Origin of the sequence: Flavonifractor sp. AGMB03687 (genome assembly GCF_017811815.1) — a bacterium.
Lineage (GTDB): Bacteria > Bacillota > Clostridia > Oscillospirales > Oscillospiraceae > Flavonifractor.
Map to the genome: position 1 here is coordinate 1 of NZ_JADKZI010000005.1, position 184,560 is coordinate 184,560.

General features: G+C 62.7%; 164 protein-coding genes, 3 pseudogenes and 2 other annotated features. Of the genes and pseudogenes, 79 read left to right on the forward strand and 88 right to left on the reverse strand.

From position 1 onward, the window contains the following. Positions 1–439: 439 nt before the first annotated feature. From J9789_RS11480 to J9789_RS11490, 3 genes are read right to left on the reverse strand one after another with little or no spacing between them, the layout of a single operon-like run. Positions 440–1,510, reverse strand: a complete 1,071-nt coding sequence (locus J9789_RS11480; protein ID WP_209345523.1) for a GerAB/ArcD/ProY family transporter — start codon at positions 1,508–1,510, stop codon at positions 440–442. 32 nt (positions 1,511–1,542) lie between these two features. After that, a complete protein-coding gene (locus J9789_RS11485; protein ID WP_209345525.1) occupies positions 1,543–2,622 on the reverse strand; it encodes a Ger(x)C family spore germination C-terminal domain-containing protein in 1,080 nt (359 codons plus the stop codon). Continuing rightward, positions 2,619–4,136 (reverse strand): spore germination protein, encoded by a 1,518-nt coding sequence (locus tag J9789_RS11490; RefSeq protein ID WP_209345526.1) that lies wholly within the window; start codon positions 4,134–4,136, stop codon positions 2,619–2,621. The genes J9789_RS11485 and J9789_RS11490 overlap by 4 nt, the downstream gene beginning before the upstream one ends. A gap of 287 nt (positions 4,137–4,423) precedes the next feature. Here J9789_RS11490 and J9789_RS11495 point away from each other — a divergent pair, with 287 nt between their 5' ends. From J9789_RS11495 to J9789_RS11505, 3 genes are read left to right on the forward strand one after another with little or no spacing between them, the layout of a single operon-like run. Then, entirely contained in the window at positions 4,424–4,924 is a 501-nt protein-coding gene (locus J9789_RS11495; protein WP_087187335.1) for an NAD(P)H-dependent oxidoreductase subunit E, read from the forward strand. Positions 4,925–4,936: 12 nt separating this feature from the next. Further along, entirely contained in the window at positions 4,937–6,202 is a 1,266-nt protein-coding gene (locus J9789_RS11500) for an NADH-ubiquinone oxidoreductase-F iron-sulfur binding region domain-containing protein (RefSeq protein ID WP_209345528.1), read from the forward strand. Continuing rightward, positions 6,199–7,950, forward strand: coding sequence for an NADH-dependent [FeFe] hydrogenase, group A6 (locus J9789_RS11505; protein ID WP_209345530.1), 1,752 nt, complete (start codon positions 6,199–6,201; stop codon positions 7,948–7,950). The genes J9789_RS11500 and J9789_RS11505 overlap by 4 nt, the downstream gene beginning before the upstream one ends. A gap of 99 nt (positions 7,951–8,049) precedes the next feature. On the opposite strand, the gene J9789_RS11510 is transcribed toward J9789_RS11505, so the two are convergent. The 6 genes from J9789_RS11510 to secA all read right to left on the reverse strand — a co-directional run bounded on the left by J9789_RS11510 (position 8,050) and on the right by secA (position 19,108). Further along, a complete protein-coding gene (locus tag J9789_RS11510; RefSeq protein WP_209345532.1) occupies positions 8,050–8,982 on the reverse strand; it encodes a phosphate acyltransferase in 933 nt (310 codons plus the stop codon). Between the two features lie 179 nt (positions 8,983–9,161). Further along, positions 9,162–10,547 (reverse strand): TrpB-like pyridoxal phosphate-dependent enzyme, encoded by a 1,386-nt coding sequence (locus J9789_RS11515; protein ID WP_209345552.1) that lies wholly within the window; start codon positions 10,545–10,547, stop codon positions 9,162–9,164. 535 nt (positions 10,548–11,082) lie between these two features. Then, positions 11,083–13,713 (reverse strand): cation-translocating P-type ATPase, encoded by a 2,631-nt coding sequence (locus J9789_RS11520; protein WP_209345554.1) that lies wholly within the window; start codon positions 13,711–13,713, stop codon positions 11,083–11,085. A gap of 128 nt (positions 13,714–13,841) precedes the next feature. Continuing rightward, positions 13,842–15,404 carry an ABC transporter substrate-binding protein gene (locus tag J9789_RS11525; protein WP_245185242.1) on the reverse strand — a complete coding sequence of 521 codons (1,563 nt, stop codon included), beginning with the start codon at positions 15,402–15,404 and terminating at the stop codon, positions 13,842–13,844. Between the two features lie 66 nt (positions 15,405–15,470). Further along, positions 15,471–16,283 (reverse strand): peptidoglycan editing factor PgeF, encoded by an 813-nt coding sequence (gene pgeF, locus J9789_RS11530; RefSeq protein ID WP_209345556.1) that lies wholly within the window; start codon positions 16,281–16,283, stop codon positions 15,471–15,473. 77 nt (positions 16,284–16,360) lie between these two features. Continuing rightward, positions 16,361–19,108 (reverse strand): preprotein translocase subunit SecA, encoded by a 2,748-nt coding sequence (gene secA, locus J9789_RS11535; RefSeq protein WP_209345558.1) that lies wholly within the window; start codon positions 19,106–19,108, stop codon positions 16,361–16,363. 278 nt (positions 19,109–19,386) lie between these two features. Here secA and J9789_RS11540 point away from each other — a divergent pair, with 278 nt between their 5' ends. From J9789_RS11540 to J9789_RS11550, 4 genes and pseudogenes are all read left to right on the forward strand, one after another. Further along, on the forward strand, positions 19,387–19,797 hold the full coding sequence (locus J9789_RS11540) for a hypothetical protein (protein WP_209345560.1): 411 nt from the start codon (positions 19,387–19,389) through the stop codon (positions 19,795–19,797). Next, positions 19,794–20,219 (forward strand): annotated as a pseudogene (locus tag J9789_RS17090) (phosphotransferase); the annotation flags it as partial. The gene J9789_RS11540 and the pseudogene J9789_RS17090, both read left to right, overlap by 4 nt. 59 nt (positions 20,220–20,278) lie before the next feature. Continuing rightward, positions 20,279–21,679 carry a leucine-rich repeat domain-containing protein gene (locus tag J9789_RS11545; RefSeq protein WP_348633681.1) on the forward strand — a complete coding sequence of 467 codons (1,401 nt, stop codon included), beginning with the start codon at positions 20,279–20,281 and terminating at the stop codon, positions 21,677–21,679. Between the two features lie 127 nt (positions 21,680–21,806). Next, positions 21,807–22,856, forward strand: coding sequence for a stalk domain-containing protein (locus J9789_RS11550; protein WP_209345564.1), 1,050 nt, complete (start codon positions 21,807–21,809; stop codon positions 22,854–22,856). 92 nt (positions 22,857–22,948) lie between these two features. Here the strand turns inward: J9789_RS11550 and mfd are convergent, their stop codons facing one another. The 9 genes and pseudogenes from mfd to J9789_RS11595 form a co-directional block, all read right to left on the reverse strand. Next, positions 22,949–26,446 carry a transcription-repair coupling factor gene (gene mfd, locus J9789_RS11555; RefSeq protein ID WP_209345566.1) on the reverse strand — a complete coding sequence of 1,166 codons (3,498 nt, stop codon included), beginning with the start codon at positions 26,444–26,446 and terminating at the stop codon, positions 22,949–22,951. Positions 26,447–26,489: 43 nt separating this feature from the next. Then, a complete protein-coding gene (locus tag J9789_RS11560; protein ID WP_245185243.1) occupies positions 26,490–26,732 on the reverse strand; it encodes a phosphopantetheine-binding protein in 243 nt (80 codons plus the stop codon). After that, entirely contained in the window at positions 26,729–27,202 is a 474-nt protein-coding gene (locus tag J9789_RS17430) for a hypothetical protein (RefSeq protein ID WP_348633683.1), read from the reverse strand. The genes J9789_RS11560 and J9789_RS17430 overlap by 4 nt, the downstream gene beginning before the upstream one ends. A 15-nt stretch (positions 27,203–27,217) precedes the next feature. After that, positions 27,218–28,072 (reverse strand): annotated as a pseudogene (locus tag J9789_RS17100) (AMP-binding protein); the annotation flags it as partial. A gap of 12 nt (positions 28,073–28,084) precedes the next feature. Beyond that, positions 28,085–28,915 (reverse strand): VanW family protein, encoded by an 831-nt coding sequence (locus tag J9789_RS11575; RefSeq protein ID WP_209345572.1) that lies wholly within the window; start codon positions 28,913–28,915, stop codon positions 28,085–28,087. 114 nt (positions 28,916–29,029) lie between these two features. Then, positions 29,030–29,626 (reverse strand): aminoacyl-tRNA hydrolase, encoded by a 597-nt coding sequence (pth, locus tag J9789_RS11580; RefSeq protein WP_209345574.1) that lies wholly within the window; start codon positions 29,624–29,626, stop codon positions 29,030–29,032. Positions 29,627–29,698: 72 nt separating this feature from the next. Further along, positions 29,699–30,658: a ribose-phosphate pyrophosphokinase gene (locus tag J9789_RS11585; RefSeq protein WP_209345576.1), complete on the reverse strand. Its 960-nt coding sequence runs from the start codon at positions 30,656–30,658 to the stop codon at positions 29,699–29,701. 86 nt (positions 30,659–30,744) lie between these two features. Continuing rightward, positions 30,745–31,938, reverse strand: coding sequence for a DapH/DapD/GlmU-related protein (locus J9789_RS11590; protein ID WP_209345582.1), 1,194 nt, complete (start codon positions 31,936–31,938; stop codon positions 30,745–30,747). A 203-nt stretch (positions 31,939–32,141) separates the two neighbouring features. Further along, positions 32,142–32,633, reverse strand: a complete 492-nt coding sequence (locus J9789_RS11595) for an HD domain-containing protein (RefSeq protein WP_209345585.1) — start codon at positions 32,631–32,633, stop codon at positions 32,142–32,144. 228 nt (positions 32,634–32,861) lie between these two features. On the opposite strand from J9789_RS11595, the gene J9789_RS11600 reads away from it, so the two are divergent. From J9789_RS11600 to J9789_RS11655, 12 genes are all read left to right on the forward strand, one after another. Next, positions 32,862–34,121 carry an acetyl-CoA C-acetyltransferase gene (locus J9789_RS11600; RefSeq protein WP_209345587.1) on the forward strand — a complete coding sequence of 420 codons (1,260 nt, stop codon included), beginning with the start codon at positions 32,862–32,864 and terminating at the stop codon, positions 34,119–34,121. Between the two features lie 66 nt (positions 34,122–34,187). Then, entirely contained in the window at positions 34,188–34,880 is a 693-nt protein-coding gene (locus J9789_RS11605; RefSeq protein WP_209345589.1) for a 3-oxoacid CoA-transferase subunit A, read from the forward strand. Beyond that, positions 34,880–35,539, forward strand: a complete 660-nt coding sequence (locus tag J9789_RS11610) for a 3-oxoacid CoA-transferase subunit B (RefSeq protein ID WP_209345591.1) — start codon at positions 34,880–34,882, stop codon at positions 35,537–35,539. The genes J9789_RS11605 and J9789_RS11610 overlap by 1 nt, the downstream gene beginning before the upstream one ends. Before the next feature lie 170 nt (positions 35,540–35,709). After that, a complete protein-coding gene (locus J9789_RS11615) occupies positions 35,710–36,099 on the forward strand; it encodes a GntR family transcriptional regulator (RefSeq protein ID WP_209345593.1) in 390 nt (129 codons plus the stop codon). After that, positions 36,096–36,998 (forward strand): ABC transporter ATP-binding protein, encoded by a 903-nt coding sequence (locus J9789_RS11620; protein WP_209345595.1) that lies wholly within the window; start codon positions 36,096–36,098, stop codon positions 36,996–36,998. The genes J9789_RS11615 and J9789_RS11620 overlap by 4 nt, the downstream gene beginning before the upstream one ends. After that, positions 36,973–38,904, forward strand: a complete 1,932-nt coding sequence (locus J9789_RS11625) for a hypothetical protein (RefSeq protein ID WP_209345597.1) — start codon at positions 36,973–36,975, stop codon at positions 38,902–38,904. Before J9789_RS11620 ends, J9789_RS11625 begins: the two co-directional genes overlap by 26 nt. A 160-nt stretch (positions 38,905–39,064) precedes the next feature. Continuing rightward, a complete protein-coding gene (locus J9789_RS11630) occupies positions 39,065–40,531 on the forward strand; it encodes a pyridoxal-phosphate dependent enzyme (RefSeq protein ID WP_209345599.1) in 1,467 nt (488 codons plus the stop codon). Positions 40,532–40,545: 14 nt separating this feature from the next. Beyond that, positions 40,546–41,784, forward strand: a complete 1,239-nt coding sequence (locus J9789_RS11635; protein WP_209345601.1) for a threonine synthase — start codon at positions 40,546–40,548, stop codon at positions 41,782–41,784. 29 nt (positions 41,785–41,813) lie between these two features. Next, a complete protein-coding gene (locus tag J9789_RS11640) occupies positions 41,814–42,167 on the forward strand; it encodes a hypothetical protein (protein WP_209345603.1) in 354 nt (117 codons plus the stop codon). 28 nt (positions 42,168–42,195) lie between these two features. Next, positions 42,196–43,578, forward strand: a complete 1,383-nt coding sequence (gene hydA / locus J9789_RS11645) for a dihydropyrimidinase (RefSeq protein WP_209345604.1) — start codon at positions 42,196–42,198, stop codon at positions 43,576–43,578. Beyond that, positions 43,575–44,138, forward strand: coding sequence for a nucleotidyltransferase family protein (locus J9789_RS11650; RefSeq protein ID WP_245185244.1), 564 nt, complete (start codon positions 43,575–43,577; stop codon positions 44,136–44,138). Before hydA ends, J9789_RS11650 begins: the two co-directional genes overlap by 4 nt. A gap of 208 nt (positions 44,139–44,346) precedes the next feature. Beyond that, on the forward strand, positions 44,347–44,724 hold the full coding sequence (locus J9789_RS11655; protein ID WP_209345605.1) for a hypothetical protein: 378 nt from the start codon (positions 44,347–44,349) through the stop codon (positions 44,722–44,724). A gap of 419 nt (positions 44,725–45,143) precedes the next feature. On the opposite strand, the gene J9789_RS11660 is transcribed toward J9789_RS11655, so the two are convergent. Next, entirely contained in the window at positions 45,144–45,587 is a 444-nt protein-coding gene (locus J9789_RS11660; RefSeq protein WP_209345615.1) for a nucleoside deaminase, read from the reverse strand. Positions 45,588–45,722: 135 nt separating this feature from the next. On the opposite strand from J9789_RS11660, the gene J9789_RS11665 reads away from it, so the two are divergent. Genes J9789_RS11665 through J9789_RS11685 form a run of 5 tightly spaced genes read left to right on the forward strand, consistent with a single transcriptional unit; the run spans position 45,723 to position 49,449 of the window. Continuing rightward, complete coding sequence (locus J9789_RS11665; RefSeq protein ID WP_348633684.1) at positions 45,723–46,295, forward strand: manganese efflux pump MntP family protein; 573 nt, start codon at positions 45,723–45,725, stop codon at positions 46,293–46,295. Positions 46,296–46,298: 3 nt separating this feature from the next. After that, positions 46,299–47,015, forward strand: coding sequence for a selenium cofactor biosynthesis protein YqeC (yqeC, locus tag J9789_RS11670; protein WP_209345618.1), 717 nt, complete (start codon positions 46,299–46,301; stop codon positions 47,013–47,015). Next, positions 47,003–47,806 (forward strand): selenium-dependent molybdenum cofactor biosynthesis protein YqeB, encoded by an 804-nt coding sequence (yqeB, locus tag J9789_RS11675; protein ID WP_209345620.1) that lies wholly within the window; start codon positions 47,003–47,005, stop codon positions 47,804–47,806. The genes yqeC and yqeB overlap by 13 nt, the downstream gene beginning before the upstream one ends. Next, positions 47,794–48,558 carry an XdhC/CoxI family protein gene (locus tag J9789_RS11680; protein ID WP_209345622.1) on the forward strand — a complete coding sequence of 255 codons (765 nt, stop codon included), beginning with the start codon at positions 47,794–47,796 and terminating at the stop codon, positions 48,556–48,558. Before yqeB ends, J9789_RS11680 begins: the two co-directional genes overlap by 13 nt. 12 nt (positions 48,559–48,570) lie before the next feature. Continuing rightward, positions 48,571–49,449, forward strand: a complete 879-nt coding sequence (locus tag J9789_RS11685; RefSeq protein ID WP_209345624.1) for a LysR family transcriptional regulator — start codon at positions 48,571–48,573, stop codon at positions 49,447–49,449. 202 nt (positions 49,450–49,651) lie between these two features. Here the strand turns inward: J9789_RS11685 and J9789_RS11690 are convergent, their stop codons facing one another. Beyond that, entirely contained in the window at positions 49,652–51,184 is a 1,533-nt protein-coding gene (locus tag J9789_RS11690) for an FAD-dependent oxidoreductase (protein ID WP_209345626.1), read from the reverse strand. 37 nt (positions 51,185–51,221) lie between these two features. Further along, a complete protein-coding gene (locus tag J9789_RS11695) occupies positions 51,222–52,709 on the reverse strand; it encodes an SLC13 family permease (RefSeq protein WP_209345628.1) in 1,488 nt (495 codons plus the stop codon). Between the two features lie 233 nt (positions 52,710–52,942). Here J9789_RS11695 and J9789_RS11700 point away from each other — a divergent pair, with 233 nt between their 5' ends. The 4 genes from J9789_RS11700 to J9789_RS11715 are packed head-to-tail and all read left to right on the forward strand — an operon-like array spanning position 52,943 to position 57,634. Continuing rightward, positions 52,943–53,320, forward strand: coding sequence for a BlaI/MecI/CopY family transcriptional regulator (locus J9789_RS11700; RefSeq protein ID WP_209345630.1), 378 nt, complete (start codon positions 52,943–52,945; stop codon positions 53,318–53,320). After that, entirely contained in the window at positions 53,317–54,831 is a 1,515-nt protein-coding gene (locus tag J9789_RS11705; protein WP_209345632.1) for a M56 family metallopeptidase, read from the forward strand. Before J9789_RS11700 ends, J9789_RS11705 begins: the two co-directional genes overlap by 4 nt. Beyond that, positions 54,828–56,312, forward strand: coding sequence for a M56 family metallopeptidase (locus J9789_RS11710; RefSeq protein WP_209345634.1), 1,485 nt, complete (start codon positions 54,828–54,830; stop codon positions 56,310–56,312). Before J9789_RS11705 ends, J9789_RS11710 begins: the two co-directional genes overlap by 4 nt. Next, positions 56,309–57,634 carry a M56 family metallopeptidase gene (locus J9789_RS11715; protein ID WP_209345636.1) on the forward strand — a complete coding sequence of 442 codons (1,326 nt, stop codon included), beginning with the start codon at positions 56,309–56,311 and terminating at the stop codon, positions 57,632–57,634. The genes J9789_RS11710 and J9789_RS11715 overlap by 4 nt, the downstream gene beginning before the upstream one ends. Before the next feature lie 53 nt (positions 57,635–57,687). On the opposite strand, the gene J9789_RS11720 is transcribed toward J9789_RS11715, so the two are convergent. From J9789_RS11720 to J9789_RS11740, 5 genes are all read right to left on the reverse strand, one after another. Beyond that, positions 57,688–58,677: an ABC transporter permease gene (locus J9789_RS11720; protein WP_209345638.1), complete on the reverse strand. Its 990-nt coding sequence runs from the start codon at positions 58,675–58,677 to the stop codon at positions 57,688–57,690. After that, entirely contained in the window at positions 58,677–59,762 is a 1,086-nt protein-coding gene (locus tag J9789_RS11725; protein WP_209345640.1) for an ABC transporter permease, read from the reverse strand. Before J9789_RS11725 ends, J9789_RS11720 begins: the two co-directional genes overlap by 1 nt. Continuing rightward, positions 59,755–61,338, reverse strand: coding sequence for an ABC transporter ATP-binding protein (locus J9789_RS11730; RefSeq protein ID WP_209345642.1), 1,584 nt, complete (start codon positions 61,336–61,338; stop codon positions 59,755–59,757). Before J9789_RS11730 ends, J9789_RS11725 begins: the two co-directional genes overlap by 8 nt. A gap of 109 nt (positions 61,339–61,447) precedes the next feature. Further along, the gene (locus J9789_RS11735) at positions 61,448–62,713 is read right to left on the reverse strand and encodes a BMP family ABC transporter substrate-binding protein (protein ID WP_209345644.1); all 1,266 of its coding nucleotides are present in this window, start codon (positions 62,711–62,713) and stop codon (positions 61,448–61,450) included. A gap of 139 nt (positions 62,714–62,852) precedes the next feature. Next, on the reverse strand, positions 62,853–63,425 hold the full coding sequence (locus J9789_RS11740; RefSeq protein ID WP_209345646.1) for a xanthine phosphoribosyltransferase: 573 nt from the start codon (positions 63,423–63,425) through the stop codon (positions 62,853–62,855). A gap of 254 nt (positions 63,426–63,679) precedes the next feature. On the opposite strand from J9789_RS11740, the gene J9789_RS11745 reads away from it, so the two are divergent. From J9789_RS11745 to aspS, 17 genes are all read left to right on the forward strand, one after another. After that, a complete protein-coding gene (locus J9789_RS11745) occupies positions 63,680–65,338 on the forward strand; it encodes an S-layer homology domain-containing protein (protein WP_209345648.1) in 1,659 nt (552 codons plus the stop codon). Positions 65,339–65,373: 35 nt separating this feature from the next. Further along, positions 65,374–66,231: a YitT family protein gene (locus tag J9789_RS11750; RefSeq protein ID WP_348633682.1), complete on the forward strand. Its 858-nt coding sequence runs from the start codon at positions 65,374–65,376 to the stop codon at positions 66,229–66,231. A gap of 148 nt (positions 66,232–66,379) precedes the next feature. Then, positions 66,380–67,636 (forward strand): peptidylprolyl isomerase, encoded by a 1,257-nt coding sequence (locus J9789_RS11755; protein WP_209345652.1) that lies wholly within the window; start codon positions 66,380–66,382, stop codon positions 67,634–67,636. A gap of 179 nt (positions 67,637–67,815) precedes the next feature. Continuing rightward, positions 67,816–68,505, forward strand: coding sequence for a response regulator (locus tag J9789_RS11760; RefSeq protein ID WP_209345654.1), 690 nt, complete (start codon positions 67,816–67,818; stop codon positions 68,503–68,505). Positions 68,506–68,608: 103 nt separating this feature from the next. Beyond that, positions 68,609–69,415, forward strand: coding sequence for a ParB/RepB/Spo0J family partition protein (locus J9789_RS11765; RefSeq protein WP_209345656.1), 807 nt, complete (start codon positions 68,609–68,611; stop codon positions 69,413–69,415). 274 nt (positions 69,416–69,689) lie between these two features. Further along, the gene (locus tag J9789_RS11770) at positions 69,690–70,475 is read left to right on the forward strand and encodes a ParA family protein (RefSeq protein WP_209345657.1); all 786 of its coding nucleotides are present in this window, start codon (positions 69,690–69,692) and stop codon (positions 70,473–70,475) included. Between the two features lie 2 nt (positions 70,476–70,477). Continuing rightward, entirely contained in the window at positions 70,478–71,368 is an 891-nt protein-coding gene (locus tag J9789_RS11775; protein ID WP_209345660.1) for a ParB/RepB/Spo0J family partition protein, read from the forward strand. Continuing rightward, a complete protein-coding gene (locus J9789_RS11780) occupies positions 71,365–71,916 on the forward strand; it encodes a hypothetical protein (protein ID WP_209345661.1) in 552 nt (183 codons plus the stop codon). Before J9789_RS11775 ends, J9789_RS11780 begins: the two co-directional genes overlap by 4 nt. 82 nt (positions 71,917–71,998) lie before the next feature. Beyond that, positions 71,999–73,300, forward strand: coding sequence for a serine--tRNA ligase (gene serS / locus J9789_RS11785; RefSeq protein ID WP_209345664.1), 1,302 nt, complete (start codon positions 71,999–72,001; stop codon positions 73,298–73,300). Between the two features lie 39 nt (positions 73,301–73,339). Beyond that, positions 73,340–73,765, forward strand: a complete 426-nt coding sequence (gene mscL / locus J9789_RS11790; protein ID WP_209345666.1) for a large conductance mechanosensitive channel protein MscL — start codon at positions 73,340–73,342, stop codon at positions 73,763–73,765. Continuing rightward, complete coding sequence (locus tag J9789_RS11795) at positions 73,758–74,117, forward strand: hypothetical protein (RefSeq protein ID WP_209345668.1); 360 nt, start codon at positions 73,758–73,760, stop codon at positions 74,115–74,117. The genes mscL and J9789_RS11795 overlap by 8 nt, the downstream gene beginning before the upstream one ends. Further along, the gene (gene rsmG / locus J9789_RS11800; RefSeq protein ID WP_209345671.1) at positions 74,114–74,824 is read left to right on the forward strand and encodes a 16S rRNA (guanine(527)-N(7))-methyltransferase RsmG; all 711 of its coding nucleotides are present in this window, start codon (positions 74,114–74,116) and stop codon (positions 74,822–74,824) included. The genes J9789_RS11795 and rsmG overlap by 4 nt, the downstream gene beginning before the upstream one ends. Before the next feature lie 88 nt (positions 74,825–74,912). Beyond that, positions 74,913–75,656: a septum site-determining protein MinD gene (gene minD / locus J9789_RS11805; protein ID WP_209345672.1), complete on the forward strand. Its 744-nt coding sequence runs from the start codon at positions 74,913–74,915 to the stop codon at positions 75,654–75,656. A gap of 19 nt (positions 75,657–75,675) precedes the next feature. Next, positions 75,676–76,092, forward strand: coding sequence for a methylglyoxal synthase (locus J9789_RS11810; RefSeq protein WP_209345674.1), 417 nt, complete (start codon positions 75,676–75,678; stop codon positions 76,090–76,092). Positions 76,093–76,689: 597 nt separating this feature from the next. Next, entirely contained in the window at positions 76,690–78,039 is a 1,350-nt protein-coding gene (hisS, locus tag J9789_RS11815) for a histidine--tRNA ligase (RefSeq protein ID WP_209345676.1), read from the forward strand. A gap of 71 nt (positions 78,040–78,110) precedes the next feature. After that, positions 78,111–79,040, forward strand: coding sequence for an S-layer homology domain-containing protein (locus J9789_RS11820; RefSeq protein WP_209345678.1), 930 nt, complete (start codon positions 78,111–78,113; stop codon positions 79,038–79,040). Positions 79,041–79,113: 73 nt separating this feature from the next. Then, positions 79,114–80,907, forward strand: coding sequence for an aspartate--tRNA ligase (gene aspS, locus J9789_RS11825; protein WP_209345680.1), 1,794 nt, complete (start codon positions 79,114–79,116; stop codon positions 80,905–80,907). 46 nt (positions 80,908–80,953) lie between these two features. Here aspS and J9789_RS11830 read toward each other — a convergent pair whose 3' ends face one another. The 6 genes from J9789_RS11830 to pta all read right to left on the reverse strand — a co-directional run bounded on the left by J9789_RS11830 (position 80,954) and on the right by pta (position 89,483). Further along, entirely contained in the window at positions 80,954–81,862 is a 909-nt protein-coding gene (locus tag J9789_RS11830; RefSeq protein ID WP_209345682.1) for an FAD/NAD(P)-binding oxidoreductase, read from the reverse strand. Next, complete coding sequence (locus J9789_RS11835) at positions 81,849–83,300, reverse strand: FAD-dependent oxidoreductase (protein ID WP_209345684.1); 1,452 nt, start codon at positions 83,298–83,300, stop codon at positions 81,849–81,851. Before J9789_RS11835 ends, J9789_RS11830 begins: the two co-directional genes overlap by 14 nt. A 27-nt stretch (positions 83,301–83,327) precedes the next feature. Next, entirely contained in the window at positions 83,328–85,235 is a 1,908-nt protein-coding gene (locus tag J9789_RS11840) for a molybdopterin biosynthesis protein (protein ID WP_209345686.1), read from the reverse strand. Positions 85,236–85,274: 39 nt separating this feature from the next. Beyond that, positions 85,275–86,492, reverse strand: coding sequence for a gephyrin-like molybdotransferase Glp (gene glp, locus J9789_RS17330; RefSeq protein WP_209345688.1), 1,218 nt, complete (start codon positions 86,490–86,492; stop codon positions 85,275–85,277). Positions 86,493–86,658: 166 nt separating this feature from the next. Continuing rightward, complete coding sequence (locus J9789_RS11850; RefSeq protein ID WP_209345690.1) at positions 86,659–88,146, reverse strand: peptidoglycan DD-metalloendopeptidase family protein; 1,488 nt, start codon at positions 88,144–88,146, stop codon at positions 86,659–86,661. Positions 88,147–88,499: 353 nt separating this feature from the next. After that, entirely contained in the window at positions 88,500–89,483 is a 984-nt protein-coding gene (pta, locus tag J9789_RS11855; protein ID WP_209345692.1) for a phosphate acetyltransferase, read from the reverse strand. Positions 89,484–89,663: 180 nt separating this feature from the next. Between pta and J9789_RS11860 the strand changes: the two genes are divergently transcribed. Continuing rightward, complete coding sequence (locus J9789_RS11860; RefSeq protein ID WP_209345694.1) at positions 89,664–90,359, forward strand: helix-turn-helix transcriptional regulator; 696 nt, start codon at positions 89,664–89,666, stop codon at positions 90,357–90,359. A 140-nt stretch (positions 90,360–90,499) separates the two neighbouring features. Next, a complete protein-coding gene (gene lepA, locus J9789_RS11865; protein ID WP_209345696.1) occupies positions 90,500–92,308 on the forward strand; it encodes a translation elongation factor 4 in 1,809 nt (602 codons plus the stop codon). 51 nt (positions 92,309–92,359) lie between these two features. Here the strand turns inward: lepA and gpr are convergent, their stop codons facing one another. Continuing rightward, the gene (gene gpr, locus J9789_RS11870) at positions 92,360–93,259 is read right to left on the reverse strand and encodes a GPR endopeptidase (protein WP_209345698.1); all 900 of its coding nucleotides are present in this window, start codon (positions 93,257–93,259) and stop codon (positions 92,360–92,362) included. 198 nt (positions 93,260–93,457) lie between these two features. Between gpr and rpsT the strand changes: the two genes are divergently transcribed. Together rpsT and J9789_RS11880 are read left to right on the forward strand one after the other, a co-directional pair. Then, complete coding sequence (gene rpsT / locus J9789_RS11875) at positions 93,458–93,721, forward strand: 30S ribosomal protein S20 (RefSeq protein WP_245185246.1); 264 nt, start codon at positions 93,458–93,460, stop codon at positions 93,719–93,721. A gap of 148 nt (positions 93,722–93,869) precedes the next feature. Continuing rightward, positions 93,870–94,739, forward strand: a complete 870-nt coding sequence (locus J9789_RS11880) for a YihY/virulence factor BrkB family protein (RefSeq protein WP_209345701.1) — start codon at positions 93,870–93,872, stop codon at positions 94,737–94,739. 34 nt (positions 94,740–94,773) lie between these two features. Here J9789_RS11880 and ade read toward each other — a convergent pair whose 3' ends face one another. The 3 genes from ade to J9789_RS11895 form a co-directional block, all read right to left on the reverse strand. Beyond that, positions 94,774–96,480 (reverse strand): adenine deaminase, encoded by a 1,707-nt coding sequence (gene ade, locus J9789_RS11885; RefSeq protein ID WP_209345703.1) that lies wholly within the window; start codon positions 96,478–96,480, stop codon positions 94,774–94,776. Positions 96,481–96,600: 120 nt separating this feature from the next. Beyond that, complete coding sequence (locus J9789_RS11890; RefSeq protein WP_209345705.1) at positions 96,601–97,341, reverse strand: type III pantothenate kinase; 741 nt, start codon at positions 97,339–97,341, stop codon at positions 96,601–96,603. Between the two features lies 1 nt (position 97,342). Further along, positions 97,343–98,038 carry an ECF transporter S component gene (locus J9789_RS11895; RefSeq protein WP_209345707.1) on the reverse strand — a complete coding sequence of 232 codons (696 nt, stop codon included), beginning with the start codon at positions 98,036–98,038 and terminating at the stop codon, positions 97,343–97,345. A gap of 253 nt (positions 98,039–98,291) precedes the next feature. Between J9789_RS11895 and coaBC the strand changes: the two genes are divergently transcribed. From coaBC to J9789_RS11910, 3 genes are all read left to right on the forward strand, one after another. Then, entirely contained in the window at positions 98,292–99,491 is a 1,200-nt protein-coding gene (coaBC, locus tag J9789_RS11900; RefSeq protein ID WP_209345709.1) for a bifunctional phosphopantothenoylcysteine decarboxylase/phosphopantothenate--cysteine ligase CoaBC, read from the forward strand. A gap of 55 nt (positions 99,492–99,546) precedes the next feature. Continuing rightward, positions 99,547–99,754 (forward strand) — a binding site (T-box leader). A 196-nt stretch (positions 99,755–99,950) separates the two neighbouring features. Beyond that, a complete protein-coding gene (locus J9789_RS11905) occupies positions 99,951–101,387 on the forward strand; it encodes a glycine--tRNA ligase (RefSeq protein WP_209345711.1) in 1,437 nt (478 codons plus the stop codon). A 272-nt stretch (positions 101,388–101,659) separates the two neighbouring features. After that, complete coding sequence (locus J9789_RS11910; RefSeq protein WP_209345714.1) at positions 101,660–103,051, forward strand: tryptophanase; 1,392 nt, start codon at positions 101,660–101,662, stop codon at positions 103,049–103,051. Between the two features lie 108 nt (positions 103,052–103,159). Here J9789_RS11910 and J9789_RS11915 read toward each other — a convergent pair whose 3' ends face one another. Continuing rightward, positions 103,160–103,393, reverse strand: coding sequence for a hypothetical protein (locus J9789_RS11915; protein WP_209345715.1), 234 nt, complete (start codon positions 103,391–103,393; stop codon positions 103,160–103,162). A 53-nt stretch (positions 103,394–103,446) separates the two neighbouring features. Here J9789_RS11915 and J9789_RS11920 point away from each other — a divergent pair, with 53 nt between their 5' ends. Beyond that, entirely contained in the window at positions 103,447–104,820 is a 1,374-nt protein-coding gene (locus J9789_RS11920) for a sodium-dependent transporter (RefSeq protein WP_209345717.1), read from the forward strand. A 178-nt stretch (positions 104,821–104,998) separates the two neighbouring features. Beyond that, a complete protein-coding gene (locus J9789_RS11925; RefSeq protein ID WP_209345719.1) occupies positions 104,999–105,655 on the forward strand; it encodes a helix-turn-helix domain-containing protein in 657 nt (218 codons plus the stop codon). A 45-nt stretch (positions 105,656–105,700) separates the two neighbouring features. Here the strand turns inward: J9789_RS11925 and bilS are convergent, their stop codons facing one another. From bilS to dnaA, 12 genes are all read right to left on the reverse strand, one after another. Continuing rightward, complete coding sequence (gene bilS / locus J9789_RS11930) at positions 105,701–106,207, reverse strand: flavodoxin family protein BilS (RefSeq protein WP_209345721.1); 507 nt, start codon at positions 106,205–106,207, stop codon at positions 105,701–105,703. Between the two features lie 45 nt (positions 106,208–106,252). Beyond that, positions 106,253–106,690, reverse strand: a complete 438-nt coding sequence (rnhA, locus tag J9789_RS11935; RefSeq protein ID WP_204706413.1) for a ribonuclease HI — start codon at positions 106,688–106,690, stop codon at positions 106,253–106,255. A 10-nt stretch (positions 106,691–106,700) separates the two neighbouring features. Beyond that, the gene (locus J9789_RS11940) at positions 106,701–107,057 is read right to left on the reverse strand and encodes an SHOCT domain-containing protein (RefSeq protein WP_209345723.1); all 357 of its coding nucleotides are present in this window, start codon (positions 107,055–107,057) and stop codon (positions 106,701–106,703) included. Positions 107,058–107,060: 3 nt separating this feature from the next. Continuing rightward, entirely contained in the window at positions 107,061–109,565 is a 2,505-nt protein-coding gene (gyrA, locus tag J9789_RS11945) for a DNA gyrase subunit A (protein ID WP_209345725.1), read from the reverse strand. 107 nt (positions 109,566–109,672) lie between these two features. Beyond that, positions 109,673–111,613, reverse strand: coding sequence for a DNA topoisomerase (ATP-hydrolyzing) subunit B (gene gyrB, locus J9789_RS11950; RefSeq protein ID WP_209345727.1), 1,941 nt, complete (start codon positions 111,611–111,613; stop codon positions 109,673–109,675). A gap of 100 nt (positions 111,614–111,713) precedes the next feature. Continuing rightward, positions 111,714–111,977: an extracellular matrix/biofilm biosynthesis regulator RemA family protein gene (locus J9789_RS11955; protein WP_209345729.1), complete on the reverse strand. Its 264-nt coding sequence runs from the start codon at positions 111,975–111,977 to the stop codon at positions 111,714–111,716. Further along, positions 111,978–112,289 (reverse strand): Tat pathway signal protein, encoded by a 312-nt coding sequence (locus tag J9789_RS11960; RefSeq protein ID WP_245185247.1) that lies wholly within the window; start codon positions 112,287–112,289, stop codon positions 111,978–111,980. A 52-nt stretch (positions 112,290–112,341) separates the two neighbouring features. Then, positions 112,342–113,448 (reverse strand): DNA replication/repair protein RecF, encoded by a 1,107-nt coding sequence (recF, locus tag J9789_RS11965; protein ID WP_209345733.1) that lies wholly within the window; start codon positions 113,446–113,448, stop codon positions 112,342–112,344. Beyond that, complete coding sequence (locus J9789_RS11970) at positions 113,445–113,657, reverse strand: RNA-binding S4 domain-containing protein (RefSeq protein WP_209345735.1); 213 nt, start codon at positions 113,655–113,657, stop codon at positions 113,445–113,447. The genes recF and J9789_RS11970 overlap by 4 nt, the downstream gene beginning before the upstream one ends. Continuing rightward, positions 113,654–114,067: an acyl-CoA thioesterase gene (locus J9789_RS11975; protein ID WP_348633685.1), complete on the reverse strand. Its 414-nt coding sequence runs from the start codon at positions 114,065–114,067 to the stop codon at positions 113,654–113,656. Before J9789_RS11975 ends, J9789_RS11970 begins: the two co-directional genes overlap by 4 nt. A gap of 61 nt (positions 114,068–114,128) precedes the next feature. Next, a complete protein-coding gene (gene dnaN / locus J9789_RS11980) occupies positions 114,129–115,241 on the reverse strand; it encodes a DNA polymerase III subunit beta (RefSeq protein ID WP_209345738.1) in 1,113 nt (370 codons plus the stop codon). 347 nt (positions 115,242–115,588) lie between these two features. After that, positions 115,589–116,905, reverse strand: coding sequence for a chromosomal replication initiator protein DnaA (gene dnaA / locus J9789_RS11985; RefSeq protein ID WP_209345740.1), 1,317 nt, complete (start codon positions 116,903–116,905; stop codon positions 115,589–115,591). A gap of 746 nt (positions 116,906–117,651) precedes the next feature. Between dnaA and rpmH the strand changes: the two genes are divergently transcribed. The 5 genes from rpmH to jag all read left to right on the forward strand — a co-directional run bounded on the left by rpmH (position 117,652) and on the right by jag (position 120,641). Next, complete coding sequence (gene rpmH / locus J9789_RS11990; protein WP_006570963.1) at positions 117,652–117,786, forward strand: 50S ribosomal protein L34; 135 nt, start codon at positions 117,652–117,654, stop codon at positions 117,784–117,786. Positions 117,787–117,887: 101 nt separating this feature from the next. Continuing rightward, on the forward strand, positions 117,888–118,235 hold the full coding sequence (rnpA, locus tag J9789_RS11995; RefSeq protein WP_209345742.1) for a ribonuclease P protein component: 348 nt from the start codon (positions 117,888–117,890) through the stop codon (positions 118,233–118,235). 1 nt (position 118,236) lies between these two features. Then, entirely contained in the window at positions 118,237–118,455 is a 219-nt protein-coding gene (gene yidD / locus J9789_RS12000) for a membrane protein insertion efficiency factor YidD (protein WP_209345744.1), read from the forward strand. Positions 118,456–118,496: 41 nt separating this feature from the next. After that, the gene (locus tag J9789_RS12005) at positions 118,497–119,825 is read left to right on the forward strand and encodes a YidC/Oxa1 family membrane protein insertase (RefSeq protein ID WP_209345745.1); all 1,329 of its coding nucleotides are present in this window, start codon (positions 118,497–118,499) and stop codon (positions 119,823–119,825) included. Between the two features lie 36 nt (positions 119,826–119,861). Then, complete coding sequence (gene jag, locus J9789_RS12010; protein ID WP_209345747.1) at positions 119,862–120,641, forward strand: RNA-binding cell elongation regulator Jag/EloR; 780 nt, start codon at positions 119,862–119,864, stop codon at positions 120,639–120,641. A 207-nt stretch (positions 120,642–120,848) separates the two neighbouring features. On the opposite strand, the gene J9789_RS12015 is transcribed toward jag, so the two are convergent. From J9789_RS12015 to J9789_RS12050, 8 genes and pseudogenes are all read right to left on the reverse strand, one after another. Beyond that, on the reverse strand, positions 120,849–125,255 hold the full coding sequence (locus tag J9789_RS12015; RefSeq protein WP_209345749.1) for an S-layer homology domain-containing protein: 4,407 nt from the start codon (positions 125,253–125,255) through the stop codon (positions 120,849–120,851). 801 nt (positions 125,256–126,056) lie between these two features. After that, positions 126,057–126,863: pseudogene (locus J9789_RS17435) on the reverse strand (stage 0 sporulation family protein); the annotation flags it as partial. 34 nt (positions 126,864–126,897) lie between these two features. After that, complete coding sequence (locus J9789_RS12025; RefSeq protein ID WP_209345753.1) at positions 126,898–127,893, reverse strand: DNA polymerase III subunit delta'; 996 nt, start codon at positions 127,891–127,893, stop codon at positions 126,898–126,900. Position 127,894: 1 nt separating this feature from the next. Continuing rightward, on the reverse strand, positions 127,895–128,218 hold the full coding sequence (locus tag J9789_RS12030; protein ID WP_209345755.1) for a cyclic-di-AMP receptor: 324 nt from the start codon (positions 128,216–128,218) through the stop codon (positions 127,895–127,897). Positions 128,219–128,234: 16 nt separating this feature from the next. Beyond that, complete coding sequence (locus J9789_RS12035) at positions 128,235–129,584, reverse strand: aminotransferase class V-fold PLP-dependent enzyme (RefSeq protein WP_209345757.1); 1,350 nt, start codon at positions 129,582–129,584, stop codon at positions 128,235–128,237. A 26-nt stretch (positions 129,585–129,610) separates the two neighbouring features. After that, on the reverse strand, positions 129,611–130,624 hold the full coding sequence (gene mnmA / locus J9789_RS12040; RefSeq protein ID WP_209345759.1) for a tRNA 2-thiouridine(34) synthase MnmA: 1,014 nt from the start codon (positions 130,622–130,624) through the stop codon (positions 129,611–129,613). Between the two features lie 9 nt (positions 130,625–130,633). After that, positions 130,634–132,442 carry a tRNA uridine-5-carboxymethylaminomethyl(34) synthesis enzyme MnmG gene (mnmG, locus tag J9789_RS12045; protein ID WP_209345761.1) on the reverse strand — a complete coding sequence of 603 codons (1,809 nt, stop codon included), beginning with the start codon at positions 132,440–132,442 and terminating at the stop codon, positions 130,634–130,636. A gap of 264 nt (positions 132,443–132,706) precedes the next feature. After that, on the reverse strand, positions 132,707–133,600 hold the full coding sequence (locus tag J9789_RS12050; RefSeq protein ID WP_209345762.1) for a YegS/Rv2252/BmrU family lipid kinase: 894 nt from the start codon (positions 133,598–133,600) through the stop codon (positions 132,707–132,709). A gap of 212 nt (positions 133,601–133,812) precedes the next feature. On the opposite strand from J9789_RS12050, the gene J9789_RS12055 reads away from it, so the two are divergent. Together J9789_RS12055 and J9789_RS12060 are read left to right on the forward strand one after the other, a co-directional pair. After that, positions 133,813–134,523: an AzlC family ABC transporter permease gene (locus J9789_RS12055; protein ID WP_209345763.1), complete on the forward strand. Its 711-nt coding sequence runs from the start codon at positions 133,813–133,815 to the stop codon at positions 134,521–134,523. Then, complete coding sequence (locus J9789_RS12060; protein WP_209345764.1) at positions 134,517–134,849, forward strand: AzlD domain-containing protein; 333 nt, start codon at positions 134,517–134,519, stop codon at positions 134,847–134,849. The genes J9789_RS12055 and J9789_RS12060 overlap by 7 nt, the downstream gene beginning before the upstream one ends. Positions 134,850–135,051: 202 nt before the next feature. Here the strand turns inward: J9789_RS12060 and J9789_RS12065 are convergent, their stop codons facing one another. Next, entirely contained in the window at positions 135,052–136,302 is a 1,251-nt protein-coding gene (locus J9789_RS12065) for a pitrilysin family protein (RefSeq protein ID WP_209345765.1), read from the reverse strand. Between the two features lie 309 nt (positions 136,303–136,611). Here J9789_RS12065 and J9789_RS12070 point away from each other — a divergent pair, with 309 nt between their 5' ends. After that, on the forward strand, positions 136,612–137,139 hold the full coding sequence (locus J9789_RS12070; RefSeq protein ID WP_209345766.1) for a nitroreductase: 528 nt from the start codon (positions 136,612–136,614) through the stop codon (positions 137,137–137,139). A 58-nt stretch (positions 137,140–137,197) separates the two neighbouring features. Here J9789_RS12070 and J9789_RS12075 read toward each other — a convergent pair whose 3' ends face one another. From J9789_RS12075 to J9789_RS12085, 3 genes are read right to left on the reverse strand one after another with little or no spacing between them, the layout of a single operon-like run. Then, positions 137,198–138,244, reverse strand: a complete 1,047-nt coding sequence (locus J9789_RS12075; protein ID WP_209345767.1) for a DUF4179 domain-containing protein — start codon at positions 138,242–138,244, stop codon at positions 137,198–137,200. Beyond that, entirely contained in the window at positions 138,234–138,770 is a 537-nt protein-coding gene (locus tag J9789_RS12080) for a sigma-70 family RNA polymerase sigma factor (RefSeq protein ID WP_245185250.1), read from the reverse strand. Before J9789_RS12080 ends, J9789_RS12075 begins: the two co-directional genes overlap by 11 nt. Before the next feature lie 58 nt (positions 138,771–138,828). Beyond that, positions 138,829–139,917, reverse strand: coding sequence for a PTS sugar transporter subunit IIC (locus tag J9789_RS12085; protein WP_209345768.1), 1,089 nt, complete (start codon positions 139,915–139,917; stop codon positions 138,829–138,831). A gap of 154 nt (positions 139,918–140,071) precedes the next feature. On the opposite strand from J9789_RS12085, the gene J9789_RS12090 reads away from it, so the two are divergent. Then, positions 140,072–141,505: a M20/M25/M40 family metallo-hydrolase gene (locus tag J9789_RS12090; protein WP_209345769.1), complete on the forward strand. Its 1,434-nt coding sequence runs from the start codon at positions 140,072–140,074 to the stop codon at positions 141,503–141,505. Here the strand turns inward: J9789_RS12090 and J9789_RS12095 are convergent. The 6 genes from J9789_RS12095 to J9789_RS12120 form a co-directional block, all read right to left on the reverse strand. Beyond that, positions 141,498–141,743 (reverse strand): RNA-binding S4 domain-containing protein, encoded by a 246-nt coding sequence (locus J9789_RS12095; protein ID WP_087267740.1) that lies wholly within the window; start codon positions 141,741–141,743, stop codon positions 141,498–141,500. The genes J9789_RS12090 and J9789_RS12095 overlap by 8 nt on opposite strands. Positions 141,744–141,822: 79 nt before the next feature. Further along, a complete protein-coding gene (locus tag J9789_RS12100) occupies positions 141,823–142,098 on the reverse strand; it encodes an HU family DNA-binding protein (RefSeq protein ID WP_209345770.1) in 276 nt (91 codons plus the stop codon). A 59-nt stretch (positions 142,099–142,157) separates the two neighbouring features. Then, on the reverse strand, positions 142,158–142,946 hold the full coding sequence (gene mazG / locus J9789_RS12105; protein ID WP_209345772.1) for a nucleoside triphosphate pyrophosphohydrolase: 789 nt from the start codon (positions 142,944–142,946) through the stop codon (positions 142,158–142,160). A 37-nt stretch (positions 142,947–142,983) separates the two neighbouring features. Beyond that, entirely contained in the window at positions 142,984–144,744 is a 1,761-nt protein-coding gene (locus J9789_RS12110) for a polysaccharide biosynthesis protein (RefSeq protein WP_245185251.1), read from the reverse strand. A 12-nt stretch (positions 144,745–144,756) separates the two neighbouring features. Further along, positions 144,757–146,058 (reverse strand): amidohydrolase, encoded by a 1,302-nt coding sequence (locus J9789_RS12115; protein WP_209345773.1) that lies wholly within the window; start codon positions 146,056–146,058, stop codon positions 144,757–144,759. Positions 146,059–146,109: 51 nt separating this feature from the next. Then, entirely contained in the window at positions 146,110–146,937 is an 828-nt protein-coding gene (locus tag J9789_RS12120; RefSeq protein ID WP_209345775.1) for a purine-nucleoside phosphorylase, read from the reverse strand. A 193-nt stretch (positions 146,938–147,130) separates the two neighbouring features. On the opposite strand from J9789_RS12120, the gene J9789_RS12125 reads away from it, so the two are divergent. The 3 genes from J9789_RS12125 to rny all read left to right on the forward strand — a co-directional run bounded on the left by J9789_RS12125 (position 147,131) and on the right by rny (position 151,044). Then, a complete protein-coding gene (locus tag J9789_RS12125; RefSeq protein ID WP_209345777.1) occupies positions 147,131–148,381 on the forward strand; it encodes a putative DNA modification/repair radical SAM protein in 1,251 nt (416 codons plus the stop codon). Between the two features lie 72 nt (positions 148,382–148,453). After that, the gene (locus tag J9789_RS12130) at positions 148,454–149,239 is read left to right on the forward strand and encodes a TIGR03915 family putative DNA repair protein (protein WP_209345780.1); all 786 of its coding nucleotides are present in this window, start codon (positions 148,454–148,456) and stop codon (positions 149,237–149,239) included. 257 nt (positions 149,240–149,496) lie between these two features. Beyond that, the gene (rny, locus tag J9789_RS12135; RefSeq protein ID WP_209345781.1) at positions 149,497–151,044 is read left to right on the forward strand and encodes a ribonuclease Y; all 1,548 of its coding nucleotides are present in this window, start codon (positions 149,497–149,499) and stop codon (positions 151,042–151,044) included. Positions 151,045–151,102: 58 nt separating this feature from the next. Here rny and spoIIID read toward each other — a convergent pair whose 3' ends face one another. Then, positions 151,103–151,351, reverse strand: coding sequence for a sporulation transcriptional regulator SpoIIID (gene spoIIID, locus J9789_RS12140; protein WP_209345784.1), 249 nt, complete (start codon positions 151,349–151,351; stop codon positions 151,103–151,105). Positions 151,352–151,541: 190 nt separating this feature from the next. Between spoIIID and J9789_RS12145 the strand changes: the two genes are divergently transcribed. Next, positions 151,542–152,144, forward strand: coding sequence for a Crp/Fnr family transcriptional regulator (locus J9789_RS12145; RefSeq protein WP_209345786.1), 603 nt, complete (start codon positions 151,542–151,544; stop codon positions 152,142–152,144). Positions 152,145–152,187: 43 nt separating this feature from the next. Here J9789_RS12145 and J9789_RS12150 read toward each other — a convergent pair whose 3' ends face one another. Both J9789_RS12150 and J9789_RS12155 read right to left on the reverse strand, forming a co-directional pair. Further along, positions 152,188–153,573, reverse strand: a complete 1,386-nt coding sequence (locus J9789_RS12150; protein WP_209345788.1) for an MATE family efflux transporter — start codon at positions 153,571–153,573, stop codon at positions 152,188–152,190. 5 nt (positions 153,574–153,578) lie between these two features. Further along, positions 153,579–154,163 carry a hydrolase gene (locus J9789_RS12155; protein ID WP_209345790.1) on the reverse strand — a complete coding sequence of 195 codons (585 nt, stop codon included), beginning with the start codon at positions 154,161–154,163 and terminating at the stop codon, positions 153,579–153,581. 117 nt (positions 154,164–154,280) lie between these two features. Here J9789_RS12155 and J9789_RS12160 point away from each other — a divergent pair, with 117 nt between their 5' ends. Further along, on the forward strand, positions 154,281–154,850 hold the full coding sequence (locus J9789_RS12160; RefSeq protein WP_209345792.1) for a sporulation protein: 570 nt from the start codon (positions 154,281–154,283) through the stop codon (positions 154,848–154,850). Between the two features lie 52 nt (positions 154,851–154,902). On the opposite strand, the gene J9789_RS12165 is transcribed toward J9789_RS12160, so the two are convergent. The 4 genes from J9789_RS12165 to J9789_RS12180 all read right to left on the reverse strand — a co-directional run bounded on the left by J9789_RS12165 (position 154,903) and on the right by J9789_RS12180 (position 157,030). Further along, positions 154,903–155,352, reverse strand: a complete 450-nt coding sequence (locus J9789_RS12165; RefSeq protein ID WP_209345794.1) for a S1 RNA-binding domain-containing protein — start codon at positions 155,350–155,352, stop codon at positions 154,903–154,905. Positions 155,353–155,384: 32 nt separating this feature from the next. Beyond that, a complete protein-coding gene (locus J9789_RS12170) occupies positions 155,385–155,660 on the reverse strand; it encodes a septum formation initiator family protein (RefSeq protein ID WP_209345796.1) in 276 nt (91 codons plus the stop codon). 482 nt (positions 155,661–156,142) lie between these two features. Further along, the gene (yabP, locus tag J9789_RS12175) at positions 156,143–156,433 is read right to left on the reverse strand and encodes a sporulation protein YabP (protein ID WP_209345800.1); all 291 of its coding nucleotides are present in this window, start codon (positions 156,431–156,433) and stop codon (positions 156,143–156,145) included. Positions 156,434–156,496: 63 nt separating this feature from the next. Next, positions 156,497–157,030: a biotin transporter BioY gene (locus tag J9789_RS12180; RefSeq protein WP_209345802.1), complete on the reverse strand. Its 534-nt coding sequence runs from the start codon at positions 157,028–157,030 to the stop codon at positions 156,497–156,499. A 142-nt stretch (positions 157,031–157,172) separates the two neighbouring features. Here J9789_RS12180 and J9789_RS12185 point away from each other — a divergent pair, with 142 nt between their 5' ends. Then, positions 157,173–158,156, forward strand: coding sequence for a biotin--[acetyl-CoA-carboxylase] ligase (locus J9789_RS12185; RefSeq protein ID WP_209345804.1), 984 nt, complete (start codon positions 157,173–157,175; stop codon positions 158,154–158,156). Positions 158,157–158,200: 44 nt separating this feature from the next. Here J9789_RS12185 and J9789_RS12190 read toward each other — a convergent pair whose 3' ends face one another. The 4 genes from J9789_RS12190 to J9789_RS12205 are packed head-to-tail and all read right to left on the reverse strand — an operon-like array spanning position 158,201 to position 160,655. Next, positions 158,201–159,007, reverse strand: a complete 807-nt coding sequence (locus J9789_RS12190) for an HAD-IIB family hydrolase (RefSeq protein ID WP_245185252.1) — start codon at positions 159,005–159,007, stop codon at positions 158,201–158,203. 41 nt (positions 159,008–159,048) lie between these two features. Continuing rightward, positions 159,049–159,963: an RluA family pseudouridine synthase gene (locus tag J9789_RS12195; RefSeq protein ID WP_209345807.1), complete on the reverse strand. Its 915-nt coding sequence runs from the start codon at positions 159,961–159,963 to the stop codon at positions 159,049–159,051. After that, positions 159,960–160,415 carry a signal peptidase II gene (gene lspA, locus J9789_RS12200; RefSeq protein WP_209345810.1) on the reverse strand — a complete coding sequence of 152 codons (456 nt, stop codon included), beginning with the start codon at positions 160,413–160,415 and terminating at the stop codon, positions 159,960–159,962. Before lspA ends, J9789_RS12195 begins: the two co-directional genes overlap by 4 nt. Positions 160,416–160,475: 60 nt before the next feature. Then, on the reverse strand, positions 160,476–160,655 hold the full coding sequence (locus J9789_RS12205; protein ID WP_209345812.1) for a hypothetical protein: 180 nt from the start codon (positions 160,653–160,655) through the stop codon (positions 160,476–160,478). Between the two features lie 127 nt (positions 160,656–160,782). Here J9789_RS12205 and J9789_RS12210 point away from each other — a divergent pair, with 127 nt between their 5' ends. Further along, the gene (locus tag J9789_RS12210; protein ID WP_209345813.1) at positions 160,783–160,971 is read left to right on the forward strand and encodes a hypothetical protein; all 189 of its coding nucleotides are present in this window, start codon (positions 160,783–160,785) and stop codon (positions 160,969–160,971) included. Between the two features lie 172 nt (positions 160,972–161,143). Here the strand turns inward: J9789_RS12210 and ileS are convergent, their stop codons facing one another. The 10 genes from ileS to miaB all read right to left on the reverse strand — a co-directional run bounded on the left by ileS (position 161,144) and on the right by miaB (position 175,118). Further along, positions 161,144–163,939, reverse strand: a complete 2,796-nt coding sequence (gene ileS, locus J9789_RS12215) for an isoleucine--tRNA ligase (protein WP_209345815.1) — start codon at positions 163,937–163,939, stop codon at positions 161,144–161,146. Positions 163,940–164,084: 145 nt separating this feature from the next. Then, positions 164,085–164,307, reverse strand: a binding site (T-box leader). Between the two features lie 81 nt (positions 164,308–164,388). After that, positions 164,389–165,147, reverse strand: coding sequence for a DivIVA domain-containing protein (locus tag J9789_RS12220; protein ID WP_209345817.1), 759 nt, complete (start codon positions 165,145–165,147; stop codon positions 164,389–164,391). A 110-nt stretch (positions 165,148–165,257) separates the two neighbouring features. Further along, positions 165,258–165,767 (reverse strand): cell division protein SepF, encoded by a 510-nt coding sequence (locus J9789_RS12225; protein ID WP_209345819.1) that lies wholly within the window; start codon positions 165,765–165,767, stop codon positions 165,258–165,260. Positions 165,768–165,792: 25 nt separating this feature from the next. Next, positions 165,793–166,500, reverse strand: a complete 708-nt coding sequence (locus J9789_RS12230) for a YggS family pyridoxal phosphate-dependent enzyme (RefSeq protein ID WP_087335167.1) — start codon at positions 166,498–166,500, stop codon at positions 165,793–165,795. Positions 166,501–166,578: 78 nt separating this feature from the next. Further along, a complete protein-coding gene (locus J9789_RS12235; RefSeq protein WP_209345821.1) occupies positions 166,579–167,862 on the reverse strand; it encodes an HlyD family efflux transporter periplasmic adaptor subunit in 1,284 nt (427 codons plus the stop codon). Positions 167,863–167,877: 15 nt separating this feature from the next. Continuing rightward, positions 167,878–168,114 carry an RNA chaperone Hfq gene (hfq, locus tag J9789_RS12240; RefSeq protein ID WP_209345823.1) on the reverse strand — a complete coding sequence of 79 codons (237 nt, stop codon included), beginning with the start codon at positions 168,112–168,114 and terminating at the stop codon, positions 167,878–167,880. A 98-nt stretch (positions 168,115–168,212) separates the two neighbouring features. Next, positions 168,213–170,213, reverse strand: a complete 2,001-nt coding sequence (gene mutL, locus J9789_RS12245) for a DNA mismatch repair endonuclease MutL (protein WP_209345825.1) — start codon at positions 170,211–170,213, stop codon at positions 168,213–168,215. 100 nt (positions 170,214–170,313) lie between these two features. After that, entirely contained in the window at positions 170,314–171,015 is a 702-nt protein-coding gene (locus tag J9789_RS12250) for a type II CAAX endopeptidase family protein (RefSeq protein WP_245185253.1), read from the reverse strand. Positions 171,016–171,036: 21 nt separating this feature from the next. Further along, positions 171,037–173,634, reverse strand: a complete 2,598-nt coding sequence (gene mutS / locus J9789_RS12255; protein WP_209345827.1) for a DNA mismatch repair protein MutS — start codon at positions 173,632–173,634, stop codon at positions 171,037–171,039. An 80-nt stretch (positions 173,635–173,714) separates the two neighbouring features. After that, on the reverse strand, positions 173,715–175,118 hold the full coding sequence (gene miaB / locus J9789_RS12260; RefSeq protein ID WP_209345829.1) for a tRNA (N6-isopentenyl adenosine(37)-C2)-methylthiotransferase MiaB: 1,404 nt from the start codon (positions 175,116–175,118) through the stop codon (positions 173,715–173,717). 143 nt (positions 175,119–175,261) lie between these two features. On the opposite strand from miaB, the gene J9789_RS12265 reads away from it, so the two are divergent. From J9789_RS12265 to J9789_RS12300, 9 genes are all read left to right on the forward strand, one after another. After that, complete coding sequence (locus J9789_RS12265; RefSeq protein ID WP_209345831.1) at positions 175,262–176,329, forward strand: alanine racemase; 1,068 nt, start codon at positions 175,262–175,264, stop codon at positions 176,327–176,329. Positions 176,330–176,349: 20 nt separating this feature from the next. After that, positions 176,350–176,793, forward strand: coding sequence for a D-aminoacyl-tRNA deacylase (gene dtd, locus J9789_RS12270; RefSeq protein WP_209345833.1), 444 nt, complete (start codon positions 176,350–176,352; stop codon positions 176,791–176,793). An 18-nt stretch (positions 176,794–176,811) separates the two neighbouring features. Then, positions 176,812–177,417 carry an MBL fold metallo-hydrolase gene (locus tag J9789_RS12275; RefSeq protein WP_209345835.1) on the forward strand — a complete coding sequence of 202 codons (606 nt, stop codon included), beginning with the start codon at positions 176,812–176,814 and terminating at the stop codon, positions 177,415–177,417. Positions 177,418–177,447: 30 nt separating this feature from the next. Next, entirely contained in the window at positions 177,448–178,926 is a 1,479-nt protein-coding gene (gene hemZ, locus J9789_RS12280) for a coproporphyrinogen dehydrogenase HemZ (protein ID WP_209345837.1), read from the forward strand. Positions 178,927–178,937: 11 nt separating this feature from the next. Then, a complete protein-coding gene (locus J9789_RS12285; RefSeq protein ID WP_209345839.1) occupies positions 178,938–179,882 on the forward strand; it encodes an adenylyl-sulfate kinase in 945 nt (314 codons plus the stop codon). Positions 179,883–179,964: 82 nt separating this feature from the next. After that, positions 179,965–180,786 carry an Mrp/NBP35 family ATP-binding protein gene (locus J9789_RS12290; protein ID WP_209345841.1) on the forward strand — a complete coding sequence of 274 codons (822 nt, stop codon included), beginning with the start codon at positions 179,965–179,967 and terminating at the stop codon, positions 180,784–180,786. 186 nt (positions 180,787–180,972) lie between these two features. Then, the gene (locus tag J9789_RS12295; RefSeq protein ID WP_209345843.1) at positions 180,973–181,584 is read left to right on the forward strand and encodes a peptidoglycan recognition family protein; all 612 of its coding nucleotides are present in this window, start codon (positions 180,973–180,975) and stop codon (positions 181,582–181,584) included. Positions 181,585–181,649: 65 nt separating this feature from the next. Continuing rightward, positions 181,650–181,772 (forward strand): hypothetical protein, encoded by a 123-nt coding sequence (locus J9789_RS17340; protein ID WP_280842709.1) that lies wholly within the window; start codon positions 181,650–181,652, stop codon positions 181,770–181,772. A gap of 247 nt (positions 181,773–182,019) precedes the next feature. Beyond that, positions 182,020–184,560, forward strand: a 2,541-nt coding sequence (locus J9789_RS12300) for a hypothetical protein (protein WP_209345845.1), incomplete at its 3' end; no start/stop codon positions are given.

Sequence of the window (184,560 nt, forward strand, 5' to 3'; positions counted from 1 at the left end):
CTTTCACGTTGTTTAATTTACAAGGTACACGCTCCGTTCAGCCGATCGGCTGACGTGCTATTTATTTTAGCACTTCCGGATTCGTTTGTCAAGAACTTTTTTCAAGTTTTTCGGAGCTTTTTCACTCGAAATCCTTGATTTCAGTCCTTTTTAAACTCGTTCAGGCCTCTCAGCTCGAACTTGTTCATTTTATCACGCACACTCGCGATTGTCAAGCACTTTTTTCTAATCTTTTTCGTGAGGCCGTCCGGCGTTCCGCTCGGTTTCTCCCAATTTTGATCAGATTTTCATGCCCTCTCGCAAGGCGCTCAGATAGAATACCACTCAGGGTCCCATTTGTCAACACCTTTTTTCGGTTTTCCTTCGACTTTTTTCTCTCCCCGGAAAACACCCCAGATACGGTGGTTCTTTCCTCCATATTCCTACAAGATATCCCCTCCTATCCCTTTCCTCTGCACCATTTGACCGCGGCCAGCAAAAGCGGCACCCCAAATCCCATGAGAATCCCGCCCCACAGGGCAGGTCCCTCCAGGGCCCAGTCCAAAGAAAAGGCGTCGGGAAAGAGCCAGATTGCCCCTGCCGCTGCCGCCAAAATCACCGGAAGCACGGCGGTCCGCCGCTCCTTGCATGCAAAGGTGCTCTGCGCCAGCTGGGAGCAGGCGCAGGCCAGCAGAGACAGCAGGGCCAGGTCGGCCAGCACCCACAGGGCAATGATCACCGACTCCATCCGCTGAAAGGTACCCTCAAAGCCGATCCCTTTTACCATCATAAAGAAAGGAATATCCATGCGCTGGGTCAGATCTGGTCCGAAATTGCCCAGGCACACCACCTGCAGGGCAGTCAGAGTCAGGCACAGCCCTACCGCCCAGCGCAGCACCTTTCCCCTGCCCCCTTCCTCAGGCACCACGTGCCCGCCCAGGCAGGCGGCAAAGATCCCATAGCCCAGCAGGCCCAGCACAGGCAGAGTGGCAGCGCCCAGGCCGGGCAGATCCTCCACCCACACCGGCAGCAGGTTGACCGAATCGATCTGAAAAGCCCCCAGCACCAGAGAGAGGGCCAGTCCGGCGGCCAGGGCCAGGAAAAACACCTCCCCCGCTCGGGCCAAAGCCCGCACCGGCTTACGCACCAGCCAGAAGGCCACTCCCAGCAGGGTGAGCAAAAAGAGGAGCATAGGGGCATTGCGGTAGCTGATGGTGAGAAAGCGCAGAGCCACCTGCCTGGCATTGGCCGCCAGCAGCCACAGCCCCCATAGCAGATAGAGCAGGCACAGCCCCCGGCCCAGCACAGGCCCCAGCACCTCCAGGGCCGTTCCCGGCAGTCCATCCCGGAAGAGCCGGCACAGCAGCCAGCACAGCCCCAGCAGCAGAGGCAGGGCTACCAGCGTAGCCAGCCAGCCCCCCACCCCCGCTCGCCGGGCGGTCAGGCCGGGCAGCACCTGGATGGCCGGGGACAGCAGGGCGGCAAAGGTCAGGGTCAGCAGCTGCCGCAGGGAAATGCGGTCGTCGGGCATGGTGTCACCTCCTACTATTATATATAGTATCGTTACCCGTCGGCGTGGTAGCTCCGCTGGATCACCACCTGGGCGGATGCCTCCAGGGTCAGCCCCTCCATAGAGCTGGTGCCCAGCAGCACCTCCTTCCGCCAGGGCTTTCGGAAGGCGGCGGAGTGGCGCAGGCCCAGATAGTCGGCGTCCAGGGCCCGGGACAGCTCCAGAGCCTGGGCCATGCGGTCGGCCTCCGTCCTGGCCAGTTCCTCCTCCAGGGCGGTGAGGGTGGCCTCGTCGGGCATGGCGCTCCCCTCCGCCAGATTGGCGTCCACCTTACAGTGGACCCGGAAGCCGGTGAGGGTATCTCCGTCCCACACCGGCCGTACCGAGGTGGCGGCGCCCACCACCCGCAGAACGGCAGTGGTGCCGTCGGGGGCCTCCACCTCCACCACATCGGCGTCCACCTTACCAAAGATGAGGTTGACCCCCAGGGCGGCATCCCCCTCCGCCCAGCCTACCAGCACCCCGTCCTTCAGGATGCCGTAGCCGGCGGCGGTCAGTCCGTCGTCCGCCAGCACCGCCGGAACAAAGGAGGCCGACTGCCGGTCCAGCTCGGCCAGCACGTCCTTTACCGTCCGGGGCATGGAGTTGGCGGTGAGGGCCGCATCGGCAGCCAGCGCCTCCAGCCGGTCGGTGGCGGAGCCGTCATCGGCGGCGGCTTCAATGGCCTGCTCCGCCGTGCCCCCCCGCACCAGGTAGACGGCGGTCTCCAGCCGCATCTCCACGTCCCGCAGCACATAGTCCAGGGAGGGGATCACCCCTCGTTTGGCCAAGCCCTCCCCCAGCAGCAGCTGGGTGACGTGGCCGAAATAGAGGTAGGAGGACCCCTCCCCCTGGAGCTCCAGCACGGCGGCGCTGATGGCTCCCGCCTGGCCGGACACCACCTCGGTCTCCTCCTGGGAGGTGCCGCCGGAGGCGGTGACCACCACCCCGGCCTCCCCGGCGTCGTCCACCCCCAGGGTGCGCATCAGCTCCATGTCCTCGATCTCCCGGGCATAGGGCAGAACGCCGGAGTACCGGCGGCAGCCGGTAAGCAGAAGCATGAGGAGCAGCACCAACAGAACTGTTCTTTTCAACGCTGCTTCCTCCTATTCCTGGGTTTCAGGGCGGCGGGCCGGTCCTTGATCTGGGGCATGGGCCGCCGCAGCAGCACATGCTCCCGGGGATTGCGGCCGGTCCCCACCGCAAAGGGGGTGAGATAGGGCACCCCAAAGCTCTCGATCCCCGCCAGATGGACGATCAGCACCGCCGCCCCCACCACAGTGCCGAAGAGCCCCGCGGCGCTGGACAGCAGCACCAGCACAAACCGCCAGATCCGCAGAGCGCCCCCCAGCTCCTGGGAGGGCATGGTGTAGCCCGCGATACCCGCCACTGCCACCACGATGAGCACCGCCGGGGAGACGATCTTGGCCTCCACCGCCGCAGAGCCCACCACCAGGCCGCCGATAATGGACACGGTCTGGCCAATGGACTGGGGCAGCCGCAGGCCTGCCTCCTGCAGGATCTCAAAGGCAATGAGCAAAACGATGACCTCAAAGGCAGAGCGGAAAGGCACATTCTGCTTGGCGGCAATGATGGACAGGGCCAGCCGGGTGGGGATCATCTCCTGGTGGAAGGTGACCATGGCGATATAGAGGGCGGGCAGCAGCAGGGTGGTGAGCATACAGAAGTAGCGCAGCACCGTCAGCACGGTGGCCAGCAGCCAGTTGGAGGACTTGTCCTGGGGGGCCTGCAAAAAGTTGCCCAGCACCGCCGGGGCCAGATAGCCCAGGGGGATGCCGTCGATGAGGATGCCCACCCGCCCCTGGGCCAGTCCGGCGCAGAACCGGTCGGACCGTTCTGTATACTGGATCAGGGGGAAGGGGGTGCGCTCCGCCGGGACGATATACTCCTCAATGGCCCCGGTAGAAAAGACCCCGTCGATGTCGATGTCCCGCAGCTGGGCGGCCACCTGCTCTACCAGATGGGGGTTGGTGATCCCTTCTATATATAGGAGGTCCACCAGGGTGGCCGACTGCCGGCCCACGATCTGCTCCTGAATGCGCAGCTCCGGGGCCTTCAGGTGGCGGCGGACGATGCTGGTGTTGGTGCGCAGACTCTCCACAAAGGCATCCTTGGACCCCTTAAGCACCGTCTCATTGTCGGGGGCGGAGATAGATCGCTTCTCCTCGGTGCCGGTAAAGCAGGACAGCACCGTGGTTTCCCCGGGAAACATCAGCACGCACCACCCGGCCACCAGGTCAAAGACCACCTGATCCAGGCTGTCCCTGGCCTCGATGGTCAGGTTGTACAGGGCTCCCTGGCGCATCCGCTCCATCATGGGCACCGCTCCGGCGCACCGGGCCAGCTCCGGGTCCTGGGCCATGGGCCGCAGCAGGTAGTCGCTCACCCGCTCCATCCGCACCATGCCGCTGAGATAGACCAGGGTCACCGACCGCTCCGGGTCCTCCCCCACCCACACCGTCCGGCGCACAAAATCCACACAATCCCGGAAAATCTCTTCCAGCCGGGCCAGGGTGATGGGCCCCGGATAGCGGGGCTCCTGCCGGGGGTGGGGATGGGTCTGTCCGCCGGGTGGGTAGTGGGCCATGTCGCGTCCTCCTCTGCTCCGATATGTACGTCTAAAAATTACTTTTTGTCCGTAGTTTCGGCAAGAAACCCCCTATTTTTGAGGTTTTCTGGTGTAATTTGACCAATCGAACTTTCTTAGCCTGCCCTGTTTTAGCCGCATTATACAAAAATAAAGGAAACTGTTGCAATTTTCCAAAAGACTTGATATACTTGAAAAACTCCCCGGTTTACCTGGTAAACTAGTCACCTTTTGGTAAGTAACCCACCGCTCCGGTGGAGCAATTCTAACAAAGAGGAGGAGCCCCTATGAAGCCCTTTACCCAAGCCGCCGACGTTCTAGACAAGGAGCTGGCGGACAAGATCGACGGCATCATCTCCGCCCACAACGGGGACGCCACCCAGCTGGTGGGTATCCTGCTGGACGTGGAGGCCGCTGTGGAGCGGCACTACATCCCCGAGTCCGCCGCCTACTATGTGGCCGAGAAGCTGGGCGTGAAGCCCACTCAGGTCTACGACGTCATCTCCTTCTACACTGCCCTCCACTCCAAGCCCCGGGCCAAGTTCACCCTGGAAGTGTGCAACTCCGCCCCCTGCCGTGTGAAGGACAGCGACACCCTGGTGGAGACCCTGAAGCGTCTTCTCAACCTGGAGGTGGGCGAGGTCACTTATGACGGCCGCTTCTCCATCGAAAAAGTCCCCTGCTTCGGGGCCTGCGACGTGTCCCCCGCCGTGCGGGTCAACGGCGTGGTGTACGGCCATCTGGACAGCGAGGAGCGTATCCTGGATATGCTCCAGCAGCTCAATTAAGGGGGTGCCGGTATGAGCAAGAAAGTCTGTTTTATCACCCGTAACTTCGGCAAGTACGATCCGGACAGCCTGAAGAGCTACGAGTCCATCGGCGGTTTCACCGCCCTGCGCAAGGCCCTGACCATGGACGGCAATGACATTGCCGACGTGCTGGCCGCCAACGGCGTTCAGGGCCGCGGCGGCGCCGCCTACGATATGGGTAAGAAGTGGCGCCAGGCCCGCGAGGTCAAGGGCGAGCACAAGTGCGTGGTGTGCAACGCCGACGAGGGCGAGCCCGGCACCTTCAAGGACCGGGAGCTGCTGACCAACGATCCCTACCAGCTGCTGGAGGGTATGATCATCGCCGGCTGGTCCGTGGGTGCCGACAACGGCTACATCTACATGCGTGAGGAGTACTCCCACCTGCGTCCCCGCCTGCTGTCCGCCATCGCCCAGTGCGAGGAGGCCGGCTACCTGGGCGACAACATCCTGGGCTCCGGTCTGAACTACCGCATCCACCTCTACTCCGGCGCCGGCGCCTACGTCTGCGGCGAGGGCTCCGCCCTGGCCGAGTCGGTGGAGGGCAAGGCGGGCCGTCCCCGTATGAAGCCCCCCTTCATCAAGCAGTGCGGCGTGTTCCACCTGCCCACCTGCGTCAACAACGTAGAGTCCCTGTCCCTGGTGGCTCCCCTGCTGCTGGACGACGAGGGCTACTACAAGAGCCAGGGCACCGAGGACTGCCCCGGCACCAAGATGATCTCGGTCTCCGGCAACGTCAAGAACCCCGGCGTCTTTGAGGTCCCCTTCGGCATCACCATCCGGGAGATCATCTACGATCTGGCCGGCGGTATGGAGAACCCCGAGTATCCCCTGCGCCTGGTGCAGCTGGGCGGCGCTTCCGGCCGCATCTGCTCCCCCGCACAGCTGGACACCCCCTACACCTACAAGGGCATGCGGCAGGCCGACCTGACCGCCATCGGCTCCGGCGCGGTGCTGGTGGTGGACGAGCGCACCAGCGTCATCGGCTTCCTGCGCATGACCCAGGAGTTCTTCTCCCACGAGAGCTGCGGCCAGTGCACCCCCTGCCGGGAGGGCAACCGCCACATCGCCGTGCTGCTGGATAAGGTGGCCGCCGGCGAGCACACCCAGAAGGATGTGGACACCCTGAAGAAGTTCGCCGACATCATGTCCTGCGCTTCCCTGTGCGGCCTGGGCGAGACGGCTCAATCCGCCCTGCTGTCCGCCATGAAGCGCTTCCCTGAAGTCTTTGCCGTCAAAGAGGAGGTCGCGGTCCGATGAGCAATACGGTACATCTTACCATCAATCATATGCCGCTGGAGGTGCCCGCCGGCACCCGCATCATCGAGGCGGCCAAGATGCTGAACATTGACATCCCCCACCTGTGCTACCATCCGGATCAGACCATCAAGGCCCACTGCCGGATGTGCATGGTGGAGGTCACCGGCCAGCGCAAGCTGCTGGCCGCCTGCTCCACCGTGGTGTGGGAGGGCATGGAGGTCTTTACCGACACCAAGAAGGTGTACGACGCTCAGGTGGGCGTGCTGGACCTGATCCTGGCCGACCACAAGCAGAACTGCCTGTCCTGCGCCCGCAACGGCAACTGCGAACTGCAGAAGCTGTGCCGCCGGTTCAACCGTCTGCTGCCCGAGCTGCCCGACATCTCCTCCAACGAGCCCCTGCGCATCGACAATCCCTCCATCGTGCGGGACCCCTCCAAGTGCGTCAAGTGCGGCCGCTGCGTGAAGGTGTGCGCCGAGGTCCAGGGCTGCGCCGCCCTCACCGCCTCCAACCGCTCCGGCGACTTCAAGATCACCACCGCCTTTGACCTGCCCATGGACCAGACCGACTGCGTCCTGTGCGGCCAGTGCTCCCTGGTGTGCCCTGTGGGCGCCATCGTGGAGGTGGACAACACCAACGACGTGGTACGCGCCATTCAGGATCCCCGCAAGCACGTGGTGGTCCAGGTGGCTCCCTCCGTCCGCGTGGGCCTGGGCGACGAGTTCGGCCTGGAGCCCGGCGCCATCGTCACCGGCAAGATGGTCACCGCCCTGAAGATGATGGGCTTTGATAAGGTGTTCGACACCAACTTCACCGCCGACCTGACCATCATGGAGGAAGGCAGCGAGCTGCTGGACCGCATCAAGAACGGCGGCAAGCTGCCCATGATCACCTCCTGCTCCCCCGGCTGGGTCACCTACATGGAGAAGCATCACCCCGAGCTGTGCGACAACCTGTCCACCGCCAAGAGCCCCCAGGGCATGTTCGGCGCCGTGGTCAAGACCTATTATGCCCAGAAGATGGGCTGGGATCCCCACGACATCGTGTCCGTCTCCGTCATGCCCTGTACCGCCAAGAAGTACGAGGCTTCCCGTCCTGAGCTGGGCCGGGACGGCTACCGGGATGTGGACTACGTCCTCACCACCCGCGAGCTGGCCAAGCTGATCCGCTACGAGGGCCTGGACCTGTCCGTCCTGCCTGAGAGCGAGTTCGACTCCCCCCTGGGCATCGGCTCCGGCGCCGGCGCCATCTTCGGCGCCACCGGCGGCGTCATGGAGGCCGCCCTGCGCACTGCCTATGAGGTGTACACCGGCCAGACCCTGCCCCGCCTGGAATTTGAGGCGGTTCGCAACGACGTCAACGCCATCAAGGAGGCCACCATTGACCTCAACGGCACCCCGCTGAAGGTGGCCATCGCCAACGGCCTGAAGAATGCCGAGGAGATCATCCGCCGTGTGGAGAGCGGCGAGGCCGACTACATCTTCATCGAGATCATGGCCTGCCCCGGCGGCTGCATCGGCGGCGGCGGTCAGCCCATCGGCACCAACAACGCCGTCCGGGACGCCCGCATCAAGGCCCTGTATGAGCTGGACAAGAGCCTGCCTCTGCGCAAAAGCCATGAGAATCCGGAGATCAAGACCATCTATGAGGAGTTCTTCGGTGCGCCTCTGTCCCACCGCTCTCACGAGCTGCTCCACACCCACTATCACGCCCGTCCCAAAAAGCACGACTTCTCCCATCTGAAGTAAGACAGACAGGGGCCGCCCGAATGGGCGGCCCCTGTTTTTTTTGCACGCATAAAAAAGGCCGGCGCTGACGCGCCGGCTTTTTTGTTCATTTGATTCGTCTTAGCCGTTCTGCTGGGTCTTGCGCCACTCGTTGAGGACGGCGCAGAACACCAGGGAGAGGAAGCTCTCCTCCGCCTTGGCGGAACGGGAGGTCAGGGCGATGGGCACCTTGGCACCCACCACGGCGCCGCAGGTAACCGCGTGAGCGTGGATGAGCCAGCTCTTCACCAGGGTGTTGGCGGCGATCAGGTCCTGAGCGATGATGCCGTCGAAGCCGCCGCCCGCCCAGGGGCAGTCGTAGTTCTTCAGCCGGCAGGCCTCCTTGGAGATGATGAGGTCGTAGGCAATGGGGCCCCACAGCTCGCAGTCGGCGAAGGGGTGCTGCTTCTGCTCGCTCACCAGGCGCTGGGCCTCGATGGTGTCAGGCATATGGAAGTTGACGTTCTCCACCAGAGCCATCAGAGCCAGCTTGGGGTTCTCGTAGCCGAAGGCCTTCAGGGCGTCGGCGGTGTTCTTGATGATGGCCTTCTTCTGGGTGGGGTTGGGGTTGACGATGATGGTCATGTCGGACAGAGCCAGCAGCTTGGGATACTCAGGGATGGAAGCCAGAGACACGTGGCTCATGAGCCGCTCGGTACGCAGGCCGTTCTTCTTGTCCAGCACGGGCATCAGGAAGTCACGGGTAGGCATGTTGCCGCGCATGAGGATATCGCCGTCACCGCAGTGGATCACGTCGATGGCCGCCTGGGTCACATTGTGGCCGGGAGCGGTATCCACCATGGTGTAGGGCTCCTTGTCCAGGCCCAGCTTCTCCAGCTGCACCATGGTACGGGCACGGTCACCCACCAGCACGGGCTGCACAAAGCCCTCCTTCTGGGCCTGGAACAGACCCTGGAGCATGTTCTCGCCGTCAGAACCGGCCAGCACCACACGCAGAGGGGCATTCAGTTTGGGAACACGCTTGATGATATCGTCGAAATTTTTAATTTCCATGGGATGATCCCTCACCTTTCCGATAAATGCCGCGCAGCGGCCTTTGCTCTATCATTATACCGGATAGTTTCGGAGAATACAAGGCATTTCCATGGGATTTGGAAGGAAATCCCCGGCTTTTCTCTCCCCTCAAGCCCCAAAAACCGCCGGCCGCCCAAAGGCGGCCGGCGGCGGCAGGCTTAGATGCCCTGGTTCTGGGGGATGTCGGGCAGGGAGTCAAAGCCCTTCTGCAGATCCTCGTCGGTGGGGATATAGTCGGTCATCTGACCGGTGAGGTAGTTCTGGTAGGCAGTCATATCAAAGTAGCCGGTGCCGGTGAGGCCAAAAAGGATGGTCTTGGCCTCGCCGCTCTCCTTGCACTTGAGAGCCTCGTCAATGGCGCCCTTGATGGCGTGGGCGGACTCGGGAGCGGGCAGGATGGTCTCCTGCTTGGCAAAGAGCACCGCCGCCTCAAAGACCTTGGTCTGCTCGTAGGCCACCGCCTCCATATACCCGTCGTGGTACAGCTTGGAGAGGACGGGGCTCATGCCGTGGTAGCGCAGGCCGCCGGCATGGTTGGCGGAGGGGATGAAGCCGCAGCCCAGGGTGTACATCCGGGCCATGGGGGTCACCTTGCCGGTGTCACAGAAGTCATAGGCGTACTTGCCTCTGGTAAGGGAGGGACAGGAGGCGGGCTCCACCGCCACGATGCGGGGGTTCTTCACACCCTTCAGCTTGTCGGCCATGAAGGGGGCGATGAGGCCGCCCAGGTTGGAGCCGCCGCCGGCGCAGCCCACCATCACGTCGGGGTACTCCCCCAGCTGCTCCATGGCCAACTTGGACTCCAGGCCGATGATGGACTGGTGGAGGAGCACCTGGTTGAGCACACTGCCCAGCACATACCGCTTGGTTCCGCCGCTGTTGAGGGCGGCCTCCACTGCCTCGGAGATGGCGCAGCCCAGGGAGCCGGTGGTGCCGGGATTGTCCGCCAGGATCTTGCGGCCCACTTCGGTGAGGTTGGAGGGGGACGGGGTAACGTCGGCGTCAAACACCCCCATCACCGCCTTGCGGAAGGGCTTCTGCTCGTAGGAGCACTTCACCATAAACACGTCGCAGGTCAGCCCAAAGTAGGAACAGGCCTCGCTGAGGGCAGTGCCCCACTGGCCGGCACCCGTCTCGGTGGTGACGCCGGTGAGGCCCTGCTGCTTGGCGTAGTAGGCCTGGGCCACAGCGGAGTTGAGCTTGTGGGAGCCGGAGGTGTTGTTGCCCTCAAACTTGTAATAGATCTTGGCGGGGGTGCCCAGGGCCTTTTCCAGGTTGTAGGCCCGGATCAGGGGCGAGGGCCGGTACATCTTGTAGACCTCCTGGATCTCCTCCGGGATGTCGATGTATTCGGTGGTGCCGTCCAGCTCCTGGCGGGCCAGCTCGGTGCAGAAAATGGGGGCCAGATCGTCCACCCCCAAGGGCTGGAGAGTGCCGGGGTGAAGCATGGGGTCGGGCTGCTCTGCCATGGCGGAGCGCAGGTTGAACCAACGCTGAGGCATCTGGTCTTCGGTGAGGTACAGGCGGTGAGGGATCTTAGTCATGTTCATGCACTCCTTCAAGTTTGGTTTTGCGGGAGAGGGCATGAAACTTCATGCGCATACAGTACAGCGTCATGATCGGCCAGATTGACGGCGCATGAAGTTTTGCGCATATGGGCCGTCCCGGCCCATGCGCTTTAAATTCTATGGCCGTGCCGCCAGAGGCGGCACCTGGCCGTTTTTTGCTATGCTTTTGCATAGCAAAAACGCCCTCGTCCCAAAGATTCTCTGGGACAAAGGCGTAATAAAAACCTCTGCGGTGCCACCCGGATTGACGCATGTAAACATGCGCCCGCTCACTTTCGCGTGCCTGCCAGCACACGCTCCCCTGATAACGGGTGGAGTCCCCGTCGCGCTACTCGGTCACCCTTTCGCTATGCCCTCAAAAGTCCATTCACCCGGACGCCGCCTGCCGCGATCCCACCACCCGCAGCTCTCTGTGAGGCCTTGATACCGGACTACTCCTCTTTCTCATCGGTTTATCGATTTAGTTTGGCATAGTATACCGCCCCGTCTGGTCTTTGTCAAGGGGTAATTTTTATTTTTTCAGGGCCGCCTTGGGGGTACTCACCCGCTTGCCCGGCTTATGGCTGCGGCGGAAGGCCTTGGTGATCTCGCACACCACCACCGGAGTCAAAGCCAGACCGGCCACCACCCCCCAGGCCCGGGGAGACAGGGGCACAGTGGAAAACACCGTCTGGAGGGGGGGCACCAACAGCACCCCCAGCTGCATGGCGATGCCGATGAGGAAGGCTTTATTCATGGCCGGGTTGGAGGTCACCCCCAGCTTGAAGATGGAGGCCTCCTCGCTGCGGGCGTCAAAGGCGTGGAAGAGCTGGCACAAGGTGAGGGTGGCGAAGGCCATGGTGTTGCCCGCGGCCAGGGAGCAGCCGGGCAGCACCCAGGCTCCCAGCACGTAAGCCGCCAGGGTGAGCAGCCCCACCATTACCCCCTGCCAGGCCAGCCGGAGAGCAAAGCCGTGGGCAAAGAGGGACTCCCCCGCCTGCCGGGGCGGCTGGTCCATTACCCCCGGCTCCACTGGCTCCACCCCCAGAGCCAGGGCGGGCAGGGAGTCAGTGACCAGGTTGAGCCACAGCAGCTGCACCGGGGCCAGAGGCATCTCCGGGAAGCGGAGCAGGGTGGCCAGGGCGATGGTCAAAATCTCCCCGATGTTGCAGGAGAGCAGGTAGTGGATGGCCTTCTTGATGTTGGCATAGATCCCTCTCCCCTCCTCCACCGCCGCGACGATGGTAGCAAAGTTGTCGTCGGTGAGGATCATGTCGGCGGCTCCCCGGGCCACGTCGGTGCCGCTCTTGCCCATGGCGCAGCCAATGTCGGCGGCCTTGAGGGCGGGGGCGTCATTGGTGCCGTCGCCGGTCATGGCCACCACCTTCCCTCTGGCCTGCCAGGCCTTTACAATCCGTAATTTGTGCTCTGGAGATACCCGGGCGTATACAGCGAATTTGTCCACTTCCTCCTCCAGGGCCTGCTGGGGCAGGAAGTCCAGGTCCTCGCCGGTGAGGGCCCGATCCCCCTCTCGGCAGATGCCCAGTTCCCTTGCCACCGCCACGGCGGTGAGTTTGTGGTCGCCGGTAATCATCACCGGCCGCACCCCCGCCCGGTAGCACTGGTCCACCGCCCGTTTTACCTCCGGCCGGGGCGGGTCCATCATGCCCAGCAGGCCCACGAAGGTGAGGCCCCGCTCCAGGGTGTCGCTGTCCAGGCTGCGGGGCAGCAGTTCCACATCCTTATAGGCCACCCCCAGCACCCGCAAAGCCTTGCCCGCCATGGCCTCATTCCGGGCGGTGATCCGCCGCAGGGCGCTCTCCTCCACCCGGCACCGCCGGGCCAGCACGTCGGGGGCTCCTTTCACCATCACCCGGTATCCGCCTCCCGGCTTACTATGTACCGTCGTCATAAGTTTTCGTTCCGAATCAAAGGGAATTTCCCCTTTTCTGGGCCACTCCTCCCCCAATTGGTTGCGGTCCAACCCCGCCTTGGCCGCCACCTCCACCAGGGCGGCCTCGGTGGGATCGCCGGTGCAAACCGGGGTTTTCCCCTTCCAGCTCAGCTCGGCGTCGCCGCACAGGGTGCCGATGGTAAGGGCCAGATCCCGCTCCCCCTGCCGGATTGTCCAGATGTCCACCACGGTCATTTTATTTTGGGTCAGGGTGCCCGTTTTATCGGAGCACACCACCCCGGCACACCCCAGAGTTTCCACCGCGGGCAGCTTTTTGACGATGGCCCGCCGCTTGGCCATGCGGCTCACCCCCAGGGCCAGCACGATGGAGATGATGGCGGGCAGGCCCTCCGGGATGGCGGCCACCGCCAGAGACACAGCCGTGAGGAACATTTCCAGCAAATTGCGCCCCTGGAGCAGCCCCACCCCAAACATCACCGCGCACACGCACAGACACAGGAAGGACAGGGTCTTGGAAATCTCCCCCATCTTCTTCTGTAAAGGCGTTTCGCTTTCCACCTTATCCATCAACATTCCGGCGATGTGGCCCACCTCGGTGTCCATGCCGGTGGCGGTGACCAGGCAGGTGGCCCGGCCCCGGGTGACCACCGTGGCCGAGAGGAGCAGGTTGCGCCGCTCTGCCAAGGGGGTGTCGGCGGGCAGGGGGCCCAGGGCGCCCTTGTTCACCGGCGCGGACTCGCCGGTCATGGCGGACTCGTCGGCCTGGAGACCGGCCGCCTCCAGGATGCGGCAGTCGGCAGGCACCAGATCTCCCGCCTCCAGGCGGATCACGTCGCCGGGCACCAGCTTTTCCGCCTCCACCCGTACCAGGGTTCCGTCCCGCAGGGCGTGGGCCGCCGGGGCGGACATCTGGCTCAATGCCTCCAGGGCCTTGCGGGCGCTGTCCTCCTGGGACAGGGAGATGATGGCGTTGACCGCCACGATGCCCAGAATGATGGCGGCGTCCAGCCAGTCCTCTCCCCCGCTGGCCCACAGGGACAGGGCGGCGGCCACCAGCAGCACCAGGATCATGGGGTCCTTCAGCTGGCCCAGCAGCCGGGCCGGGAAGGACTTGTCCTTCTTGTGGGCCAGCTTGTTGGGCCCGTGGGCCACCAGCCGCCGGGCGGCCTCCGCCCCCGTCAGGCCTCCCGCCCCGCTTCTCAATTCCTCCAGCGCCTGCTTGGTGCTGCATGCATGCCATTGTGTCATGGTGACCGCTCCTTGCTTTTCTGTTTCCAGCTTTTGGATACAGTATAGCAGGCCTGTCCCCCGGATTTGGGGGAAAGCTGGCGGGGCGCAAAAAACCGGCCTCCCCGCTGTGGGGAGGCCGGTCTATCTTATTCTGTTTCCGTCTGGGGCCCGATCTTCCAGTAGGCAAACTGGTAAAACACATTCTGCTGAGTGGGGGTCAGGTCGGAGACGGTATTCCACTGGGTGAGCACCGACCAGTTCTTGAAGCAGAGCACCGCAAAGGGGGGCGCCTCCGCCAGCCGCTCATAGAGCCGCTGGGCGCTGAGATCCCGGGCCTGGCCGGTGGCCGCCCGGTAGGTCTGGAGGCGGGCCACCGCCTCGGCGTCGCTGTAGCCGCCGTAGTTGAGGGACCCGCCGCTGGTGATGAGGGCGGTAAGGTCAAAGTCGGCGGTGAGCCGCACCTCCCCCAGATAGAGGTCAAAGTCCTTCTTCTGGAGGGCGGAGACGTAGGCGTCCCACTCCAGCTTGGTGAGGGTGGCTTTGATGCCCAGGTCGTTGAGCCCGGCCACCAGATGCTCCGCCACCGCCACCCGGTCCTGATTCTCGGCGGATACCACCAGCTCCAGGCTGAGGGTCTCCCGGCCGCTGACCCAGCCGCTGTCCGTTTTGGTCCACCCCGCCTCGGTGAGGGCATCGGCCACCCCCTGGGAGGAGTAGCTCAGCGCCTCCGCCAGGTCCTCCTTGTACAGAGAGCTGGCCGGGGACACCGGCAGGGCGGCGGGCTGGGCGTGGCGGGAGTAGAGGGCTGTGGCCACGGAATCCCGGTCAAAGGCCCGCAGCAGGGCCTTGCGCACGCCCGCGTCCCGGCAGGGGCCGCTGGTGGTGTTGAAGCCCACATACACCATGGTGGAGGTGGGATAGTCCACTGTGTCGTAGGACCCGGAGTAGCCCAGGGCGTTGGTGGCGGTGAGATCGGTGGCCACCAGGGAGATCTCCTTGGTGTCGAAGGCGTGGATCAGATCATCGGCCTCCTGAATGGTCCGCAGGGGGATGGTGTCCCGGGGTAGGGTCTGCCCCTGCCACCAGGAGGGGTTGGCGGTGAGGCTCAGGTCGTCCCCGCTGCCGCTGAGCACATAGGGGCCGGTGCCCAGGGGGGTGCGTCCCCCGGTCTCCTTGACGATGGGGATATCCAGCAGGGCGGGCAGGTTGCCGTTGGCCCGGGTGAGGACCACGGTGACCGTCCCCTCCCCGGCGGTAATGGTCCCGATGTCGGTAAACCGGGCGGAATAGAGGGCGCTGGTGCGGGCGCTCTCCAGGGAGGACACCACCTCCGCCGAGGTGAGGGCACTGCCGTCGGAGAAGGTGACGCCGCTGCGCAGGGTGAAGGTCCAGGTCAGCCCGTCCTCCGAGGTGGTATAGCCAGAGCACAGCACCTGCTCCACCTCAAACTGCTGATCCAGGGCGAAGAGGCCCTCGTACATGAGCCCCGCCAGGTTCAGGTTGGTGCGGTTGGAGCTGGTAATAGGGTGGAATCCGGCCTCCGGGTAGCAGGCCAGCACGAAGTTGGTCTGCTGGACCTCCGGCGCGCCGCTCTCGGTGACGGCGGGGGTGGGAGTAGCCTCAGGGGCCGGGTCGCCGGTACACCCCGTCAGGGCCAGGCAGAGGGCAGCCCCCAGTGCCGTCAGACGCAGTCGTGTTCGTTTGTTCAAGGGCAGCCCCTCCTGTCTCAATGAAAAAGGGCGGGCGGCTGATCACCGCCCGCCCCTGTGATTTGATTATACCAGTGCGATCATGGCAGCCTGGCTGCCCCGTTCGCCCTTGGTCACTCTGTGGGACCAGTATTTCTCCGGCAGGCAGGCGGTGCAGTCGGCAGACACGGCAATATGCTCGGGGTCCAGACCGGCGTTCTCCAGCCGCTTGGCGTTGAGAGCCTTCAGGTCCACGTGGAACTTGCCGGTGGGCAGCACCTCAATGCAGTGGAGGGCGGAGGCCCCCATGGCCTCGGTCATGGCGTTGGGCACGTCCTCGTGGGTCTCAAAGCAGCACTTGGAGATGCCGGGGCCGATGGCGGCCAGGATGTCCAGCCGGTCGCAGCCGTAGCAGTCCACCATCCGCTCCACCGCCTTGGCGGCGATGCCCAGGGCGGTGCCCCGCCAGCCGGCGTGGACCGCGCCCACCACCCGGCGCACCGGGTCGTAGAGCAGAATGGGCAGGCAGTCGGCGGTAAAGACGGTGAGCACCACGCCGGGGATGTCGGTAACCAGGCCGTCGGCCTGCCAGGGCTCGGGCTCGTCCAGGGCGATGCCCAGGTCGGCGGAGGTGACGGAGCGCACCGTGTCCCCGTGGACCTGGCTGGCGCACACCACCTGGCGGACGTCAGCACCGATGGCGGCGCAGAAGCGGCGGTAGTTTTCCGCCACCTTGTCCGGGTCATCTCCCCGGGTCATGCTCAGGTTGAGGGAGGAAAAGATCCCCTCCGACACCCCTCCCAGCCGGGTGGAAAAGCCGTGGACCACTCCACCGGCCTCCTCCATGCCTTCGGAGGCCAGGTAGAGCAGGCCGTTTTTATTGTGCTCGATGATGTTCATATGGTCTCCTTTATCCGGGACGGGAACCCGTAGGGGACGGCGTCCCCGACGCCCCGCTTCCGGGGCCTAGGCTGCTTTTAGTCGTCCTCGTGCATACCGCAGCACTTCTTGTACTTCTTGCCGCTGCCGCAGGGGCAGGGATCGTTGCGGCCCACCTTCTGGCCCTTCTTGACGGGCTGCTTCTTCACGGTGCCGTCGCTGCCGGCGCTCTCGCCGGTCACCTTGGCCACCCGCTCGCGCTTGACGGTGGAGCCAACCTGCACCCGGGCCAGGAAGATCCGGCGGAGGGTCTCCTCCTGGATGGCCGCGATCATGCGCTCGAACATCTCGTAGCCCTCGCGCTTGTACTCCACCACGGGGTCGTTCTGGCCGTAAGCCCGCAGGCCGATGCCCTGGCGGAGCTCCTGCATGGCGTCGATGTTGTCCATCCAGTACTCGTCCACCACCCGGAGCATCATAACGCGCTCCAGCTCACGCATGAGGGGCTCGCCCAGCTCGGCTTCCTTCTTGCTGTAAACCTCGGTGGCCTTCCGGAGCAGCAGCTGCTCCAGAGCGTCGGCGTCGTACTTCTGCAGCTCCTCGTCGTCAAACTTGTAGTCCTCGGGGGTGAGGAACAGGCCGCGGTACTGGGCGCACACCTCACGCCAGTTCTCGGCGTCCATGTGCTTGTGCTCGCCCATGTGGGCCGCCACCTCGTTGGAGATGACGGTGGACAGCATGGTCTGAACGGCCTCCTTCAGGTTCTCGCCGTCCAGCACCTTGCGGCGCTGCTCGTAGATGACCTGACGCTGGGTGTTCATGACGTCGTCGTACTCCAGCACCGTCTTACGGGTCTGGAAGTTGCGGGACTCCACCTGCTTCTGGGCGTTCTCAATGACGTTGGACAGCATCTTGGAGTCCAGGGGGGTGTCCTCGTCCACGCCCAGCTTATCCATCATGCCCATGACCCGCTCGGAGCCGAACAGGCGCATGATGTCGTCCTCCAGGGACAGGAAGAAGCGGCTCTCGCCGGGGTCGCCCTGACGGCCGGCACGGCCACGCAGCTGGTTGTCGATACGGCGGGACTCGTGGCGCTCGGTGCCCAGGATGAACAGGCCGCCCACGGCACGGACCTTGTCGGCCTCTTCCTTGATCTCATCCTTGTACTTGGCCTCGGCCTCGGCAAACATCTTCCGGGCGTTCAGGATCTCCTGATCGTCGGTCTCGGCGTAGCCGGTGGACTCGGCAATGAGCTCGTCGGACAGGCCGGCCTTGCGCAGCTCGGCCTTGGCCAGGAACTCGGCGTTGCCGCCCAGCAGGATATCGGTACCACGGCCGGCCATGTTGGTGGCCACGGTGACGGCGCCGAACTTACCGGCCTGGGCCACGATCTCGGCTTCCTTCTCGTGGAACTTGGCGTTCAGCACGTTGTGCTTGATGCCCTTGCGCTTGAGCATCTCGGAGATCTGCTCGGACTTCTCGATGGAGATGGTGCCCACCAGCACGGGCTGGCCCTTGGCGTGGCACTCCTCGATCTGCTGCACGATGGCCTTGTACTTACCCTTCTCGGTCTTGTACACCACGTCGGGCTGGTCGATACGGGCCAGGGGCTTATTGGTGGGGATCTCTACGATGTCCAGGGCGTAGATGGTGCCGAACTCCTCCTCCTCGGTCATGGCGGTACCGGTCATACCGGACAGCTTGTTGTACAGGCGGAAGTAGTTCTGGAAGGTGATGGTGGCCAGAGTCTTGGACTCCCGGGCCACGGTGACGCCCTCCTTGGCCTCGATGGCCTGGTGGAGGCCCTCGTTATAGCGGCGGCCGTACATCAGGCGGCCGGTGAACTCGTCTACGATGATGACCTCGCCGTCCTTCACCACGTAGTCGATGTCCCGCTTCATCAGGCCCCGGGCCTTGATGGCCTGGTTGATGTGGTGGGACAGGGTGGTGTTCTCGGGGTCGGCCAGGTTCTCGATCTGGAACTGCTGCTCCGCCTTGGCGATACCGCGGGCGGTGAGGGTGACGGTGCGGGCCTTCTCATCCACGATGTAGTCGGCGTCCACGTCGGGGTCCTCTTCCTCCTTGGTGTCCACCTTGGCCACCCGCTGGCCCTTCAGGCGGGCCACGAAGGCGTCCACAATGGTGTACAGCTGGGTGGACTTGTCACCCTGGCCGGAGATGATGAGAGGGGTACGGGCCTCGTCGATGAGGATGGAGTCCACCTCGTCCACGATGGCGAAGGAGTGGCCACGCTGCACCATCTCGGTGGCGTAGATGCACATGTTGTCCCGCAGGTAGTCAAAGCCGAACTCGTTGTTGGTGCCGTAGGTGATGTCGGCGGCGTAGGAGGCCTTGCGGTCCTTGGGGGCCACGTCGTGGATCACCAGACCCACGGTGAGGCCCATGAAGCGGTAGACCTTGCCCATCCACTCGGAGTCACGCTTGGCCAGGTAGTCGTTGACGGTGACGATGTGGACGCCCTCGCCGGCCAGAGCGTTCAGGTAGGCGGGCAGGGTGGCCACCAGGGTCTTACCTTCGCCGGTCTTCATCTCGGCGATACGGCCCTGATGGAGGATGATGCCGCCGATGAGCTGCACCCGGTAGGGCTTCATGCCCAGCACGCGCCAGGCCGCCTCACGGCAGGCGGCAAAGGCCTCGGGCAGAATGTCGTCCAGGGTCTCGCCTTTGGCCAGACGCTCTTTGAATTCAGGGGTCTTTGCCTTGAGCTGCTCATCGGTGAGCTTGGAATACTCCTCGTCCAGGGCCTCGATCTTGTCCACGATGGGTTTGATGGCCTTGAGCTCCTTGGCGGAGCTGGTACCGAACAGCTTTTTCAACAGTCCCATGTGATAATTCACCTTTCTGATCTTACACCGCGCAAAGCGCGGCCAATTCGCATTGATTCAGTTTCCTAGTATAGCATAAGGCCACAGAAGAAAAAAGAGGAAATTGTGAACAAATCGCCCCGTCTCTCCCTCCGGCGGCTCCCAAGTGGAAAAATGCGCAATTTTGCACACCTGCATTCTGACAAAGTATGGTACACTCTTTCTATTCCATGGAAACCACTGTATAATAAAGTAAATGAACCCTTTTTATCCCCATTTCCCCGGAAAGGAGAGGCCTTATGAGGACCACGGAAGAACTGCGCAGCGCCATTTGCTCCTCCCGCGACCCCGCCTTGCTGAGCGACAGCGCCTTCACGCCCCCCGACTGTACCTTTTATTTATGCAATCTTTTGGAGCGGCGGGGCTGGCTGGTGAAGGACGCCATCCGGGCCTGCTATCTGGAGCGCTCCTACGGCTACCAGCCCTTCAACGGCACCCGTCCCCCCACCCGCACCTTCCTGCTGCGGCTGGCCCTGGCCATGGACCTGGGCGAGGAGGAGACCCAGCGGCTGCTCACCCGCTGCGGCCGGGCGGTCCTCTACCCCCGCAGCCGGTTTGACGCGGCAGTGCTCTACGGCCTGACCCACCACCTGACCCTGGAGGAGACCGACGAGCTGCTCCTTTCCCTGGGAGAGGCGGGATTGCTATGACCCGGACCGAGGAATTCCGCCAGGGCTACGCCCCGGTGGTGGACAGTCTGGACCTGCCCGACCGCATCGCCCTGGTCTACCGGCCGGAGGCATGCCTGGCGGAGCGGCAGGACCGCAGCGTGTGGCGGCTCCGCCGCCGGTGCGACGAAGCCCCCTTTGTTCTCAAGATCGCCCGGGCGGACGGCGAGGACCTGGAGGAGGAGTTCCGGCTGCTGAGCCAGCTCTACCCCGCTCTGGCGGGCCACGTGCCTCTGGCCGCCGACTGCTTCCGGCAGGAGGGCACCTGCTATCTGGTGCGCAGCTACCTGCCCGGGGAGTGCCTCACCCGCACGCTGGAGCGGAAAGGGCCCCTGGGGGAGGCGGACTGCCGCCAGCTGGCCCTCAAGCTGGCCGCCCTGCTGGAGCAGCTCCACCGCCTGTCGCCCCCATTATCCACCGGGACATCAAGCCGGACAACATTATTATCAGCCCCGACGGGGATGTGGGCCTCATCGACTTCGGCATCGCCCGGCAGTACAAGCCCAACCGGCCCAGCGACACCCGCATCATGGGCAGCTCGGTCACCGCGCCGCCGGAGCAATACGGCTTCACCCAGACCGATGCGCGCACCGACCTCTACGCCCTGGGGGCTACCCTCATCTGGACCCTCACCGGCTCCTACGACCGGGAAAGTCTGGACCACGCCCCCGCGTCCCGGCAGCTGAAGGAGGTGCTGCGCAAGTGCACCGCCTTCTCCCCCGACGACCGCTATTCCTCGGTGGGTGCCCTCACCGACGCCCTCACCGGAAAGGCCCGCCGGAACCGCCGTCTGGGACAGCTGGGCACGGCAGCCCTGGCCTTAATCGCGTGCGCCGGACTGGCGGCGGGCATCGCCCTCCCCCGGGTGCAGGATGGCCGGGCGGTGGAGTTTTCCTCCTACTGCCTGGAGCTGGCGGTGCGGGACGCCCTGGACCAGCCCGGCGGAGAAATCACCTACGGCGACCTGAAGCAGGTGGAGCGGCTGGCCCTGCTGGGCAACGAGGTGCTGGAGGACCCCTCGTCCTATACCTATTATATGGGCGACGCTACCGGCGACACCTCCTGCGGCGACGTGTCCGACCTGTCCCTGCTGGCCAGTATGCCCAACCTGACGGAGGTATGGCTGTGCCGGCAGCAGATCACCGACCTCTCCCCTCTGGAGGGGCTGCCCATCACCACCCTGGTGCTGTGCGACAACTCCATTGAGGACCTGTCCCCCCTCTCCTCCCTTACCAGTCTGAACACCTTGTGGCTGGGGGGCAACACCTCCTCCGATCTGACCCCGCTGGCAGGACTGACCAGGCTGCGGGACCTGAATCTGGACGGGGTGGACGACAGCGGCCAGCTCACCCCTCTGGACAGCCTGACTCCCCTGACTGATCTGCCTCTGGTCCGCCTGTCCCTGGGCTGGCGGACGGTGTCCGACGGAGACTGGTCGGTGTTGGGTACGCTGCCCCTGCTGGAGGAGCTCTCTCTGTGGGCGCCGCCGGAGGAGGCGGTGGCCGCCCTGTGTGAGCGGGACCAGCTGCCCATTCTGAACGTGGGTCTGCTGCCCTGTGAGGATCTGTCCATCCTGGCAGGCTGCCAAGTGGTGGACCTGCGGCTCCACACCGGCCAGGTCTCCCTGGAGGGGGCGGGCGAGCTGCCCCGGCTGCGCAATCTGGGGCTGTTCAGCTCCAAGGTGACCGACCTGTCCCCCCTGGCCCAGGCGGAACTGTTAGAGACCTTCTGCTTCAACGGCCCCGCCGTCCCCGACTTCTCTCCCCTGGCTAATCTCCCCCGGCTCAATCTGGTGCTGGTGCCCCAGTCCATGACCGCCGCGGCGGAGCTGGCCTGCCCCGGCCGGGTCAGCCCTCTGGGATAGCCTTCCCACCGGTTTCGACGCAAGTGTGCCCCTGTGCACACCACTTTCTTACAGTACTGTGGTATGCTGGTTTCAACTCTCAGAAACGGGCAGTTTACACCCGCAGCACATGAAAGGAAGTGTCTCTATGAAGAAAAAGACCCGCGTGGCCGCCCTGGCGCTGGCCCTGGTCCTGGGCACCGGCACCGCCGCTCTGGCCGCCGGCAGCCTGGTCAACATCTCCGTCACCCCCGGCATGAAGCTGTCCATTGACGGCGAGTCCTTTGTGCCCCGGGACGCCACCGGCAAGGCGGTGGACGTGTTCGCCTACAACGGCACCACCTATGTGCCCATCCGGGCCATCAGTGAGGCCTTCGGCAAGGAAGTGGGCTACGACGCCGCCACCCAGACCGCCGTCATCCAGTCGGTGGAGCCCCCCTACGATCCCCGCGAGGTGGAGTATGTGCTCTCCGTAGCCCCCGAAGTTTACACCAATGAGGACGGCACCCAGGAGACCTGGTACAACGACGTGTACTACGAGTTCCGCTGGTGGCTGCCCGAGGAGCAGCAGAACAGCAGCTTTACCGTCAAGCAGGTCTCCGGCCAGCTGCCCGACGGCATCACCCTGGTGGGCGACCACCTGGAGGGCCAGTGCCAGGGCGTGGCTCAGTCCGACGTGACCTTTACCCTCACCCCCAGAAACGGCGACGCCATCACCCGCACCCTCCGCTTCCAGTTTGTAGAGCCCGGCGAGTTTGCCACGGCCCCCATGGTCCTGTGCGGCGTTGTGGGCGAGTCTGTGGAGTGGGCCGGCATCAACACCTTCTATGACGGCATTTTCTATACCGCCGATGATTTGAACGCCGCCAACACCGAAGTGGACCTTGCCGAGCTGGGTTCCTCCCCCATCGGCACCCAGGCGGGCCTGGACGCCCTGGCGGAGTACGGCCTGTCTCTGATCTATGATGAGCAGACCATGGAGGACGGCTATCGCCGGGCGGACAACCTGATCGAGGGCACCTTCACCAAGGGCACCAACGGCTGGGTGAAGATCTCCATCCCCGTCTACGCCACCGTGGGTACTCACGATGCGGAATTCCCGCTGGATCAGAACTTCTGGTTCGCCAACGATGAGAGCGGCAATCCCCAGCTGGTCTACGGCAACATCGATGTGTACCTCAACATCATTGAATTCTAATTGATACCATCTTTCTTTCCCAAAACACCCCTGGGGCCCGGCGCATGTGCGCCAGGCCCCAGGGGTGTTTGTTATTTTTATGAGGCCGGAACTCACGCTCCCGCCGCCCCGAAGTCCTCCATCACCTTGCGGCCCCACTTCAGGGGGTCCTCCCCCTTCTTGAGCCGCAGGGACAGATAGGGCTTCTCGCCGGGAGAGAAGAGCAGCCGTCCCTTGTACTTGTCCATGCCGCACAGGGCGGACACCTGCCGCAGGTCAAAGCCGTCCAGATAGAATTGCAGGCCGCCCCCCTGCTGCTTGATCTGGGTGACGCCGTTCTGGGCGGCGTCCGCCCGCAGCAGGGCCACGGTGATCAGGTTGTTCACCGTCCGGGGCGGGTCGCCGTAGCGGTCGATGAGCTCATCCATCACGTCGTCGGCGTCCTCCTCGGTGCGGATGGCGGCGATCCGCCGGTACAGGTCCATCCGCTCCTCCGGGGAGGGCACGTACCGGTCGGGGATGGAGGCTGCCACACTGAGGTCGGCGGCGCACTCGGTGCGTTTGGGGATGGGCTCCCCCCGCTCCTCCAGCACCGCCTCCTCCAGCAGACGCAGGTACATGTCGTAGCCCACGCTGAGCATGAAGCCGGACTGCTCGGGGCCCAGCACGTTGCCCGCGCCTCGGATCTCCAGGTCACGCATGGCGATCTTGAAGCCGGAGCCGAACTCGGCAAATTCCCGGATGGCCCCCAACCGCTTGGAGGCCACCTCGGTGAGCACCTTGCCCTGCCGGTAGGTGAGATAGGCGAAGGCCCGGCGGGTGGACCGCCCCACCCGGCCCCGGATCTGGTGGAGCTGGGCCAGGCCCATCTTGTCGGCGTCCTCGATGATGAGGGTGTTCACGTTGGCGATGTCGATGCCGGTCTCGATGATGGTGGTGCACACCAGCACATCCACCTCGCCCTCGCTCATGCGGGTCATGACCTCGTTGAGTTCCTCCTGGCTCATCTTGCCGTGGGCCACCGCCACCTCCACATCCTCCCCCAGCATCTCCCGGATGCGGGCGGCAGTGCGGGTGATGGTGTCCACCCGGTTGTGGAGGTAGAACACCTGGCCGCCGCGCTCCAGCTCCCGGCGGATGGCGTCCATCAGCACCCCCCAGTCGTGCTCCAGCACGTAGGTCTGCACCGGCTGGCGGTCCATGGGGGGCTCCTCCAGGGTACTCATGTCCCGGATTCCCGACAGGGCCATGTTCAGGGTACGGGGAATGGGAGTGGCGGACAGGGTGAGCACGTCCACCTGGCGGGACAGCTCCTTGAGCTTCTCCTTGTGCTGGACGCCGAAGCGCTGCTCCTCGTCGATGACCAGCAGGCCCAGGTCCTTGAATTTCACATCCTTCTGGAAGAGCCGGTGGGTGCCGATGAGCAGGTCGATCTGCCCCGCCTCCAGCCGCCGCAGGGTCTCCTTCATCTGGGCGCTGGTACGGAAGCGGCTCACCACGTCGATCTCCACCGGGTACTTGGCAAAGCGCTGCTTGGCGGACAGGTAGTGCTGCCGGGCCAGCACGGTGGTGGGCACCAGGATGGCGGCCTGCTTGCCGTCCAGCACGCACTTCATCACCGCCCGGAAGGCCACCTCGGTCTTGCCGTAGCCCACGTCGCCGCACAGCAGCCGGTCCATGGGCCGGGCGGTCTCCATATCCCGCTTGATCTCGGCGATGCACCGCAGCTGGTCGTCGGTCTCGGCGTACTCGAACTGCTCCTCAAACTCGTGCATCCACTCGGAGTCGGGGGAGAAGGCGAAGCCGGGCTGCCGCTGCCGCTGGGCGTACAGCTGGATGAGCCCCTTGGCCAGGTCCTTCACCGCCTTCTTGGCCTTGGACTTGGCCCGCTCCCAGTCGCCGCCTCCCAGCCGGGACAGCTTGCGGGTCTCATTGGCGTCCTCGCCGCCGCCGATATACTTGCTCACCAGGTCCAGCTGGGTGGCGGGGACGTACAGGGTGTCGGTACCGGCGTAGGCGATCTTCACGTAGTCCTTCTCCACGCCGTCCACTACTTTCTTGGTCATCTCCACGAACCGGCCCACGCCGTGGTGCTCGTGGACCACCAGGTCGCCGGGGGACAGGTCGGCGTAGGACTTCAGCTTCTGCCGGTTGGTGGCAGGCTTGGGGCGGCGCTTCTTGCCCAGGGCGGACTGGCCCTCGGTGAGCACCGCCAGCCGTCCCACCGGGTACTCCATACCGGCGGTGACGCCGCCCACGGCGATGACCGCCTTGCCGTAGGCGGGCAGGTCGTGGAGCTGGAAGTCCACGGCGGTGGTCATCTTCTGCTCCCGCAGCAGGGCCTGGAGGTTGAGGGCCTGCTGCTCGCTGCCCACCAGCACCACGGTGCGGAAGCCCTCGGACACGTAGTGGGCCAGGTCGGAGACGGCGGTCTCCAGGCTGGCGCCGTAGGAGGGCAGCTGCTTGGCCAGCAGGTTGAGCACCGTCCGGGGCCGCCGGGGATAGGTGGAGGAAGCGAAGGCGTCCAGGTAGCACACCGGCCACTCCTCCAGCACCTCCCACAGCTCCTCGGGGGTGCGGGCGAAGTCGGCCAGATCACCGGCCAGCTCCCCCCGCTCCATCAGGGACTTGGCGTCCTCCCCCAGCTGCCACAGGTAGTTCTTCCCCCGCTCAGCCACCCGGCCGCTCTCGCTGAAGAGTATTACCGCGTCCTCCGGCAGATAGTCCGCCGCCGTGGCCATCTGGGGGTAGATGAGGCCCAGATACCGGTCCATGGCCGGGAAGGAGGTACCGGCGGCCAGCCGCTCCCGGTCCTCCTCCAGGGTCTCCACCAGCTTTTCGCTGCCCTTGCGCTTCTTTGCCCGGGCAATTAGCTTGTCCAGGCCCTCCAGCAGGCCGGCCCAGCCCCCGGGGGTGAACTGGGGCAGCACCTCGGCGGCGGGCAGGATCTCCGCCTCGCTGATGTTCTGGATGCGCCGCTGGGTGTCCGGCTCAAAGAAGCCCATGGCGTCGATCTCGTCCCCGAAGAACTCCACACGCACCGGCTTCTGGTGGGCGGGAGAAAAGAAGTCCAGAATGCCGCCGCGCAGGGCGAACTGGCCCACGCCCTCCACCTGCTGGCACCGGGCATACCCGGCGGCGGTAAGGGTCTCGGTGAGCTCGTTGAGATCATGGGCCTCCCCCATGCGGATCACCTGGGCCGCCTGGGTCAGCAGGGTCTTGGGGATGGTGCGCTGGAGGAGAGACTCCACCGTACACACCAGCAGGGCGCACTCCCCCGCCGCCAGCGCCCGCAGGACACTAAGCCTCCGGTGCTCATACTGCCGGGACACCACCGCCGCGTTGTGGAAGGTGAACTCCCGGGCGGACAGGGTGGTCACCTTCTCCCCGGAGAGGGCGGCCAGGTCCTTCTCCATCCGCTGGGCCTCCCCCTCGTCGGCACACACCACCACCACCGGCCGCTCCAGCTCCTGATGGAGCCCGGCGGCAAAGTGGGCCCGGTGGACCGCCGACAATCCGGAAAAAGCCACCGGGCAGGCCCCGTTGTCAATGGCCGCCGTCAGGGCACAATATTCCGGGATATCCTTCAGCGCGGACAGCAGTTGTTTCATGGTACACCTCGAAGAAATGGAAAATTTGGACGGGAAAAAATACTTACTCCTGTTTCTCTGCCTGGCGGCAGAGGGCCAGAATGCCCTCCACCGTGCGGAAGGCGTCCCTGGGCACCCGGGTGGGGTGGATCTGAATGCCCAGGTCCTCCAGCCCCTCCAGCAGGTCGATCATGGCCAGGGAGTCCAAAATGCCCTCCTCCAGCAGGTCGGCTCCGGGGCGGAGGGCGTCCTTGGTGCCGCAGACCTGCACCAGCAGATCCCGAATCCTATCGTCACCCATCATCATAGCATCTCCTCCAGCCGTTTCCGGTCGCATTTTCCGTTGGGGGTCAGGGGCATCCGGTCCAGCAGCTTCCACTGGCCAGGGATCTGATAGGGGGGCAGCCAGTCCGCCAGGGCCTGAGCCAGTTTCTCCGGCTCCAGCCCGGTCCCCTCCACGAAGGCGGTCAGGCCCTTCACCTGTCCCGCCCCGTCCCGCCGGGGGAGCACCGCCGCCCGCTCCACCTGGGGCAGGGCCTCCAGCGCCCCCTCGATGCGGGCGGGCTCCAGCCGGTACCCCTTGTACTTCAGCTGCAAATCCCGTCGCCCGGCCCAGTAGAGCAGGCCCTTTTCCACATAACCCAGGTCCCCTGTGGAATATTTGCCCCCAAACCGTGGGGAGACACTGGCTCCGGTGAGGATGATCTCCCCTTCTTCCAGTGAAATATCCACAGCCCCCTCCCCAACGGTGCCGATGGGCAGGGGTCCGGCGCACATCTCCCGGGAAATGAGGACGGCGCACACGGCGCAGGTGGCCTCGGTGGGGCCGTAGGCGTTGAGGAGCGCCACGCCGGGAAACCGGTCCAACAGCCGCCGGGCGGCGGCGGGGGGCAAAACCTCTCCGCAGGAGAAGACCGTCCGCAGCCGGGGCAGCTTGACGGGACCAAAGGAGGGCTCCGTCAGGCAGAGCCGCAGAAAGGAGGGGGTGGCCACCAGCAAAGACACTTTACTTTCCTCCAACCGGCGGAACAGGGCAGAAAAATCCTCCTTTTCCGCCGGGGTGAGAGCCACATGGGTGCCGCCCCCCAGCAGAGCCAGATAGAGGTCGGCCACCGACAGGTCGAAGGATCAGGCGGCCTGGCCCACCGCTGTCCCGCCCAGGACGGCGGCGATCTCCGGCAGGGCGGAGGCCCACCGGAGGAAGTGCTCCAGATTGCCCAGGCTCACCTCCACCAGCTTGGGCCGTCCGGTGCTGCCCGAGGTAAAGATCTCATAGGCGATGCGGTTGGGGTCATCGGGGAGCGGGCAGGACAGGCCGGAGGAAAAGCCCTCCTCTGCCCTCTGGCGATCCAGCAGAACCGCACCCGCCTGCTCCAGCAGCTCCCGCTGTCCCGCCGGGGGCAGCAGGGGGTCCAGGGGCAGATAGGGCCGCCCCGCCAGCAGGCAGGCCACAAAGGCCACCGGCACCCAGACCTCAGCCGGGTCCCCCATAAGAGCCACCGGGCCGGTCCCCTCCGCCTTCAATTTGGCCGCCAGGCCCTGGGCCATGGGCCACAGCTCGCCCCAGCGAATGACCTTCTCCCCCGCCATCAGGGCGGGCCGGTCCCCCAGAGAAGCACTGTGGGCCTTGATTCGTTCCAGCAGCATCGCGGGCTCCTTTCAGCGGGGTAACATCTGATCCGCCGGGATGAGAGCGGGATCAAAGAGCACCTTGGAGTGGTTGTCCAGCAGCAGCTCCCGCCCCACTTCCGCGCCGGTAGCCCGGTCGCAGGCGATGCGGTAGACCCGGCTCACCCGGTAGTATGCTTCTCCCTCCCGGACGTAGCGGCTCCCCTCCTCCCGCAGCCGGTAGCGCAGGGGGAAGGGGGCCGTCCCCCGCAGCTCGCCGCACAGGTCGTCCCCGTCCAGCCACACCCGCAGCTGGACCGGCTGATCGGTGTCGTTGCGGAAGCGGTAATCCACATGGGGGTAAAAGATGGAGGTGCCGGTGCCGAAGGGCACCCGGCGGCGGTCGTCGGGAAAGAGGGCGTCCGAGTGGTGGTGCAGCTCGGTGACGGTCAGGGGGCTATGGAGCACCAGGTAGTGGATCATGTTGGCCAGCTGGCACAGCCCGCCCCCCACCGCCCGGCCCAGGTTCCCGCTGGCGATGGTAAGCCCGTCCTGATAGCCCTTCCGGGCGGTGGGCTTGCCCACCAGGCGCCAGAAGGAGAAGCTCTCCCCCGGCGCCACCACCACCCCGTCGATGCAGGCGGCGGCCAGGGCCAGATTGGTCCGCTTGCTGCGCTGCAGGTCCATATCCACTCCGGTCAGACGCCGGAGCACCGGGGAGCGGTGCCCCTTGAGGAGCACGGGCAGCTCCTCCTCACACCGCCAGGTGGACCAGTGCACCCCGACCCGCCGGTCGGCCAAGGCTTTTCGGGCTCCCTCTTTCCACAGGGAAATCCGGTAGCACACCGGGCCGTACTGGCAAAACAGCTTGCGTCCCGCCACGGGGACCACCTCCTAAGTTCGGCGCGCCCCCTGCAAAAAAGGAGCGGGCGCGCCCGCTCCTTCTATCCTAGCATTCCCGTCGGGAATTGCAAGTTACGATTTGGCAACAGCCTGTCAGCCGTTGAACTTGTTCATGGCCTTGTCGGGGCCTTCGGCAATGAGGCACTCCACCGCCTTGCCCGCCTTCTCGATGGCGGCGGTGATGGTCTTCAGGTCCTCCCCCACGAACTTGGAGAGCACCCAGTCGGCCATGTCATAATCGGGATGGGGCTTCTCCCCCACGCCCACCTTCACCCGGGGGAACTGGTCGGTGCCCAGGTGCTGAATGATATTCTTCAGGCCGTTGTGGCCCCCGGCGGAGCCCCCCTTGCGGATGCGCAGCTTGCCGATGGGCAGGGACACGTCGTCGGAGATGACCAGCACGTGGTCGGCGGGGATTTTGTAGAACCGGGCGGCCTCCCCCACCGCCTCGCCGGACAGGTTCATATAGGTCACCGGCTTCATGAGCAGCACCTTGGCGCCCCCCAGCTCCACCGTGTTGGTGAGGGCCCGGTACTTCAGCTTCTGCACCGGCACCCGCTGCTCCTCGGCGATGTGGTCGATGGTGAGAAAGCCCACATTGTGCCGGGTGTTCTCATACTTGTCCCCGGGATTGCCCAGGCCCACCACCAGCCACTCCACGCCGGAGGCTCGATTCTTGTTGAAAAACATAGGAACTCCTTAAAAAACAGGCAAAGGCGGGGGCAAGCCCCCGCCCTACCTGATGGTATGGTCAGATTTTCATTACACAAAGAGCTTAGAAACGGAGACCTCTTCGTAGATGCGCTCGATGGCCTCGGCAAACATGTGAGCCACGGACAGATACTTGATCTTGTCGCAGGTCACGCCCTGCTTGGCGGGCACGGTATCCAGGAAGTAGAGCTCCTTGATGACGCTCTTCTCGATGCGCTCCACGGCGGGGCCGGAGAGCACGCCGTGGCTGGCGCAGGCGATGACGTCGGTAGCGCCGCCGATCTCAACCAGAGCCTGAGCAGCACCGCACAGGGAGCCGGCGGTATCCACCATGTCGTCGAAGAGGATGACCTTCTTGCCGCGGACGTCGCCGATGATGTTCATGACCTCGGAGGAGTTGGCCTTCTGGCGGCGCTTATCCACGATGGCCAGACCCATGCCCAGCTTCTGGGCAAAGGCGCGGGCGCGGGCCACGGAGCCCACGTCGGGGGACACCACGATCACGTCCTCCTCCTGGCCAGCAAAGCGGTCATGCAGGTAGTTGGTGAAGATGGGGTTGCCCAGCAGGTTGTCCACGGGGATGTCGAAGAAGCCCTGGATCTGGTTGGCGTGCAGGTCCATGGTCAGCACCCGGTCGGCGCCGGCACGGGTGATCAGGTTGGCCACCAGCTTGGCGGAGATAGGATCGCGGGGCTTGGTCTTGCGGTCCTGACGGGCGTAGCCGAAGTAGGGGATCACGGCGGTGATCCGGCCGGCGGAGGCCCGCTTCAGGGCATCGATCATAATGAGCAGTTCCATCAGGTTGTCGTTGACCGGGGAGCTGGTGGACTGGACCACGAACACGTCGGAGCCGCGGACGGTCTCATAGATGGAGACAAAGTTCTCGCCATCGGAGAAAGCGCCTACCTCAGCGTTGCCCAGCTCCATGCCCATCTCCTTGCAGATGGCCTCGGCCAGAGGGCGGTTGGAAGTGCCGGAAAAGATCTTAATGTCCTTACCGTGTGCGATCATTGTGTAAACATCCTCTCACATTATTAGTGTTCTTTGTCTGGTAGATGCAGAACGTTCTATCTTTTGTCCCCCTCCAGGGGACGGGTTCACTTTCTTCTGGAACGGCGGCGGGCGGCCCACTGCTTCTTCACTGTCTGGCGGGGCCGGGCGATGGCCAGGGAGTCGGCGGGCACCTCGTCGGTGATGGTGGAACCGGCGGCGGTGTAGGCGCCGTCGCCCACCCGAACGGGAGCCACCAGATTGGTGTTGCAGCCGATGAAGGCGTCGTCTCCGATGGTGGTGCGGTACTTGCTGATGCCGTCATAGTTGACGGTGACGGTGCCGCAGCCGAAGTTGACCCGGCAACCCACGTCGGAGTCGCCCACGTAGGTCAGGTGGGAGATCTTGGTGCCGTCGCCGATGGTGGAGTTCTTCAGCTCCACGAAGTCGCCCACCTTCACGTTGGCGCCCACGTGGCAGTTGGGACGGATGTAGGCAAAGGGGCCGATCTTGGTACCGGCGTCCACGGTGCTCTCATTGATCTGGGAGGCGTTGACCACCACATTGTCCCCCACGGTGCAGTCCCGCACCATAGCGTTGGGACCCAGCTCGCAGCCGGTGCCAATGACGGTCTCACCCCGCAGGATGGTGCCGGGCAGGATCACCGTGTCCTTGCCCACCTTGACCCGGGGTCCCACATAGCAGGTGTTGGGGTCCAGGATGCGCACGCCGCCCTCCAGCAGGCGGTAGGCGCCGTAGTTGCGGGCGGTAAGCTCCGCCTCCACCCGGCCCTCAGGGCTGCCCTTGAGCACCGCAGCGCTCTGATACCAGATGCTGCGGCCGCCCAGCTTGTCGGCGTTCTCCTTCAAAGCCTCGTCCAGGCCGCTGCCGTCGGCCAGGGCCTGGGCCAGCAGGGCCGCGTCGATGCGGCACACGCCGGTATCCTTATTGTCCAGCGGTCCGGAGCAGTTGTCGTCCACCAGCTGGCGGGCGCTCTGCCAGGAGAGAAGCACCGGCCGGGTAAATACCAGCACCTTGCCCTCCAGCCGGGCCAGAAAATCCATCAGCTGCTCCAGGGCATCCCCGGTGCTGCCGGTGACGAACTCGGTACCCTCAGGGAAGCAGGCCTGGGCCTTCTCCCGGTCATCGCTGTGGCAGACCACAAAAAACTGTTCCACCCCGGCGGACTCCAGCGCCTCGGTCAGCCAGAGAGCCGCCGGATCAAAGAGCAGCTCCTCCAGCATCCGTGACGGGCCGGTCCCCTCCCGGGGCAGGAACACTACCGCTCCAGTCGCGCTCATACTTGAGATCACCTCAAACACAATGGATTTGCCTGCCCGCTCAGGGAGAGCGGGCCGTGATCAGGCCAATTTTATGATTCATTGTAATTATAGCAAAGTGACGGAGAAAATGCATCGGAATTTTCAAAAAAAGCCGGCATTTTTTCCAACTTGGGACCCTTGCACAATTTCCCCGTCGTCCTTTACCTCTTCTTTACCAAATTTCAACGGAAGGCTCTGGCAGGGGTGCAGGCCAGCCGGTAGAGCTCCAGCCGCCGCCAGATCCCCAGCACCTCCGCCGTGGCGCACAGCTTGTCAGCCAGGCATACCGCCGCCGCCGTCCGGCTGCGGGGGGCCCGGGGGGCCAGGGGCCACATGTGGGCCAGAATGCCGTTCTCCTCCTGGGGGCTCAGCTCCCCGCACAGGGCCCGGGCGTTGCGGGCCGCCGCCAGGGGGTGGGCAAAGCACTGCTTGTAGGAGGGCAGGCTCTTGGGATCGTAAAGGTAGAGGTCGTGGAGCAGCCCCGCCCGGGCCGCCCCCCGCCGGTCTCCCCGCCAGCGCTCCGCCAGCCGGAAGGCTACGTAGGACACAAACAGACTGTGCTCAAAGCAGGACACCCCCGGGTGGTGGCGGATCTCCTTCATGGCCTGTACCTGCGGGTCGGCCAGCAGCTCCCCCACGCAGTCCAGATAGGCCGCCCAGTGTTCTTCCCGCATGGGTCCATACCTCCTTTCCCGGTGTCTCCGGTCTCAGATATCCTTATTATATCCCCCCGTCTCTCCACCCGCAACCCTATCCTGTCTCTGTGCCTCTGGTACAAACTGGATACCCCCTGCTTCCAGCCGCTTCCACACTTTCCACAGTTGATTTTTACTAATGGCGGATGTATAATGAAACGAAGGGTTTATTAGGGGAGAAAACGAAAAAATCTGGAGGTCAAACACATGAAAGAAGTCTATGTTGTCAACTGTTGCCGCACCGCCGTGGGCTCCTTTGGCGGCAGCCTGAAGGACACCCCCGCCACTGATCTGGGCGCCGTGGTGGTCAAGGAAGTCCTGAATCGGGCCGGCGTGAAGCCCGAGCAGGTGGACGAGCTGATGTTCGGCTGCATCCTGACCGCTGCCCAGGGCCAGAACCCCGCCCGTCAGGTGGGCGTGAAGGCCGGTCTGCCCTACTCCGTGCCCGCCTACACCGTGGGTATGGTGTGCGGCTCCGGTATGAAGAGCGTCATTGAGGGCGCCCGTGCCATCCTGGCCGGCGACGCCGACGTCATCGTGGCCGGCGGCACCGAGAACATGTCCGCCGCTCCCTACGCTCTGCCCGCTGAGCGCTGGGGCGCCCGCATGGGCGACAAGAAGGTCGTCGACACCATGATCAAGGACGGCCTGTGGGACGCTTATAACAACTATCACATGGGCACCACCGCCGAGAACATCGCCGACGTGTGGGGCATCACCCGCGAGGAGATGGACGCCTTCGCCGTGTCCTCTCAGAACAAGACCGAGGCTGCTCAGGCTGCCGGTAAGTTCGTGGACGAGATCGTCCCCGTGATGGTGAAGAAGAAGAAGGAAATGGTCGAGTTCAAGGTGGACGAGTTCCCCAAGGCCGGCGTGACCATGGAGTCCGTCTCCAAGCTGCGCGGCGCCTTCCCCGCCGGTCCCGAGGGCGTGGAGGACGAGATCGTCCATACCTTTGAGGTCACTCAGGTCCACGAGGCTGACGCCAAGAAGCACGTTCAGCGCGTGACCGCTGCCAACGCCTCCGGCATCAACGACGGCGCTGCCGCCATCCTGCTGGCTTCCGGCGAGGCGGTTGAGAAGTACGGCCTGAAGCCCATGGCCAAGCTGATCGGCTGGGGCCAGGGCGGCGTGGATCCCAAGATCATGGGCGTGGGCCCCGTGCCCGCTTCCCGCAACGCCATGGCCAAGGCCGGCGTGACCATCGAGGACATCGACCTGGTGGAGGCCAACGAGGCCTTTGCCGCTCAGTCCATCGCTGTGGCCCGTGAGCTGGGCTTCGACATGGACAAGGTCAACGTCAACGGCGGCGCCATCTCCATCGGCCACCCCGTGGGCGCTTCCGGCGCTCGTATCATCGTCACCCTGCTGCACGAGATGCAGAAGCGCGACGATGCCAAGAAGGGTCTGGCTACCCTGTGCATCGGCGGCGGCATGGGTGTCGCTACCATCTTCGAGAAGTGCTGATTTGTCCGCGCCGGGGCGGCGATGCCGCCCCGGCCGGCCTCTACTTTATATTAGGAGGGTTATATCGTGCGCAACAAGATCATTTCTGTTGAGGAAGCCGTGAACATGATTCCCGACGGCGCTACCATCATGTACGGCGGTTTCCTGGGCTGCGGCAGCGCCCATCATATCATTGAGGGTCTGGCCAAGAAGGGCACCAAGGACCTGACCATCATCGGCAACGACTGCGGCATGGCCGTGGGTCCCAACGGTGAGGAGTTCTACGGCGTGGCCAAGCTGGTCCACAACCACCAGGTCAAGCACGTCATCGCCACTCACGTGGGCATGACCCCCGACGTGGGCACCCAGGGCATGGTGGAGAAGACCCTGACCGTGGATCTGATCCCCCAGGGCTCTCTGGCCGAGATGATCCGTGCCGGCGGCGCCGGTCTGGGCGGCGTGCTCACCCCCACCGGCGTGGGCACCATCGTGGAGGATTCCCCCTACTGCCTGGGCAAGCAGACCATCGACGGCAAGGACTACCTGCTGATGAAGCCCATCCGTGCCGACTTCGCCCTGATCGGCGGTCACATGATCGACAAGTTCGGCAACATCTGGTACAAGGGCACCACCCGTAACTTCAACATCGTGATGGCCACCGCCGCTGACGTGGTCATCGCCGAGGCCGACAACGTGGTCGAGGTGGGCGATATCCAGCCCGAGAACGTGGTCACCTCCGGCGCCTTTGTCAATTACATCGTGGATGGAGGGAAGCTGTAATGGAGAAGTCTGAGATCAAGGCCTTTATCGCCAAGCGCGTTGCTAAGGAGCTGAAGGACGGCGACGTGGTCAACCTGGGCATCGGTCTGCCCACCATGATTCCCGCCTTCCTGCCCGAGGGGGTCCACGTGATCCTCCAGTCCGAGAACGGCATCATCGGCACCGGCCCCAAGCCCACTCCCGAGCAGGCCGACCCCAAGTACAAGATCGACGCCGGCGGTTCTCCCGCTCAGGCTGACACCTTCGGCTGCTACATCGACTCCGCCACTTCCTTCGGCTTCATCCGCGGCGGCCACGTCAACGCCACCATCCTGGGCGGCCTGGAGGTCGACGAGGAGGGCTCCCTGTCCAACTGGATCATCCCCGGCAAGAAGATGCCCGGCATGGGCGGCGCCATGGACCTGCTGGTGGGCGCCAAGGAAGTCATCGTTGCCATGGAGCACACCGCCAAGGGCAATCCCAAGATCCTGAAGAAGTGCCGTCTTCCCTACACCGCCGTGCACTGCATCACCAAGATCATCACTGAGATGGCCGTGATCAACGTGACCGACAAGGGTCTGGAGCTGGTGGAGTACAACCCCGAGTTCACCGTGGAGCAGATCCAGGCTGCCACCGAGGCTACCCTGATCGTCTCCCCCGACCTGAAGCCCATGTGCTAATCGGCTTAACGCCACATACCAACGTCCCGCGGGAAACCGCGGGACGTTTTTTTACGTCCGCCGAAAACCGGAAGAAAATCGTTATACTTTTTTAAAGATTTCTCCCCCGTGTCCCGTGTATACTGACTGTACTAAGATGTGTCATACACTTCCGGAAAGGAGATGCCAGGATGATCCAGCTCAATTACCGGGACGCCCGGCCCATCTATGAACAGGTGAAAGATGGACTGCGGCACCTGGTGGTGACGGGTGCGCTCCAGGCGGGGGACAAACTGCCCTCGGTGCGGGCGCTTGCCACGTCGCTGGCCATCAACCCCAATACCATTCAACGTGCCTATGAATCCCTGGAACGGGAGGGCTATCTGTACACCGTGGCAGGCAAGGGCTCCTTCGCCGCCCCCCACGCCGACGTCAACGCCGACCGGCGGGAGCGACTGCTGAAGGACTTCGACGCCTCGGCGGCGGAACTGCTGTTTCTGGGCATGACGGCGGGCGAACTGGCCCGCCGTCTGGACGAGGCCGCCGCCCGGCAGGCGGTCAGAGAGGAGAGGAAACCATGATCGAAGCCAAAAACGTGGTCAAGACCTTTGACGGCTTTCGGGCCCTGGACGGCCTGACCATGACGGTACCCCAGGGCTCCATCTACGGCCTGGTGGGCCCCAACGGCGCGGGCAAGTCCACCCTGCTGCGCCACGTCACCGGGGTCTACCGGCAGGATTCCGGCTCGGTGCTGCTGGACGGCAACCCCATCTACGAAAACCCCGCCGCCAAGGCCCGCATTGCCGATATCCCCGACGAGCTGTACTACTTCCTGTCCGCCTCCACCCGGGACATGATGCGCTTTTACAGGGGCTTTTATCCCCGGTTCGACCTCAAGCGCTACGAGGCCCTGAAGGACGTGTTCACCACCGTGGACGAGAAGCAGCCCATCCGCCGCCTGTCCAAGGGCATGCAGAAGCAGTCCGCCTTCTGGCTGGCTCTGTGCTGTCGCCCTGACGTGCTGGTGCTGGATGAGCCGGTAGACGGCCTGGACCCGGTGATGCGCCGCCAGGTGTGGTCCCTCCTCATGGGCGACGTGGCCGAGCACGGCACCACGGTGCTGGTGTCCTCCCACAACCTGCGGGAGCTGGAGGACGTGTGCGACCATGTGGGTATCCTGTCCCACGGCAAGGTGCTCATCGAGCGCTCCCTGTCCGACCTGCAGGAAAACGTGGTCAAGATGCAGATCGTCTTCCAGGAGCGGGAGCTGCCCCAGCTGCCCGAGGACCTGGAGGTGCTCCACGTGTCCCATGTGGGCCGCATCCACACCCTCATCATCCGGGGCAATGCCACCGACATTACCAACCGTCTGGCGGTGCACGCCCCCATCCTGATGGAGGCCCTGCCCCTGACCCTGGAGGAGATCTTTATTTATGAGCTGGGAGGTGAGGACTATGCGGTCCGGGACATCGTACTTTAATCTGACCCTGGTAGGGAAAAATCTGGCCCGGTTCTGGCCCATCTGGGGTCTGTACACCCTGATCTGGGTGGTGCTGATGCCGGTAGGTATCCTGATTGAGCGGGACTACTGGACGGCCTATGAGGCCCGGGCCTATGCCCTGCGGCTCATCGGCGGCACCAGCCCCGCCCTGGTGCTGGCCTTTTGCTTCGGCATCCTGGCGGCCATGGCCGTGTTCTCCTACCTGTACTCCACCCGCTCGGTGGGCATGTTCCACGCCCTGCCCATGCGGCGGGAGGGGCTCTTCCTCACCAACTACCTGTCCGGCCTGGCCTTCCTCATCATCCCCAACATCGCCATCTTCCTGCTGGGTCTGGCGGCCGAGGCTCTCAACGGCAAGGTGGTGTTCAGCAGCCTGTTTACCTGGCTGATGGTCACCTGTCTGCTCTGCCTGTTCTTCTACTCCTTCGCCGTGTTCTGCGCCATGTTTACCGGTCATATCCTGGCCCTGCCCGCCTTCTATGTGATCCTCAGCTTCCTGGTGCCTACCCTGGCCTACCTGCTGGAGACCATCGCCCGGCAGTTCCTCTTCGGCTTTACCGGAGCGGCATGGATGGAGGAGGCCTCCGAGTGGTTCTCCCCCGCCCTCAAGCTGGCTCAGGACACCGTCAGCGCCCAAAACGACACCGTCGACGTCTATCAGTTCCGGGGCCTGGGCCTGGTAACCTTCTACGCCCTCATCGGCCTGGTACTGGCCGGAGTGGCCCTGGCTCTCTACCGCCGCCGCCACCTGGAGCGGGCGGGTGACGTGATCACCGTGGGCTGGATGCGCCCGGTGTTCCGCTACGGCGTGTCCCTGTGCGCCGCCGTGGCCCTTGGCACCTTCTTCTACTCCATCTTCTACGCCCTGCTCCCCACCAGTCCCTGGATCCTGCTGGGCTGGATGCTGCTGTGGGGCGCCGCCGGCTGCTTCATTGCCGAGATGCTGCTGCGCAAGCGGTTCTGGGTCTTCAAGAGCAGCTGGAAGGGCTGCGTGGTCTTCCTGCTGTGCCTGTGCGTGGGCATGGGGACCCTGGAGCTGGACGTGATGGGCTTTGAGACCGCAGTGCCCAACGCCGCTCAGGTGGAGAGCGTACGCATCTACGGCCCGGACACCAACCCCCGGGACGGCGGCAACGACAACCTGATCTCCGACAACCCCGAGGTGATCCAGGACGTGCTGGACCTGCACACCGCCATTACCCAGCAGAAGGACGCCCTGGAGGCCTGGCAGAGCCAGAGCGGCACCTCCGAGGTGTGGACCACCGGCACCGACGGTGTGGACCTGCAGGTGGGCACCTCCCACAGCCTGATCTTCACGTATAACATGAAGGACGGCTCGGTGATCCAGCGCAAGTACGCCTTCCCCACCACCGCCTCCGACCTGGAGGATCCCAACAGCCTCTCCTCCAAGCTCACCGCCATTCTCAACCGGACCGACGTGGTGTATAACAGCTACTTCGGCGACGTGCAGCCGGAGGACCAGCTGGCCAGCGTGGCCATCGTCAACCTCTACAATCCGGAGGAGGACACCTACGGCTTTGAGTATCTGCCCACCGAGCTGCTGGAGCCCCTGATGGAGGCCATCAAGACCGACATCGCCGAGGGCAACCTGGGCCGCCGCTATCTGCTGGAGGACCGGGAGCGGATGGACAACTGCTGCTACGCCGACCTGGAGCTCACCTACCGGATGCCCGCGGAAAGTTCCTCCGGCATCGCCAGCAGTGCCGACTCCGAGTACGGCCCCACGGCCAATGCTACCCAGGAATACACCTACACCGTTACCATCACCCTGCAGAAGAGCGCCGTCCACACCCTGGAGGTGCTCAAGGACTACCCCAACGCCTTCCTGTCCCAGGCGGAAGTGCAGTTGGCAAACAAAGACTGAATCCCGTTTCCAAGGAGCGCGCCGCCCAAAGCGGCGCGCTCCTTTGTTGCCTCTCCACAAATCCGACGGTCTTTTTCCCAGTGACGTGGGATACTTTTCCTTGATTTCTCAGCGTCATGTGCTATCATGTTGGTAAGTATCTCGGTAAGGAGGCCTGTATATGATCGACCTGACCGTACACCGCCAGGCCCTGGAGCATAACATCCGTATTGCCCGGGAAAACGGCGTCGTTATCCCCACCTTTGAAAATATGATCCATCCGGAGACGGTGCCCCAGCCCATTCAGGACCGGCTCACCCATGTGGGTCTGTGGGATGTGGACCCGGCCAACCTCTTCCGCATCACCTGGAAGAACCAGCCCATCCCCACCGGCGGGCTGTACCGCTCCGCCCCCAACTACATCGAGCTGCCCCCCGCCCTCACCGGCGTGCCCGCCCGCATCCTGTGCCTGCCGGGCAAGTGGTTCCCCACCGGCTGCCACAAGGTGGGCGCCTCCTTCGGCTGTCTGGCCCCCCGTCTGGTCACCGGCCAGTTTGACGCCGCCAGTCAGAAGGCAGTGTGGCCCTCCACCGGCAACTACTGCCGGGGCGGCGCCTTCAACTCCCGGCTGCTGGGCGTCCACGGCGTGGCCATCCTGCCCGCCGGCATGAGCCAGGAGCGCTTTGACTGGCTGGCCTCCATCGACGCTGACGTCATCAAGACCCCCGGCTCCGAGTCCAACGTAAAGGAGATCTTTGACAAGACCAACGAGCTGAGCCGGGACCCCTCCTGCATGATTTTCAACCAGTTTGCCGAGATGGGCAACCACCTGTGGCACTACAAGGTCACCGGTGCGGCGGTGGCCGAAGCCTTTGAGGACGCCAAGCGCCCCGGCGACAAGCTGGCGGGCGCCTGCTTCACCTCCGGCTCGGCGGGCACCATCGGCTGCGGTGACTACCTGAAGGAAGTCTACCCCGCCATGAAGCTGGCGGTGGGCGAGGCCGTCCAGTGCCCCACCATCCTGAACAACGGCTTTGGCGACCATCGGGTGGAGGGCATCGGCGACAAGCACGTGCCCTGGATCCACGACGTGAAGAACACCGACATGGTCATTGACGTGGACGACAACGACGCCATGGCCCTGCTGCGGCTCTTCAACGAGCCGGCGGGCAAGGCTCAGCTCATCGAGGCTGGCGTGGACCCCCAGCTGGTGGAGTCCCTGGCGCTCATGGGCATCTCGGGCATCGCCAACGTGCTGTGCTGCATCAAGATGGCCAAGTATTACGAGCTCACCGAGCACGACGTGGTGTGCACCGTCCTCACCGACTCGGCGGATATGTACCGCTCCCGTCTGGCGGAGCTGACCCAGCAGCTGGGCGAATATGACGCCAAGGCCGCCGCCTACGACTTCGCCCTTCACCTGATGGGCCTGAAGACCGACTGCATGGCGGAGCTGGGCTACTACGACCGCAAGAGGGTCCACAACCTGAAGTATTACACCTGGGTGGAGCAGCAGGGCAAGACCACCGAAGAGCTGGACGCCCTGTGGTACGGCACCGAGTGGGCCGACGTCCACAGCCAGGCCGACGCCCTGGATGAGCTGATCCGGGCCTTCAACGAAGAAACCGGGGTGCTGAAGGGCCTGTAAAAGGAGGTTCCTCCATGAAATACGTTCTGGGCGCCAAGTGCGTCAAATGCGGCAGGGAATACGCCGCCGTCCCCGACCTCACCACCTGCTCCTGCGGGGGTATCCTGGACATCCAATACGACTATGCCGCCCTCCGCCGGGATCTTTCCCGGGAAATGCTGGCCAACAATCCCGACCGGTCCATGTGGCGGTACCGGCCCCTGCTGCCCATTGAGGAGGATTCCGCTCCCCCGCCCCTGCGGGTGGGCTGGTCTCCCCTCTATGAGGCGGACCGTCTGGGGGCCGAGCTGGGGCTGAAAAAGCTATACATCAAGGATGACGGCCAGAACCCCACCGCCTCTCTGAAGGACCGGGCCTCCGCCCTGGCGGTGGTCAAGGCCCGAGAGGCGGGGGCGGACACCATCGCCTGCTCCTCCACCGGCAACGCCGCCTCCTCCCTGGCGGGCAACGCCGCCGCGGCGGGCCTGCGCACCTATATCTTCGTGCCCAGCCGGGCCCCCAAGGGCAAGGTGGCCCAGCTGCGTATCTTCGGCTCCACCGTCATCAGCGTGGACGGCTCCTATGAGGACACCTTCGAGCTGTCCAAGGCCGCCATCGACAAGTGGGGCTGGTACAACCGCAACGCCGCCATCAACCCCTACCTGTCCGAGGGCAAAAAGACAGTGACTTTAGAAATTATGGAGCAGCTGAACTGGCAGGTGCCCGACTACATCGCCCTCTCCGTGGGGGACGGCTGCACCATCGCCGGCGCCTGGAAGGGCCTTGTGGACCTCTGCGAGGTGGGGCTTATCGACAAGCTGCCCAAGCTCATCGCCGTCCAGGCGGAGGGCTGCTGCCCCCTGAACCGGGCCATCCAGACCGGAGAGCCCTGGTCCCCCATGGAGGAAAACACCCTGGCCGACTCCATCGCCGTGGGGGTGCCCCGCAACCCGGACAAGGCCCTCAATGCCATCCGGGCCTCGGACGGCGTGGCCGTCAACGTGTCCGATGAGGAGATCCTGGCCGCCATGCGCCTGCTGGGCCGCACCCAGGGGGTGTTCGGCGAGCCCGCCGGGGTCACCGGTACCGCCGGTGTTAAGAAGGCCCTGGAGCTGGGCCTCATCTCTCCCGACAGCACCGTGGTGAGCATCGTCACCGGCAACGGTCTGAAGGACGTACAAAACGGCATCAAGGCCGCCGGAGAGCCCATGCTGGTGAAACCGGACATGGACGCCCTCCTCTCTGCCTTTGATCAGGCGGGCATCCGCCCCTGAAATCCACCAAAGAAAGGAAATCTACCACTATGAACGAACGTGCCGCCAAGGTCGGCGTCTGGGCCTACCTGCTCTTTACCGTGGCCAGCTTTGCTCTGGCTCTCTTCTACCTGCTGAACGGAGGCTTCCGTTCCAATGTCTCTCTGGTCGCCCTGCCCGTGTGGATGGGCTACACCGCCTTCACCACCATCAAGAGCGTGGCCGACCTCATCGGCGCCCAGAACCGTACCGCCAATTTCACCCGCATGCTGGACCGCTGGGAGGACACCTTCGGCAAGCGGAGCTCCGCCCTGGTGCTGCTGGCCTTCATGACCATCGTCACCGGCGCCATCAAGCTGGCCGTGCCCTACATCCTGTTCCAGCTGGGTGTGCAGTTCGCCTGACGGACGCAGAAAGGAGCGTTTTCACAACATGTCTATCCTCATTCAGAATGGTACCCTGATCTGCCCGGAGGGCCCGGTGAAGGCCGACCTGCGGGTGGAGGGGAATAAAATCGCCGAGATCGGCCCCGCCCTCCCCGTGGGGGACAGCCAGGTCATCGACGCTGCGGGCAAGCTGGTCTTCCCCGGCTTTATCGATACCCACACCCACTTTGAAATGAACAAGGGCACCATCCGGGAGACCGCCGACAACTGGGAGAGCGGCACCCGGGCTGCCCTGGCCGGCGGCACCACCTGCGTGCTGGACTTTGCCGAGCCCGAGCGGGGCGCCTCCCTCCAGTCCGCTCTGGACGAGTGGCACGCCCGGGCCGACGGCCACGCCAGCTGCCACTACGGCTTCCACATGACCATCAAGGACTGGGACCCCCGCATCATCGCTGAAATCCCTCAGATGACCGCCCAGGGCGTCACCTCCTACAAGGTGTACCTGGCCTACGCCAACATCCGCATCTCCGACGGGGTGGCCTACGAGGTCATCAAGGCCGTGGGCAAGGAGGGCGGCGTGGTGGGCTGCCACTGTGAGAACGGCGACCTCATCGACCGGGCCATCGCCGAGCTGAAGGCCGCCGGCAAGCTCTCCCCCGCCAGCCATCCCCTGTCCCACACCGCCGTCATGGAGGCGGAGGCGGTGGACCGCTGGCTGGCCCTGGCCGAGCAGGCGGGCTATCCCGTCAATGTGGTCCACCTGTCCACCCAGCGGGGCCTGGAGGCCGCCCGTGCCGCCCGCAAGCGTGGCCAGAAGGTGTACCTGGAGTCCTGCCCCCAGTACTTCACCCTCACCGAGGACAAGTACCACCTGCCCGGCTTCGAGAGCGCCAAGTATGTGTGCGCCCCTCCCGCCCGGCCTCAGTCCGATGTGGACGCCCTGTGGGAGGCCCTGGAGAACGGGGAGATCGACACCATCGGCACCGACCACTGCTCCTTCAACTTCCATCCCACCAAGGAGCTGGGCAAGGATGACTTCTCCGCCATTCCCGGCGGCATCCCCGGCACCGAGCACCGGCCCCCCATCGTGTACACCTACGGCGTGAAGTCCGGCCGCATCACCCCCCATCAGATGATGCTGGCCCTGGCCCAGCACCCCGCCCAGCTCTTCGGCATGTTCCCCCAGAAAGGCGCTCTGGCGGTGGGCAGCGACGCCGATATCGTAATCTTTGATCCCGATTATACCTGGCGTATTACCGCCGAGGCCCAGTATCAGCGGGTGGACTACACCCCCTATGAGGGCATGGAGATGGCGGGCCGCACCGACACGGTGCTGCTGGACGGCCAGGTGGCGGTCCAGGACGGCAAGGTGGTCCACGAGGGTCTGGGTCACTATGTGTCCCGGGGCCCCTCCCAGTTCTGGCGATGAAGCGCATCGGCGCCGTGCTGCTGGCCTCCGGTCTGGGTCGGCGGTTCGGCTCCAACAAGCTATTGACGGCGGTAGAGGGGATACCCCTCTACCGCCGCGCCATGACCACCCTGGCGGGGGCAGATCTGGACCGGCTGGCGGTGTGCTCCCCCTATCCGGAGGTGCTGGAGGCCGGGGAGGCGCTGGGCTTCCTCCCCCTGTACAACCCCCACGGAGCCGAGGGCATTTCGGCCTCCATCCGCCTGGGGGTGTCCCGCATGAGGGACATGGACGGGGTGCTCTTTTCGGTGTGCGACCAGCCATTTCTGACCACGAATAGTATTATCCGTCTAAAAGATGCCTTTCAGGAATCAGAAGACGCCATCTGCGCCCTGTCCTGGGGCGGGAAACGGGGTAATCCGGTCCTCTTCCCTGCTGACCTGCTGGACGAGCTGGCCGCCCTCACCGGGGACACCGGCGGCGGCGCAGTCATCAAGCGCCACCCCTCCCGGCTGGTGCTGGTGGAGGCAGTTTCCCCAAGGGAGCTGGCGGATGTGGATAAACCGGAGGATTTGGGCTGAACATGCGGGGACGGCAAATTGCTGTCCCCGTTTTTTCCACACGCCCTGGATGCAGGTTGTGCATTCCTTTCACCCCCGTGCTTTTTTTAAGTTTTCTTTCAGATTGTCAACAATCCTTCGCCATGGTATAATCTTACTTACGAAATAAACGGATTTCGTTTCTTTCGTGCCTGCCCCTATAGCATCTGAATGAGAAAGGATGGATACTATGAAGAAGCGCGCATTGACTTTCCTCCTGGCCCTTGCCATGATCGTCAGCCTGGCCGCCTGCGGCGGTGGCGGCAGCAGCGCTGCCGGTTCCTACAAGCTGACCGAGATGAACGCCGCCGGCGTCAACATGAACCTGGATGAGCTGGCTGCCTCCGCCGGTGTGGAGTTCAACATCGTCCTGGAGCTGAAGGACGACGGCAACTTTGCTCTGGATATGTCCGCCCTGGGCCAGAGCGAGAGCGTATCCGGCACCTGGAAGGCCGACGGCAATAATCTGGTTCTGTCCTCTGAGGGCGAGGATCTGCCCGTCACCTTTGACGGCAAGACCATCGTCATGGAGCAGGACGGCCAGTCCCTCACCTTCGAGAAGCAGTAATCCGTTCCATAAAACAGCACCGGGCTGCCGCAGATTGCGGCAGCCCGGTTTTTTGCTGCAGAACGGCAGAGGCCGGACGCCCGCTCCTGGCGTCCGGCCTCTGCCGAAGGAAAGAGGATACAATGAAATGAAAAGAAACTGTCTCTTGCGAGTATTATCATACCCAAGAGATGTTAACGAAAAAAACCGCAGGTGTTAAAAAACCGTTAAATCTGCGGCCCTTTTTGAAAAGATTGTGTCAAGACCTCCTCCGGGAAAAAGCGAAGCGGACAGCGTTGCGCTCGCTGTCCGCCTCATATGATTGGAGGATAGAATGAAAAGAAGCTTTGTCTCTTGCAAGTGTTATGCTACCAGGGGGTTGTTACAAAAGGTAGCGACGATTGTTACAAATCAATTAAATGTGCAGAAAACCCGCTCTTTTAACGCAAATTCTGGAAAAATTGCTGGAGCAGGTCGGTACACTGCTCTTCCAGCAGGCCGCCGTAGATCCGGGGATGGTGGTTGAACCGCTCCTCAAACAGGTTGAGCACCGAACCGCAGCACCCGGCCTTGTCGTCCTTGGCCCCGTAATACAGGGCGGGGATGCGGGCGTTAACGATGGCCCCGGCGCACATGGGGCAGGGCTCCAGAGTGACGTAGAGGGTGCAGCCGGTGAGCCGCCAGCCCCCCAGGGTGCGGCAGACCTGGTCGATGGCCTCGATCTCGGCGTGACCCAGGGCGGTGCGGCAGGTCTCCCGCCGGTTGCGGCCCTCCCCTACCACCTTGCCGTCCCGCACAATGACGCAGCCTACCGGCACCTCGCCTTCCGCCATGGCCTCTTTGGCCAGCTCCAGGGCGCGGGCCATGTAATCCCGGTGTTCCATCCGCTCTCCTCCTTCTCTGACAGGGCTTTCGAGGTCATGTGTCCTTATATTTGTTATAGCATAATTCCGGCTCCTATGCTATACTCTTTTAAGGAAACCAAACTTTTTTGCAAAGGAAACCAAACTTTTTTGCAGGTGATCATTTTGGTCGAAATATTTCTCATCGCTGTCAGTTTGGCCCTGGACGCCTTTGCCGTTTCGGTGTCCAGCGGCATCTCCATCCCCGGCTTCGGCGGCCGTCAGGCCGTGAAGATGGGCCTGTGGTTCGGCGGCTTCCAGTTCGGCATGCCTCTCATCGGCTGGCTGCTGGGCAGCAGCGTCAGCCGGTACATCGAGGCGGTAGACCACTGGGTGGCCTTCGCCCTGCTGGCCATCATCGGCGGGCGGATGGTGTGGGGCGCCCTGCGCCACGGCGCCGGTGACGAGGAGGAGGCTCCCTCCGACCTGTCCGCCAAGCGGCTGTGCCTGCTGGCCATCGCCACCAGCATCGACGCTCTGGCCGTGGGCGTGTCCATGGCCTTCATGAGCGTGCCGGTGCTCCTCTCCGCCGTGGTCATCGGCGTGGTGGCCTTTGTGCTGTCGGTGGTGGGCGGCCTGGCCGGCAAGCGGCTGGGCGCCCTGTTCCAGCGGCGGGCCGAGCTGGTGGGCGGCCTGGTGCTGGTGGGCATCGGACTGAAGATCCTGATCGAACATACGATGGGAGGCTGAACCATGGGTATCTGGGAGACCCTGCAACTGGACCCCAAGGTCCACCGGCTGATCGCCCTGGTGGGCGGCGGCGGCAAATCCTCCACCATGTACGCCATGGCCCGGCAGGCCATGGACCAGGGGCTGCGGGTGGTGGTTACCACCACCACCCACATCCTGCCCCACCCCAAGCTGCCCCTCACCGGCGACCCCGCCGCCCTGCCAGACCTGCTGGCGGAGCACCGGGTGGTCACCCTGGGGGCCTATGATGAGCGTGGCAAGCTCACCGGCGCGGGAGACCCTGCCGCCTGTCTGGATGTGGCCGACGTGGTGCTCATTGAGGCCGACGGGGCCAAGCTGCGGCCCCTGAAGGCCCCGGCGGACCACGAGCCGGTGATTCCTCCCACCTGTGACGCCGTCCTTGCCGCGGCGGGCCTGGACAGCGTGGGAAAGCCCATTGAGGAGACCTGCCACCGGCCGGAGCGGGTGTGCGCCCTGCTGGAGGTGGAGCCCGACCACCGCATTACCCCCGCCGACGTGGCGGCCATTTTGTCCAGCCCGGCAGGCGGACGGAAGAGCGTGGGACAGGCCATGGCCTTTCGCTGCCTGCTGAACAAGGCGGACGACCCCCAGCGGCAGGCCTGGGGCGAAGCGATCGGGGCGCTGCTGGCCCGGCAGGGCATCCACAGCGCCATCACCTACTATACCGAAGAGGAGCGGGGTGGATTATGCTTATTCTAGTCAAAGGCGCGGGAGATCTGGCTACCGGCACGGCGCTGCAGCTGTACCGGGCGGGCTTTTCGGTGGTCATGACCGACATTGCCCAGCCCACGGCGGTGCGGCGCACCGTGGCTTTCTCCCAGTGTATGTACGACGGTGCCGTCACCGTGGAGGGCGTCACCGCCCGGAAGGCGGCGGACAAGGCCCAGGCGGAGGCCATTCTGGCGGCCGGTGAGATCCCGGTGCTGGCCGATCCGGAGGCCCATATCCGCAACGAGCTGCCCTTTACCGTGGTGGTGGACGCCATTCTGGCCAAGCGCAACCTGGGCACCGCTATGGACGACGCCCCCATCGTGCTGGCCCTGGGCCCCGGCTTTACCGCCGGGGTGGACTGCCACGGCGTCATCGAGACCAAGCGGGGCCACGACCTGGGCCGCCTCATTCTGGAGGGGTCCGCCATCCCCAACACCGGCGTGCCCGGCGACGTGGGGGGCTACACCAAGGAGCGCATCATCCGCGCCCCCGCCGACGGTCCCTTTGAGCCGGTGGCTCAGATCGGCCAGCAGGTCCAGCTGGGGGACGTGGTGGCCAAAGTCAACGGCATCCCCGTCACCGCCCAGCTTACCGGCATCGTTCGGGGCATGCTGCCCGCCGGTATCCCCGTCACCACTGGTATGAAGTCGGGCGACATTGATCCCCGGTGTGAGGTGCGCCACTGCTTTACCGTGTCGGACAAGGCCCGGGCCATTGGCGGCGGCGTGCTGGAGGGCATTTTGTACTTTGGAAGGAGATTACGCCTGTGGAACGACTGATTCTGTGCGGCGGCGGCCACGTCTCTCTGGAGCTGGCCCACATTGCCGCCCGGCTGGAGTTTGAGGTGGTCGTCATTGACGACCGGCCGGAGTTTGCCAACGACGCGCGGTTCCCCATGGTCCATCAGGTGCTGTGCATGCCCTTTGAGGAGGCCCTGGACCAGTTGGGCAGCCGGGACACCGACTTTTACGCCATCCTCACCCGGGGCCACGCCTTTGACAAGGAGTGCCTGGCCCACGTGCTGCGGGGGCAGTACGCCTATGTGGGCATGATCGGCAGCCGCACCAAGGTGGCCGCCGTGTACAAGGCCCTCCGGGAGGAGGGATTTTCCCAGGAAATACTGGACGGAGTCCATTCCCCCATCGGCCTGTCCATCGGAGGCCAGACCCCGGCGGAGATCGCCGTATCCATCGCCGCTCAGCTGGTGCAGGTAAGGGCTCAGCGGGGCCCCGGCGCGGTGCGTCCGCCCCAGGAGCCCGGCATGCTGTGCACCATCGTGGAGAAGCACGGCTCCGCCCCCCGGGGCGTGGGCACCTGGATGCTGGTGCGGCCCGACGGCACCTGCGCCGGTACCATCGGCGGCGGTCAGGTGGAGTACCAGGCCAAGCTGCACGCCCAGGAGCTGTGGGCGGCAGGCAGCCAGGGTGAGACGGTGGAGTACGACCTGTCCCACGCCGCCGCCGAGCTGGGCATGGTGTGCGGCGGCCGGGTGAAGGTGACCTTTGCCCGCCAGAACGGCTCCGGCAGCTAAAGCGAGGCGGCTATGACACTCAAACAGATTTCCTATTTTCAGGCGGTATGTGAAAAGGGCAACATTTCCTCGGCGGCGGAAGATCTGTTTGTATCCCGCTCGGTCATTTCCCGGGCCATAGCGGATCTGGAAGAGGAGTTTGGCGCTCCCCTGTTTACCCGCTCCAAAAACGGCGTGACCCTTACGGAAAGCGGGCACATTCTGGCCAAGCTCTTTTCCGGCTTTACCGACTGCTACAACACCACCCGTGCCCGAATCGGCCAGCTGCAGCAGACCTCCCACACCCATCCGCTTCGGCTTGGTATCACACCCACAAATGCCTACTGTGTCTACCGCACCTATTTTGAGGATTTTCAGCGTCTCCATCCGGAGATCCCCCTCTGTGTGGAGGAGCACAGCGCCTTTGACGCCTGGAAACTGCTGCTCAACGGAGATCTGGACGCCTTTTTTACCCCTGCCCGACCGGACAGCGCCTTTTTTCAGTCGTTGGAGCTCTATGTCAACCCCATCATGCTGGGCGTGTCGGAGCACTCTCCGTTGGTGCAAAAGTCCAGCATCAGTATCGCCGACATTTTGGATCTGCCGCTGGGATTCTTCAACGCTCCCATGCCCATTGAGTCCACCCTGAACGCCTGCTTTGCGGCCTTTGGGAAAAAGCCCAATGTGGTACTGCGCACCTCTGACCAGATGCTGCTGCAGGAGCTGACCGCCCAGGGCAGGCTCTATCCCATCCTGCCCCTGGACATGATGGGCACCTGGGAGGGCGTCCGTGAGATCCCGCTGGACTTCTTTCGGCCCAGCATAAACCGCATGGTGTGGAGCGATGCCCTTTCCCACAGTCCTGAGATGGAACTCTTCCTGGCGTACATGCAGGACCAGGCAAAACAGTAGCACACGGCAAAAAATATCGGGCCGGACCCCGCCGATCAGCGGGGTCCGGCCCTTTTTTACATCTTTTTAATGCTCACACCGGCCGCATTCATTGCACACCCCGGTGGTTTCGCAGCCCGGCTGCTCCACCAGGCTACGCCAGAAATCCAGAGGAAGCTGGGGGGCCTGCTCCTCCTCCGGCTGCTCCGTGGCCGGTCTGGGCTCAGTGCTGGGGGGGAGTATTGAATTTCTCCTGAAAATCCAGATCCAGAGGCAGGCCCTTCTCTCTCTGCTCCTTGGCCAGCTTGGCCTTGTCGGTGTACAGGCCGTGCTGCTTTTCCTCCACCATCTCCCGGTAGGAGGGATCCTTGGCCTCAAACTTGGCGTTGCGGGGCAGAGGCACGTCCTGATCCACCAGGATATCCTGAACCTTGCGGATGTTGACGTTGTGGACGGTGGTACCGTCGGCCACCGCCACAGCGGCGGCCACACCGGCAGCCTGACCGGTACCCACACACTGTGGGATCAGGTCCAGCCAGTCGATGGCAATGCCGTCGGCGGACAGGTGGCGGCCCGGGCAAAGCAGATTCTCCACGCCCTTGGGCAGGATGGCCCGGTAGGGGATCTCCACGGGGCCGCAGTCATTGACCTGGCAGATGGTGGAGTGCCAGGCGATGACGTCGTCATGCTCCAGGGCATAGGCAAAGTCGGCGGTGGTCATCACATACTCGCCCTTGAGGCGGCGGCTGATGCGGGTACCCAGCTGGGGGGCGATGTCGTACAGGTAGGCGTTGCGGAAGGCAACCGGCACCGCCTGCCGCAGATATTCCAGCACCTCCCGCATGGTATTGCGGGTGTTCATCTCGGTCTCGGTCTGGTCCTTCACCACCGAGCAGTCCCGGTTGGCGTGCCAGTTGTTGACCCAGCAGATATCATTCTGATTGCTGGCCATGGGCAGGCACCGGAAGCCCGCCACTCGGGTCAGGCCCTGACGCAGAGCGGCCATCTCCTCCGGATGGGTATGGCGCCACTGGTAGAACAGATCCCAGTTGATGCCGCCGATGCGCCACACCAGGGCGGTGGTATTGGCCCGGGTGACCTGGTCGGCCATGCTCTCAAAGGGAGTGCCGGTCTGGCGGTACAGATCGCCGTCGCCGGTGGCGTCGATGACCACCTTGGCCAGAATGGCCTTGCGGCCCTCCTTGCTCTCATAAATCACACCCTTGACGGTGCCGTTCTCCATAATGGGACGGGTGCCCCAGCTGTGGCACATGACGGTGATGGCGTCCTTATGCTCCAGAAGCATCTTGTCCAGCTCGATCTTCAGCTGGTTGGGCTCAAAGTACACCGAGCGCACCAGACAGGAGGGCTTGCATCCGCCGTATCCGCCACGGCTGACGCAGTCATGGATGCCGCTCCAGGGATGGAGCAGGGCGGGATCGGTGTAGCCGATCTGATCCAGGGAAGGAGCGTTTACCGCCCCGGGGATCTTGCTCAGGCGGGTGAACCACTCCTCCTGGAGACCCCGGACAAAGGATTTGTCATACCAGGAGAGGTTGGGCACCATGATGACATAGCCGCCGGTGACGTCGCCCCCCATGTAGCCGTACCGCTCCAGCAGGATAATATTCTTGGCGCCCGCCCGGGCGGCAGCCACGGCAGCGGAGTGGCCGGCGGCGCCGCCGCCCACCACCAGGATGTCGCATTCCGCCTCAACCGTCAGTTCCCGGGCCGGCTCCACATATACGTTGCTCATTGATCAAACACTCCTTTTTGTTCGTTCCCAAGAGAACTCAGAACAGATAACCGAAGACAATGCAGATGGCGCTGGCCAGGACAATAAAGATGATGTTGGTCACTACGCCCTTGGTGAAGATGAATTTGTTGGTCATCTCCTCCCGGCCCAGCATAACCGGTGCATAGGCAATGGCTCCGTTGGTGAGGAAGGCGCACATGCTGGCCAGGATAGTGGCCACGCCCAGCACGGTGGCGTTGCCCTCGCCGTTCATCTGCATGGTGCAGGCCAGGGGAATACAAATGGCGTTGATGGTAAAGCTGACGGGCATACCGTTGGTGAAGTTGGTGAAAATGGTGGACGCAGCCACGCAGAGGGTAACCATGATGGGCCAACTGGCGCTGCCCAGAATGGGACCCAGGGCGGTGGCAATGGCCGCCTTGATGCCCAGATCGTCAGAAGCAATGGCGGAACCGCAGATGGTAAAGCATCCGGCCACCGCTACGATGCCCCACATGGTCTTGGACTGGAGGAGCTTGACACCGTTGATAAAGGGCTTGCCCTCCTTGTCCCGCATCATGCACAGCACGGCAAAGAGAACGATCCAGATCCAGGTGGAGCCCACCTTGTTGTAGAAAGCAGTCACAATGGAGTCGGCCGGCAGGACCATGCTTGCCAGCAGGAAAAGGATACCAAAAACCATGAAGCCAAGCAACACCTTTTGCTTGCCGGTCATCTTGAAGTCGGCCTCGGTGAGGTTCATCTTCTCCACATCGAAGTTCTTCAGAGGGGTAAGGTCGGTTTTCCACACAAAGCGGATAAACAGGGCGTATACCAGCACAAAGGCCAGCACCACCAGGGTAGCAGTCACCAGATAGAGGGCGCTGTTGAAGGTCAGGCCGCTGCTCTCCATAATGCCGCTGATAATGGCAATGGAGGAGAGGTGGACCCCCTTGAAGGGCAGCACATAGGCGCCCATGGCGGCGATATAGATGCCCAGCAGCAGTTCCCGCTTCAGGTCGCTGTTCTTCTCCACCCCGCACATCTCACAGATGCCGTCCAGGATGGGGTACCACAGCAGCAGCATGGTGGTGGGGCTGCTCACCAGAGCGGAGCACACCAGCACCGTCAGGAACAGGCCTACGATCAGGCGCATGGGATGTCCCCGCAGGGCCCGGATCCGCAGCACCTTACGGGCCAGCACGTTGACCGCGCCCGACTCGGTGACCGCGCCGGTCAGAGCCATGACCCAGATGATCTGCTGGATGGTGGTGTTGCCGAACCAACTGGCCAGCAGGCCGCTGGCCGTTGTATAATCGCAGATAATGAGGCCGAACAAGCCCATCAGAGCCGGCCAGAAGGTCTCACCTGTGGCGATCGTGATCAACAGCACTCCAAAAAATACGCCCAGAACACCTACGCCCGCCTGGGTGATCCCCGCAAAAGGCGGCACTACTGCACCAAAGAGGAAAATCAGACACAGGGCAATGACCACACAGAGATAGTAGCCGACGTTTTTACTCCGCCCTCCAATACTTGACGACATGGTAACGTTCCTCTCTTTCGTCGAGATTGTCTCCGCGGTTGACTAAACTTACTATACTGCCTTATTTTTGCGATGTAAAGCGCTATTATCGGACATGCCGACGTAATTATGCTACATATAGTCATGTCTATTTCTGCAGTAACTCCAAGCTATCCACTTGACTCGCCCATGCTTCCGCGCTATAATCTTCTACAGAAGAAGAAGTTCTACAAGAGAAGAAGGAGGTGTACATTATGAAGCAGGACATCCGCCGTCTGCCCGACAGTGAGCTGGAGCTGATGCAGATCATCTGGGACAAGGAGCCGCCGGTGACCCGGCCGGAGATCGAGGAGGCGCTGGCCAAGACCCATCCCCTGGCCCCCACCACCATCCTCACCTTCCTCACCCGGCTGTGCGACAAGGGTTTTCTGAAGCTGGAGCGCCGGGGCAAGGTCAATTACTACACACCCATTATCACCAGAAAGGCCTATCTGGCTCAGGCCAGCCGGGGGGTGCTGGACCAGCTCTTCGGGGGCTCAGTGGCCGCCCTGGCCACCTCCCTGGTGGATGCCGGGGTGAGCCGGGAGGACCTGGAGGAGCTGCGCCGCATGCTGGAGGAGGGACGGCTGTGAACAACTTCCTGATCATCTGGTTCTACCGGGTATTCGTTGCCCTTGTCCTGGGCATAGGGGTGCCTCTCTGCTTTTGGCTGGAGTGGAAATACGAGCGGCAGGTGGCCGTCACCGGCTGTACCGTCCGGGTGAGCACCAAGCGGAACACGGTCATCTTTGTGGCCCCCTGGGTACTGCCCTTTATGATGGCTGTTTACTGGCTGATTATGACCCTGTTTGTGGGTCCGGCGCTGAGTACCGCCTCCCTGCTGGAGCTCTCTCTCCAGCTACTGGTACTCCTCTCCCTGTACTTCGCCCTGCTGCTGCTCCTGCTTCCCCTGCTGCGGCGGACCATCTCCGCCCGGGCCTGTGCCACCCTGTGGCTGCTGCCCGTCTTTCTATGCTACAACCTGGCGGTCTGGCAGCGGACCTTCGTGCCGCCCCTGGTGGTGCTCTCCATCCCCAATCGCCTGGGGCCCCTGCTGCTTGGGATCTGGCTGACGGGGGCCGCGGCGGTGGCCCTGTGGTATCTGATCTCCCACCTCCGCTTTCGCCGACGGCTTTTGAAGGACGCCCAGCCCATTAATGATGCCGATGTGGTCAACCTGTGGTGGGATGAGCAGCGCCAGGCCCTGCTGAAGCGGCACATCCGCCTGCTCACCAGCCCCGCCGCCACCTCTCCCCTGACCATCGGCCTGTTCGGACGCACCATGTGCACGGTGCTGCCCCAGCGGGACTACACCCTGGACCAGTACCAGCTCATCTTCCGCCATGAGCTGCGCCATGTCCAGCGGCGGGATGTGGACACCAAATGCTTTTACATCTTCTGCAAGGCTCTGTGCTGGTTCAACCCGCTGGTATGGGTAGCGGTGCGGAAGGCCTCCGCCGATCTGGAGCTGTCCTGCGACGAGATGGTGGTGTACGATGCGGAGGACGACACCCGCCGGGAGTACGCCTCCCTCCTGCTGGAGACGGCGGGGGATGAGCGGGGGCTCACCACCTGTCTGTCCGCCTCGGCCTCCAGCCTGCGCCGCCGCCTGAAGGGGGTCATGGTCCCTCGGGAGCGCTCCTCCGGGGTCCTGGCGCTGGGGCTCATGATGGCAACCCTGGTGCTGTGCTCCGGTCTTATTTTGGTGACCACCGTCAGCGGTACCGCCGGGGAACTGCTTTTCCCCCATCCGGAGGATGTGTCTTTCCAATCCGTCTGGGTCAGCTTGGATTCCGGCAGCGCCCATGTGAAGGAAGCCCATGTGGAGGAGCCCTCTCCCGTTGTGAACCAGGCCCTGCTGGACCAGCTGTCCTCCCTGCCCGTCACCAGGCTGTCCACAGGCTCCACTCTTCCGGGGAGCGACTCGCCCCGTCTCTCCTCCTTCCTGCATGACGGAGAGCACGTGCAGATACTGGCCCTCACCGATGGTCTGTGCTCCCTGACCACCCTGGACGACAGCAAGGAGGTATCCATCCTCTACCAGGTGGACGGCCCGGTGGACTGGGAGGGACTTTACGCCCTGATCGAGGAGGGATCAGCATGACGCTGACTACAAACTGGGTCTTCCGCATCATTCTCTCCCTGCTCATGGGGCTGGCCGTGGCCGTTGCCTTCCGCGGGGAGTGGCGCTATGAACAGCAGGTGGCCGAGACCGGCTGTACCGTCCGGGAGGGAAAAAAGCGGGACACGGTGATCTGGTTCTCCCCCTGGGTCCTGCCCTTTCTGATCCTCACGCTTTGGCTGGTCACCCTCCTGTCTTCCGGCCCTGAGGTCAGTACCGCCGTTCTGATGGAATGCACCTCCCGGCTGGCGGTGCTGCTCACCCTGTACTTTGTGGTGCTGCTGGTGCTTCTCCCCCTGCTGCGCAAGACCATCTCCGCCCGGGCCTGCGCCACCCTGTGGCTGCTGCCGGTCTTTGTCTACTATAGCCAGTATGTGTATCAGGGTACTGTGCCCCCGCTGGTGGTGCTGCGCATCCCCCGCCCTCTGGCGGCCATTTTTCCCTGGCTGTGGCTGTCCGGCTTTCTCGTGGTCCTGCTGTGGCACCTGATCTCCCACCTGCGGTTCCGCCGGATGCTCCTGAAGGAGGCCCGGCCGGTGGAGGACCAGGAGGTCAGGGACCTGTGGTGGGAGGAGGAGCGGCTGGTTCTGCTGAAGCGTCCCCTTCCCCTTTTGGTCAGTCCCGCCCTCTCCTCTCCCCTGACCATCGGTCTGTTTGGCCGCACCATGTGTACCGTGCTGCCCGAGCGGGACTACACCCTGGACCAATACCGGCTCATCTTCCGCCATGAGCTGCGCCACGTCCAGCGGCGGGACGTGGACACCAAATGCTTTTACCTCTTCTGCAAGGCCCTTTGCTGGTTCAATCCTCTGGTGTGGGTGGCGGTGCGGAAGGCCTCCGCCGACCTGGAGCTGTCCTGTGACGAGATGGTGGTGTACGGGGCGGAGGACCGCACCCGTCGGGAGTACGCCTCCCTCCTGCTGGAGACGGCGGGGGATGAGCGGGGCTTCACCACCTGCCTGTCCGCCTCGGCCCGGGGACTGCGCCACCGGCTGCAAGGGGTGATCCGGCCTCAGAAGCGCTTTTCCGGCACCCTTGTGCTGGGTGTGATCACCGCGGTGCTGGTGCTGTGCTCCGCCGTTCTGTCGGTGAGCAGCAGCTACGGCACCCTGGGCGAGCTCCTGCTAGTCCCCCACGGAGCGGTGACGATTGACTCCGTTTTATTGGAAGCAGATAACACGTACCTGTACCGGGATGACCTCTCTCCCCAGGTCCGGGAGGAGCTGATGGAGTACCTGTCCGCCCTGCCGGTAACCAAACTGGCCACCGGTCCGGATCTCCCCGAAGATGAGCCTAAGCATCTGGCTCTGTTCCTGGCCGACCGGAAGTTCTATCTGGAGTTCACCCCCGGACTGTGTACCCTGACCCCCATGAACACCCCCTTTACCCCGGTGCTCTACCGCCTGGACCAGCCGGTGGACTGGGATGGATTTTACGCTCTGCTGGAGGAGGAATCGGCATGACCAGCTTTGATGTAGGCCTCAGCCTCTTTTTTGGGGCTGTCATCGCCCTGCTCTTCCTGCTGCGGTGGTGGTATGAACGGAAGATCGCCCTGAGCGGTTCCCCCGATCCGGAGGCCTTCTCCATCTATCAAAGTGCCCTGTCGCAATACTCCCCCAAGTTTTTCCCCATATTTATCCTCAGTTTTATTTTGATGCGGGCCATCTTCTCAGGCTGGGACATGGCCGCCGGCCTGCTGCTGGAGCTCTCCCTCCAGCTGCTGGTGCTGCTCCCCCTGCTGCGGCGGCGGATCTCCGCCCTGGCCTGCGCCACGCTGTGGCTGCTGCCCACCCTTCTCTATTTCCCCTTTTTCCCCGGCATTCTGTCCCTCTCCACCACCTCCTACCGGCCTTCTCTTCTGGTGCTCTCCGTCCCGCGGGATGTGCTGCTCCTGCTGGTGAAGCTATGGGGAGTGGGGGCGGCAGTGGTGCTGGCGTGGCAAATCTTCTCCCACTACCGGTTCTGCCGGGCCATTCTGAAGGACGCGGTACCGGTGACCGACCCGGAGGTGCTGTCCCTGTGGAACCATGCCCAGTCCATCCTCCGGCGGAAAAAGCCCATTCCCCTGCTCATCTCCCCCGCCGTCGCCTCCCCTCTGACGGTGGGTCTCTATTCCATGGTGGCCCTGCTGCCCCAGCGGGATTTTACCCTGGAGCAGTACCGGCTTATCTTCCGCCATGAGCTGCTCCACATCCAGCGCAGCGACGTGGATATGAAATGCTTCTGTATGCTGTGCCGGGCCATCTGCTGGTTCAATCCCCTGGTGTGGGTGGCTACCCGGCGGGCTTCCGACGACCTGGAGCTGTCCTGCGACGAATTGGTGGTCTACGGTGCGGAGGAGTCGGTGCGGCAGACTTACGCCGCCCTCCTGCTGGAAACGGCAGGAGATCAGCGGGGACTGTCCACCTGCCTGTCCGCTTCGGCCTCCAGCCTGCGCCAGCGGCTGCGGGGGGTAATGGCGCCGGGAAAGCGGACCTCCGGCGCGGTGCTGCTGGGCCTGACCATGGCCCTGCTGATGCTCTGCTTCGGCATGGTGACGGTGGGCATGGCGGGCAGCGGCCAGGACCTGGTCCTCACCCCCTACGGAGCGGAGCAGGCGGTAGCCGCAACCCTGGTAGCGGACGAGCAGCGGTTCTACCTCACCCTGCGCTGCTCGGACGGCAGCCAGCTGGAGGTCCGGTGGGACGACCAGTTCTGCGTGGCCCGGAGGGATCACCGGGACCTGGCCCTCTTCCGGATGGACAGGCCGGTGAACTGGGATTATCTCCGCACCCTGGCGGCATAAAACCAAAAAAGCGGCCCCGGCGCATATGCGCCGGGGCCGCTTTTCATTTTCATTTACCGCTCCTCGCGGAAGTAAGGCAGGCCCAGAGAATTGGGCGGCTGCTTGTCTTTGCTGTTGCGCAGGGAGGTGAAGATCAGCACGATGACAGTGACCACATAGGGCAGGATCTTGTACAGCTCGTCGGGGATGAAGCCCAGGTGAAGCCGCTGGTACAGGATCATCAGCGCGCCGAACAGGATGGAGCCCCAGATGGCGTTGAGGGGCCGCCACAGGCAGAAGATGACCAGGGCAACCGCCAGCCAGCCCTCACCGGACAGGGCCTCGTGGTTCCACACGCAGCTGGCGATGGTCATGATGTACACCATGCCGCCGATGGCCGAGATGCCGCCGCCGATGACGGTGGCCAGATACTTGTACAGGGTGACGTTGACGCCGGCGGCGTCGGCGGTGGCGGGAGACTCACCCACCGCCCGCAGGGACAGGCCCGCCCGGCTCTTGTTGAGGAACAGGTGCATCCCCACCGTCAGCACAAGGCCCAGGTAGAGGAAGATGCTGTGCCCGAAGAGCAGGGGTCCCACCACCGGCAGCTGCTGAAGGGCCGCCGGGAAGGGAGAATTGAGGAAGACCGCCTTCAGGTCGTTGCTCACGGCCACGTAGCCGCCGGAAGTCACCCGCATGTACTCGCCGATGAACTGACCGGCGCCGGTGCCGAAGATGGCCAGGGCCAGGCCGGTGACGTTCTGGTTGGCCCGCAGGGAGATGGTGAGGAAGGAGTAGATGAGAGCGCCGATGGCGCCGCCCAGGAAGGCGAAGAACAGGGCCAGGATGACGGCCAGCACGCCGCTGGTGCCGCCGGCCCCCTCAAAGTAGAAGGCCGCGCCCAGACCCATGGCGCCTCCCATGAACATCATGCCTTCCACGCCCAGGTTCAGGTTGCCCGCCTTTTCCGACAGGATCTCACCCAGGGTGCCGTAGAGCAGAGGCACGCCGTTGAGGACGGCGGCCATGATGAGGAGCAGGACCGCGTTGCTGTTGATATCCATTACTTGGCCACCTCCTTATGGCTGCCCCGGAAGATGAGGCGGTAGTTGATGAAGAATTCACAGCCCAGCATGCAGAACAGGAAGATGCCGGTGATGATGTCCGAAATGGAGGCAGGGACGTTGAGCTGGGTCTGGAGGGTGTCGGCGCCCTTGTCCAGCACGCCCAGCAGCACCGAGATGCCCACCATGGCGAAGGGGTTGAGCTGGGCCAGCCAGGCCACGGTGATGGCGGTAAAGCCCACACCGGCGGCCACGCCGGAGTACAGGGTGTTGTCGGCGCCGGAGCAGACGATGAAGCCCACCAGACCGGCGATGGCGCCGGACAGGAACATGGTGCGCATGATGATCTTGCCCACGTTCATACCGGCGTACCGGGCGGTCTTCTCGCTCTCGCCGATGACGGCGATCTCGTAGCCCTGCTTGGTATACTTCATGTAGAAGAACATGGCCACCGTCAGAATGAGGACGATGATCCAGCCGCAGTGGACGCCCAGCACCTTGGGCAGCACGGCGGCGGAGTCAAACTGGGGAATGATCTGGGAACCGGGACGGCCCTCCCAGGGGCCGCCCTGGAGCCACTTGACCACGCCGATCATGATGTAGTTCATCATCAGGGTGAACAGGGTCTCGTTGGTGCCCCACTTGGCCTTGAAGAAGGCGGGCACCAGGGCCCACAGGCCGCCGCAGATGGCGCCGGCCACGGCCATGACCACCAGCAGCACGGGGCCGGGCAGCTTATCCGCCCAGAACAGGGCGAAGTAGCTGGCGCCTACGGCGCCGGCGGTGATCTGACCCTCGGCGCCGATGTTCCAGAAGCGCATCTTGAAGCAGGGGGCGATGGCCAGGGCGGTGCCCAGCAGCGGGATGGCAATTTTCACGGTCTGACGGATGGCGGTCTTTTTGCCCAGGGAGCCGGTGATCATGGTACCAAAAGCTCCGAAGGGGTTGTGGCCCATCAGCAGGAAAATGAGGGCGCTGATGAGGATGGCCACCAGGAAGGAGGCGCCGCGGATGGCCCAAACCTTGCCCTTGGGCATGCCCTCCCGCTTGGCCAGACGGATCAGGGGACTATTTGCTTCATGCATCCTGGCTTCCCTCCTTTCCGCCGCCCACACGGGTCATGAGCAGGCCCAGCTGTTCTTTGGTGGCGGTGGGACCGTCCACCACGCCGGAGACCTGGCCGCCGCACAGCACCAGGATACGGTCGCACAGCTCCAGCAGCACGTCCAGGTCCTCGCCCACCAGCAGCACCGCAACCTCCTTCATCTTCTGCTCGTTAAGCAGATGGTAGATGGTATAGGAGGAGTTAATGTCCAGGCCGCGGACGGGGTAGGCGGTCATGAGCACCGTGGGGCTGGAGGCGATCTCACGGCCCACCAGCACCTTCTGCACGTTGCCGCCGGACAGACGGCGCACCGGGGTGGCCACCCCGGGGGTGACGATCTCCAGCTCGTCGATGAGCTTCTCGGCCAGGGCCTTGGGGGCCTTCCGATCCACCAGAGGGCCGGGGGTGTCCTTGTAGGTCTTGAGCATCATGTTGTCCACCATGCCCATGCCGCCTACCAGGCCCATGCCCAGCCGGTCCTCAGGCACAAAGGCCAGGGACACACCCACCTTGCGGATCTGGCCGGGGGTCTTGCCCACCAGCTCCTCCCCCGCCTTGTCCACCGGCACGTGATTGCCGGCGATGTCGCTGTTGGGGTGGGGCGGATAGTAGAAGATGTGGCCGGACTCCGCCTTCTGCAGGCCGGCAATGGCCTCCAGCAGTTCCTTCTGGCCGGAGCCGGCGATACCGGCGATGCCCAGGATCTCGCCGCCGTAGGCCTGGAAGGAGATGTCCTTCAGCACCGGCAGACCCTCGCCGTTGCGGCAATTGAGGCCCTTGACCTCCAGGCGCAGGTCCTTGTACTTGGCCTGGGGCCGGTCGATGTTCAGGCTGACGGCGTGGCCCACCATCATCTCGGTGAGCTTCTGGGGGTTGGTTTCGCAGGTGTTGACGGTGCCGATGTACTTGCCCTTGCGGAGCACCGCCACCTTGTCGGACAGATCCATCACCTCGTGGAGCTTGTGGGTGATGATGACGATGGCCTTGCCGTCGGCCTTCATGGCCCGCAGGATGTTGAAGAGCCGCTCGGTCTCCTGGGGGGTGAGGACGGCGGTGGGCTCGTCCAGAATGAGGATCTCGGCCCCCCGGTAGAGCACCTTGACGATCTCCACCGTCTGCTTCTCCGACACCGACATGTCATAGACCTTCTTGTTGGGGTCGATGCCGAAGCCGTACTTGTCGCTGATGGCCTGCACCTGGGCGGCCACCGCCTTACGGTCGTGCTCCTTCCCCTTCAGGCCCAGGGCGATGTTCTCCGCGGCGGTGAACACCTCCACCAGCTTGTAGTGCTGGTGGATCATGCCGATGCCGTGGGCAAAGGCATCCTTGGGGGAGCGGATGGCCACCGGCTTGCCCTCCACCAGGATCTCGCCCTCGTCGGGGAGATAGATGCCGGAGAGCATGTTCATCAGGGTGGTCTTACCGCTGCCGTTCTCGCCCAGCAGGGACAGGATCTCCCCCCGGTCGATGGTCAGGTCGATGTTGTCATTGGCCACCACCTTGGTGCCGAAGCGTTTGGTGATGTGCCGAAGTTCAATTGCATGGACAGGTTCCAAGGCTGTCATCCTTCCTGTGATGAGACGTGGGTGGGTGATGGATCACTGTCTTTCCCGGGAAAAGACAGAAAAGAGGGCTGCTGGTGCAGCCCTCTTTTGGGTCAGGTCATCAATAGGCAGAGTTGAGCCACTCGATGCCGTCGATCTGCACGGTAAAGTAAGGCGCAGACTGGAAGTAGGACTCATGGAAGGCGCCGTCAAACACGGCCTCCTCGGAGTCGGCGACGAAGTCGCCGTCGGTATCCAGAGCCATGCAGGTGGTGAGGGGCTGGCCCTCCACGGTGAAGGTAGTGGTGTCGAAGACCTGCAGCTCGCCGTCGTGGATGGCCTTCTCCACCTCGGCCAGCTTCTCAGCGGTGCCGGCAGCGGCGATCTCCTCGTTCAGAGGAGTCATAACCACAGCGCCCTCGTCCATGCCGTGGCACCAATCCTGGTCGAACTCCTCGCCGTTGGCAACGGCCTCGATGGCGTACTCAAAGTACACGGACCAGTCGATGCGGGTGCCGATGAGGGAGGCCTCGGGGGCCACGGAGATCATGTCGTTGTTGTAGCCGGTATGGAAGGCGCCGGCGTTCTGAGCGGCGGTGGCGGGGGTGGTGTTGTCGGAGTGCTGGGAGATCATGACGCAGCCGGCGTCGCACAGAGCCTGGGCAGCGTTGCCCTCCTCAGTGGCGTCAGACCAGGAGCCCACGAACTGGACCTTCATGGTCACGCTGGGGCACACACTCTTGGCGCCCAGGTAGTAGGCGGTGAAGCCGGAGATCACTTCGGCAAAGGAGTAAGCGCCCACGTAGCCGATGACGGCCTGGTCGGCGGTGATGTCGCCGTTGTCGATCATCTCCTGCAGCTTCATGCCGGCCACCACACCGGCCAGGTAACGGCCCTCATAGATGTTAGCGAAGGCGTTGTGGGTGTTGGGCAGGTCGTCCACAGCGGAGGCCTGGTTGGTGCAGGCGATGAACTCGATCTCGGGGTAGTCGGGAGCCACCTTCAGCATGAAGGGCTCGAAGCCGTAGGAGTTGTTGATGATCAGGTCGCAGCCGGCCTCGGCCAGCTCGATGTTGGCGTCCTCGCAGGAGGAGTCCTCACCGATGTTCCACTTGATCTGCCAGTCCACGGTGATGCCCTTCTCGGCCAGGGCCTCGGTGACGGCCTCCTTGCCGCGGATGAAGTTGTAGGTGTAGCCCTGATCGTTCTCGTCGCCGATGCAGATCAGGCCCACCTTGACGGTCTTGTTGCCCTCGGTCTCGCCGCCGGAAACGGTCTCACCGCCGCCGGAGGGGCTCTCGCTGTTGCCCTGGGTACCGCCGCAGGCGGCCAGGCTCAGCACCATGGAACCGGCCAGGAGCAGCGCAAGCAGTTTTCTCTTCTTCATGTCCAATGTTCCTCCTTTTAAATCCTGTTTGACTTCCAACTTTCCTTCAAAACAGCCTGCTTCCCGACAGGCTGGTCTGAACACACAAAAGAGCTCCTCCGGGGTGGCCCGTTCAGGCCGCGCAAACCCCGTCCGATGCTCAGCAGAACTCCACGCCGTCCTCGACGCTCATGCTCTTGATGCGGGCCAGAGATTCCACCCGCACGCCCATGCCGCGGATCAGGTCGCCGCCGGGCTGGAAGGCCTTCTCCACCGCGATACCGGCGCCCACCAGGGTAGCCCCGGCGTCCCGCACCAACTTGATGAGGCCCTGCAGGGCGGAGCCGTTGGCCAGGAAATCGTCAATGATGAGCACCCGGTCCTCAGGCAGCAGGAACTGCTTGGACACAATGATATCGTACACCTTGCCGTGGGTGAAGGACTCCACCTTGGAGGTGTACACGTCACCGGCGATATTCTTGGTCTTGTTCTTCTTGGCGAAGATCACCGGGCAATCAAAAAACTGCGCGGCCACACACGCGATCCCGATCCCCGATGCCTCGATGGTCAAAATCTTGGTAACCCCGCAGTCCTTGTACAAGCGCAAGAATTCCTTGCCCATTTCCTGAAACAGCTTCACATCCATCTGGTGATTGAGGAAACTGTCGACTTTCAGCACGCCGCCTTCGCGAATAACGCCGTCGGTGCGGATGCGATCTTCCAGCAATTTCATATCGCCGTCTCCTTAACAAATAATTCATATTTATTGTATCGAATTCTGCATCCCTCTGCAATTAACTATATTCTATCAAAAAACCGCTCTGCCGTCATCTCTTTTTAGAAATTTTGTCTGATATGCCAAGTTGATTTTTTACTCCTGCCGGTCTGCCCTTCTTCGATTTCCGTTGTACTTTGCTTTTTCCTTTGTTAAAATAGAGGCGGTAACCCAACTGACACCACACTTTTATAAAAGGAGGGGTTCTTTTCATGCGCAAACGCCGGATCTGTGCGGCGGCCCTCACCGCCGTTTTGCTGCTGTCCGCCGCTCCCCTGTCCCCTCAGGCCCGGGCTTTTTCCGACACCAGCGGCCACTGGGCCCAGGCCGACATTGACAAGGCCCAGTCCTACGGCCTGATGGAGGGCTACCCCGATGGCCGCTTCGGCATCGGGGTGGAGATCACCCGGGCGGAATTTGTCACCATTCTGTGCCGGATGTTTGACTGGGAGATGATCTCCCCCACCTCCCCCTCCTACATAGACTGCGGTACCGGCGAGTGGTACTACTCCGCCGTGGAGACCGCCCGGGCCCATGACGTGATGGACGGGGCAGGCGCCTTCCGTCCCCTGGACTACATCAGCCGGGAGGAGATGGCGGTAATGCTGGTGCGGGCCCTGGGGTATGACACCCTGGCCCAGGACCTGTCCTCCCTGTCTCTCCCCTTCACCGACGTGAAAAACAACGTGGGCTACATCGCCATCGCCTACGACATCGGCATGATCAAGGGTGTGGCCGGGCCGGGCGGCCAGCTCAAGTTCCTGCCCACCCACTCGGCCACCCGGGAAGAGGCCGCCTCCATGCTGGTGCGGGTGTATGAGCGGTACAACTCCAAGGTGGACTGGCTCCACGGCTTCTACGCCTTCTCCTCCTACTCCCAGATCAATCTGGCCGCCGACATGGACGCCGTCAGCGTTGGCTGGGCCCGGCTGGAGTACGGCGCGGACGGGGCCACCCTCAATTCCACCAACTCGGGCGGCAACGATTGGGTCAAGCCCTCCGATCCCACCCCCGCCACCGACTACTTTACCAGCCACGGCGTGGACTACAACCTGTGCGTCTTTGGCTCGGCCACCGACTCGGTAACCCTGGCCGACGGCTCCACCACCTCCACTGTGGCCGCCGTGGTCAACGACTCCAACGCCCGGGCCCAGGCCATCTCCGCCCTGGTGGAGGCCGCCGGGTCCTACGCCGGCCTCACCATCGACTTTGAGGGTTTAAAGGGAGATACCATAAAGAAGAATTATGTCACCTTTATGGAGGAACTGCGGGCCGCTCTGCCCAAGGACAAGACCCTGAACGTCTGCGTCCAGCCCGACACCTGGTACACCGGCTTTGACTACCGGGGTCTGGGTGCGGTGTGCGACAAGGTGATCCTCATGGCCCACGACTACCAGTGGACCTCCGTCCCCGCCTCCTATGTGGGCACCGGCAACACCGACTCCCCCGTCACCCCCTTTGCCAGCGTGTATGAGGCCCTGCGGGACATCACCGATCCCGACACCGGCGTGCAGGACGTGAGCAAGATCGCCCTGGCCATCTCCTTCGGCACGGCGGGCTTCCACATTGATGAAAACGGCCGCCTGCTGGAGACCACCATCTACCACCCCGGCACCGACACCCTGGCCGGCCGTCTGGCCCAGCCGGACACGGTGGTGACCTACAGCGAGAAGTACCGCAATCCCTACGCCATCTACACCAATGAGGAGGGTGAGCGCTACAAGGTGTGGTACGAGGACGCCCGGAGCGTGGCGGACAAGCTCCAGCTGGCCAAGCTCTTCGGCATCACCGGCGTGTCTCTGTGGCGGGTGGGCACCATCCCCGCCTCCACCGGCTATAACGTGTGGAGCGCCGTCCAGGCCGCCCGATGACCCGGTCCACCCATACGTCAAAAGGAGGTACCGCCGTGGCACCTGACAAAAAGCGCTTGATCAAAGAATTTCTGCTGATGACCTTTGCCACCGTCATGATCTCGGTGGGGGTCTACTGCTTCAAATTCCCCAACAACTTCTCCATGGGCGGCGTGTCCGGCCTGTCCATCCTGCTGGGCAAGGTACTGCCCGTGCTGTCGGCCTCCAGCTACAACACCATCATCAACGTGCTCTTTCTGATCCTGGGCTTTATCATGCTGGACAAGGGCTTCGGGTTCCGCACGGTGTACTGCTCCCTGCTGTCGGCGGGTCTGATCCAGGTGTTCTCCTGGGTGTGGCCCCTCACCGAGCCCCTCACCGACCAGCTGATGCTGGAGCTCTTCTTCGCCGTCATCCTGCCCGCCCTGGGGGCTGCCATCCTGTTCAACATTGACGCCTCCTCCGGCGGCACCGACATTGCCGCCATGATCTTGAAGAAGTACACCGGCCTGGACGTGGGCACTGCCCTGCTTATTTCCGATGTGGCTATTGCTGCCGCGGCCCTCTTCGTCTTTGACGCCACGGCAGGCCTGTGCTCCCTGCTGGGCCTGGCTCTCAAGTCGGTACTGGTGGACTCCGCCATTGAGTCCCTCAACCGGCGGAAGGCCTTCTTCGTCATCACCTCCGACCCGGAGCACGTGTGCGACTACGTCACCCATACCCTGGTGCGGGGCGCCACCATCTGGACCGCCCAGGGCGCCTACACCCACGACATCCACCATGTGGTACTCACCGTGCTCTCCCGTGGCCAGGCGGTGGCCCTGCGCCGCCACCTGAAAGAGGTGGACCCCCACGCCTTTATGATCGTGGCCAACTCCAGCGAGATCTTCGGCAAGGGCTTCCTGCGGGCCTGACCACTCCACTGCAAATACCCCACACCGGGGCGGCGTTTGTGAATTTTCAGTAAACGCCGCCCCGGTTTTCTTGCCTGTAGGGAAAAAAAGGTGTACACTATACCCGTTTCGCCGGAAAAGTCCGGCCAGAACAAGGAGGAAAGGAAACATGAACTGGAAAAAACTCTTGTGCGCTGGCCTCAGCGGCGCGCTTCTCACCGGCGCTATGGCCGGATGCAGCACCGCCGACCCCCAGCCTACCCCCGCTGCCGATGATATCGCCTATCAGGCCACCGGCATCAGCCGCGACACCGTGCTCTTCACCGTGGACGGCCGTGACGTTACCGCCGATCAGTACCTGTACTGGCTGCTGACCAGCATTTCCGAGGCCAAGACTGCCGGCTATCTGGCCGACGACGAGGCCTGGGAGGAGACCATTGAGGATCAGCCCACCAGCGACTATCTGAAGGGCCAGGCCCTGGAGATCAGCAAGCTGTACGCCGTGGTGGCCAACCACGCCGAGGAGGCGGGCGCCGACGTCACCGAGGAGCAGCGTGCCGAGGCCGAGGAGCAGCTGGACCAGATGGGCTCCCTGTATGAGCAGTACTACGGCCTGACCACCCAGGAGTGGCTGGACCAGCAGTGCATCACCCGGGAGGGCTATCTGTCCCTCAACGACGCCTACTACCAGGTGCAGAACCTGCAGAGCTCTATGGAAGAGGCCGGTGAGCTCACCCCCACCGACGAGGACATCCAGAAGATGATCGATGAGCAGGGCATCTACAACTGCAAGCACATCCTCATCGCCTTCCCCGCCCATGAGGACGGCTCCGAGGTGACCGACGAGGAGAAGGCGGCCACCAAGGCCGAGGCCGAGGCCCTCTACCAGGAGATTACCTCCGCCGCCGACCCCATCACCGCCTTTGACAATGCCATGAACGAGAAGAGCGACGACGGCCGGGACGAGACCAGCGGCGAGCTGCTCCAGCCCAACGGCTACACCTTCCTGTCCACCGGCGCTCTGCTGGACGGCTCCTCCTCCCTGGTGACCGAGTTTGTCACCGCCGGCACCGCCCTGGCTGTGGATGAGATCAGCGCCCCCGTGGAGACCGATTACGGCTACCACATCCTGCTGCGGCAGAACGCCGACAACGAGGACACCCGGGCCGCCTACCCCAACTACGCCATGAACCAGATGCTGGACCAGTGGACTGCCGACGCCAAGGTGGAGACCACCGACGCCTACGACAAGCTGGACCCCAAGACCTTCTACGACTTCATGATGAACATGGTGAAGGAGTGGCAGGAGCAGAAGCAGGCGGAAGCCGAGGCCCAGGCCTCCGAGAGCCCCGCGGCGGAAACTGAGACCGCCGCCCCCGAGACCGAGACCCCCGCGGCGGAGCCCACCGCTTCCCCCGCGGCCTGAACCAAACCCCTGCAAAACAGCAGCGGCGGCAGTTGCCCCGCTGCTGTTTTTTTGCCCGCCAAGGCTGCACAGGCAACTTTTCGTTTACTTCCGGGCAGTTTTCCTTTATCATAAGTATATTCAAATGATCGAATCTTGTCCGATCCTGCCGGGACGGGCAGAAGGGAGGCGGCCATGCTGTGAGCGCGGACATCCGGGTGCTGGTGGCAGAGGACGACCCTGCCGCCCGGCGGCTGCTAACAGCCGCTATCCCTCAGCTGCCGGGGCTGACCCTGTGCGGCGCGGCCAAGGACGGGCTGGAGTGCCTGGAGCTCATTGACCAGCTGCGCCCCGACGTGGTGCTGCTGGACCTGGTGATGCCCGGACTGGACGGCCTGGGGGTACTGGAGGCCCTCCGCCGCCGTCGGGGCGGGCCGGTGGTGGTAGTCACCTCCCAGGTGTCCCACCAGGGGGTGGTGAAGTGCGCCCTCTCTCTGGGGGCCAGCTACTATCTGGTGAAGCCGGTCAACTGCCAGGCCCTGCCCGAGCTGCTCCAGTTCCTCTGTTTGGCTCCCCTGAAACGGACCGCTCTGGAGCTGCTGGAGGAGATGGGAGCCTCCGGTATGGGGGTGGAGGCGGCCGCCCGGGCCGCCGCAGTGCTCTGTCAGGACCCCTCCGCCCTGCTGAAGGAGGCCTACGCCCCCACTATCTTTGACCAGCACACCAGCTACGCCAGCGTGGAAAAGAACATCCGGGCCATGGTGGACAAGCTCCACACCAACCCCACCCCCGCCTATCTGGCCCTCATGGATGGCCTGCCGCCCCAGCGGCCCAGCAACCTGGTGTTCCTCCGCCGGCTGGCCGCCGCCCTGGACCGCTCCTGCGGATAAATGGAAAATATTTCCCATTCGACACCCTTAGGCCTCTTTTGCGGAAAAATATGGTAATCTATACTTAGATCAACCATTTACGCCCGCGAAGGAGGCGCTTTTTATGCCGCTGTTACGTCGAAAGGGCCTGTTTGAAAGCAATCGGGTCCAGTTTTTGCCCATCCATACCATTTCCCCCAATCCGGGACAACCCCGGAAGTTTTTTGCCCAGGACGGCCTGGAGGAGCTGGCCGCCAGTATTAAGGAGCACGGCGTGCTCCAGCCCCTGTCGGTGCGCCGCACCGGAGGCGGCTATGAGCTGGTGTCCGGGGAGCGCCGCCTGAGGGCCTCCAAGCTGGCCGGTCTGGCCGAGGTACCCTGTATCATCGTCAGTGTGGACGGTCAGGAGTCCTCCCTGCTGGCCCTGGTGGAGAACCTCCAGCGCCGGGACCTGGACTTTGTGGAGGAGGCCGCCGCCCTGTCCTCTCTGATCCAGACCTACCACCTGTCCCAGGAGGAGGCTGCCAAGCGCATCGGCAAGTCCCAGTCCGCCGTGGCCAATAAGCTGCGGCTGCTGCGGCTCCCCCCCGCTGCCCTGGCCACCCTGCGGCAGAACGGCTGCACCGAGCGCCACGCCCGGGCTCTGCTCAAGCTGGACGATCCCGCCCTCCAGGAGGAGGCCGCCCGCCATGTGGCGGAGGAGGGACTTACAGTAGCCAGGACCGAGCAATATGTGGAGGAGCTGCTCCACCCCGCCCCTGGCAAGCCCGCCCGGAAGAAGCCCGCCTTTATTCTCAAGGATGTGCGGCTCTTCCTCAACACGGTGACCCGAGGCATGTCCATGATGAAAAGCGCCGGCGTCAACGCCAACTGCAAGCGGCAGGAGACGGCGGACGCCATCCAGCTGACCATTACCATTCCCAAATCCTGACCCCCCTCTCTTTTTGGAGTGTTTCACGTGAAACAGTGAAACACTCCCCTTTTTTATCACCTGCCTTAGTCTGTGTTTCACGTGAAACATGTCCGTTTAACAAACTGCCCTCGCGTCAGCATAGCTGCCGCGACCTATGCTAAAAATATGCCACAGGCATATTTTCTTTACGCTGCGGCGTGAAACAACCTTTCTTTTCAAATTCAGTTGAATTGCGTTTTATATCGGGATATAATAAGACTCGAACCGTTAAGAGAAAAAAGGCAGGTGCGCTATGGCAAAGACCATTGCTATTGTAAATCAGAAGGGCGGGGTCGGAAAAACGACCACCTGCGTCAATCTGGCCGCCGCCCTGAAAAAGCTGGACCAGCGGGTGCTGGTCTGTGATTTTGATCCCCAGGCCAACACCACCTCCGGTTTCGGCGTGGACAAGACCATGTCTCCCAACATCTATGATGTGCTCCTCAACGGCACCGAGGTGAGCAAATCGGTGGTGAACACCCCCTATGTGGACGTGATTCCCGCCAATAAGTCCCTGGCCGGCGCCACCGTGGAGATGATCACCGCCGACCACCGGGAGTATCTGCTGAAAAACGCCCTGGACACCCTGGATCAGGATTACGACTACATCTTCATTGACTGTCCCCCCTCCCTGGAGCTGCTCACCCTCAACGCCCTGTGCGCCGCCGATTCCGTGCTGGTGCCGGTGCAGTGTGAGTACTACGCCCTGGAGGGACTCAGCGACCTTCTGTCCACCATCCGCATCGTCAAGCGCTCCCTCAACCCCAGAATTGGGCTGGAGGGCGTGGTGCTCACCATGTACGACGGGCGGACCAATCTGTCCATGCAGGTGGCGGAGGAGGTCAAGCGCCACTTCCCCGGCCAGGTATACGCCACGGTGATCCCCCGCAACGTACGCCTGTCCGAGGCTCCCAGCTTCGGCAAGCCGGTACAGGCCTACGACCCCTATTCCCGGGGGGCCGAAGCCTATGCCGCCCTGGCTTCCGAACTGCTGGAGCATAATCAGTACGCCATCACCCGGGAAGAAAGGAGCGAATAAGTATGGCATTGGAACGCGGCCTGGGCAAGGGCCTGGGTGCGCTGCTGGGTGACGCCGCCCTCAACGCCCAGGAGGGCGGTTCCCTCTCCCTCCCTATCTCCCAGGTGGAGCCGGGCCTGAAGCAGCCCCGGAAGCGGTTTGACGAGGAATCCCTCCACGATCTGGCCGACTCCATCCGCACCCACGGGGTCATCCAGCCCCTCACCGTGCGGCGGCTGTCCTCCGGCTACTACCAGATCATCGCCGGGGAGCGCCGGTGGCGGGCCGCCAAGCTGGCCGGTCTCACCGAGATTCCCGCTGTCATTATCGAAGCCGACGACCGGAAGGTCATGGAGCTGGGCCTCATTGAAAACCTCCAGCGGGAGGACCTGAACCCGGTGGAAGAAGCCAACGGCTACAAGGTCCTGATGGAAGAGTACGGCCTTACCCAGGAAGAGGTGGCCCAGCGGGTGGGCAAGTCCCGCCCGGCAGTGGCCAACGCCCTGCGTCTGCTGGCCCTGCCTGACGCCGTCCACCAGCTGCTGGAGGAGGGCCGTCTGTCCGCCGGACATGCCCGGGCCATCCTCTCCGCCCCCAGCGGCGAGCTGCAGAAGAAGCTGGCCCAGAAGGTCATCGCCGAGGACCTGAGCGTCCGGCAGACCGAAGCCCTGGCCAAGCGGCTGTCCGCCGGTGAGAAGGAGGCCCCCTCCCCCACCGCCGGTCCCGACCTGTCCATCTATCTGCGGGAGGCGGAAAAGACCCTGGCCACTCGCTTTGGCCGCAAGGTCCACATTGTCAACGGCAAGAAAAAAGGCAAGGTGGAACTGGAATACTATAACCCGGAGGATCTGAACGCCCTGCTGGACCTGCTGGAGCAGCTGCCCTCCGCCAATCGAGGAGGTGCCGACCTTTGAGCAAGCCCGATCCCGACAAGCAGGAGCGGGGCCAGCTCCAGCATGAGGCGGAGCACGAAAAGCCCAACAAGCGCAATCCTGTTCTGTTTTATCTGATGATCCTCTTTGCGGCAGCTTTTCTGCTGCTGCTCATGTCCTTCCTGATGCAGCGCCGCGCCAACCAGGAGGCCATCGACAATCTGCAGGAGACCTCCAACTCCGCCACCCAGTCCCTCCAGAACACCATTCAGCAGAATGAGGAGCTGACCAAGCAGGTGGAGGACCTGGAGGAAGCCTTCTCCGAGAATCAGCAGACCATCCGCGACCAGGAAAATCAGCTGGAGGACCTGGAGCAGCAGGTGGAGGATCTGACCAAGGGCAGCCAGGCCATGGACTGGTTCTGGCAGATCAACGAGGCCTATGCCCGCGGCCGCTACAGCCAGGCCCGCAGCCTCATCCAGGAGATGGGCGAAGAGCTGCCCAACTACCTGCCCAAGGAGAGCGTCACCGACAACGGCCGCTACTCCCCCTATGACCGCTATCAGGAGATCTACAACGCCCTGTATTAAAAGTTTCACGTGAAACGGCAGGCGGCTGAAAGCCGCCTGCCACCTCTCCCCCATTAAAACTATCAGAAAGGTTGAATACACCATGCTGGATATCAAGTTTATCCGGGAGAATCCCGAGGTCGTCAAGGAGAACATCAAGAAGAAGTTCCAGGAGGAGAAGCTGCCCCTGGTGGATCAGGTCATCGCCCTGGACGCGGAGAACCGCAAGACCATCCAGGAGGCCCAGGACCTGCGCACCGCCCGCAACGCCAAGAGCAAGCAGGTAGGCGTGCTGATGGGTCAGTCCAAGAAGGACCCCTCCAAGCTGGCTGAGGCCGAGGCTCTGAAGGCCGAGGTCAAGGCGGACGCCGACCGTCTGGCTTTCCTGGAGAACCGGGAGACCGAGCTGGCCGAGGAGATCCGTAAGATCATGCTGGTCATCCCCAACATCATCGACCCCTCCGTGCCCATCGGCCCCGACGACTCCTGCAACGTGGAGGTTCAGCGCTTCGGCGAGCCCGTTACCCCCGACTTTGAGATCCCCTACCACACCCAGATCATGGAGTCCTTTGACGGCATCGACATGGACGCCGCCGGCCGCGTGTCCGGCAACGGCTTCTACTACTTGATGGGCGACATTGCCCGCCTCCACGAGGCTGTGCTGGCCTACGCCCGCGACTTTATGATCAACAAGGGATTTACCTTCTGCGTGCCCCCCTTCATGATCCACGGCAACGTGGTGGAGGGCGTTATGTCCCAGACCGAGATGGACGCCATGATGTACAAGATCGAGGGCGAGGACCTCTACCTCATCGGCACCTCCGAGCACTCCATGATCGGCAAGTTCATCGACCAGATCATCCCCGAGGACAAGCTGCCCCAGACCCTCACCTCCTACTCCCCCTGCTTCCGCAAGGAGAAGGGCGCCCACGGCATCGAGGAGCGCGGCGTGTACCGCATCCACCAGTTCGAGAAGCAGGAGATGGTGGTTGTCTGTAAGCCCGAGGACTCCATGCAGTGGTATGAGCAGATGTGGCGCTACTCCGTGGAGCTCTTCCGCTCCCTGGATATCCCCGTCCGCCAGCTGGAGTGCTGCTCCGGCGACCTGGCCGACCTGAAGGTGAAGAGCTGCGACATTGAGGCCTGGTCTCCCCGTCAGCAGAAGTACTTTGAGGTTTGCTCCTGCTCCAACCTGGGCGACGCCCAGGCCCGCCGCCTGAAGATGCGCGTCAAGGGCGAGAAGGGCACCTACCTGCCCCACACCCTGAACAACACCGTGGTGGCTCCTCCCCGTATGCTCATCGCCTTCCTGGAGAACAACCTCCAGGCCGACGGCTCCGTGAAGATCCCCGCCCCCCTGCGCCCCTACATGGGCGGCAAGGAAGTGCTCACCCCCAAGGCCTGACCCCCTCCTTCCCTCAACCACACCGGAAAAGGAGAACTTATGTCAACAAAAGAGAAAACCACCGGCTTTGTGGCCGAATTCAAGCAGTTCATCGCCCGGGGCAGCGTGATGGATATGGCCGTCGGCGTCATCATCGGCGGCGCGTTCAAAGCCATTGCCGACTCGCTGGTAAATGACATCATCAACCCCATTCTGGGCATCTTCACCAGCGGGAGCAGCGACCTGGCCAACCTGGCCATCCACCTCCCCGGCGGCGGGGATATGATGGTGGGCAACTTCATCAACGCCATCCTGAACTTCCTCATCATGGCCTTCGTGGTCTTCTGCATCATCAAGGGGCTCAACCGGTTCCACCGGAAAAAGGACGAGACCCCCGCTCCGCCTCCCGCCCCGCCGGAGCCCTCCGTCGAGGAGAAGCTGCTCATGGAGATCCGGGACCTGCTGAAGGAGCAGACCCATGAGTGACCGGCCCAACGACACCCCCCCGGCAGAGGAGGGGGAGCCCTTTGTCCCCGCCTCCCCCGTCAAGCGCATCATGGCCTGGGTGGGCATTGTCTATATGCTGGGCTTCGTGGTCCTCAACATCTACCCCTTCTTTACCCAGGGCACCTATCTCACCGGCATCGCCCCCCTCTTCGCCTGCCCCGGCATTGCCGGTATCTTTGCCATTTCCCTCTATCTGGCCCGGCACCCGGAGAGCGATTACTCCCGTAAGGTGTCCATGACCATTCTGGCAGTCATTTGCGCCGTGGGTTTTGTGGTAAGTCTGGTCCTGGGCATCCCTCCCCTGCTGGCTAATTTCGGAGGTGGACAATGAAAGAACGCATTGAACAGGGTCTTGCCGCCCTGGGCCTGACTCCGCCGCCGGAGGCAGCCGCACAGCTGGCCCAATACGGCACCATGCTGCTGGAGCAGAATCAGGTCATGAATCTGACCGCCATCACCGAGCCCGACCAGGTGGTGGACCTGCATTTTCTGGACTGTGCTGCCCTGCTCACCATTGGCGAGGACTTCAAAAACAAGACCCTCATCGACGTGGGCACCGGCGCCGGTTTCCCCGGTATGCCCCTGAAAATCCTGGAGCCCTCCCTCAACGTCACCCTGCTGGACAGCCTGGGCAAACGGGTCACCTGGTTGGAAAGTGTGTGTGAAGCGCTTTCCCTTGACAAGGTCACCTGTCTCCATGCCCGTGGTGAGGAGCAGGCCCACCAGGAGGGCTTCCGGGACAGTTTTGACTTCGCCGTGTCCCGTGCGGTGGCCTCTCTGGAGCTCTTAAGCGAGCTCTGCCTGCCCTACGTCAAGGTGGGCGGCAAGTTCCTGGCCATGAAGAGCGTGGACAGCGGCGACGAGGTGGACCGGGCCTCCCGGGCCATCGCCAAGCTGGGGGGCCGTCTGCTCCCCCGGGTGGATTACGAAATCCCGGGCACCGGAGTCACCCACCGGGTAGTGGTGGTGGAGAAGGTCTCCCCCACCCCCAAGGGCTATCCCCGCCGGTGGGCCAGAATGCAGAAATCCCCCCTTTAAGGGAGAATTTGTGCATAAATGACTAAGTTATGCATTGCGCAACACGAAATAATGTGTTATTCTAATCTTGTATGTCGGGAGTGAGCCTATGTCCACAGCAATCGTCATTACCTCCGGCAAGGGGGGCACGGGAAAAACCTCCCTCACCGGCGGCGTTGGCTCCTGTCTGGCCGCCCTGGGACACCAGGTCCTGTGCATCGATATGGACATCGGCCTGCGCAACCTGGACCTGAACCTGGGCCTCAGCGACCGGGCCCTGATGGACTTCACAGACGTGCTCAGCGGACGCTGTCCGCTGGAGCGGGCGGCGGTCCCCCACCCGGTGATCCAGGGCCTGAGCCTCATCACCGCGCCGGTGACCCTGCCGAAGGAGCCCCTCAGCGAGTATGCCATGCGGGATCTGATCCGCCAGGCCAAGCAGAAATACGACTATATTTTGATGGACTCCCCCGCCGGACTGGGAGAGGGCTTCCGTCTGGCCTGCTGCGCGGCGGACCGGGCCGTGGTGGTCTCCACCACCGACGCCTCCGCCCTGCGGGACGCCCAGCGCACCGTGTCGGTGCTGCGCAAGCGCCTGCCCCAGCTCCACCTGGTGGTCAACCGGGTACAGCCCAAGATCCTGCGGCGGCTCCACACCACCATTGATGACGCCATGGATACCGCCGGCCTGCCCCTGCTGGGCATCGTGCCGGAGGACCCCCAGGTCATCCTCAGCGGCAATCGGGGCGAGCCCCTGATCCTGTGCGCCAGCCGGGGCGCCGCCATTGCTTACTTAAATATCGCCAAGCGGCTGACGGGCCAGCGGGTCCCGCTGATGAAGCTGCGGGCTTGAAAGGAAGAGAAGGTGTACTATGAATATCGCGTTGATGAGCCATGATCGGAAAAAAGAGCTGATGGTGCAATTCTGCATCGCGTACTGCGGTATCCTGTCCAAGCACACGATCTGCGCCACCAACACGACAGGCCGTCTGGTAGCCGAGGCTACCGGTCTGCCCGTACAGCTCTTCTTGTCCCACGAGCACGGCGGCAGCCAGCAGATCGGCGCCCGCATCGCCTACAATGAGATCGACATGGTGCTGTTCTTCTCCGATCCCACCTCCAGCGATCTGGACGCGGATCTGAATTACATCACCCGCCTATGCGACCAGTACAACATCCCCGTGGCCACCAACGTGGCCACCGCCGAGATGCTCATCCACGGCCTGGAGCGGGGCGACCTGGACTGGCGCGACATCATCAATCCCAAGACCAAGCCTTTTACCGCGTGATTTTAAACGGGCGGCCCTGCGGGCCGCCCGTTTTATTGCCGGAAAGCATGGAAAAGGATTGACTTTTCCCCCTTTTCGGGATAATATCGTAAGAGCTGAAACCGCTCTGACGGAGCAAGTACCGTTCACACCGCCGCACCAGAGAATGGTCCCCTGGCTGGAAGGACCTGCGGCAGGCGGCCGGGAGACGGCTCTACCAGCGGGCCCGGAGACGGGCGCGGTCCCCTTCCCGCAACAGAAGGCCAGAGGGCGCTTTTTGAGCGCCGAACATGGGTGGCACCACGAAAGCAGGCGCTTTCGTCCCGTGATAGGGGACGAGAGCGCCTTTTTGCGGATATCCGCCCCAACCGAGCCAAAATCTCAAATGTTACGATACAAAGGAGCATCACTATGGCCCAGATCAAACCCCGTACCCTGTCTGGTTTTATGGAGCTGCTGACCCCAGCGGGTCGGTGACCCGCCGGGGGCCCCGGATTTGACTCAAATAGGCCGAAATGAATTCGGCCTATTTCAAGGTTTTGCTGCGCAAAACGCTTGACGCCGCACTTGCGGCGTTGGCAGGCAGCAGCCTCTATCACTACACAAAGGAGCATCACTATGGCCCAGATCAAACCCCGTACCCTGTCCGGCTTCATGGAGCTGCTGCCTGCCCGCCAGGTGCAGTTCGACCGGATGGTGGACATCCTCCGCAAGAGCTACTCCCTCTACGGCTTCACTCCCCTGGACACCCCGGCCATCGAGGCCAGCGAGGTGCTGCTGGCCAAGGGCGGCGGCGAGACCGAGAAGCAGATCTACCGCTTCACCAAGGGCGACAGCGACCTGTCCCTCCGCTTTGACCTGACCGTCCCCCTGGCCAAGTACGTGGCCCTCCACCAGAACGAGCTCACCTTCCCCTTCCGCCGGTTCCAGATCGGCAAGGTATACCGGGGCGAGCGCGCCCAGAAGGGCCGCTACCGGGAGTTCTATCAGGCCGACATCGACGTGATCGGCGACGGCGCCCTGGACATCACCAACGAGGCCGAAATCCCCTCCATCATCTACAAGACCTTCACCGCCCTGGGTCTGAAACGCTTCAAGATCCGGGTGAACAACCGTAAGGTGCTCAACGGCCTCTTTGCCCTGCTGGGCCTGGAGGAGCAGGCGGGCGACGTGATGCGCACCATCGACAAGCTGGAGAAGATCGGCCCCGAGAAGGTGAAGGCCATCCTGGTGGACGACTTCAACGTGGCTGCCGACACCGCCGACACCCTGCTGGGCCTGCTGGCCGCTGAGGACCCCATGGCCGCTCTGGAGCCCTTCAAGGGCAAGAACGAGCTCTTCGACCTGGGCGTGTCCGAGCTGGAGACCGTGGTCAAGTATATGTCCGCCTACGGCGTGCCGGAGGACCATTTCATGGTGGATCTCACCATCGCCCGTGGCCTGGACTACTACACCGGCACCGTGTATGAGACCGTCATGCTGGACCACCCCGAGGTGGGCTCCATCTGCTCCGGCGGCCGGTACGACAACCTGGCCGAGTACTACACCGACAAGCAGTTGCCCGGCGTGGGCATCTCCATCGGCCTGACCCGGCTGTTCTCCGTGCTGGAGGCCCAGGGCTACCTGAACGAGGAACTGCTCACCGCCCCCGCCGACGTGCTCATCCTCCCCATGACCGAGGACCTGTCCGCCGCCATCTCCTTCGCCACCACCCTGCGGGACGCCGGTGTGCGGGCTCAGCTCCACTGCGAGAAGAAGAAGTTCAAGCAGAAGCTGTCCTACGCCGACAAGCTGTCCATCCCCTACGCCGCCTTCCTGGGCGAGGATGAGATCGCGCAGGGCAAGGTGACCGTAAAGGATCTGACCACCGGTGAGCAGCAGACCGTGTCCCCCGCCGAGGCGGTGGCCCTGGTCCAGGCCGGTCTGGCCGCCCGGTCCGCCGGTACTCCCATCCGGGACAAGGACTGAGTGGAACTTTCCCCCTTTCAAGCCGTCTATAAAAGACGAACCTGTGAGATTTGACAAGGAGGAATTTTTCCATGAAAAAGCTTGCCGCTCTAATTCTGTCCGCCGCCCTGCTGGTGGGCTCCGCCGCCGCCATCTCCCCCGAGGAGGCCTTCCCCAAGGTCAACGACTACCCGGGCTACAACGACGTACAGGCCGGTTCCTGGTACGCCGACCCCGCCCAGGTGTGCTATGAGGTGGGCCTGATGACGGGCACCAACACCGGCTTCACCCCCTTCGGCATCCTCACCGTGGGCGAGGTGGCCGCCATCGCCGCCCGCATGAACGAGGCCATCACCGGGGAGCCGATCCCCACGGTGGACCCCAAGCCCGGCGAGAGCCTGCCCTGGTACACCTCCTATGTGAAGTACCTGGAGGCTCTGGGCGTCGACGTGCCCGACCCCACCAAGCAGGCCACCCGGCAGGAGTTTGTGGCCATCCTGGCCGCTGTGGTGCCGGAGGACATGCTCTCCCCCATCAACACCATCACCACCCTGCCTGATACCCAGGATGCCGACGTGCTGCGCTTCTATAACGCGGGCATCCTCACCGGCGTGGACAACTGGGGCACCTTTGCTGCCAATAACAGCCTGACCCGTGCCGAGACCGCCGCCATGGTGGCCCGTGTGGCCCGCACCGACCTGCGCCAGACCTTCACCCCCGCCGACTACACCCCCTTTACCGCCGCCGGTCTCAAGCCCTCTGATGTGCTCTTCACCAACGGCACCACCGCCGGGGCCTACCTGCCTTACGTGCAGGAGCTTATCGACGGCCTGGAGGCCGACTGCGCCGCCCAGGGTATGGAGTTCAACTGGTTTAACACCGTGGACGGGGTCACCTTCCTGGACTACGTGAAGAACACCGCCCTCTCCCACTTCGGCGTCACCGCCAAGGAGGGCACCGACCTGTACAAGAACTTCGACGTGCAGGTGTACTACAGCAAGGTGATCGATCTGCGGGGTTAATTGGGATTCCGCAAAATAGCCCGGCTATTTTGTAATATAGAAAAGAAATAATACTATCTGGAGTTGATTTTACATGGCAAATGCCAAGACCTACTACCGCACCCACACCTGTGGGGAGCTCCGCATGGAGCATGTGGGCCAGACCGTCACCCTGGCGGGCTTCCTGGAGAACTTCCGTGAGGTGGGCGCCAACCTGGGCTTCGTGGTGCTGCGGGACTTCTACGGCACCACCCAGGTGGTGGCCGAGACCGAGGAGATGGTCAAGACCATCAAGGCCCTGAACAAGGAGTCCACCATCGCCGTCACCGGCGTGGTGCGGGAGCGTGACTCCAAGAACCCCAAGCTGCCCACCGGCGATATCGAGGTGGTGCCTGAGAAGATCGAGGTGCTGGGCCGCTGCCGCCACAACGAGCTGCCCTTCCAGGTCAACCGCAGCCGCGAGGCCGACGAGACCCAGCGTCTGAAATACCGCTACCTGGACCTGCGCAACCCGGCGGTGAAGAACAACATCATCCTGCGCTGCAACGTGGTGGCCGCCCTCCGCGCCGCCATGATCGAGCACGGCTTCATGGAGATCACTACCCCCATCCTGACCGCCTCCTCCCCCGAGGGCGCCCGTGACTACCTGGTGCCCAGCCGCAAGCATCCCGGCAAGTTCTACGCCCTGCCCCAGGCTCCCCAGCAGTTCAAGCAGCTGCTGATGGCCTCCGGCTTCGACAAGTACTTCCAGATCGCCCCCTGCTTCCGGGACGAGGACGCCCGCGGCGACCGCTCCCCCGGCGAGTTCTATCAGCTGGATATGGAGATGGCCTTTGCCGACCAGGAGGACGTGTTCGCCGTTCTGGAGGACGTGCTGCCCCCCATCTTCGCCAAGTTCGGCACCTACAACGTGGCCTCTGAGGCCCCCTTCCGCCGCATCTCCTACCTGGAGGCCATGGACAAGTACGGCTCCGACAAGCCCGACCTGCGCATCGACCTGACCGTCACCGACGCCACCGAGGTGCTGGGCTCCTGCGGCTTCGGTCCCTTCGAGGGCAACACCGTCAAGGCCATCGTGGTGTCCGGCTTTGAGGGCACCCGCAAGCAGATCGACGGCATCTGCAACGAGGTTGAGGTCCAGTCCGGCAACAAGGCCTACTGGTTCCGCCTGGACGAGAAGGGCGAAATCGTGGGCGGCATCGCCAAGTTCGTCCAGCCCATCAAGGATGCCGTGGTGTCCGCCCTGGGCCTGGAGCCCGGCTGCTTCGTGGGCCTCACCGCCGGCAAGCTGCTGACCGCCCAGAAGACCGCCGGCGTGCTCCGCTCCAAGCTGGGTAACTTCTGCCCCAACCACATGGACAAGGAGCGCTACGAGTTCTGCTGGATCGTGGACTTCCCCATGTACGAGATCGGCGAGGAGTCCGGCGAGCTGGAGTTCTGCCACAACCCCTTCTCCATGCCCAACGGCGGCCTGGAGATCCTGAAGAAGGCGGCCGCCGGCCAGGTGGACCCCCTGTCCATCACCGCCTTCCAGTACGACCTGGTGTGCAACGGCGTGGAGCTGTCCTCCGGCGCCGTGCGGAACCACGACCCCGAGATCATGATCGAGGCCTTCCAGCTGGTGCGGCTGGGTGAGGACGACGTGAAGGCCAAGTTCCCCGCCATGTACAACGCCTTCACCTACGGCGCTCCCCCCCACGCGGGTATCGCCCCCGGCGTGGACCGTATGGTCATGCTGCTGGCCGGCGAGGAGTCCATCCGTGAGATCATCCCCTTCCCCATGAACAAGAACGCCCAGGACCTGATGATGGGCGCTCCCAGCTTTGTGACCGACGCCCAGCTCAACGAGCTGAACATCGTGTGCACCAAGAAGGAAGACGAGGAATAAAACAACAGAAAACGGCCCCCATCGGATATCCGATGGGGGCCGTTTTTTATCCTTTTCCTAACAATTCCAACCCCACCCGGCGGCCCAGCTCCTCGGCCTGGGTGGTGACGGTGTCCACAATCTCGTGGACATAGTCGCAGTTACCGCACAGGGAAGCCCAGCCAGGTATTTTCCCGCCCAGGCCGTCCAGCAGCTCCCGCTCGGGGATGAGGCCCAGGGCGGTGACCAGAGTGTCGCAGGCCACCTGCTCCTCCCTGCCGCTGTCCAGGCGGCGGAGGGTGACGCCGGTGAGCCGCCCCTCTCCGTGGAGCCGGGTGACGGTGGCTTTGGTGATGAGGGGGATGTTGTGCTCCAGCAGGCAGGAGCGGTAATTGCGCACCATGCCGCCGCAGCTCCCCTGCTGCTCCACCACTCCCACCACCTGGCAGCCCGTCAGAGCCAGGCGGCGGGCCACGATGAGTCCCAGATCCCCGCTGCCCAGCACCAGGGCCCGGCGGCCGGGCTTCCAATGGTGCAGGTTGAGCATCCGCTGCACCAGACCGGCGGTGTATACCCCGGCGGGTCGGGTGCCGGTGACCGGCAGAGAGCCGATGGTCTTTTCCCGGCAGCCGGAGGCCAAAATGAGCCGCCGGAAGGACACCGTCTCATACCCGGCGGGGCCGGACAGCTCCGCTGTCCGCCGCTGGGACAGGGAGAGCACCGTGGTGTTCAGCCGTACACTGACCGCCGCCCCCTCCATCTGGGCGATGATGCGCCCGGCGTACTCCGGGCCGGTCAGGTCCCGGCGGAAGTAGCCCAGGCCAAAGCCGTGGTGGATGCACTGGGGCAGGATGCCCCCCAGTTTGGCCTCCCGGTCGGCCAGCAGCACCGACACCGGCCCCGCATTTGCGGCAGCCAGGGCGGCGGACATCCCGGCCGCGCCTCCCCCCACCACCAGCAGATCAACCCTCTCCATACCGTCCTCCTGTCAGCAGCCGGGAACCCGGCCCGTCCTTCCACAGGTCCTCCGGGGGCACCCCCAGCATCCGGGAGAGCAGCTCCATCACCCGATCGGTGCAGAAGGAGCCCTGGCACCGGCCCAGGCCGGTGCCCACCCGCCGCTTTACTCCGTCCAGGGTGACCGCACCCCGGCGGATGGCATCCCGCACCTCCCCCTCGGTAATCCCGCCGCACCGGCACAGGATGCGGCCGTAGGCCGGGTCCCGGGCCACCAGAGCGGCCCGCTCCTCCCGGCTCAGGGACCGGGGGCGCACCGGGGCCTTGCGCTCCGGGCGGAAGGTTGGATCAGGCTCCCTCCGGCCCAGAGTCTCGGCCACCTGAGGAGCCAGCCAGGCCCCCAGGGCCTGGGCGCAGGTGAGGCCGGGGGTCTTGATGCCGATGAGGCTCCACAGCCCCCGGGCCGGATTAGTAATCGTAAAGTCGTGGATGCTGCGGGCGCTGACCACGCTGTAGGGCCGGGGCCGCACCCCGGCAAAGGAGCGGATGGTAAGCCCCAGATCCAGCTGGGGGGCCACCTGGGCCACCATCTGACGCAGCTTGTCCAGCCCCGCCGTAGTGGTGGCCGACTGGGGCCCGGCGGCTCCCTCCTCCGTGGGTCCCACCAGCAGCTTGCCCTCCAGGGTGGGCACCAAGGTCAGGCCCTTGCCCTTCTCCTCCGGCTCGTGGAAGATGACGTGGCCCACGTAGTTCCCCGCCCCCTCGTCCAGCATGAGGTAGTCCGCCTTTTCCGGGGAGATGCGCACCGACGGCGGTGCGGCCAGCTCCTGGACCTGGTCGGCGTGGAGGCCGCAGCAGTTGACCACCGCCGCCGCCCACAGCTCCCCCCGGAGGGTGACCACCCGCCAGCCCCCGTGCTCGGGGAGCAGGTCGGTGACCGGGGCCCCCAGCCAGGGAGCCACCCCGTTGGCCAGGGCATTTTCCCAGGCGGCATAGCACAGCCCCCAGGGGTCGGCCACTCCGGTGCCGGGGGCGTAGAGGGCGGAGGACACGCCGGGGGCCAGCCCCCGCTCCCACTTCTCGGCCTCCCGGCCGGAGAGCAGCCGCAGCCCCTCCACCCCGTTCTCCATCCCCTGGAGCAGCTTGTCCTGCAGCACCCGGTCGGCCCTGGGGCCGTAGCTCACCATGAGAGAACCCCGGCGGGAGAAGGGCACCCCCAGCTCCCGGCACAGGGTATCAAAGCCCCGGTTGGCCTCCACGCACAGCCGGGTCTTCAGCGTGCCCGGCTTGGTATCGCAGCCGGTATATACGATGGCGGTGTTTGCCCGGGAAATGCCGGTACACACGTCCTCCCGGGCCTCCACCAGCGCCACCTTCAGAGGGTAGCGGCGCAGCTCCCGGGCCATAAAGCAGCCCAGCAGCCCGCCGCCCAGTACCGCCACGTCATAGCGCTCCATGGAAGTCCTCCTCTCGTGATCGCTGCCTCAGAAATGCCGCCGCACCCGGCCGGGCTCATCGATGGTATAGCCCCCCAGCTTCTCCAGCCGCTCCCGGAAGGCCGGGCTTTTCAGCACCTCCAGCAGGGCCTCCACCGCCGGGGTGCCCCAGGCGTAGTCGGGGATGAGCAGGTCGTACTGCTCCACGCATACCGGCAGGAAGTCCAGGTCATACAGCCGGGCGGCGGACAGGATGCCCATACCGGCGTCGGCGGTGCCGGACGCGATCTGGGCGGCCACCGAGGTGTGGGTCAGCTCCTCCCGGTCGTAGCCGTACACGGCGGCGGGGTCCACTCCCTCTTTCCGGCACAGGTAGTCGGCCAGAATGCGGGTGCCCGAGCCCTTCTGCCGGTTGACGTACCGCAGGCCGGGCCTGGCGATGTCCCCAAAGCCGTTCAGCCCCAGGGGGTTGCCCTTGGCCACCATCAGGCCCTGGGTGCGGCCCACGCACTCCACCTGATACACCCCACCGTTGGGGAAATACTTCTCCAGATAGGAAGTGTTGTAGCTGCCGTCGGACTCGTCCAGCAGGTGGCACCCCGCCCCGTGGGCCTCCCCCCGGCGGAGGGCCATAATGCCCCCCATGGAGCCCACGTGGGTGGAGTTCATGTACAGGTCGGGGTGATTTTGGTGGAGCAGGTCGGCCACCTCGTCCAGCAGGGGGTCGTGGCTGCCCATCATCACCAGAGTGCGGGCCAACTCCTCCCGGGGCCGCAGCAGAGAAATCGTGACCTTTTCCCCCGCCTCGACACCTTCCTTGCCCTGGGGGATGTCCAGGATGCCGTCGGCCTTCAGGAAGGAGGTCACCACCCCGGCCCCCCGGGCCAGGGGGGAGGCCACCAGCTTATCCCCCACCTGGCCCAGCCGCACCCGGACGAACTCCCGGTATTTCAGCCCCGACACCACCCGCCGGGCCAGCACCGCCTCCACCTGTTCCCGGGCGGGGGCCTTTTTGCCGGTCCAGCCCTCAATCAGGGGGCGGAGCAGGTGCTCCAGCACCAGGATGCCGCTGACCGGGTAGCCGGGCACCCCCAGCACCGGTACAACGCCCCGCCGGCCCAGAATGGCGGGCTTGCCCGGGCGGATGGCCAGCCCGTGGCACAGCACCTCCCCCACTCTACCGATGACGGCGGCGGAGTAGTCCTCCCGGCCCGCCGACGACCCGGCGTTGAGCACCACCAGGTCGCACTCATCGGTGGCCCTGGTCAGGGCGACGGTGAGAGCCTCCGGATCATCCTTCACAATGGGGTAGGTTTTGGCCTCACCGCCCCACTCCCCAATCATGGCGGAGAAAATGGAGGAATTGAACTCCAGCACGTCCCCCGGCTGAGGGTGGTCGGTGGGAGGCACCACCTCGTCCCCGGTGGGCAGGATGCCCACCACCGGGCGGGTAAACACCTCCACCTCCAGTATTCCTCCGGCGATCATGGCCCCGATGGCGGCGGGGGTGATGGGGGTATGGGCGGGAAGGAGCATCTCCCCGGCGCACACGTCCTCCCCAATCTGCCGCACATGCTGCCAGGGAGCGGCGGCCTCATGGAGGACGACCTTCTCCCCCTCCCACAACACGTCCTCGATCATGACCACGGCATCCCTTCCCTCGGGCAGGGGGTCGCCGGTGTCCACCACGGCAAACCGGTTGGGCTCCAGGGTAATGGGAGTGGTCTCAGTGGCCCCGAAGGTATCCGCCGCCTCCACGGCGATGCCGTCCATGGCGCAGGCGGGATAGTGGGGGGCGCACAGGGTAGCATAGACGGCGTGGGCGGTCACCCGGCCCGCCGATTGAGCCGCCGGGACCATCTCGGTCTTGGGCTGAAATCCCCCCTCCGCCAGCCAGACGGGGTAGTCCCGCACCGCCTGGTCCAGGGGCACATTGATCAGATAGATAAAGGGCATAACAACGCCTCCTGCATCAAAGGATTTGGCGGGCGGGGATCATCCAAAGAGGGACACCTCCACACGCTCCCCCGCCGGGACGCCCTCCCGGTCCCGGGGGACGCAGAAGAAGCCGTCCGCCCCGGCCAGGGTGGTGATGAGCCCCGACTTGCCCCAGATGGGCACGGCCCACAGCCCGTCGGGCTTCTCCTCCAGGGTGACCCCGGTGTATTGGGCCCGGCCGTGGTTGGCGGGGACGGTCTGGGCCAGACGTGCGGACACCGTCCGCTCCGCCCAGGGCCGCCCCTCTAGCCGGGCCAGCAAGGGGAGCAGAAAGAGCTTGGCGGTAAAGAGGGCGGCCACCGGATGACCAGGCAGACCCAGAATGGGCTTTCCCCCCGCCTTCCCCAGCAGGGTGGGCTTCCCCGGTTTCATGGCCACCCCGTGGCACAGCACCTCACCCACAGAGGCCATCACCCGGCAGGCGGCGTCCTTCTCCCCCACCGAGCTGCCCCCCGACAGCACCACGCAGTGGCAGCTTTCCAGAGCCTGCTCCACCGCCTCTCTCAGCTGATTCTCCTCATCGGGGATGATACCCAGGGGCACCGGCTCCGCCCCCGCCTGAGCCGCCACAGCGGCCACCAGAGGGCCGTTTACGTCCCGCACCTGTCCGGGGCCGGGAACCCTGTCCGGGGGCACCAGCTCATCCCCGGTGGACAGGATGCCCACCCGCAGTCGGGGTGCCACCGGCACCTGAGTTACCCCCAGGGCCGCCAGGGCCCCGATGTCCTGGGGCTCCAGCCTGCGGCCCTTGCGGAGCACCAGGTCCCCCGGCTTTACGTCGTCCCCCTTGAAAATCAGGTTGGCCCCCGGGGGCACGCTTTTCACGATGCCGATCTCCCCGCCGCCGTAATGTTCGGTGTGCTCCACCATCTGGACGGCGTCCGCTCCCTCCGGAATCGCCCCGCCGGTGGGGATGGCGGCGCACTGGCCGGGCCCGATGGAAAAGGTGGGCTCCTTGCCCATCTCCACTTCCCCCACCTGGGTGAGCAGGGCGGGAATGGACTCGCTGCACCCGAAGGTGTCCGCCCCCCGCAGGGCGTAGCCGTCCACCGTGGACCGGCAGAAGCCGGGCACATACTCCGCTGCGCTTACGTCCTGAGCCAGTACCCGGCCCAGAGCCCGGTCCAGTCCCACCATTTCCGGGGGACGGTTCAGGGGCCCGAAGGCGGTGCCGATACAGCCCAGCAGCTCCTCTGGGGTCATGACGGTGAGCATGGTCCTTCTCCCCTTTCCCGGCGGCCATCGCCTGGATTTTCAGTGAAACACGTAGTTTACTAACTTCTATTATATGGCTTTTTGGACCGGATTGCAACGGGCGGCAGGCGCGAAAAAACCCCGGCGCATCTGCGATGCGCCGGGGTTAGCTTTCCTTGTAATCGGCTCAGCCCAGGTAAGCCAGGGGGTTTACCGAGGTGCCGTTGATCTTGATCTCAAAGTGGCAGTGGTTGCCGGTGGACCGGCCGGTGGAGCCTACCTTGGCAATGGCCTGACCCTGATAGACCTTGTCGCCGGTGGAGACCAGCAGGCTGGAACAGTGGGCGTAGTAGGTCTGCACGCCGTTGCCGTGGTCGATGATGACGTACTTACCGTAGCTCCAGTTGCTGCCGGTGCCGGTGCCGGACCAGATGACGGTGCCGCCGTCGGAGGCCTTGATGGTAGTGCCGTAGGAAGTGGCGATATCCAGGCCGCTGTGGTAGCTGTAGGAGCCAAAGATGGAGCGGTAGCCGAAGCTGGAGGTGATGTGGCCGTACACGGGCCAGATGTAGGTGCCGGTGGGCAGCCAGGAGGGCCGCACCTTGGTGCCGACGGCGATGACCTTGTTAGTGGCCTCACGGGTGACCTCGGTGGAGAGCACGTTGCGCTCCTGCTCCACGCCGTTGAGGTAGGACACGTCGGCGGTGACCACCTGCTCGCCGGGGGTACCGGCGTCCAGCACCTTGGACTGGCCCTGGTACATGGAGCCGTCCTCCACCTCTACCACGGGGCACTCAATGGACTCGGTGTAGGTGATGTGGTCCACGGTCTTGACGGACAGGAAGGGAACCTCTTCCTTCACGTTGATGATCTGGCCGATGTAGATGCGGCTGCTGTCCACGTCGGGGTTGAGGGCCTCCAGCTCGGACAGAGTCATGTTGTTGGCGGAGGCGATGTCCACGAAGGTGTCGCCCTTCTGCACCTCATAGGTGGTCTGGCCGTTCTGGTTGGCGGTGAGGGCGGCCAGCATGGCGTCGGAATCCTGCTCCACGTCGGAAGCGGTATACTCGTGGGTGATGTACACGCCGGAGGTAAACTCGGCGGAGATGGTGTTCTCATTGATATAGGAGGACTTGACCTGATCCAGCACGGAAGTGATGGTGTCCCGGTCCTGAGCGGCGCCGATGAACTGGCCGTTGACGGTGAGCACGTAGTTCTTCATCACGTCGCCGATCTGGTCGAAGAGGTAGGTCTCAAAGTCGGCGGTGGGGGTGATGTTCTCCGGCTCGGTGAGGGCCAAGGAGTAGGTGATGTCGCCGTCCAGGGTGTAATCATAGCCCAGGATCTCGGTGGCGCGGGCCTCTACCCGGTCCACGGTCTGCTCAAAGACCTGCTTGGAGGCCACGGTGCCCAGAGCCACGCCGTCCAGCTCCACCACATAGGCGGGGGTATACACGGTGGTCACCACCGCGGCCACGCCCAGCACAGCGGCAGCAGCCAGGAAGTGCAGGGGGCTGATGATGCGCCCGCCGCCGGCGGTGGCGGCGTCCGACCAGTGCTGGAACCGCTTCACGCCGGCCTGAATGGCGGCGCCGGCGGCCTGCGCCCAGCTGCGGAGACGGAGGGCCAGACTCTCGCCGTCGGTCTCCTGCGGAATATGAAGGATCTCGTCCATGGGGGGATTCCCCTCCTATATCGTGAAATAAAAGTATGTCTGTTTCCAGTCTGTATCGAATCGGTAACAGGTGGAAACGAAAAGGTTACAAATGGTTACAGTCGTAATCATACACGCATTCTTGCAAAAAGTCAAGTCTTTCCGGGGAAAACCGACCATTCCCATGCAAACGGCGGAAGAAATTTTCACTCCACCACATCTGGTAGGCCTCTTTTGTAACCGGCGGCCCCACCCCCAAGACCGGCGGTTCTCCGCCCCTGTCCGCCAAACTTTTTTTGTCAATTTGCCAGAAAACTTGCAAATAGAAAAAACCGGAGCACCCTGACGGGTGCTCCGGTTTGATGTACAGTTCCTTAGGCCAGCGCAGCAGTGATGATGGCCATGGAGTAGACCTCCTGGGCGTTGCAGCCGCGGGACAGGTCGTTGATGGGGGCGTTCAGGCCCAGCAGCACGGGGCCGTAGGCGTCGAAGCCGCCCAGACGCTGGGCGATCTTGTAGCCGATGTTGCCGGCGTTGATGTTGGGGAAGATAAAGGTGTTGGCGTAGCCGGCCACTTCGGAGCCGGGGCACTTCAGCTGGCCCACCTTGGGAGACACGGCGGCGTCAAACTGCAGCTCGCCGTCCACGGCGAAGTCGGGCTTGGTAGCCATGACCTTCTCGTAGGCGTGACGCATCTTGTCCACGGTCTCGCCCTTGCCGGAGCCCTTGGTGGAGTAGCTCAGCATGGCGACCTTGGGGTCGATGCCGAAGGTACGGGCACAGTGGGCCACCTCGGTGGTGATCTCAACCAGCTCGTCCTCGGTGGGATCGATGTTGATGGCGCAGTCGCCCATGGCCAGCACGGTGCTGTCGCCCACGCCCTCACGGACCATGATGAAGCAGGAGGACACGATCTTGTTGCCGGGCTTGGTCTTGATCAACTGCAGGGCGGGACGGACGGTGTCGGCGGTGGAGTAGGTGGCGCCGCCCAGCAGGCAGTCGGCCACGCCCATCTTCACCAGCATGGTGCCGAAGTAGTTGCCCTTCTTCAGAGCGGCGCGGCACTCGTCGGCGGTCATCTTGCCCTTACGCAGCTCCACCATGGCCTCCACCATCTTGTCCATGTCGGGGTAGGTGGCGGGGTCGATGATCTCGGCGCCGCGGATGTTGTAGCCGGCCTCCTCGGCAGCAGCCTTGACCTCAGCCTCGTTGCCGATGAGCACGGGGGTCAGGAAGGTACCGGCCAGCAGACGGGCGCTGGCCTCCAGGATACGGGCGTCGGCGCCCTCGGTGAAGACGATGCGCTTGGGGCTCTTCTTCAGAGTGTCGATCAGAGTCTGGAACATATGAATAGCCATTGGAAACTCCTCCGTTTCAAAGATCCGTACTTGTGCCAAATACTTGGCGGTATGACTATTATACACCTGCCTTTACGACAATCACAAGGACCAGGGTGAAAAATATTGTGAAAAAAATCGCTTTACTTTTGGTATTTTTGAAATTATACTATACACACTGTTTTTGAGGAGAGGTGTACTATGACTTCAGATTTTTCCCGCTGCCTGTCCCTGCTGCGGCAGGAGAAGGGGGCGTCTCAGCGGGCGGTGGCCAAGGACCTGGGTATCAGCCAGGCGCTGCTGTCCCACTATGAAAACGGCGTCCGGGAGCCCGGCCTTGCCTTTGTCATCAAAGCCTGCAATTATTATAATGTGTCCGCCGACTTCCTGCTGGGCCGCACCCTGAGCCGGGACGGCACCACCATCGCCGCCGAGGAGCTGTACGACTACTCCACCGAGAAGGACAACGTGCTCCACGGCTCCATCCTGGCCACCCTGAACAAGAAGCTGCTGGTCAACTCCACCGGCGTGCTCTTCGACCTGCTGGGCAAGACCGGCAAGAAGGAGGCCATCAACGCCGCCGCCGACTATCTGGGCACCGCCATCTATAAGCTGTTCCGCCACCTGTACCGGGCGGACGGCACCCAGAACGAGGACTTCTTCTCCGTCCCCGCCCGGCAGTTTACCGCCGGCGTGCCCTTTGCCGACATGATCTGCGCCGAGGCCGACTACACCGAGGCCCTGGCCGCCCACGCCAAGGACAAGGGCACCTTCCCCCCCATGAACAACGACGCCCTGATGGAGAACTACCCCGGCCTGTACCAGTCCCTGCTCCAGATCATCCACAACACCGGCGAGCGCATCAACCGCCGTACCGCTGAGCGCCGGGAGAAGTAAGGGGCCTCGTCCTCCCAAACTCCATATCCTTCGCTTTCCCCTGACGGGCAAAGCTCACTCATTCCGTTGCTCGTCCTCTCCAAATCAAACCCGCTGCGCTGGGCTTTGATTTGGTTCATCCCCCAACTGGAGGTTTGTCTATGACTGATCAATCCAAGATTCGTAACTTCTCGATCATCGCTCACATCGACCACGGCAAGTCCACCCTGTCCGACCGGCTGATCGAGCAGTGCAACGCCGTCACCGCCCGGGAGATGGAGTCCCAGCTGCTGGACAACATGGACCTGGAGCGGGAGCGCGGCATCACCATCAAGGCCCGCGCCGTCAAGCTCAACTACGCCGCCGAGGACGGCAACACCTACGAGCTCAACCTCATCGACACCCCGGGCCACGTGGACTTCAACTACGAGGTGTCCCGGTCCCTGGCCGCCTGTGAGGGCGCCATCCTGGTGGTGGATGCCGCCCAGGGCATCGAGGCCCAGACCCTGGCCAACACCTTCCTGGCCATGGAGCACGACCTGGAGATCCTGCCGGTGGTCAACAAAATCGACCTGCCTGCCGCCGAGCCCCAGCGGGTGAAGGACGAGATCGAGAACATCATCGGCATCCCCGCCCAGGACGCCCCCGAGATCTCCGCCAAGGTGGGCATTAACATCCCCGCCGTGCTGGAGGACATCGTCAAGAACGTCCCCGCCCCCAAGGGGGACCCCAAGGCCCCCCTGAAGGCCCTCATCTTTGACAGCCAGTACGACGCCTACCGGGGCGTCATCGTCTACTTCCGCGTCATGGAGGGCACCATCAAGACCGGCATGAACGTGAAGCTGATGGCCTCCGGCGCCACCTATCAGGTGCTGGAGTGCGGCCACCTGCTCCCCCTGGGCATGGAGCCCTGCAACGAACTCATCGCCGGCGAGGTAGGCTACTTCACCGCCTCCATCAAGAACGTGAAGGACACCCAGGTGGGCGACACCATCACCGGCGCCGACTCCCCCGCTGCCGAGCCTCTGCCCGGCTACCGCCCCGCCCGGGCCATGGTGTACTGCGGCATCTACACCGAGGACGGCTCCAAGTACCCCGACCTGCGGGATGCCCTGGAAAAGCTCCAGCTCAACGACGCCTCCCTGTCCTTCGAGCCGGAATCCTCCGCCGCCCTGGGCTTCGGCTTCCGCTGCGGCTTTTTGGGCATGCTCCACATGGAGATCATCCAGGAGCGGCTGGAGCGTGAGTTCGACCTGGACCTCATCACCACCCTGCCCTCCGTCATCTACCGCATCACCAAGACCGACGGCACCGTGGTCATGGTGGATAACCCCCATAACTACCCCGATCCCGCCAACATCGAGATGGCGGAGGAGCCCTACGCCAAGGTGTCCATCGTCTCTCCCCCCGACTACGTGGGCAACATCATGCCCATGTGCCAGGAGCGCCGGGGCGAGTACAAGGACATGCAGTACCTGGACACCAACCTGGTGGAGCTCCACTACTCCATGCCCCTGGGCGAGATCATTTACGATTTCTTCGACACCCTGAAGGCCCGCACCAAGGGCTACGCCTCCCTGGACTACGAGATGGACCGGTACGAGGTGTCCGAGCTGGTGAAGGTGGATATGCTCCTCAACGGCGACCAGGTGGACGCCCTCTCCTTCATTGCCCACAAGGACAAGGCCTATCCCCGTGCCCGCCGCCTGTGTGAGAAGCTGAAGGAGAACATCCCCCGTCAGCTCTTCGAGATCCCGGTGCAGGCCGCCATCGGCGGCAAGGTCATTGCCCGTGAGACCGTCAAGGCCATGCGCAAGGACGTGCTGGCCAAGTGCTACGGCGGCGACATCACCCGTAAGAAGAAGCTGCTGGAGAAGCAGAAAGAGGGCAAGAAGAAGATGCGCTCTCTGGGTACGGTTCAGATCCCCACCGAGGCGTTTATGGCCGTATTGAAGCTCGACGAAGAATAACCAAAAAGACCTGCTGCAGCACGCAGCAGGTCTTTTTTTGCATCCGCCTCCTCAGCTGAGGAACAGCTCCACATCCTCCACCGTCAGGCCGGTCTGGAGGGCCAGGTTGATGCCAAATCCCACCACCTTGGCCAGGTCGGTGACCTTGGCGTCGATGTCCCTGGGGGTGACCAGCACCCCCTCCCCCGCCCCCTGAAGGGCCTGGGGGTCCAGGTCGGCCTGGCCCGCCTCGGCCAGCAGGTCGGCGGCCAGGGTGGCTCCGTCCACCACCGTGGGCACCCCCACGGCAATGACGGGTACTCCCAGGCTCCGCCGGTCCAGAGCCGCCCGGGCGTTGCCCACCCCCGATCCGGGGGTGATACCGGTGTCCGCCAGCTGGATGGTGTTGCACACCCGGCTTAAACTGCGGGAGGCCAAAGCATCTACCGCAATGACACAGGATGGGCGAATCTTCTCGGTGACGGCCCGCACCAGCTCCCCGCTCTCCACGCCGGTGGTGCCCAGCACCCCCGCCGCCAGGGCGGCCACCGGCCGGAAGGAACCGAAGTGCTCCGGCACCTGCTTCACCAGATGGCGGGTGACCATAGTGTGGTCGGCGGCGGCGGGGCCGATGTTGTCCGGGGTGATGGCCCGGTTGCCCAGCCCCACCACCAGGGCGGGGGCCCCCTCCGGCAGCTTGAGCAGGGCATTGAGCTCAGCGGCCACCGCCCGGGCCGCCCGGCCGAAGGCGTCCTCCTCCCGGCGGGCCAGCCCGTCCAGGGTGATGGTCACATAGGTGCCCACCGGCTTGCCGATGGCCTTGGCCCCCTCCTCGTCCACAATCCGCACCGTGGTCACCGGGTAGCCCTCCCGGGTGGATTCGGTCTGCTCCACCCCCCGGAGCTCCCCGGCGCCCCCTTCCCGCCACAGCTGGGCGGCCTCCACCGCCAGATCGGTCCGTCTTTTCTCCATACTGACCCTCCTGTAACCCCAAGATATGGTGTTTTGTATACGGCTTTCCTCTATTTTTTGCGGAGAGCCGCCCCATATACAAAAAAAGTGAAAAAATCTGAAAAAAACTGTTGCAATTTCTTCGCTCACCTGCTAGAATGTAAAAATGCACAGGGCAAACTATGTGTATTACTATCGTCATCGGAGGAGGTGTTTGGTTTGCCGAATATTAAGTCTGCCAAGAAGCGTGTCCTGGTGAACAAGACCAAGGCCATGCAGAATAAGGCCGCTAAGTCCGCCCTCAAGACCGAACTCAAGAAGTTTGAGGCCGCTGTGGTCGAAGGCAACCGCAGCGAGGCCGAGGGCGCTTACAAGGTGGCCGTTAAGGCGGTCGACAAGGCCGTGGGTCATGGTCTGCTGCACCGGAACAACGCCGCTCACAAGAAGAGCGCCATGACCATCAAGCTGAACAAGCTGGCCTAATCTGTGGTCAACATGAAACCGCCTGCCGCGCAGGCGGTTTTTTGCTGCCCAAAAATAGGGTACGGCGGCCTTCCCCAGGGCCTGCCTCTTGCATTATCTTCCATAATATGGTATATTCAAAAGGAACCTGTGTCAGGGAGGTGGGTCCATGCCCAAGGAGCTGCTGCAAAAGAAGCCGGTGAAATTCATTGTGGAGATGGTGGAGCTCTACTTCTCCAAGCACATCTCCCGCTCGGCTGCCGAGCTGGCCTACTTCCTGATCCTGTCTTTCTTTCCCCTGCTCATCTGCATCAACGCCTTTATCAGCCTGCTGCCGGTGGACCTGGAGGAGCTGATCTCCGCCGCCGCTCCCCTGCTGCCTGAGGCCATTCTGGGTATTCTGCGGGATTATGTGAGCTACATCACCACCAATGAGTCCCCCGGCATGCTGATTGCAGGTATTTTCATGACGGTGTTCTTTGCCTCGGCGGCCTTCCGGGCCCTGATGAACATCATGGACGAGATTTACGGCCGCAAGGGCTACCTGGGCTTCCGGCAGGTGATCGCCAGCGTGCTCTTTGCTCTGCTGCTGCTGGTCACCATCTTCCTGTCCCTGGTGGTGCTTCTCACCGGCGGGTGGCTCTTTCAAGCGGTGGAGGGGCTGCTCCACCTGGATTCCCACACCCTGCCCTGGGACTGGCAGTGGATGCGCTTTCTGCTGCTCTTCCTGTTCGTCTTTCTCTTCGTGCTGCTGGTGTACCGGGTGGCGGCTCCCCGGGGCAAGCCCCGGCCGCCGGTGCTCACCGGCGCCTTCCTGGCCTCGGTGGCCCTGTCCGCCTTCTCCATGCTCTTCTCCCTGTTTATCGGCCTGTCCTCCCGGTACTCCCTGGTGTACGGGTCCCTGGCCTCCATCATCATCATGCTGGTGTGGCTCTACCTGTGCGGCAACATCCTCATCATCGGCAACATCTTCAACTGCGTGTGGTACCGCCACCGAAAGCTGAAGATGCTGAAGGAACTGAAAAAGGAAAACAAATAACGGGGCCCTCCCCCAGTGGGAGGACCCCGTTATTTCATTTGTTTTCGTTTAATAGGGTGAAGCGGTCCACGTCGAACAGCCCCCGGTCGGTGAGCCGCAGCTGGGGGATCACCGGCAGGGCCAGGAAGGACAGAGTGGTGAAGGGGTCCACATGGCTGGGTATGCCCATCCCATAGGCCTTGCGCAAAATGGCCGCCGTTGCGTCCCGCACAATTTCCCAGGGCGCGTCGCTCATGAGCCCGGCGATGGGCAGCGGCACCTCACCCAAAATCTCGCCCCCGGCGCACAGCACATAGCCGCCCCCCATCTCCCGCAGCCGGTTGACCGCCGTCACAATGTCCCGGTCATTGTCCCCTGCCGCAATGATGTTGTGGCTGTCATGGGCTACACTGGTGGCGATGGCGCCTCCCGTGATGCCGTAGCCCTTCAGGGGGCACACCGCAAGGTTGCCGTTTTTGCCGTGGCGCTCCACCACGCACAGCTTGGTATAGACGGCGTCCGGGGTGAAGAACCCATTCCGGCTGGGCACCTCCTCCACCACATGGCGGGTGACGATCTGATGGGGCACCAGCTGGATGCAGTGGGCCTTCCCCCCTACCGGCAGCGCCACGTCGGCCTCGGTCAGGGCCTGGCAGCGCACCGAGTGGGTCAGTGCCGCCGGGACAGGCACGGGGGCCAGCCCCGCAAAGGCCCGGGAAACCTCCACGCCGTCCTTATACACCGTGCGCACCGACACATTCTCCAGCCGGTCCAGCACCACCAGGTCAGCCCGATAGCCGGGGGCCACGGCGCCCAGCTCCCGCAGCCCGTATACCCGGGCGGCGTTGATGGTGGCCATCCGGATGGCGGTCACCGGGTCCACCCCCAGCTGGATGGCCAGGTGCACGTTATGGCGCACGTTGCCCGTTTCACTCACATCGTCGATGTGCTTGTCGTCGGTACACAGCAGCAGCCGGTCGTCGGGATACCCGGACTTGAGCCAGCCCTCCAGAAGGGCGGCGGTGTTTTGGGCCGCACTGCCCTCCCGGACCAGCACCGCCATCCCCGCCCGCAGCTTTTCCGCCGCCTCGGCAAAGGTGGTGCACTCGTGCTCCGTGGCAATGCCAAGAGAGGCGTAGGCCTGCAGATCCCCGCCTGTGATTCCCGGAGCGTGGCCGTCGGCCAGCTTGCCGAAGCGCCGGGCCAGCTCGATCTTCTCCACCACATCGGGGTCCCCGGCAATGGCCGCCGGATAATTCATTACCTCGCCCAGGCCCAGCACCCGGGGGTGGGAGAGGTAGGGAGCCATCTCCGCCGCTCCAAACTCCGCACCGTTGGTCTCAAAGGGGGTGGCGGGCACGCTGGAGGGCAGCATCAGATACACGTTCAGGGGCAGCTTCTCAGTGGCCTCCAGCAGGTAATCCACCGCCGCCGTACCGCACACGTTGACGATCTCATGGGGGTCGGCCACCACGGTGGTGGTGCCTGCGGGCACGATGGCCCGGGCCAGCTCAAAGGGGGAGGCCATCACCGACTCCATGTGTATGTGGGCGTCGATAAACCCCGGGCAGACGATCTTACCGGTGCAGTCGTGCTCCTCCAGGCCGTGGTAGCTGCCCAGACCCGCGATGTATCCGCCCTCAATGGCTACGTCACACTGGGTCATCTCTCCTGTAAATACATGGACTACAAGGGCGTTTTTCAGCACAAGCTCCGCCGGTCTGCGCCCTGCGGCCACGTCAGCCAACCTGCGTCTGTCCATCTTCACCGCTCCTTTTCCCGGTTTGAGCCTAGTATATATCAAACCGCTCCAAAAGAACAGCACGCAACGTATAAAAGGAAAACCGGCCCCCAAATGGGGCCGGTTTTTTCCCATCATATGCTATGGTTGTCTGCGCCGCCAGATCTCCCCCAGCCCCAGATAGGTCAGGTGAGGCTCCCAGGCGGTGGAGATGCGCAGCAGGGGGCGTACCAGAGTGCTGTTGCCGCCGGTAAGCACCACCGTCAGAGGACCCAGCTCCTCCTCCAGACGGCCCACGATGCCCTCAATAGCCCCGGCGGCCCCGTAGAGGGCGCCGTATTTCATGCAGGACACGGTGTCGGTGCCCAGCAGTCCTTCGGGCTGGGACAGGGTGATGGGGGGCAGCTGAGCGGCCCGGGCGGACAGGGCCTCCAGGGACAGGGCCAGGCCGGGCAAAATCATGCCGCCCCGGAACAGCCCTCCCCGGTCCACCACCGACAGAGTGGTGGCGGTGCCCATGTCAAAGACGGCCACCGGAGGGGTGTACCGGGCCAGGGCGGCCACACAGTCCACCACCCGGTCCATCCCCAGGTTGGCGGTGTCGTACCTGCTGAGATCCAGGCCGGTGTCGGTAGATTTGTCCACCACCAGCACGGGCTTTCCGGTAAGGGCTTTCAGCCCCTCCCCCACCGGGCCAGTGAGAGCAGGTACCACCGAGGAGAGGACAGCCCCCTTGGCCTCCACCCCCTCCAGCAGTTCTTTGAGGGATGCGGTCCAGTCCAGGGCCGGGTCGCTGGGCAGCTTTTTCACAAAGGCCACCTGCTCCCCCCGGAGGCCTGCAATGGCAACGGTGGTGTTGCCGATGTCAACCGCCAGCAGCATCTCAGGCGGGCTGCTCCACGGCAGCGGCGGGGGCCTTCTTCTCCAGCTTGAGGGCCCGCACCATAGGCACACACACCGCGGGGGTAATGACGGCGGCCACAATGGCCTCGGGGATGCCGTTGGCGGCCACGATGCCCAGGATGAAGCCCATCACCGCGTCGGCGGGGATGCCCTGAGCGGCGGCATAGGCCTCGGTGAAGATCACGCCGATGGAGCCCATGACCAGGACGGTGTTGGTGAGGGCGCCCACGATACCGGCGATCACCATGCCCACAGTCTGGACACCGGCGTTGGACTTGCGGAACAGGAACTTAATAAAGGTGTACACCAGCCAGGGGGTGACGCCCACCAGGATACGGGGCACAAAGCAGATGAACAGGGCCCAGGGGCTGCCACGGTCCAGACCGGGCACGGGGATGAGGGGGGTAAACACAAAGGAGGAAAGACCGGGCACCAGCGTATTCTTGATCAGGCTGGACAGACCGAACATTCCTCCAAGGAACGCGCCCTTCTTGGGCCCCAGCAGGATGGAGCCGATGATGACCGGTACGTGGAGAATGGTGGCCTTGATGACAGGCAGGTCAATGAGACCCAGGGGAGTGAAGGTGAGCAAAAAGATAATGCCGGTAAACATAGCCAGAATGGCCATGCCCTGCACCTGCTTGCTCCGCTGAGACCGGGTGAGCGCTTTTTTCATATTCAATTACCTCCAGCTGCCGTTCCTCTCTCAGGATACAGCGCGTATTTTGGGTGACCGCTCCCCTGTCCTGCACGACCTACCGTCTCCTGAGAGTACAGCGGCCCCGGACGGGAACAGCCTGAAACATTATAGCGGTTTTGTCCCCAAAATGCAATGGGAATGTGGAAAACCTACGTTCTGTCTGCTATAATTGAGGAACCGATTCCGGCGGCTAAGGGCCGCCCCGACAGATCATAAGGAGCATTTTGCCATGCAGTTAAAAGGAAAAACCGTGCTGCTGGGGGTCACCGGCGGCATTGCCTGCTACAAATCCGCCAACCTGGCCTCCGCCCTGGTGAAGCAGGGAGCCAACGTCCAGGTGGTGATGACCCGCAACGCCACCGAGTTCATCGGACCCCACACCTTTGAGTCCCTCACCGGCAACCGGGTGAGCGTGGACACCTTCGACCGCAACTATCAGTTCCAGGTGGAGCACATTGCCCTGGCCGACCAGGCCGACCTGGTGCTGGTGGCTCCCGCCACCGCCAACGTGCTGGCCAAGCTGGCCCACGGCCTGGCCGACGACATGCTGACCACCACCATTCTGGCCTGCAACTGCCCCAAGATCGCCGCCCCCGCCATGAACACCAAGATGTACGAGAACCCCGTCACCCAGGACAACCTGGACATTCTGCGGAAGTACGGCTGGGAGATCGTGGAGCCCGCCAGCGGCCGCCTGGCCTGCGGCGCCGTGGGCAAGGGCAAGATGCCCGAGCCGGAGGACCTGCTGGAATGCGTCCTCCACGCCCTCAGCCATGAGAAGGACATGACCGGCCTCAAGGTGCTGGTTACCGCCGGACCCACCCAGGAGGCCCTGGACCCGGTGCGCTATCTCACCAACCACTCCACCGGCAAGATGGGCTACGCCATCGCCAAAGCCGCCGCCGCCCGGGGAGCGGAAGTCACCCTGGTGTCCGGGCCGGTGAACCTGAAAAAGCCCCCCTATATGGAGGTGGTGGACATCCTGTCCGCCCAGGATATGTTTGACGCGGTGACCAGTCGGGCCCCGGAACAGGATATCATCATCAAGGCCGCCGCCGTGGCCGACTACCGCCCCGCTTCCGTGGCGGAGGATAAGATCAAGAAGAGCGGCACCGACGCCGACCTCTTCCTCCCCCTGGCCCGCACCAGCGACATCCTGGCCTGGCTGGGCGAGCACCGGGCGCCCGGTCAGTTCCTGTGCGGCTTCTCCATGGAGACCAAGGATATGGTAGAAAACTCCAAGAAGAAGCTGGAGAAAAAGCACATCGACCTCATCGCCGCCAACAACCTGAAGCAGGCGGGGGCCGGTTTCGGAGTGGATACCAACGTGCTCACCCTCATCTCCTCCGACGGAGCCCGTGAACTGCCCTTGCTGAGCAAGGAGGAGGCCGCCCACGCTCTGCTGGACGAAATTATGAGCCGCCGGTGAGCTTTCGCCCCTTTTTGCCTTGACGGTAGGGGGAAAAAATGATAGAATGGCCCACGATAAGGCAGTGATCGGGAAGAGTACCCCCATGTTTCCGCACCAGAGAGGAGCCGGACGGTGCAAGGCTCCGGCGGAGGTGGAGGGAAGGCGCCCGTGAGCCGCGGGGAGGCAATGCCCCGCCGGTCCCCCGCCGTTACCGGGAACGAAGAGCGTACCAGCCAGGTACGAATTCAGGTGGAACCACGGACATTTTGTTCGCCCTGAGCCGAAAAACGGCTCAGGGCGTTTTTTATTTACAGCGTCTGAGGCCGTGAGCAGGGGAGATAACGCCGGAGCGCAGGGCAGAGCCCAGGGCCGCTGGAAGCGGACCGAGTCTGCACGGAGACGGAGAAGTTATCGACCCGGCCGCGAGCGTGCCGAGGCGTGAGTACCGTTCTGAGCCAGATAAAAGGAGTATGTGACATGAAAAACACCGAAAAGACCATGGAGCAGATCGTCACCCTGTGTAAGGGCCGCGGCTTCATCTTCTCCGGCTCCGAGATCTACGGCGGCCTGGCCAACACCTGGGACTACGGCCCCCTGGGTGTGGAGCTGAAGAACAACGTGAAGAAGGCCTGGTGGAAGAAGTTCGTCCAGGAGAACCCCTACAACGTGGGTCTGGACGCCGCCATCCTGATGAATCCCCAGGTGTGGGTGGCCTCCGGCCACGTGGGCGGCTTCTCCGATCCTCTGATGGACTGTAAGGAGTGTAAGGAGCGCTTCCGCGCCGACAAGGTCATCGAGGACTGGTGCGCCGAGACCGGCTTCACCCTGCCCAAGCCTGTGGACGCCCTGTCCCAGGAGGAGATGAAGGCTTTTGTGGAGGAGCACAACATCCCCTGCCCCTCCTGCGGCAAGCACAACTGGACCGACATCCGTCAGTTCAACCTGATGTTCAAGACCTTCCAGGGTGTTACCGAGGACGCCAAGAACACCGTGTACCTGCGTCCTGAGACCGCCCAGGGCATCTTTGTCAACTTCCAGAACGTGCAGCGCACCACCCGCCGCAAGCTGCCCTTCGGCGTGTGCCAGATCGGTAAGTCCTTCCGCAACGAGATCACCCCCGGTAACTTCACCTTCCGTACCCGCGAGTTCGAGCAGATGGAGCTGGAGTTCTTCTGCCAGCCGGGCACCGAGCTGGACTGGTTCAAGTACTGGAAGGAGTTCTGCCATCAGTGGCTGCTGGACCTGGGCATGAAGGACGAGAACCTGCGGCTCCGGGACCACGATCCCGAGGAGCTCTCCCACTACTCCAACGCCACCACCGACTTTGAGTTCGTCTTCCCCTTCGGCTGGGGCGAGCTGTGGGGCGTGGCCTCCCGCACCAACTTCGACCTGAACGCCCACCAGACCACCTCCGGCAAGGATATGACCTACTTTGACCAGGAGAAGAACGAGCACTATATCCCCTACGTCATCGAGCCCTCTCTGGGCGCCGACCGCGTGACCCTGGCCTTCCTGGTGGACGCCTTCGATCAGGAGGTTGTGGGCCAGGACAAGAAGGGCAACGACGACATCCGCACCGTGCTGCGCCTCCACCCCGCTCTGGCTCCCTTCAAGTGCGCCGTGCTGCCCCTGAGCAAGAAGGAGGTCCTGTCCGGCCCCGCCCAGCAGCTGCGGGACGAGCTGGCCAAGGACTTCATGGTGGACTACGACGACGCCGGCTCCATCGGCAAGCGCTATCGCCGCCAGGACGAGATCGGCACTCCCTTCTGCATCACCCTAGACTTCCAGACCGTGGGCGACGAGAACACCCCCGCCGACCACTGCGTCACCATCCGTGAGCGTGACTCCATGGAGCAGGTCAGAATCCCCATGGATCAGGTCAAGGCTTATATTGCCGAACGCGTGAAGTTCTGATTTCAGTCTTTTTCCCACTTATATATTCAAATAGCATTCCAAAAAGTACCTGCCGCAGGGTTTTGCGGCAGGTACTTTTTTTGCCGCTCTGTCCATATTTTTGATGTTAGAATTTATTACACGATGTATATTTATCTAAAGCGTACAATTTCTCTTACACAATTTGATTTATTATTACATGATTGACACAATAACTTTGTGGTGTTAGTATTTATTACACAAGGAGAGAAAAATAAACACAATGAAATATTTTATGATAAGGAGTGTCAATTATGGAACGCAACTTCCAGCACGCTGAGCCCTTCCGCATCAAGGTTGTGGAGCCCATCAAGAAGACCACCCGGGCCTATCGTACCCAGGCTCTGAAGGACGCCCAGTACAACGCCTTCCGTCTGAAGGCCGAGGACGTGTATGTGGACTGTCTGACCGATTCCGGCACCTCCGCTATGAGCACCGAGCAGTGGTCCGCCATGATGCTGGGCGACGAGAGCTACGCCGGCTGTAAGAGCTTCTACAAACTGGAAGCCTCTGCTCAGGAAGTCTTCGGCATGCCTTATGTGCAGCCCACTCACCAGGGCCGCGGCGCCGACTTTATTATGGCTCAGTACTATGCCAAGCCCGGCAAGTATGCCGTAGGCAATATGCACTTTGACACCTTCCATGGCAACGCCGAGATCCTGGGCGCCATTCCCGTGGACTGCGTTATCGACGCCGGTCTGGATGCCGCCAGCCCCGCCGAGGACTTCAAGGGCAACATCGACCTGAACAAGGTCCAGAAGATCATCGACGAGCACGGTGAGGACTCCATCTCCGTCATCATCATCACTGTCACCTGCAACAACAACGGCGGCCAGCCCGTCTCCATGGCCAACATCAAGGCGGTCAGCGAGTTTGCCAAGGCCCACAACATCCCCGTGGTCATCGACTCCGCCCGTCTGGCTGAGAACGCCTGGTTCATCAAGACCCGCGAGCCCGGCTATGAGAACAAGGACATCAAGGAGATCACCCGCGAGATGTTCTCCTACTGTGAGACCGCTACCATGAGCTCCAAGAAGGACGGCCTGGTCAACATCGGCGGCCTGATCGTCACCCGCAACCACGACTTCTACCTGTACTCCAACGTCCAGGCCATCGTGCACGAGGGCTTCATCACCTACGGTGGTCAGTCCGGCCGTGACATGGAGGCTCTGGCGGTTGGTCTAAGAGAGGCTACCACCGACGAGTACCTGGAGTACCGCATCAATCAGGTCAAGTACCTGGGCGACCGCCTGAAGGAAAAGGGCATCCCCTGCGTGGAGCCCAGCGGCGGCCACGGCATCTATGTGGACGCCCGCCGGTTCTTCCCCCAGATTCCTCAGTGCGAGTTCCCCGCTCAGCGACTGGTCGTGGCCCTCTATGAGGAGGCCGGCATCCGCGCCGTAGAGATGGGCGCCTGCGCCTTCGGCGGCAAGGACCCCGTCACCGGCGAGCCCATCTGGCCCGCTCTGGAGCTGATGCGCATCTCCGTGTCCCGCCGCGTCTACACCAACAACCATCTGGACTGCATCGTGGATGCCCTGGATTACATCTACCAGCACCGCGACGAGTATAAGGGCATGAAGCTGATCTACGAGGGCCCCATCACCGCCCTGCGTCACTTCACCGCCGGTTTCGAGCTGCTGTAAGCCCATGCGCGCCCCGGACCGGGGCCAAAACGGCCCCGGTCCGTATAAAGTAAAACAAATGGTACAAACTGTACCGGGGAGACCCCCCATAGCCGGAACAAAGTTAAGTCAGCTTTGTTTGGACAAGCGTGCCTGTACGCCCGTCGAACGGCTCAGCGCAAAAAAAGCCGCAGGAAAGCTGGCACTTTCCTGCGGCACAATGGGCAGAAAACCGGCCCCAAACGGGGCCGGCATCCTGAATCCATAGGAAATTATATGCCCATTCTCCTCCGCTGTCAAGCGGCGGATGCGCAGGGCGGCGGCCCGGTGGGCTGCCAGCATATAACTGAATCTTGTTCCCATGTGAACGGTCTCCTGCATCCCCGCACGCTTGATAGAGGATAGGAGGGACAAAAATGGGAAAGCCTGAAAACACCCTGCAATCTCCGAATCGTGAACAATTCGGAAGTCGAATCGCATTCGTCCTTGCCTCCATGGGAGGTGCCATTGGACTGGGAAACATCTGGAAATTTCCCTATCTGGTGGGCCGCCACGGCGGCGCAGCCTTTATTGTCGTCTACCTCCTGGCCTTGGTATTCATTGGCACCCCTGTGCTAATGACCGAATTTGCTATCGGCCGTAAAACCAAGACCAGCTATACCTCCGCTCTGAAGCAGCTGCTTCCGGGAAAGAAATGGTATCTTTTAGGTATTATTGGCGTCATCGCTCTGACGTTGACTCTGTCTTTCTATGGTGGCATCGCCGGTTGGACCCTGGCTTATCTGCTCAAGACCGTTACCGGCGCATACAGCGGTATGAACGGCGATGAGATCGGTGCCATGTTTGGTTCTTTCTCCGCCGATCCGTTCCAGATGATTCTGTGGCTGGGCATTATGCTTCTTATCACCACCTTTATTGTCCTGCGGGGTGTTAAGGGCGGTATTGAAAAGGTATGTAACGTCCTGCTGCCCATCATGTTTATCATGATCATCTTCCTGGCCATCCGCTCCATCCTGCTGCCCGGCGCAGAGGCCGGTCTGGAATTCTATCTGGTTCCCGATTTCTCCAGTCTGAATGCAGAAACGGTCATGGCAGCTATCGGCCAGGCGTTCTTTACGCTGGGCGTCGGCGCCGGTAACCTGGTCATTTATGGTTCCTATCTGGATCACAAGAAGTCCCTGACCAGCAGTACGCTGATGGTTGGCGTGGGCGATACCTGCGCTGCTGTCATGTTCGGCCTGATTATCTTCCCCGCCGCCTTCGCTTACAACATCGAAGCCGGCATGGGCCCCCCGCTGGTATTCATCACTCTACCCACCATTTTTGCTCAGATGAAGTTCGGTATGGTCCTGGCTACCATCTTCTTCATCATGCTGTTCTTTGCCTGCCTGACCTCCACCATCTGCATCATGGAGGCTATTGTGGGCTACCTGGTGGATGAACTGAAAATTGCCCGCAAAAAGGCCACTTGGATCGTTTTTGGAATTGTCTTCGTTATCGGCTCTATCATGATGATGTCCTTTGGTCCTCTGGCTGATGTATTCATCTTCGGTAAAACCATCTTTGACTTCTTCAATGACACCGTGGTGTCTGCCATTCTTCTACCTCTGGGTGCCCTTCTGATGGTCATCCTGGTTGGCTGGATCCTCAAGCCCAAGACCCTTCTGGAGGAAATCAACATTGGCGATGGATTGAAGGTAAACCGTTATTACACCATTACTGTAAAGTACCTGGCTCCCATTGCTATTATCTTCATGTTCCTCCAGTTGATTGGCATCATTAAATTCTAACCCCCCTTAAAACTCTCTTCTCATTTTGGCACAGCAGGAATCTGGTTTTGCCCAGACTACTGCTGTGCCTATATTTTCCCGCCTTTCTCTGGACATTCCAGGTGTTTTGGGTTAAACTGAAAACAACAATATCAGGTCAAACACCTAGAGACTGCGACCTTAACGAGGAGAGTCGTACATGGAACGGAAGGAACATTTGGATGCCATTTTACCTTTGATGCATTTTTTCAGCGAAATGCTGGGACCGGATGCTGAGATCATTTTATATGACGTGGATGATCGGGTGGTGTATCAGGTCCTCAATCCCATGGACGATGAAATGATTCCCGGCAGCGAGATGCGTTCTTTGGAACGTAGTCTGTTGGACTCCAAAACCTACGAAAAAGAAGATTTCATCGTCAATTACCGGGCACTTTCCCGCTCCAAGCATAAGCTGAAATCTGCCACCTTCTTTTTGAAAAACAACCCGGAGCGGCAGCTGAAGGGCATGATCACCGTCAACATCAATGTGGAGCGGCTGGTGGAGCTGCGGGACGCCCTCAATGTGATGATCTCGGGCTATCGGCCCTACGAGGCCCCCGCCAAAAGCCCCTTTTACAACAGCTTTGAGGTATCGGTGGAAGGACTGGTATCCAGTGCGATCCGGGAAGAGCTGGATCGCTTCGGGGTGGAGCCTACCCGCCTGAGCTACCAGGAGAAGATGGAGATGGTACGCAGTCTGGACGAAAAGGGCATCTTCCTGGTAAAGGGCGCCATTGCCGAGCTGGCCTCCGCCCTCAAAACCACGGAGACCAGCATCTACCGCTATCTGAACAAGCTTCAGGAGCAGTCCTGAACCCATAAACAAAAAAGCGTGCTGCAAATGCAGCACGCTTTTTTATTACGCCTTCATGGCCTCCCGGGCAAAGTCGGCGGCCTGGTTCAGGTCGTTCTGATCCGGGTGGATCAGGGCCAGGTCAAAGGCCTGGATCATGGACTTGAGTCTGGCATTGTCCGGATCGACCTTCAGCTGTTCCTCGTACCGGTCCCGGATGGTCTGGGGCATCTTGCCGGTGCAGAAAAAGCTGCTCACCACCTGGTTGCCCTTGGGGACCCCCGCCTTGAAGCGGTCGGACAGGGAGGCAAAGTACAGCTCGGAAATGCCGAAGCCGGCGGTACCGAAGAGGGCCACCCGCTTGCCATACAGGCTATGTAAAAACTCCTTCATCTCGGCGGTACAAAAGCCCTTGTCGGTCCAGGACCCGGCGAAGATCAGCTCCGCCTGGTCCACATTCTGGGGCGGCGGGCCAAAGGCCACGATGTCGTGGCCCTCACAGGCGTCCTTGATGGCCTGGGCCACCTGGGCGGTGTTGCCGGTCTGGCTGTCAAATACAATGGCGATCTTCATAGGTCCTCCTTTGGACAATGGACGGGTCGATGTGGGCATCGACCCCTACTTATACTTCCGGCTTTCAGCCACCGCCAGCTCGTCACAACGATTGTTATACGGGTTGTCGGCGTGACCCTTGACCCAGTGGAGGTGGACCGTGTGGTAGTCGCACAGGTCCAGCAGGGTGGCCCACAGGTCGGGGTTGAGGGCGGGCTTCTTGTCCCCCTTCACCCAGCCTCTGGCCTTCCAGCCCCGGGCCCAGCCCTTCTCCAGGGCGTCAATGACGTACTTGGAGTCGGAGTAGAGCTCCACGATGCAGGGCTCCTTCAGGGCCTTCAGAGCGGTGATGACGCCGGTAAGCTCCATGCGGTTGTTGGTGGTGTGGGCCTCCCCGCCAGAGAGTTCCTTTTTGAACTCCCCGTATTGCAGAATGGCCCCCCACCCGCCGGGGCCCGGATTGCCGGAACAGGCCCCGTCGGTGTAAATGGTAACTGTTTTCATGCGTTTCCTCTTACAGCTCCTTCAAAATCTCCTGCCGCTTCTGCTCATACTCCTCGGCAGTGATGAGCCGGCGGTCGTAGAGGGACTGGAGCTGCTCCAGCCGCTGCTGAGGGTCGCCCTTGGGGTCGTCCGCCGACACCCCTTCCTCCTCAATGTGGATCTCGGGGCCCAGATACTTTTTGCCAAAGGCCTGATAGAAATTCATGCCTACGATGCCCACGGCAATGAGGGTCCACAAAATGCCGAAGGCGCCAAAGGTAGGAATGACCAAAAAAAGACCAATTCCCACAAAGATGCAGCCCATGATACCACCGAAGACCGAGCCGGTCTTACTGGGGCGATAGGTCACTCTCTGTCTTCTGCGCATAGATCATACCTCCTCGGTAGTCTCCGCGGCTTCCTCTTCCTCCTCGTGGTCGGTGCGGGCGAAGGAGATCACCTTGACCCCCTCCTCCAGGTTCATGATCTTGACGCCCTGAGCGGTACGGCCGTAGGTGGAGATGCCAGACACCGCCATGCGGATGATGACGCCGGCGTCGTTGATGACCAGCACGTCGTCGTTGTCGCTGACCACCTTGACCCCCACCACGGGGCCGGTCTTCTCGGTGACGTTGTAGCCCTTCAGGCCGAAGCCGCCTCGCTTCTGGGGACCGTCGGCACGGATATACTCATCCATTTCGGTGCGCTTGCCGTAACCGTTCTCGGTGATCATCAGCACCTGATGGTCGGGCTTGGTGCGGGCGGCGCCCACCACGAAGTCACCGGGACGCAGGTTAATGCCCCGGACGCCGCAGGCGTCGCGGCCCATGCAGCGCACGTCGGTCTCCTTGAAGCAGATAGCCATGCCGTCGTGGGTGACGATGAGGATGTTCTGCTCCCCGTCGGTCTCCCGGACGGTGATGAGCTCGTCTCCCTCCTCCAGGGTGATGGCCCGGATGCCCGCCTTGCGGGCGGTAAAGATGGAGGAGAGCTGGATGCGCTTGACGGTACCCGCCCGGGTGACCATCACCAGATACCGGTCCTCGGGGAACTCCCGCAGGTGGATCATGGCGGTGACCTTCTCGTCCTGCTCGATGGGCAGCACGTTCACCAGGTTGGTGCCCTTGGCGGTACGGCCGGCCTCGGGGATCTGGTAGCCCTTCTTCCGGTGGACCCGGCCTTTATTGGTGAAGAAGAGGATATAGTCATGGGTGGAGGCGGTAAACACCGTATCCACGTAGTCCTCCTCCTTGGTGGCCATGGCGGTGATGCCCTTGCCGCCCCGGCGCTGGGTGCGGTAGGTGGAGGCGGGGGTACGCTTGATGTAGCCGCCGGCGGTGAGGGTGAAGACGCACTCCTCCTCCTCGATGAGGTCCTCGATGTCGATCTCGTCCTCCACATCCTGGATCTCGGTGACGCGGTCGTCGCCATACTTGTCCCGGATGGCGGTGAGCTCGTCCTTCAGCACGCCACGGATCTTCTCCTCGCTGGCCAGCAGCTCGTTGAAGTAGGCGATGCGGGCCTCCAGCTCCTTGTACTCGGCCTCCAGCTTCTCCCGGTCCAGGCCCTGGAGGGCTTTCAGGCGCATGTCCAGAATGGCCTGGGCCTGGACGTCGTCCAGACCGAAGCGGTTCATCAGGTTCTCCTTGGCGTTGTCGTAGCTGGAGCGGATGATGTGGATGACCTCGTCAATGTTGTCCTGGGCGATGAGCAGGCCCTCCAGCAGGTGGGCGCGCTCCTGAGCCTTCTTCAGGTCATACTTGGTGCGGCGGACGATGATCTGCTCCTGGAAGGCGATGTACTCGTCCAGGATGTGCCGCAGGGACAGGATCTTGGGCTGGGACTGGTCGTCCACCAGGGCCAGCATGTTGATAGCAAAGGTGGTCTGGAGCTGGGTCTGGGCAAACAGGCGGTTGAGCACCACCTGGGGGTTGGCGTCCCGCTTGAGCTCGATGACCACCCGCATGCCGTTGCGGTCGGACTCGTCCCGGATGTCGGAGATGCCCTCCAGACGCTTGTCCTCCACCTGGTCGGCCATGTTCTTGATGAGCTGGCGCTTGTTGACCTGGTAGGGGATCTCGGTGACGATGATGCGGGTGCGGTCCTTGCCGAACTCCTCAAACTCGGTGCGGGCCCGGACGCACACACGGCCCCGGCCGGTGGCGTAGGCGGCCCGGATGCCGGAGCGGCCCATGATGATGCCCTTGGTGGGGAAATCGGGGCCCTTCACGTGCTCCATCAGGTCGGGCAGAGTGGCCTCCGGATTGTCCAGGATGCAGATGGCGGCGTCAATGACCTCCCGCAGGTTGTGGGGCGGAATGTTGGTGGCCATGCCTACGGCGATACCCGCCGAGCCGTTGACCAGCAGGTTGGGGAACCGGGAGGGGAGCACACGGGGCTCCTTGCGGCTCTCGTCAAAGTTGGGGTCCCAGTCCACCGTGTCCTTCTCGATGTCCCGCAGCATCTCGTCGGAGATCTTGGACATGCGGGCCTCGGTGTAACGGTAGGCGGCCGGGGGATCGCCGTCGATGGAGCCGAAGTTGCCGTGGCCGTCCACCAGGGGGTAGCGCATGGAGAAGTCCTGGGCCAGGCGGACCAGGGCGTCATACACGCTGGCGTCGCCGTGAGGGTGGTACCGGCCCAGCACGTCGCCCACGCAGGTGGCGGACTTCTTGAAGGGCTTGTCGGCGGTCAGGTTGTCCTCGTACATGGCGTACAGGATGCGCCGGTGGACCGGCTTCAGGCCGTCCCGCACGTCGGGCAGGGCGCGGCCCTTGATGACGCTCATGGCGTACTCGATATAGGACTGCTCCATCTCCTTCACCAGCGGTGAGGTGACGATGGTCTGGTCCGGATACCGGATCTCCTCCGGGTCGTACTGTGGCTTTTTGCTCATGCTGTTGCCTCTCAATCTTCATGATAGGGGTCAAGGGCGGGGCGTCGAGGACGCCGCCCCCTACGGATTTCCTTTGTAGGGGCGGGCCTCCCGGACCGCCCGTTCCCTTAATAATCCAAATTCACCGCGTACTTGGCGTTGCGCTCGATGAACTCCTTCCGGGGCTCCACCTTCTCGCCCATGAGGATGGTGAAGGTCTGGTCGGCGGCCACGGCATCATCCAGCTCGATGCGCTTGAGGGTACGCCGCTCCGGGTCCATGGTGGTCTCCCACAGCTCGTGGGGGTTCATCTCGCCCAGGCCCTTATACCGGGAAATATCCACCTTGGCGTTGGGGTTATCGCCACGCAGCTCGGCGGACACCTGGTCACGCTCCTCGTCGGAGAAGGCCACACGGGTGGTCTTGCCCCGGGTCAGCTTGTACAGCGGCGGCACGGCGGCATAGACGTAGCCATGCTCAATGAGGGGCCGCATGAACCGGAAGAAGAAGGTGAGCAGCAGGGTGCGGATGTGGGAGCCGTCCACATCGGCATCGGCCATGATGATGATCTTGTGATAGCGCAGCTTGGAGATGTCGAAGTCGTCTCCGATGCCGGCGCCCAGGGCGGTGATGACGGGGGTCAGCTTGTCGTTGCCGTACACCTTGTCGGCCCGTGCCTTCTCCACGTTGAGCATCTTGCCCCACAGAGGCAGGATGGCCTGGAAGCGGCTGTCCCGGCCCTGGGTGGCGGAACCGCCTGCGGAGTCGCCCTCCACGATGTAGATCTCAGTGAGCTCGGGGTTGACCTCGTTGCAGTCCCGCAGCTTGTCGGGCATGGCGGCGCCGCCCAGAGCGGTCTTCCGGCGGATGGACTCACGGGCCTTGCGGGCGGCCTCACGGGCCCGGTTGGCCATGAGGGCCTTCTCCAGAATGGCCTTGCCCACGGCGGGGTTCTCCTCCAGATACTCGGTCAGCTTCTCGGTGACGATGGAGTTGACCAGGGTGCGGATCTCGCTGTTACCCAGCTTGGCCTTGGTCTGGCCCTCGAACTGGGCCTCGGTGAGCTTGACCGAGATGACGCAGGCAATGCCCTCCCGGCAGTCCTCGCCGGACACCTTGTCGTCGTCCTTCAGCAGCTTCATCTTTTTACCGTAGTTGTTGAGTACGGTAGTCAGCGCCCGTTTAAAACCCTCCTCGTGCATGCCGCCCTCGGGGGTGTGGACGTTGTTGGCGAAAGACACAATGGTCTCGTTGTAGCCGTCGTTGTACTGGAAGGCCACCTCCGCCATGGAGTCGTCCTTCATGCCGGACATGTACACCACATCGGAGTGGATGGGGTCCTTGGAGCGGTTGATGAAGGACACAAACTCCCGGATACCGCCGGCGTAGTGCATGGTGTCGTGCTGCTCCTTGCCGGGGCGGTTGTCGATGGTATGGATGCGCAGACCGGCGTTGAGGAAGGCCTCCTCCCGCATGCGGGTATGGAGGGTGTCATAGTTGTACTCGGTGATCTCAAACATCTCCGGGTCGGGCTTGAACACCACCTCGGTGCCGTGGCGATCGGTGTCCCCCACCACCTGCATGGGCTGGGTCACCTTGCCCCGGGAGAACTTCATCTCATAGATCTTGCCCTCCTTGTGGACCCGAACCTCCAGCCACTCGGACAGGGCGTTGACCACACTGGCGCCCACGCCGTGGAGGCCGCCGGACACCTTGTAGCCGCCGCCGCCGAACTTGCCGCCGGCGTGCAGGATGGTAAAGACCACCTCCAGGGCGGGCAGACCGGTCTGGGGCTGGATGTCCACGGGGATGCCGCGGCCGTTGTCCACGACCGTGATGACGTCGCCCTCTCCGATGGAGACGGTGATCTCATCGCAGTAGCCCGCCAGGGCCTCGTCGATGGAGTTATCCACAATTTCGTACACCAGGTGGTGCAGGCCGGACTCACTGGTGGAGCCGATATACATGCCCGGGCGCTTGCGGACGGCCTCCAGGCCCTCCAGCACCTGGATCTCGGAGCCACCGTACTCGTGCTCCACCTGGGTGGTGCTGTTCAATTCTTCAGACATTTGAAAACCTCCAAGTTATGTCCAGAGTAGAGCGTTGAGAGCGGAGATATGGGATCTCGGGATAAAATATCTCAACTCTCAACGCTCCAATCTTCTTAGTTCAAACCAGTGTATTGTTTTCCGCCCGCCGCAGCAGAGTGGCGGCGGAGAGCTGGCACAGATAGACCACCGGCGGTCCCTCCCGCCGGTCGCACAGCACGAAGGAGCGGGGCAGATCGTCGGACACGTTGACCAGCCGCCCCTCCTTCTCCGCCCGCTCCAGAAAGGACCGGGTCAGGTGGGAGGAGCTGGTGTTGTCCAGATCAAATAGTCCCACCACGTCCCGAAAGGGGACCACCACGTTCTGGCCCAGATGCAGATACATCTACTTGTCCTCCTTTCTGTCCCGGACGATTTTGGGCTTCCACAGCCATCGGTACAGCCGCCAGCCCAGAAAGAGCCCCACAAAGAACCCCAGGGCGGGCAGGCCGGGGATGAAGAGCAGCTGGGTTACCGGTGAGTTGTCCGACTCCCACAGGTTGAGCCGGTGGAACACCACGTACCCCGTCACCAGGGCGGCGGCCGCCGGGGGGATCAGCTTCCACAGCCTGCTTCCCTTCCGGGTGAACTGGCACACCAGAAATTCCAGCAGAAAGCCCCCCACCAGCGGGAGCAGAGCAAGGATCAAAAGTATCATAGGCTTCTCCTGAATCTTATCCACATATGGGGCCAATTTTGTGGAAAACCAATTACCCCACCAGGGCCCCGTCCCGGATGTGGAAGGTACGCCCCTCCCCCAGCCGGTCCAGGCTCATTTCCTCGCAGCAGGTGATAAAAACCTGTCCTCCGTTGATGCGTTTGAGGACAAATTCCTGTCGTTTGTGGTCCAGCTCGCTGAGCACATCGTCCAGCAGCAGCACCGGCCACTCCCCTGTCTCCTGGAAGAAAATTTCCCGGGAAGCCAGCTTGAGAGACAATGCCGCCGTCCGGGTCTGGCCCTGGGAGGCGAAGGTTTTGGCGCTCACTCCGTCCAATTCCACGATCAGATCGTCCTTGTGGGGGCCGGACAGACACTGCCGCACCTCCAGCTCCGCCTTCCGGTGGGAATCCTGGTGTTTCAGCAGCTGTTCCAGCAGGGTGCGGGTGGGAGCCAGGGGATCTTCGATGGTGCTCACCGTCTGGTAGCGCAGCCCCAGTTCCTCCCTTCCGCCGGAAAAATCCCGGTGGATGGGGGGCGTCACCTCCTGAAGCCGCTTCACAAAGTAGGCCCGGTAGTGGATGAGCATTGCGCCGGTCTGGGCCATACGCAGATTGAACTCATCCAGGGTGTCCAGCAGCGAGGGGTGCTCCTCCCAATCCCGCAGAATCCGGGTTTTATGTTCATAAAGACGCCGGTATTCCGCCAAAGCCTCGGCATAGCGGGGCCGCAGCTGACAGATGCAGCTGTCCAGAAACTTGCGGCGCACCGCGGCCCCCTCCCGGATGAGCCACAGATCCTCCGGGCAGAAGAGCACGGTGTTGAGCACCCCCGCCAGCTCCCCGGCGGTCTTCAATTTCACGCCGTTGGAGAAAAGCTGCCGCCGCACCCCCCGGCCCAGCCGGGCCTCCAGGGTGAAGTCCCGCCCCCGGGAAAAGACCTCCGCTTTCACAAAGGCATGGTTCACTCCCATCTGGATCAGCTCCCGGTCGTACCGGGCCCGGTGGGAGGAAGCGGTGGACAGGTAGGCGATGCCCTCCAGCAGGTTGGTCTTGCCCTGGGCATTCTCCCCCCAGATCACATTGACATTGGGAGAAAAATCGCCCTCAAAGTGCAGATAATTGCGAAAATAATCCAGGCAGACCGACTTTACGATCATAAAACTTCCACGCGCAGGTCATCCAGGGTAACCACGTCGCCGGGGCGCAGCTTCTTGCCCCGCATGGTACACACCTGGCCGTTGACCTGGACCTCTCCGTCCTGGATGCGCTCTTTGGCCTCCCCGCCGGTCTCCACCAAACCTTCAAACTTCAGCAGGGACTCCAATTTGATAAATTCCGTTGTGATTTTGGACTGAATGGTCTTCATACTTCCGAATTTCTCCCTTCTTCGTGCAGGGATTGCAGCAGTTCCCACAGATCGGGCAGCGCCCGCTTCAGGGCCACCGGCCGGGCCTTGGCCCGGTCGTAGAAGAAGTGGCCGGAGGTGCCCTCCGCCCGCAGTTCCCCGGTGTCCACGCTGATCATTTTATAGGAAAGCTGCATTTTGGCGGGAGACAGGGACTCCACCGCCATGTGGATGGCCACCGTCTCCCCGAACCGGGTCATGGAGCGGTACTTGCAGCTGACGTCGGTAACGGCAAAGTCGATGCCCGCGTCCACCGCCCTGTGGTAGCTCCAGCCGATCTGATCCATAAAGTCGGTACGGGCCTCCTCCATCCAAAGGATATAATTTCCATGGTGGACGATGCTCATGCCATCGGTCTCATAAAATTGCACTTTGTGCAGGTAAGGATGCAATTCCAAGGTGTTTTTCCTTTCTTTTGTAACGGGCGGCAGATTACTCCCCGGCCTTCAGGCGGACGGGCAGTACCATATACAGGAAATTTTCCTCCCCCTCGGTGGGCAGGATGACGCAGGGGGACACGCTGGTGGACAGCTCCAGCTGCACCTTGTCGGCGGGGGCAGCCTTCAGGGCGTCCATCAGATATTTGTTGTTGAAGCCGATCTCCAGACCCTGGCCGTCGCCGGACACGGGGCACTGATCGTAGGCGTCGCCGATGGCGGTTTTGGTGGAAATCTTCATCAAACCGTCCTCAAACACGCACCGCAGGGGACATTTCAGCTTTTCGGTAATGATCAGAGACACACGCTCGATGGAGGAGAGCAGCGCCCGGGTCTCACCCTCCAGGCAGATGCCGTTGTTGCGGGGGATGGCCTGGCGGTAAGCCAGGAACTCGCCCTCCAGCCGTCGGGTCACCAGCATGGTGGACCCCGCCTTGAACATAATGTGCCGGGCGCCCTGGGTCACGGACACCGGCTCGTCGCAGTCACTGCAAATTTTTTCCACCTCAGACAGGGCGGAGCCGGGCACCACGAAGGAAAATTCCGGGGCGCCGTCCTTCTGATCAATGGCCTCATGGCGGAGGGCCAGACGGAAGCCGTCCACCGAGACGATGGTCAGGCCCTTGTCGTCGGCCTCGAAGAGGGAGCCGGTGTGGACCGGGCGGCTCTCGTTGTCGCTGACGGCAAAAATGGTCTGGGAAATCATGGCTTTCAGCTTGGACTGTGCCAGGGTGAGGGAATTCTGGTACTCCACGGTGGGCAGCTCGGGGAATTCCTCGGGGTCGGTGCCCAGAATGTTGAATTCACTGGGTCCGCAGGTGATGTGCACCATATAATTATCGGTCTGGAAGGTGACGATGTCGTCGGGCAGCTTCCGGATGATCTCGCCGAACAGTCGGGCGGCCAGCACCAGGGTGCCGGTTTCGCTGATGTCGGCAGGAACAATGGTGCGGATACCGGTGTCCAGATTGTAGCCGGTCAGCCGCAGCTCCTGTCCGGCCTCCATCAGGATGCCCTCCAGAGCGGGAATGGAGCTCTTGGGAGAGACGGCACGGGAGGCGGTGGAGATGGCCGCTTGCAGCAGGGCCTTTTCGCAAGAAAATTTCATAATGGTGTGATCCTCCGTTTCATCAGGAGCGGAGACGCTCCGCTTGGATTTCGCGCGCTCCTCTGGAGAGAGGAGGGATATATGTCGTAATAGTAAGCCGTAGGGGAAAACATTGTGGAAAAGTGGCGAAACTCCTTGAGGGGCATGGGCTGGGCCTTCCACAGGGGGTGTGGACAAAATTTGACCCCTTTCCACAGGCTTTCCACGGCAAAAAAGTTATCCACATCCCCTTTTCCACATGTCCCCGATTTTCCGTGGAAATGTGGAAAGGCGCATGGAAGGAAAATTGGAAGCTTTCATCCATATCCATTCATATTTATGCATGAATATGCAGGTTGCATCCACCCTTATTCATACCGGGCGTTGATGTTGGCGTTGATGTCCTTGATGACCTCGGCGATCTCGGGAGACTGCTTGGTCAGCTTCTCGATGCGGTCGATGGAGTGCATGACGGTGGTGTGGTCCCGGTTGTCGAACTCCTTACCGATCTCCTTCAGGGACAGGTTGGTCATGCGGCGGATCTGGTACATGGCGATCTGCCGGGCCAGGGCGGTGTCCTTGGTGCGGCCCTGCCCACGGAGGGCCTCCACGTCGATGTTGTAGAACTTGCTCACCTCGTCGATGATGATCTCCGGCGAGGGGAGGAACTCCGCCTTGTCCTTGAACATGTCCCGGACGGCCCGGGTGACGGTGTCCACGTCCACGCTCTCCCCCATCAGCTCCTGGAAGGCCAGGATCTTGTTGACGGTGCCCTCGATCTGCCGCACATTGGAGGTGATGTTTTCGGCGATATACTGGAGGACGGGGTCGGGCAGGTTCATGCCCCGGCGGATGGCCTTGGTCTTGATGATGGCCACCCGGGTCTCGTAGTCGGGGGGCTGGATGTCCACAGGCAGGCCCCACTCGAACCGGGTGCGCAGACGGTCGTCCAGCCGCAGCATCTCCTTGGGGGGACGGTCGGCAGTGAACACGATCTGCCGCTTGGCCTCATACAGGGTGTTGAAGGTATGGAACATCTCCTCCTGGGTGGACTCACGGCCGGCGATGAACTGCACGTCGTCCATGAGGAACACGTCAGCGGAGCGGTATTTCTCCCGGAACTCCGGGTTGCGGCCCTCCCGGATGGCCTGGATCAGCTCATTGGTGAAGGAGTCGCCCTTGATATAGACGATGCGGTAGTCGGGGTGGGACTGATGGATCTTGTGGGCGATGGCGTAGAGCAGATGGGTCTTGCCCAGGCCGGACTCGCCGTAGATGAACAGGGGGTTGTAGGTCTGGGCGGGCTGCTCGGCCACCGCCAGGGCGGCGGCGTGGGCAAACTTGTTGGAAGCGCCCACCACGAAGCGCTCGAAGGTGTATTCCTCGGTGCCCGGGAGGAAGACGTCGTCCACCTTCTTCTTGCCATAACCCTCCAGCTCCCCTTCGCCCAGCACCACCACCTCAAAGTCGGAGGAGAAGAGCTCGTGGAGGGCCTTCTGAATGGCGGGCAGGTAGCGGGAGTTGATGATGTCCCGCTTGAAGTTGGACGGGGTGTGGAGCACAAACCGATTGGACTCCAGCGCCACGGGGGTGGCGTCGTCAAACCAGGTGTTGATGGTGGTGGCGGTCATCTCCCCCTCCATCAGAGAGAGGACCTTGGCCCAGAGATCGGCCGGTAAATTCACGGAAAGACCACCTCTTTCGTCAAAATGGATGGCCGCTGTCGGCGCAGCAAAACAAGACCTTGAAAGCGGAGGCTTTCAAGACCTGGCTCGTGGACGCTGCCGCCGACGGCGGGAGTACAGATAATTTAACGCATATCATTATAATGCGTACGGAACAAAGCCGAAATCCTTGGTTTTCAAGGTTTTCGGCTTTGTTCCAGTGCAAGAATTTTGGACAATAGTTTCCAAAATGCTTGCACCTTTCATTGGAACGTCCTGCGTTCCAATGAAAATACGCATTGTAACAATGTCTGAATTCCATAAAACGGCCCCCCTGAGCCGTTTTATGGAATTGCGCGGCTGCTGCCGCGCAAATAAACTGATTTACAGTTTATTCAGTAGACATTATTATAGCAAATCACCCGGTGGAAAGCAACGATACAATTATAAAAAGAAACTACTTTTCCACACAGCTTTCCACACACTCTGCCGGAAACAGGAGCGGCTAATCCCCCGGTTTTTGGGCTTATGCGTGGGGTCCGGTCGGACCTCAGCCACAACATATGGTATTTCCCGCCCGCAAGCATAAAAAAACCAAAAAAGAAAGCAAAATAGTGGTTGACACGCCATTTTGAAATAGGCTATAATACCATGTGCATCGTGTAAATCCATGCGGTGTAAAGCAGTTTTGTTTGACGACCGCAGCTGAAAGGCTGTTGTGGTGGGCGGGGCAACCCGCTTGATTATTGTACAGGAGGTGTCCCAACATGGTTCGTACCTATCAGCCCAAGAAGCGCCAGCGCTCCAAGGAGCACGGGTTCCGTAAGCGTATGCGTACCGCCAACGGCCGCAAGGTCCTGGCCCGCCGCCGCGCGAAGGGCCGCGCCCGTCTGACCCACTGATGGGTCCGCAAATGGAATAGGGCATTTCATAGGGGCGGGGGAGCTTTTCCCACCGCCCCTGCGCAGCATACGGAAGTTTGAACCGGGAAAGGAGGACCGCCGTGGAACACACCGTATCCCTGAAGCAGAACCACGTGTTCCGCCGCCTTTACAGCAAGGGCAAAAGCGCGGTCAATCCCTGTCTTGCACTCTATTGCCGGAAGAACAATTCCCCCCGCAGCCGCCTGGGGATCACCGTGGGCGTGAAGGTGGGGAAGGCGGTGGTGCGCAACCGTACCCGCCGCCGCATCCGGGAGGCTTACCGCATCCATGAGGACCGCTTCCTGCCGGGCTACGACCTGGTGGTGGTGGCCCGTGTCCGTGCCGGCCACTGCCGGTACCGGGAGGTGGAGCGCAGCCTCCTCTCTCTGGCGGACAAGCTGGGCCTGCTCCGGAAGGGGGAGGCCTGATTTGAAGCGCCTTCTGCTCTGGCTCATCCGGTTTTACCGCAAGCATATCTCTCCTGCCCGGCCCCCCTGCTGCCGTTTTATCCCCACCTGCTCCCAGTATGCCTTGGAGGCGGTGGAGAAATACGGTGCGCTTAAGGGGGGCTTTTTGGCCATTCGCCGTATTCTGAAATGTCAGCCCTTCCATAAGCAGAAATCCATCGAGTACGACCCCGTGCCGTGACCGCAAGGAAACGGCGAACAATGTAACTTGGAGGCGCACAAATGGAAATCATCCTCACCCCTTTTGCGTGGCTGCTGCGGTTTTTCTATAGCATCTGTGGCAGCTACGGTCTGACCCTGGTCCTGTTCGCTCTGGTGGTCAAGGTGGTGCTCTTCCCCCTCTCTCTGAAGGGCAAGCGGAGCATGATCCAGATGAACATCCTGCAGGGCCAGATGCAGAAGCTGCAGAAGCAGTATGGCAAGGACCGGCAGCGCTATAATCTGGAGGTCCAGAAGCTCTATGAGAAGGAGAAGGTCAACCCCATGGGCGGCTGCCTGTGGTCCCTGATCCCCCTGGTCATCCTGATGGTCCTCTACCCCATCATCCGCGCGCCCATCCACTACATGATGGGCATTACCGACGCAAACTCCCTCAACGCCATTGCCGAGGCCGTCAACTGGAGCACTCAGGCCGTGGACATGGGCTGGATCAAGCAGGCCGCCGCCAGCTTTACTGAGACTGCCGGCTACTACAATGAGCTTTATCTGGCCTCCCTTATCAACGCGGACAACCTGGCCGCGGTGCAGCAGGCGGTCACCGCCGCCGGCGGTGTGGGCCAGAGTGTGCAGGTCATCAACTTCAGCCTCTTTGGTCTGGTGGACCTGTCCCAGATCCCCCAGCTCCAGTTCTGGACCATTGCCGGCGGCTTCAGCCTGTTCCTGCTGCCGGTGATCTCCGCCATTACCGGCGTGATCTTCTCCTTCATCTCCATGAAGACCAACGCCATCAACAAGCAGAGTGCCCAGAATAACAGCTCTGCCAAGACCATGATGATCGTCTCCCCCCTGATCTCCCTGTGGATCGGCTTCACCCTGCCCGCTGCTCTGTGTGTGTACTGGATCACCAACAACCTGCTGAGCATGCTGCAGGAGTTCCTGTGCAGCGTGATCCTGAAGAAGGACTACGAGGAGGCCGCCCGCAAGCAGGCCGAGCGTGAGCTCCAGGAGAAGGAAGAGGAGAAGGAGGAGCGCCGCCGCAAGGCCGAGGAGCGCGCCCGCCGCATCGAGGAAGAGAAGCTCAATCGCGGCAAGAAAAAGAAGGCCGAGAAGAAGCACGACGACGAGGACAAGATCCCCGGCATCGTGAAGGAGTACAGCCGGGTGGGTATCCGGCAGTATGCCCGCGGCCGTGCCTACGATCCCTACCGCTACAGCGAGGACGGCCCCACCTGCTACCCCGGTGAGGAGCCCATTTTCGGCCGCAAGCCTGAGAAGGTTGCTCCTGTAGAGGAGGAGCCCACCGTGCAGGATACCGTTGTGACCGAGAAGAGCATCCCTGAGATCAGCGTCCCTGCCGACACCGCCGCCGACAACGGCGAGACCAAGGAATAACGGCGCTGCCGTGGATTCATAAGGAGAGATACCCAAATGCTGAAATGGATCGAGAGCACCGGCAAGAGCGAGGAGGCCGCCATCGAGGCCGCCCTGCAGAAGCTGGGCATGGATCGGGACGAGGTATCTGTGGAGGTCCTGGAGCGGGCCAAGTCCGGCTTCCTGGGGATCGGTAGCTGCCCCGCCAAAGTGAAAGTGACCTACGAGGCTCCCGACGAGCCGGAGGAGACCCCCGCCCCTGTGGAGGAGGCCCCCGCCGCCCCCGTGGCCGAGCCCGTGAAGGAGGAGACTCCCGCCCCCGTCGAGGCGGCTGAGGCTCCCGCGGCGGAGAGCGCCGCTGTCCCCGCTCAGGGGGAGAAGGCCGAGCAGATCGACGCCTTCCTCACCGGCCTGCTGTCCCACATGGGCGCCGCCGCCAAGCCGGTGATTCAGATGGACGAGAACGGCACCTACCAGGTGGAGCTGGTGGGCCAGGACCTGGGCGGCCTCATCGGCCGCCGGGGCGAGACCCTGGACGCCATCCAGCAGCTCACCGGCTACGCCGTCAACCACGGCCAGTCCAAGCGTGTCCGCATCCACGTGGACGCCGAGGGCTACCGGGCCAAGCGGGAGGAGTCCCTCATCCGTCTGGCCCACAAGGTGGCTGGCAAGGTGGTCAAATACCATCGGAACATGACCCTGGAGCCCATGAACGCCTATGAGCGCCATGTGATCCACACCGCCCTGCAGGATACCCCCGAAGTGACCACTTACTCCATCGGTACAGAGCCCAACCGCCGGACCGTGGTGGCCTACAGCCGGGGCGAGCACCGGTGAAACAAAAGATCGGTTTATCTGCACGATTGACCGATATTTGAAGATGCACTAATAAGAGCACTATCCGGGAATGGCCCGGATAGTGCTCTTGGATTTACGGGTGATCATTGAGCGGATACTTACAAAAGTCCTGGCGGTGTACTGGATCGGTACACCGCCAGGACTTTCATTATTTTGGAAGAAACAGATTTGCGTTTGCTTTTGAGATCAGTTCTCGTATCGGGTCCAGTCAGGATCTGGGATCATGCGGGTCCAAGACTCGTAATTGCCAGCCTTGTGCTTAAAGTCGTGGGAGTTGGTGGCTTCCTGTACCGCCAGATAGAACCAATCACTGGGATCACAATCCGGCCAGACGTTCATGCCGTGCAGCAGATCGCTCTCATCCTCCGGGATCCGGTTCAGCACACGGTTGATGATGGTCATGGCCTCCGCCCGGGTGATGTAGGTGTCGGGACGGAAGGTGCCATCCTCACAGCCCTTGACCCAGCCCAACTCTGCAGCCCGCTGGATATACTTTTCCGCCCAGTGGCCGCTGATATCAGAGAAGGTCTGAGTGCCGCTGCTGACCCCTGTATCGAACCGGGCGCAAATAGTCGCGAACTCAGCACGGGTAATGGGAGAATTAGGCTCAAAGGTGGTGGTGCTGCAGCCCTGAACGATACCAAGCCCCGTCATAGTGGAGATGGCGGTGTTGGCCCAGTAATCATCTGGCACATCGGTATAGGTGTTGGTGGTAAGAAGATTCTTATCACGCACGGAGCTATTCAGCAGACGGAAGAAGATGGTCGTAGTCTCCGATCGTGTGATCAGATTGTAGGGTCGTACATACCCATCCGAAAAGCCAATGATATAGGCAAAGTGGTCCTCATTATTCAGCAAGCCGGGCGTAGAGCTGCGGTAGTTCCGTACGGTATCCGCATTTTTGATGGCTTTGCTCTGGCTGCTGGAGAAGTCCGATGCTTTGATCTGATACTCCTCTGTGTCAAGTACGTAGCCTTCGGGGGCAGTGACCTCAGCGTAATACCAGACTCCGCCGTAAGAGTTCGTCGTGCTGACGCTGAACAGGGCGATGCCGTTTTCGTTGCCATGCCGTCTGGTCTTGGTCACACTGCGGTTGACGACCTTGCCGTTCTTGTCCAGCTGGTACAGCTCGAAGGTCGCCCCATTCAGGGTATGGCTATCCTGCGCATCTATTTTCTGGATGGCAAAGAAGTAGTCATCATCCACGATCTCACTGCCGGGATCATCCTTCCACTGAGCAATGGCGATCAAGTCACAGGTAATGGTGCTGGGTTTGCCAGAAAGGGGAGCAAGTTCTTGACCCTTTACCTGATACCATGCCCAGCAGTCGAACACTTTGCCATTGGGGGCAGAAAAACCAAGCTGATCCGGTGTCTTGCTGGGGAAAGTGGTTCCTTCCTCAAAGGTAAAAGTCTGATCGGTGCCGGAGCCGGTACCGGGCTGATAGGTCACTTGGTAGGTGCGGATGACTTTTTCTTCAAGTCTCAGAAGAGCAGTATTTTGAGCAGTCTTACCTTCAAGCGTAAGCGTATATGCATCCGCAGCAGAAGTGGGCGTATACTCAGCAGAAGTGGGCGTATACTTGATCTCACCGTCGATACGGCATTCGGAAGTGACCTGGGTATCACTGCTGGTGCTCAGAGCAGCTTGTGCGGCTTCAGTCAATGGCAGATCATTCACGGTAAGAAGGATAGTATCGCCATTACCTTCAGCAACGGTATCGCTGATCGTACACGTAAACTTCCAATAACCGGTGTTGCTATCATAAACCGGGCCACTGCTTAATGTGAACAAATTGGATGTAAGGGCGAAATTGTGCGTATCCAGCGTAGGTACGTTCAGAAGATCGCTAAACTTCACGTACAAGTCGACCGTGCTGCCAGCAAATTCGGTGCGATGATTTTTCATAAACGCAAAGATACTAGACTCGTTCCCCATAGCAGAGCGGAGTGCAGAAACAGCCTCGCTGTTGGCCGGGGCATCGCCAAACACCAAATCATTCATATCCAGAACGATCTGGTAGGAAACGGTCGCGCTTTTTTTAACGATATGGGCGGCAGTGTCATTGCCTTCAAAGTTGGTGCTACTATCGATACTGTGTTTGATCGTGATATCATCGTCGATCAGATCCGCAGTTTGGGGTAGGTAAAGGACATTGATGACGTTGCTACCTTCGTTCACAGTATAAGGGATGGTGCCCTGCTGTCTACCGCTGGCGTAGCCGTTCGGCTTATACGTATCGAGAACGGATGCATTCAAAGTGATCTGACTGCCGACTTCCTGCTCCTCCATGACAGTAGATCCAAGAGAATTTGTTGCAACAACAGAGTCCTTATAGAAGTTGACTGTGACATCCACATACTTCTTATCTGGAGCGGATATAGTCAGGGTGCCATTTTCATAGGTGATTTCGTAGCAGTTGGTCACGTTAGTACCGTTGCACTCGATGACGGCATTGGATGGAACATTATCGTAGGATCCAACTGTTGTTTGATCAGAGCCGGTCACAGTAACGGACGTAAGCGCGTCACCCGACGCAAGGGTACCTTCCGTAATAGAATAGGTGTCAACTACCAGCGGAGTTCCGTCTTCCTTCTTGGATCCGCTGTCCGCAGTGATCGTCAGAGGTCTCTGACCGATAGTAAAGGTGGCAGGTATATTATACGACTTAGTATTATTACTGGCTTCCGCATCTGTTCCGGTGATGCGAATGGTATATCCATCATATGTTCTTGCAAGGGTCCCGATCGTAGGAACAGCCCCACTCCATGACCCACTAGTTTTACCATTTTGGACCGTATAGGTGCCGATGGTATTACCGTCCTTTACGATCTCATATGTAAGATGGATATAGGCGTTCTTGCTTCCATCGACCTTAGAGGGATAGGTTTTAACGATATCTTCGATCACATCATCAAATGTATATGGCGTGCCGTCATAGGTTTTTTCCTTCGTGTAGGTATCGGTATCAGTGATCCCCAGGTCTACTGGTACGGCCACTTTGGGATCATCGACTGCGATAACAGGGTTGCCGGACGCATCATTTACGGTGGCGCCAGCGTTTGTGGGCTGGGTACCGCCGTAGTTGTCACACTGGATGGTAAACTCGATCACAAGCTTCTGACCGTGAGCAGCATTATCTTGATCAAGGCCGCACCAATTCTCAGAGAAGTCGAAACCGGTGACGGAAATGGATGTGCTGCCGTCAGCATTCTTGGTAACGGTTGGCGTAAGACCGCTGGATGTCTTAGCTCCCCAAGTCAGAGTATCGTTGTTGTCTTTGCCTGTGCAGGGCACGGTATAGACAGTGACATTACCTGCGTTCGAAGGGGCAGTAAAATTGTTGGGGACCGTATCGATCACGACCGCGCTATCGTCAAGCGTCGAGGTCTCCGTCACGATATTTGATATCGTTTGAAAAGCATTCTTCAGTTCGCCAGCATTATCTGCCTTAAAGTAATAGTCTCCCTCGGCACGCGTACTAAGCGATATTCCACGCTTATCATATTTGGCGTTCGGATAATTAGAGGAGACACCATTCATATACTTATTAAAGTTATTATTGGTATCAGCAGGGTCGGCGCCAGTAAACATACCAATGGTATAGACTTTTGTTCCGCTCGTCTTCAGATCCTTAGCGGTATTAATGGCAGAACCAGCCACTCTAATTTGGAAGTCGCTCTCATGGGTGGGTTCACCATCAGTAAACATGATGACGACCGCGGGACGGTTTTTGTCTTCGCCAGAACGCTTATCTAACATGCTCTTTGCCTTTTGCATGGCAAGATCCGCAGAGGTAGCGCCTGCCGCAGTCAACTTAGATACCGCCGTTTTCAAAGTTTCTGAATTTTGAATATCTGTCAAATTACAAAGGACCTGAGTATGATTATATGTATAGGGCCAAGAATCGTACTTGGTATCTCCGACTTCATCCGAGGCCTCGCCCGCGAGCTTTACGATGCCGATCCTGTGGGCAACATTTTGACTCTTGACCTCATCGATAAAGCTATTGACAGCCTCCTTCATGGCCGCTAATTTTTGAGTTGTACTACCTGGGACCTCTTCGTAAGTGTACAGCGGACCAGTATAAATCACGCCTTTATAATAGCCAGTCACCTTATTTCCCAAGACCTGGCCGTTGGCCTCCAGCCAATACTGTGTGTTCCAGTTTTCCCACTCGGACTTGACAGTGACCCGATAGTAGCTATCACCGATCTTTGCGTAGTAGCTTTTTAAGTGACGGAAATCGGAAGGAGTCCAAGATGTTTGTGTCGTGGCCACATATTGATAGGACGTGATGGTTTCCGTCATAGAGCCGGATACATCCAGGACGAGCACGATATCCATCGGTGCCGCAGACGTTGTGGTCGTTACTGTGCCAGTGGCGTAGGATTCCAGCTGGACGGTGTAGCCGTCTTGGCCCTTCGTAATTGTCTTTTTCAGACACAGATCGTTCTGCACCGCCGATACTTCGACGGGAGAGGATCCTGTTGTCCCATCATCGCTGGATCCGGCCGCCATAGCGGAAGCCGGCACCAGTGAGAACAGCAGTGCGAAGGATAAAAGCCATGCTAGTAGTCGCTTTTTCTTCATGAAATCATACCGCCTTTCCAAATATATCATATAATATTTAGTTTGACCTTGTCCAATAGCTACATCTGTGATTTAGAAATAGCGCATACTTCACAGAGTACAAGGCGAACGGATGGTATCAGTCATTGGGTATCATCACCTGCTTCCAAATCTACCCACAATAAACCTTATGGGCCGATCAGGCTATCCCTCACAAACAGGGCAGCCACGTTTACTTCCACCGCAACCAATTATATCATAGCCTAAATTTTTTTGCAATGATGTTACAGGGCGAAAACTGTCTTTTTTTCCCGATCTGTATTTTAAAAGTTCGTTCCTGATGCTGATGGTCTATCGCGTGGAATGATCCTGAGGCTTGTCCCCATGGGGACGGCGGTGGTACCGGCGGCGGGGCCGCTTCTTCTCGCCGGAAGGGGCGCCCTGCTGCTGTCCCTCAGCGGCAGGCTTCTCAGGGGCGGGCTTGCCGCTCTCCTGGGCCTTAGGCTTGTTTTCCTGGGGCTTGCCCTCCCCCTTGGGCGGGCGGCTCTGGGCCTTCTGAGGGGCCTGCTTGGCCTCCTCCTTCTTCCCCTGCTGCTGAGAAGGTGTCTGGGCCTGCTCCCCGCCTCCTCTGCGGCGGCGGCTGCGGCTCCGGCGGGGCTCGGCGGTGGGGACGCTCTCCTCCTCCGCCACGCCCAGCCCGGCCAGGGCGATGTTCATGTTGTCCTTCAGGGTGCGGGGCTCCTCCACGGGAGTCACCTTCCGAAGCTTGGCCAGCTCCTCCAGCGGTGGGGCCACATAGTCCTCCGGCCGCTTGCCCTTGCCGTTGCGGATCACCCGCAGCTCACAGTTGTGGAAGCACTTGTGGGTCTCCGGCTGATCCTCCAAGCGTACTTTCACGGTCTCCCGCAGCAGATCCACCTGGAACACGGTACCCGCCCCCTCGGGGGTCTCCACAAAGGACTCGTTCTTGGGCATCCGGTGGACGGCGTCCTCGTAGGCCTCCTGCTCGTACTTCAGGCAGCACATGAGGCGACCGCAGGTGCCCGAGATCTTGGTGGGGTTGAGGGACAGGTTCTGGGTCTTGGCCATCTTGATGGACACCGGCTGGAACTCGTCCAGGAAGGAGGCGCAGCACAGGGGCCGGCCGCAGATGCCCAGGCCGCCCAGCATTTTAGCCTCGTCCCGGACGCCGATCTGCCGCAGCTCGATGCGGGCGTGGAACACGCTGGCCAGGTCCTTCACCAGGGCGCGGAAGTCCACCCGGCCCTCGGAGGTGAAGAAGAAGAGGATCTTATTGCCCTCGAAGTTGTACTCCACCTCCACCAGCTTCATGTCCAGCCCGTGGGCGGCGATCTTCTCCTGGCAGATGGTGAAGGCCTTCTTCTCCTTCTCGTGATTTTTCTGGACCGTCTCCAGGTCCTTGTCGGTGGCGATGCGCACCATGGGGCGCAGCGGCTGCACCACCTCTTCATCCTCCACCATGGTGTTGCCCTGGGCGCACTCGCCGTACTCCAGGCCACGGGAGGTCTCGATGATGACCCCCTGGCCGGGCTCGACCTGCTGGCCCTGGGGGTCGAAATAGTATTGCTTGCCCCCGCTTTTGAAGCGGACGCCGATGATCTCGGTCATGATTACCTCCAAGTCGGAAAGATTGGCGGATCGCTCACGGGCCCAACTGGGCCAGTCCGGCTCCCAGCCAGCCGGCGATGTGCCCCGCGCCCACGTAGGAGCCGCAGGCGGTGCGCAGCTGCTCCGTCAGAGCGGCGGCGCCGGTGAGCACCTTGGGAGACAGGGCCTTGGCTCCCTGCTGGGCCAGGGCGCGGCGGCGGGGGTCGCTCTCATGGAGGGCCCCGGCGGCACACACCAGGCAGTCCCGCACCAGCAGCAGGAACTCATCCAGCAGGGCGTTGAGGGAGTCCCGGTCCCACTTGTCCCGCTCCAGTGCGGCGCAGAAGTCCAGGATGGCCAGCTCGTCCCGGTCGCACAGCCGCTCCAGCAGGGTGGCCGCCCCCTCCAGGGCCTTGCCGTCCCCGGCCTTGCCCTCCAGCTGGTCCACCGCCCGGCCCAGAATGCCCTCGCACCGGGCGGCGGCGTTGGAGATCTCCGCCTGGGAGCGGTCGGGATAGCGGGCAGCCAAAAAGGCCTCCGCCTCCTGGACGGTCACCGGGGAGAGGGTAAGCACCTCGCACCGGGAGCGCACCGTGGACAGCAGAGCGGCGGCATTGTCGGTGAGCAGGAGGAAGGCGGCATAGGCCGGGCCCTCCTCCAGCAGCTTGAGCAGCGCGTTCTGGCTGGGGTCGTTCATATTCTGGGCTCCCTCCAGGATGTATACCTTCCTGGGGGCCTCGTTGGGCTTGATGTAGGCGTCGTTGCGGATGGCCCGCACCCGGGCTACGTTGAGCTCGTCCCCCTCGCCGCCGGCATGGACCACGTCGGGGTGGATGTTCCCCAGGGCCTTTTTGCAGCCGGAGCAGGTGAAACAGGGGACCTCTCCCCCGCCGGTGCACACCAGGGCGGCGGAAAGCAGGCCGGCCAGGGTGCGCTTGCCCGACCCCGCCGGCCCGCTGATGATATAGGCGTGGGAAAGCCCCCGCCGTGCGGTCTCCAGGGAGAGCTGCCGCTTCAGGGGACCATTCCCCACCAGCCGGGACAGCTCCATCTTACACCCGCTCGAACCGCTCGATGTCCACCACGAAGATGGTGGCGCCGCCCACCACGACCTCCACAGGCATGGAGGGGTAGTAGCCGTAGCTCATCTCGGTGGTGGTGGGGATCATCTGCTTGCGGGAGTGGGAGTGCTCTTTAATGATGTCAATGACGGTCTGCACCTTCTCCTCATCCACGCCGATGAGGATGGTCACGTTGCCCGCCATCAGGAAGCCGCCGGTGGTGGCCAGCTTGGTGGACGAAAAGCCCTTCTTGGTGAGAGCCTGGGTAACGGTGTTGGCGTCGTCATGATTGATAATCGCAAGAACCAGTTTCATGGGGTATCCCTCCTGCTTAAAGATGCCGGAAATCCGGCGCTGGGGCCGCGTCACACAGGACGGCCGCAGAAACATCTTCCAGTGTATTATAACCTATTTGTTTCAAATATGCGATACTTTTTTTGTCCAAGCGCTCCCCCGGCGCAATGACCGGAACCCCTGGGGGATAAGGGGCCACCTGGCAGGCGGAAACCATTCCCTCCGCCTCCTCCAGAGGCAGGCTTCGCCGGGGGGCAAAGAGGGCCTGCCGGGGGGTGAGCACCAGCTCCGGCGGCTGGGGCGGGGCCGGGTAGCCGGGGCAGGGCCCCAGCTCCACCTCCCGCAGCGCCCCCTCCAGCCGGGCAAAGTCGTCAGGGCCGTCGGCACAGGTGGGGATGAGCACCACATGGCCCCCGTCGGCCATCTCGGGCCACACGTTGCGTGCTTCCAGGGCCTCCTGGGCGGCGTAGCCGTCGGGGGCGCACAGCACCAGCCGGGTGGGGTCCAGAGGGGCGTCCTTGTCCGTCAGAGCCGGGAAGATCTGCCGCAGCCGGGCCACCTCCTCCGCCGTCCGGCGGTAGGCATCCGCCCCTCCCTCCAGCATATGGGCCCGGCACAGGTCCAGTGCCGCCATCATGGGGTAGGAGGGGCTGGAGGAGCCGTAAATGCTTCCCGCCCGCCGCAGGTCGGCGTGGGAGAAGGCGCCGCCCGAGAACAGCAGGGCGGTCTGCCCCGGGGCGGGCAGGGTCTTGTGGGCGGACACCACCAGCAGATCGGCGGCGGACAGGCCGTAGTCCCTCAGGAAGGGCAGATGGGCCCCGTGGGCCCCGTCCACCACCAGAATTCCCCCGTGGCGGTGCATAATTTCCGCCAAAGCGGGCAGATCCGACAACACGCCGTAATAAGTAGGAGAAGTAATACAAAGCGTCCGGATCTCCGGGTGGGCTTCCAGCTGTTGTTCCACTTCTTCCGGGGAGATGGGGCCGGTGACCCCGGCCTGAGCCAGCCAGGGCCGCTCCAGATACACCGGCTTTAAGTCTAGCAGGGCCAGTGCGTTGTAGGCCGAGCGATGGCTCCCCCGGTCCAGCAGCACCGTGTCCCCCGGCTGGCAGGCCAGGGTGAGGGCGGTCAGCACCCCCTGGGTGGAGCCGCCGGTGAGAAAGAGGCAGCTGTCCATGTGGAAGACTTCCGCCCACAGGTCCTCTGCCTCCCCGATGGCCCCGCCCCCGTCAAAGAGATTGCCGGTGGGGGGCAGTTCGGTAAAGTCGATGGCGGACAGGTTGTCCAGCCCCAGCAGGGGCTTGCCCTTGTGGCCGGGCATGTGCATCCGCAGGGGATTTTGGGTCGCGAAGGATGTCAGGGCGTCGTACAGCGGCGTTTTTTCCACATGGGTTCCCTCCTTTGTGGATAAGATCAGATGGCTCCCTCGATCCAGGCGGAGCCGGCCACGGTGTCCCCCAGATAGAACACCGCCAGCTGGCCCGGGGTGGGGGCCCGAGCGGGGGTCTTCATCTCAATGCGTACCCCGTTTTCGTGGGGGTAGAGTACGCCCTCCGCCTGGGTGCGGGAGTGACGCAGGCGGACGGTCACCTCCAAAGGTTCCGTCAGCCCCTCCACCCCGATCCAGTTGGGGGAAGAGCCAAACACGGTGGACTTGCCCAGGTCGGAGCCGTCGGACAGCACCACCTCGTTGGTGTCGGGGCGCAGGGCGGTGACGAAGTACCGGTGGGGGCCGGACACCCCCAGCCCTCTCCCCTGGCCCAGGGTGTAGTGGTGGACCCCCTTGTGGCGGCCCAGCACCTTGCCCTCCTTGTCCACAAAATTACCCTCCGGTGTGGAAAAGCCCCGGCGATCCAGCCAGGCGGCATAGTCCCCGTCGGGGATGAAGCAGATCTCCATGGAGTCCGGCTTGTCCGCCACAGGAATGCCAAAGTTGTGAGCCAGGGCCCGAACCTGGTTTTTTTCGTAATTTCCAAGGGGGAATATCACTCTCTGTAATTGCTCTCGGGTCAAACGGGCCAGCATATAGGACTGATCGTTGGCGGGTCTCCCCTTTTTCAATACCCCGTTTTCCACATTGGCGTAGTGTCCGGTGGAAACATAGCGGGCTCCGATCTGGTCGGCCAGCCGGAAGAGGGCGGGGAATTTCACCGTGGGGTTGCACAGGGCGCAGGGCAGGGGCGTGCGGCCGGCCTGATAGGAGGCGGCAAAGGGGGCGCACACCTGCCCCTCCAGGTCGGCCCGGATGTCGGCCACCTCAAAGGGGATGGACAGGCGCTCCGCCACCGCGGCGGCGTCGGCCGCCCCGGTGCCCTCCAGGCCGATGTCCAGATAGAGGCCGGTGACGGCAAAGCCCTGTTCCTTCAGCAGGCTGGCCGCCACGGCGGAGTCCACCCCGCCGGACAGGCCCAGAACGATTTTTTCCATACAAACTCCTTATTTCTCCAAGGCCACCATCAGCACCGCGATATCCGCCGGGCTGACGCCGGAAATGCGGCTGGCCTGGCCCAGGTTCAGGGGCCGGATCTGGTCCAGCTTCTGCCGGGCCTCCAGCCGCAGGCCCTCCATGGACAAATAGTCCAGATCGGCAGGCAGGGGCCGGTCCTCCATCTTCCGCTGCTCGGCCACCTGCCGCAGCTGCCGGTCGATGTACCCCTGGTATTTCACCGAGATTTCCACCGCTTCGGTGATCTCGGTGGATAACTCCGGGCGATTGGGATCTACAGCGGCCAGACTGTCATAGGTATTTTCCGGCCGGCGCAGCAAGTCCACCAGACGGCCCTCCGCCGTGCCGGTATGGGTGAGCCGTTTGATCTCACGGTCCACGGCGGCGTACTTCTCCTCCACCGCCGCCAGGCGTTCATCGCTGACCAGCCCGATGGCGTGGCCGATGGGGCACAGTCGCCGGTCGGCGTTGTCCTGCCGGTGGAGCAACCGGTACTCGGTGCGGGAGGTCATCATGCGGTAGGGCTCGTTGGTGCCCTTGGTCACCAGATCGTCAATGAGTACCCCGATGTACCCCTGGTCCCGCCGCAGGATGAGGGGGTCCCGGCCCAGCAGCTTCAAAGCGGCGTTTACCCCCGCCACAAAGCCTTGGACGGCGGCCTCCTCATAGCCGGAGGAGCCGTTGAACTGGCCCGCGCCGTAGAGGCCTTTTACCTTCTTGTGCTCCAGGGTGGGCAGCAGCTCGGTGGGGTCCACGCAGTCGTACTCAATGGCGTAGGCGGGGCGGGTCATTTCCGCGTGCTCCAGGCCGGGGATGGTGTGGAGCATCTGGATCTGCACGTCCTCGGGCAGCGAGGAGGAGAAGCCCTGGAGGTACAGCTCCTCCGTGTTCAGCCCCATGGGCTCCAAAAAGAGCTGGTGCCGCTCCTTGTCGGGGAAGCGGACGATCTTGGTCTCAATGGAGGGGCAGTACCGGGGGCCCACGCCCTCAATGGTGCCGTCGTACAGAGGGGAGCGGTCCAGGTTGGCCCGGATGATGTCGTGGGTCTGCTGGTTGGTGTAGGTCAGCCAGCAGATGGCCTTGTTTTCCGGGGGCATCTTGGTCTCAAAGGAGAAGGGCAGCACCTGCTCGTCCCCCGGCTGGACCTCCAGCTGGGAGAAGTCCACGCTGCGGGCGTGGATGCGGGGGGGCGTGCCTGTCTTGAACCGGCGGAGGGTCACCCCCAGCCCTTTCAGGCTGTCGGTGAGAGGCAGGGCGGCGGCCAGTCCATCGGGGCCGGAGTCCCGGGTCACCTCGCCGATGATGGTGCGGCCCCCCAAGAAGGTGCCCGAGGCCACCACCACTGCACGGACCTTGTACTCTGCGCCGTATACCGTGCGCACGCCGGACACCTGGCCGTTGTTGGTGAGGATGTCGGTGACCTCCGCCTGCTTGACCCACAGGTTGTCCTGGTTTTCCAGGGTGTGCTTCATGACCTCCTGGTAGCGGCGGCGGTCGGCCTGGGCCCGGAGGGACCACACCGCCGGGCCCTTGCCCCGGTTGAGCAGCCGGTACTGGATGCAGGCCTGGTCGGCGGCTCTGGCCATCTCGCCCCCCAGAGCGTCCAGCTCCCGCACCAGGTGGCCCTTGCCGGTGCCGCCGATGGCGGGGTTGCAGGGCATGTTGCCCACCGCGTCCAGGTTCACCGTAAAGCACAGGGTTTTCAGCCCCAGCCGGGCGGCGGCCAGGGCGGCCTCAATGCCCGCGTGGCCCGCGCCAATCACGGCAATATCAAAAGTTCCAGCGTCGTATGTTTGCATGGTAGTCTCTCACCTTATCAATGGGGCCACGCGGGGTCCCGAAGTGATTTTACATCCTCGGGCGGAATGAATCCGCCCTGCGGCAAGGTTTTCGCAGGGCGAAAACGCTTGTACGCGCAAAGCGCGTCCCGGCTGCGCCGGGTCCCTTAATGGCCCGCGCCGATGACGGCAATATCAAAAGTTCCAGCGTCGTAAGTAGTCATAACCGGTCCAAGTCCTTTTATTCTCTAAAATGAAATCATGGGGGGACGGGCGCTGCGCCCGTCACGCCCCGTATACGATGGTGATGGCCTGGTGGCAGTTGGTCACCTCCACCTCCCGGTGGTCGCCGCCGAACTCCCCGTCCAGAGTCCAGGCCAGATCCTGTTCACTATGGATCTTCACATGGCTGGTGCGCAGGCAGGTGACCAGCCCCTCCTCGTCGTCGCTGAAGTTGGTCAGGGCCTTCAGAATCCCCTGGAGCTGGAGGAGGCTCTGGGGTTGGCGTACCAGCATCACCTCAAAGAGCCCGTCATCCAGGGCAACAGGCTGGGCCGGGGTGCTCTTGATGCCCGCCACCGACAGGGTGTTGGAGATCAGGCCCAGGCAGAAGCTGTCGCTGAGGATGCCGCCGTCGTATTCGATGGTCATGGAATGGGGCTGGATGGTGCCCAGCCGGGTCACCGACGGCAGCACGTAGGCCATATGGCCCAGCAGGTTCTTGGCCTGCTGGGGGGTGGTGTAGGCCAGGTCGGTAAAGGCACCGAAGGCGGCCACATAGAGAAAATCGGCGTCGTTGAACTTGCCCACGTCCACGGGACGGGGCACCCCTGCTGCCGCCACCGCCGCCAGCTCCTCCAGGGTGCGGGGCAGCTCCAGGTTTTTGGCAAAGTCGTTGGTGGTGCCCGCCGGGATATAGCCCACCGTGGGCCGCACCTCCTTCGGCAGCTCCATCAGGCCGGATACCACCTCGTGGAGGGTGCCGTCGCCGCCGGAGCACACGATGCGGTCAAACTCCCCCGCCCGGTTCCGGGCCACCGTGGTGGCGTCCCCCGGTCCCCGGGTGGGGTGGACGGTCACGTCCCACTCCGCCGTCAGCTCGTCCAGAATGGGGGACAGCCGGCCCCGCAGGGTGCCCTTCCCCGCGTGGAGGTTATAAATGAACAACAGCTTTTTCATGATCTTCTCTCCCGGTCAAATCAAGGGGTCCGCCGGACCTTTTTAAAATAGAGTAACCCTTATTATATACCGGTATGGTGGGAAAACACAACTCTTTTGCACACAATGGGCCCCATTCCTCGGGAAAATGGAAAATTACCCCCTCCTCTTGCTTTTCTGCGCTAACGTGTGTAAAATATGGATTTGATTTCAGCACAAAGGAAGTGTGTGCGATGAACCGAAAAGCCCTGTCCGCCGCCTTTCCGGTGACGGTGCCGGTGCTGATGGGCTACCTGGCCATCGGCATGGCCTTTGGCTTTATGCTCCAGGCCATCGGCTACAACTTTATCTGGGCCTTTTTCATGTCCCTCACCATCTACGCCGGGTCGGGCCAGTACCTGGGGGTGACCCTGCTGTCCACCGCCGCCTCCCTGGGCACGGTGGCTCTCATGACTCTGCTCATCAACTTCCGCCACCTGGTGTACGGCCTGTCCATGCTGGAGAAGTTCCGGGGTATGGGCTGGCGGAAGTTTTACATGATCTTCTCCCTCACCGATGAGACCTATGCCCTGCTGGCCTCCGCCCAGGCGCCGGTGGGGGTAGACCCCAAGAGCTTCTATTTTGCCATCGCCCTGCTGGACCACAGCTACTGGATCTTAGGCTCGGTGATCGGCGCGGTGGCGGGGGCCCTCATCCCGGTGGATACCACCGGCATTGACTTTGCCATGACCGCCCTCTTCGTGGTCATCGCCGTGGACCAGTGGAAGGCCTACCGTAAGCACCTGCCCGCCCTGCTGGGTTTTGGGGTGACCATCGTATTTCTCATCATTCTGGGCCAGATCTTCGGCCAGCAGCAGATGCTTATCGTCTCCCTGGGAGTCATCGTGCTGCTGCTGCTCATCCTGCGGGACAAGCTGGAGGAAAAGGAGGAAAAGACATGCTGACTACCACCGGCGCCATCGCGGCCATTGCCGTCATGGCCATTGTCACCTTTCTCACCCGTGCCCTCCCCTTCCTGCTCTTTGACCGGGGGTCCGCCCCTCCCAAGCTGATTTTGTACCTGGGCCGGGTGCTCCCCCCCGCCATCATCGCCATGCTCATCGTCTACTGCCTGAAGGGGGTCTCCTTCACCCAGGTGGGGGGCTGGCTGCCCCAGTTTATCGCCGTGGCGGCGGTGGTGGTGCTCCACCTGTGGAAGCACAACAACCTGCTGAGCATCTTCGGCGGCACCATCCTGTACATGGTCCTGGTGCAGGCCGTCTTTGTATAAGCGGTGGCGGGTTTTCCACCGGCGGGCCTGCCGGGGGTCAGTCAAGACTTACCTTTCCGCTTACCAGACCCGTTTCGCCGGAACCAATTGTGGCACAATGGATTGAACGAAAAACAGAAAGAAGGGGCGCCGCTCTGCGGCGCCCCTTCTATTTACCTAAGAAAAGAGTTTTGCACATTATCCACATGGTTTTCCACATGGGTCACCGGAGCAGTGCCTCATACTCCTCTGCCTTGCCTACCCGGCCCACGGCGGACAGGGAGGCCTGAGACAGGTCCATCAGCTCTCCCGCCAGAGCCCGCACGTCCTCCCGGGTGACGGCATCGTAGGCGGCAATGATCTCCTCCTCGTCCAGCACCCGGCCCACCAGCATCTCGCCCCGGCCCAGGCTGCTCATGTGGGCCTGGGTGGATTCCAGTCCCATGAGGACGTTAGCCTTGGACTGCTCCCGGGCCCGATCCAGCTCCTCCTGGGTGACGCCGTGGTCGTTGAACTCCTGAATGACAGCCAGGATGGTGTCCAGGGCCTGCCGCTCGGTTTCGCGACCCAGGGCGGTGTAAATGCCGAAGTAGCCCGCGTCGTCGTGGCAGGTGCCGTAGGAGTAGATGGAGTAGCAAAGACCCTTCTTCTCCCGCACCTGCTGGAACAGGCGGGAGGACATGCCGCCGCCCAGGATGGAGGACAGCAGCTGGAGGGTAAACCGCCGGGGGTCGGAGAAGGACAGCCCCGGGAAGGCCAGGGTCAGGTGATTCTGCTCAATGGCCTTTTTCTTCACCACAATGCCGCTGCGGTAGGCGGCGGGCTTGCTCTTCACCGCCGGGCGGGGCTCCAGCACCGCAAAGCGGGCGGCCAGATCGTCCACATCATGCTGGGTGAACCGGCCCGCCAGGGCCACCACGATGGACTCGGGTCCGTAGTGGCTCTCCTTGTACTGGCGCAGCCAGGCCCCGTCCATCCCCTCCAGGGTGGACTTTTTGCCCAGAATGGGCCGGGCCAGCGGGGAACCCTTGAAGACCGCCCCGGCCAGGCGCTCGGCGCACAGGTCCTCCGGGTTGTCCTCGTACATGCCGATCTCCTCTAATATGACTCCCCGCTCGGTCTCCACATCGCTGTCGGCGAAATTGGAGTGGAAGAACATGTCGCATAAAATGTCGGCTGCCATGGGCAGATGGGTGTCCAGCACCCGGGCGTGGAAGCAGGTGCACTCCTTGGTGGTAAAGGCGTTGACCTGCCCGCCGATGGCATCCATCTCCTCCGCCAGCTGGGCGGCGGTACGGGTGGCTGTGCCCTTGAAGAGCATGTGCTCGATAAAGTGGGCGGCGCCGTTCTCGTTGGCCGCCTCGTGGCGGGAGCCGGTGCCCACCCAGATGCCCAGGCAGGCAGACCGCACGCCGGGCACCTCTTCCGTCAGGATCCGCACCCCGTTGGGGAGCGTCCGTTTTTCATACTTCAAACAGAAGGACCTCACAATCGTTCATATGGGGATCAACCCCGCAGGGCGATCAGGAGCAGTACCACCCCGGTGATCGCCAGGATCAGTGCCAGGTATCCAATCACTTTCATCTTCATGCCGTGCCGCTCCTCTCTTCAGATTGCCCTGCACGACATTATACCATACCTGAAATAGCTTGTCAGCCGAAAAACAAAACACCCGGGGACTGGCGGGAAAAAATCTGTGAAAAAGGCGGCTTTACGGCGGAGAGGGAAACGGGTATACTGAAAAGCAGAAACAAGCCCGCAAGGCGGAAAGGAAGTTGGAAGTATGAATCAGGAAGCGCTGAAGGTACTGGAGAGCCGTCGGAGCTGCCGGGCCTACAAGCCGGAGCAGATCACCGAGGAGGAGCTGCAGGCGGTGCTCAAGGCAGGCACCTATGCTCCCACCGGCCGGGGCCGTCAGGCCCCCATCATCGTGGCGGTGCAAGACAAGGAGACCATCGACACCCTGAACAAGATGAACGCCCAGATCATGGGCAACCCGGAGGCCAACCCCTTCTACGGGGCTCCCACCGTGCTCATCGTGCTGTCGGACAAGAGCGCCCCCACCTATTTCTATGACGGCTGCTGCGTCATGGACAACCTGCTCAACGCTGCCGAGGCGGTGGGCCTGGGCTCCTGCTGGATCCACCGGGCCAAGGAGGAGTTCGAGTCCGCCGAGGGCAAGGCCATGCTGGCCAAGTGGGGCATTGAGGGCGACTACGAGGGCATCGGCCACTGCGTCCTGGGCTACTGGGAGGGCGACAAGCCGGAAGCCGCCGCCCGCAAGGACAACTACGTCTATTATGTGCGGTAATTGCCGCAACTAAGCAAAAAGCGCGCTGAAAGGCGCGCTTTTTGTGTTTTGACCGGAATCAGGTCAGGGGGATCTCCACCCCGCAGACCGAGATGGAGGCCAGGTTTTCCACGTCCAGAGGGGTGTCGGGGCGGCGGACCAGATGAAGCCAGCCGTCCTCCGTGGGGTCGGTACCGCCGCTGCACCCACTGCAGGCTTGGTCGTCCATCATAGGAATGGCGGTGCCGTCCTTGGTGTAGAGGGTGATATCCTGGTATTCGATACAGCCGTACCAGCCGTCCGGGGCGTTCTTGGGTACCCAGCTGTGGTGGCCCTTGAGGGCGTCCCCCTCGATGCACACATACACACTGAGGGGAGATACCACCACTTCTGTAATGGTGGCGTCCACGTCCCGGGTGTGGACGGGCAGATCAGGTTCCAGCCGAATGGTGTGGTCCGGGTAGTTCAGGGTGGTGCGGAAGGTCCAGGTCGCGTCACAGTCATAGGATCGCTCCCACTCCTTCTCCTTCTCATTCCAAACGGTATTGTGGTAGAGCTTCCCCAAGGTGATCTCCATGGTGCTGCCATTAAGGGATTCCCCTTCTGAGATATAATAAGCAGTAAAGATAAAACTCAGCTGGTTGTCCGTGGGGTCATCGTCTTCCAACTGCTCATAGCTCCCCGAGCCGGCCATATCCAGGTCCGGGAAGGTGGGGGAACTCCAGTCGTCAAAGTGGTACCCGTCCGCCCAGTCCAGCACCGTCCCCTCCGGGGCGGTAAGGGTGACCCCCAGATAAATGGTGTAGTCGTCGGCCATGCAGTCGGTGAGGGTCATGGTCCAGCCGTTTTTGGTAATCGACTGTCCCAGCTCCACGGCACTCTGCCGGTACCCGGCGCTGTCGCCGAAGTAGCTGCGTACCACCGGCGGCACCACCACCGCCGCACCCACGGAACCCACCAGGATGGCCGCCACCACAGCGGCCGCCACGGCGGTGCGGCTCCACCGGCGGCGGGGCCTCTGGGCGGGCTTCCCCTGCCGGGCTGCCAGGGCACGGGCCAGGTCCTCCCTGCTCTCCTGGGTCAGCCTGATTTGATTCAGTTCGTCCCGATAGCGTTCATCTATCATAGCAGTTCCCTCCCAGCTGCTGCCGCAGCTTTGCCTTGGCCCGGGCCAGGTGGGTGCTCACCAGGGCGGGACTCTGGCCCAGCAGGGCGGCGATCTCAAGTACCTCGTAGTCCTCATAGTACCGCAGGTAGAGTACCTGCCGGTATTTTTGGGGCAGGCGGTCCACCTGCTCCAGCAGGGAACCATCCTCCGGCTCCGGGGCCTCCACACTCAGATGGAGCCCCTCCTCCAGGGGCGCCCGGCGGCGGAACCAGGCGCTCTTCTTCCAGTTCTTGCACTGGTTGATGGCCACCCGCACCACCCAGGCTCGTTCCTGCCCCCGGTCGGGGAAGGTCCTCCCGTCGTCCAGCAGCTTGAGCAGTACCTCCTGGCAGATGTCCTTGGCGTCATCCAGGTCCCCCAGCCAGGTGTACCCCAGGCGGATGATGGTGTCGGCGTAGCGGTCAACCGTTCCCGGGCCCGCTGTTCCTCCATGGCCCTCCCTCCTTTCACCCTTATAACAACACAGAAAGGGCCAATCTGTCAAAAGGCAGAAAAACCCGGCGCGGCAAATGGCCGCGCCGGGTTGCTATGTATGGTGCCGGTCAATCCAGCTTCAGGTCCCCCTCTTTGATCCAGCCGATCTTGCGGAAGAACAGGCCGAACAGCCAGGTGAGCACCGCGGGGAGCACAAAGCAGATGAGGATCAGCCCCACCCAGTCGAAGGCGGTGATGGCTGCCTTGGCCCCGGTGGCCACGTCGTTGACCCAGCCGGTGTACACCCCGATGGGGCCCACCATGCCGCAGGTGCCCATGCCGGAGGCCACGCCGGAGGCGGGGTCGTTCATCTGAAGGCCGAACAGGCAGGTGGCCATGGGCCCGGTGATGGCGGAGGTGAGGATGGCGGGCAGCCAGATTTTCGGGTTCTTCACGATGTTGCCCATCTGGAGCATGGAGGTGCCCAGGCCCTGGCTCACCAGACCGCCCCACCGGTTCTCCCGGAAGGAGAGCACGGCAAAGCCCACCATGTTGGCGCAGCAGCCCGCCACCGCCGCGCCGCCCGCCAGGCCGGTGAGGCCGATGGCAGCGCAGATGGCCGCTGACGAGATGGGCAGGGTGAGGGCGATGCCGATGACCACCGACACCAGCATGCCCATCCAGAAGGGCTGAAGGACGGTGGCCCACTTGACGAAATCGCCTACGGCGGAGGCGGCGGTGCCGATGGCGGGGGCCCACAGGGCGGACAGGCCCACGCCCGCCAGAATGGTCACCAGGGGGGTGACCAGAATGTCGATCTTGGTCTCTTTGCTCACCGCCTTGCCCAGCTCGGCGGCGATGACGGCGATAAAGAGCACCGCCAACGGTCCGCCCGCGCCGCTGGTGCCGCTGAGGGTGGTGGAGCCCAGAGCATTGGCGGCATAGCCCACCGTGGCCAGCGAGAAGAGCACCAGGGGAGGCGCCTGGAGGGCGAAGCCGATGGCCACCGCCATGGCCGCGCCGCTCATGGCGGAGCAGTAGCCCCCCACTTCCACCAGGAAGGCCAGACCCAGCTGGTCCCCCAGGGTGTCCAGGATGGTGCCGATGAGCAGGGAGCAGAACAGACCCTGGGCCATGGCCCCCAGGGCGTCCACCCCGTACCGCTTGGCGGAAATTACAATGTTTTTCCGCTGGAGAAACGTCGATAACTGTCCCATAACCATTTCCTCTGTCAATAAAGTCATAACAGGTGTCATGACACCTTAATGCACTATTATAACGGCAGAGGAAATTTTGTCAAGGAAAAGATGCCCCCTTTCCGGGAATGTGGTACAATGAAACAAATACGCCAGATCAAGAGGGAGAACGCATATGACTTTATCTGAACGTCTTGGTTCCCGGGCGGACATCACCGCCGGGGTGATTACTACCTTCCGCACCCTGTCCCGTCACCCCCACCCCTCCCACCACGAGGAGGCCGTGGGCGAGGACTATATGGAGTTCCTCCGGGGCCTGGGCCTCTCCCCCATCCGGGATGAGGCGGGCAACGTGATGGCGGACTGCCCCGCCACCCCCGGCCGGGAGGGCGAGCCTTTGCTCATCCTCCAGGGCCACATGGACATGGTGTGCGCCGTGGCTCCCGGCAGCGGCTTTGATCCCCTTACCGACCCGGTGACCGTCCTGGAACAGGACGGCTACCTGTGCACCGACCGCCGCTCCTCCCTGGGGGCGGACAACAACCTGGGCAATGCCGCCGCCCTGTGGGTGGTGAGCCGTGGGGTGAGCCACGGCCCTCTGCGGCTGATCTTCACCGTCGGTGAGGAGATGGGCCTGGAGGGGGCCAAGGTGGTGGACTCCGCCTGGCTGGCCGGGGCGGCCTACCTGCTCAACACCGACGGCTTCCACCTGGGCCGGGCCATTGTGGGCTCCGCCGGAGGACGGCGGGAGTGCTGGACCCGGACTCTGGACACCTGCCCCACCCGGTCCGGCGAGGCCTGGCGCATTTCCATCACCGGCGGCACCGGCGGACACTCCGGCGACGACATCCATCTGGGCCGTATCAACCCGATCCAGGTGATGGCCGCTTATTTGAAGGACCGGCCCACCCTGGCGGTGGCCGATTTTACCGGCGGCTCCGCCTTCAACGCCATCCCCGCCACCGCCGAGGCGGTGGTGGTGGGCCGGAAGCCCGACCTGGGAGCATTAGAGGAGGCCCTCCTCCCCTATCAGTCCACCGACCCCAATCTGAAGCTGGACCTGTCCCCTGTTGATCGCCCTGAGACCGTGTGGACAGAGAACTTCTGCCGGGAGGTGCTGGACCTGCTCACCGCCCTGCACCACGGGGTGTACACCATGGACCCCCAGTTTCCCGGCGTGGTGGGGGCCTCGGTCAACCTGGGTGTGGCCCAGCGTGAGAGCGACTGCTTTGCTGTCCGCCTCTTCCTCCGGGCTGCCCGTGAGGAGGACGAGAGGGCTATGGCGGCGGACAACCGGGCCCTGGCGGAGGGGGCGGGCTTCTCCCTCACCGTCACCGGCTATCCCGGCTGGCCGGGAGATAAAAACAACCCCCTGGCCCAGGTGCTGGACCGGGTGTACCGGGCCCAGACTGGGTGGGGGCTGGAGATCAATATGGTCCATGTGGGGCTGGAGCCCTCGGTGTTCCGGGCCAAAGCGCCGGGGCTGGTGATGGCCTCCACCGGGCCGGATATCATGGACGCCCACTCGGTGGACGAGCGGGCGCCGCTGGCGGGGCTGCCCGATTATGCCCTGCTGCTGGCGGGGCTGCTGGAGGAGACCCTCAGCTGAGCAGCTCCTTGTACAGGGCGGGGGCGTCGGCCTTGCCCACGTGCTCGGCCACCGACAGCACCTCCACCTTCACGGTGCGCTCGCCGAAGCGCAGCTCCAGCACGTCGCCCACCTTCACGTCGTAGCTGGCCTTCACCGGCCGGCCATTGGCGGTGACCCGCTGGTTGTCGCAGGCCTCGTTGGCCACCGTCCGGCGCTTGATGAGCCGGGAGACCTTGAGCCATTTATCCAGGCGCATAGTTGAGTCCTCCTTGTTATCAAAAACGAAGATATTACAAAAATGCCCGTCCTTCCGGACGGGCATTTTTTATGGTCAATTACTGAGCCACAGCGTCCTTCAGGGCCTTGCCGGGCTTGAACACGGGCACCTTGGAGGCGGGGATCTTGATGCTCTCCTTGGTCTTGGGGTTGCGGCCGGTGCGCTCGGCACGGCACTTCACCTCGAAAGCGCCAAAGCCCACCAGCTGGACCTTGTCACCCTCGGCCAGGCACTGGGAAATGACCTCGATCGCGGCGTTGATGGCGGTCTCGGTATCCTTCTTGGACAGGCCGGCCTTCTCGGCGGCCGCGTTGATCAGTTCAGCCTTGTTCATGTTGCTGCTTTCCTCCTGTTTGCTCTATAGTACTTGTTATTACTTAAGGCGTACGGCCTTTAAGTTTCCTTGGCGTGCTCCCATAGCTTGTCCAGTTCTTCCAGAGACATGCCCTCCATGGACCGATTCTGGGCGGCGGCCTGGGCCTCCACCTTGCGGAACCGGTCGATGAACTTGTCGGTGGCCTTGCCCAGCGCCACCTCGGGGTCCACCTTCAGAAAGCGGGAGACATTGACGGCGGAGAAGAGCAGGTCCCCCAGCTCCTCCTCCACGTTGGTGCCCTCGGCCACGGCCTGCTTCAGCTCATTGAGCTCCTCGGACAGCTTGTCCAGGGCGCCGGAGATATCCGGCCAGTCGAAGCCCGCCTTTTTGGCCTTCTTCTGCACCTTCTCGGCCCGCCACAGGGCGGGCAGAGAGCGGGCCACGGCGTCCAGGGCGTCGGTGTTGGTGGCCTGGCCCTTTTCCTTGCGCTTGAGCTCCTCCCAGTTGGTGAGCACCTCGCCGGTGCCCGACACGCTCACGTCCCCAAACACATGGGGATGGCGATAGATGAGCTTTTTGCACACGCCGTCGGCCACGTCGTCCAGATTGAACCGGCCGGCCTCCTGCTCCATGCGGGCGTGGAAGAGCACCTGGAGCAGCACGTCCCCCAGCTCCTCCTTCAGGTGGTCGGGGCTCTGCTCGTCGATGGCCTCCACGGCCTCATAGGCCTCCTCCAGGAAGTTGCGGCGGATGGACTCGTGAGTCTGTTCCGCGTCCCAGGGGCAGCCGCCGGGGGCGCGGAGGATGCGTACGATCTCCTCCAGGTCCCGGACGTCATAGGAATCCTTATACTGAAAATCTACCATATTTCAAGGCCTCCTGCAACCTCTTTTTCCAAAAAACTCAGCGAATCCGCAAGAGTTTCGCGATCTTATCACCCTTGGGCATCATTTCCAGATCCTCTCTGGACAGCACCCGGAGGGCCACGATGAGGATGACGTACACCACCACGCCGGCCAGGATGCCGCCGGCAGTGGCCACGGCGTTCATCAGGAAGGAGCCATGGAAGACCTTGGCCAGCAGACCCTGGCAGCCCCAGGCCGCCGCCGCCATGATGAGGGAGGCGATGAGGGGCTTGAAGAACACCACGGTGAGCCGGGGGGGATGGGGTACCATCCGCTTGATGATGAGCAGGTTGAGCACCGACACCACCACGAAGCAGGTCAGGGTGCCGATGGGGGCGCCGAAGATCATGAACTTGGGATTGCCCACCAGGGTGTAGCTGACGATGACCTTGGCCACACCGCCGATCACCATGGTGATGATGGGCAGGTTGACGATGCCGTTGGCCTGGAGGATGGCGGAAGCCACCACCTGGATGCACACGAAGAGGGAGGCAATGCCCAGGATGGACAGCAGGGGTCCGGCAATGCTCTCATCCACGTTGCCCACGGTGAGCAGCTGGATGATGGGGGTGCCCAGAGCGAACAGGCCGAAGCCGCAGGGCAGGGCGATAAGGGCGGACACCCGCATGGCGGACTCGGTGGTGCGCTGGGCGCCCAGGCCGTCCCGCCGGGCAATGCAGGCGGACACGCCGGGTACGATGCAGGCGGTCAGGGGGACCATGAGGTTAAAGGGCAGGTTGTAGATGCTCATGGTCTTGCTGTAGGCGCCGTACAGGCTGCGGGCGGAGTCCAGAATGGGGTCCAGGGTGGTGGAGGGATCGGTGAGCAGGGCCTCCTGATAGGCGGCCAGATTGCCCTGGAAGATCTCCACCGCCTTGGGGAAGATGTCCAGAACGCTGTTGTTGATGCCGGTGAGTCCGTCCTGGATGGCGGTGAACACGCTCTGCAGCTGGCTCTGCACCAGGCCGGTGTCGATCAGGTTGACGATGGACAGGGTGCAGGAGCTGAGGGTGATGGGGATGGCCAGCTTGAGCAGCCGGGACAGGATCTGCCCCGAGCGGTCGGCCTTGTCGGAGGAGGGCTTGGAGTCCCGCTTGTTGGTGCGGATGTGGTTGATGGCCAGGAACACCACCGACAGAATGGAGCCGATGGACACGCCAAGCAGGGCGCCGGAGGCGGACAGGCGGCTCTTCAGGTCCTCATCGGGAATGCCGGAGTTGAGGATGATAAAGGCCAGGGCCAGACCCAGGAAGAGCTTGCACAGGGCCTCGATGACCTGGGAAATGCCGGTGGGCACCATGTTCATGTGGCCCTGGGCGTAGCCCCGGAAGGCGGAGCACAGGCAGGTACACAGCACCGCGGGTGACAGGGCCAGCACGGCGAAGACGGCCTTCTCATTCTGCAGCACATAGGTGGCCACGATGGGAGAGAACACCGACATGCACACAAAGCTGAACAGGCCCATGAACAGGAAGGCGAAGAACGCCACCTGGAAGACCTTGGCCTTCTGATTCTGGCGGCCCAGGGCGTTGCACTCGCTCACCGTCTTGGACAGGGCCACAGGCAGGCCCGCCGTGGAGATGGTGAGGAAGAAGGTGTAGATGTTATAGGCCGCGTTGAAGTCGGCGTAGGCTTCGTCGGGCAGCAGGGCGGTCAGCGGGATCTTGTAGATGGCGCCGATGACCTTGACGATGATGGTGGTCATAGCCAGGAAGGCGGCCGCCCCGTAAAAGGTATTTTTTTTCTGCTGGTTTGACAACGGTAGTCCCCCTTAATGGTTCTGGAACAGCAGGGGCAGAGCGTAGTCCGCTACTTCCCGGCGTACCCGTTCCAGGTCGATGGTGAGGAAGTCCCCATCCTTGTATATGACCTTGCCCCGGGCCATATTCATCACCACGTCGGAGCCGTGGGCGGCGTAGGCCAGGTTGGAGATCACGCTGTGGCAGGGGGTCAGGTTCAGATGGGAGAAGTCCACCAGGATCAGGTCGGCGTCATAGCCCCCATGGATCATGCCGGTCTGGCGGCCCAGGGCGATGCCGCCGTCCCGGGTGGCCATCTTCAGGGCGTCCAGGGGCAGCAGGGCCAGGGGGTCGCAGTTAGCTCCGTTGTGGAGGATGGCGGCGAACTTCAGGTCGCTGAAGAAGTCGGTGCAGTTGTTGGAGGACACACCGTCGGTGCCCAGGCACACGTTGACCCCTGCCTTCTTCATGGCGGGCACCGGGGCGATGCCGCTGCCCAGCTTCAGGTTGGAGATGGGGTTGTGGATGGCGGAGATCCCCTTCTCGGCCATGATGGCCCAGTCCTCCGGGGTGGTCCACACGCAGTGGGCGGCAATGGCCCGGGTGTCCCACACGCCGTAGTCGTTGAGGGTCTGGATGGGGGTCTTGCCGTGGCGGGCCAGGCAGGCCTCGTGCTCGGCCTTGGTCTCGGAGATGTGGACGTGCATGCCCAGATTGTGCTCCCGGGCATAGTCGGCCATCCACTGCCACAGCTGCTTATGGGAAGTGTACTCCCCGTGGATGGAGGCGTCGATGCGGATCTGGCCGTCGTTGTAGTTGTGCCACTTCTCGGTCAGCTCCCGCTGAGCCACGCAGTCGCCGTGGGTGGCGGGATCAAAGTCGTCGGAGAACTGGACGCCGCCGCAGCACAGGTTGGCGCTAATGCCGGCGGAGGCCACCTCCTGGGCGATGATATCGGTGTGCATATACATGTCGGCAATGGAGGTGACGCCGGAGGCGATCATCTCCGCCAGACCCAGGGCGGTACAGGCCCGGACGGCCCGGTCGTCCCAGCGGGCCTCCACCGGGAAGATGTAGTTGTTCAGCCAGTCCTGCAGGTTGTTGCCGTCGCCGTAGCCCCGCATGGCGGTCATGGGCACATGGGTATGGGCGTTGACAAAGCCGGGCATGAGCACGTTGCCCTTGCCGTCGATCTCCTGATCAAAGGGGCCCCAGGGGCGCTCGGTGCCCACCGAACGGATCTTGGTCCCCTCCACCACCACGTAGGCGTTGGGCATAACGGTGCCCGCCTCGTCCATCAGCACGGCGGTGCAGTTGTGAATGAGAATGGACATATCTCTTGTCTCCTTTAATTGTTGTAAGAAGGTTTGGATGGCCCGTTTCTCTTAACCGATCTGCTTCAGGCAGGCCAGCACCAGCTTGGAGAACTTGTCCTTGCAGGCCTCGGCGGCGTCCAGCACCTCCTGCTCGGAGAGAGGCTGGTTCAGGATGCCGGCGGCCATGTTGGAGAGCAGAGTGAAGCCCAGCACCTGCATGCCGCAGTGGCCGGCCACAATGACCTCGGGGGCGGTGGACATGCCCACCGCGTCGGCCCCGGCGATGCGGGCGAAGCGCACCTCGGCGGGAGTCTCGTACTGGGGACCGGGGAAGTACATATACACACCCTCCTTCAGGGGGATGCGCAGCTCCTTGGCGGTCTTGCGGGCCAGCTCCTGGAGGGCGGGGGTATACAGGTGGGAGGCGTCGGGGAACCGGACGCCGAACTCAGGCAGGTTCTCGCCCCGCAGCGGGGACTCCATGAAGATCTTGATCTGGTCGGTGATGAGCATCAGGTCGCCCGCCTTCCAGTTCATGTTGACGCAGCCGGCGGCGTTGGTGACGATAAGGGTGTCGCAGCCCAGCAGCCGCAGCACCCGGACGGCGTAGGCCACCTCCTCGTAGGAGTAGCCCTCGTAGTGGTGCATCCGGCCCTGCATGACGGCCACAGGCTGGCCCTCCAGGGTGCCGAACACCAGACGGCCCTTGTGGCCGGGGGCGGTGGAGGCCTTGAAGTGGGGGATCTCCCCATAAGGCACGGCGATGGCGTTCTCCACAATATCGCCCATGTAGCCAAGGCCGGAGCCCAGGATCATGGCCACCTTGGGGGCAAAGGCGCCGATCTTGCTGCGGATGTAGTCGGCGCTCTCCTGATACTGCGCAAAGGTATAGTTCATAAAGAATCCTCCTTAACAGCGGATAAACATGAATGGTTTCGTTCCTATTAAAGGTTAATCTATGCAATTATACACCTTGTAATAGGAAAAAGCAATGTAGATTGCAGGCCGGGCGGAGGAACAGAAGTTCCAGAAGTCCCCTCTTGACTAGTACAGTTGTTCGAGTTATAATGGGGCCAAAGGGGGGAGCACGGTGGATCTGATGGATAAGCTGACCATTCTGGCGGACGCGGCCAAGTATGATGCCGCCTGTACCTCCAGCGGAGTGGACCGGCGGGGCGGCAAAGGCATGGGGAGCACCACGGCCGCCGGGTGCTGCCACTCCTTCTCCGCCGACGGCCGGTGCATCTCCCTGCTGAAGGTGCTGTATACCAACCGCTGCATCTACGACTGTGCCTACTGCGTCAACCGCCGGTCCAACGACCTGCCCCGGACGGCCTTCACCCCCCGGGAGCTGGCCGAGCTCACCATCGGCTTCTACCGGCGCAACTATATTGAGGGCCTCTTCCTCTCCTCCGCGGTGTGGGTCAGTCCCGACCGCACCACCGAGGAGATGATCTCCGCCCTCACCCTGCTGCGGCAGGAGTACGGCTTTCACGGCTATATCCACGCCAAGGCCATCCCCGGGGCCGACCCGGCCCTCACCCGGCGGCTGGGGATGCTGGCCGACCGCTTGTCCGTCAACATTGAGCTGCCCAGCGAGGACAGCCTACATAAATTGTGCCCCGACAAGGAGAAAAAGGCCATTCTGGCCCCCATGGCCCAGATCCGGGACGGCATCACCCAGGCCAAGGGGGAGCTGGTGAAGTATAAGCACGCTCCCCGGTTTGCCCCGGCGGGCCAGTCCACCCAGATGATCATTGGGGCCACCCCGGAAAGCGACAAACACATTTTGACCCTGACCCAGGCCTTATATGACCAATACAAGCTGAAGCGGGTCTTTTTCTCCGCCTATATGCCGGTGTCCGACAGCGCCCTCCTCCCTGCCCGGCAGGAGTTCAAGCCCCCCCTGCTGCGGGAGCACCGGCTGTACCAGGCCGACTGGCTGCTGCGGTTCTATCACTTCCGAGCGGAGGAGCTGCTGGACGAGGCCCACCCCAATTTTGACACCCGGGTGGACCCCAAGTGCGCCTGGGCCCTGGGGCACATGGAGCACTTCCCGGTGGAGGTCAACCGGGCCGACTACGAGACCCTGCTGCGGGTGCCTGGTATCGGGGTGGTGTCCGCCAAACGGATCTTGACCGCCCGGCGGGTGGGGCCCCTCACCTTCTCGGGGTTAAAGACTCTGGGGGTGGTGCTCAAGCGGGCCCAGTATTTCATTACCTGCGGGGGGAAGATGCTGGAGGGGTTACGGGTGAGCCCCGACGGGGTGCTCCGTCATCTGGTGGCCCTGGAAAAGCCCGCCCTGGCGGGCCATGAGCCGAAACAGCTGTCCCTGTTCTGAGTGGCGGGCGACCGTAAAGGTCGCCCCTACGCCGAGCCCGTATTCCCATACGCCCTGTGAAAGGAGGTCCCCATGGACTGGCCCAGGTTTTCCTATTCCTACGACGGCAGCTTTGCCGGTTTCCTCACCTGCGTCTTTACCGCCTACGCCAACAAGGAGGAGCCTGCCTGCTTTCTCACCCCGGAGGAGGGCCAGGCCGCCCTGTGGCCCGAGCGGGCGGTGGACACCGACCAGCAGAAGGCCCGCCGGGTGTACCGCTCCCTGGACCGGAGCATGGGGACCCAGGGCAAGCGGCTGGTGACCTACGGCTTTCTCACCTGCCTGCCCCAGCGGGAGCTGTGCCTGTGGGACTTTCTGAAGCTGGGGTATGAGCGAGGGCCGTCGGTGGTGCGGGACCTCACCGACCCCCGGGTGTCCGTCCTGGGCAAGGCAGTCCAGCACCTGACCCACGAGGCCCACCTGCTCAAGGGCTTTACCCGCTTCTCCGACCAGGACGGGGCCCTGGTGGGGGAGATCGAGCCCAAAAACTGGGTGCTTCCCCTGCTGCGGCCCCATTTTGCCGCCCGCTACCCCGGTGAGACCCTGGTGCTCTATGACCGCACCCACCAGGAGGCCCTCTTCTGTCAGAAGGGCAAGTGGGCCATCGTTCCCCTGGATCAGTTCTCCCTGGCCCCGCCGGAGGGGGGCGAGCGGGATTACCGGGCCCTGTGGCGGCGGTTTTACGACACCATCGCCATCGAGGGCCGCTATAACCCCAAATGCCGCATGACCCAGATGCCCAAGCGGTACTGGGGCACCATGACCGAGTTTCAGCGGGAGGACCCGCCCGCCCCCGGCGGGTCCCTCCGGCCATTTTGAAGGACGTGCTGCAAAATGCAGCGCGTCCTTCCCTTTTCCCGGGAAATACGGCAGGGAACGATTCTTCCGGAGACGAATTTCCTTGACAGAAAGGGCTGACAGCCGTAAAATAAGTTCGGTGCATATTTTGAAGGGCAAGGGGTACGCTCTTCAAATTTTTGTGCGGGTCGGACAAATCCGGCCCCTCTGCCCACTTGGGAATTTGAACAAAACGATTGAAACAAAAATCCAAACAGATGGAGGTGTAGACCCGACTCATGTTGCCTGTCATATTAGCAGCCGTCATCGCGTTTGTGGTCGCGGCTGTGCTGTTTTTTGCCCTTGGTATCCAGTACCGCCGGAAGGTAGCCGAAAAGGAGATCTCCAGCGCGGAGGAGGAGGCCAAGCGCATCATCAACGAATCCATCAGGAGCGCCGAGAGCAAGAAGCGTGAGGCTCTGGTGGAGGCCAAGGAGGAAATCCTCCAGGCCCGCAACGAGTACGAGCGTGAGGTCAAGGAGCGCCGGGCCGACCTGCAGAAGCAGGAGCGGCGCCTGCAGCAGAAGGAAGAGAACCTGGACCGCAAGACCGAGAACATTGAGAAGAAGGAGGACACCCTGCAGCGCAAGCTGACCGAGCTGGAAGCAGCCCGGGAAGAGGTGGCCACCATCAAGAAGACCCAGATGGAGGTGCTGGAGCGCATCTCCGGTTTCACCGCCGAAGAGGCCAAGGACTACCTGATCAGCCAGCTGGCCGACGAAGTGACCCACGAGTCTGCCATGAAGGTGCGGGAGATCGAGGCCCAGTTCAAGGAAGAAGCCGACCAGCGGGCCAAGGAGATCCTGTCCCTGGCCATCCAGCGCTGCGCCGCGGACCATGTGGCGGAAGCCACCGTCTCTGTGGTACCCCTGCCCAATGACGAGATGAAGGGCCGCATCATCGGCCGCGAGGGCCGCAACATCCGCACCCTGGAGACCCTGACCGGTGTGGATCTCAACATCGACGACACCCCCGAGGTGATCACCGTCTCCTGCTTTGATCCCGTCCGCCGGGAGATCGCCCGGCTGGCCCTGGAGAAGCTGATCCAGGACGGCCGCATCCACCCCACCCGCATCGAGGAGATGGTGGAGAAGGCCAAGCGGGAGGTGGACGCCACCATCAAGGCCGAGGGCGAGCGCGCCGTCTTCGAGACCAACGTCCACGGCCTGCACCCCGAGCTCATCAAGCTGCTGGGCCGGATGCGCTACCGCACCAGCTACGGCCAGAACGTGCTCAACCACTCCATCGAGGTGTCCCACCTGGCGGGCCTGCTGGCCGCTGAGATCGGCGCCGACGTGGCCGAGGCCAAGCGGGCCGGCCTGCTCCACGACCTGGGCAAGGCCATTGACCACGAGGTGGAGGGCTCCCACGTCCAGATCGGCGTGGAGCTGGCCCGGAAGTACCGGGAGAGCGAGAACGTGATCCACGCCATCCAGGCCCACCACAATGATGTGGAGCCCCAGACCGTGGTTGCCTGCCTGGTGCAGGCGGCCGACGCCGTCTCTGCCGCCCGGCCCGGCGCCCGGCGGGAGAACCTGGAGAACTACATCAAGCGTCTGGAGAAGCTGGAAGAGGTCACCTCCTCCTTCCCCGGTGTGGAGAAGTCCTACGCCATCCAAGCGGGCCGCGAGGTCCGCATCATGGTGGCCCCCGACAAGGTCAGCGAGGACCAGATGGTGCTGCTGGCCCGGGACATCGCCAAGAAGATCGAGGAAGAGCTGGAGTACCCCGGCCAGATCAAGGTGAACATGATCCGGGAAACTAAAGTGGTGGATTACGCCAAGTAATCAAAAAAGAAATGATAACCCCCCGGCGGGCACGGCCCGCCGGGGGGTTTTTCTCTGCTTAGATTCCCTTGTATTTCTTCCGGGTGGCGATGCCGCCCCGGATGTGGCGCTCCGCCTTGTTCTCCTCCAGCACCCCCTTCACCTGGAGGTAGAGGGGCCGGTTAAAGGCGGGCAGACGCTCGGACAGGTCCTTATGTACGGTGGATTTGCTGATGCCGAACTGCCGGGCGGCGGCACGCACCGTGGCACGGTTCTCTATGATGTAAAGCGCCAGCCGGCAGGCGCGTTCCTCGATGTTCCCTTTCAAACAGCAACACTCCCCGCATTGATTCTCACGGGGGATGTATATGCGTCCGGGGGGCCGGATATGTGGCGGGAAGCCCTGGGACAGAGGGGTTTTGGGAAGAACTTTTCTGAAATTAACCTGGGATAATGTAGAAACTGGTGGAAATATGATAAAATAAACCACCAATATTCCGCAGGGAGGGGGATGGGAAATGAGTTTGGCAGAGCTCTACCGGGACCTGTTCGGTCTGTCGGATGAGCCACTCATCCGGCGGCTCACGGAATTGGGAGAGGTGCGGCCCGTGAAAAAAGGACACCTGCTGTACCGGGAGGGGGAGGTACCCTCCAAGCTGACCTTCCTTCTACAAGGCCTGCTGCGGGGGTACTTTCTGGACGCCAGCGGCAGGGACATTACCGACTGTTTCGCCTTTAAGCCGGGGACGCCGGCCACCGCCGGCGTTGCCCTGGGGGATTCGGCCACCATCAGCATCGAGGCCCTGGAGGACAGCCAGGTGCTGGAGCTGCCCATGGGGCCGGTGCTGGAGCTGATGGAGGAGTACCCCCAGCTCTACCGGCTGTACAGCGCCTTCCTGCTGGAGGCCCTCAAGTGCCACTGGGAGGTAAAGGCGGCCATGTATCAGTACACCGCCATGGAGCGCTACCAGTGGTTTCTTCGGACCTACCCCGGCCTGTACCACCAGGTCAGCGGGAAGCATATCGCCTCCTTCCTGGGCATGACCCAGGTGACCCTCAGCCGTGTGCGCCGGGCCATGCGGGAGGCGGGCCAGCTCCAGGCCGCCGAGGGCGAACTATAAGAAAAAAAGGACGTGCTGCTTTGCAGCACGTCCTTTTTGCGTATTAAGCGGGTTTGCTCTCCAGCTCCTTCCGGCGGCGCTCCAGGATGCGGGGGAAGCGCCACAGGAACATGAGCCCGGTGGTGAGGGCGGCCAGCACATCGGCTACCGGCTCGGCCAGGAAGACCGCCATCACCTGATGGCCGGTGATCAGTCGGGGCAGGATGAGGATCAGAGGGAGCAGCAGGATGATCTTCCGCAGCAGGGCCAGGAAGAGGGAGATCTTGGCCTGACCCAAAGCCACGAAGGTCTGCTGGCAGGAGGTCTGGATGCCCAGCATAAACATGCCGGCCACATAGATCCGCAGGGCCCACACCGCCAGGTCCACCAGCTCCGGCTTGTCGTTGAAGAGGAGCACAAAGGCGTGGGGGAAGAGCTCCAGGGCCAGGCAGGCGGCACAACTGAAGGAGAAGGCGCTGATAAGCAGCAGCTTGTAGGCCTTCTTCACCCGGTCCAGCTTTCCGGCGCCGTAGTTGAAGCCGATGATGGGCTGGGCGCCCTGGGCAATACCCTGGAGCAGCAGGAAGAAGACCTGCAGCACGCTGGAGCAGATGGTCATGGCGCCCACGGCGGGATCGCCGCCGTAGGCCTTCAGAGAGGCGTTGAAGGCCACGTTTACCAGGCTCTCGGTGGCGTTCATGATAAAGGGAGACACGCCAAGGGCCACCACCGGGGCCAGCACCTTGGGATTGATGCGGAAGTAGCGCCGCTGGAGGCGCAGCTTGGTGCGCTTGCCGGTGAGGAACCGGAGCACCCACACCGCCGACACCGCCTGAGCGGTGATGGTGGCCAGGGCGGCGCCCTTGACCCCCATGTGCAGACCGAAGATGAAGATGGGGTCCAGCACAATGTTGGTCACCGCGCCGATGAGCACCGTGGCCATGGAGATGGTGGAGAAGCCCTGGGCGGTGATGAAGAAGTTCAGGCCCAGAGAGATCTCCACAAAGATGGTACCCACCAGATAGATGGTCAGGTAGTCGTTGGCAAAGCCGATGGTGTTCTCGGTGGCGCCGAAGAGGAGGAGCATCGGCTCCTTAATGACCAGGAAGACGCCGGTTACCAGCACCGACAGGGCGATGAGCAGGGCGGTACAGTTGCCCAGAATGGCGTTGGCCTGGTCCTTCTTGCCCTCACCCATGCGCACCACTGCACGGGAGCCGCCGCCCATGCCCACCAGGGCGGAGATGGCGGAGACAAACATCAGCACCGGGAAGCACACACCCAGGCCGGTGAGGGCCAGGTCCCCTACCCCCTCGATGCGGCCGATGTAGATGCGGTCCACGATGTTGTACAGAGCGTTGACCAGCTGAGCGGTCACCGACGGCAGGGCCAGCCGGAGCAGCAGCTTTCCAATGGGGTCCCGCCCCAGATCGTTTTCTCGTTTAGCCACAGTACTTACGCCTCGTCTTTCTCCAGGAAATAGGTAGCCTCCATGTCGGCCACGCTGAGGGCAAAGGCCAGAGAATACTGCTGGAAGGCCTGGCCCACCAACCGCTTGTCCTCGTCGCCGGAGAAGCCCATGTGCCAGCGGATGGCCATGGCCTCCTCCCGAGTGAGCCGCAAAAAGCCGGAGAGGATGTAAACGCTCTTCTCCCCGTGGCCGTAGGGCAGGGGATCCTCATAGAAGAAGGTGGGCACGGTCTGCCACTTGCCGTCGGGACCCTTCACGTTGCGGGTGCCCTGCTTGTAGCACCCCGTCTTGCATACGTCGTGGAGGAGGGACACCAGGGCCACGCTCTCGGGGGAATAGTCCAGGCCGTACAGCTCCCGGACCCGTTCCCGCTCCAGGTAGGCCTCTAGGCAGCGGTAGACGTTGACGCTGTGCTCGCACAGGCCGCCGGGGTAGGAGCCGTGGAACCGGGCGGAGGCGGGGGCGGTGAAAAAGTCGCTTTTATGCTCCAGGTAGTCCAGCAGGGCGTCGGCGCCCTCCCGGTGAATGTTTTCCCGAAAAATCTGCAAAAATACTTCCTTACTGTCCATAGGCCTCTCCTTACTCTGTTGTCAATACAGCCCAGTATAGCACAGCGGCCCTGAAAAAACCACCCCGGGCACCGCCAATTCGTATCCCGAATAGAATGGGCGGAACGGAGGTGTCCCATGGAGTGGTTTTCCATGCTGGCGGCGGCCCTGCTTTTTTCCGCCGCCTGTAATTTTGATACCGTCATCCTGGCTATGGGCTGGGCGGTGCGGGGGGTGCGCCCCTCCCCTGCCCATACCCTGGTCATTGCCGGGCTGACGACTTTGATCACCTGGCTGTCCCTGGTGCTGGGCCGGGGCGCGGCGGTCTCCCTGGGCCGGAGCTTTGCCGGGGCCCTGGGGGGCCTGGTGCTGGCGGGCATCGGTCTATGGTTTGTGCTGGACTGGCTGCGGAGCCTGGGCAACGCGAAACAGGAGGAGGCCCCCCAGGCGGGCAATAACCTGCTGGGCTGGGTGGCCCTGGCTGCTGCCCTGGCGGTGAACAACGCTGGGGTGGGGGTGGCCGCAGGAGCCTCCGGCGTCGGCCCCGGCCTGGCTTCCCTGGCCAATTTTGTACTTACCCTGGCGGCTCTCCCCCTGGGCCGGGCCCTGGGGGACCGGGTGGCCGGGCGGCTGCTGGGAAAATACGCCCTCCCCCTCTCCGGACTCATTTTGGTGGGCCTGGGGGTGTGGCAGGTGCTGGGGGGATGACAAAAAAGACCTGCTGCAGGTGCAGCAGGTCTTTTGTTATGTACGGATGGAATTACTTCCGGCCGCCCCGGCGGGAGCTACGGCGCTCCGCCTGGCGCAGCTCGGACAGCTTGCTGTCCGAGGAAGCCATGAACTGCTTCAGGCGATCCTCAAAGGTGGTGGGCTCAGCGGGAGCGGGCTTGCCCCGGAAGCCGCCGTTGAAGCCGGGCCGTCCGCCGGGCCGGCCCTGACCGCCGTGGCCGCCGTGACCAGCGGGACGGGGGGGCGGATCCATAGCCTTCTTGATGGAGAGGTTGATACGGCCGTTCTCGTCGATGCCGATGACTTTGACCTTGACCTCCTGCCCTTCCTTCAGATGATCCTTCACATCGTTGACATAGGAATAGGCGATCTCAGAGATATGCACCAGCCCCGACTTGCCCTCGGGCAGTGAGACGAAAGCGCCGAACTTCGTGATGCCTGTGACCTTTCCTTCCACAATCGTACCAACACCAAACTCCATTTGCCTGAAAAATCCTCTCTTTCAAAATTCAATCAATCGGTGAACCGGAACACGTACTCACCCGGCTCCACCAGGCCCAGCTTGTCACGGGCCAGATCGGCCTGCCGGTCGGGATCACCGCTGTTTTCCACGGCGTCGGCCAGATCGGCGTTGACTTGCTTCTGCTCCTCCACCTGCCGCTGGGCGTCGGCCAGATCGGCCTGGGCGGTCTGCAGCTGGCTGCGCATGGTCAGCAGGCCGGTGGCCGTGCCGATGAGCAGCGCCAGAACGACGAGCTTGGTCAGAAGGGATGCTTTCTTGAGTTTCATGGGTGTCTCCTTCTCCGTCTGCCCGGTGGGTATCTTCCGTTTCATCGGATATTGGATTTATTTTATACCACTTTGGCCGATAAGGGAAGCGTTTTTTTGCGGATTTTCCGATTTTTTTACACAGCTTCCACAGCACCACAACCGGTAGTGTGACCACATGCCACACTACCCCCACCAGATCGGCCACCCGGTAGCCCAGCCACAGGGCCCACCGGCTCAGCAGACGGAAATAGGCCATGCCTCCCAGCACGATGGCCGCCAGCAGGTAGAGCCGCACCTCCCCCCGGCTGGCCGCCGTGGAGTAGACGAAGATGGCCGCTGTCACCACCAGCCAGAACAGCAGATCCAGGCATCCCCCCACCAGGGGCAGGGGGATGCGCACCCGCAGGATGCGCAGCAGGTCGTACACCAGCCCGATGGCCGCCCCCAGCACCAGCGCCCCGCCCAGGTAGAGGGCCTGCTCCGAGACCCAGATCTCCATCTCAGCGGAAGAGCCGGGCGAAGAGGCCGCCCGACTGCCGGTCCCGGCTGTCCTCATAGGTGAGGGAGTCCACGTCCCCCTCCACCTTCAGGTCGCCTCCATCCAGACTCAGCTTTTCAATGTGCAGATTCTCCCCCCGGATTACCAGGGTGCCCCGGTTGGTGTGCATGACGATGGCGTTCTCGTCAAAGCTCTCCACCTCCTCCACCCCGGACACCGACAGGCGTTCCCGGTCCTCCAGGATCAGATGGTGGGCCGTCTCCGGCCGGCCCCGCTCACTTTCATACGGCATAACAATGCCCCTTTCCCATAGAGTCTCATTGCTACTATATGGGACAGGGGCATGGGATATGAGTCAGGCCCGGGCCAGGGCGGGGGCCAGCCGGCGGCTGAGGGCCAGGGCCAGCACCAGCTTGACGGCGTCGGGCAGCAGGAAGGGGATGACGCAGGTCCACAGGGCGGACATCACCCCCATGGGGCCGGTGGTGGCGGCGTACATCAGCACGAACCAGGCGGTGCCAAAGGCGTAGCACACCGCCAGCCCAACCACGCCGGAGAGCAGAAAGACCGCCGGGCCACGGCCCAGCAGAGCCTCCGCCCCCCACATTACCAGGGCAATCAGGAGGAAGCCAACGAGGTAGCCGCCCGTGACCCCGGCAAAGGAACCCAAACCGCCGGAGAAGCCGGAGAACACCGGCAGGCCTACCGCCCCCATCAGCAGGTATACCCCCACGGCCAGGGAACCCAGCTTTCCACCCAGCACGCCCACCGCCAGGAAGATGGCGAAGGTCTGCAAGGTAAAGGGCACCACCGTGGGAATGGTGATCCAGGCGCATACCGTAATTAAGGCCGCCATGACGGCGGTGTAGACCAGGGGCTTGGCTTTCATAGTGGAACCTCCATATTGTAAACTTGAAATTGATTATAGTTTACAATATGAAAATTGTCAACCACAAATCTGGAGCGGTTGACAAAGGCTCCCCCGGCGGGCTACAATAAGAAAAAACGTAGAGCGGAAAGGACGGATGACCATGCTGCGGGACGAGGTACTGGCCCTGCTGAGGGCCCAGAAGGGGGTCCCCCTGTCGGGGGAGGCCATGAGCCAGAAGCTGGGGGTGAGCCGGGCGGCGGTGTGGAAGGCTATGGAGGCCCTGCGGCAGGAGGGGTATGTGATCTCCTCCGCCCCCCGCCGGGGCTACGCCCTGGAGGACTCCCCCGACCGCCTCTCTCCCGGCGAGCTGATGGCTCCCGGCCGGAAGATCGGCTCCAACCTGGTGTGCCTGGATACGGTGGACTCTACCAACAATGAGGTCAAGCGCCGGGCGGTGGACCAGGTGCCCGAGGGGCTGGTGGTGGTGTCTGCCCAGCAGACCGGAGGCCGGGGCCGCCGGGGCCGCAGCTTCGTGTCCCCGCCGGGGGGATTGTATCTGTCCGCCCTGCTGAAGCCGGACTGCCCCCTGGAGCAGGTCAGCGCTCTCACTGCCTGGTCGGCGGTGGCGGTGTGCGACGCGGTGGAGCAGGTGTGCGGCATCCGTCCCGGCATCAAGTGGCCCAACGACGTGATCCTGGAGGGCCGCAAGCTGTGCGGCATCCTCACCGAGCTGGAGCTGGAGGGGGAAACCGCCGCCCTGCGCTATGTGGTGGCGGGCATCGGCGTCAACCTGAGCCAGAGCGAGGAGGACTTCGGCCCCGAGGTAGCCCCGGTGGCCATCTCCCTGGCCCAGGCCCTGGGGAAGGCCCCCCGGCGGGCGGAAGTAGCCTCCGCCCTGCTGGACGCCCTGGACAAGCTGGACCGGGACTTTCCCGGGCAATGGGACCGCTGGCTGGAGCGGTACCGGGCGGACTGCATCACCGTGGGCCGTCCCATCAAGGTACTCCGGGGGAGCACCGAGCGCACCGGCACGGCGGTGGGGGTGGACGACACCTTCGCCCTGGTGGTGCGCTGGGAGGACGGCAGTGAAGAGGCCTTGTCCTCCGGAGAGGTCTCTGTCCGGGGCCTGCTGGGCTATGTGTAACCAAAAAGGGACCGCACCGTTTGGGTGCGGTCCCTTTTTGCATTTTAATAAATCGAGTCCAAAATCTCCACGATCTGGGCCACACAGCCCTCCTCGCAGGAGCACAGGATGCGGGCCCCCCAGTCCTTGACCTCCTGGGCGCAGTTGGAGGGGGCGAAGGGGATGGCCGAGATGGCCAGCATGGGGATGTCGTTCTGGTTGTCCCCCACGCAGTAGATCTTCTTGGGGTCCATCCCCAGGTAGTTGGCCAGATAGGCCACCATACCCCCCTTGTTGCTCCCCTTCCGGGTGAGCTCCAGCAGGTAGGCGTTGGAGAAAATCACCTCGTAGTGCTCCCCCCACCGGTCCAGCATGTACCGCTGGGTCTCCAGCAGCACCTCGTTGCGCTGCTGCAAAATCACCTTGCTCCAGGGCAGAGGCATTTTGGCAATGGGTACCTCAGAGGCCGTAGCGCCCGCCCGGGTCAGGTGCCGGTGGGTGACCTCGTTGGGCTGATAGACGTAGATGTCGTCGTGGTGGTAGGCCTCAAAGCCGATCTCCGGGATGTCCCGGGCCACCTGCTGCAAATCCTCCTGTACCCGCAGGGGCAGGAAGGTCTCGTACACCATCCGGTCCTCGTCAAAGTCGTAGAGGGCCGAGCCGTTGGACAGGATCACCGGCGCGTTGATAGGGGCGCAGCGGGCGTGAGGGGCAAAGGTAGGATGGGCCCGGCCGGTGGCCACGGTAAAGGTGCCCCCCTCCCGGGTAAAATACTCCAGGGCGGTGAGGTTGGCGGGCGCCACCTGCATGTTTTCGCCATAGAGGGTGTCGTCAAAGTCGCTGACCAGCAGAACGCCGTCGAATTTTCCCATGTTGGCCACCTTCCTTCTGTCTTGTGTTTGTTGTCTCAAGTTTATGCCATAGAACGCAGCTTTGTCAACACTGCCTCAAACCAGTCGGGCAGCGGACATTCCAGCATGACCCGCTCCCCGGTGCGGGGGTGGACAAAGGACAGCCGCCGGGCGTGGAGGCACTGGCCCGCCAGTCCCGGCCAGGGCTTCTTGGCGCCGTACACCACATCCCCCAGCAGGGGGTGACCAATGTAGGCCATGTGGACCCGGATCTGGTGGGTGCGCCCGGTCTCCAGGCGGCACTGGATGTGGGTGTAGCCCCCCAGGTGCTCCAGCACCGACCAGTGGGTCACCGCCCGCCGGCCCTGGAGCTTGTTCACCGCCATCTTCTTCCGGTCGGTGGGGTGGCGGAAGATGGGGGCGTCCACGGTGCCCGACTCGTCCTTTAAATTGCCCACGCACACCGCCTCGTATTCCCGGTACAGGGAGTGGTCCTGGAGCTGCTCCGCCAGGGACAGGTGGGCAAAGTCGTTCTTGGCGGCGATGATGAGCCCCGAGGTATCCCGGTCAATGCGGTGCACGATGCCGGGACGCAGCTCTCCGTTGATTCCAGAGAGTGAATTACCGCAGTGATATAACAGTGCGTTGACCAAAGTGCCGTCGGGATGACCGGCGGCGGGGTGGACCACCAGGCCCACCGGCTTGTTGACGGCGATCACGTCGTCGTCCTCATAGACGATGTCCAGGGGGATGTCCTGGGGCACCACGTCGATGGGGGCGGGGTCGGGCAGCACCAGTACCAGATCGTCCCCGGCGCTGGTCTTGTAGTTCTTCTTCACCGGCTGGCCGTTGAGGGTGACCGCCCCCTCCTCCAGCAGCTTCTGGGCCGCCGAGCGGGTGAGCTGGGGCAGCTGCCGGGCCAGGAACTGGTCGGCCCGCTCCCCCGGCTGGTCGGCGATGAGGTGCAGGGGGGTCATGCCTTCTCCTCCTCTTTGCAGAACAGCAGGAAGTAGACGCAAAAAGCGATGCCGCCGCACACGATGCAGATATCCGCCACGTTGAAGATGGGGAAGTTCATGAACAGGGTCTGGAACATGTCGGTGACATAGCCCAGGAACAGCCGGTCAATAAGGTTGCCCACCGCCCCCGCCAGCACCAGGCCCAGGGAGACCATGGCGAAGGGGTGGTTGAAGGTCCGCTTGGCCAGCAGCACAATGAGTAGCACCGAGGCCGCCGTCGAGATCAGGGTGAGGATCCAGGTGTGCTGTTCAAAAATGGAGAAGGCCGCGCCGGTGTTCTGGTAGTAGGTCAGCTGGAGGATGTGGGGGATGAAGGGGACCCCCTCCCCCAGCGGAATGTTGGCCCGGACCAGGAATTTCACCAGCTGGTCCACGACCACCAGAGCGGCGGCCAGGAGATAATAGAGCATGGTTGTTAGGCTCCTTTGATGGAAAGTTCCTTTCATTGTAACACGGACGGCCCGGAGGGGTCAATCCTCGTCCGGCAGGCGGATCTCCCCGTGTTCCTTTTCGTATTGTTCCAGATAGGACTCCACGGCAATGCACAGCTGCATGTTGATGGAGCGGCGCTCCTTGGCGGCAAGAACGCGGATTTTCTGCATGACCTCGTGCTCCAGCCGCAGAGAGTAGGGGGCTTCCTGAATGCCCATACCATTCCCTCCTCAGTGTATCTATTTGTATCTTAATGATATCAATGAGAGTGATATTTCACAAAGAATTATATAGAGTTGACTAGAGTGATTAAGAATGATATTATGAGCAAAAGGGGGCAATTTTATGGAGGGTACAAAGGAAACACGCACCATTTCCATTCAGGTCACCCCGGAGACCAAAGAAAAAGCGGCCTGGCTGGCCCGGCAGTCCTGCCGCAGCCTGTCCGCCTATGTCCGTCACTTGCTACTGGTACAGATCAGGGACTATGAGGCAGAAAACGGGCCCATCGGAAGGGACGGCGGGCGACCGTAAAGGTCGCCCCTACGATTCTACTGGCAGGCGGGCCGATGAGGGCATCGGCCCCTACAGGAAATACCGGACCCACCCCGTCTGTTGTAGGGGCGGGTGCCCACACCCGCCCGCCGGTTCTCTGCCCGCAAAAAAAGGACGCCGCTTTTGCGGCGTCCTTTTTGATACTATGGGATTACTCGCCCACAACAGCGGCGCAGCGGGGGCACAGCTCGGCGTGATGGCCGTCGGTGCCGATGGCGTCGTTGTGGTTCCAGCAGCGGGGGCACTTGGGGGCCTCGGACAGCTTGACGGCGATGGTGCAGGGGATGAGGCTCTCCTCGTTCTTCTCCCCTTCCACGCTGTCGGTGGTGACGGTGACCTTGGACACGATGCACAGGGAGGCCAGGTCCACGTCCTTCAGGAAGTCGGCGTCCTCAGCGGACACGGAGATGGTGACCTCGGTGTCCTGGGCCTTCTTGAACACACCGGCGTTGCGGGCGTTCTCCAGGGCCTTGTTGACGGCGTCACGCAGGCTGACCAGCTTCTCCCAGCGGGCCTTAGCGGCGTCGTCCAGGGTGAAGGCGGCGTTGTCCTCGGGCATGTCGTTGAGGAGCACGCTCTCGGCGTCCACACCGGCGGCATGCTGCATGGCGTGCCAGATCTCGTCGGAGGTGAAGGCCAGGATGGGGGCCACCAGACGGGTCATGCCGTCCAGGATATAGTAGAGGGCGGTCTGGGCGGAGCGGCGCTCGGCCTCGCTGCCACAGTACAGGCGGTCCTTGATGATGTCCAGGTAGAAGTTGGACATATCCACCACGCAGAAGTTGTAGATGGCGCGGTACACACCGTGGAACTCGTAGCGGTCGTAGGCGGCCCGGACGTTCTTCACCAGCTCGTTGAGGCAGTGGAGGGCGTAGCGGTCCAGGTCCATCAGCTGCTCCACCGGCACCAGATTGGCGTCGGGATCGAAGTCGCACAGGTTGCCCAGCATGTAGCGGGCGGTGTTGCGGATCTTCAGGTAGGCCTGGGAGAGCTGCTTCATGATGTCCTTGGAGATGCGCATGTCCTGGGTGTAGTCGGCGGAAGCCACCCACAGGCGGAGCATGTCGGCACCGTACTCCTTGATGACCTCATCGGGGGACACGGCGTTGCCCAGGGACTTGTGCATGGCCTTGCCCTCGCCGTCCACGGTCCAGCCGTGGGTGGCGATCTGCTTGTAGGGAGCCACGCCGTTGACGGCAATGGAGGTCAGCATGGAGGACTGGAACCAGCCGCGGTACTGATCGCCGCCCTCCAGGTACAGGTCGGCGGGATACTTCAGGTAGGGGCGCTCGGCGGCCACGGCGGCCCAGGTGGAGCCGGAGTCGAACCACACGTCCATGATGTCGGACTCCTTGGAGAAGTGGGTCTTGCCGCACTTGGGGCACACGAAGCCCTCGGGCAGCAGGTCCTTGGGCTCACGGTCGAACCACACGTTGGAGCCGTGCTCCCGGAAGAGAGCGGCCACATGGGCGATGGTCTCGGGGGTGACGATGTCGGCGCCGCAGTCGTCGCAGTAGAAGATGGGAATGGGCACGCCCCACACGCGCTGGCGGCTGATGCACCAGTCGTTGCGCTCGGAGATCATGGAGATCATGCGCTCCTTGCCCCAGCCGGGGTGCCACTGGATGTCGTCGCAGACCTTGACGGCGGTGTCCTTGATGGCGTCCACGGAGCAGAACCACTGCTCGGTGGCACGGTAGATGATGGGGTTCTTGCAGCGCCAGCAGTGGGGGTAGGAGTGGGTGATCTGCTCCTTGGCCACCAGGAAGCCTTCCTTCTCCAGGTCCTCCACCACCAGGTCGTTGCCCTTGGCGTAGAACTGGCCGTTGTAGCGCTCGTCGGTCATGACGCCCTTGGCGTTGACGGGCACGGGCACGCCGATGTGGGTGAGGCCGGCCTTGTCGTACTGCTGGCAGATCTGGAAGTCCTCGGCGCCGAAGCCGGGGGCGGTGTGGACGCAGCCGGAGCCGGCGTCCAGGGTGACGTGCTCGCCGTTGAGGATGACGGACTCACGGTCAAACAGGGGGTGAGTGGCGGTCATCAGCTCAAACTCAGAGCCCTTCAGCTCAGCCAGCACCTTGCAGGCATCATAGTCGATGTGGGCAGCCTTGCACACGCTCTCGGCCAGGTCCTTGGCCAGGATATACACGTCGCCGTTGGGCACCTGGAGCAGCACGTAGTCGAAGTCGGCGTTCAGGCAGATGGCGAAGTTGCCGGGGATGGTCCAGGGGGTGGTGGTCCAGATCACGAAGTAGGTCTTGGAGAGGTCGGTGTACTGGCCCAGCTTGCCCTTGTCGTCCCGGACGGGGAACTTGACGAAGATGGTGGTACAGGGGTCGTCGGCGTACTCGATCTCGGCCTCGGCCAGAGCGGTCTGGTCTGCGGGGCACCAGTACACGGGCTTCATGCCCTTGTAGATGAGGCCCTTCTCAGCCATCTTGCCAAAGACCTCGATCTGCTTGGCCTCAAACTCAGGCAGCAGGGTGATATAGGGGTTGTCCCACTCGCCCAGCACGCCCAGCCGCTGGAACTGGCCGGTCATCTTGGCGATGTAGCCCTCGGCGTACTCCCGGCACTTGGTGCGGAACTGGGCGGTGGTCATCTCGTCCCGCTTGACCTTCTTGTCCTTGAGGACGGCGGACTCGATGGGCAGACCGTGGGTATCCCAGCCGGGCACGTAGGGGGCGTAGTGGCCGGTCATGTTCTTGTGCTTAACGATGATGTCCTTGAGGATCTTGTTCAGGGCGGTGCCGATGTGGATGTTGCCGTTGGCGTACGGAGGGCCGTCGTGGAGGACGAAGGAGGGCTTGCCCTCGTTGCGCTTGACCATCTTGTTATAGAGGTCGTGGTCGTACATCTCCTGGAGCATGTCGGGCTCACGCTTGGGCAGGCCCGCCCGCATGGGGAAGTCGGTCTGGGGCAGATGGACGGTCTGGTTGTAATCCATGGGTGGTTCTCCTTTATCTTGAAATTAAAATAAACGGATGGGTGTGCGGGCGGGTGTGGGCACCCGCCCCTACGGTTTGGGACAAGTAGGGGCCGATGCCCACATCGGCCCGTCGGACAGGGCAAACAAAAAGCGCCCCTGTCTCCTAAGAGACAAAGGCGCACACCTCTGCGGTACCACTCTCATTGTTCCGGGCAGACCGGAACCACTCGACAGCCGGTAACGGGGCCAGCCGGGGCCGCTTACTGTAGTGCTTCGGCGGTCCTGCTCGGAGGTGATCTTCCCGGCCTGTCCTGTCCGCCTTGCACCGAAACGGCGGCTCTCTGCGCAGGGTTGGGGGCGGTACTCGTCCTCGTCACAGCATGTTTCAGATGAAAATTAACTGGGAGACGCCGGTTTTTCGGCGTCTCCCAGTATCTTACCTGTTTGCAGGGCTTCTGTCAAGGGGTTCAGCGGATTTCGTAATCCTTGCCGAACTGCAGGTTGTCAAAGTCGATGCGGCGGGTGGGCTCCTCCACCACGTCGTCCTCGTCCTCCTCCTGCTGCTTGGGGGCGGCCTGCTGGGCAACCTTGCGGCCGCTGAGCTCCATCAGCTCGTCATACAGGCTGCTGCTCTCGCTCTTGGGGGCGGCGGGAGCGGCCTGAGCGGCCTGAGCGGCGCTCTCCTCCTGCTCCTTCTGGATGAGGCGCTCCACGTTCTCCTCGATGTCCCGGACGGTGTCGTCCACCGGGTCGGCGGGGGCGGGAGCGGGGGTGGCGGCGGTGAGGTGGGACAGGCCGCCGAGGAAGTCCATCTCATGCTGATAGAGCTCCTTCAGCTTGGCCACATAGGAGGCGGTGGACTGCTGGGCGGCGGCCAGGCGCATCTGCTCGTCCCGGATGGCCTGCTGCAGCTCGGCCATGCGGGCCTTGGCGTCCACCTCGGCGTTCTGCATCAGCTGGCTGCGCTTGCTCTCGGCCTCGGCCACCAGATCGTCCGCCATCTTCTGGGCGGTCATCAGAGCCTTGCGCATAGCGTCCTCAGTGGAGCGATACTCCTCCACCTTCTCCACCAGTACCTTCATCTTGGCCTTCAGGGTGGCGTTTTCCTTGTAGAGGGTGGTGTAGTCCGCCGTCAAGATGTCCAGGAATTCATCCACCATGGTCATATTGTAGCCGTTAAAGGATTTGGTAAAGGCGTGTTCAGAGACTTCCTGCGGCGTCAGCATAAGTCAATTCCCCCTGATCTATTTGTGTCTTATGGGTCCCGCGGACGGGACGGCATGGCACATAGGGCGTGACGGTCCGTCGCGCCCTATGGCAAATTTGTTTGGTTGATTTAGAAGTACAGGCCGTTGTTCTCCAGCTCGTCGATGAGATCACCGAGAATGTCCACGTTGTAGGGCGTGATGATGTAAGTGGAGATGGCCACCTTCTTGATCTTGCCCTCGTTGGCGTAGGCCACGCCGGACAGGAAGTCCAGCAGACGGCGGGCGATGTCCTTGTTGGTGGACTCCAGGTTGAGGACCACGGTGCGCTTCTCGCGCAGATGGTCGGCGATCTCGCTGGCGTTCTCGAAGCGCTCGGGCTTCACCAGCACCACCTGCAGCTGGGTGGTGGTGTGGATGTTGACCACTTTGTTGCTGCGGCGCTCCGTATCAACAGAATAGAGGCTGCCGGTGGACTCGGAAATGGCCTGGCTCTTGGCGCTCTTGCGCTCCAGCCGGTCGCCGCCGGTGCGGTCCATCCGCTCACTGCGGGAGACGGGCTCGAAGTCGTCTTCGTACTCGTCCTCCGGCTCGTCCTCGTAGGGGCGGGCCAGCCGCCGCAGTTCATCAAACAATCCCATATTCGGTTACCTCCTAGATCCTATATCAGGCTTTATGCATGGGAGGGCGGGGACCGAACAGGGCGGTGCCTACGCGCACCAGGGTGGCCCCTTCCCGGACGGCGTCCTCATAATCGCCGCTCATTCCCATAGAAAGACAGTCGATTGTGGTTCCATTATCCGACATCTTGCCTCTTATGTCAACAAAAAGCTGACGCATTTTTGCAAAAAACGGCCGATTTCCGTCCGGTCCCTCGGCCACGGGGGGAATGGCCATCAGGCCCCGCAGGTTCACATGGGGGCAGGCGGCGGCTTTTTCCGCCAGGGCGGGCAGCTCCTCGGGGGAGATGCCGCTCTTGGACTCCTCCCCGCCGATGTTGATCTCCAGCAGGATGTCCTGCACCAGGTCCAGCTTGGCGGCCTGGGCCTCGATGGCGTCCAGCAGATGCTCCGAGCCCACCGACTCGATGAGATCCACCCGGCCCACCACCTGCTTGACCTTGTTGGTCTGCAGATGGCCGATGAAGTGGAGGGCGGCCCCGGCATAGGCGTCGTCGTCCAGGTGGGCGGTCATCTCCTGCACCCGGTTCTCCCCGCAGATGGTAACTCCGGCGGCAATGGCCTGCCGGATGGTATCCGAGGTCTGGACCTTGGTGGCGGCCACCAGGGTGATCTCCGAGGGGTCACGGCCCACCTCACGGGCCGCGGCGGCGATGTTGGCCTTGACCTGCGCTACTTTCTCTTCCAGGGACATAACTAGCACCTCCAAATAAAATACACACAAAAAAGTGAGGCAAAACCGCCTGCCCAAAGGCAGGGGGATCGTCCGAAGTTAATTGATGACCTTGCCGTCGTACAGCTCGCCGGAGGAGATAATGATCTTGTCTCCTGCCCGCAGAGCCTTTTTCTCCTGGGTGGGGGTCTCGGTGGAGGCGGCCTTTACCAGGATGTAGTCGTCCTCCTCCGCCAACACGGTGACCTCCTTGAACTCGGCCCGCTGGCCCACCAGGGCGTACACGCCGGTGACCGACACCTGCTTTTCCTCCTCGGTGTCCGGGTCGGTGGTGGTCTGCTGCTCCACCCGCAGGGCCTCCTTGGGCAGGCGGATGCCGGAGACGGTATCAAAGACCAGCTCCACCGTCTGGCGGCGCAGCAGGGTGGTGTCGGACAGGAACTTGTCGGCGGAGAGCACCACCACCACCTTCCCGTTCTCCGGGTCGCTCATCCGCTCCACCTCCATGTCCACCTCGCCGGACCAGTCCCGGGAGAAGCGGACCGTGATGGTGCGCCCCTCCACCAGCCGCTGGGCTTCCTCCTCCGGCAGGGTGCAGGCGAAGTACCAGGTGGAGTTGGTGATAAGCTTGCCAATGGCGGAGGTGTTCTCCGTCGGAGTCTGGCGGGCCAGCTGCTCCAGCTGGGAGGGGGTGATGGAATCCAGCATGTCCGGGGTAATGAGGCTCTCATATCCGTCCACCAGACCGGAGAACACCCCCGACTGGGATGCGGTCACCCGGCTGGTGCTCTGGGAGGCCTGGGCGGTCAGGGTCTGGATCTGGGCGTTGACCTCGTCCAGCGAGGCCTGGAGGGCGGCGGTGGAGTCCCCCTCCTGGTTAAAGGTGTAGCTGTGCTTATAGATCAGGCTCTTGAGCTCCAGGGTCTGGCTCTCCAGACCCGTCAGGTCGCCGGAGGAGGCGGCCCCCCGCAGATCGGCGATGGCGTCAGCCACCCGGGTGCTGAGCTGGGCGGAGTCGCTGCTCCCCCCGGCCTGAGCCAGGGCGTACTCCAGCTGCTCCTGCTCCAACAGCAGCTGCTGGAGGGTCTGGCGCTGGGTGAGGCCGTCGTCGCTCTGATAGAACAGGGCCACGGTCTCCCCCCGGCTCACCTTCTCTCCCTCGTCAGGGAGCAGCTCTACCGTGCCCCCCTGGCCGGTGAGGACACTCTCCTGCCGGACCAGAAATCCGGTGGCCTCCATGCTGTCGCTGACGGTGTAGGTGTAGGCCAGCACCGTGGGATAGATCTCCCGCAGGCTGTTCCACGCCGACACACCGATGGTGAGCAGGATGGCGCCCAGCAGAAGCAGCATGATGATGCGGGCGTTCAAAGAACCTTGCTTCATTTGGTACTCCTTTTGTTAGTCGCCACGCTCCTCCCGCTCCAGAGAGATGGCCCGCTCGGGCACGATGGTGGAGATGGCGTGCTTGTAGATCACCTGCTGCTTGTCCCCCGTCATAAGTACCACCACAAAGGCGTCATAGCCCACGATCTGACCTTTCAGCTGATAGCCGTTCATGAGAAAGGCGGTGACGTTGGCGTGGGTCCGCCGGGCGCGGAGCAGGAACAGGTCTTGCAGGTTGGGTGTCTTTTGCATATGGATGCACTCCTTTTTCTCTGAGATGCACCCAATATATACCAATTACTGGAAAGGTTTTGTCGAACCTTGGGGAAGGAGCCACATTTCCCGGGGAGTTACGCTCTTCCGAACCGTTTTTCGATCTGGCTGCGGGTCAGCTCAATAGCCACAGGCCTGCCATGGGGGCAATACTTGACCTCCCCGGCCATGACGGCTTTGGCCACCTTGAGCAGCTCGGCCTCCCCGTTTTTCTGGCCCCCCTTGATGGCCGCTTTGCAGGCCATGGTGTGGAGAAGGGCGTCCCGGGCGCTGTCCGGGTCGGCGGTGCCGCAGGTGATGAGCCTGCCTGCCAGCTCCAGCAGCACGTCGGGGATGGAAGCGGCGTCCACGTCGTCGGGGGCGGTGCGCACGATGATGGCTCCGCCGCCGAAGTCCTCCGCCTCAAAGCCGAAGCGCTCCAGCAGGGGCAGCTGGGCCAGCAGGGCGGCCCCCTCCTCCGCCGGAGGGGTAAAGACCACCGGGGTGAGCAGGGTCTGGACCATGGGGGTGTACCCCGCCGCCTTCAGGCGGTCGAAGTTCATCCGCTCGTGGGCGGCGTGCTTGTCGATGAGGAGCACCTTGTCCCCCTGCTCCACGATGATGTAGGTGTTTAAGACCTCGCCTGCCATGCGCCAGGGTGTCTCTTCCGGCTCAGGCTGGATAGGAGTCTGGGGTTCCACAGGTACGACGATGGGAGTGGGTTCCTTCTCGATCACCGTAGGAGCGACGGTTGGGGTCACTTTGGGACGCTCGGGAACGACCTCCACAGGCGGGGTGGTTTTGGCCGGTTCCGTCCGGGGAGCCGGGGTGGGAGCCGGTTTGGGCTCCGGCCGTACGGGCTGGATGGTGGAAACCGGCCGCTCCGGGACCGCAGGGGCGACCCTTGCGGTCGTCCGTGGTACAGACGGGGCGGTTTGGACAGTCCGGGCAGTAAAATCCCGGAGGGGCAGGGACGGGGCGGGCTTGTCCGCCGTCTTGCGGAACTGCTCCGCCGTCATGGTGCGGAAGGTGGTCTGGTGAGGGGTCACCGTGTCCTGGGCGGCCTTGGGGACGGGCCGGGGGGTGTCCCCCAGGGCGGAGGGCCGGGACCGGTCGGCCTCCAGGGTGGATTTCACGGCGTAATACACCGCGTCAAATACCTTTTTCTCGCTGCCGAATTTGACCTCCTGCTTGGTGGGGTGGACGTTCACGTCCACGGCGTTGAGCTTGGTCTGGAGGTGGAGGACGCAGCCGGGGAACTTGCCCACCATCTTCTGGTTGGCGTAGGCCTCCTCCAGAGCGGCCATCATGGTGCGGCTCTTTACATACCGCCCGTTGACGAAGAAATGCTGATAGCCCCGGGTGCCCCGGCAGCAGGTGGGCAGGGACACAAAGCCGGTGACCGTCATATCCTCCCCGGAGCCCTTTACTGGAGTAAAGCCCAGGGCCAGGTCCCGGCCCAGCACGGCGTACAGGGCGGACTGGAGTTTGCCGTCGCCGGGGGTGAGCAGGTCCTGCTTGCCGTCCCGGAGAAACTTGATGCTCACCTCCGGGTGGGACAGGGCCAGCCGCTGCACCATGGCGAAGCAGGCGGCTCCCTCGGCGGAGTCCTTCTTCATGAACTTGAGCCGGGCGGGGGTGTTGTAGAACAGGTCCCGCACCACCATAGTGGTACCCTGGGGACAGCCTGCCTCCTCCTGGCTCACCACCACCCCGGCCTCCAGAGAGAGGGCGGCCCCCAGGGGGGATTCGGCGGTGCGGGTGAGCAGCTCCATCCGGGACACGGCGGAGATGGCGGCCAGAGCTTCGCCCCGGAAGCCCAGGGTGCCGATGGCCTCCAGGTCGTACTCGGTGCGCAGCTTGCTGGTGGCGTGGCGGAGAAAGGCGGTGGGGGCCTCGTCGGCGTTGATGCCGCAGCCGTTGTCGGTGACCCGGATCAGGGTCATGCCCCCGTGCTGGATCTCCACCGTCAGCTTGTCGGCTCCGGCGTCGATGGCGTTCTCCATCAGCTCCTTCACCACGGAGGCGGGCCGCTCGACGACTTCACCGGCGGCGATCAGGTCGGCCACATGGGAATCTAATTGTTGAATGTGAGGCATAGGGTCACCAGCTTTCTGAACGGAGAAATGACGGGCGGTCCGGGAGGCCCGCCCCTACATAGTTGGGGGTAGGGGGCGGCGTCCCCGACGCCCCGTGGGATTACCTTAGGGCGGACAGCAGCGTAAAGCCGTTAAAGACCATATGCAGGGCGATGGCGCTCCAGATGGAGCCGCCCCGGTCGTAGCACCAGGTCAGGGCCAGGGCCATGGGCACATACTGGATCATCAGCAGCAGATACCGCAGGTCCAGCATGCCGTAGGCGTACACAAACTGGGCGGCGCAGTAGAAGGCATATACCGCCACCGACAGCACATAGCCCAGCGCCCGGCTGTAGCTCCGAACGGTGGTGAAGAGCAGGCCCCGGAAAAAGACCTCCTCCACCAGGGGCATGAGCACCACCAGAATGAGAATGGTGGCGGCGGGGGCGAAGTAATACTGCTCTGGGTAGCTCATAAGGTTGGGGTTCTGTACCGGCAGGGGGATGAGATTTGCCAGGAAGGTAAGGATCTCCCCGCCCACAAGGCCGGTGACAAAGGCGAACAGGTTCTCCGGCAGCCAGTCCAGCAGCAGCCGGAAGCTCAGCTTCAGATAGGACCACAGCACCACAAAGGTGAGGGCAACGATGATGAGGTAGTACACCACGTTGGCCTCGGCCACCGGGAACTCCCCCTGATAGGAGCGCTGGACCCAACCCATGAGCCAGGGGAAGAGGAACACGTACAGGGCGAAAAAGACCCACCCCCGGCCCAGTTCGGCCCGGGTGAGCTGGGGCCGCCAGGGGCGGCGCCGTCCGGTCAGCATAGCGTGTTCCTCCTTTTTGGGTTATACCAGTTGTTTTAGCTCAAAGAGCAGATTCATAGCCTCAATGGGGGTGAGGGTGTTCAGGTCCACGGCCTGGAGCCGCCGGGCCACCTCGCCGCCCCCCATGTCCAGCAGAGACACCTGGTCGGTGGCGGGAGCCGCCGGGGCCTGGGGAGTCTGTACCCCGCCCTCCTCCAGCTCCTTGAGGATGTGGCGGGCCCGGGTGATGACCTTGTCGGGCACCCCGGCCAGCTTGGCCACCTCGATGCCGTAGCTCTGGTCGGCGCCGCCGGGGACGATTTTCCGCAGGAAGAGAATGTCGTCTCCCTTCTTCTTGGCGGCGATGTTGTAGTTCTTCACCCCGGGGATGACTCCCTCCAGGGCGGTGATTTCGTGGTAATGGGTGGCAAAGAGGGTCTTGGCCCCCAGCCGCTTTTTGTCGGCGCAGTACTCCAACACCGAGCGGGCAATGGACATGCCGTCGTAGGTGGAGGTGCCCCGGCCGATCTCGTCCAGGATGAGCAGGCTCTTGCTGGTGGCGTTTTTCAGCAGCTCGGCCACCTCGGTCATCTCCACCATGAAGGTGGACTGGCCGGCGCTCAGGTCGTCGCTGGCTCCGATGCGGGTGAACACCCGGTCCACGATGCCGATGCGGGCGGACTTCGCCGGGACAAAGGAGCCCATCTGGGCCATGAGAACGATAAGGGCCACCTGCCGCATGTAGGTGGATTTACCTGCCATGTTGGGGCCGGTGATGATGGCAACCGTGTTGTCTTTTCCGTCCATCCGGGTGTCGTTGGGGACAAAGAGGGCATTTTTCAGCATCTTTTCCACCACCGGGTGGCGGCCTTCGGAGATGTCAATGACGTCGGACAGGTCCACCTCCGGGCGGCAGTAGCCCTGCTCGGCAGCCACGGCGGCGAAGGAGGTGAGCACGTCCACCTGGGCCACGGCGGCGGCGGAGCGTTGGATGTCCCCCACCCGGGCGGCGGCCTTCTGGCGCAGGTCGCAGAAGAGCTGGTACTCCAAGGCGCAGATCCGGTCCTGGGCGGACAGGATCTCGTGCTCCAGGTCCTTCAGCTCCTGGGTGATGAACCGCTCGCAGTTCACCAGGGTCTGCTTGCGGATGTAGTCCTCGGGCACCTGGTCGTAGTAGGACTTGGATACCTCGATGTAGTAGCCGAATACCTTATTGAAGCCCACTTTCAGGCTCTTGATGCCGGTCTTTTCCTTCTCCCGGGCCTCCACGGCGGCCACCAGGTCCTTGCCGTTGGTGAGGATGTCCCGCAGGCGGTCCACCTCGGGGTTGTAGCCCTCCCGGATGAATCCGCCCTCCCGGACGGAGAAGGGGGGCTCGTCCACAATGGCCGAGCAGATCAGCTCCCGCAGGTCGGGCAGGTCGTCCAGAGTGGCGGACAGGGCGGTGAGCAGGGCCCCGGAGTAGGGGGCGAGCAGCTCCCGCAGCCGGGGCAGCTTGCCCAGACCGGCGGCCAGGGCCATCAGGTCCCGGCCTCCCGCAGTGCCGTACACGATGCGGCCGATGAGCCGCTCCAGGTCGGTGACCTCCCGCAGGGTGCGCACCAGCTCGTCCTGGCCGATGGGGTCGCCCACCAGCTCCTCCACCGCACCCAGCCGGCGGCTGATGGCGCCGGGGGAGAGCAGGGGCCGCTCCATCCAGGTGCGGATGAGCCGGTGGCCCATGGCGGTGCGGGTCTTGTCCAGCACCCACAGCAGGGAGCCCTTCTTCTCCTTGGAGCGGAGGGTCTCGGTGAGCTCCAGGTTGCGCCGGGCGGTCAGGTCCAGCTCCATGAACTGGCCGGAGGTGTACCAGGTGAGGCTGGTGATGTGGGAAAGGTCGGTTTTCTGAGTCTCGTAGAGGTAACTCAGCAGGCCCACCACCGCCTGGAGGGCGTGGTCGTCCCCCTCCGGCAGTTGGTCCAGGCCGCTGGTGAACTGCCCCTCCACCAGGGAGCGGGCGGCGTCGGGCCGGAAGCGGGCCTCCCCGCCGTTCTCGCACCGGCAGTCCAGCTTATTGGTGAGGAAGTCCAGCAGCTCGGCGTCGCTGTAGGCCCCGTCGGACAGCATGGCCTCCCGGGGGGAGAAGCGGCCCAGCTCGTTGCACAGGTGCTCTTCGGCGTCAGGGCCGGTAAAGGAGGTGACGGAGATCTCGCCGGTAGAGATGTCGCAGAAGCACAGCCCCGCCCCGGCGGAGTCCTGATAAATGGCGCAGATGAAGTTGTTGCGGCCCTCCTCCAGCATGGAGGAGGCGATGACGGTGCCGGGGGTGACAATGCGGATGATGTCCCGGTCCACCAGCCCCTTGGCGGTGGCGGGGTCCTCCATCTGCTCGCAGATGGCCACCTTGTAGCCCTTGGCGATGAGCCGGGCGATGTAGGCGTCGGCGGAGTGGTAGGGCACGCCGCACATGGGGGTGCGCTGATCCTCCGGCTTGCCCCGGTCCCGGGTGGTGAGGGTGAGATCCAGCTCCTTGGAGGCCAGCTTGGCGTCGTCCTGGAACATCTCGTAAAAGTCCCCCAGACGGAAGAAAAGGATGCAGTCCGGGTGGAGCTCCTTCATTTTGAGATATTGTTTCATCATGGGGGTCAGCTCGGACGGCATGGCGGGCGCTCCTTTTCTGTGTCAGTATAGTTAAGGTCAAAATGGTTTTAAAAAAGTAAATGCTGTGGATAAGGGGGTACTTACGCCTTCTCCCCCATCAGGGACCACTTATTGGCTCCGGTGATCTTCACGTCCACAAACTGGCCAATGAGGGACTCGTCCCCGGTGAGGCGCACCAGCCGGTTGCCGGGGGTGCGGGCGGTGAGGCCCTTGTCGTCCTGCCCGTCCACCAGGCAGCGCACCGTCTTGCCGATGTAGGCCGCGTGCTTTTCCTCCGAAATCTGGTCCTGACGCTCCACCAGCCGCTGGAACCAGGCCGCCTTCTCCTCCTTGGAGATGGGGTCGTCCATCTTGGAGGCGGGGGTGCCCACACGGGGGGAATAGATAAAGGTAAAGAGGGCGTCAAACCGCACCTCGTCCAGCAGGGTCATGGTCTGCTCGAACTCCTCGGCGGTCTCGCCGGGGAAGCCCACGATGACATCGGAGGTAATGACCACGTCGGGAATAGCCTGACGCAGGCGGCGCACCTTGTCCAGGTAGCCCGCCCGGTCGTACACCCGGTTCATGGCCTTGAGCACCCGGTCGCTGCCCGCCTGGAAGGGCAGGTGGAAGCAGGGGGCGATCTTGGGGGAGGACGCCATGGTGTCAAAGAGCTTCTGGGAGGCGTCCTTGGGGTGGCTGGTCATAAAGCGCAGCAGGAAGTCCCCGGGGATCTCGGAGGCCGCCTTCAGCAGGTCTGCGAAGTCCATGGGGCTCTCCAGATCCTTGCCGTAGGAGTTGACGTTCTGGCCCAGCAAGGTAATGTCCTTGTACCCCTCGGCTACCAGGCCCCGGATCTCCTCCAGCACCACCTCCGGCTGGCGGGAACGCTCCCGGCCCCGGACGTAGGGCACGATGCAGTAGGTGCAGAAGTTGTTGCAGCCGTACATGATGGACACCCAGGCCTTCACCTTGTCCTGGCGCACCACCGGGATGCCCTCGGCGATGGAGCCGGGCTCGTCGGCGATGTCGAAGATACGGCCCCGGCGGGTCACCAGCCGGTAGAGCAGCTCGGGGAACCGCCACAGGGCGTGGGGCCCGAACACCAGGTCCACCTGCCGGTAGCTCTCCTTGATCTTCTGGGCGCGGTGGGGCTCCTGAGCCATGCAGCCGCACACGCAGATGAGCTGGCCGGGCTTGGCCCGCTTGGTGTGGACCAGCGCGCCCACGTTGCCCAGCACCCGCATCTCGGCGTGCTCCCGGATGGCGCAGGTGTTAATGAGGATCAGGTCGGCCTCGGCCTCACTGTCGGTGAAGTCGTAGCCCATCTCCCGCAGGTAGCCCCGCAGCCGCTCGGAATCGGCCTCATTCTGCTGGCAGCCATAGGTGTCCACAAAGGCCAGAGGGGCAGTAGGCCGGGCGGCGTTGCGCTCGTGGAGTTTATGGCAGAACTCCCGCTGACGCTCCACGTCGGCGGGGGAAATTTTGGTGGTCTGTCGGTTCAAAGCGGTTCCTCCCAAAAAGTAGGTATCAATACTCAATCATAGCACTTTTCAGCGCTGAAAACAAGGCCCGTACCCTTTCCATTGACTGCAATCAGAGGGCAGTATATAATGAAAGAGACTATCCCCGGAAAGGCGGCGGAGCCATGAAAATCCTGGTGATCGAGCGGGAAGGGCTGAAAAACAACATCTCCGTGGTAAAGGAACGGGCGGGGGGCGCCGTGATCTACGGCGTGGTCACCGGAGACGGCCAGGGGGCCGGTCTGGTGGAGCTGGCCCGGATCCTGCGGGCCGAGGGCATCGGCCGCTTTGCGGTGTCCGAGGTGGCGGAGGCCGCCGCCCTGCGGAAGGCGGGCTTTGTGGAGGAGGAGATCCTCATGCTCCGCTGCACCACCGACCGGGAGGAGCTGGAGCAGCTGCTGGACCTGAACGTGATCTGCACCGTGGGCTCCCACGACAGCGGACTGGCCCTCAACGGGGTGGCGGAAGCCCGCTCCACCGTGGCCGAGGCCCACATCCAGATCGACACCGGCATGGGGTTTGGGGGCTTTTTCTCCAGCGAGCCGGAGAAGATCTTGTCCACCTTCCGGGACCTGCCGGGCATCGCCGTCACCGGCGTGTGCACCCAGCTGTACACCACCAGCAAGAAGGGCCGCACTCTGTCCGCCCAGATCGAGGAATTCACCCGGACGGTGGAGGCCATCCGCGCCGCCGGGTTTGAGACGGGCACCGTCCACGCCGCCGGGTCCTATGTGCTGATGCACCACCCCGCCGCCCGGCTGGGAGGCGTCCGGGCAGGCACGGTCCTCATGGGCCGGTGCCGCCGGGCCAGAGGGGACGGCCTGCGCCGGGTGGGCTACGGCGAGGTGCAGGTGGAGGAGACCCGCTGGGTGCCCAAGGGCCACATCGTGGGAGGCAACACCCCCGGCCCCCTGAAAAAGGATACCCGGGTGGCGGTGCTCCCCGTGGGGTATCAGAACGGCTTCGGCATGGGCCGCCCCTGGGCGGGGGGCCTGCTGGACGCCATCCGCCGCTGGCTCACCCGGCGGCAGATCACCGTTCGCATCAACGGCCAGAAGGCCCGGGTCATCGGGGGCATCGGCGCCATCGAGACCATTGTGGACGTCACCGAGCTGAAATGCGCCGCCGGGGACAAGGCGGTGTTTGATATCGATCCCGTGTTTGCCAAGGGATTTGTCCGTGAATACCGGTAAATCAGAAAGGAATTTGTGCTATGCGTGCAGTTGTGACCCGTGTCAAGAACGCCTCCGTCACCATCGACGGCAAGGTCAACGGCGAGATCGGCCAGGGCTTCCTGGTGCTGCTGGGGGTGGCCCCCACCGATACCGAGGCCCAGGCCGTCAAGATGGCCGACAAGGTGTGCGGCCTGCGCATCTTTGAGGATGAGAACGAGAAGATGAACCTGAACCTGGAGGCGGTGGGCGGCTCCCTGCTGGTGGTGAGCCAGTTTACCCTGTACGCCGACACCAAGTCCCGCCGTCCCGGCTTCTCCGGGGCTGCCAAGCCGGACATCGCCATCCCTCTGTATGAGAAGTTTATGGCCGAGTGCGCCAGCCGGGGCTTTGAGGTCCAGCACGGCGAGTTTGGCGCCGATATGCAGGTTTACAGCCAGAACGACGGCCCTGTGACCATCCTGCTGGACACTGACACCATGTAAAGAAAGGGGCAATTTCCCATGAAGATCCGCGTTTTGCAGGTGGGGCCCATCGGCACCAACTGTTATCTGCTGGAGGACGAGAACACCCACACCGCCGCTGTGGTGGACCCCGGCGACGAGGCCGACCGCATCCTGGCCCAGGCCAAGGCGGACGGGGTGGAGATCATCTCCATTCTGCTGACCCACGCCCACTACGACCACACCACCGGCGTGGCGGGGCTGCTCAAGGCCCTGCCCAATGTGCCGGTATACCTCCATCCCGACGATATTGCCCAGCTGGGCAATCCGGTGTTCCCCGCCCTGGGCACCGACCCCACCCCCTATGACGACGGCGATCTGGTGAAGGTGGGGGGCATCGACGTGCAGGTGCTCCACACCCCCGGCCACACCCCCGGCGGGGTGTGCCTGATGGCGGGGGACGCCCTCTTCACCGGCGACACCCTGTTCCAGGGCTCCATGGGCCGCACCGACCTGCCCGGCGGCAGCTATGAGCAGATCATGGCCTCCCTGGCCCGTCTGGCCCGGCTGCCCGGCGACTTCCACGTGCTCCCCGGCCACATGGGTATGTCCACCCTGGAGGCCGAGCGGAAGGGCAACTACTATATGCAGGAGGCCATGGGGTAATCTCATTTCCCCGGAAAGGATCATTCCGCTATGAAACTCTACCTCCGCGGCCACGACTACAAATATGCCGCCGAGCAAATGTTATTGACGCTTTTTCCTGACCAGCGGCCGGAGTATGACGACCAGCCCCCCGCCGCCGGGGAGGACTTTTTGGTGCTCTCCCTGAGCCGGGGGACGCTGTGGGCCACGGCTACTGCCAGGCTGACTTACCACGGCCAGTCATATGGGGCAAGCCGCCGGTGTAAACTGGAAGAGCTCACCGACGACCTCTCCACCAGCCGGGCTCTCCAGCGCATTTTGAAGCTGGCCTTCTACGACGCCGGGGTGGCCGCCCGTGGGAACGAGCCCCCCTGGGGTGCCCTCACCGGCGTGCGGCCGGTGAAGATCCCCACCAAGGCCATGCTGGCCGGCGCCACCCCCACCCAGGCCGAGCGGGTGCTGAAGGACACCTACCGGGTGTCCCCCCTGCGGCGGCAGCTGGCCATGGACTGCGCCCAGGCCAGCCTGGCGGTCAAACGGAGCCTGGGGCCGGAAGAGGTGTCCCTCTACGTGGGCATCCCCTTCTGCCCTACCCGGTGCGCCTACTGCTCCTTTGTGTCCGCCGACGTGGGCCGGGCCCTCAAGCTCATTGAGCCCTTCCTGGACTGCCTTTCCCGGGAAATCAAGGCCACCGGTGAGATGCTGGCAGGGGCGGGACTGAAGGTGCGCTCGGTCTACTTCGGCGGCGGCACCCCCACCACCCTGGCGGCCCCTCAGTTGGACCGGCTTATGGGGGAGCTGGCCGACGCCATTGACCTGTCCGCCTGCACCGAGTACACGGTGGAGGCCGGGCGGCCCGACACCATTACCCGGGAAAAGCTGGAGGTCCTCTTCCGCCGGGGCTGCGGCCGGGTGTCGGTGAATCCCCAGACCATGCAGGACCATGTGCTCACCGCCATGGGCCGTGCCCACCGGGCCGAGGATATCCGCCGGGCCTACGCCCTGGCCCGGGACAGCGGTATCCCCTGCGTCAACATGGACCTCATCGCCGGTCTGCCCGCCGACAGCGTGGACGGCTTCCGCTCCTCCCTGGACCAGGTGCTGGCCATGGAGCCGGAGAACATCACTGTCCACACCCTGGCCATGAAGAAAGGCTCCCGGCTGATGGAGGAGGGGGCCGACGTTCCCTCGGACGACGACGTGGCCGCCATGCTGGAGTACGCCTGGTCCGCCCTGCGTACAGCGGGGCAGATTCCCTATTACCTCTACCGTCAGAAGTATATGTCCGGCTCCTTTGAAAACGTGGGCTGGTGCCTGCCGGGCACCGAGAGCCTGTATAACATCTGCATGATGGAGGAGCTGCACACCATCGTCTCCCTGGGGGGCGGCGGGGTGACCAAGCTGGTCAATCCGGCCACCGGCTACATCGAGCGGGTAGCCAACCCCAAGTACCCCAAGGAGTATCTGGAGAAGATCGACGCCGTCTGCGCCGGAAAGGAGCGGGTGGCCCGCTTCCACGGCGCCCTGTAAGGAGGTCCGCTATGCCCTATCAGCTCAAGGAGATCAACGAGAGTATCCGCACCGATCCCAAAGGCTATCTGGAGGCCTGCGACGCGGCCTATCAGAGCCGCATCGACTCCGCGGTAGACCGCATTCTGGAGCGGATGAAGGAGAGTCCCATCGTGCTGCTGTCCGGCCCCTCCGGCTCGGGCAAGACCACCACTGCCCTCAAGCTGGAGCAGGAGCTGGAGCGCCGGGGTGTGAACACTCACACCATCTCCATGGACAACTACTATAAAACCCTCAACCGCAAGACTGCCCCCCGCACCCCCGAGGGAGACATCGACTACGAGTCCCCCGTGCTGCTGGACCTGGACCTGCTGGACGAGACCTTTTCCCGGCTATCCCGGGGCGAGTGGGTGGTGGTGCCCAAGTACGAGTTTGCCCGCCAGATGCGCAACGACAGCCGGGGCACCTTCCTGAAGCTGGACAAAAACGAGATCGCCATCTTTGAGGGCATCCACGCCCTCAACGACGATATCTTCGGCCGCCACCCCGAGGCCACCGGCCTATACATCTCCGCCCGCTCCAACGTGCTGGAAGGGGAGGAACTGCGGTTCAAGGGCACCTGGATGCGCATTTCCCGCCGGGGCGTCCGTGACTATAATTTCCGGGGCACAGACCTTTTAGAGACGCTTCTGATGTGGTATAATGTGCGCCGGGGCGAGAAGAAGTACATCTCCCCCTTCAAGAACCGGGCCAATATCATCATCGACTCCTCCCTGCCCTACGAGGTGTCGGTGTTCGCCAACTACGCCCATGCCCTGAAAGAGGCGGTGGACCAGATCCCGGCGGACAATCCCCGGTATCACGAGTTCCACGATCTGGTGGACGCCTTCCGGTATTTTGAGCCGGTGGACCCGGACCTGGTGCCCCCCGAGTCCCTCATCCGGGAGTTCATCGGCGGCGGAACATACAGCTACTAATAACCAACAGGCGGGGGCCTATCCCCCGCCGCTCTTCCCATATCAATCCCTGGTAACAACATAGGAAAGAAGGAAATCAACCATGTCAGAATGTACCCACAACTGTTCCTCCTGCGGCGAGAGCTGCGGCGAGCGCACTGCCCCTCAGGATCTCCACGTCCCCGCCAACGGCCTGTCCAACATCGGCAAGGTCATCGCCGTGGTCAGCGGCAAGGGCGGCGTTGGCAAGAGCCTGGTGACCTCCTCCCTGGCGGTGGCCATGCGCCGTATGGGCAAGAAGGTGGCCATCCTGGACGCCGACATCACCGGCCCCTCCATCCCCGCCGCCTTTGGCATCCACACCCGGGCTGAGGGCAGCGAGCTGGGCATCTACCCCGCCGAGACCAAGACCGGCATCGGCATCATGAGCCTCAACCTGCTCACCGAGCATGAGACCGACCCCGTGGTATGGCGCGGTCCCGTCATCGCCGGCACCGTCAAGCAGTTCTGGTCCGACGTGATCTGGGGCGACGTGGACTACATGTTTGTGGACATGCCTCCCGGAACCGGCGACGTGCCCCTGACCGTGTTCCAGTCCCTGCCCATCGACGGCATCGTGGTGGTCACCTCTCCCCAGGACCTGGTGAGCATGATCGTCACCAAGGCCGTGAAGATGGCCGAGATGATGCACATTCCCGTGCTGGGTCTGGTGGAGAACTACTCCTACTTCCAGTGCCCCGACTGCGGCAAGCGCCACGCCATCTTTGGCGAGAGCCACATCGACCAGGTGGCCGCCGGTCTGGGCCTGAAGGTGCTGGCCCGTCTGCCCATGGACCCCGCCGTGGCCGCCGCCTGCGACGCCGGCAAGATCGAGGACCTGGAGCAGAACTACCTCACCGACGTGGCCAAGTCCCTGGCGGAGTAATTTCACAGCCTTAACAAAACGTTCACATCCGGTTCAAAACGGGTTCACAGGGAGAGGATAGGATAACAGCGTGGTCAGAAAGACCACTCCTCTCTTTCCTCTCTTTTTCAGATCTTGGAAACACAGGCCCGCAACAGGCGGCGGGCCTGTGTTTCTGCGTTATGGCAAAAAAAGGAGGGACAAGCCATGGCCACCCGAGTCAAAAAACGCCGCCGCAGTCCTGTGCTGCCCATTCTGCTGGTCCTGGTGCTGGCGATTGGGGCAGTGCTGGTGTGGCGGCTGTTCTTCTCTTCCCCCCAGCCCTCCGGCGACCTGCCCGACTGGATCACAGAGAAGCTGCTCCCCATCAACCCCTACTCCCGCCCCGGCGATCCCATGGAGGAGGTCAACGGCGTGGTGGTCCACTACGTGGGCAATCCGGGTACCACGGCGGAGCAGAACAACAGCTACTTTCGAAATCTGGCCACCACCGGGGAGACCTACGCCTCCAGCCACTTCCTCATCGGTCTGGACGGGGAGATCCTCTGCAACGTCCCTCTGGATGAGATCGCCTACTGCACCGGTCCCCGGAACGGGGACACCATCTCCATCGAGTGCTGCCATCCTGACGACACCGGGGCCTTTACCCAGGCCACCTACGACTCCCTGGTGAAGCTGGTCCGCTGGCTCATGGACGAGTACCACCTGGACACCGACCAGGTCATCCGCCACTACGACGTCACCGGCAAGGAGTGCCCCCTCTATTACGTACGCAACCCCCAGGCCTGGACGGATTTTCTGGCGGACCTGAAAGAATAGTCCGATTTATAGGACAGCAGCTCTGGTATCCTGTATCCAACGATACAGGAAAGGAGCGCTGACCCATGGAATTTGAACTTCGTTATGTATTTGGACACGTTGAGGTATACGACGCTGCGGGCCGCTTCCGGTTCTCCGCCGATTCCGAGCGGGAGGCGCTGGCGGAACTGGAAGAGGACGCAGCATAATGGTGGATGGAAAATAAATCCTTTACTCTTGCATTATGAGAGTTAATCGGGTATAATGCTGATATCAAAATTTGGCCTGCGGCTAGGCCAAAGCAGGACGTCCTGCTTTTTTGCTCTTTCTAAACGAAAGAGCAAAAGGAACCCTAAGGACAGAATGGGGTCGGGCGCGGGCCAAAAATATTAAGGGAGGAATCAAGCGATGAGAAAGGTACGAACACGCGTATTCAGTATCTTGCTGGCATGCGCAATGCTTCTGAGTCTGCTACCGATTACGGCGCTGGCGGCAGATGAGAACTGGATTGATTCGGCGGATACCAGTTGGTATACCGGACATGAATCGGATGCATCTTACACATTGTTCGATGCCGTCGATCTTGCTGGCCTGGCCAAGCTGGTCAATGAGGGCAACAGCTTTAGCGGCAAGACCATCAAGCTGGGTGCCGACATTGACCTGGGCGGCAAAGAGTGGACGCCGATTGGTACGGATAGCAAGCCTTTTAATGGTACCTTTGATGGCGCAAAAGAAGATAACGGAAACTACACCATCTCCAACCTGTACATCAACAAGGGGTTTAGCAATACCGTTGCTAACAGCTATGTTGGCCTCTTTGGGCTAACCAATTCCCCGGCAGTTATCAAGAATGTGGATTTTGAGAACGTGGACATCCAGGGCGGCCTGTATGTGGGCGCCGTGGTGGGCGGCGGCTTCACCGGCAGCGAGATCTCCAACTGCCACGTCAGCGGCGAGATTGAGATCGACGGCTGGTGGTACATCGGCGGCATTGGCGGTAACGGCTATGTAAACAAGGTCGACGGATGTTCTGTCACTGGCGAAGAGGGCTCCTACATCAAGGGCAACGATGGCAGCTATGTGGGCGGTATCTGGGGCTATCGCGGTGAGGGCAGCCAGACTATCTCCAACTGCTCTGTTGCCAATGTTGCCATTTCCGGCGTAGACCGTACCGGAGGTATCTGCGGCATTGCCCATTACGGCAATACCATTAAAGACTGTACAATTTCCAGTTCCACCATCACCACAACCAACAACATTGGCAATACTGGTTTGATTGCCGGTGCCGATCTAAGTAGTGCAACCAGCATTGCCAAGATCCTGGATTGCACCGTTACCAATACTACTGCTACCTCTGAAGGAGTAGAAATCCTCACTAAAATTGGCTCATGTAATCATGATGGATATCCGGCTACAAAGCCTGCCACCGTGGGCGCTAATGTGACCTTTGATGAAAGCGACAAAATCACCAGTGGCACGCTTGAGCAGGTTTCTGCTGACCAACTTGCGGATAACGTGGTTGCTGTGCCCCAGGAAGACGGCACTCTCAAAGTGGAGGATATGACCACAGGAAACGCACCTGTCGTAGTTAGCATAGGGGCTACAACAACGGCGTATAAAACTCTGGAAGATGCCATTGCCGCAGCTAATGCAGACACCAGCGGTAGTGTCGTTACCGTAACCATTCAGCAATCCGGCAACTACGCTCCCTTCACCATCACCCGTGCCAATGTTACTGTTCAGGCGGCGGAGGGTGTGAACGCAACCATCAAGGTCAGCGATGACACCATGAAAACCACTCAGAAGGGTGTCACCCTGAAAAATCTTGCTTTTGTAACGGAGAATGGCAGTACTATCCTCAATTATAATATTGCGGATGCTCTGACTCTGGATGGTTGCACCTTTACTAACAGCTCTAAGACCATCAATGGAACAACTGCTCTTTACATTCACCAGCCCAATATCACCATCACCGGTTGTACGTTCGAGAACTTCGAGCGTGGCTACTACACCTGCGGCGACGGCCACGCGGCCGGCGAGATGACCTTCACCGACAACGCCTTTACCAATGTGCGGGTGCCCATCGACGGCTACTGGGGCAAGGCGGCTACCGGCAATACTAAGATCACCATCACCGGAAACACCATTACTCCGGGCAGCTGGGGCACCAGTTACCTCCAGCTGTGGGACTACACCCAGTATAAGAAATGGGAAGGCAATACGGATGCTGACCGCCAGGGCAGCGCCATCAAGGCTACCATTGAGGACAACACCTACAAGGGTGATGTGGTCATCTACGCCACTCACTTCAACTGGTTCTACAATTCTACCCTGACAGTGGACGAGGCGTCCAAGGCTCTGCTGAAGTACCGCGTCCTGGTGGAACTGGATGGAGCGGCCAGCGCCACCGTCACCAACAAAGACGGCAGTGCCATCACCGCCTTCAACGAGAATACGTCTTCTTCTGACCGAGGCGGCAAGAAAGTTATCTACGCCATCACTGAGGGTGACTACATCTTCAATATCAAGCCCACTGGTTCCACCGGAGACGGCCTGGTGACTGAGAGCGTCACCGTTAAACCTACAACCGTGGGCGGCACTACTAATAAGGTCACTGTTAATGCTGGCGAGGTCTATGTGGCCCAGGTTGGTGAAATCAAGTACGCCACCCTGGCCGAGGCCATCCAGGCCGCCAAGAACGGCGGCACCGTAGAGCTGCTGAGCAATATTTCCATTGATACCTGGAAGCAGGTGTGGGATGTGGAGAATATGACCATCAAGGGCAACAACCACACCATTACCATTGGTAAGGTAGAGTCTGGTGTCAACGGCAACTACCTGTTCTACGGTGCGGAGAATCTGAATGTCTCTGATCTGACCATCGACTTCACCACCAATGGCAGCGGTTTCTCCATGGTCTCCGGTAAGCTGGAAGGTGTGACCGTCAACGGCGGCGTATACGCAGTCGCTACTGGCGCCGCTCCCGCGGGACAGAAG

Bases quoted from the DNA above. Each gene is read 5' to 3' on its own strand.
- J9789_RS11480 (WP_209345523.1), bottom strand. From the start codon at position 1,510: ATGCCCGACGACCGCATTTCCCTGCGGCAGCTGCTGACCCTGACCTTT.
- J9789_RS11490 (WP_209345526.1), bottom strand. From the start codon at position 4,136: ATGGCCCACTACCCACCCGGCGGACAGACCCATCCCCACCCCCGGCAG.
- J9789_RS11495 (WP_087187335.1), top strand. From the start codon at position 4,424: ATGAAGCCCTTTACCCAAGCCGCCGACGTTCTAGACAAGGAGCTGGCG.
- J9789_RS11500 (WP_209345528.1), top strand. From the start codon at position 4,937: ATGAGCAAGAAAGTCTGTTTTATCACCCGTAACTTCGGCAAGTACGAT.
- J9789_RS11505 (WP_209345530.1), top strand. From the start codon at position 6,199: ATGAGCAATACGGTACATCTTACCATCAATCATATGCCGCTGGAGGTG.
- J9789_RS11510 (WP_209345532.1), bottom strand. From the start codon at position 8,982: ATGGAAATTAAAAATTTCGACGATATCATCAAGCGTGTTCCCAAACTG.
- J9789_RS11515 (WP_209345552.1), bottom strand. From the start codon at position 10,547: ATGACTAAGATCCCTCACCGCCTGTACCTCACCGAAGACCAGATGCCT.
- J9789_RS11520 (WP_209345554.1), bottom strand. From the start codon at position 13,713: ATGACACAATGGCATGCATGCAGCACCAAGCAGGCGCTGGAGGAATTG.
- pgeF (WP_209345556.1), bottom strand. From the start codon at position 16,283: ATGAACATCATCGAGCACAATAAAAACGGCCTGCTCTACCTGGCCTCC.
- secA (WP_209345558.1), bottom strand. From the start codon at position 19,108: ATGGGACTGTTGAAAAAGCTGTTCGGTACCAGCTCCGCCAAGGAGCTC.
- J9789_RS11540 (WP_209345560.1), top strand. From the start codon at position 19,387: ATGAGGACCACGGAAGAACTGCGCAGCGCCATTTGCTCCTCCCGCGAC.
- J9789_RS11550 (WP_209345564.1), top strand. From the start codon at position 21,807: ATGAAGAAAAAGACCCGCGTGGCCGCCCTGGCGCTGGCCCTGGTCCTG.
- mfd (WP_209345566.1), bottom strand. From the start codon at position 26,446: ATGAAACAACTGCTGTCCGCGCTGAAGGATATCCCGGAATATTGTGCC.
- J9789_RS11560 (WP_245185243.1), bottom strand. From the start codon at position 26,732: ATGATGATGGGTGACGATAGGATTCGGGATCTGCTGGTGCAGGTCTGC.
- J9789_RS17430 (WP_348633683.1), bottom strand. From the start codon at position 27,202: ATGTGCGCCGGACCCCTGCCCATCGGCACCGTTGGGGAGGGGGCTGTG.
- pth (WP_209345574.1), bottom strand. From the start codon at position 29,626: ATGTTTTTCAACAAGAATCGAGCCTCCGGCGTGGAGTGGCTGGTGGTG.
- J9789_RS11585 (WP_209345576.1), bottom strand. From the start codon at position 30,658: ATGATCGCACACGGTAAGGACATTAAGATCTTTTCCGGCACTTCCAAC.
- J9789_RS11590 (WP_209345582.1), bottom strand. From the start codon at position 31,938: ATGAGCGCGACTGGAGCGGTAGTGTTCCTGCCCCGGGAGGGGACCGGC.
- J9789_RS11595 (WP_209345585.1), bottom strand. From the start codon at position 32,633: ATGCGGGAAGAACACTGGGCGGCCTATCTGGACTGCGTGGGGGAGCTG.
- J9789_RS11600 (WP_209345587.1), top strand. From the start codon at position 32,862: ATGAAAGAAGTCTATGTTGTCAACTGTTGCCGCACCGCCGTGGGCTCC.
- J9789_RS11610 (WP_209345591.1), top strand. From the start codon at position 34,880: ATGGAGAAGTCTGAGATCAAGGCCTTTATCGCCAAGCGCGTTGCTAAG.
- J9789_RS11615 (WP_209345593.1), top strand. From the start codon at position 35,710: ATGATCCAGCTCAATTACCGGGACGCCCGGCCCATCTATGAACAGGTG.
- J9789_RS11620 (WP_209345595.1), top strand. From the start codon at position 36,096: ATGATCGAAGCCAAAAACGTGGTCAAGACCTTTGACGGCTTTCGGGCC.
- J9789_RS11625 (WP_209345597.1), top strand. From the start codon at position 36,973: ATGCGGTCCGGGACATCGTACTTTAATCTGACCCTGGTAGGGAAAAAT.
- J9789_RS11630 (WP_209345599.1), top strand. From the start codon at position 39,065: ATGATCGACCTGACCGTACACCGCCAGGCCCTGGAGCATAACATCCGT.
- J9789_RS11635 (WP_209345601.1), top strand. From the start codon at position 40,546: ATGAAATACGTTCTGGGCGCCAAGTGCGTCAAATGCGGCAGGGAATAC.
- J9789_RS11640 (WP_209345603.1), top strand. From the start codon at position 41,814: ATGAACGAACGTGCCGCCAAGGTCGGCGTCTGGGCCTACCTGCTCTTT.
- hydA (WP_209345604.1), top strand. From the start codon at position 42,196: ATGTCTATCCTCATTCAGAATGGTACCCTGATCTGCCCGGAGGGCCCG.
- J9789_RS11650 (WP_245185244.1), top strand. From the start codon at position 43,575: ATGAAGCGCATCGGCGCCGTGCTGCTGGCCTCCGGTCTGGGTCGGCGG.
- J9789_RS11655 (WP_209345605.1), top strand. From the start codon at position 44,347: ATGAAGAAGCGCGCATTGACTTTCCTCCTGGCCCTTGCCATGATCGTC.
- J9789_RS11660 (WP_209345615.1), bottom strand. From the start codon at position 45,587: ATGGAACACCGGGATTACATGGCCCGCGCCCTGGAGCTGGCCAAAGAG.
- yqeC (WP_209345618.1), top strand. From the start codon at position 46,299: ATGGGTATCTGGGAGACCCTGCAACTGGACCCCAAGGTCCACCGGCTG.
- yqeB (WP_209345620.1), top strand. From the start codon at position 47,003: ATGCTTATTCTAGTCAAAGGCGCGGGAGATCTGGCTACCGGCACGGCG.
- J9789_RS11685 (WP_209345624.1), top strand. From the start codon at position 48,571: ATGACACTCAAACAGATTTCCTATTTTCAGGCGGTATGTGAAAAGGGC.
- J9789_RS11690 (WP_209345626.1), bottom strand. From the start codon at position 51,184: ATGAGCAACGTATATGTGGAGCCGGCCCGGGAACTGACGGTTGAGGCG.
- J9789_RS11695 (WP_209345628.1), bottom strand. From the start codon at position 52,709: ATGTCGTCAAGTATTGGAGGGCGGAGTAAAAACGTCGGCTACTATCTC.
- J9789_RS11700 (WP_209345630.1), top strand. From the start codon at position 52,943: ATGAAGCAGGACATCCGCCGTCTGCCCGACAGTGAGCTGGAGCTGATG.
- J9789_RS11710 (WP_209345634.1), top strand. From the start codon at position 54,828: ATGACGCTGACTACAAACTGGGTCTTCCGCATCATTCTCTCCCTGCTC.
- J9789_RS11715 (WP_209345636.1), top strand. From the start codon at position 56,309: ATGACCAGCTTTGATGTAGGCCTCAGCCTCTTTTTTGGGGCTGTCATC.
- J9789_RS11720 (WP_209345638.1), bottom strand. From the start codon at position 58,677: ATGGATATCAACAGCAACGCGGTCCTGCTCCTCATCATGGCCGCCGTC.
- J9789_RS11725 (WP_209345640.1), bottom strand. From the start codon at position 59,762: ATGCATGAAGCAAATAGTCCCCTGATCCGTCTGGCCAAGCGGGAGGGC.
- J9789_RS11735 (WP_209345644.1), bottom strand. From the start codon at position 62,713: ATGAAGAAGAGAAAACTGCTTGCGCTGCTCCTGGCCGGTTCCATGGTG.
- J9789_RS11740 (WP_209345646.1), bottom strand. From the start codon at position 63,425: ATGAAATTGCTGGAAGATCGCATCCGCACCGACGGCGTTATTCGCGAA.
- J9789_RS11745 (WP_209345648.1), top strand. From the start codon at position 63,680: ATGCGCAAACGCCGGATCTGTGCGGCGGCCCTCACCGCCGTTTTGCTG.
- J9789_RS11755 (WP_209345652.1), top strand. From the start codon at position 66,380: ATGAACTGGAAAAAACTCTTGTGCGCTGGCCTCAGCGGCGCGCTTCTC.
- J9789_RS11765 (WP_209345656.1), top strand. From the start codon at position 68,609: ATGCCGCTGTTACGTCGAAAGGGCCTGTTTGAAAGCAATCGGGTCCAG.
- J9789_RS11770 (WP_209345657.1), top strand. From the start codon at position 69,690: ATGGCAAAGACCATTGCTATTGTAAATCAGAAGGGCGGGGTCGGAAAA.
- J9789_RS11775 (WP_209345660.1), top strand. From the start codon at position 70,478: ATGGCATTGGAACGCGGCCTGGGCAAGGGCCTGGGTGCGCTGCTGGGT.
- serS (WP_209345664.1), top strand. From the start codon at position 71,999: ATGCTGGATATCAAGTTTATCCGGGAGAATCCCGAGGTCGTCAAGGAG.
- mscL (WP_209345666.1), top strand. From the start codon at position 73,340: ATGTCAACAAAAGAGAAAACCACCGGCTTTGTGGCCGAATTCAAGCAG.
- J9789_RS11795 (WP_209345668.1), top strand. From the start codon at position 73,758: ATGAGTGACCGGCCCAACGACACCCCCCCGGCAGAGGAGGGGGAGCCC.
- rsmG (WP_209345671.1), top strand. From the start codon at position 74,114: ATGAAAGAACGCATTGAACAGGGTCTTGCCGCCCTGGGCCTGACTCCG.
- minD (WP_209345672.1), top strand. From the start codon at position 74,913: ATGTCCACAGCAATCGTCATTACCTCCGGCAAGGGGGGCACGGGAAAA.
- J9789_RS11810 (WP_209345674.1), top strand. From the start codon at position 75,676: ATGAATATCGCGTTGATGAGCCATGATCGGAAAAAAGAGCTGATGGTG.
- hisS (WP_209345676.1), top strand. From the start codon at position 76,690: ATGGCCCAGATCAAACCCCGTACCCTGTCCGGCTTCATGGAGCTGCTG.
- J9789_RS11820 (WP_209345678.1), top strand. From the start codon at position 78,111: ATGAAAAAGCTTGCCGCTCTAATTCTGTCCGCCGCCCTGCTGGTGGGC.
- aspS (WP_209345680.1), top strand. From the start codon at position 79,114: ATGGCAAATGCCAAGACCTACTACCGCACCCACACCTGTGGGGAGCTC.
- J9789_RS11830 (WP_209345682.1), bottom strand. From the start codon at position 81,862: ATGGAGAGGGTTGATCTGCTGGTGGTGGGGGGAGGCGCGGCCGGGATG.
- J9789_RS11835 (WP_209345684.1), bottom strand. From the start codon at position 83,300: ATGGAGCGCTATGACGTGGCGGTACTGGGCGGCGGGCTGCTGGGCTGC.
- J9789_RS11840 (WP_209345686.1), bottom strand. From the start codon at position 85,235: ATGCCCTTTATCTATCTGATCAATGTGCCCCTGGACCAGGCGGTGCGG.
- glp (WP_209345688.1), bottom strand. From the start codon at position 86,492: ATGCTCACCGTCATGACCCCAGAGGAGCTGCTGGGCTGTATCGGCACC.
- J9789_RS11850 (WP_209345690.1), bottom strand. From the start codon at position 88,146: ATGGACGAGATCCTTCATATTCCGCAGGAGACCGACGGCGAGAGTCTG.
- pta (WP_209345692.1), bottom strand. From the start codon at position 89,483: ATGGCTATTCATATGTTCCAGACTCTGATCGACACTCTGAAGAAGAGC.
- J9789_RS11860 (WP_209345694.1), top strand. From the start codon at position 89,664: ATGACTTCAGATTTTTCCCGCTGCCTGTCCCTGCTGCGGCAGGAGAAG.
- lepA (WP_209345696.1), top strand. From the start codon at position 90,500: ATGACTGATCAATCCAAGATTCGTAACTTCTCGATCATCGCTCACATC.
- gpr (WP_209345698.1), bottom strand. From the start codon at position 93,259: ATGGAGAAAAGACGGACCGATCTGGCGGTGGAGGCCGCCCAGCTGTGG.
- J9789_RS11880 (WP_209345701.1), top strand. From the start codon at position 93,870: ATGCCCAAGGAGCTGCTGCAAAAGAAGCCGGTGAAATTCATTGTGGAG.
- ade (WP_209345703.1), bottom strand. From the start codon at position 96,480: ATGGACAGACGCAGGTTGGCTGACGTGGCCGCAGGGCGCAGACCGGCG.
- J9789_RS11890 (WP_209345705.1), bottom strand. From the start codon at position 97,341: ATGCTGCTGGCGGTTGACATCGGCAACACCACCGTTGCCATTGCAGGC.
- J9789_RS11895 (WP_209345707.1), bottom strand. From the start codon at position 98,038: ATGAAAAAAGCGCTCACCCGGTCTCAGCGGAGCAAGCAGGTGCAGGGC.
- coaBC (WP_209345709.1), top strand. From the start codon at position 98,292: ATGCAGTTAAAAGGAAAAACCGTGCTGCTGGGGGTCACCGGCGGCATT.
- J9789_RS11905 (WP_209345711.1), top strand. From the start codon at position 99,951: ATGAAAAACACCGAAAAGACCATGGAGCAGATCGTCACCCTGTGTAAG.
- J9789_RS11910 (WP_209345714.1), top strand. From the start codon at position 101,660: ATGGAACGCAACTTCCAGCACGCTGAGCCCTTCCGCATCAAGGTTGTG.
- J9789_RS11915 (WP_209345715.1), bottom strand. From the start codon at position 103,393: ATGGGAACAAGATTCAGTTATATGCTGGCAGCCCACCGGGCCGCCGCC.
- J9789_RS11920 (WP_209345717.1), top strand. From the start codon at position 103,447: ATGGGAAAGCCTGAAAACACCCTGCAATCTCCGAATCGTGAACAATTC.
- J9789_RS11925 (WP_209345719.1), top strand. From the start codon at position 104,999: ATGGAACGGAAGGAACATTTGGATGCCATTTTACCTTTGATGCATTTT.
- bilS (WP_209345721.1), bottom strand. From the start codon at position 106,207: ATGAAGATCGCCATTGTATTTGACAGCCAGACCGGCAACACCGCCCAG.
- rnhA (WP_204706413.1), bottom strand. From the start codon at position 106,690: ATGAAAACAGTTACCATTTACACCGACGGGGCCTGTTCCGGCAATCCG.
- J9789_RS11940 (WP_209345723.1), bottom strand. From the start codon at position 107,057: ATGCGCAGAAGACAGAGAGTGACCTATCGCCCCAGTAAGACCGGCTCG.
- gyrA (WP_209345725.1), bottom strand. From the start codon at position 109,565: ATGAGCAAAAAGCCACAGTACGACCCGGAGGAGATCCGGTATCCGGAC.
- gyrB (WP_209345727.1), bottom strand. From the start codon at position 111,613: ATGTCTGAAGAATTGAACAGCACCACCCAGGTGGAGCACGAGTACGGT.
- J9789_RS11955 (WP_209345729.1), bottom strand. From the start codon at position 111,977: ATGTATCTGCATCTGGGCCAGAACGTGGTGGTCCCCTTTCGGGACGTG.
- J9789_RS11960 (WP_245185247.1), bottom strand. From the start codon at position 112,289: ATGATACTTTTGATCCTTGCTCTGCTCCCGCTGGTGGGGGGCTTTCTG.
- recF (WP_209345733.1), bottom strand. From the start codon at position 113,448: ATGATCGTAAAGTCGGTCTGCCTGGATTATTTTCGCAATTATCTGCAC.
- J9789_RS11970 (WP_209345735.1), bottom strand. From the start codon at position 113,657: ATGAAGACCATTCAGTCCAAAATCACAACGGAATTTATCAAATTGGAG.
- dnaN (WP_209345738.1), bottom strand. From the start codon at position 115,241: ATGAAATTTTCTTGCGAAAAGGCCCTGCTGCAAGCGGCCATCTCCACC.
- rpmH (WP_006570963.1), top strand. From the start codon at position 117,652: ATGGTTCGTACCTATCAGCCCAAGAAGCGCCAGCGCTCCAAGGAGCAC.
- J9789_RS12005 (WP_209345745.1), top strand. From the start codon at position 118,497: ATGGAAATCATCCTCACCCCTTTTGCGTGGCTGCTGCGGTTTTTCTAT.
- jag (WP_209345747.1), top strand. From the start codon at position 119,862: ATGCTGAAATGGATCGAGAGCACCGGCAAGAGCGAGGAGGCCGCCATC.
- J9789_RS12015 (WP_209345749.1), bottom strand. From the start codon at position 125,255: ATGAAGAAAAAGCGACTACTAGCATGGCTTTTATCCTTCGCACTGCTG.
- J9789_RS12025 (WP_209345753.1), bottom strand. From the start codon at position 127,893: ATGGAGCTGTCCCGGCTGGTGGGGAATGGTCCCCTGAAGCGGCAGCTC.
- J9789_RS12030 (WP_209345755.1), bottom strand. From the start codon at position 128,218: ATGAAACTGGTTCTTGCGATTATCAATCATGACGACGCCAACACCGTT.
- mnmA (WP_209345759.1), bottom strand. From the start codon at position 130,624: ATGGAAAAAATCGTTCTGGGCCTGTCCGGCGGGGTGGACTCCGCCGTG.
- mnmG (WP_209345761.1), bottom strand. From the start codon at position 132,442: ATGCAAACATACGACGCTGGAACTTTTGATATTGCCGTGATTGGCGCG.
- J9789_RS12050 (WP_209345762.1), bottom strand. From the start codon at position 133,600: ATGAAAAAGCTGTTGTTCATTTATAACCTCCACGCGGGGAAGGGCACC.
- J9789_RS12055 (WP_209345763.1), top strand. From the start codon at position 133,813: ATGAACCGAAAAGCCCTGTCCGCCGCCTTTCCGGTGACGGTGCCGGTG.
- J9789_RS12060 (WP_209345764.1), top strand. From the start codon at position 134,517: ATGCTGACTACCACCGGCGCCATCGCGGCCATTGCCGTCATGGCCATT.
- J9789_RS12070 (WP_209345766.1), top strand. From the start codon at position 136,612: ATGAATCAGGAAGCGCTGAAGGTACTGGAGAGCCGTCGGAGCTGCCGG.
- J9789_RS12075 (WP_209345767.1), bottom strand. From the start codon at position 138,244: ATGATAGATGAACGCTATCGGGACGAACTGAATCAAATCAGGCTGACC.
- J9789_RS12085 (WP_209345768.1), bottom strand. From the start codon at position 139,917: ATGGGACAGTTATCGACGTTTCTCCAGCGGAAAAACATTGTAATTTCC.
- J9789_RS12090 (WP_209345769.1), top strand. From the start codon at position 140,072: ATGACTTTATCTGAACGTCTTGGTTCCCGGGCGGACATCACCGCCGGG.
- J9789_RS12095 (WP_087267740.1), bottom strand. From the start codon at position 141,743: ATGCGCCTGGATAAATGGCTCAAGGTCTCCCGGCTCATCAAGCGCCGG.
- J9789_RS12100 (WP_209345770.1), bottom strand. From the start codon at position 142,098: ATGAACAAGGCTGAACTGATCAACGCGGCCGCCGAGAAGGCCGGCCTG.
- mazG (WP_209345772.1), bottom strand. From the start codon at position 142,946: ATGGTAGATTTTCAGTATAAGGATTCCTATGACGTCCGGGACCTGGAG.
- J9789_RS12115 (WP_209345773.1), bottom strand. From the start codon at position 146,058: ATGTCCATTCTCATTCACAACTGCACCGCCGTGCTGATGGACGAGGCG.
- J9789_RS12120 (WP_209345775.1), bottom strand. From the start codon at position 146,937: ATGAACTATACCTTTGCGCAGTATCAGGAGAGCGCCGACTACATCCGC.
- J9789_RS12130 (WP_209345780.1), top strand. From the start codon at position 148,454: ATGGACTGGCCCAGGTTTTCCTATTCCTACGACGGCAGCTTTGCCGGT.
- rny (WP_209345781.1), top strand. From the start codon at position 149,497: ATGTTGCCTGTCATATTAGCAGCCGTCATCGCGTTTGTGGTCGCGGCT.
- J9789_RS12145 (WP_209345786.1), top strand. From the start codon at position 151,542: ATGAGTTTGGCAGAGCTCTACCGGGACCTGTTCGGTCTGTCGGATGAG.
- J9789_RS12155 (WP_209345790.1), bottom strand. From the start codon at position 154,163: ATGGACAGTAAGGAAGTATTTTTGCAGATTTTTCGGGAAAACATTCAC.
- J9789_RS12160 (WP_209345792.1), top strand. From the start codon at position 154,281: ATGGAGTGGTTTTCCATGCTGGCGGCGGCCCTGCTTTTTTCCGCCGCC.
- J9789_RS12165 (WP_209345794.1), bottom strand. From the start codon at position 155,352: ATGGAGTTTGGTGTTGGTACGATTGTGGAAGGAAAGGTCACAGGCATC.
- J9789_RS12170 (WP_209345796.1), bottom strand. From the start codon at position 155,660: ATGAAACTCAAGAAAGCATCCCTTCTGACCAAGCTCGTCGTTCTGGCG.
- yabP (WP_209345800.1), bottom strand. From the start codon at position 156,433: ATGCCGTATGAAAGTGAGCGGGGCCGGCCGGAGACGGCCCACCATCTG.
- J9789_RS12180 (WP_209345802.1), bottom strand. From the start codon at position 157,030: ATGAAAGCCAAGCCCCTGGTCTACACCGCCGTCATGGCGGCCTTAATT.
- J9789_RS12185 (WP_209345804.1), top strand. From the start codon at position 157,173: ATGCTGCGGGACGAGGTACTGGCCCTGCTGAGGGCCCAGAAGGGGGTC.
- J9789_RS12190 (WP_245185252.1), bottom strand. From the start codon at position 159,007: ATGGGAAAATTCGACGGCGTTCTGCTGGTCAGCGACTTTGACGACACC.
- J9789_RS12195 (WP_209345807.1), bottom strand. From the start codon at position 159,963: ATGACCCCCCTGCACCTCATCGCCGACCAGCCGGGGGAGCGGGCCGAC.
- lspA (WP_209345810.1), bottom strand. From the start codon at position 160,415: ATGCTCTATTATCTCCTGGCCGCCGCTCTGGTGGTCGTGGACCAGCTG.
- J9789_RS12205 (WP_209345812.1), bottom strand. From the start codon at position 160,655: ATGGGCATTCAGGAAGCCCCCTACTCTCTGCGGCTGGAGCACGAGGTC.
- J9789_RS12210 (WP_209345813.1), top strand. From the start codon at position 160,783: ATGGAGGGTACAAAGGAAACACGCACCATTTCCATTCAGGTCACCCCG.
- ileS (WP_209345815.1), bottom strand. From the start codon at position 163,939: ATGGATTACAACCAGACCGTCCATCTGCCCCAGACCGACTTCCCCATG.
- J9789_RS12220 (WP_209345817.1), bottom strand. From the start codon at position 165,147: ATGCTGACGCCGCAGGAAGTCTCTGAACACGCCTTTACCAAATCCTTT.
- J9789_RS12225 (WP_209345819.1), bottom strand. From the start codon at position 165,767: ATGGGATTGTTTGATGAACTGCGGCGGCTGGCCCGCCCCTACGAGGAC.
- J9789_RS12230 (WP_087335167.1), bottom strand. From the start codon at position 166,500: ATGTCCCTGGAAGAGAAAGTAGCGCAGGTCAAGGCCAACATCGCCGCC.
- J9789_RS12235 (WP_209345821.1), bottom strand. From the start codon at position 167,862: ATGAAGCAAGGTTCTTTGAACGCCCGCATCATCATGCTGCTTCTGCTG.
- hfq (WP_209345823.1), bottom strand. From the start codon at position 168,114: ATGCAAAAGACACCCAACCTGCAAGACCTGTTCCTGCTCCGCGCCCGG.
- mutL (WP_209345825.1), bottom strand. From the start codon at position 170,213: ATGCCTCACATTCAACAATTAGATTCCCATGTGGCCGACCTGATCGCC.
- J9789_RS12250 (WP_245185253.1), bottom strand. From the start codon at position 171,015: ATGCTGACCGGACGGCGCCGCCCCTGGCGGCCCCAGCTCACCCGGGCC.
- mutS (WP_209345827.1), bottom strand. From the start codon at position 173,634: ATGCCGTCCGAGCTGACCCCCATGATGAAACAATATCTCAAAATGAAG.
- J9789_RS12265 (WP_209345831.1), top strand. From the start codon at position 175,262: ATGAAAATCCTGGTGATCGAGCGGGAAGGGCTGAAAAACAACATCTCC.
- dtd (WP_209345833.1), top strand. From the start codon at position 176,350: ATGCGTGCAGTTGTGACCCGTGTCAAGAACGCCTCCGTCACCATCGAC.
- J9789_RS12275 (WP_209345835.1), top strand. From the start codon at position 176,812: ATGAAGATCCGCGTTTTGCAGGTGGGGCCCATCGGCACCAACTGTTAT.
- hemZ (WP_209345837.1), top strand. From the start codon at position 177,448: ATGAAACTCTACCTCCGCGGCCACGACTACAAATATGCCGCCGAGCAA.
- J9789_RS12285 (WP_209345839.1), top strand. From the start codon at position 178,938: ATGCCCTATCAGCTCAAGGAGATCAACGAGAGTATCCGCACCGATCCC.
- J9789_RS12290 (WP_209345841.1), top strand. From the start codon at position 179,965: ATGTCAGAATGTACCCACAACTGTTCCTCCTGCGGCGAGAGCTGCGGC.
- J9789_RS12295 (WP_209345843.1), top strand. From the start codon at position 180,973: ATGGCCACCCGAGTCAAAAAACGCCGCCGCAGTCCTGTGCTGCCCATT.
- J9789_RS17340 (WP_280842709.1), top strand. From the start codon at position 181,650: ATGGAATTTGAACTTCGTTATGTATTTGGACACGTTGAGGTATACGAC.